This window comes from Pseudomonas syringae (genome assembly GCF_021606685.1).
Classification (GTDB): Bacteria; Pseudomonadota; Gammaproteobacteria; order Pseudomonadales; family Pseudomonadaceae; genus Aquipseudomonas; species Aquipseudomonas syringae_R.
The window spans coordinates 1-190670 of record NZ_WKCB01000002.1 but is presented as its reverse complement, the minus strand read 5'-3'; the positions used below and the strand labels follow the sequence as shown (position 1 = coordinate 190670).

At 59.9% G+C, this 190670-nt stretch carries 171 protein-coding genes, 1 tRNA gene, 1 rRNA gene and 7 pseudogenes; 66 read left to right on the top strand and 114 right to left on the bottom strand.

The genetic code is table 11. The features are described from left to right. Nucleotides 1-57: 57 nt before the first annotated feature. A complete protein-coding gene (locus GIW02_RS01735) occupies nucleotides 58-5802 on the top strand; it encodes a membrane-targeted effector domain-containing toxin (protein ID WP_236419363.1) in 5745 nt (1914 codons plus the stop codon). Between the two features lie 69 nt (nucleotides 5803-5871). On the opposite strand, the gene GIW02_RS01730 is transcribed toward GIW02_RS01735, so the two are convergent. Together GIW02_RS01730 and purL are read right to left on the bottom strand one after the other, a co-directional pair. Next, nucleotides 5872-6183, bottom strand: coding sequence for a Nif3-like dinuclear metal center hexameric protein (locus GIW02_RS01730; RefSeq protein ID WP_236421758.1), 312 nt, complete (start codon nucleotides 6181-6183; stop codon nucleotides 5872-5874). A gap of 4 nt (nucleotides 6184-6187) precedes the next feature. Next, nucleotides 6188-10084 (bottom strand): phosphoribosylformylglycinamidine synthase, encoded by a 3897-nt coding sequence (gene purL, locus GIW02_RS01725; protein WP_236414037.1) that lies wholly within the window; start codon nucleotides 10082-10084, stop codon nucleotides 6188-6190. A gap of 287 nt (nucleotides 10085-10371) precedes the next feature. On the opposite strand from purL, the gene mltF reads away from it, so the two are divergent. Both mltF and GIW02_RS01715 read left to right on the top strand, forming a co-directional pair. Continuing rightward, nucleotides 10372-11832: a membrane-bound lytic murein transglycosylase MltF gene (mltF, locus tag GIW02_RS01720; protein ID WP_236414043.1), complete on the top strand. Its 1461-nt coding sequence runs from the start codon at nucleotides 10372-10374 to the stop codon at nucleotides 11830-11832. Between the two features lie 183 nt (nucleotides 11833-12015). Next, nucleotides 12016-12639, top strand: coding sequence for a DUF1120 domain-containing protein (locus GIW02_RS01715; protein ID WP_236414045.1), 624 nt, complete (start codon nucleotides 12016-12018; stop codon nucleotides 12637-12639). 91 nt (nucleotides 12640-12730) lie between these two features. Here GIW02_RS01715 and guaA read toward each other — a convergent pair whose 3' ends face one another. The 4 genes from guaA to GIW02_RS01695 all read right to left on the bottom strand — a co-directional run bounded on the left by guaA (nucleotide 12731) and on the right by GIW02_RS01695 (nucleotide 17415). Next, entirely contained in the window at nucleotides 12731-14308 is a 1578-nt protein-coding gene (guaA, locus tag GIW02_RS01710) for a glutamine-hydrolyzing GMP synthase (RefSeq protein ID WP_016977685.1), read from the bottom strand. A gap of 81 nt (nucleotides 14309-14389) precedes the next feature. After that, the gene (gene guaB / locus GIW02_RS01705; RefSeq protein WP_003209646.1) at nucleotides 14390-15859 is read right to left on the bottom strand and encodes an IMP dehydrogenase; all 1470 of its coding nucleotides are present in this window, start codon (nucleotides 15857-15859) and stop codon (nucleotides 14390-14392) included. Between the two features lie 104 nt (nucleotides 15860-15963). Further along, nucleotides 15964-16512 carry a sugar ABC transporter ATPase gene (locus GIW02_RS01700; protein ID WP_135291200.1) on the bottom strand — a complete coding sequence of 183 codons (549 nt, stop codon included), beginning with the start codon at nucleotides 16510-16512 and terminating at the stop codon, nucleotides 15964-15966. Between the two features lie 135 nt (nucleotides 16513-16647). Further along, nucleotides 16648-17415: a sulfite exporter TauE/SafE family protein gene (locus GIW02_RS01695; RefSeq protein WP_236414047.1), complete on the bottom strand. Its 768-nt coding sequence runs from the start codon at nucleotides 17413-17415 to the stop codon at nucleotides 16648-16650. Nucleotides 17416-17514: 99 nt separating this feature from the next. Between GIW02_RS01695 and GIW02_RS01690 the strand changes: the two genes are divergently transcribed. The 4 genes from GIW02_RS01690 (at nucleotide 17515) to leuA (ending at nucleotide 22623) form a co-directional block, all read left to right on the top strand. Then, the gene (locus GIW02_RS01690) at nucleotides 17515-18405 is read left to right on the top strand and encodes a LysR family transcriptional regulator (protein ID WP_236414055.1); all 891 of its coding nucleotides are present in this window, start codon (nucleotides 17515-17517) and stop codon (nucleotides 18403-18405) included. A gap of 10 nt (nucleotides 18406-18415) precedes the next feature. Next, entirely contained in the window at nucleotides 18416-19795 is a 1380-nt protein-coding gene (xseA, locus tag GIW02_RS01685) for an exodeoxyribonuclease VII large subunit (protein WP_236414057.1), read from the top strand. Between the two features lie 3 nt (nucleotides 19796-19798). Continuing rightward, entirely contained in the window at nucleotides 19799-20620 is an 822-nt protein-coding gene (locus GIW02_RS01680) for a M23 family metallopeptidase (RefSeq protein WP_236414059.1), read from the top strand. 323 nt (nucleotides 20621-20943) lie between these two features. Next, a complete protein-coding gene (leuA, locus tag GIW02_RS01675) occupies nucleotides 20944-22623 on the top strand; it encodes a 2-isopropylmalate synthase (protein ID WP_017530007.1) in 1680 nt (559 codons plus the stop codon). 178 nt (nucleotides 22624-22801) lie between these two features. Here leuA and GIW02_RS01670 read toward each other — a convergent pair whose 3' ends face one another. The 21 genes from GIW02_RS01670 to trmJ all read right to left on the bottom strand — a co-directional run bounded on the left by GIW02_RS01670 (nucleotide 22802) and on the right by trmJ (nucleotide 41618). Then, nucleotides 22802-23593 (bottom strand): amidohydrolase, encoded by a 792-nt coding sequence (locus GIW02_RS01670; RefSeq protein ID WP_236414061.1) that lies wholly within the window; start codon nucleotides 23591-23593, stop codon nucleotides 22802-22804. After that, nucleotides 23581-24729: a pyridoxal phosphate-dependent aminotransferase gene (locus GIW02_RS01665; protein WP_236414063.1), complete on the bottom strand. Its 1149-nt coding sequence runs from the start codon at nucleotides 24727-24729 to the stop codon at nucleotides 23581-23583. Before GIW02_RS01665 ends, GIW02_RS01670 begins: the two co-directional genes overlap by 13 nt. Before the next feature lie 135 nt (nucleotides 24730-24864). Continuing rightward, nucleotides 24865-26334 (bottom strand): ribosome biogenesis GTPase Der, encoded by a 1470-nt coding sequence (der, locus tag GIW02_RS01660; protein ID WP_053135513.1) that lies wholly within the window; start codon nucleotides 26332-26334, stop codon nucleotides 24865-24867. Nucleotides 26335-26468: 134 nt separating this feature from the next. Further along, nucleotides 26469-27620, bottom strand: coding sequence for an outer membrane protein assembly factor BamB (gene bamB, locus GIW02_RS01655; RefSeq protein WP_124525058.1), 1152 nt, complete (start codon nucleotides 27618-27620; stop codon nucleotides 26469-26471). Further along, on the bottom strand, nucleotides 27613-28254 hold the full coding sequence (locus GIW02_RS01650; protein WP_101272842.1) for a YfgM family protein: 642 nt from the start codon (nucleotides 28252-28254) through the stop codon (nucleotides 27613-27615). Before GIW02_RS01650 ends, bamB begins: the two co-directional genes overlap by 8 nt. Nucleotides 28255-28295: 41 nt before the next feature. Then, complete coding sequence (hisS, locus tag GIW02_RS01645; RefSeq protein ID WP_236414065.1) at nucleotides 28296-29585, bottom strand: histidine--tRNA ligase; 1290 nt, start codon at nucleotides 29583-29585, stop codon at nucleotides 28296-28298. A gap of 21 nt (nucleotides 29586-29606) precedes the next feature. Further along, nucleotides 29607-30716, bottom strand: a complete 1110-nt coding sequence (gene ispG / locus GIW02_RS01640; RefSeq protein WP_003175952.1) for a flavodoxin-dependent (E)-4-hydroxy-3-methylbut-2-enyl-diphosphate synthase — start codon at nucleotides 30714-30716, stop codon at nucleotides 29607-29609. Between the two features lie 2 nt (nucleotides 30717-30718). Then, nucleotides 30719-31699, bottom strand: a complete 981-nt coding sequence (locus GIW02_RS01635) for a helix-turn-helix domain-containing protein (protein ID WP_236421757.1) — start codon at nucleotides 31697-31699, stop codon at nucleotides 30719-30721. Next, entirely contained in the window at nucleotides 31699-32457 is a 759-nt protein-coding gene (gene pilW / locus GIW02_RS01630) for a type IV pilus biogenesis/stability protein PilW (protein WP_236421756.1), read from the bottom strand. Before pilW ends, GIW02_RS01635 begins: the two co-directional genes overlap by 1 nt. Nucleotides 32458-32469: 12 nt before the next feature. Further along, nucleotides 32470-33618, bottom strand: a complete 1149-nt coding sequence (gene rlmN, locus GIW02_RS01625; RefSeq protein WP_236414077.1) for a 23S rRNA (adenine(2503)-C(2))-methyltransferase RlmN — start codon at nucleotides 33616-33618, stop codon at nucleotides 32470-32472. Nucleotides 33619-33647: 29 nt separating this feature from the next. Then, on the bottom strand, nucleotides 33648-34073 hold the full coding sequence (gene ndk, locus GIW02_RS01620; protein ID WP_003175956.1) for a nucleoside-diphosphate kinase: 426 nt from the start codon (nucleotides 34071-34073) through the stop codon (nucleotides 33648-33650). Between the two features lie 92 nt (nucleotides 34074-34165). Then, entirely contained in the window at nucleotides 34166-34366 is a 201-nt protein-coding gene (gene iscX, locus GIW02_RS01615; protein WP_003238461.1) for a Fe-S cluster assembly protein IscX, read from the bottom strand. A gap of 14 nt (nucleotides 34367-34380) precedes the next feature. Then, nucleotides 34381-34722: an ISC system 2Fe-2S type ferredoxin gene (gene fdx, locus GIW02_RS01610; RefSeq protein WP_105523895.1), complete on the bottom strand. Its 342-nt coding sequence runs from the start codon at nucleotides 34720-34722 to the stop codon at nucleotides 34381-34383. Between the two features lie 3 nt (nucleotides 34723-34725). Continuing rightward, entirely contained in the window at nucleotides 34726-36588 is a 1863-nt protein-coding gene (gene hscA, locus GIW02_RS01605; RefSeq protein WP_236414086.1) for a Fe-S protein assembly chaperone HscA, read from the bottom strand. Between the two features lie 49 nt (nucleotides 36589-36637). After that, nucleotides 36638-37159, bottom strand: a complete 522-nt coding sequence (gene hscB, locus GIW02_RS01600; protein WP_116628764.1) for a co-chaperone HscB — start codon at nucleotides 37157-37159, stop codon at nucleotides 36638-36640. Between the two features lie 8 nt (nucleotides 37160-37167). After that, nucleotides 37168-37491, bottom strand: a complete 324-nt coding sequence (iscA, locus tag GIW02_RS01595; RefSeq protein WP_003175963.1) for an iron-sulfur cluster assembly protein IscA — start codon at nucleotides 37489-37491, stop codon at nucleotides 37168-37170. Between the two features lie 28 nt (nucleotides 37492-37519). After that, nucleotides 37520-37906 carry a Fe-S cluster assembly scaffold IscU gene (iscU, locus tag GIW02_RS01590; RefSeq protein WP_003175965.1) on the bottom strand — a complete coding sequence of 129 codons (387 nt, stop codon included), beginning with the start codon at nucleotides 37904-37906 and terminating at the stop codon, nucleotides 37520-37522. A 99-nt stretch (nucleotides 37907-38005) separates the two neighbouring features. Beyond that, nucleotides 38006-39220, bottom strand: coding sequence for an IscS subfamily cysteine desulfurase (locus tag GIW02_RS01585; RefSeq protein WP_078738990.1), 1215 nt, complete (start codon nucleotides 39218-39220; stop codon nucleotides 38006-38008). Nucleotides 39221-39270: 50 nt separating this feature from the next. Further along, on the bottom strand, nucleotides 39271-39762 hold the full coding sequence (gene iscR / locus GIW02_RS01580; RefSeq protein WP_003194020.1) for a Fe-S cluster assembly transcriptional regulator IscR: 492 nt from the start codon (nucleotides 39760-39762) through the stop codon (nucleotides 39271-39273). Between the two features lie 300 nt (nucleotides 39763-40062). Continuing rightward, a complete protein-coding gene (cysE, locus tag GIW02_RS01575) occupies nucleotides 40063-40845 on the bottom strand; it encodes a serine O-acetyltransferase (protein ID WP_236421755.1) in 783 nt (260 codons plus the stop codon). Nucleotides 40846-40847: 2 nt separating this feature from the next. After that, complete coding sequence (trmJ, locus tag GIW02_RS01570; protein ID WP_236414097.1) at nucleotides 40848-41618, bottom strand: tRNA (cytosine(32)/uridine(32)-2'-O)-methyltransferase TrmJ; 771 nt, start codon at nucleotides 41616-41618, stop codon at nucleotides 40848-40850. A 145-nt stretch (nucleotides 41619-41763) separates the two neighbouring features. Here trmJ and suhB point away from each other — a divergent pair, with 145 nt between their 5' ends. Next, nucleotides 41764-42579, top strand: a complete 816-nt coding sequence (gene suhB / locus GIW02_RS01565; protein WP_003175971.1) for a type III secretion system regulator SuhB — start codon at nucleotides 41764-41766, stop codon at nucleotides 42577-42579. A 205-nt stretch (nucleotides 42580-42784) separates the two neighbouring features. Here suhB and GIW02_RS01560 read toward each other — a convergent pair whose 3' ends face one another. From GIW02_RS01560 to queA, 6 genes are all read right to left on the bottom strand, one after another. Beyond that, nucleotides 42785-43327 carry a glycine zipper 2TM domain-containing protein gene (locus tag GIW02_RS01560; protein ID WP_015885750.1) on the bottom strand — a complete coding sequence of 181 codons (543 nt, stop codon included), beginning with the start codon at nucleotides 43325-43327 and terminating at the stop codon, nucleotides 42785-42787. 124 nt (nucleotides 43328-43451) lie between these two features. Further along, on the bottom strand, nucleotides 43452-44366 hold the full coding sequence (gene secF, locus GIW02_RS01555) for a protein translocase subunit SecF (protein WP_034109261.1): 915 nt from the start codon (nucleotides 44364-44366) through the stop codon (nucleotides 43452-43454). A 9-nt stretch (nucleotides 44367-44375) separates the two neighbouring features. Next, nucleotides 44376-46244 carry a protein translocase subunit SecD gene (gene secD, locus GIW02_RS01550; RefSeq protein WP_236414099.1) on the bottom strand — a complete coding sequence of 623 codons (1869 nt, stop codon included), beginning with the start codon at nucleotides 46242-46244 and terminating at the stop codon, nucleotides 44376-44378. Between the two features lie 62 nt (nucleotides 46245-46306). Further along, a complete protein-coding gene (gene yajC / locus GIW02_RS01545) occupies nucleotides 46307-46645 on the bottom strand; it encodes a preprotein translocase subunit YajC (protein WP_003175975.1) in 339 nt (112 codons plus the stop codon). 43 nt (nucleotides 46646-46688) lie between these two features. After that, nucleotides 46689-47804: a tRNA guanosine(34) transglycosylase Tgt gene (gene tgt, locus GIW02_RS01540; RefSeq protein ID WP_003175976.1), complete on the bottom strand. Its 1116-nt coding sequence runs from the start codon at nucleotides 47802-47804 to the stop codon at nucleotides 46689-46691. Nucleotides 47805-47809: 5 nt separating this feature from the next. Then, the gene (gene queA, locus GIW02_RS01535) at nucleotides 47810-48859 is read right to left on the bottom strand and encodes a tRNA preQ1(34) S-adenosylmethionine ribosyltransferase-isomerase QueA (RefSeq protein WP_236414101.1); all 1050 of its coding nucleotides are present in this window, start codon (nucleotides 48857-48859) and stop codon (nucleotides 47810-47812) included. 108 nt (nucleotides 48860-48967) lie between these two features. Here queA and GIW02_RS01530 point away from each other — a divergent pair. Then, a tRNA-Leu gene (locus tag GIW02_RS01530) sits at nucleotides 48968-49052 on the top strand. 165 nt (nucleotides 49053-49217) lie between these two features. Here GIW02_RS01530 and GIW02_RS01525 read toward each other — a convergent pair. The 3 genes from GIW02_RS01525 to GIW02_RS01515 all read right to left on the bottom strand — a co-directional run bounded on the left by GIW02_RS01525 (nucleotide 49218) and on the right by GIW02_RS01515 (nucleotide 53153). Beyond that, complete coding sequence (locus GIW02_RS01525; RefSeq protein ID WP_236414106.1) at nucleotides 49218-51623, bottom strand: TonB-dependent receptor; 2406 nt, start codon at nucleotides 51621-51623, stop codon at nucleotides 49218-49220. Nucleotides 51624-51702: 79 nt separating this feature from the next. Beyond that, nucleotides 51703-52650 carry a FecR family protein gene (locus GIW02_RS01520; protein WP_236414108.1) on the bottom strand — a complete coding sequence of 316 codons (948 nt, stop codon included), beginning with the start codon at nucleotides 52648-52650 and terminating at the stop codon, nucleotides 51703-51705. 5 nt (nucleotides 52651-52655) lie between these two features. Then, nucleotides 52656-53153: an RNA polymerase sigma factor gene (locus GIW02_RS01515; RefSeq protein ID WP_236414116.1), complete on the bottom strand. Its 498-nt coding sequence runs from the start codon at nucleotides 53151-53153 to the stop codon at nucleotides 52656-52658. Nucleotides 53154-53389: 236 nt separating this feature from the next. On the opposite strand from GIW02_RS01515, the gene GIW02_RS01510 reads away from it, so the two are divergent. Then, nucleotides 53390-53719: a hypothetical protein gene (locus GIW02_RS01510; RefSeq protein ID WP_236414117.1), complete on the top strand. Its 330-nt coding sequence runs from the start codon at nucleotides 53390-53392 to the stop codon at nucleotides 53717-53719. Nucleotides 53720-53752: 33 nt separating this feature from the next. Here the strand turns inward: GIW02_RS01510 and GIW02_RS01505 are convergent, their stop codons facing one another. After that, complete coding sequence (locus GIW02_RS01505; RefSeq protein ID WP_236414119.1) at nucleotides 53753-54388, bottom strand: LysE family translocator; 636 nt, start codon at nucleotides 54386-54388, stop codon at nucleotides 53753-53755. Between the two features lie 112 nt (nucleotides 54389-54500). Between GIW02_RS01505 and GIW02_RS01500 the strand changes: the two genes are divergently transcribed. The 3 genes from GIW02_RS01500 to GIW02_RS01490 all read left to right on the top strand — a co-directional run bounded on the left by GIW02_RS01500 (nucleotide 54501) and on the right by GIW02_RS01490 (nucleotide 56554). Next, entirely contained in the window at nucleotides 54501-54872 is a 372-nt protein-coding gene (locus GIW02_RS01500) for a PH domain-containing protein (protein WP_071485698.1), read from the top strand. A gap of 262 nt (nucleotides 54873-55134) precedes the next feature. Then, entirely contained in the window at nucleotides 55135-56289 is a 1155-nt protein-coding gene (locus GIW02_RS01495; RefSeq protein WP_236414121.1) for an S-type pyocin domain-containing protein, read from the top strand. Nucleotides 56290-56296: 7 nt separating this feature from the next. Next, a complete protein-coding gene (locus GIW02_RS01490) occupies nucleotides 56297-56554 on the top strand; it encodes a colicin E3-like toxin immunity protein (RefSeq protein WP_236414123.1) in 258 nt (85 codons plus the stop codon). 132 nt (nucleotides 56555-56686) lie between these two features. On the opposite strand, the gene GIW02_RS01485 is transcribed toward GIW02_RS01490, so the two are convergent. The 3 genes from GIW02_RS01485 to GIW02_RS01475 form a co-directional block, all read right to left on the bottom strand. Further along, nucleotides 56687-57259, bottom strand: coding sequence for a hypothetical protein (locus GIW02_RS01485; RefSeq protein ID WP_236414125.1), 573 nt, complete (start codon nucleotides 57257-57259; stop codon nucleotides 56687-56689). A 429-nt stretch (nucleotides 57260-57688) separates the two neighbouring features. Next, nucleotides 57689-59044 carry an ATP-binding protein gene (locus GIW02_RS01480; protein ID WP_236418724.1) on the bottom strand — a complete coding sequence of 452 codons (1356 nt, stop codon included), beginning with the start codon at nucleotides 59042-59044 and terminating at the stop codon, nucleotides 57689-57691. Then, complete coding sequence (locus tag GIW02_RS01475) at nucleotides 59041-59703, bottom strand: response regulator (protein WP_236418722.1); 663 nt, start codon at nucleotides 59701-59703, stop codon at nucleotides 59041-59043. Before GIW02_RS01475 ends, GIW02_RS01480 begins: the two co-directional genes overlap by 4 nt. Before the next feature lie 147 nt (nucleotides 59704-59850). Between GIW02_RS01475 and GIW02_RS01470 the strand changes: the two genes are divergently transcribed. From GIW02_RS01470 to GIW02_RS01450, 5 genes are all read left to right on the top strand, one after another. Next, a complete protein-coding gene (locus GIW02_RS01470; RefSeq protein ID WP_236418720.1) occupies nucleotides 59851-60117 on the top strand; it encodes a PepSY domain-containing protein in 267 nt (88 codons plus the stop codon). Then, nucleotides 60117-60662, top strand: a complete 546-nt coding sequence (locus GIW02_RS01465) for a cytochrome b/b6 domain-containing protein (protein ID WP_236418719.1) — start codon at nucleotides 60117-60119, stop codon at nucleotides 60660-60662. Before GIW02_RS01470 ends, GIW02_RS01465 begins: the two co-directional genes overlap by 1 nt. Nucleotides 60663-60670: 8 nt before the next feature. Then, entirely contained in the window at nucleotides 60671-61939 is a 1269-nt protein-coding gene (locus GIW02_RS01460) for a sialidase family protein (protein WP_236418718.1), read from the top strand. Beyond that, nucleotides 61939-62550: a hypothetical protein gene (locus GIW02_RS01455; RefSeq protein ID WP_236418717.1), complete on the top strand. Its 612-nt coding sequence runs from the start codon at nucleotides 61939-61941 to the stop codon at nucleotides 62548-62550. The genes GIW02_RS01460 and GIW02_RS01455 overlap by 1 nt, the downstream gene beginning before the upstream one ends. Nucleotides 62551-62618: 68 nt before the next feature. Next, nucleotides 62619-64640, top strand: coding sequence for an alkaline phosphatase family protein (locus GIW02_RS01450; RefSeq protein WP_236418716.1), 2022 nt, complete (start codon nucleotides 62619-62621; stop codon nucleotides 64638-64640). Here the strand turns inward: GIW02_RS01450 and GIW02_RS01445 are convergent, their stop codons facing one another. Then, nucleotides 64641-65015 (bottom strand): c-type cytochrome, encoded by a 375-nt coding sequence (locus tag GIW02_RS01445; RefSeq protein ID WP_236418715.1) that lies wholly within the window; start codon nucleotides 65013-65015, stop codon nucleotides 64641-64643. A 181-nt stretch (nucleotides 65016-65196) separates the two neighbouring features. On the opposite strand from GIW02_RS01445, the gene GIW02_RS01440 reads away from it, so the two are divergent. The 4 genes and pseudogenes from GIW02_RS01440 to GIW02_RS01425 form a co-directional block, all read left to right on the top strand. After that, entirely contained in the window at nucleotides 65197-65577 is a 381-nt protein-coding gene (locus GIW02_RS01440) for a response regulator (RefSeq protein ID WP_236418714.1), read from the top strand. Nucleotides 65578-65772: 195 nt separating this feature from the next. Then, nucleotides 65773-66387, top strand: a complete 615-nt coding sequence (locus GIW02_RS01435; protein WP_236418713.1) for a biliverdin-producing heme oxygenase — start codon at nucleotides 65773-65775, stop codon at nucleotides 66385-66387. Continuing rightward, entirely contained in the window at nucleotides 66384-68612 is a 2229-nt protein-coding gene (locus GIW02_RS01430) for an ATP-binding protein (protein WP_236421754.1), read from the top strand. Before GIW02_RS01435 ends, GIW02_RS01430 begins: the two co-directional genes overlap by 4 nt. Nucleotides 68613-68761: 149 nt before the next feature. Continuing rightward, nucleotides 68762-69712 (top strand): annotated as a pseudogene (locus tag GIW02_RS01425) (alkaline phosphatase family protein); the annotation flags it as partial. A gap of 419 nt (nucleotides 69713-70131) precedes the next feature. Here GIW02_RS01425 and GIW02_RS01420 read toward each other — a convergent pair. The 5 genes from GIW02_RS01420 to GIW02_RS01400 all read right to left on the bottom strand — a co-directional run bounded on the left by GIW02_RS01420 (nucleotide 70132) and on the right by GIW02_RS01400 (nucleotide 73483). After that, the gene (locus tag GIW02_RS01420) at nucleotides 70132-70587 is read right to left on the bottom strand and encodes a hypothetical protein (RefSeq protein WP_174556999.1); all 456 of its coding nucleotides are present in this window, start codon (nucleotides 70585-70587) and stop codon (nucleotides 70132-70134) included. 413 nt (nucleotides 70588-71000) lie between these two features. After that, on the bottom strand, nucleotides 71001-71207 hold the full coding sequence (locus GIW02_RS01415; RefSeq protein ID WP_236416899.1) for a hypothetical protein: 207 nt from the start codon (nucleotides 71205-71207) through the stop codon (nucleotides 71001-71003). A gap of 99 nt (nucleotides 71208-71306) precedes the next feature. Next, on the bottom strand, nucleotides 71307-71621 hold the full coding sequence (locus GIW02_RS01410; protein ID WP_015371109.1) for a hypothetical protein: 315 nt from the start codon (nucleotides 71619-71621) through the stop codon (nucleotides 71307-71309). Nucleotides 71622-71650: 29 nt separating this feature from the next. Further along, nucleotides 71651-72253: a hypothetical protein gene (locus tag GIW02_RS01405; protein WP_053134068.1), complete on the bottom strand. Its 603-nt coding sequence runs from the start codon at nucleotides 72251-72253 to the stop codon at nucleotides 71651-71653. 267 nt (nucleotides 72254-72520) lie between these two features. Continuing rightward, a complete protein-coding gene (locus GIW02_RS01400; protein WP_017530053.1) occupies nucleotides 72521-73483 on the bottom strand; it encodes an alpha/beta fold hydrolase in 963 nt (320 codons plus the stop codon). 169 nt (nucleotides 73484-73652) lie between these two features. Between GIW02_RS01400 and GIW02_RS01395 the strand changes: the two genes are divergently transcribed. Then, a complete protein-coding gene (locus GIW02_RS01395) occupies nucleotides 73653-74543 on the top strand; it encodes a LysR family transcriptional regulator (protein WP_017530052.1) in 891 nt (296 codons plus the stop codon). A 1033-nt stretch (nucleotides 74544-75576) separates the two neighbouring features. Here the strand turns inward: GIW02_RS01395 and GIW02_RS01390 are convergent. Both GIW02_RS01390 and GIW02_RS01385 read right to left on the bottom strand, forming a co-directional pair. Continuing rightward, a complete protein-coding gene (locus tag GIW02_RS01390) occupies nucleotides 75577-75849 on the bottom strand; it encodes a type 2 periplasmic-binding domain-containing protein (RefSeq protein WP_017530050.1) in 273 nt (90 codons plus the stop codon). A gap of 110 nt (nucleotides 75850-75959) precedes the next feature. After that, nucleotides 75960-76418: a VOC family protein gene (locus tag GIW02_RS01385; RefSeq protein ID WP_017530049.1), complete on the bottom strand. Its 459-nt coding sequence runs from the start codon at nucleotides 76416-76418 to the stop codon at nucleotides 75960-75962. A 234-nt stretch (nucleotides 76419-76652) separates the two neighbouring features. Between GIW02_RS01385 and GIW02_RS01380 the strand changes: the two genes are divergently transcribed. After that, complete coding sequence (locus GIW02_RS01380) at nucleotides 76653-77432, top strand: AraC family transcriptional regulator (RefSeq protein WP_236416924.1); 780 nt, start codon at nucleotides 76653-76655, stop codon at nucleotides 77430-77432. Between the two features lie 608 nt (nucleotides 77433-78040). On the opposite strand, the gene GIW02_RS01375 is transcribed toward GIW02_RS01380, so the two are convergent. The 4 genes from GIW02_RS01375 to tnpA form a co-directional block, all read right to left on the bottom strand. Continuing rightward, nucleotides 78041-79957, bottom strand: coding sequence for a methyl-accepting chemotaxis protein (locus GIW02_RS01375; RefSeq protein ID WP_162633409.1), 1917 nt, complete (start codon nucleotides 79955-79957; stop codon nucleotides 78041-78043). A 209-nt stretch (nucleotides 79958-80166) separates the two neighbouring features. Continuing rightward, the gene (gene tnpC / locus GIW02_RS01370; RefSeq protein ID WP_015885961.1) at nucleotides 80167-81693 is read right to left on the bottom strand and encodes an IS66 family transposase; all 1527 of its coding nucleotides are present in this window, start codon (nucleotides 81691-81693) and stop codon (nucleotides 80167-80169) included. A gap of 50 nt (nucleotides 81694-81743) precedes the next feature. After that, on the bottom strand, nucleotides 81744-82079 hold the full coding sequence (gene tnpB / locus GIW02_RS01365) for an IS66 family insertion sequence element accessory protein TnpB (protein ID WP_015885960.1): 336 nt from the start codon (nucleotides 82077-82079) through the stop codon (nucleotides 81744-81746). Continuing rightward, nucleotides 82076-82393 (bottom strand): IS66-like element accessory protein TnpA, encoded by a 318-nt coding sequence (gene tnpA, locus GIW02_RS01360; RefSeq protein ID WP_015885959.1) that lies wholly within the window; start codon nucleotides 82391-82393, stop codon nucleotides 82076-82078. The genes tnpB and tnpA overlap by 4 nt, the downstream gene beginning before the upstream one ends. 685 nt (nucleotides 82394-83078) lie before the next feature. Between tnpA and GIW02_RS01355 the strand changes: the two genes are divergently transcribed. Both GIW02_RS01355 and GIW02_RS01350 read left to right on the top strand, forming a co-directional pair. Beyond that, nucleotides 83079-84509 (top strand): IS1182 family transposase, encoded by a 1431-nt coding sequence (locus GIW02_RS01355; protein WP_236419985.1) that lies wholly within the window; start codon nucleotides 83079-83081, stop codon nucleotides 84507-84509. A 270-nt stretch (nucleotides 84510-84779) separates the two neighbouring features. Next, nucleotides 84780-85016: pseudogene (locus GIW02_RS01350) on the top strand (transposase); the annotation flags it as partial. 4 nt (nucleotides 85017-85020) lie between these two features. On the opposite strand, the gene GIW02_RS01345 reads toward GIW02_RS01350, so the two are convergent. The 3 genes from GIW02_RS01345 to GIW02_RS01335 form a co-directional block, all read right to left on the bottom strand. Further along, on the bottom strand, nucleotides 85021-86364 hold the full coding sequence (locus tag GIW02_RS01345; RefSeq protein WP_456361617.1) for a YfjI family protein: 1344 nt from the start codon (nucleotides 86362-86364) through the stop codon (nucleotides 85021-85023). A gap of 158 nt (nucleotides 86365-86522) precedes the next feature. Next, entirely contained in the window at nucleotides 86523-86930 is a 408-nt protein-coding gene (locus tag GIW02_RS27160; protein WP_456361616.1) for a helix-turn-helix transcriptional regulator, read from the bottom strand. A 19-nt stretch (nucleotides 86931-86949) separates the two neighbouring features. Beyond that, nucleotides 86950-87414, bottom strand: coding sequence for a hypothetical protein (locus GIW02_RS01335; protein WP_099236426.1), 465 nt, complete (start codon nucleotides 87412-87414; stop codon nucleotides 86950-86952). A gap of 261 nt (nucleotides 87415-87675) precedes the next feature. Between GIW02_RS01335 and GIW02_RS01330 the strand changes: the two genes are divergently transcribed. Both GIW02_RS01330 and GIW02_RS01325 read left to right on the top strand, forming a co-directional pair. Continuing rightward, nucleotides 87676-88155, top strand: coding sequence for a MarR family winged helix-turn-helix transcriptional regulator (locus GIW02_RS01330; RefSeq protein WP_218244383.1), 480 nt, complete (start codon nucleotides 87676-87678; stop codon nucleotides 88153-88155). Nucleotides 88156-88225: 70 nt separating this feature from the next. Then, on the top strand, nucleotides 88226-89422 hold the full coding sequence (locus tag GIW02_RS01325) for an FAD-dependent monooxygenase (protein ID WP_236412038.1): 1197 nt from the start codon (nucleotides 88226-88228) through the stop codon (nucleotides 89420-89422). Between the two features lie 177 nt (nucleotides 89423-89599). Here the strand turns inward: GIW02_RS01325 and GIW02_RS27155 are convergent, their stop codons facing one another. Beyond that, nucleotides 89600-90655 (bottom strand): aspartyl protease family protein, encoded by a 1056-nt coding sequence (locus GIW02_RS27155; RefSeq protein WP_456361619.1) that lies wholly within the window; start codon nucleotides 90653-90655, stop codon nucleotides 89600-89602. Between the two features lie 359 nt (nucleotides 90656-91014). Between GIW02_RS27155 and GIW02_RS01320 the strand changes: the two are divergent. Next, nucleotides 91015-91582, top strand: a pseudogene (locus tag GIW02_RS01320) (IS66 family transposase); the annotation flags it as partial. Between the two features lie 264 nt (nucleotides 91583-91846). Next, a complete protein-coding gene (locus GIW02_RS01315; RefSeq protein WP_236421753.1) occupies nucleotides 91847-92398 on the top strand; it encodes a CHASE3 domain-containing protein in 552 nt (183 codons plus the stop codon). Nucleotides 92399-92712: 314 nt separating this feature from the next. Here the strand turns inward: GIW02_RS01315 and GIW02_RS01310 are convergent, their stop codons facing one another. After that, nucleotides 92713-93042: a hypothetical protein gene (locus GIW02_RS01310; RefSeq protein WP_236412040.1), complete on the bottom strand. Its 330-nt coding sequence runs from the start codon at nucleotides 93040-93042 to the stop codon at nucleotides 92713-92715. A 370-nt stretch (nucleotides 93043-93412) separates the two neighbouring features. On the opposite strand from GIW02_RS01310, the gene GIW02_RS01305 reads away from it, so the two are divergent. From GIW02_RS01305 to GIW02_RS01290, 4 genes are all read left to right on the top strand, one after another. After that, entirely contained in the window at nucleotides 93413-94018 is a 606-nt protein-coding gene (locus GIW02_RS01305) for an RNA polymerase sigma factor (protein ID WP_236412042.1), read from the top strand. 76 nt (nucleotides 94019-94094) lie between these two features. Continuing rightward, nucleotides 94095-94958 carry a patatin-like phospholipase family protein gene (locus GIW02_RS01300; protein WP_236412044.1) on the top strand — a complete coding sequence of 288 codons (864 nt, stop codon included), beginning with the start codon at nucleotides 94095-94097 and terminating at the stop codon, nucleotides 94956-94958. Nucleotides 94959-95059: 101 nt separating this feature from the next. Continuing rightward, entirely contained in the window at nucleotides 95060-95680 is a 621-nt protein-coding gene (locus GIW02_RS01295; protein ID WP_236412046.1) for a tyrosine-type recombinase/integrase, read from the top strand. A 155-nt stretch (nucleotides 95681-95835) separates the two neighbouring features. Continuing rightward, nucleotides 95836-96246, top strand: coding sequence for a response regulator (locus tag GIW02_RS01290; protein WP_236412048.1), 411 nt, complete (start codon nucleotides 95836-95838; stop codon nucleotides 96244-96246). Nucleotides 96247-96431: 185 nt separating this feature from the next. Here the strand turns inward: GIW02_RS01290 and GIW02_RS01285 are convergent, their stop codons facing one another. Together GIW02_RS01285 and GIW02_RS01280 are read right to left on the bottom strand one after the other, a co-directional pair. Further along, nucleotides 96432-96800 (bottom strand): response regulator, encoded by a 369-nt coding sequence (locus tag GIW02_RS01285; RefSeq protein ID WP_104996016.1) that lies wholly within the window; start codon nucleotides 96798-96800, stop codon nucleotides 96432-96434. 23 nt (nucleotides 96801-96823) lie between these two features. Beyond that, nucleotides 96824-98266, bottom strand: a complete 1443-nt coding sequence (locus GIW02_RS01280; RefSeq protein WP_236412074.1) for an ATPase domain-containing protein — start codon at nucleotides 98264-98266, stop codon at nucleotides 96824-96826. Between the two features lie 477 nt (nucleotides 98267-98743). Here GIW02_RS01280 and GIW02_RS01275 point away from each other — a divergent pair. The 3 genes and pseudogenes from GIW02_RS01275 to GIW02_RS01265 all read left to right on the top strand — a co-directional run. Next, nucleotides 98744-99697, top strand: a pseudogene (locus GIW02_RS01275) (alkaline phosphatase family protein); the annotation flags it as partial. A 139-nt stretch (nucleotides 99698-99836) separates the two neighbouring features. Continuing rightward, nucleotides 99837-100849: pseudogene (locus tag GIW02_RS01270) on the top strand (diguanylate cyclase domain-containing protein). A gap of 172 nt (nucleotides 100850-101021) precedes the next feature. Beyond that, nucleotides 101022-101729: a hypothetical protein gene (locus GIW02_RS01265; RefSeq protein ID WP_236412049.1), complete on the top strand. Its 708-nt coding sequence runs from the start codon at nucleotides 101022-101024 to the stop codon at nucleotides 101727-101729. A gap of 132 nt (nucleotides 101730-101861) precedes the next feature. Here the strand turns inward: GIW02_RS01265 and ptaA are convergent, their stop codons facing one another. The 8 genes from ptaA to hmpA form a co-directional block, all read right to left on the bottom strand. Further along, nucleotides 101862-102944, bottom strand: coding sequence for a pyoverdine biosynthesis transaminase PtaA (gene ptaA, locus GIW02_RS01260; RefSeq protein ID WP_236412051.1), 1083 nt, complete (start codon nucleotides 102942-102944; stop codon nucleotides 101862-101864). 156 nt (nucleotides 102945-103100) lie between these two features. After that, entirely contained in the window at nucleotides 103101-103988 is an 888-nt protein-coding gene (cyoE, locus tag GIW02_RS01255; protein WP_236412053.1) for a heme o synthase, read from the bottom strand. Nucleotides 103989-103999: 11 nt separating this feature from the next. Beyond that, nucleotides 104000-104341 carry a cytochrome o ubiquinol oxidase subunit IV gene (cyoD, locus tag GIW02_RS01250; protein WP_010206434.1) on the bottom strand — a complete coding sequence of 114 codons (342 nt, stop codon included), beginning with the start codon at nucleotides 104339-104341 and terminating at the stop codon, nucleotides 104000-104002. Then, entirely contained in the window at nucleotides 104341-104967 is a 627-nt protein-coding gene (locus GIW02_RS01245; RefSeq protein WP_010206435.1) for a cytochrome o ubiquinol oxidase subunit III, read from the bottom strand. Before GIW02_RS01245 ends, cyoD begins: the two co-directional genes overlap by 1 nt. Before the next feature lie 3 nt (nucleotides 104968-104970). Continuing rightward, nucleotides 104971-106989 carry a cytochrome o ubiquinol oxidase subunit I gene (gene cyoB, locus GIW02_RS01240; RefSeq protein ID WP_015885813.1) on the bottom strand — a complete coding sequence of 673 codons (2019 nt, stop codon included), beginning with the start codon at nucleotides 106987-106989 and terminating at the stop codon, nucleotides 104971-104973. Nucleotides 106990-106992: 3 nt separating this feature from the next. After that, nucleotides 106993-107934 carry a ubiquinol oxidase subunit II gene (gene cyoA / locus GIW02_RS01235; RefSeq protein ID WP_043205874.1) on the bottom strand — a complete coding sequence of 314 codons (942 nt, stop codon included), beginning with the start codon at nucleotides 107932-107934 and terminating at the stop codon, nucleotides 106993-106995. Nucleotides 107935-108726: 792 nt separating this feature from the next. Further along, nucleotides 108727-109233 carry a disulfide bond formation protein B gene (locus GIW02_RS01230; protein WP_236412055.1) on the bottom strand — a complete coding sequence of 169 codons (507 nt, stop codon included), beginning with the start codon at nucleotides 109231-109233 and terminating at the stop codon, nucleotides 108727-108729. 224 nt (nucleotides 109234-109457) lie between these two features. Next, entirely contained in the window at nucleotides 109458-110639 is a 1182-nt protein-coding gene (gene hmpA / locus GIW02_RS01225; RefSeq protein WP_236412056.1) for an NO-inducible flavohemoprotein, read from the bottom strand. 147 nt (nucleotides 110640-110786) lie between these two features. Here hmpA and norR point away from each other — a divergent pair, with 147 nt between their 5' ends. Next, nucleotides 110787-112331 carry a nitric oxide reductase transcriptional regulator NorR gene (gene norR, locus GIW02_RS01220; protein ID WP_236412059.1) on the top strand — a complete coding sequence of 515 codons (1545 nt, stop codon included), beginning with the start codon at nucleotides 110787-110789 and terminating at the stop codon, nucleotides 112329-112331. Nucleotides 112332-112441: 110 nt separating this feature from the next. Here the strand turns inward: norR and GIW02_RS01215 are convergent, their stop codons facing one another. Further along, entirely contained in the window at nucleotides 112442-113344 is a 903-nt protein-coding gene (locus GIW02_RS01215; RefSeq protein ID WP_236412061.1) for a DMT family transporter, read from the bottom strand. Nucleotides 113345-113482: 138 nt separating this feature from the next. Here GIW02_RS01215 and GIW02_RS01210 point away from each other — a divergent pair, with 138 nt between their 5' ends. After that, complete coding sequence (locus tag GIW02_RS01210) at nucleotides 113483-114355, top strand: helix-turn-helix domain-containing protein (protein WP_236412063.1); 873 nt, start codon at nucleotides 113483-113485, stop codon at nucleotides 114353-114355. Here GIW02_RS01210 and GIW02_RS01205 read toward each other — a convergent pair. From GIW02_RS01205 to GIW02_RS01170, 8 genes and pseudogenes are all read right to left on the bottom strand, one after another. Next, nucleotides 114352-116853, bottom strand: a complete 2502-nt coding sequence (locus tag GIW02_RS01205; RefSeq protein WP_236412064.1) for a LuxR C-terminal-related transcriptional regulator — start codon at nucleotides 116851-116853, stop codon at nucleotides 114352-114354. The two genes, GIW02_RS01210 and GIW02_RS01205, sit on opposite strands and share 4 nt — an antisense overlap. Nucleotides 116854-117080: 227 nt before the next feature. Next, on the bottom strand, nucleotides 117081-118448 hold the full coding sequence (locus tag GIW02_RS01200) for a DUF1329 domain-containing protein (RefSeq protein ID WP_236421752.1): 1368 nt from the start codon (nucleotides 118446-118448) through the stop codon (nucleotides 117081-117083). 24 nt (nucleotides 118449-118472) lie between these two features. Continuing rightward, nucleotides 118473-120263 (bottom strand): DUF1302 domain-containing protein, encoded by a 1791-nt coding sequence (locus GIW02_RS01195; protein WP_456361615.1) that lies wholly within the window; start codon nucleotides 120261-120263, stop codon nucleotides 118473-118475. A 482-nt stretch (nucleotides 120264-120745) separates the two neighbouring features. Continuing rightward, entirely contained in the window at nucleotides 120746-121657 is a 912-nt protein-coding gene (locus GIW02_RS01190) for an SDR family oxidoreductase (RefSeq protein WP_236412069.1), read from the bottom strand. 148 nt (nucleotides 121658-121805) lie between these two features. Then, the gene (locus tag GIW02_RS01185; RefSeq protein WP_236412071.1) at nucleotides 121806-122708 is read right to left on the bottom strand and encodes an alpha/beta fold hydrolase; all 903 of its coding nucleotides are present in this window, start codon (nucleotides 122706-122708) and stop codon (nucleotides 121806-121808) included. Continuing rightward, nucleotides 122708-123490 (bottom strand): class II aldolase/adducin family protein, encoded by a 783-nt coding sequence (locus tag GIW02_RS01180; RefSeq protein WP_236421751.1) that lies wholly within the window; start codon nucleotides 123488-123490, stop codon nucleotides 122708-122710. The genes GIW02_RS01185 and GIW02_RS01180 overlap by 1 nt, the downstream gene beginning before the upstream one ends. Before the next feature lie 148 nt (nucleotides 123491-123638). Beyond that, a pseudogene (locus tag GIW02_RS01175) lies at nucleotides 123639-123725 on the bottom strand (LrgB family protein); the annotation flags it as partial. Between the two features lie 71 nt (nucleotides 123726-123796). Beyond that, on the bottom strand, nucleotides 123797-124252 hold the full coding sequence (locus tag GIW02_RS01170; protein ID WP_236413510.1) for a flavodoxin: 456 nt from the start codon (nucleotides 124250-124252) through the stop codon (nucleotides 123797-123799). Nucleotides 124253-124381: 129 nt separating this feature from the next. On the opposite strand from GIW02_RS01170, the gene GIW02_RS01165 reads away from it, so the two are divergent. Next, complete coding sequence (locus tag GIW02_RS01165; protein WP_236413508.1) at nucleotides 124382-124849, top strand: PAS domain-containing protein; 468 nt, start codon at nucleotides 124382-124384, stop codon at nucleotides 124847-124849. A gap of 60 nt (nucleotides 124850-124909) precedes the next feature. Next, nucleotides 124910-125515: a hypothetical protein gene (locus GIW02_RS01160; RefSeq protein WP_236413506.1), complete on the top strand. Its 606-nt coding sequence runs from the start codon at nucleotides 124910-124912 to the stop codon at nucleotides 125513-125515. Nucleotides 125516-125517: 2 nt separating this feature from the next. Here GIW02_RS01160 and GIW02_RS01155 read toward each other — a convergent pair whose 3' ends face one another. Continuing rightward, nucleotides 125518-126474 carry a MerR family transcriptional regulator gene (locus tag GIW02_RS01155; RefSeq protein ID WP_236413504.1) on the bottom strand — a complete coding sequence of 319 codons (957 nt, stop codon included), beginning with the start codon at nucleotides 126472-126474 and terminating at the stop codon, nucleotides 125518-125520. 215 nt (nucleotides 126475-126689) lie between these two features. On the opposite strand from GIW02_RS01155, the gene GIW02_RS01150 reads away from it, so the two are divergent. From GIW02_RS01150 to GIW02_RS01125, 6 genes are read left to right on the top strand one after another with little or no spacing between them, the layout of a single operon-like run. After that, nucleotides 126690-127250, top strand: coding sequence for an antibiotic biosynthesis monooxygenase (locus GIW02_RS01150; protein ID WP_236413502.1), 561 nt, complete (start codon nucleotides 126690-126692; stop codon nucleotides 127248-127250). A gap of 57 nt (nucleotides 127251-127307) precedes the next feature. Next, entirely contained in the window at nucleotides 127308-128018 is a 711-nt protein-coding gene (folM, locus tag GIW02_RS01145) for a dihydromonapterin reductase (RefSeq protein ID WP_236413500.1), read from the top strand. A gap of 20 nt (nucleotides 128019-128038) precedes the next feature. Then, the gene (folE, locus tag GIW02_RS01140; protein ID WP_236413498.1) at nucleotides 128039-128599 is read left to right on the top strand and encodes a GTP cyclohydrolase I FolE; all 561 of its coding nucleotides are present in this window, start codon (nucleotides 128039-128041) and stop codon (nucleotides 128597-128599) included. A 2-nt stretch (nucleotides 128600-128601) separates the two neighbouring features. Continuing rightward, nucleotides 128602-128979 (top strand): dihydroneopterin triphosphate 2'-epimerase, encoded by a 378-nt coding sequence (gene folX / locus GIW02_RS01135; protein WP_236413490.1) that lies wholly within the window; start codon nucleotides 128602-128604, stop codon nucleotides 128977-128979. Nucleotides 128980-128994: 15 nt separating this feature from the next. Continuing rightward, on the top strand, nucleotides 128995-129291 hold the full coding sequence (locus GIW02_RS01130) for a DUF1244 domain-containing protein (protein ID WP_016971058.1): 297 nt from the start codon (nucleotides 128995-128997) through the stop codon (nucleotides 129289-129291). Continuing rightward, a complete protein-coding gene (locus GIW02_RS01125) occupies nucleotides 129284-129625 on the top strand; it encodes a HopJ type III effector protein (protein ID WP_236413488.1) in 342 nt (113 codons plus the stop codon). Before GIW02_RS01130 ends, GIW02_RS01125 begins: the two co-directional genes overlap by 8 nt. Nucleotides 129626-129806: 181 nt before the next feature. Here the strand turns inward: GIW02_RS01125 and trxB are convergent, their stop codons facing one another. After that, nucleotides 129807-130769, bottom strand: a complete 963-nt coding sequence (trxB, locus tag GIW02_RS01120; RefSeq protein WP_016976180.1) for a thioredoxin-disulfide reductase — start codon at nucleotides 130767-130769, stop codon at nucleotides 129807-129809. 281 nt (nucleotides 130770-131050) lie between these two features. On the opposite strand from trxB, the gene cysZ reads away from it, so the two are divergent. Both cysZ and GIW02_RS01110 read left to right on the top strand, forming a co-directional pair. Further along, on the top strand, nucleotides 131051-131815 hold the full coding sequence (gene cysZ, locus GIW02_RS01115) for a sulfate transporter CysZ (protein ID WP_122674308.1): 765 nt from the start codon (nucleotides 131051-131053) through the stop codon (nucleotides 131813-131815). A gap of 54 nt (nucleotides 131816-131869) precedes the next feature. Next, the gene (locus tag GIW02_RS01110) at nucleotides 131870-133069 is read left to right on the top strand and encodes a glycosyltransferase family 4 protein (protein WP_236413485.1); all 1200 of its coding nucleotides are present in this window, start codon (nucleotides 131870-131872) and stop codon (nucleotides 133067-133069) included. A 489-nt stretch (nucleotides 133070-133558) separates the two neighbouring features. On the opposite strand, the gene GIW02_RS01105 is transcribed toward GIW02_RS01110, so the two are convergent. The 7 genes from GIW02_RS01105 to rplU all read right to left on the bottom strand — a co-directional run bounded on the left by GIW02_RS01105 (nucleotide 133559) and on the right by rplU (nucleotide 139352). Further along, nucleotides 133559-134662: an NADH:flavin oxidoreductase gene (locus GIW02_RS01105; protein WP_236413483.1), complete on the bottom strand. Its 1104-nt coding sequence runs from the start codon at nucleotides 134660-134662 to the stop codon at nucleotides 133559-133561. A gap of 371 nt (nucleotides 134663-135033) precedes the next feature. Beyond that, nucleotides 135034-135516 (bottom strand): glutathione peroxidase, encoded by a 483-nt coding sequence (locus GIW02_RS01100; protein WP_236413481.1) that lies wholly within the window; start codon nucleotides 135514-135516, stop codon nucleotides 135034-135036. 101 nt (nucleotides 135517-135617) lie between these two features. Then, entirely contained in the window at nucleotides 135618-136082 is a 465-nt protein-coding gene (locus GIW02_RS01095) for a CreA family protein (RefSeq protein WP_101272964.1), read from the bottom strand. 16 nt (nucleotides 136083-136098) lie between these two features. Then, nucleotides 136099-137217, bottom strand: coding sequence for a glutamate 5-kinase (proB, locus tag GIW02_RS01090; protein WP_236413565.1), 1119 nt, complete (start codon nucleotides 137215-137217; stop codon nucleotides 136099-136101). Nucleotides 137218-137328: 111 nt separating this feature from the next. Further along, nucleotides 137329-138552 carry an Obg family GTPase CgtA gene (cgtA, locus tag GIW02_RS01085; RefSeq protein ID WP_101272965.1) on the bottom strand — a complete coding sequence of 408 codons (1224 nt, stop codon included), beginning with the start codon at nucleotides 138550-138552 and terminating at the stop codon, nucleotides 137329-137331. 193 nt (nucleotides 138553-138745) lie between these two features. Beyond that, nucleotides 138746-139003, bottom strand: coding sequence for a 50S ribosomal protein L27 (gene rpmA, locus GIW02_RS01080; RefSeq protein WP_003176049.1), 258 nt, complete (start codon nucleotides 139001-139003; stop codon nucleotides 138746-138748). Between the two features lie 34 nt (nucleotides 139004-139037). Beyond that, nucleotides 139038-139352: a 50S ribosomal protein L21 gene (gene rplU / locus GIW02_RS01075; protein WP_007950961.1), complete on the bottom strand. Its 315-nt coding sequence runs from the start codon at nucleotides 139350-139352 to the stop codon at nucleotides 139038-139040. A gap of 239 nt (nucleotides 139353-139591) precedes the next feature. On the opposite strand from rplU, the gene GIW02_RS01070 reads away from it, so the two are divergent. From GIW02_RS01070 to GIW02_RS01060, 3 genes are all read left to right on the top strand, one after another. Further along, the gene (locus tag GIW02_RS01070) at nucleotides 139592-140560 is read left to right on the top strand and encodes a polyprenyl synthetase family protein (RefSeq protein WP_084376403.1); all 969 of its coding nucleotides are present in this window, start codon (nucleotides 139592-139594) and stop codon (nucleotides 140558-140560) included. Nucleotides 140561-140767: 207 nt separating this feature from the next. Beyond that, a complete protein-coding gene (locus GIW02_RS01065) occupies nucleotides 140768-141109 on the top strand; it encodes a zinc ribbon domain-containing protein YjdM (RefSeq protein ID WP_236413479.1) in 342 nt (113 codons plus the stop codon). Between the two features lie 159 nt (nucleotides 141110-141268). Then, nucleotides 141269-141526 (top strand): PA4570 family protein, encoded by a 258-nt coding sequence (locus GIW02_RS01060; RefSeq protein WP_003194088.1) that lies wholly within the window; start codon nucleotides 141269-141271, stop codon nucleotides 141524-141526. Nucleotides 141527-141676: 150 nt separating this feature from the next. Here the strand turns inward: GIW02_RS01060 and GIW02_RS01055 are convergent, their stop codons facing one another. Then, nucleotides 141677-142294: an FKBP-type peptidyl-prolyl cis-trans isomerase gene (locus GIW02_RS01055; protein ID WP_236413477.1), complete on the bottom strand. Its 618-nt coding sequence runs from the start codon at nucleotides 142292-142294 to the stop codon at nucleotides 141677-141679. A gap of 287 nt (nucleotides 142295-142581) precedes the next feature. Here GIW02_RS01055 and GIW02_RS27150 point away from each other — a divergent pair. Further along, a pseudogene (locus GIW02_RS27150) lies at nucleotides 142582-143646 on the top strand (methyl-accepting chemotaxis protein); the annotation flags it as partial. After that, entirely contained in the window at nucleotides 143638-144501 is an 864-nt protein-coding gene (locus GIW02_RS27145) for a methyl-accepting chemotaxis protein (protein WP_456361618.1), read from the top strand. The pseudogene GIW02_RS27150 and the gene GIW02_RS27145, both read left to right, overlap by 9 nt. A gap of 639 nt (nucleotides 144502-145140) precedes the next feature. Here the strand turns inward: GIW02_RS27145 and GIW02_RS01045 are convergent. The 4 genes from GIW02_RS01045 to GIW02_RS01030 are packed head-to-tail and all read right to left on the bottom strand — an operon-like array spanning nucleotide 145141 to nucleotide 149281. Continuing rightward, entirely contained in the window at nucleotides 145141-145509 is a 369-nt protein-coding gene (locus GIW02_RS01045; protein ID WP_236413467.1) for a glyoxalase superfamily protein, read from the bottom strand. 29 nt (nucleotides 145510-145538) lie between these two features. After that, entirely contained in the window at nucleotides 145539-147002 is a 1464-nt protein-coding gene (locus GIW02_RS01040) for a D-aminoacylase (protein ID WP_236413466.1), read from the bottom strand. 1 nt (nucleotide 147003) lies between these two features. Next, entirely contained in the window at nucleotides 147004-147864 is an 861-nt protein-coding gene (locus GIW02_RS01035; RefSeq protein ID WP_236413463.1) for a MurR/RpiR family transcriptional regulator, read from the bottom strand. A 13-nt stretch (nucleotides 147865-147877) separates the two neighbouring features. Next, complete coding sequence (locus GIW02_RS01030) at nucleotides 147878-149281, bottom strand: GntT/GntP/DsdX family permease (RefSeq protein WP_236413461.1); 1404 nt, start codon at nucleotides 149279-149281, stop codon at nucleotides 147878-147880. Nucleotides 149282-149475: 194 nt separating this feature from the next. On the opposite strand from GIW02_RS01030, the gene GIW02_RS01025 reads away from it, so the two are divergent. Further along, on the top strand, nucleotides 149476-149856 hold the full coding sequence (locus tag GIW02_RS01025) for a lysozyme inhibitor LprI family protein (RefSeq protein ID WP_236413459.1): 381 nt from the start codon (nucleotides 149476-149478) through the stop codon (nucleotides 149854-149856). A 138-nt stretch (nucleotides 149857-149994) separates the two neighbouring features. Here the strand turns inward: GIW02_RS01025 and GIW02_RS01020 are convergent, their stop codons facing one another. From GIW02_RS01020 to GIW02_RS01000, 5 genes are all read right to left on the bottom strand, one after another. Next, nucleotides 149995-151440 (bottom strand): SulP family inorganic anion transporter, encoded by a 1446-nt coding sequence (locus GIW02_RS01020; RefSeq protein ID WP_236413457.1) that lies wholly within the window; start codon nucleotides 151438-151440, stop codon nucleotides 149995-149997. Nucleotides 151441-152143: 703 nt separating this feature from the next. Then, nucleotides 152144-153037 carry an NAD-dependent epimerase/dehydratase family protein gene (locus tag GIW02_RS01015; RefSeq protein ID WP_236411971.1) on the bottom strand — a complete coding sequence of 298 codons (894 nt, stop codon included), beginning with the start codon at nucleotides 153035-153037 and terminating at the stop codon, nucleotides 152144-152146. A gap of 103 nt (nucleotides 153038-153140) precedes the next feature. Continuing rightward, a complete protein-coding gene (locus tag GIW02_RS01010; protein ID WP_236411972.1) occupies nucleotides 153141-154037 on the bottom strand; it encodes a LysR family transcriptional regulator in 897 nt (298 codons plus the stop codon). Between the two features lie 30 nt (nucleotides 154038-154067). Further along, nucleotides 154068-154658 (bottom strand): NAD(P)H-dependent oxidoreductase, encoded by a 591-nt coding sequence (locus tag GIW02_RS01005; RefSeq protein ID WP_236411973.1) that lies wholly within the window; start codon nucleotides 154656-154658, stop codon nucleotides 154068-154070. 123 nt (nucleotides 154659-154781) lie between these two features. Beyond that, nucleotides 154782-155546, bottom strand: a complete 765-nt coding sequence (locus tag GIW02_RS01000) for a sulfite exporter TauE/SafE family protein (protein ID WP_236411974.1) — start codon at nucleotides 155544-155546, stop codon at nucleotides 154782-154784. A 189-nt stretch (nucleotides 155547-155735) separates the two neighbouring features. Between GIW02_RS01000 and GIW02_RS00995 the strand changes: the two genes are divergently transcribed. Next, nucleotides 155736-156623, top strand: a complete 888-nt coding sequence (locus GIW02_RS00995; protein ID WP_236411975.1) for a LysR family transcriptional regulator — start codon at nucleotides 155736-155738, stop codon at nucleotides 156621-156623. On the opposite strand, the gene GIW02_RS00990 is transcribed toward GIW02_RS00995, so the two are convergent. Next, a complete protein-coding gene (locus GIW02_RS00990) occupies nucleotides 156572-157975 on the bottom strand; it encodes an amino acid permease (protein ID WP_236411976.1) in 1404 nt (467 codons plus the stop codon). The two genes, GIW02_RS00995 and GIW02_RS00990, sit on opposite strands and share 52 nt — an antisense overlap. 155 nt (nucleotides 157976-158130) lie before the next feature. Further along, nucleotides 158131-159381: a kynureninase gene (gene kynU, locus GIW02_RS00985; protein WP_236411977.1), complete on the bottom strand. Its 1251-nt coding sequence runs from the start codon at nucleotides 159379-159381 to the stop codon at nucleotides 158131-158133. A gap of 144 nt (nucleotides 159382-159525) precedes the next feature. On the opposite strand from kynU, the gene GIW02_RS00980 reads away from it, so the two are divergent. Continuing rightward, the gene (locus GIW02_RS00980) at nucleotides 159526-159999 is read left to right on the top strand and encodes an Lrp/AsnC family transcriptional regulator (protein ID WP_016974903.1); all 474 of its coding nucleotides are present in this window, start codon (nucleotides 159526-159528) and stop codon (nucleotides 159997-159999) included. 123 nt (nucleotides 160000-160122) lie between these two features. Here GIW02_RS00980 and catA read toward each other — a convergent pair whose 3' ends face one another. From catA to GIW02_RS00965, 3 genes are read right to left on the bottom strand one after another with little or no spacing between them, the layout of a single operon-like run. Further along, entirely contained in the window at nucleotides 160123-161052 is a 930-nt protein-coding gene (catA, locus tag GIW02_RS00975; RefSeq protein ID WP_236411978.1) for a catechol 1,2-dioxygenase, read from the bottom strand. Between the two features lie 42 nt (nucleotides 161053-161094). Next, nucleotides 161095-161385 (bottom strand): muconolactone Delta-isomerase, encoded by a 291-nt coding sequence (catC, locus tag GIW02_RS00970; protein WP_236411980.1) that lies wholly within the window; start codon nucleotides 161383-161385, stop codon nucleotides 161095-161097. 12 nt (nucleotides 161386-161397) lie between these two features. After that, nucleotides 161398-162525 (bottom strand): muconate cycloisomerase family protein, encoded by a 1128-nt coding sequence (locus tag GIW02_RS00965; RefSeq protein ID WP_236411983.1) that lies wholly within the window; start codon nucleotides 162523-162525, stop codon nucleotides 161398-161400. A gap of 114 nt (nucleotides 162526-162639) precedes the next feature. Between GIW02_RS00965 and GIW02_RS00960 the strand changes: the two genes are divergently transcribed. After that, nucleotides 162640-163515 carry a LysR family transcriptional regulator gene (locus tag GIW02_RS00960; RefSeq protein WP_236411985.1) on the top strand — a complete coding sequence of 292 codons (876 nt, stop codon included), beginning with the start codon at nucleotides 162640-162642 and terminating at the stop codon, nucleotides 163513-163515. 133 nt (nucleotides 163516-163648) lie between these two features. Here GIW02_RS00960 and GIW02_RS00955 read toward each other — a convergent pair whose 3' ends face one another. Further along, complete coding sequence (locus GIW02_RS00955) at nucleotides 163649-164629, bottom strand: AraC family transcriptional regulator (RefSeq protein ID WP_236411986.1); 981 nt, start codon at nucleotides 164627-164629, stop codon at nucleotides 163649-163651. Nucleotides 164630-164940: 311 nt separating this feature from the next. Between GIW02_RS00955 and antA the strand changes: the two genes are divergently transcribed. The 4 genes from antA to GIW02_RS00935 all read left to right on the top strand — a co-directional run bounded on the left by antA (nucleotide 164941) and on the right by GIW02_RS00935 (nucleotide 169534). After that, a complete protein-coding gene (gene antA, locus GIW02_RS00950) occupies nucleotides 164941-166332 on the top strand; it encodes an anthranilate 1,2-dioxygenase large subunit (RefSeq protein WP_236411988.1) in 1392 nt (463 codons plus the stop codon). Continuing rightward, nucleotides 166332-166823: an anthranilate 1,2-dioxygenase small subunit gene (gene antB / locus GIW02_RS00945; protein ID WP_236411992.1), complete on the top strand. Its 492-nt coding sequence runs from the start codon at nucleotides 166332-166334 to the stop codon at nucleotides 166821-166823. Before antA ends, antB begins: the two co-directional genes overlap by 1 nt. 228 nt (nucleotides 166824-167051) lie before the next feature. Then, nucleotides 167052-168059: an anthranilate 1,2-dioxygenase electron transfer component AntC gene (antC, locus tag GIW02_RS00940; protein ID WP_236411994.1), complete on the top strand. Its 1008-nt coding sequence runs from the start codon at nucleotides 167052-167054 to the stop codon at nucleotides 168057-168059. Nucleotides 168060-168133: 74 nt separating this feature from the next. Beyond that, complete coding sequence (locus GIW02_RS00935) at nucleotides 168134-169534, top strand: amino acid permease (protein ID WP_236411996.1); 1401 nt, start codon at nucleotides 168134-168136, stop codon at nucleotides 169532-169534. Between the two features lie 145 nt (nucleotides 169535-169679). Here GIW02_RS00935 and kynA read toward each other — a convergent pair whose 3' ends face one another. Continuing rightward, complete coding sequence (gene kynA, locus GIW02_RS00930; protein ID WP_236412000.1) at nucleotides 169680-170537, bottom strand: tryptophan 2,3-dioxygenase; 858 nt, start codon at nucleotides 170535-170537, stop codon at nucleotides 169680-169682. Further along, entirely contained in the window at nucleotides 170534-171184 is a 651-nt protein-coding gene (kynB, locus tag GIW02_RS00925) for an arylformamidase (RefSeq protein WP_236412011.1), read from the bottom strand. Before kynB ends, kynA begins: the two co-directional genes overlap by 4 nt. 363 nt (nucleotides 171185-171547) lie before the next feature. Here kynB and GIW02_RS00920 point away from each other — a divergent pair, with 363 nt between their 5' ends. Beyond that, nucleotides 171548-171892, top strand: a complete 345-nt coding sequence (locus tag GIW02_RS00920; RefSeq protein ID WP_236412013.1) for a cupin domain-containing protein — start codon at nucleotides 171548-171550, stop codon at nucleotides 171890-171892. 249 nt (nucleotides 171893-172141) lie between these two features. On the opposite strand, the gene mmsB is transcribed toward GIW02_RS00920, so the two are convergent. After that, a complete protein-coding gene (mmsB, locus tag GIW02_RS00915) occupies nucleotides 172142-173029 on the bottom strand; it encodes a 3-hydroxyisobutyrate dehydrogenase (RefSeq protein ID WP_236412015.1) in 888 nt (295 codons plus the stop codon). Between the two features lie 15 nt (nucleotides 173030-173044). Next, the gene (locus tag GIW02_RS00910) at nucleotides 173045-174562 is read right to left on the bottom strand and encodes a CoA-acylating methylmalonate-semialdehyde dehydrogenase (protein WP_236412016.1); all 1518 of its coding nucleotides are present in this window, start codon (nucleotides 174560-174562) and stop codon (nucleotides 173045-173047) included. A 131-nt stretch (nucleotides 174563-174693) separates the two neighbouring features. On the opposite strand from GIW02_RS00910, the gene GIW02_RS00905 reads away from it, so the two are divergent. Then, nucleotides 174694-175641 carry a LysR family transcriptional regulator gene (locus tag GIW02_RS00905; protein WP_236412017.1) on the top strand — a complete coding sequence of 316 codons (948 nt, stop codon included), beginning with the start codon at nucleotides 174694-174696 and terminating at the stop codon, nucleotides 175639-175641. Between the two features lie 24 nt (nucleotides 175642-175665). Here GIW02_RS00905 and uraH read toward each other — a convergent pair whose 3' ends face one another. Both uraH and GIW02_RS00895 read right to left on the bottom strand, forming a co-directional pair. Beyond that, a complete protein-coding gene (gene uraH, locus GIW02_RS00900; RefSeq protein ID WP_236412018.1) occupies nucleotides 175666-176076 on the bottom strand; it encodes a hydroxyisourate hydrolase in 411 nt (136 codons plus the stop codon). Between the two features lie 27 nt (nucleotides 176077-176103). Continuing rightward, nucleotides 176104-176607 (bottom strand): heme-binding protein, encoded by a 504-nt coding sequence (locus GIW02_RS00895; protein WP_236412019.1) that lies wholly within the window; start codon nucleotides 176605-176607, stop codon nucleotides 176104-176106. Between the two features lie 146 nt (nucleotides 176608-176753). On the opposite strand from GIW02_RS00895, the gene GIW02_RS00890 reads away from it, so the two are divergent. Together GIW02_RS00890 and GIW02_RS00885 are read left to right on the top strand one after the other, a co-directional pair. Beyond that, entirely contained in the window at nucleotides 176754-177425 is a 672-nt protein-coding gene (locus tag GIW02_RS00890; RefSeq protein ID WP_236412020.1) for a heavy metal response regulator transcription factor, read from the top strand. Further along, nucleotides 177422-178807 (top strand): heavy metal sensor histidine kinase, encoded by a 1386-nt coding sequence (locus GIW02_RS00885; RefSeq protein WP_236412021.1) that lies wholly within the window; start codon nucleotides 177422-177424, stop codon nucleotides 178805-178807. The genes GIW02_RS00890 and GIW02_RS00885 overlap by 4 nt, the downstream gene beginning before the upstream one ends. Nucleotides 178808-178818: 11 nt before the next feature. On the opposite strand, the gene GIW02_RS00880 is transcribed toward GIW02_RS00885, so the two are convergent. The 7 genes from GIW02_RS00880 to rrf all read right to left on the bottom strand — a co-directional run. Continuing rightward, on the bottom strand, nucleotides 178819-179310 hold the full coding sequence (locus GIW02_RS00880) for an OmpA family protein (RefSeq protein ID WP_236412027.1): 492 nt from the start codon (nucleotides 179308-179310) through the stop codon (nucleotides 178819-178821). A 4-nt stretch (nucleotides 179311-179314) separates the two neighbouring features. Continuing rightward, nucleotides 179315-180577 carry a diguanylate cyclase domain-containing protein gene (locus GIW02_RS00875; protein WP_236412031.1) on the bottom strand — a complete coding sequence of 421 codons (1263 nt, stop codon included), beginning with the start codon at nucleotides 180575-180577 and terminating at the stop codon, nucleotides 179315-179317. Beyond that, a complete protein-coding gene (locus GIW02_RS00870; RefSeq protein ID WP_236412033.1) occupies nucleotides 180574-181140 on the bottom strand; it encodes a YfiR family protein in 567 nt (188 codons plus the stop codon). The genes GIW02_RS00875 and GIW02_RS00870 overlap by 4 nt, the downstream gene beginning before the upstream one ends. Before the next feature lie 13 nt (nucleotides 181141-181153). Then, nucleotides 181154-183259 (bottom strand): exodeoxyribonuclease V subunit alpha, encoded by a 2106-nt coding sequence (gene recD / locus GIW02_RS00865; RefSeq protein ID WP_236412034.1) that lies wholly within the window; start codon nucleotides 183257-183259, stop codon nucleotides 181154-181156. Beyond that, nucleotides 183256-186930 carry an exodeoxyribonuclease V subunit beta gene (recB, locus tag GIW02_RS00860; protein WP_236412035.1) on the bottom strand — a complete coding sequence of 1225 codons (3675 nt, stop codon included), beginning with the start codon at nucleotides 186928-186930 and terminating at the stop codon, nucleotides 183256-183258. The genes recD and recB overlap by 4 nt, the downstream gene beginning before the upstream one ends. Next, nucleotides 186927-190379 carry an exodeoxyribonuclease V subunit gamma gene (recC, locus tag GIW02_RS00855; RefSeq protein ID WP_236412036.1) on the bottom strand — a complete coding sequence of 1151 codons (3453 nt, stop codon included), beginning with the start codon at nucleotides 190377-190379 and terminating at the stop codon, nucleotides 186927-186929. The genes recB and recC overlap by 4 nt, the downstream gene beginning before the upstream one ends. A gap of 211 nt (nucleotides 190380-190590) precedes the next feature. Beyond that, a 5S ribosomal RNA gene (rrf, locus tag GIW02_RS27140) occupies nucleotides 190591-190670 on the bottom strand; the annotation flags it as partial.

Below are 190670 nucleotides of genomic sequence, written 5' to 3'. Positions count from 1 at the left end.
CCCCCCGTCCCCTTCCCCAAGCTGAGGCCTCTAACCCTTAGCATGGAGAATGTGCCGATGAGCACTTCCACCTTGTCATTCGAAGATATCAAAGGCTCGCTCCACCAGATCGGCAGCCACCTGTTTCTGAGCCCGGCACAGTTGCTGCCCGAACACCAACCGTCTGCCGAGCAGGCTTATCTGGAGCGTGTGAACAAGCTGCTCAAAATCCATTACCAAACCCTGCTCGCCAAGAGCCGCAAACTTTACGAAGCGTTGTCCGGCAGTGACTTGCACAGCACACAAGGGCAGGCACTGGTCGACACACTCAAGCGCAGTCTCAACGCCGAGCTGCTGGACATGGACCTGCGCGAGCCGATCAACGGCGGCTCACGCAAGTCGTTCCTGATCGACGCGGCGGGGCTTACGGCCCTGGAGTACGAGGCACGGCTGGGTGTTCAGGATCGCCTGCTGCACCCGCAAGACAGTGCCATGCTGGCGCAGGTGCGGTCGGCCCCTTCCCTGCGTCCGGGCCTGTATGCCCTGAGGTTCGACTATCAGGATAAAACCATCGAGCTGGCAGGCGCCTTTGTCGCCACGCAAAACAACAGCCCGACCGTTACGTCGTTGACCGCCACCGAAGCTGTCGGGCGGGTGCTGTTGTTCACGCCGGTGCGGGGCATTGAAGTGTTCGACTCACTGGGCGAACTCAACGAGCGCCTGCTGCAACTCATCAACCACCCCAACAGCCGCCATGAGTTCATGATGCTGCTGCCCCGGCGTTACCACACCCTGACGGCGGCGGGCATCTGGCCGCTGGAGCTGGCAAGCATCAACGAAAAGCCGCTGTTCGAACACCTGTTCGATACCCAGGTGGACAAGCGCACGCAGGATATCGATTACGCGCTGAGCTTCGCCGACAACCCGAGTCGCGACCCGGCCCAATTACACAGCGCCCTCGACACCGCCATCACCACGACCCCGCCCGACTTCAGCGCCCGCCTTGAACTGCGCGCCCAGGGCCTGCTCGAACGCCACCTGCGCCAGACTGCGCCTGACTGGTATCGCAGCGCCAGCGATACCCGGCGTGCCGAACTGGCGGTACATCTGGGGCAGTACGACCAAGCGCGCCAGACGCTGCTTGACCTGCTCGGCCCAGCCGCCACACTCCACACCCTGGCCGCCCATCAGTTACGTGAGCGCTTGAGCGACGAGTTGGAGATTGACGACTTGCAGCCCGAGCACCTGCTGGTCACCACCCGACGTCAGATGCCCGGCCTGGACGCTTATGAACAACAGCGCAACCTGATCGACCTGGCCCTGCGTGGCTTGCACACCGGCGACGAATTGCCGGGCTCGGACTTTGTGCAAAACACCACGCTGACTTATCACGGTGCAGCACTGCCCGAGGCGTACAACGACCTCACCCCCGCCTGGCTCGCGAAGCAGCTGAACATCCTGCAGCCGCGTATCGATTTTGCCCAGGTGCAACAGGACCTGCATGGCCGTCCCGCGCTCAGGCAGGCCATCGAACAGATGCTGGACCGGCGGATCAATGCGCTGGCCTACACCGCCGTGCTGCAAAGCCACTTGAGTGACGATGACTTCCAGTTGATCCAGCGCCTGCGCGCCGGCAGCGACCCGCTACTGAGCGCCGCCAGCCTGGGCTCCGGCATGCTGTCCCTGCATGGTGCGCAACTGCTGGACCTGTGGGCACTGCGCCAGGCCGATAGCACCGGTACGATCAAGCGCGTGCTGCTGTGCACTCCGCAGGCACCGCGGGCACAGCAATTCATGGCCTTCGACAGCGAAGCGCAGTGCCAGGCCCATATCCTGGGCTGGGCTGTGGATAACGGCATCGAGGCGGCTTCCAGCAGCCTCACCGATTACCTGATCACGCGCCTGCCCATGCGTTTTCGCGCCACCATGAACACCGTGCTGGCTGGCCTGGGCTTCAAGCCCCATAGCCAGGAACATCAAGAGGTCACCTTCAACACTGCGCTGAGCTATCAGGCTTGCCTGCAATCAATGGCCGAGCATGCATTGCGCACACGGGTGGATGACTATGATTTCAGCACGCCGTTGTGGTTTCGCTCGGCCAGCGCCGAACAGCGCAGAAAGCTGCTGACGCTGAACGAAAACGCCAACAACACACTGCGGGTCTATAACACCCAGGCGTTTTCGGAAGCCAGCTTTCCAAGCTTCGACAACTACGCGCACCAACAGGCGCAGCTGCGTTTGAACCAGATGCTCGGTCGGCCAGGCAACGATGTCGACCCCAACAGCGTATGGGTCTACTCGCCGCCCGCGCTGATCGGTGTGTGGACACCTGCGCCGCAAACCTATACCCAGTTGTATCGCAACGGCTACGCCGATGGCGTAGGGCTTATCGACGAAAAATTCTCCCGTTCGGCACACTTCAAAGGCCCGCAAGGCGTCGACCTGAGCCCACTGACCGCACAAAACGTGGCGCGCTCGATCACAGGCGTGTGGATCGGCGAACGCTACATCAAAAAGGTGCGGGACACGCTGCTGAACAGCCGCGAGCCCTCTTATGAGATCCGGCGCAATACGGTGCTGGCCATCACTCAATGGCAGTTACAAATCGCCGCCCTCGAGCACCACCTGCAAGGCCATTTCGCCGAGGTTGACCAGCAATGGCTGGACCAGTGCATCGCCGGCATGGGCGACACCTCGGTGCAGACCCGCAACCGCTACGCCATTCATCGCCTGATGATCGATGGCGATTGGGTCATCGGCGCCTGGCTGTTCACCCACGCGGACAACCCCGTGATGCTCTACACCCCGCATGCCCCCGATGGCATCAGCTTTCGCGAGGCACGGCTGTTCAATTACCTGTTGAAAAAGCAGCCGGGCATGGTCGATTACCTCGCCGAACGGGTGGGTGTGCAATCGCGCACGCGGGTTCGCAACTTCCTTGAAGATGCCAGGCGCAACCTCCCCGAACAACTGGACGAAACCAGCGTCAGCCCTGCGCGCTACGACATCACGCGCGGCGTTGCGCCGGTGACCGATATGCGCCAGGCGCTGTACAACATGAAACTGCAACGCCGCATAGACGACGTTAAAGCCACCACCGTAAGCCGCACACAGATGATCACCGGCATTCTCTGGACCTGCATCGAGTGGGTAGCGGCGGTTGCCACAGCGCCGTTTCCGGTGCTGAGCCTGAGTGTCGGCCTGTTACTGGCCTTCAAGGACGCTATGCTGGCCTGGCATGCCTACAACCAGGGCGACACTTCCGCCGCCTTCGAGCATTTCCTCGGCTACCTGTTCAACAGCGCCGGCGCGCTGTTTACCGACCTACGCCCCGCCCTGCGCTCACTCAGCCCCGTGGCCAAACCGCTGCGCCTGAGTGCTGCCGATACCGGGCAAAGGCGTACGATGCAACTGATCAACCAACTGGAAGCCGCGTCGCCCACCCCGCACGGCATGCAACCGGTTATCTTCGATGGCCAGGCGTTATGGGCGCCCACTACCCCGGATGCGTTAGGCCGGTATTTGCTGCATCGCGTTGATCCTGCCAGCGGCAACCTGGTGTCTACCGCCCGCCTGGCCGAGCCCGATGCTCAAGGCGTGTGGGTACGCAGCGGGTTGGCCGGTGGCGCGCCCAAATATGAAACCGTGCCGCAAACCCCCGGGCCCCTTGTGGATTACGGAGTCCCTGCGAAACATTGGCGTGACGTTGAATCCATCCTCGACCCGCAGATGAAAAGCAACCTGGTCGAGTCTGCCAAAGTGATGCAACTCCCTCAGGAAATACCGCTGGAAAACACCGTGCTGCACTTGCGCAAGGCACGGGGTGCGTATCAGGAGCAGGTGTCGCGCCTGGCCACCGACGCCCAGGCGTTTTACCAGGCGTTTGTGCCGCTGCCTGCGGTGACGAGTGTGCCGGCTGTCGAGGCCAGTGCCTCATTCGCCCAACTGCTTGGCAGCGAGGCGTTCAGCGGCAACAAGCACTTGATCGTCGGCGCCCTCCCCGGCTCCATTGCCGGCAAACAGGTGCTGATCGACAACCTGGATACCCTGATTCAACGGGGCTTCAAAACGCTGTACCTGGAATACTTGCCGGGGGATGTGTTCAGCAAAAAACTGGAGAAACTCAACAGCGGACAATCCTGGCGCCATATTCAGTTGCACTTGAAAACCGTCGACAAGGCCATGGGCTTTGCATCGAACGCGCCCTACTCGTATCTGGCGCTGGTCAGCAAGGCGCGAGAAAAAGGCCTGACGATCAAGGCTCTGGACGTGTCGACGTCCTACCAACTGGACAGCGCCCTGATCCTGGGCGACACGCCGCCCACCACGCCACGCAACAACCGCCTGCGAAATTTCTACTCGCATAAGGCCATCCAAGCAGATACGGCCGACACCCCGCAGGAACGCTGGGTGGCTCTGGTGGAGCCGTCGCGCCTGCGCACGTTCGAGCAGACGCCAGGCATGGCAGACCTGCATGACGCTGTCGCACTGCGCATTGAAGATGTCGGCACGGACCAGCCCGTGGGCATTCGTATTGATACGCCTGGCTCGATACCCGGCGACGCCCAAGCCAAGGGCGACTACCTTATGACCCTGCCTACCGCCTACAAGGCGGCCGAGCTTGCCCCACCGCCTGTATCGGCGCCCACCGCTGTCGTTGAACACTTCAGCGAATTCGACATAGCGCCGGCCTTCATCGACGATATCGGCCAGCTGGCGCAGGAGCCCCATGGCCTGGACAGCTCATTCGGGCTGCTGACCAAATCACGCAAGCCCGCCTACGACTCATTCATCGACACACGCTCACGGTTGAACACCAGCGCCAAAACCTTCTTCACCGACTATGTACCGCCCGCCCGGCCGACGCTGCCGGTGGTCACGGCAACCACCACACCGCAAGCGTTTATCCAACAGGTCAGCGAAAGCCGGCTGTCCGGGTTACTGATCGGGGAAGGCCATGGTCATGAAGCCAGCAAGGAGTTCCTCAGAACGCAGATGAAAACCCTCAAGGAGGCCGGCTTCAAGACCCTCTATGTCGAACACCTGCTCACCGATATGCATCAGGCCGAGCTGGATCTGTTCCACCGTACCCAGCGCATGCCCGACCGCCTCAAGGCTTATCTCAACAGTCAGGATCAAGGGCACATGCGGGGGTACAGCGGCCCCGATACCTACACTCAAGTGGTGCAGGCCGCGAATAAATATGGCATTCGCGTGCGGGCCCTGGACTGCGCCGCCAGCTATCACCTCAAAGGGCCGTCGTCGACCAAGCTGTCGCGAAACCAGATATTCAGTTATTTCGCCACCAGGGTCATCGAAGCCGACCAGGCGGCGCAAGGCCCGCACAAGTGGATCGCTTTTGTCGGCAGCGCCCACACCAATAACAACGATGGCGTGCCGGGGCTGGCCGAAATGCTGGGTGCCGTCAGCCTGAATGTGCGGGATAGCACGCCGGCACTTGCCCGAGGCATTCACCAAGGCTACTGGGAAAGCGATTTCGACAGCCTCACGTCGGTTGCCATGCGCAGTGACTTCAAGCTCGAAGTCGGCAAAGCCGGCTATCCGACCCCCATCGCCTTCGTACCGGTTGACCGGGCGAAACTGACCCGCCCCGGGGACTATCTGATCGAGCGGCCATCGAGAGCGGAAACCCGGCTGGTACATCGCTCCAGTACGGGAGAAATCGTCACTACGCCGATTCAAGTGGACGACAACGGAATGTTTTTCATCGATCGCTGGGGCAAAAAGGAAAAACGTTACAAGCAGCTGTTCCCCTTGTTCAAAATGCTTGAAGCAGAGGTCAAACTGACTCCTGCGAAGTAAAGACTGCACCCAACAAAAAACCCGCTGGCCGTAAGGGCCCAGCGGGTTTCCTGTTTTACAGCCAGCGGATCAGAAATCCGCCAGCTGCCATACTTCATAAGCCGGTGTTTCATACGGGTGGCTGAGCTTCAACGCGGCCACAACCGCCTTGATCAGCTCATCGGCCACCACCAGCTCGACCTTCCATTCTTCGACCGCCTCAACCTGGCCCACTTGCCCGATAAACGGCTGGCTGCCGTCCAACGCGCGAAACTGGCCGCGGCCCAGCACTTGCCAGGCGCAGCTGTCGTAGTCGCCGATGCGCCCGCCGCCGGCGGCGAAGACGGCGGTTTTCACCGTCTCCACATGGCTGTCGGGCACAAAGAAGGCCAGCTTGAACACTGCCTTAGTTCACCCACACGCGGGCGTTGCGGAACATGCGCATCCAGGCGCCGTCCTCGTCCCACTCTTCCGGGCGCCACGAGTTCTGCACGGCGCGGAATACACGCTCCGGGTGCGGCATCATGATGGTCACGCGGCCGTCGCGGCTGGTGAGGCCGGTGATCCCGCGCGGCGAGCCGTTCGGGTTGGCCGGGTAGCTCTCGGTAACCTTGCCGTGGTTGTCGACGAAACGCATCGCCACGCAACCGGACAGGTCGGCTTCGAGCAAGGCTTCTTCGTTGGCGAACTCGGCATGGCCTTCGCCGTGGGCGATGGCGATCGGCATGCGCGAACCGGCCATGCCTTGCAGGAAGATCGAGTTCGACTCCTGCACCTGCACCATGGCCACACGGGCTTCGAACTGCTCGGAACGGTTACGCACAAAGTGCGGCCAGAACTCGCTGCCCGGGATCAGTTCGCTGAGGTTGGACATCATCTGGCAACCGTTGCACACACCCAGGGTGAAGCTGTCGTTACGCTCGAAGAAACCCTGGAACGCGTCGCGGGCACGGCTGTTGAACAGGGCCGACTTGGCCCAGCCTTCACCGGCACCCAGCACGTCGCCGTAGGAGAAACCGCCGCAGGCTACAAGGCCTTTGAACTCGTTGAGGTCGACGCGACCGGCGAGGATGTCGCTCATGTGCACGTCAATCGCATTGAAGCCGGCGCGGTCGAACGCGGCCGCCATTTCCACCTGGCCGTTGACGCCCTGCTCACGCAGCACCGCAACTTGTGGGCGGATGCCTTTTTTGATGTAAGGCGCGGCGATGTCCTGGTTGACGTCGAAGCTGAGCTTGATGCTCAGGCCCGGGTTTTCTTCTTCCAGGATCACGTCGAATTCCTGCTCGGCGCAGTCGGCGTTATCACGCAGGCGTTGGATCTGGTAGCTGGTCTCGGCCCACTGGCGTTGCAGCAAGCGGCGCTGGCCGGCAAACACGGTATCGCCATTGAAGGAGATGTTGATTTCACCGTTGTTGATCGGCTGGCCGATCACCGCCACGCAGTCGTCCAGGCCAGCGGCGCTGAACTGTGCGAGTACGTCCGGGGTAGCGTCCTGGCGAACCTGGATCACGGCGCCCAACTCTTCGTTGAACAGGATGCCGTTGATCTCGGATGCATCCTCGGCAACGCTGTCGAGCACGATGTTCAGGCCGCAGTGACCGGCGAACGCCATCTCGACCACGCTGGTCAGCAAACCACCGTCGGAACGGTCGTGGTAAGCCAGCAGGTGGCCGTCGGCATTCAGGCCCTGGATCACGGCGAAGAAGGCTTTGAGGTCTTCGGCGTCATCCACGTCCGGCGCGTGCTTGCCGAGTTTGCCGTGGGTTTGCGCGAGGATCGAGGCGCCCATGCGGTTCTGGCCACGGCCCAGGTCGATCAGGATCAGGTCGGTGGTGCCCTTGTCCATACGCAGTTGCGGGGTCAGGGTCTGGCGGATGTCGGTGACCGGTGCAAAACCGGTAACGATCAGCGACAGCGGCGACGTTACAGTCTTGTCGACGCCTTCATCGTTCCAACGGGTGGCCATGGACATGGAGTCCTTGCCCACCGGAATGGTGATGCCCAGCTCGGGGCACAGCTCCATGCCGACAGCCTTGACGGTGTCGTACAGACGCGCGTCTTCACCTGGGTGACCAGCAGCGGACATCCAGTTGGCCGACAGTTTGATGTCGGACAGCTTGCCGATGCGCGAGGCGGCAATGTTGGTGAGGGTTTCACCAATGGCCATGCGGCCCGACGCCGGGGCGTCCAGCAGGGCCAGCGGCGTACGCTCGCCCATGGCCATGGCTTCACCGGTGTACACGTCGAAGCTGGTGGCGGTGACGGCGACGTCGGCCACCGGCACCTGCCACGGGCCGACCATTTGGTCACGGGCCACCAGGCCGGTGATGGTGCGGTCGCCGATGGTGATCAGGAAGCTTTTGCTCGCCACGGCCGGGTGATGCAGCACGCGTTCGATGCTGTCGGTCAGGTCGAGTTGGCTTGGGTCGAAATCATCGCCCAGCTCGGCTTCACGTACCGCCGAACGGTGCATGCGCGGGGCTTTGCCCAGCAGCACTTCGAGCGGCATGTCGACCGGGTTGTTGCCAAAATGGCTGTCGGTCACAGTCAGCTGCGGCTCGGCAGTGGCTTCGCCGACCACGGCAAACGGGCAGCGCTCGCGTTCGCAGATGGCCTGGAAGCGCGCGAAGTCTTCAGCGCCAACCGCCAGTACGTAGCGTTCCTGGGATTCGTTGCTCCAGATTTCGTGCGGGGCCATGCCCGGCTCGTCGTTTGGAATGTTGCGCAGTTCGAAACGGCCACCACGGTCGCCATCGTTGACCAGTTCCGGGAAGGCGTTGGACAAACCACCGGCGCCGACGTCGTGGATAAAGCTGATCGGGTTCTTGTCACCCAACTGCCAGCAACGGTCGATGACTTCCTGGCAGCGGCGTTCCATTTCCGGGTTTTCGCGCTGTACGGACGCAAAGTCCAGGTCAGCCGAGCTGGTGCCGGTGGCCATGGAAGAAGCTGCGCCGCCGCCCAGGCCGATCAACATGGCCGGGCCGCCGAGCACGATCAGCTTGGAGCCGACCAGGATCTCGCCTTTCTTGACGTGTTCTTCACGGATGTTGCCCATGCCGCCGGCCAACATGATCGGCTTGTGGTAACCGCGCACTTCATCGCCACGCGGGGTGGTGATGGACTGCTCGAACGTACGGAAGTAGCCGGTGAGTGCCGGACGCCCGAATTCGTTGTTGAACGCGGCGCCGCCCAGCGGGCCTTCGATCATGATGTCCAGCGCGGTAACGATGCGCTCAGGCTTGCCGTACGGCACTTCCCACGGCTGTTCGAAGCCTGGGATCTGCAGGTTGGACACGGTGAAACCGGTCAGGCCCGCCTTAGGCTTGGCGCCACGGCCGGTTGCACCTTCGTCACGGATTTCGCCGCCGGAACCGGTGGCTGCGCCCGGGAACGGGGCAATCGCGGTCGGGTGGTTGTGGGTTTCAACCTTCATCAGGATGTGCACCGGCTCCTGCACCGCGCCGTACTGGCGGGTTTCAGGGTCCGGGAAGAAACGCCCGGCGACGGAACCGACGATTACCGAAGCGTTGTCTTTATAAGCCGACAGGACGCCTTCGCTGTGCATCACGTAGGTGTTCTTGATCATGCCGAACAGGCTTTTTTCCTGGCTTTCGCCGTCGATATCCCAACTGGCGTTGAAGATCTTGTGACGGCAGTGCTCGGAGTTGGCCTGGGCAAACATCATCAGTTCGATGTCGTGCGGGTTGCGCTTCAAGCCGTTGAAGGCATTGACCAGGTAGTCGATCTCGTCTTCGGCAAGCGCCAGGCCCAGTTCGGTGTTGGCCTTCTCGAGGGCGGCGCGGCCACCGCCGAGCACGTCAATCGCGGTCAGCGGCTTGGGTTCGGCATGGCTGAACAGGCCGGCAGCCTGTTCCAACTGGCTGACGATGATCTGGGTCATGCGGTCGTGCAGGCTGCTGGCGATCAGCTCGGCCTCGGCATCGCTGAACTGGCCGGCTACATAGAAAGCGATACCACGCTCCAGGCGCTGGATTTTTTCCAAGCCACAGTTGCGGGCGATATCGCTGGCCTTGCTCGACCAGGGCGAGATGGTGCCGAACCGTGGCAGAACCAGGAACAAGCGGCCGGTCGGCTCTTGAACGGGAACGCTGGGACCGTACTTCAGAAGGCGTGCGAGCACTTGCTGTTCGTCGGCGGTCAAGACGCCGGTAACGTCGGCGAAGTGAGCAAATTCAGCATACAGGCCTGTAACCGCTGGAACCTTCTGGCTCAGTTGCTCAAGGAGTTTGCTGTGGCGAAAGGCAGAAAGGGCAGGAGCGCCGCGCAGGATCAACATCTTCGGGACAGCCTCGGGAAGGGGGTGTGCTTTGAGGCCGTGCATTCTAGCGTAAAGCTGCGCCAACGGCACCCGAAACGGCACCGCAGGCCGTTGCCGAACGTCAGTTGGCACGGTTTGCACGATATCAGGGCATTCGCCAAGGCACTGGGCGCAGTTATTTTAACCGTCATAATTAGCCGCCAGGCCACGTTTCTGCGGGCTGCAGCACAGTTTTGGCGGTGCTAGCAGACAAGTCCGCCGCTGTCGAGATATGGCGCCGTGAGCCGTTTGCGTATACTGCGCAGATGTTCTCCCCAACTGCTTTGCGCCCGCGATGCGCCAAATGGCTCATCGCAACCGGACTCTTCCTGATGCTCAGCGCCTGTGTTGATAAACCCAGCACGCTCGAGCGAATCAAGGAGGATGGCGTATTGCGGGTGATTACCCGGAACAGCCCGGCGACTTATTTCCAGGACCGCAACGGTGAAACCGGCTTCGAATACGAGCTGGTCAAGCGCTTTGCCGACGACCTGGGGGTGAAGCTGGAGATCGAGACCGCCGATAACCTCGACGACCTGTTCGGCCAATTGGGCAAACCCAATGGCCCGGTCCTGGCCGCCGCCGGCCTGGTCAGCAGCGAGCAGCGCCTGCAGCAGGTGCGGTTCTCCCACCCATATCTGGAAGTCACCCCGCAGATCATCTACCGCAACGGCCAATCGCGCCCGACCAACGCGGCCGATCTGGTGGGCAAGAAGATCATGGTGCTCAAAGGCAGCACCCACGCCGAACAATTGGCCGAGCTGAAAAAACAGAACCCTGCGATTGAATACGAAGAGTCCGACGCCGTTGAGGTGGTCGACCTGTTGCGCATGGTCGACGAGGGCCAGATCGACCTGACCCTGGTGGACTCCAACGAAGTCGCGATGAACCAGGTGTACTTCCCCAACGTGCGCGTGGCGTTCGACCTCGGCAATGCCAGCCACCAGAGCTGGGCCGTGGCCGCGGGTGTTGATAACAGCCTGCTCAACGAGATCAACAGCTACCTGGACAAAGTTGAGAAGAACGGCACCCTGCAGCGGCTGAAAGACCGCTACTACGGGCATGTCGACGTGCTTGGCTATGTTGGCGCCTACACCTTCGCCCAGCATCTGCAGCAGCGCCTGCCCAAATACGAGAAACACTTTCGCGCCTACGCCAAGGAAGAAAAGGTCGATTGGCGCCTATTGGCGGCCATCGGCTATCAGGAATCACTGTGGCAACCGGCGGTCACGTCCAAAACCGGCGTGCGCGGCCTGATGATGCTGACCCAGAACACCGCCCAGGCCATGGGCGTGTCCAACCGCCTGGACGCCAAGCAGAGCATCATGGGCGGCGCCAAGTACCTGGCCAAGATCAAGGATGAGCTGGACGACAAGATCGCCGAGCCCGACCGTACCTGGTTCGCCCTCGCCGCCTATAACGTCGGCACCGGGCACCTGGACGACGCACGTATCCTGGCGAAAAAGGAAGGCCTCAACCCGAACAAGTGGCTGGACGTGAAGAAGATGCTGCCACGCCTCTCGCAGAAGCAGTGGTACAGCAAGACCCGCTACGGCTATGCCCGTGGCGGCGAGCCGGTGCACTTTGTGGCGAACATCCGGCGTTATTACGACATCCTGACCTGGGTGACCCAGCCGCAGCTGGAAGGCAACCAGGTGGTGGAAGGCAACCTGCATGTGCCGGGCGTGGACAAGACCAAACCGCCGGAAGATAACCCACAGCTGTAAGAACACCATAGAAACAATGTGGGAGGGGGCTTGCTCCCGATGGCAGAGTGTCAGTTGTTACATAGGTTGACTGACGCCGCGGCCATTGTCGTAATTGTTGCATTCCGCTGGCCGGTACTTGGCGCTAAGGTTCTGCCCCACCAAGAGGGGCATCATCGACCCTTTGCCGATACCGAGCCGACCATGAAAAAACTACTCCCCCCACTCCTCGCGGCCCTGCTGCTGAGCGAGAGCGCCCTTGCGTCCCCAGCCTCTGCCACCGACCTGAACATCCGTGGCCGCATCACCCCGAGCGCCTGCCAGCCCAGCCTCACCAACGGCGGGGCCATCGATCACGGTAAATTGGCGGCCAAGGACCTGAACGTTGAAGACATCACGATCCTGCCCCAGCACCGCCTGCAATTGAGCCTCCACTGCGAAGGCGCCACGCTGCTGGCCATGACCACCGTCGATAATCGAGCAGGCTCCTCAACGGTGCCCAGCCTCCACGGCCTGGGCCTGATCAACGGCACGGAAAAACTCGGCTACCTCGCCTTGAGCCTGGTGGACCCGGTCAGCGACTCCGGGCCGATGCGAACCATCATGTCCACCAACAACGGTGCTACCTGGCGCTCCGGCAGCAACTTGACCCATGCGGCATTGCTCGCCGTGACCGGCGCGAACAACCCAAGCAACGTGCCCGCCGCCATCACCACGCTGGATGCTGTCGTGGTGTATTACACCTACATCGCCCCCGCAAAAACGCTAACCCTGACCGAAGAAGTGCCCATCGATGGCCACGCTACGTTGCAGGTGAAATACCTGTAGACCCGCGCCTGACAACGCGCATAAAAAAGCCGCTTGTCTTCAACAGACAAGCGGCTTTTTTTGTGCCTTAGCGGTTAACCCTTAGAAGGGATCACTCCCACTCAATCGTAGCCGGCGGCTTGCTCGACACGTCATAAGTAACGCGCGAAATACCTTCGATCTCATTGATGATACGGCCGCTGACAGTCTCCAGCAGTTCGTACGGCAGGTGTGCCCAGCGGGCGGTCATGAAGTCGATGGTTTCTACGGCACGCAGCGCAACAACCCACGCGTAACGACGGCCATCGCCTACAACGCCCACGGACTTAACCGGTTGGAACACCACGAAGGCCTGGCTGACCTTGTGGTACCAGTCGGCCTTGCGCAGTTCTTCGATGAAGATGTGGTCGGCGCGACGCAGCAGGTCCGCGTATTCCTTCTTCACTTCACCGAGGATGCGCACACCCAGGCCCGGGCCCGGGAATGGATGGCGGTAGACCATGTCGTACGGCAGGCCGAGTTCCAGGCCCAGACGGCGGACTTCGTCCTTGAACAGTTCGCGCAGCGGTTCTACCAGCTTGAGGTTCATTTCCTCAGGCAGGCCACCCACGTTGTGGTGGGACTTGATCACGTGGGCCTTGCCGCTCTTGGCGCCGGCCGACTCGATCACGTCAGGGTAGATGGTGCCCTGGGCGAGGTACTTGATGTTGTCCAGTTTGTTCGACTGGGCATCGAATACGTCGATGAAGGTGCGGCCGATGATCTTGCGCTTCTTCTCTGGGTCGCTTTCGCCAGCCAGGTTGTTGAGGAACTGATCTTCGGCGTTGGCGCGGATCACCTTGACGCCCATGTTTTCGGCGAACATGGCCATAACCTGCTCGCCTTCGTGCAGGCGCAGCAGGCCGTTGTCGACGAACACGCACGTCAGCTGGTCGCCGATGGCTTTGTGCAGCAGCGCGGCAACCACGGAGGAGTCAACGCCGCCGGACAGGCCGAGCAGTACGTTGTCAGTGCCAACCTGGGCGCGAACCTGGGCGATGGCGTCTTCAGCGATTTTCGACGGGGTCCACAGGGCTTCACACTCGCAGATGTCGAGGATGAAGCGCGACAGAATGCGCCCGCCTTGCTTGGTGTGGGTCACTTCCGGGTGGAACTGCACGCCGTAGTAACGACGCTCGTCGCTGAACATGCCAGCGATCGGGCAGCTCGGGGTGCTCGCCAGGATGTGGAAGTCTTCCGGCATCTTGGTGACCTTGTCACCGTGGCTCATCCACACGTCGAGGCCGAACAGGCCGTCGGCGTCGACGTGGTCTTCGATGCCGTCCAGCAGGCGGCTCTTGCCGACCACGTCGACACGGGCATAACCGAATTCACGCAGCTCGGAACCTTCAACCTTGCCGCCCAGTTGCTCGGCCATGGTTTGCATGCCGTAGCAGATACCGAAAACAGGCACGCCCAGGTCGAACACGGCTTGCGGGCAGCGCGGGCTGTTGGCTTCGTGCACGGACTCGGGGCCACCGGCGAGGATGACGCCTTTAGGTGCGAATTCGCGGATCGCTTCGTCATCCATGTCGAACGGGTGCAGTTCGCAGTACACGCCGATTTCACGCACGCGGCGGGCGATCAGCTGGGTGTACTGGGAACCGAAGTCGAGGATCAGGATGCGGTGGGCGTGAATGTCGAGGGCCATGAAGTCAGTCTCGTCTAATGAATCAGAAACAACTCGGGGCTGAAAGAACAGCCCCGGTTACTTAACGTTTTGCTGGAAGCCTCAACCTACGCGGTAGTTCGGCGCTTCCTTGGTGATCTGCACGTCGTGGACATGGGATTCAGCCATGCCGGCGCCGGTGATCCGTACGAACTCTGGCTTGGTGCGCATTTCTTCGATGTCGGCGCTGCCGGTGTAGCCCATCGAGGAACGCAGGCCGCCCATCAGTTGATGGATGATCGCGCTCAGGGTGCCTTTGTACGGCACACGGCCTTCGATGCCTTCCGGGACGAGCTTCTCGGCGCCTGCCGAGGAGTCCTGGAAGTAGCGGTCGGAAGAGCCTTGCGCCTGGGACATGGCGCCCAGCGAACCCATGCCACGGTAAGCCTTGTACGAACGGCCCTGGAACAGTTCGATCTCGCCCGGCGCTTCTTCAGTACCGGCGAACATCGAGCCCATCATCACGCAGGAGGCACCGGCTACGATGGCCTTGGACAGGTCACCGGAGAAACGGATGCCGCCGTCGGCGATCAACGGAACGCCAGTGCCTTCAAGGGCAGCGGCGACGTTGGCGATGGCGCTGATTTGTGGCACGCCTACACCGGCGACGATACGCGTGGTGCAGATCGAGCCCGGGCCGATACCGACCTTGACCGCATCGGCGCCCGCTTCGGCCAGGGCCTTGGCGGCAGCGCCGGTGGCGATATTGCCGCCGATCACTTGCACATCAGGGAAGTTCTGTTTGACCCAGCGCACGCGGTCGATCACGCCTTTGGAGTGGCCGTGGGCAGTGTCGACCACTACCACGTCCACGCCGGCAGCAACCAGCGCAGCAACGCGGTCGCCGGTGTCTTTACCGGTGCCGACGGCAGCGCCCACGCGCAGACGACCTTGGTCATCCTTGCTGGCAAGCGGGTAAGCCTTGGCTTTTTCGATGTCGTTGACGGTCATCATGCCTTTGAGGGCGAATTTGTCGTCGACGATCAGCACGCGCTCGATGCGGTGTTTGTGCAGCAGCTCGCGCACATCGTTCTTGTCGGCGCCTTCCTTGACAGTGACCAGACGCTCTTTCGGCGTCATCACTTCGCGGACGGTGACTTCAAGACGGTTCTCGAAACGCACGTCACGGGAAGTGACGATGCCGACCAGGTCGCCATCGTGCAGCACCGGAACGCCGGAGATGTTGTGCAGGCGGGTCAGGTCGAACAGGTCACGCACGGTGGCGTCGGCTTCGATGGTGATTGGATCTTTCACCACACCGGCTTCGTAACGCTTGACCTTGCGCACTTCGGCAGCTTGCTGCTCGATAGTCATGTTCTTGTGGATGATGCCGATGCCGCCTTCCTGAGCCATGGCGATTGCCAAACGGGCTTCGGTGACGGTGTCCATGGCAGCAGAAACCAGGGGAATATTCAGCTCGATGCCACGGGTTAGGCGGGTCTTGAGACTGACTTCGTTAGGAAGCACCTCGGAATAACCGGGTACTAGGAGAATGTCGTCGAATGTCAGAGCTTCTTGGCTGATACGCAGCATCGCGGGGGCTCCCGAGCGGGAAAATGGAAGCGCGCCATTATATACATGCACCCTGTCGGGCTCAATGTAAAACTCTGACAAACTTGGTAATACTGATAGAAGGATTAGAGTTCTACTTTGACCCAACTCATCTTCTGGTCCAGCCAATCGGCAAATTCGTCGATAAAGCTCTGCTTGAACCCCGCCTCCGCCCAGTTGTTGAAAATGAATCCCAGGTTGGAAAAGCCGCATTCCTGCAGGAACAGAAACCCGTTGATGTCGTCTTCATGCCCACACAGCGGGCAGGTGAAGTTGTCGGTGTGGCCGGGCATCCAGTCTTCCAGGCTTTCGAACAACGCTTCGCCGACTTCCTTGCGGCACTCAGGGCAGCCGGCCTCTTCGAGAAAGCCCTTGGCTGGCGTATAGATGCAGCGTTTGTAGATGATCTCCAGGCCGTTGACCGGCTCGTTGAACGGCAGCGCCTCGGGGTGCAGCACCACGGCGCGGGCGCCGTCGGCCAACGCATAGCCCATGCGGTTGCCGGTGCGGCCGCAGGTGGTCAGCTCTTCCTTGATGATGTTCTTGCGCACCAGCCAGCGCACGATCGCCCGGGCGCGGGGTTCGTGGACCGGCAAGGTGGAGATTTTGGGGACAAGGATGCTTTGGGAATTCATGGGAGTCCTGCGGTGTGGCTGCTGACGCCTTCGGGGGCAAGCCCCCTTCCACATTCGAGCGCATTTCAATGTGAGAGCGGGCTTGCCCCCGATGGGGCCCTAAAGGCTGGCAGCTTAATCCCTGAAAAAATCAGGTCAAGTACTCAAATACCGCCCAATCAACGCAAGCCCACTGGCCAACACCAACCACGTCACCAACCGCACAAACGCCTCGCGCGACATGCGCATCGTCAGCCTGCGGCCAAACCACAGCCCCAGCGCCATCGCTGGCAGCAGGCACAGCGCCAACATCAACAGCGGCCAATCCGCATACACGCCGGCGATCAGGAACAGACTCAGGCGCACCACCGTGCTGCAACTGATCAGCGCGCTTTGCGTGGCGCGCGCTGCGTCCTTGGGCAGACGACTGTTCAGGTAGATCGCGTATAAAAAGCCGCCGCTGCCGAACAGCGCGCCAAACAGCCCACCGACCGTGCCCATGGGCACCGCCCACCCTTTGGCGAGCTGCGTGGGACGCGCTTTCACCGCCAGGCTGTAGATCGCATAGGCGCTGATGAACAGCCCCATCAACAGCAACAACAGGTCGGAATGCAGGTTGAGCAAGAACACCACGCCCAGCGTGCAGCCAATCGCCATGCAGGGCAGCAGTCGCAGCAACTCCGGCTTGTTCACGTCACGCCGCGATTGCAGCAGGTTGCCAAACGCTGCGACAAAATCCAGCAACACCAGCAGCGGGATGATTTTCGACAGCGGCATAAACACGATCAGTATCGGCCCCGCCACCAGCGCGGTGCCGAACCCGGCGATGCCAAACACGATGTAGGCAATCACCACGCCCACGCCGATCAGCAGCCACTCCACACCGCTAAACGACCATTGGCTCATCAGCTCAACCGGGCTCATGGGTTATTCCTTGTTAGAGATGGACATCACTTTAGCCATCGGTAAGGGTTGCGACTAATATCTTCAAAGCCCACCACCTATCTCGAAAAGGCATGACGCGTGATCTCGACCCGCCAACTGCGTTACTTCGTTGAAATCGCCGACAGCGGCAGCTTCAGCGCTGCCGCCGAGCGCCTTTTTGTCGCCCAGTCCGCCCTGAGCCGGCAGATCAAGGAGCTGGAAGCCCAGCTGCAAACCCCGCTGTTCGAGCGCACCGCGCGCCAACCGCGCTTGACCGCAGCCGGCGAGGCCTTCTACCCACGGGCGCGCAACCTGTTGAGTGAATTGCTCAAGGCCAGTGAAATGGCGACCCAAGTGGGCAATGGCCAGCTCGGCACCCTGCGCCTGAGCCATTCGAGCACCGTGCCGATGAGCGGTGTCTTGCTGCAAGGCATCAGCACCTGGCTGGAGCGCTGCCCCGGCGTGTCGATGGATATCGCCAAACTGTCCTCCGAAGCGCAGCTGGAGGAAATCGCCGAGGGGCGGCTGGACGTCGGCCTGCTGCGTTTGCCGGTGTTGCGCCAGCGCGAAGGCGTGCGCGTGGTGCCTTTGTATGAAGAGCAAGTGCTGCTGGCCGTGCCGCCTGACCATCGGTTGGTACGTAGCAATGCAGCTGTCGAATTGGCGCAACTTAAAGACGAGGCGTTTATCTCGATCCCCCATCCGCAGCGTGGCGGCCTGAGTTATCTGTCAGCCGAGCTGTGCATGCGCGCGGGCTTTTTTCCCAAGGCCGCGCGGGTGATGTCGCGCAAGACCACCCAGTTGCAACTGATCCAGGCCGGCTTCGGTATTGCCTTGTTACCAAAATCCATGCAGCACATCGCCCCCGCCAACGTGCACTTTTTGCCCCTTGCCGACCCCGACTGCCTGAGTACCGTGGCCTTGGCTTACGCGCAGGCGCCGAGCGCGCTGGTGGAGCAGTTCTGTCAAACCGTGCACGAATGCCTATAAACTGCCGCGCATGATTAAAGATCCCTTTGCCCGCCTGGGCCTGGACCGCGAAGTCCTGACTGTCAGCCAGCTCAACGGCCGTGCGCGGGTGTTGCTCGAAGACGTGTTCACCAATATCTGGGTCGAAGGCGAGATCTCCAACCTCGCCCGCCCCGCTTCCGGCCACGTGTATTTCACCCTCAAGGACAGCGGCGCCCAAGTGCGTTGCGCGTTGTTTCGCAACAACGCCGCACGGGTGCGTCAGGCGCTCAAGGATGGCCTCGCGGTCAAGGTGCGCGGCAAGGTCTCGCTGTTCGAAGGCCGTGGCGACTACCAGTTGATCCTCGATACCGTCGAGCCTGCCGGTGACGGTGCGCTGCGCCTGGCCTTTGATGCCTTGAAGGAAAAGCTCAGCGCCGAAGGCCTGTTCAGTGCCGAACGCAAAGTGCCGCTGCCAGCGCACCCTCGGCGCATTGGCATTATCAGTTCGCCGACCGGTGCGGTGATCCGCGACATCATCAGCGTGTTCCGCCGTCGCGCGCCGAACATTGAACTGACACTGATTCCCACGGCCGTGCAGGGCCGCGAAGCCATCCCGCAGATTGTGCGCGCGCTGAAACTGGCGGATGCCCGTGGCTTCGATGCACTGATCCTGGCCCGAGGCGGCGGCTCGCTGGAAGACCTCTGGTGCTTCAACGAAGAAGCCGTAGCCCGTGCGGTGGATGCCTGCATCACACCGATCGTGAGTGCCGTGGGCCATGAGACCGATGTGTCGATCAGCGATTTCGTCGCCGACGTTCGCGCCCCTACCCCCTCCGCTGCGGCTGAGTTGCTCGCGCCAGACGCCAGCCACCTGGTACGCCAGGTCGAAAACCTGCACCGCCGCCTGGTGATGCTGATGCGCAATCGGCTGACACACGACCGCTTGCGGCTGGAAGGCATGGCCCGGCGCCTGCGCCACCCTGGCGAACGCCTGCGCCAACAGGCCCAGCGCCTGGATGACCTGGACATGCGCCTGCGCCGCGCCTTCGAGCGCAGCCTTAATACTCGACGCGAACGCCTGATCCGCTTGGAAACCCGCCTCGCCGGCCAACACCCGGGTCGCCAACTGGCCCTGCTGCGCCAGCGCCTGGAGAGCCTTGCCGAACGCCTGCCGCGCGCGATGCGCGAAGGCCTCAAGGCACGTCGCCTGCAACTGCAAAGCCAGGTGCAGACGTTGCACGTGGTGAGCCCGCTGGCGACCCTGGGCCGTGGCTACAGCATTTTGCTCGACGAACGCGGCCAGGCAATTCGCACTGCTGCGCAGACCCATACCGGCCAGCGCCTGACCGCGCGGCTCGGTGAAGGCCAATTGCAAGTGCGGGTGGAAGACAACCACCTGACACCCGTTACCCTTTCGCTACTGGATTGATCGATGCCACGTTTACTTAGCCTCTTGATGCTGCTGTGCCTCGCCTTTAATGCCCAGGCCGACAGCTATATCACCCGCACCCTGAACAAACCGGTGCCGGGTGGCGTTGCGGTGGTTGAGCTGGGCCCTTCGACCAACGCGCCGAAAGCCACGTACCAGGGCAAGCCGGTGCTGGTGGTGAAGGAGCAAGACAACTGGCTGGCAATTGTCGGCATTCCACTGACGGTCAAGCCGGGCAATGAGCGCGTCAGCAGTGGCGGGCGCAACCTGCCGTTTATCGTCGGTTACAAGAAATACCCGGAACAACGCATCACCCTGAAAAACAAAAGCCAGGTCAACCCCGACCCCGCGCAGCTCAAGCGCATCGAAGCCGAGCTGGCGGTACAGATCAAGGCGTATCGCAGTTTCAGCCCGAACCTGCCGAGCAATCTGGTGCTGGATAAACCGGTGAATGGGCCGCTGTCGAGCAAGTTCGGTGTACGCCGCTTCTTCAACGGCGAGGAACGCAACCCTCACTCGGGCCTGGACTTCGCGGTACCCGCCGGCACGCCGATCAAAACGCCGGCGAACGGCAAAGTGATTCTGGTGGGCAACTACTTCTTCAACGGAAACACGGTCTTTGTCGACCATGGCCAGGGCTTTATCAGCATGTTCTGCCACATGTCGACCATCGACGTGAAAGTCGGCCAACAACTGGTACGCGGGGCCGTGGTGGGCAAGGTCGGTTCGACCGGCCGCGCGACCGGGCCGCATATGCATTGGAATGTCAGCCTGAACGATGCGCGGGTAGACCCGGCGATCTTTATCGGCGCATTCCAACCCTGAATGTTTGAATTGCGCAGCCAGTAATGGCTGCGCAATTAAAACCAGCGCTCAACTGATTCACCGCCACAAAATCTCGCCCCCGACTCAAATAGCAAAACTTCTCTCAATTTTTCTCGACTGCTTGCCATCTTTCACCCCGGCGGTTAGGGTTGAGCTTATGAAAACCTCTCACACCCTCATTCAGCTCCGCCAGCACCGCAGCCTGTGCCTCGTCAGCGCACGACTGCCAGGCTGAATCGATCTGCCTCGTCCTACGCTTCGTCCCCAACAATAGTTACACGGCAGGCCGCCTTTTCTCGGCCCCTACAACAAAGGATTTCCCGATGAGCATGCTCAAAGACCCGTCTTCGAAGTACCGCGCGTTCCCGACCATCGATATCCCGGACCGCACCTGGCCGTCGAAAACCATCACCACCGCGCCGATCTGGTGCAGTTCCGACCTGCGTGATGGCAACCAGTCGCTGATCGAACCGATGGACGCGGTTAAAAAGCTGCGTTTCTGGAAGACCCTGGTTGCTGTAGGCGTGAAGGAAATCGAAGCGTCGTTCCCGGCGGCATCGCAAACCGACTTCGACTTCGTGCGCACCCTGATCGAAGACAACCACATCCCCGAGGACACCACCATTCAGGTGCTGACCCAGGGCCGTGAAGACTTGATCGCACGCACCTTCGAATCTCTGCGCGGCGCCAAAAAAGCCATCGTGCACTTGTACAACGCCACGTCGCCGTCATTCCGTCGCATCGTGTTCAACCAGGACAAGGACGGTATCAAGGCCATCGCGGTCAACGCCGCCAAGCTGTTCGTCAAATACGCCGCCCAGCAGCCGGAAACCCAGTGGACCTTCGAATACTCCCCGGAAACGTTCAGCGCCACTGAGCTGGAGTTCGCCAAGGAAGTGTGTGATGCGGTGATCGAGGTGTGGAACCCGACGCCTGAGCACAAGATGATCCTCAACCTGCCGGCCACCGTGGAATGCGCCACGCCAAATATCTATGCCGACCAGATCGAGTGGTTCGGTCGCCATATCAACCGCCGTGACAGCGTGATCATCAGCCTGCACACCCACAACGACCGTGGCACCGGCGTAGCCGCCACCGAGTTGGGCCTGATGGCCGGCGCCGATCGTGTCGAAGGCTGCCTGTTCGGCAACGGCGAGCGTACCGGTAACGTCGACCTGGTCACCGTGGCATTGAACATGTACACCCAGGGCCTCGACCCGCAGCTGGACTTCTCCGACATCGACGGCGTGCGTAAAGTCGTCGAGGAGTGCAACCAGATCCAGGTGCATCCACGTCATCCGTACGTCGGCGACCTGGTGCACACCGCGTTCTCCGGTTCCCACCAGGATGCTATCCGCAAGGGCTTCTCCCAGCAGAAAGACGATGCGCTGTGGGAAGTGCCGTACTTGCCGATCGACCCGGCCGACATCGGCCGCAGCTACGAAGCGGTGATTCGCGTGAACAGCCAGTCGGGCAAAGGCGGTATCGCCTACCTGCTGGAGCAGGAATACGACATCAGTTTGCCGCGTCGCATGCAGATCGAATTCAGCCAAGTGGTACAGGCCGAAACCGACCGCGTGGGCCTGGAGATGACCGCACCGCAGATCTACGCCTTGCTGCAGCGTGAATACCTGCAAGCCAACACCCCGTACGCGCTGGTCAGCCACCGCCTGCAGGAAGAGAACGGCAACAGCTTTGTCGAGGTTGAAGTCTCGGGCAAGGGCCAGGGTGAAACCAACCTGCACTGGAAAGGCAAAGGCAACGGCGCGCTGGAAGCCTTGGTGGCTGGCCTGCCAATTGGCGTGGAAATCATGGACTACAACGAACATGCAATCGGTGCTGGCACCAACGCCAAGGCGGCTGCCTATATCGAACTGCGTGTGAACGGCGAACGCCCGGTGCATGGCGTGGGTATTGATGAAAACATCACCACCGCCAGCTTCAAAGCGCTGTTCAGTGCGCTGAACCGCTCGTTGAGCCAGCAGGAAGCGAAAGCGGCGTAAACACTTACCGCTGAAGTGCAAAAGGCCCCTGGGTGAGAACCCAGGGGCCTTTTTTGCTTTAAATCAGCGCTGATGCTGATGGCCTCTTCGCGAGCAAGCCCGCTCCCACATTTGACCGCATTCCTATTGGATAAACGCGGTCGAATGTGGGAGCGGGCTTGCTCGCAAAAGCGGTGTATCAGACAAACTGAAAACTATCGGCATCCAGGTTCGCCGGAAACTTGGTGCGATACGCCGCTAATTCCGCCGCATCCAGGTTCACCTGAAACACCCCATCCGCCTCCCCCGCACTCAGCAGGGTCTCACCCTGGAAATCCAGCACCTGGCTGTCTCCCGTGTAGGCAAAGCCCTTGCCATCCGTACCGACCCGATTCACTGCCGCCACGTAGCACAGGTTTTCGATGGCCCGCGCCGGCAGCAAACGGTTCCAATGCAGTCGCCGCGCACCTGGCCAGTTGGCGGTGTACAGCAACAAGTCAGTGTCCTGAGCATCGCGGCTCCACACCGGAAAACGCAGGTCGTAGCAAATCAACGGACGAATACGCCAGCCTTTCAATTCGAACTGCACCTGACGCTCGCCGGGGGTGTAGTGGTCGTGTTCGCCGGCCATGCGGAACAGATGGCGCTTGTCGTAATGCAACACTTCGCCGTCCGGGCGCGCCCACAGCAGACGGTTGCGATGGCTGCCGTCGGCGGCCTGGATGATCACGCTGCCGGTGATCACCGCGTCGTACTTGGCTGCCTGGGCCTGGAGCCAGTGATGCGTCGGGCCATTTTCCGGCTCGGCCAGGGTGGCCGATTCCATGGAGAAGCCCGTGGTGAACATCTCCGGCAACACGATCAGGTCGGCCCCCCTGGCCTGCTCCAGCAACAGCTCGAAATGCTCAAGGTTGGCCTGGCGATCATGCCAGGCCAGGCTGGTCTGGATCAGGGCGATGTTCAAGTTCGGCAATGTGCTCAAATCACGCATAGTTTTTCCGCCGCTTGCTGCAGCGTCTCCTCGCGTTTGGCAAAGCACAGGCGCACCAGGCGCTGGCCTTGGGGTGGGTTCTGGTAGAACACCGAGACCGGAATCGTCGCTACGCGGTGTTCGCGGGTCATCCACAGCGACATGGCGACGTCATCCAGGTCCGGGCGAACCTGTGAGTAATCCACCAGTTGGAAGTAGGTGCCGGCGACCCGGGTAAAACTGAAACGCGACGGCGCCAGCAGGTCGCAGAACAGGTCGCGCTTGGCTTGATAGAACCCCGGCAGCTCGTCGACGTGCTCCGGGTGTTCAGCCATGAAGTCAGCCAGCGCGAACTGCAGCGGGGTTACGCCGCAGAAGTTGACGTATTGGTGCACCTTGCGCAGTTCGGCGGTCAGCGCCGGCGGCGCGACCACGTAGCCGGTTTTCCAGCCGGTAACGTGGTAGGTCTTGCCAAAGGAGCTGACCACGAACGCACGCTGATACAGTTCTTCATGGGCCAGCACGCTGACGTGGGGCACGCCATCAAACACCAGGTGTTCGTAGACCTCATCGCTGACCAGGTAGATATCACGGTCGCGGATCAGTTCGGCCAATTGGTCCAGCTCGGCACGGCTGATCAGCGCGCCAGTGGGGTTGTGCGGGGTGTTGAGGATGATCATGCGTGTACGCGGTGAGAGCGCGGCCTTGATCTGTTCGAAGTCGAGCGCAAAGCCCTGCAGACTCAACTGCACATGCACGCAACGACCACCGGCCAGCTCGACCGAGGGCTCGTAGCTGTCGTAGCACGGGTCGAACACAATGACCTCATCGCCGCTGCGGATCACCGCCTGGATCGCGCAGAAAATCGCCTCGGTGGCGCCAGGGGTAATGGTCACTTCGCTGTCGACATTGACCGTGGCGCCATAGCTGCGGGCGATCTTGGCGGCCACTTGCTGGCGCAGCACCGGCAGGCCGGTCATCGGCGCGTACTGGTTATGGCCGAGGGCGATATGTTTGCCTACCGCGTCGAGCAACGCCTGGGGGCCATTGAAGTCGGGGAAACCCTGGGACAGGTTGAGCGCGCCGGTTTCGGCGGCCAGTTGAGACATGGTGGTAAAGATGGTGGTGCCGACATTCGGCAGCTTGCTGGTGATCATCGGAGGCCCCTGCAGGTGAGCCCCAAGTTTTAAGCTGCAAGCCACAGGCGGGTCAAGCGACAAACCATCGCACACAAAAAAGGGCTCCAAAGGAGCCCTCTCTTACAGCCTGTAGCTTACAACTCAAAGCAGCGCTTATTTCTTGTCGCGGCGCTTCTTGTCGGCCTTCTTGTGGTGAGTCATCAAACGACGCTTCTTGTTCACCTGACGGTCAGTCAAGGTGTTCTTGTTGCCTTCGTATGGGTTCTCACCACCCTTGAACTCGATGCGGATCGGCGTACCGACCAGCTTCAAGACACGGCGGTAGGTGTTTTCCAGGTAACGCACGTAGGACTTAGGCACCTTCTCGATCTGGTTACCGTGGATCACGATAATCGGCGGGTTGGCACCACCCAAGTGGGCGTAACGCAGTTTGATCCGGCGGTTGTTGACCATCGGCGGAGCGTGCTCGCCCACCGCATCTTCCAGGATCTGGGTGAGGCGGTTGGTCGGCCAGCGGGTAACCGCAGACTTGAACGAGTTCTGTACGGACGCGTAGAGGTTGCCCACGCCGGTGCCGTGCAGTGCCGAGATAAAGTGGATATCCGCGAACTCGACGAAGAACAACCGACGCTGCAGCTCGATTTTGACGAAATCGCGCTCACTCGGCGTCATGCCGTCCCACTTGTTGATCGCGATTACCAGGGCGCGACCGGCTTCCAGGGCAAAGCCCAGCAAGTTGAGGTCGTGGTCCACCACGCCTTCGCGGGCGTCCATCACGAAGATCACCACGTTGGCGTCTTTGATCGCTTGCAGGGTTTTGACCACGGAGAATTTTTCAACTTCTTCGTGGATCTTGCCGCGCTTGCGCACACCGGCGGTGTCGATCAGCGTGTACTTCTCGTCGTTACGCTCAAACGGGATGTAGATACTGTCGCGGGTGGTGCCGGGCTGGTCGTACACGATAACCCGGTCTTCACCGAGCATGCGGTTGACCAGGGTCGACTTGCCCACGTTAGGACGGCCGATGATAGCGATCTTGATACCGTCTTTTTCGCTCGGGCCAGGAATGCGCTTGGCTTCCTCACCTTCGGCAACGATCTCTTCTTCGCCTTCTTCTTCCTCAGCGTCATCCTTCGGGAAGTCGCGCAGGGCGATTTCCAGCATTTGGGTGATGCCGCGACCGTGAGCACCGGCGACCGGGATCGCGTCGCCCAGGCCCATCGGGCTGAATTCGGCACGGGCCGCTTCGGGATCGATGTTGTCGATCTTGTTGGCGACCAGATAGGAACGCTTGTTGCGCTTGCGCAGGTGCTCGCCAATCATCTGGTCGGCAGCGGTGTAGCCCGCGCGGGCGTCCACCAGGAACAACACGACATCGGCTTCTTCGATAGCGAGCAGCGACTGCTCGGCCATCTTTTCGTCCATGCCATGCTCGTCACCGGAGATACCCCCGGTGTCGACGATAATGTAGGAGCGCCCTTGCCACTTTGCCTCACCGTATTGGCGATCACGGGTCAGACCGGACAAGTCGCCGACAATGGCGTCGCGAGTCCTGGTCAGGCGGTTGAACAAGGTGGACTTGCCGACGTTAGGTCGGCCCACCAGGGCGATTACGGGAACCATGCGGCTCTCCACTTCGTTATTTCAGAAAATACAAAAGCCGCTGCATGGCAGCGGCTGGTGCTCGGGGCAGCATATTCAAATGCCGCATGCCCCGCCTGAGCGGGGCCGCCTGGGTGTTACCCCAAGCATAGTTCTTACTTGATGGTCAGGGCTTCCAGCTTGCCGCTGTTGCCAAACACATAAAGCATGTTACCCACGACCAGCGGACGCGCACGCAGGCCGTCGCTGTCGATACGCTCACGACCGACAAAGCGACCGTCTACCTGGCTCAGCAGGTGCAGGTAGCCTTCGAAGTCGCCTACCGCTACGTAGCTGGAGAACACTTCCGGTGCCGACAGTTGACGGCGAGCCAGCGAGTCGTTGCTCCACAGTGCAGTGGTGGAACGCTCGTCGACACTTTCAACGGTGCCGGACGCCAGGCTTACATAGACGCTGCCAAAGCCTTGGGCGACACCTGCGTAGCTGGAAGCATCACGCTGCCAGTTGACGCGGCCGCTCTGCAGGTCCAGCGCGGCAACGCGGCCCTGGTAAGTGGCGACGTAGAGGGTTTCACCCGACAACAGCAAGCCGCCGTCGATGTCCACTACGCGGTCCAGCTCGGAGCGACCTTGCGGGATGGCCACACGGGTTTCCCAGGCCGGTACGCCGTTCTGGGTATCCAGGGCGACCACTTTACCGGTCGACAGGCCTGCAACGGCCAGATTGTTGGTCACAACCGGACCACTGGTACCGCGCAGGGTCAGCACCGCAGGGGTGCTGTCGTACAACCAACGCTGCTCGCCAGTGCTGGCGTCGAGGCCGATCACACGGTCGTCCTGGGTCTGTACCACGACGATATCGCCGTTGGTGGCAGGCGGTGCGAGCACTTCACTGGTCACGCGAGCGCGCCATTTCTCTTCACCGGTGCTGGAATCCAGGGCCACGACTTCGCCTTTCAGCGTGCCGAGCATCACCAGGCCATAACCCACGCCTACGGCGCCGGAGACGGGCAATTCGAGGTCTTTCTTCCACTTCACGTCGCCGTTCATGCGATCCATGGAGATCACCACGCCGGTCACGTCAGCGGCCACAATGTTGTCACCGTCGATTGCCGGTACCAACATGTTGTAAGTGTCGCCCTGACCGTCACCGATGGAGCGGCTCCACTGCTTTTGCAGGACCACTTCTTCCTTGAAGCTGGTCAGCTCGGCAGGAGGCAGTTCTTTTTTACTGTTGCTGCTGCAACCCGCGGCCAGAACGGCCAGAGCCAGCAATGCTGCATGTTTCCAACGGATCACGTCACGCATCCCCTTTGGCCAAGTCGTCCAGCTTGATTTGTAAGCCACCGACCGCCGCTTCATCAGACAGCGCCGCCTTGGCTTTCTTGTACGCAGCATTGGCTTCGTCGGTACGACCCAATTGGACCAACAGGTCGCCCTTGAGCTCTTCGCGAGTGGCTACAAATGCCTTGTCCGCATCGCCGTCGAGCAGTTTGAGTGCTTCGTCAGCCTTGTTCTGTGCTGCCAATACCTGAGCCAGGCGCTGACGTGCGATTTCACCCAGGGTCGGGTTGGTCGGTTTGTCGGCGATGGCCTTCAGCTCGGTGGCTGCATCATCCAGCTTGCCGGTGTCGACCGCGACTTTCGCGACGAACAGGCTGCCGTACTGGGCGTAGGTGCTACCGCCGAATTCGTTCTTGAGCTTGCCGGCCAGGTCCGCCACTTGCGCAGGGTCAGGCTTGCCGTCAGGCGTCAGCGTGGTTTCCAGCAATTGCTGATAGAGAATCGAGGCGCCCTGGGACTGGTTGGCCTGATACTTGGTCCAGGCTTGCCAGCCGAACACCACCACTAAAGCCAGCAGACCACCGGTAACCAGGGGCTTGCCGTTACGCTGCCACCAGTCTTTGAACTCGGCCAGCTGCTCATCATCAGTACTCGACACCCCAATACTCCTTAATCGCTAAATTCGGCTGTTCGACAGCTTCAACCCTGCACGACGCAGGTGGCCAAGTGCGCGGCGAGCGCATCAAAGGCAATGTTCTGTTGCTCGCCCTGGCCACGCAGGGGTTTGAAACCTATCACTTGCTGGGCCAACTCGTCATCGCCGAGGATCAGTGCATACAGCGCACCGCTCTTGTCGGCCTTCTTGAACTGGCTCTTGAAGCTGCCGGCGCCAGCATTGATCTGCAGGCGCAGGTTCGGCAGCTGGTCGCGCACGCTCTCGCTCAGGGCCAGGGCTGCCAATTCGGCGGCCTCGCCAAAAGCACAAAGGTACACGTCCACCTGACGGGAGATTTCTTCCGGGACCTGCTCCAGGGTTTCCAGCAGCAGGATCAGCCGCTCGATGCCCATGGCAAAGCCCACACCAGTAGTCGGCTTGCCACCCATCTGCTCGACCAGGCCGTCGTAACGGCCACCGGCACACACGGTGCCCTGGGCGCCGAGCTTGTCGGTGATCCACTCGAACACAGTCTTGCTGTAGTAATCGAGGCCGCGCACCAGTTTCGGGTTGATCACGTAGGGAATACCGGCTGCATCCAGGCGAGCCTTGAGGCCCTCGAAGTGCGTGCGGGATTCGTCGTCCAGGTAGTCGGCCATTTTCGGCGCGTCGACCAGTACGGCTTGCGTGTCGGCGTTCTTGGTATCGAGAACGCGCAGCGGGTTGGTTTTCAGACGGCGCTGGCTGTCTTCGTCCAACTTGTCCAGGTGGGCCGAGAGGTACTCAACCAGGGCAACGCGGTAGCGGCCCCGGGATTCGCTGGTGCCCAGGCTGTTGAGTTCAAGCTTGACCGCGTCACGGATACCCAGCAGGCCCCACAGGCGCCAGGTCAGCACGATCAGCTCGGCATCGATGTCCGGGCCGTCAAGGTTGAAAACTTCCAGGCCGATCTGGTGGAACTGGCGATAGCGGCCTTTTTGCGGGCGCTCGTGGCGGAACATCGGGCCGATGTACCACAGCTTCTGCGGCTGGCCACCGCCGGTGAGGCCATGCTCGAGCACAGCGCGCACGCACGCGGCAGTACCTTCCGGACGCAGGGTCAGGGAGTCGCCGTTGCGGTCTTCAAAGGTGTACATCTCTTTTTCGACGATGTCGGTCACTTCACCGATGGAGCGCTTGAACAGCTCGGTGAACTCGACGATCGGCATGCGGATCTGCTTGTAACCGTAGTTATCCAGCAGGCGCGCGACCGTGTTCTCGAAATAGCGCCACAGCGGCGTCTGCTCCGGCAGGATGTCGTTCATGCCACGAATGGCTTGCAGAGACTTGCTCACATCAAATCCTTAAATTCGTTCTTAGCCGCGCGCGATAAGCGCTGCGTCAGCTGCGACCTTCTCGGCCGCTTTCTCGCGGATCAGCTTTTCCAGCTCATCCACCAGATTGTCATTCGTCAACTTCTGCGACGGCTTGCCGTCGATGTAAATCAGGTTTGGAGTACCACCGGTCAGCCCCACATGGGCCTCTTTGGCCTCACCCGGACCATTGACCACGCAACCGATCACCGCAACATCCAGCGGCACCAGCAGATCCTCGAGGCGCAATTCCAAATCGTTCATGGTTTTCACCACGTCGAAGTTCTGCCGCGAACAGCTCGGGCAGGCAATGAAATTGATGCCACGCGACCGCAACCGCAGGGATTTGAGAATGTCGTAACCGACTTTCACTTCCTCTACAGGGTCAGCAGCAAGCGAGATGCGGATAGTATCGCCAATCCCTTCGGCGAGCAGCATACCCAGACCCACCGCAGATTTCACTGTGCCTGAGCGTAAACCGCCAGCTTCAGTGATACCCAGGTGCAGCGGCTGCACGATTTCCTTGGCCAGCAAGCGGTAGGCTTCTACCGCCATGAACACGTCGGAGGCCTTTACGCTGACCTTGAAGTCCTGGAAATTCAGGCGCTCAAGGTGCTCAACGTGGCGCAGCGCCGATTCAACCAGCGCGGCAGGGGTCGGTTCGCCGTATTTCTTTTGCAGGTCTTTTTCCAGGGAGCCGGCGTTAACGCCGATGCGGATCGGAATCCCGCGATCACGGGCCGCATCCACCACCGCACGCACGCGGTCTTCACGGCCAATGTTGCCGGGGTTGATACGCAGGCAGTCCACACCCAGTTCGGCTACACGCAGCGCGATCTTGTAGTCGAAGTGAATGTCGGCAACCAGCGGCACCTTGACCAATTGCTTGATGCGACCGAAGGCTTCGGCAGCGTCCATGTCTGGCACGGACACCCGTACGATGTCTACGCCGGCGGCTTCCAGACGATTGATCTGGGCAACGGTGGCGGCAACGTCATTGGTGTCGCTGTTGGTCATGCTCTGTACTGCGATGGGGGCATCGCCACCCACCGGCACTGAGCCGACCCAGATCTTGCGTGATACGCGACGTTTGATTGGAGATTCGCCGTGCATGACTATTGTCCCAACTTGAGGCGAGCAGTCTCGCCACTGGTGAACGGCGCCACGTCTACAGGCTGGCCGTTGTAGGCCACTTGCGCGCCACGGGCAAAGCCCAGACGCAGCGTCAAAGGAGGCTTGCCGCCCTGGTCGAGCGTATCTCCCTTACGCTTCAGACCGCTAAACAGCACTTTGCCATTGCCATCGGTGACTTGCGTCCAGCAGTCAGCGATGAAGGTAATCTGTACGTGCCCGTCACCGGCGATCAACGCTGGAGTGGTAGGCGGCGACATTGCAGGAGCAGCCGGGGTGGCTGGGGTGGCTGGCGCGGCAGTCGCTGGCGCAGGCGTCGCCGGGGTATGCACGGGCGCAGCAGGTGCCGCCGGAGCCGGAACAGCGGCGGTCTCGGCAGGGGCCGTTTGCGGCTCAGCCTGCTCGGCGATCTCCGGCGTTTGCGGCTCAGCCTGGGCCTGGGCCACGGCCTGGTCTTCCGGCTCATCCAGCGGATGAATCTGGGTGGTGCCGTCGGCGCTCTCGACTTCGACGTGCTCCATGGCGCTGCTGACCTGGTCCTTGTTTCGCAAGGAAGTCTGATCTTGCCACCAGACAAAACCGCCGCCGATCACGGCAATCAGCAACAACAGGCTGACAATGCGCAAGATGGTGTGGGAAACCCGCACCGGCTCTTCGATGCGACCCAAGCCGTGCACGCTGCTGCCCTGGGAGTCGGTACCGGTGAACTGGTCGAATTGCTGGACCAGCACGGCCTGGTCAATGCCCAGCAGTTTGGCGTAGGCGCGGATGTAGCCGCGGGCGAAGGTATGCCCAGGCAGCTTGTCGAACGCGCCCGCTTCCAGGTTGCCTAGGGATGTGGTGGTCAAATTGAGCTTGAGGGCCACTTCTGCCAGCGACCAGCCATTGCTTTCGCGGGCCTGACGCAAGGTCTCGCCTGGGTTTACGCGATTAGCTGCTACAACTTCCGGGTGCGCCGCTTTCATCATTGCTCCGACAGGTATTGCTGATATTCCGGCGTACCGGGATAGAGTCGTTCGAGTTGCTGGCCAAAACGTGCGGCCGTGTCGCGTTCTTCATGAACCGTCGCCAGGCGCACACCGAGCAATAGACTACGTGCATTTTGCCCGCTGAGCAGGCTAAAACGCTCGTAATAGTCACGTGCCGGCACATAATGCCTGTCTTCGTAAGACAACTCAGCCATTTCGAGCAAAGCACGTGGCTGGCGACTGTTCAGGTGCAGGGCTTTTTCCAGTTGCTGGCGCGCGCTGTCACGCTGACCAAGACGCATCGAGGTCACGCCGAGGTTCTCGAAAACGCGCGAACGCTCAGGATAGAGGGTATCGGCACTGGCTTGCTGGAAATAAAGGGCGGCCTGGTCAAAACGTTTCTGCTCGAACAGGAAGCTGCCGTAGTTGTTCAGCAGCCGCGGGTCGCCAGGACGGGAAGCCAGGGCCTTATGAAAATAGCGGTCAGCCAACTCAGGCTCGGCCTGGGCCTGGAACACCAGGGCCAGTGCGGCATTGGCGTCGGCATCGTTGCTGTCCAGCGCCAGCGCCTTAGCCAGCGGCACCTTGGCCTGCTCGCTCATGCCTTGTTGCAGGTAACCCAAGCCCAGTTGCACATAGGCAACTCGCGCCTCGTCACGGCCCTTACCGGTTTGCAGGGGGCTGTCATAGCCCGATGAAACACATCCGGCGGCGAGGCCGGTAACAAGCAAAAGCAGCGCAAGGCGCAAGGGCATAGAGGTCCTCTCTCAGATTCGATTCACAGCAATTTGCGGCAAATCTTCGGCGGCGTTAAGTTCGCGCACGGCGATATAACGTTCGCTGCGGCGGGTGCGGTCCATCACCTGCCCTACCAATTGGCCACAGGCGGCGTCGATGTCTTCACCACGCGTGGTGCGTACAGTGACGTTATAGCCGGCCTGGTGCAGTTGATCCTGGAAACGGCGGATGGCGTTGTTGCTTGGCCGCTCGTAGCCAGAATGTGGAAACGGGTTGAACGGAATCAGGTTGATCTTGCACGGGGTATTCTTGAGCAACTCGATCATTTCGACCGCGTGCTCGACCTTGTCGTTGATGTCCTTGAGCATGGTGTACTCAATGGTCAGAACGCGTTTCTCACCCAAAGTCGCCATATAACGCTGGCAAGATTCGAGCAGCATCTTAAGCGGATACTTCTTGTTGATCGGCACCAATTGGTTACGCAATGCGTCATTGGGTGCGTGCAGCGACAACGCCAGGGAGACGTCGATGTGCTTGGCCAGCTCATCGATCATCGGCACCACGCCGGAGGTCGACAGGGTTACACGGCGCTTGGAGATGCCGTAGCCCAGGTCGTCCATCATCAAATGCATGGCGGCAACGACGTTGTCGAAGTTCAGCAGCGGCTCACCCATGCCCATCATCACCACGTTGGTGATGGCACGGTCGACGGTCGCCGGGACGCTGCCAAAGGATTTGTTGGCAATCCACACCTGGCCGATCACTTCGGCGGCGGTGAGGTTGCTATTGAAGCCTTGCTTGCCGGTGGAGCAGAAACTGCAATCCAGGGCACAGCCTGCCTGGGACGAAACGCACAAGGTGCCGCGTTTGCCCTGGGGAATGTAAACAGTCTCGACGCAGCTGCCGGACGCCACGCGCACCACCCACTTACGGGTGCCGTCGCTGGAAATGTCCTCGCTGACCACTTCGGGACCACGGACCTCAGCAATGGCCTTGAGCTTGTCGCGCAGGGCCTTGCTGACGTTCGTCATGGCGTCGAAATCGTCGACACCAAAGTGGTGAATCCACTTCATTACCTGACCGGCACGGAAACGCTTCTCCCCGATTGAGTCGAAGAATTTTTCCATTTCCTGTTGAGTCAGACCCAGCAGGTTGGTTTTAACAGTCGATGTAGTCATGGATTCACCCTCACTCTTTAAGCCGATGCTTAGCGAGCGGTTACTTCAGTAGCAGCGAAAAAGTACGAGATTTCGCGAGCAGCAGCGGCTTCGGAGTCCGAACCGTGAACAGCGTTGGCGTCGATGGATTCAGCGAAGTCAGCGCGGATGGTGCCGGCAGCAGCTTCTTTAGGGTTGGTAGCGCCCATCAGCTCACGGTTCAGAGCGATAGCGTTTTCGCCTTCCAGAACCTGAACAACAACAGGACCGGAGATCATGAAGGCAACCAGGTCGCCGAAGAAGCCACGAGCGCTGTGCTCAGCGTAGAAGCCTTCAGCTTCAGCTTTGGACAGTTGCTTGAGTTTCGAAGCTACAACCTTCAGGCCGGCTTTTTCGAAACGAGTGGTGATCTCGCCGATGACGTTTTTTGCAACAGCGTCAGGCTTGATGATGGAGAAAGTACGTTGAACAGCCATGGTGTAACTCCAGAAACGGTAATTTACGAAAAATTAAACCCGCGAATTATACGCGGGTTATTGGGTATTGCCTAACTGCGTAAAAAGGCGGCTCAGTCTGCTTCTTCGATCCACAGGCCTTGAATCGCCTCCAGAACCTTTTCGCCACCCCGGTCCGGGATGTCGTCAAAGTCCGGCAGCTCCATCACCAGATTGCGCAGCTTGACGAAGTTGACCGTCAGAGGATTGACCTCCGGGTGCGCTTCAGCAAGTTGTATAGCGATTTCTTGTACATCAACCCATTTCAGGCTCATGACATTTCCTTGAATCAATGTGGCGCTTCGGCCGCATGGTTGAGCGAATATTTCGGAATTTCGACGGTGATGTCTTGAGTTCCGACCTTTGCCTGACAGCTTAGACGCGAATGCGCTTCCAGGCCCCAGGCACGATCAAGAAAGTCCTCTTCCAACTCGTCTGCTTCTTCCAGGGTATTGAACCCTTCACGAATGATGCAGTGGCAGGTGGTGCAGGCGCACACACCGCCGCAGGCGCTTTCGATCTCGATGTGGTTGTCATGGGCAACTTCGAGGATGGACTTGCCGGTCTCAGCCTCCACGACCATACCGTCCGGGCAATGCTCGGCGTGTGGCAGAAAAATGACCTGCGGCATTAATTATTCCTCGATTTCATTCAGTTTGCGCCCGGCCAGTGCGGCTTTCACCGTCTGATCCATGCGGCGGGCGGCAAAGGCATCAGTTACCTGCGACAAGCGCTTGGTCTGCTGCTCGATGGCGTAGCCATCGTTGCCTTTCATCAGTTCGGCCAGTTCCTGCATCTGCAGGTCGATGACCATGCGCTCTTCGGCATCCAGCAAACGCTCACCGTCGACTTCAAGGGCGCCCTGCACCGCTTCGAGCAGGCGCTGGGCATCCACTTGTTGCTCACGCAATACACGGGCGACCTTGTCGTCACCGGCGTATTGGAACGAATCCTTGAGCATCTTGGCGATTTCGCCGTCGGTGAGACCGTAGGACGGCTTGACCTGGATGCTGGCTTCAACGCCGGACGCCAATTCGCGCGCCGCAACGCTGAGCAGGCCATCAGCGTCGACCTGGAAGGTCACGCGGATTTTCGCCGCACCGGCGACCATGGCCGGGATACCACGCAATTCGAAACGCGCCAGGGAGCGGCAGTCGCTGATCAGCTCGCGCTCACCTTGCAGCACATGAATCATCATGGCCGTCTGGCCATCTTTGTAGGTAGTGAAGTCCTGGGCGCGGGCGACGGGGATGGTGGTGTTGCGTGGAATCACCTTCTCCATCAGGCCACCCATGGTTTCCAGGCCCAGGGACAACGGAATCACATCAAGCAGCAGCAGTTCGCCACCATCACGCTTGTTGCCGGCCAGGGTGTCGGCCTGGATCGCAGCACCAATGGCAACCACTTGATCGGGGTCGATTTCAGTCAGCGGCTGACGGCCAAACGCTTCAGCCACGGCCTCGCGAACGCGTGGAACCCGAGTGGAGCCACCGACCATGACCACGGCACCGACTTCTTCCAGCTCGATACCGGAATCGCGCACCGCGCGGCGGCAGGCTTTGAGGCTGCGGGCGACCATTGGCTCGATCAACGCATCGAAGGCTTCGCGAGTCAGTTGAGCCGACCAGTCACCGTAGGAAACTTCAACAGAAGCAGCGTCAGTCAGTGCTTCCTTGGCCGCGCAGGCGGTTTGCAACAGGTTGCGTTGCGCGCCTGGGTCCAGGTCGGCCGACAAGCCGGCGCTGGTGATGATCCAGCCCGCAATAGCATGGTCGAAGTCATCGCCGCCCAGGGCGCTGTCGCCGCCGGTGGCGAGCACTTCAAACACGCCGCCAGTCAGGCGCAGGATCGAAATATCAAAGGTACCGCCGCCCAGGTCGTAGATGGCGACGAGGCCTTCAGCGTGCTGGTCCAGGCCATAGGCCACGGCTGCCGCAGTCGGCTCGTTGAGCAGGCGCAACACGTTCAGGCCGGCAAGTTTCGCCGCATCCTTGGTGGCTTGGCGCTGAGCGTCATCGAAATAAGCCGGAACGGTAATCACCGCACCGACAAGTTCGCCGCCCAAGGTTTTCTCTGCGCGCTGGCGCAACACCTTGAGAATATCGGCCGACACTTCCACCGGGCTTTTCGGGCCCTGGATGGTGTCGATGAACGGCATGTGGGACTCACCGCCGACAAAGCGGTACGGCAGCTGGTCGCCCAATTGCTTGACGTCGGACAGACCACGACCCATCAAGCGCTTGACCGACAGCACGGTATTCAGAGGATCGGTAGACGCGGCCAGCTTGGCCGACTCACCGACTTCGGTGCGGTCCGCGTGATAGCGCACGGCCGACGGCAGGATCACTTGGCCATCAGCGTCAGGCAGCGGCTCGGACAGGCCGCTGCGCAAGGCTGCAACCAGGGAATTGGTGGTGCCCAGGTCAATCCCCACCGCCAGACGACGCTGGTGCGGTTGCGGGCTTTGGCCGGGTTCGGCGATTTGCAGTAGAGCCATGGTAATCAGGTCTTATCTGTCTCAGGCGTGCATCACGGGCAGCACTGGGTTAATCGTCGAGGCGCTCTTCTAGCTGGCGCACTTCGTAGGTGAGCTTGTCGAGAAACTGCATGCGCCGCATCAGGCGTTCGGCCTGCTCGCGTTGCGCTGCATCGTTCCAACAAGCCGCGAAGCTTTCGTTCAACTCATCCTGGGCCACTTTCAGACGACGCTTGAAGACTGCGACACCCGCCACATCGGCTTCGTCCTGCAAGTCTTCGAGCTCTTCGCGCCACTGCATCTGCTGCATCAGGAAGTCCGGATCGTGCACCGTGACTTCCAACGGCAACTCGCCACCGTTCATCGCAAGCAGGTAGCGCGCGCGCTTTGGAGGGCTTTTGAGCGTCTGATAGGCTTCGTTGAGGCTGGCCGATTGCTCCAGGGCCAGGCGTTGCTCACGCTCGGAAGCGTCAGCAAAGCGGTCCGGATGCACCCCACGCGCCAATTCTCGGTAGCGCGTGGCAAGCTGCTCAAGGTCCAGCCGAAAGCTCGGCTGCAGCTCGAATAAAGCGAAATGACAAGGAGTACCCACGAATAGCCTCAGATGTTGAAGCTTTCGCCGCAGCCACACTCACCGCGTACGTTGGGGTTGTTGAACTTGAAGCCTTCGTTCAACCCTTCCTTGACGAAATCGAGTTCGGTGCCGTCCAGGTAGGTCAGGCTCTTAGGGTCGATGATCACTTTCTCGCCGTGACTTTCGAACACCTGGTCCTCCGCAACCACCTCGTCGACAAACTCCAGCACGTAGGCAAGGCCGGAACAGCCTGTGGTGCGAACACCCAGACGAATCCCCTCACCTTTACCGCGCCCATTCAGGGAGCGGCGAATGTGCTGCGCAGCCGCTTCTGTCATGCTGATAGCCATCGTTGACTCCTTACTCGTCGCCAAATGCTTAGATCAAGCCTTTCTTCTGCTTGTAGTCGCGAACGGCCGCCTTGATGGCGTCTTCTGCGAGTACCGAGCAGTGGATTTTCACTGGCGGCAGGGCCAGTTCTTCGGCCAGCTGGGTGTTGCTGATGGTGACAGCCTCATCCAGGGTCTTGCCTTTCATCCATTCGGTCGCCAGCGAGCTGGAGGCGATGGCCGAACCGCAGCCGTAGGTCTTGAACTTGGCGTCTTCGATAACGCCAGCGTCGTTGACCTTGATCTGCAGGCGCATCACATCGCCGCACGCCGGAGCGCCGACCATGCCGGTGCCGACATCAGGGTCTTCCGCGTTCATCTTGCCGACGTTGCGCGGGTTTTCGTAGTGGTCGATGACCTTTTCGCTGTAAGCCATGGTACTGAATCCTCACTCATCAGGGCCGCTCTGGAACCCTGTAAAAACGCCTGCGTTTTCCGCCACGTTCCTACAGAGCTTGGGTGGCGGCTTCTATAGTTAGTGTGCCGCCCACTCGATCTTGGAAATATCGACACCGTCTTTGAACATGTCCCACAGCGGCGACAGAACACGCAGCTTGTTGACGGCTTCGCAGACTTTCTGCGCGGCGTAGTCGACTTGCTCTTCGGTGGTGAAACGGCCGAACGTAAAGCGGATCGAGCTGTGTGCCAGTTCGTCGTTGCGGCCCAGGGCGCGCAGTACGTACGAAGGCTCAAGGGACGCCGAGGTGCAGGCCGAACCGGACGAAACCGCCAGGTCCTTGAGCGCCATGATCAGCGACTCGCCTTCGACGTAGTTGAAGCTCAAATTCAGGTTGTGCGGTACACGGGCGGTCATGCTGCCGTTGATGTACAGCTCTTCAAGGTTCTCGACCTGCTTGTAGAAGCGATCGCTCAGGGCCTTGATGCGCACGTTTTCGGCAGCCATGTCTTCTTTGGCTACACGGAAAGCTTCGCCCATGCCGACGATCTGGTGGGTCGCCAGGGTGCCGGAACGCATGCCGCGCTCGTGACCACCGCCGTGCATGGTGGCTTCGATGCGCACGCGAGGCTTGCGGCTCACGTACAGCGCGCCGATGCCTTTAGGGCCGTAGGTCTTGTGGGCGGAGAACGACATCAGGTCGACTTTCAGCTTCGACAGGTCGATATCGACCTTGCCAGTGGACTGAGCCGCGTCGACGTGCAGCAGGATGCCCTTGGAACGGGTCAGCTCGCCGATGGCCGCGATGTCGTTAATGGTGCCGATTTCGTTGTTCACGTGGATCACGGAAACCAGGATGGTGTCTTCACGCAGCGCGGCTTCGATCATGGCCGGGGTGACGATACCGTCGGTGGTTGGCTCGAGGTAGGTCACCTCAAAACCTTCACGCTCCAGTTGGCGCATGGTGTCGAGGACAGCCTTGTGCTCAATCTTGGTGGTGATCAGGTGTTTGCCTTTGGTCGCATAGAAATGCGCCGCGCCCTTGATAGCCAGGTTGTCGGACTCGGTGGCACCGGAGGTCCAGACGATTTCACGCGGGTCTGCGCCAACCAGGTCAGCGACCTGGCGACGAGCGTTCTCGACCGCTTCCTCGGCTTTCCAGCCGAATACGTGGGAACGGGAGGCTGGGTTGCCGAAATTTCCGTCAACCAGCAGGCATTCGCTCATCTTTTGCGCGACACGCGGATCAACCGGGGTGGTCGCTGAGTAATCAAGGTAAATCGGCAATTTCATGGACTTTCTCCTAAATCAGGCTGGCTGGCGTGCCGTTAGCTCTTCGGCTGTCACTCGACGGCGGACGCTTCAATCTTGTCCAGACGCGGCGCCTTGGTGTTGCAACGGCGCTGGTCCTGACGCTGGGCTACTTCTTGTACCTCACGGCGAGTCACAAGATCAGCCAAGCTGATACCGCTCAAAAACTCATGGATCTGCAGGCTCAAGTCACACCACAAGTGGTGGGTCAAGCAGGTGTCGCCGGCATGGCAGTCACCCAGGCCCTGGCATTTGGTCGCATCGACGGATTCGTTGACCGCATCGATCACCTGCGCTACCTGGATGCCCTGCATATCGCGGGACAATTGATAGCCACCGCCAGGGCCACGCACACTGGAAACCAGATTGCTGCGGCGCAACTTGGCAAACAGCTGCTCAAGGTAGGACAGGGAAATGCCTTGGCGCTCGGAGATATCGGCCAGGGACACCGGCCCAGTTTGCGCGTGCAAGGCCAGGTCAAGCATGGCGGTCACCGCGTATCGGCCTTTTGTAGTCAGTCTCATGGACAAGTACCAAGGTGTTTCGGAATGGGGGCAAGTATGCGATTCCCGAGTATTTAAGTCAACTATAAGACCTAGTACTTTAGTCAGGATTACCCGTAAAAAGGGCGCGCGAATCATAGCAGGGTGGGGCGGGATGGACCAGCGGCGGCGGGCTCAATGCTGAATCTCAAGACCAATGGAGATCAAATGTGGGAGGGGGCTTGCTCCCGATGACGGCGGATCAGCCAATAACTGTAGTGGCTGACACATTGCCATTGGGGGCAAGCCCCCTCCCCAGGGTCTTGCGGTGAAGTCGAGACCTCAGCCTGCCTTGGTGGCGGTTTCGTCCTTTATCTCGGCGAAGTCCTCTTCGCGCAGCTCAGGCAGATCCTTGGCGCAGTAGCTGCTGCCCAGCTCTTTGAGCGCGCCACACATGCCGTCCAGCTTGCCATCTACCGCCTGCAAGTGGTCGAGCAATTGGCCGATGGCGCGCGCCACCGGGTCAGGCATGTCTTCGCTGACACCGTAGGCATCAAAGCCGATTTTTTCGGCCATGGCCTTACGCTTGGCTTCCTGCTCGTCGCCTACTTCCGGCTTGACGATGATTCGGCCTGGAATACCCACCACAGTGGCGCCAGGCGGCACAGCCTTGGTGACGACCGCATTGGAGCCGACTTTGGCGCCCGCCCCCACGGTAACCGGCCCCAGCACCTTGGCGCCCGCCCCGACCACCACGCCATCTTCCAGGGTTGGGTGGCGCTTGCCTTTATTCCAGCTGGTGCCGCCCAGAGTCACGCCTTGATAGAGCGTCACGTCGTCGCCAATCTCAGCCGTCTCGCCGATCACAATGCCCATGCCATGGTCGATAAAAAAACGACGACCAACCTTGGCGCCCGGGTGAATCTCGATCCCGGTCAACCAGCGTCCGAAGTTCGACACCAACCGCGCCAGCCACTTCCAGCCCATGCCCCACAAGGCGCCGGACAGGCGGTGGATCCAGATCGCATGCATGCCCGGGTAGCAGGTCAGCACTTCAAAGGCGTTGCGCGCCGCCGGGTCACGGTGGAAAACACTCTGGATATCTTCTCGCAAACGCTCGAACATTTTTAATCCTTCCGCTTAATAAGCTCGCCACGGGCCGCTTTCTGGGTTTCCGTGAGGATGCCACGCAATATATTCATTTCTGCCCGGCTGACCGAGCTGCGCCCGTACAGGCGACGCAGGCGCGCCATCAAGTGCCGCGGCTTCTCAGGATCAAGGAATTCGATGGCCACCAGGGTGTGCTCCAGGTGCTCATAGAAACGCTCCAGCTCGTCCATGGTGGCCAACTCGCCACTTTTGGTCGACGCCACTTCATCCTTTTCCACCTTGCTCGGCTGACCTTCAGCAGCCAGCCAGGACATACGCACTTCATAACTCAACACCTGCACCGCCGCCCCGAGGTTCAGCGAGCTGAACTCAGGGTCTGATGGAATGTGCACGTGATAATGACATCGCTGCAGCTCTTCATTGGTGAGGCCGGAATCTTCACGACCAAACACCAAGGCGATTTCAGCGCCGCCGGCAGCCTCTTCCACTACCTTGGTCCCGCACTCGCGCGGGTCCAGCAGGGGCCAGGGGATGCGACGGTCGCGGGCGCTGGTGCCGAGCACCAGGTTGCAGCCGACCAAAGCGTCTTCCAGGGTGGCGACGACCTGGGCTTTTTCCAGGATGTCATTGGCGCCGGACGCGCGGGCATCGGCCTCGTGGTGCGGGAACACACGCGGCTCAACCAGCACCAGGCGCGTCAGCCCCATGTTTTTCATGGCTCGCGCCACCCCGCCGATATTGCCGGGGTGACTGGTATTGACCAAGACGACACGAATGTTTTGCAGCAAGGGAGGCGCTCTCGGACACGGGAAAGGGGAGCAAATCTTACAGAACAGCCTAAGGTTATGCCATGAAAGCTAACGTCGTCCTTCACCTGAAGAAAGTTTCTGCTAGAATGCCCGGCTTTCTTTAACAACCTTAGGTGACACATCCATGCAGCCCATGCTGAATATCGCGCTGCGCGCCGCCCGCAGCGCCAGTGAATTGATCTTCCGCTCCATCGAGCGCCTGGATACCATCAAGGTCGACGAAAAAGACGCCAAGGATTACGTGTCCGAGGTCGATCGCGCCGCCGAACAGAAAATCATCGACGCACTGCGCAAGGCCTACCCTACCCACGGCATCCTCGGCGAAGAAACCGGCTTGCACAAAGGCAGCGGCGAAGGCGAAGACTACCTGTGGATTATCGACCCACTGGATGGCACCACCAACTTCCTGCGCGGCATCCCACACTTTGCGGTCAGCATTGCCTGCAAATACCGTGGCCGCCTGGAACACGCCGTCGTACTTGACCCGGTTCGCCAGGAAGAATTCACCGCCAGCCGTGGCCGTGGCGCCCAGCTGAACGGTCGCCGCTTGCGCGTAAGCGGCCGCACCAGCCTGGACGGCGCCCTGCTGGGTACCGGCTTCCCGTTCCGTGACGACCAGATGGACAACCTGGAAAACTACCTGGGCATGTTCCGCGCCCTGGTTGGCCAAACCGCCGGCATCCGCCGCGCCGGCGCAGCCAGCCTTGACCTGGCCTACGTGGCCGCCGGTCGTTTTGATGCGTTCTGGGAATCGGGCCTGTCCGAGTGGGACATGGCTGCGGGCGCCCTGCTGATTCAAGAAGCCGGCGGCCTGGTGAGCGACTTCACCGGCGGTCACGACTTCCTTGAGAAAGGCCACGTGGTTGCCGGCAACACCAAATGCTTCAAGGCAGTACTGACGGCGATCCAGCCGCACTTGCCAGCCTCGCTGAAGCGTTAAGCGAGCGAGCACAAAAAAGCACCCCGAGGGGTGCTTTTTTTATGCCTGGGATTTGAGTCAGACCCAAGCCTGAGCAACAACAAGACTCAAATGTGGGAGGGGGCTTGCTCCCGATTGCAGTGGCTCAGCTAAAAACCCATTAACTGATGCACCGCTCTCAGGGGCAAGCCCCCTCCCACATTTTGAATGGCATCAGGCTCTGGAATTACTGCTGGTTCTGGCCCAGAACCAAGCGGCCTTCCTTGTCGACCGGAATCTGACCACCTGGGTCACGATCCATGCGCACCGAACCTTCCTTGCCGTCCAGGGTGTAACGCACGTCGTAGCCGACAACCTTGTCGCTGATGTCGTTGACGGTGTTACAACGGGTCTGGGTGGTGGTGTAGGTATCGCGGTTCTGCATACCTTCCTGAACCTTGTTACCGGCATAACCGCCACCGACCGCACCGGCCACGGTGGCCAGCTTCTTACCATTACCGCCACCGACCTGGTTGCCCAACAGGCCACCGGCCAGCGCACCGACCACGGTACCGACGATCTGATGCTGATCCTGCACCGGCTTCTGCCGGGTCACTGCGACGTCCTTGCAGACCTCGCGAGGGGTCTTGATCTGGGTTTTCACCGGCTGCACTGCCAGCACTTGCGCATACTCAGGGCCGCTTTTTACCAGGCTGTAGGTGGCAACAGCACCCCCGGCAGTCACACCGACAGCACCCAATACCGCACCAACCAGTAACGACTTGTTCACGTTGAACCTCCTGACCATCACAAACGGACCGAAACGTCCGCGCTATACCCAGCCTTGGAGCAATAAAAAAGGCACGAGTTCAATACTCGTGCCTTCTTTGTAACAGCAGATCAACAAGCGCCCATCAAGGGCGGTCGTCGACCTCCTTGCCGGTAGCGGCAGGAGGGATCAAGTCTTCGCTGTTGAGGTTCAGCCAGATCAGCACCACGTTGGCGATGTAGATCGACGAGTAGGTGCCCGCCAGAACGCCGATAAACAGCGCCAGGGAGAAGCCCCACAGGTTGTCGCCCCCGAAGATCATCAGTGCCGCGATCGCCAGCAAGGTGGAGATCGACGTCGCCATGGTCCGCAGCAAGGTCTGGGTGGTCGAGATGTTGATGTTCTCGATCAGCGTAGCCTTGCGCAGTACGCGAAAGTTCTCACGAACCCGGTCGAATACCACGATGGTGTCGTTGAGCGAGTAACCGATGATCGCCAGCACCGCCGCCAATACCGTCAGGTCGAAGGTGATCTGGAAGTACGCGAGGATACCTACGGTCACGATCACGTCGTGGATCAGCGACACAATGGCGCCGACACCGAACTTCCACTGAAAGCGGAACGCCAGGTAGATCATGATGCCGACCAGCGCCATCAGCATGCCGAGGCCGCCCTGGTCGCGCAGCTCTTCACCCACCTGCGGGCCCACGAACTCGACGCGTTTGACCGACGCCGGGTTGTCGCCGCCGACCTTCTGCAAGGCCTCGGCTACCTGGTGACCCAATTGCGGGTCTTCGCCTGGCATACGCACCAGCAGGTCGGTGGTCGCACCAAAGCTCTGCACGATGGCTTCGTGATAGCCGGCCTTGACCAGCTCGTTGCGCACCAGGGTAACGTCGGCGGGCTTCTCGTAGGTCAGCTCGATGAGCGTACCGCCGGTGAAGTCCAGACCGTAGTTCAGGCCCTTATGGAACCAGCTGAACAATGCCAGAACGGTAAGGAGCACAGTGACGCCGAACGCAACGTTGCGAACGCCCATGAAGTTGATTGTACGTAACATGGCAGCCCCTTAAATCCACAACTTCTTGAAGTCACGCCCGCCAAAGATCAGGTTGACCATTGCGCGGGTCACCATGATGGCCGTGAACATCGAGGTAAAGATACCGAGGGACATGGTCACCGCAAAACCTTTGACCGGGCCGGTGCCCATGGCAAAGAGAATCCCGCCGACCAGCAAAGTGGTCAGGTTGGAGTCGAGAATCGCGGTAAATGCCCGGCCGAAGCCTTCGTTGATTGCGCGCTGTACGGTCATGCCCGCCGCGATCTCTTCACGAATCCGCGAGAAGATCAGTACGTTGGCGTCTACCGCCATACCCATGGTGAGTACGATACCGGCGATACCTGGCAGGGTCAGCGTAGCGCCCAGCAGCGACATCAAGGCCAACAGCATCACCATGTTGCCCGCCAGGGCCACGGTGGCGATGATGCCGAAGAAACGGTAGATGGCGATGATGAACAGCGATACGAACAGCATGCCCCACAGGGAGGCATCGATACCCTTGGTGATGTTGTCGGCACCCAGGCTCGGGCCGATGGTGCGCTCTTCAGCAAAGTACATCGGAGCAGCCAGGCCACCGGCACGCAGCAGCAGGGCCAGTTCCGAGGATTCGCCCTGACCGTTCAGGCCAGTGATGCGGAATTGAGCACCCAGCGGCGACTGGATGGTCGCCAGGCTGATGATCTTCTTCTCTTCCTTGAAGGTCTGTACCGGCACGTCTTTCTCGACGCCGTTGACCATTTGCTTGGTGTAGGTGGTCACCGGACGCTGCTCGATGAAGATCACCGCCATGCTGCGACCAACGTTGCTGCGCGTGGCGCGACTCATCAGTTCGCCGCCGTGGCCATCCAGACGGATGTTCACTTCAGGGGTGCCGTGCTCGCCGAAACCAGCCTTGGCGTCGGTAACCTGGTCACCGGTGATGATCAAGCCACGCTCGATCAGCGCTGGAGGACGGTTGCCTTCACGGAACTCGAACTCTTCGGAAGTCGCACGGGAGGCACCTGGCTCAGCCGCCAGACGGAATTCCAGGTTGGCGGTTTTACCCAGGATACGCTTGGCTTCAGCGGTGTCCTGTACGCCCGGTAGTTCAACCACGATGCGGTTGGCACCCTGGCGCTGCACGATTGGCTCGGCCACACCCAGCTCGTTGACGCGGTTACGCACCGTGGTCAAGTTTTGCTTGATGGAGTATTCGCGGATTTCCGCGATCTTCGCCGGGCTCATCGCCAGACGCAGTACAGCCTGACCATTCAGGTCGGCCGGTACAATGTCGAAATCGTTGAAGTTCTTGCGGATCAGCGCACGGGCCTGCTCGCGGGAAGCTTCGTCAGCGAAACCCAGCTGGATGGCACCGTTGAGCTGCGGCAGGCTGCGATAGCGCAGCTTCTCTTTACGCAGCAGGCTTTTCACGTCGCCTTCGTAGACTTTCAGGCGCGCGTCGAGGGCTTTGTCCATGTCGACTTCCAGCAGGAAGTGCACACCACCGGACAAGTCCAGACCCAGCTTCATCGGGTGCGCGCCAATGCTGCGCAGCCATTGTGGCGTGGTCTGTGCCAGGTTGAGCGCGACAACGTAGTCGTCACCCATGGCCTTGCGTACGACATCCTTGGCTGGCAATTGGTCTTCTTGCTTGGCGAGGCGCAGCAAGCCGCCCTTCGCATCAGCCGCCAACGTTGCCGCTTTTACCTGGATACCTGCGTCGGTGAGCGCCTTGCTCGCGCGTTCCAGGTCAGCCTGATTGACCTGCAGCGAAGTGCTGGCGCCAGTGATCTGGATCGCAGGGTCATCAGGATAAAGATTGGGAGCGGAATAAATAAAACCGATCGCCAGCACCGCCAGGATCAGTACGTATTTCCACAGAGGGTATTTGTTCAGCATCACGCCGCCCGCTTATAACGCGGGGCGCCTTGCGCGCCCCGTCGATTGGTAAAGGTTGTTACTCAGATCGCTTTGAGCGTGCCTTTTGGCAGCGTGGCGGCGATGGCGCCCTTCTGGAACTTCATTTCTACGGTGTCGGAGACTTCCAGGACCACGAAAGCGTCGGAAACCTTGGTGATCTTGCCGGCGATACCGCCAGTGGTCACAACTTCGTCACCTTTTTGCAGGCTGCCCAGCAGGTTTTTCTGCTCTTTGGCGCGCTTGGCCTGTGGACGCCAGATCATCAGGTAGAAGATGACCAGGAAGCCGACCAGGAAAATCCACTCGAAACCACCGCCCATAGGGCCGGCAGCAGCAGGCGCAGCGGCGTCAGCCATGGCGTTAGAGATAAAAAAGCTCATTTAGCACTCCAGTTGCAAATAGTGAATCTTAGGGTCGGAAAACTCAGTCCAAGGGCGGCACAGGGAGCCCGCGCTTGGCATAGAAGGCATCGACGAAGGCGGCCAATGTACCCTGTTGAATAGCCTCGCGCAAACCAGCCATCAGGACTTGGTAATGACGCAAATTGTGGATGGTATTCAACATGCTACCCAGCATTTCCCCGCATTTGTCCAGATGGTGCAGATAAGCACGGGAGAAGTTCTGGCAGGTGTAGCAGTCACAGGTGGGATCCAGCGGCGAATCATCATGGCGATGGAACGCGTTACGGATCTTCAGCACGCCTGTATCGATGAACAGATGCCCATTGCGGGCATTACGGGTTGGCATCACGCAATCGAACATGTCCACACCGCGGCGCACACCCTCTACGAGATCTTCCGGTTTGCCAACGCCCATAAGGTAACGAGGTTTGTCAGCCGGCATCAGGCCCGGCAGGTAATCCAGCACCTTGATCATCTCGTGCTTGGGCTCGCCCACCGACAGACCGCCGATGGCCAGGCCGTCGAAGCCGATCTTGTCCAGGCCTTCCAGCGAGCGTTTGCGCAGGCTTTCATGCATGCCGCCCTGCACGATACCGAACAGCGCGGCGGTGTTGTCGCCGTGGGCGTTCTTCGAACGCTGGGCCCAACGCAGCGACAGCTCCATGGAAATACGCGCTACGTCTTCGTCGGCCGGGTATGGCGTGCACTCGTCGAAAATCATCACGATGTCGGAGCCCAGGTCGCGCTGCACCTGCATCGACTCTTCCGGGCCCATGAACACCTTGGAACCGTCCACCGGCGAGGCGAAGGTCACGCCCTCCTCCTTGATCTTGCGCATGGCGCCCAGGCTGAACACCTGGAAACCACCGGAGTCGGTCAGGATCGGGCCTTGCCATTTCATGAAGTCATGCAGGTCGCCATGCTTCTTGATCACTTCCGTGCCCGGGCGCAGCCACAGGTGGAAGGTGTTGCCGAGGATGATCTCGGCGCCAGTGGCGACGATGTCACGCGGCAGCATGCCTTTGACGGTGCCGTAGGTGCCCACCGGCATGAACGCCGGGGTTTCGACGGTACCGCGCGGGAAGGTCAGGCGACCGCGCCGGGCTTTGCCGTCGGTGGCCAGCAGTTCAAACGACATACGACTCATAAGGTTTCCTCTGGGCCGCGTGGCGCCGGATTGCGGGTGATAAACATCGCATCACCGTAGCTGAAAAAACGGTACCCATTGTCGATGGCGGCCTGGTAGGCGGCCATGGTCTCGGGATAACCGGCAAATGCCGACACCAGCATCAACAGCGTGGATTCCGGCAAATGGAAGTTGGTCACCAGGCAGTCGACCACATGGAACGGCCGGCCTGGGTAGATAAAGATATCGGTGTCGCCACTGAACGGCTTGAGCACGCCGTCGCGCGCCGCGCTCTCCAGTGAACGCACGCTGGTGGTGCCCACGGCAATCACCCGACCGCCGCGCGCCTTGCACGCGTCAACCGCATCGACAACGTCCTGGCTGACTTCCAGCCACTCGCTGTGCATATGGTGGTCTTCGATGTTATCCACACGCACCGGCTGAAACGTGCCGGCCCCCACGTGCAGGGTCACATAGGCCGTCTCGACGCCCTTGGCGGCGATGGCATCCAGCAGCGGCTGGTCGAAATGCAGCCCGGCAGTGGGCGCCGCCACCGCGCCGAGGCGCTGGGAATACACGGTCTGATAGCGCTCGCGGTCCGAGTCTTCGTCGGGGCGGTCTATATAAGGAGGCAACGGCATATGGCCGACACGCTCCAGCAACGGCAACACCTCTTCGGCGAACTTGAGCTCGAACAACGCGTCATGGCGCGCCACCATCTCGGCCTCGCCACCACCGTCGATGAGGATGTTCGACCCCGGTTTCGGCGACTTGCTGGAGCGCACATGGGCCAGCACGCGATGGCTGTCCAGCACCCGCTCCACCAGAATTTCCAGCTTGCCGCCGGAAGCTTTCTGGCCAAACAGCCGCGCCGGAATCACCCGGGTATTGTTGAAAACCATCAAGTCGCCCGGGCGTAAATGCTCAAGCAAATCAGTGAATTGACGGTGTGCGAGGGCACCGCTGACCCCGTCCAGGGTCAGCAGTCGACTGGCGCGACGCTCGGCCAACGGGTGGCGAGCGATCAGCGAATCAGGAAGCTCAAAAGTAAAGTCAGCAACGCGCATGATGGGGTTCGTCTAGCAGGGCCGGGAAGTCTAGCGGAAATAGTCAAAATTGACCATGAAACGTGATTGACCAACGGTAATCGCATCTCTATACTTCGCCGCCATTGAGCCCTGATGGCGGAATTGGTAGACGCGGCGGATTCAAAATCCGTTTTCGAAAGGAGTGGGAGTTCGAGTCTCCCTCGGGGCACCATATAGCAGTATCTGAAAGCCTCTACCAGGCTCTCAGCAACAAAGAAACCGGCCACTTGAGCCGGTTTTTTTGTGCCTGGCGTTCTGCGTTTTCTTCCCCGCGGGGTTAGCGTTCGGCCGTGGCGGCGGGCGCTAACCCCTTGCGTTTTTGGCGATAAACAGCGTTTTAGAAGCTGTAGCGAGCAGTCAGTTTGACGTTACGTGGGTCACCGTAGATGTCATACGGCTCATAGCCTCCGTTGGCGATGCTGACGTAGTAGGTACGGTCAAACAGGTTGTTTACGTTGAGCTGCAGGTCCAGTTGCTCGGTGGCCTTGAAGCCTGCCACCAGGCCGACCACCGTGTACGAGCCCTGCCGGTTTTGCCATGCCGTGGCACCGGTGCCACCTGCAGTGCGGATCTGGCTCTGCTGGTACACGTCGCCGCCGACGCGCCAGCGGCGCAGTTCGTCGGGCAGGGTGTAGATGGTGGACACCTTGAACAGCTGGCGTGGCAGCCGACGGTTGAAGTCCTGGCCTTCTCGGGATTCGTTGGCGTCGCTGACGTATTTGGTCTGCGTGTAGGTGTAACCGCCAGCCAGTTGCCAGTTTTCGGTCAGGGCGCCCTGCAGTTCCAGGTCGATACCGCGGCTGCGCACCAGGCCGGAAGCCTCGTAGCACGTACTGATGGCCGTTGTGCCGCAGCCAAAGACATCCGGCATTTCCTGGGCGCGGTTTTTCTGATCGATCTGGAAAATAGCCGCGCTGGCGTTGAGTGCGCCATCAAAGTATTCGCCCTTGATGCCCACCTCGTAGTTCTCACCCACGATAGGCTTGACCACTTGCCCACCGACGCCTTTCTCGGTCTGCGGCTTGAAGATATCGGTGTAGCTGACATAGACCGAGTGATTGGCGTCCAGGTCATAGACCAGGCCGGCATAGCGGGTCAGATTACGGGTGACCTTGTAGCTGCTTTCAGGGGTTTCGCGGCTTTCGAATTCGTACCAGTCCAAACGGCCACCGAGAATCAGCGACAGCGGCTCGGTCAAGCGCAGGCGGGTGCTGGCATAGAAGCTGTCCTGAGTGGTTGTCTCCGGGCGCAGGTTCGGGCCCTTGACGATATTCGGCTTGGTGTGGCCACGTGGGTTCCACGCGAAGAGATCGACGTTATTGTCGATGAAGCTTTCCCAAAGCTTGCCGGTACGATAATCCAGCTGGCGCTTGCTGACGCCCACGGTGAAGTCATGTTCTTGACCCAATAGCTGGAAGGGGCCGCTGAGGGCCAGGTCGTAGCCCTTTTCCTTCTGCTCCATGGCTTGGGTCCAGAGATAGTGACGGTTGTATCCCCATATGGACGAGGCCAGCACGTCAGTGTTGGTGGTCGCCTGCATGGCGGCCATGCGCAGCTTCCAGTCATTGGCGAAGCCATGCTCCAGGGTCGCGAAGTAACCGGTGGTGCGATTGTCCATGTATTCATAGTCATGCCCCAGGAAGGTGTCCCGTGGCAGTCCCAGATGCCCACCACCCCGGGCCATGGGCAACCCGCCCCAGACGTAGTTGGTATGGTCCTTCTGCCGGTAGGCACCGAGTGTCAGCGTGGTGGTATCGCTCAGGTCGGCGTCGATTACGCCGTAGTACAGATCCGCGTCACTCTCTACCGACTCGCGGAAGCTTTTCGAGTCCTGTCGCGAGAGCACGGTACGCGCGCGCAAAGTACCGCTGTCATTGAGCGGGCCGCCCACGTCCAGCGTACTACTGTAATCATCCCAGCTGCCGGCACTGCCGGTGAGGGTGGCCTGAAACTTTTGGGTCGGGCGCTTGCGCACCAGGTTGATCGCGCCTGCGGGGCTGCCGGCGCCCTGGGCCAGGCCGGTGGCGCCGCGAACGATTTCAACCCGGTCATACATTGCCAGATTGGCTTCGCTGCTGGGAATGTAGGTCAGGAAGCTGGTGGGGAAACCGTCGTACAGGATGTTGTCGACGTCAAAACCACGTGCGCTGAACGTCGGCCGGCCCGCGCCACCTGAGCTGTTAAGGAAAATGCCCGGCGCACTTTGAGCGACATCGCTGATGGTCGTCATGGCCTTGTCGTCCATGCGCTTGCGCGTGACCACGCTGACCGACTGCGGGGTTTCACGCAAGGTCAAGGGCAGCTTGGTGGCAGTCTGCATGGCACCGGTGGTGTAGGAGCCGGTGTTCTCGGTCGTTTCGCCCAACTCGTGCCCAACAATCGAAGTCTCCCCCAATTGCAGGGTACCGCTCGATTCGGGGAGCTTCTCCAGCGTCACGCTACTCCCACCGGTAGCGCGCCAGGTCAAGCCGCTGCCTTTCAACACTTCAGCCAGCGCGGCCTGCGGCTCTTTGGAGCCGACTACGCCAGGGCTGCTCTTGCCGGTTACCAGCGAGCCATCGAATATCACCTGTAGCCCGCTTTGCGCAGCCAGGCGGTTCAGCGCGGTTGCCAACGGCTGTGGCGCGATATCAAATTGATGAGGGTCGGCAACCGCAAGGCCGGACATCAGCGCGCACAGCAGTGTCAGCGGGGCTACGGACAAAGGTTTGATTCGCAAACCTTTGAGTAAAGGATGGTGCATCGGTGTTCTCCCTAATACGAAGCATTATCGTTCTAGGGAGTAAGACGGACGACGCACCAACATCCGTAAAAGAAAATCGTTAATTCTTGGGTGACACCACCAGCAGGTAGTCCGTGTAGCGCTCGATCTTGAGTGGAAAGACTTTTTCCAGCGTCGCCAACCCCTCGTCCAGGTGATCGAGCTGGAACGTGCCGCTGACCTTGAGCGCAGCCAGGCGCGGGTCTCGGAGCATCAGGATGCCCGGACGATAGCGCTCGATCTGCTCAAGCACCTGCGCAAGCGGGGTCAGCTCAAATACCAGGCGGCCCTGCTCCCACGCCAGCACCCTGTCGACATCTACAGCCTGCTTCGTGCCCAGGCCGTCAGCGCGCCCGGCGACGGCCTCGCCAGCGCCGAGTGTCACGTTGTCGGCGCCTTCGGCCACGGCCACCCGCCCGTGGCGCACCGTGACATCGACGTCTGCGCCGTCACGGCGCACCGCGTAGACCGTGCCCAGAGCCGTCGCGCTCACAGCACCCGCCTGCACACTGAAGGGGCGCTGCGGGTCTGCGGTGACATTGAACAGGGCCTCGCCCTTGCGCAGGGTAATGCGCCGCCCGTCGGCTGTGAGTTTTACATCGACGGCGCTGTTGGCATTCAGGGTAATGCGGGACCCTTCAGCAAGGACGACCTGCAGACGCTCACCGGTACCGGTGTAATAGTCTGCATCCAAAGCCATCCATTGCACGCCTGCCACGCCGAACCCCAGCACCAACGACGCTGCGATGCCCATCGCCCAGCGTCGACGTGACGACGGCCGCACTGCGGCACGCGGCTCAGCCAGATACGCGCTCAGGCACCACAGCCGCCGCGCTTCGACAAACGCCTGCTGATGCTCCGGGGCCTGCTCGCACCACGCCCGCGCCGCAGCCACGTCAGAGGGCAGCACTGCGCCGCCGGTGAGGCGAATCACCCAGGCGTGGGCCATGCGCTGAACCTCGGGAGTGGGCTGGATGTCGGGCTGGGGAGTGTCGGTCTGATCGTGCATACCGGCTATCGTTGCAGGCATTGGCTGAGAAAGTCGAGTGCGATAGCGAGTTGTTTTTCCACCGTGCTTATCGACACCTGCAGTTGGGAAGCCACGTCCTTGTGGGCAAGGTTGCGCAAACGGCACAGCGTGAATATCTGCTGGCACTGCGCAGGTAGCCGGTGCAAGGCGTGAGCCATCGCCGCAAGTTCTTCCTGCGCGACCACCACATCGAACAATGCCGGGCTATCGCCCGTCACCTCGTAAAGGTAGGCGATGCCTTCGTCATGGGACTCTCGAGTTTGCCTGCTGCGCGCATGATCAATGGCCAGGTTACGGGCAATTTTGAAGATAAAGCCGCGCAGGTTGAGCACCGGCTTGCGTGGCGGCTGACGGAGCAGGCGCAGGTAGGTTTCCTGAGCCAGATCGGCGGCGGTCTCGGGATTGCGCAACTGGCGATGAAGAAACGAGCGCAACTCGGCCGCATGGGCCCGGAAGGCCACCTCAAGCTCTTCGGTGGTCATGCTCGACATTGACGGTGATCACGCAGCGGAAAGCCCCCACTCTAATGATAATATTTCGTATTAACAACGTTAGCTTGGGGCTGCCTCCTTGAACATTGTGTTACTGCACGTGGCGACTTGTAGACGGACTGTGCCGCCGCGTGAAACTGATCCCAAGCGCTGAGGCCTGAGGGTCTTTTTTTTCTGCCACAGAACAGTGATCATCGCCCTCCCCCCACCCCCGAGGAACCGGAACCATGGAATTGACGCTGGAAGCGGTTGCGCTGTTTGCACTGAAACTGGTGCATGAGGAAGCTGACGGCAGCCCGCTTTTGCGCGATGACCTGATCATGGATGGGTATGAGCGGGAAGTGTTCGGGTTGCTGGTGCGGCAGGGAGAGTTGGCGGTTATCCAGCTCAAGCTTGATCAGTGCGTTGGACAGGCATTGGCCGTACTCGGCGGCGCTGACACCGTGCTGGGGCGTGAACTGCAACGGTTGGCGACTGACGTGCAAAACGTCGATCAACTGGATGAGCTGCCGGTGCCGTTAACGAACCTCAAGGACTACCTCAAAGCCATCCAGTGAGTCATGCCCCTGCTCCTGCTGCGCGCCCTCCATTTAACGCCGCCCTTCAACCGCCATACGCACGGCCAGGCCCATCAGCACCGAGCCCATCAACCAACGCTGCGCCACCTGCCAACCCGGCCGGGTGACGAAGAACACCGCGATAGATCCGGCCATGACGGCAATCACCGAATTGACGCTCACGCTGATCAAAATCTGCGTAAAGCCCAGCACCAGGGATTGCATCAGCACACTGCCGTGGCCGTTGGGGTCGATGAACTGGGGCAGTAACGACACATACATCACCGCCACCTTGGGGTTCAGCAGGTTGGTCACAAAGCCCATGAGGAACAGCTTGCGCGGGCTGTCCTGAGGCAGGCTATGCACCTGGAACGGTGAACGGCCACCCGGCTTTACCGCCTGCCAGGCCAGGTAGAGCAGATACACCGCCCCGCCAAGGCGCAGGGCGTCGTAGGCAAGCGGCACCGCCATCACCAGGGCGGTGATACCCAATGCCGCGCACAGCATGTACACCACAAAACCCAACGCAACGCCGCCCAGCGAAATCAACCCGGCAATGCGCCCCTGACAAATCGAGCGCGAAATGAGGTAAATCATGTTTGGCCCGGGCGTAAGCACCATGCCGAGGGAAATCAGGCCATAGGCAAGCCAGCTGGACAGTTCGGGCATCGTGCTGCTCCGGGTTGTTGGGCTGGTGACCATGGTAGGGCGATGAAAAGCAGGGCGTTAGATACAGATCCACGAGCAAAACGTCATACACCCCTCACGCAAGGAAAGGCACATGATCGACTTCAACAACAAAGGCTTCTTCAAACTCAAACAAAACAACGAATATGCCGAACGCGTCTCTGCCCTGCTGCTGGACGGCGAAGAAGTGATCGACGCCTACAAAGCCATGCGCGACGGCGTGGTCTTCACCACCAAACGCATCATCGCCGTGAACGTGCAGGGCATTACCGGCAGCAAAAAAGACTTCACCTCGCTGCCGTACAAAAACATCGTCGCGTACTCGGTGGAAACCTCCGGGACGTTTGACCTGGATTCCGAGCTGGAAATTTACTTTTCGTCGCTGGGGAAAGTGAAGTTTGAGTTCACGGGAAAAACCTCGATCGTGGAGATCTCGCGGATTATCTCCAAGCATCTACTGACGTGATCGGCAGGCAAAAAAGACCTAGGGGCACCAAGGTCTTTTTACTGCCAACACGGCTCAGCGGGTGTGTACCGCTCAAACGGTGGCTAAGCGTTCAAAGCCCGCTTTGAGAGGTATGAATTTCTGTGCAATTGCTACCCAAGAGTTGATTCGTCTGATCGGTATTTCTGTCTACTTTTCCCACACCCACCATCGAACAATGCCGATTACGCCCCCCTGATCGCGCCCCGTAGGCTCATTCCCTCCCACAAGGAAGTGAGCCGTCATGTCAGAACGCTTTTACCCTCCCACCGAGGAACAACTGCGCAAACAGCGAATCCTGACGCCTCACCCAAAGCGCGCCCTCTATTTACCGATCATCGATTTATTCGAAGCACCCCCTGCACGACCTCCTGAACCAGACAAACCGCCAGGCTGCACCTTTATCAAACCCTGCCAACTACCCGACGGCCGTACTCACTACACAGAGCCCAGCGGTTACGTGCCGCTGGAGCTGGTCAAGGAGTACAGCAATTTCACGCTATTGGGCGGCCGCGAAGTGGACAGCCGGGGGGCGGTCGCCTTGCGCAAGATCAGCGGCAATACGCTGCCTGCTGGCTTGGGGCAGTTGGCGTTACATATCGCAGCGCTGGAGTCAGCGGCCACCGCCGTTGGGTCTGTTACCACAGGTTTATTGGCCGGAGTAGTAGCGCTGGCTTGGCCAGGGCAATTGGGTGACAGCGCGCTGTACAGCGAAGAGCAGTTGCGCTCCATGCAGCAGGCGCGTTCGCAGATGCGTCTGCATATCGAGCAGCGTAAGGACGGCACGCTCAAGGGGTATGGGTTTTACACCGGCGACAACCCTGCTTGGCAGATGATTGATGTGGTGCAATTTCAAACCCGTGGCGAGCAGTTTATGGCGGACTTGGGTGAGGGTGTGGAGTTGATCTGGACACCCGCTGTTGATCCCACTGACACGCTGGGTATTCCCGCGTTGGAGGCGGCGCCGCAAGCACCGGTGATCTGGATTTACCCGCCAACGGAGAAAGCCGCGCAGATACTGGTGAACCCGATTTATCCGCCAGAGTATCGGGATTTTATTCTGGTGTTCCCGGTGGCGTCGGGGGTTCGACCGCTGTATGTGGTAGTGAGTGTTCGGGCTGGCGATCACAAGTACCACAAGGCTCCCAACACTGAACAAATAGCTGGCTTTGAAAACTTGATAAAGGCTAAACCTATGTCTCCCAGGCAGGGAGGTGCCGGGCTGAGAGAGCGCTGGATTGACGAAAGGGGCCGGAGGATCTTTGAGTGGGATTCCCAACATGGGGAGCTGGAAGTTTATCTAGCAAGTGATGGCAGCCATATAGGTGCGTTCAGCCACATAACCGGCGAACAGCTAAAAGGGCCCAAGAAAAAACGAAACATCAAAAAATATCTATGAGGGCCACATGGGACTAACAGTGAGATTGGAATGGTTCGACAGGACCACAGAGTGGCTAATGGGAAAGGAGGACTCGGCGGACTTTGGAGACGACTACTCCGTTATCGCCAAGCTGGGGCTGTCGGAGGAAGACGATGTCAATAACGGCATGTTTGAACTACGGCAGGAGTGGCTGCCACTGATACAGACATACTTCTCTCATAAAATTGCTCTTTCAGAACGCGACTACTTCATCGCGTTTGATTACGTAGGTGCAAACGAATAGCACAGGCTTAGAAAATGCAGATTCATGCGCAGAAGTGCGCACTACAGACAAAGACCCAAAGGGTGAGCGCTGGAAGTACCAAACCTTCAGGTCCTTCCAGGCGCAGGATGCGCATCTGTTCAGTTCGCCCGACTAACCCGCCTTCGCCTCACTCCCCGCCCCTTCAATCAGCACCCGATTCGCCGGGTCGGTAATATCAAACACCTGCTGCCCGCACGCGGAGCGATCGGGGGTGAACTGGAACTCCACCAGATACACCTTGGCCTTCTGCGGAGTGAACGTGCTCTCTGGCGGCAGGCAGCTGTAATAAGCCCCACTGCCAATGCTGCCAGCACTGCCGAATACGGTGAGTTTCTTGCCCGGGTCGGCCTGGGTTTCCAGCTGTGGAAAACGCCGGAAACCGGCGCTGGTGACTGTTTGGATAGTTTTGGCGATCCAGTTGAAGACTTGGCCTTCGCCGTTGTACACCACAGTGCCGAGGATTTCCGGACGTTGGTCGGGGTCGCCTTCGCGGCTGATGGCGAATTTGACGGGGTTGTTGCCGCCGGTGGCTTTCATGATGACTTTGGCGTGTTCGGCGTCGACGGTTACGGTTTTCTGGCGAAATTGGATGCCGTCTTTAAACACGCTGGGCGAGGAGTCGCGTTGGTTGGATTGGCAGGCGCCCAAGGCCAGGGCGAGGGAGAGCAGCGCGATTCGCTTCACGGGATGTCCTTATCAGTGTGATTGAGTGTGATGACTGGACCCGAATTTAAACGGAATGTTCCGCAGTGCCGCGACTTGACGGCGATGCAGGCGCCGCGGTTTGGCAGGCGGACCGAGGTGATCCCTTCGCAGCCTCGCTGGCGCTCGACAGCTCCCACATTAGGTTGGCGGCGTTTTCAGGTGTTGAATTCCAAGCGTCGCAACCTCGGTATCTACACAACCTTAAAACGGCAGCACCTATCCCCTGTGGCGAGCGGGCTTGCCCGCGTTGGGGCGCGAAGCGGCCCTGAACCCAGACGCTGCGTTCTGTCTGAAAGAACGCGGCGTTTTTTAATTGGGGCCGCTACGCAGCCCAACGCGGGCAAGCCCGCTCGCCACGACAGTGGATTTGCCGGCGGTTTTGCACTCAGCGCGAGCCTGCTCCCACACTTAATCCACGGTGTTAAACACCAAGCGCGCGCACAAGCCGCCCTGCTCTCGGTTGCTCAGCGCCAGGCGGCTGCCGATCTTGCCCACGATCATTTCCACTATCGCCAAGCCCAACCCGGCGCCATTGGCATTGCCCCGGCTGTAGAACCGCTCGAACAAGCGCGCGGCTTGCGCCTCATCGATCCCCGGGCCTTGGTCTTGCACGCTCAGGCAGTTGGCGCCAATCAGCACTTTCACTTCACTGCCTGGCGGGGAAAAGTTGAGGGCGTTGGTCACCAGGTTTTGCAACGCGATGGCGAGTGCCACCGGCTCGGTTTCTACCCAACAGTCCTCTTCGCCTTCCAATACCAGTTCCACACCTTTTTCCATGGCCAGCGGGGCCAGCTCCGCCAACTCTTCGCGCACCAACTCCATCAAGCGCACACGGCTGCGCTTGGGGTTGTTGAGCTGCGGTTCGATGCGCGCCATGGTCAGCAGCTGGCTGCCGATGCGGGTGGCACGGTCGACGCCGTTGACGAGAAACTCCAGGGCTTCACGGCGTTGCGCCGGGGTTTGCGCGTTTTGTGCGTTTTGCGCGTGAATGCGCAAGATTGCCAAGGGCGTGCGCAGTTCGTGGGCGGCGTCGGCGATGAAACGGCGTTCGCGTTCAAGCAGGTCATCGACTTGCACCAACAGCCGGTTGAGCGCGGTTTGCATGGGTTCCAGGTCGCTGGGCAGTGGCTTGAGGTGCAGCGGTTGCAAGGTTTCGGCGGTTCGCCCACGGATAGACAAGGCCATGAAGCGCAGGGGTTTGAGGCCCCAGCCGATGAGCAACCAGATCAACACCGTCAGCAGTGGCACGCCGATGAGGGTGGGCCACAGGGTGTGGCGCATGATGCGCTGGATCAGGTCCTGGCGAATGTCATCGCGCTCGCCCACCCAAATCAGCAGGCCCTGTTGCGGGTCGGCAAGGAGGAAGGCGCACCAGTCGTTGCCGTTGTCGATCAGGTCGTGGGCGCCGAGGGTCGCCGGCGGTGCAGCGAGCACGGGCGCTTCGGCAGAACGCATCAGCTGCTGACCGTCGCGGCGCCATACCTGAAAGGTCAGCCGGGTTTCATAGGGGTGGGCCACGCCCTCCTCGCCCACGCGGCTCATAGCCTGGTCGAACGCCTGGTACAGGCGGGCCCAATCCGCGTCGCCGGGGTCGCGCTGGCGCAGCACACCTTGCAGCAGGCGCGCGCTCTGGGCGAGTTGGGCATCGTAGACTTCTTCGATTTCTTGATGGCTGTCGCGCAGCACCAACCAGCAGATCAGGGCGTCCCCCAGCAGCACCAGGACCAGTACCGGGATGAGGATGCGCGTGCGCACCGAGGTCATGGTTTGAGCGCCAGTACATAGCCAACGCCGCGCACGGTGCGGATCAGCTCGGTGCTGAGTTTTTTGCGCAGGTTGTGGATCAGCACTTCCAGGGTGTTGCTCTCGACCCGGTCCTGCCAGCCGTACAGCGCGCGTGACAGCCGCTCGCGGGTCACCACTTTGCCGGGGCGCACCATCAGTTGGTGCAGCAGTTGGTATTCCATCGGGGTGACGATGATGTCCGTGTCCTGGTAACGCACCTGCTGGGTCGCCGGGTCAAGGCTCACGCCGGCGTGCTCCAGCAGCGGCTGCGCGCGGCCCTGGCTGCGGCGCAAGAGGGCGCGCACGCGGGCCTTGAGTTCCTCGACGTCAAAGGGTTTGACCAGGTAATCATCCGCGCCGGCGTCCAGCCCGGCGATGCGTTCGGCGGTGCCGTCACGCGCGGTGAGAATCAGCACCGGCAGGTCGTGCTGCTCGGCACGCAGTTGCTGCAACAGGTCCAGGCCGTCGAGGCGCGGCAGGCCAAGGTCGAGCAGCAACAGATCGAAGTTTTCGGTGCGCAGCGCATGCATGGCCGCGACGCCATCTTGCAACCAATCGAGGGTGTAACCCTCAACACCCAGGGCCACGCGTATGCCTTGGCCGAGGGCTCGATCATCTTCGACAAGGAGTAAGCGCATAACAGAATCTCTGTAGGAATCGGCGGCATCATGCCGGGTTCTGGGCGCGGGGATTTCGCCAAAGATGTTACGGCTCGTTGCCAACTAAGGTTGCGCTAAGGTTGGTTTTGCACTGTGAAATCTCCCACAACTGCTGAGAGCTTTTCCATGCGCAAAATTCTCCTGCTGTCCCTGATTGTTGCCAGCCCCCTGGCCCTCGCCGGCCCGCAATGCACCACCGCCGAGCGCTCGCAATGGCAGGACGAAAAAGCCTTCCAGGACAAGCTCACGGCCGAGGGCTACGAGATCAGCAAGTTCAAGGTTACGGACGGCAACTGCTACGAGATCTACGGTTTCGACAAAGACAAGCGCAAGGTCGAGATCTACCACGACCCGGTCACCGGCAAGGCCGTGAAGACTGAGATCAAGGGCTGATGCCAGGGCAACCCCTGCGTCTGTGGGACCCGTTGGTGAGGCTGTTTCACGTGTCCATCGCCGGGGTCTTTGTCGCCAATTACTTCTTTAATGAAGCGGGCGACGACTGGCATGTCTGGCTGGGCTACTACGCCATGGCCTGGCTGCCGGTACGGGTGGTGTGGGGGTTTGTCGGGCCGCGCAGCGCGCGCTGGGCGGACTTTTGGCCTACGCCAAACAGGCTCAGTGCCCACGTACGGTCGCTGCTCAACGGTAGGCCGCAACACCGTCTGGGCCATTCTCCGATTGGCGCGCTGGTGATGCTGTTGATGTTGCTGGCGCTGCTCGTCATCGGCATCAGCGGCTTCCTGATGCAGGAGGTCGATGCCCTGTGGGGCGCCGACTGGCCACTGCAAATCCACGAAACGGCCGCCGATGTGTTGCTGGCCCTTGTCTGCGTGCATGTGCTGGCCGCCGTGTTTGAAAGTATCCAGGTGCGGGACAACCTGCCGTTATCCATGCTCACCGGTCGCAGGAAGCGTCTGCCGGATGAGCGTGCGCCGTAAGGTTTCCTATGCGCCGTGCCTTATTGATCTGCAGCCTGCTGGCGGTATTTTTCGCTGCCTGGCTAAGCCATCCGCCCCACGTGCTGGCGCCGTTTGCCCAGGCCAGCCCGAATACCGAAAAAGTCCCGGCGCCGGCGCAGTACACCAGCCGGTTCGTGTCCACCCAACTGACTGACTTTGTGCACTCCTCGTCCGTCACCGCACTGCCCGGCGGCGACCTGATGGCCGTGTGGTTCGCCGGTTCCCGCGAAGGCGCGGCCGATGTGCAGGTGCGCACCGCACGCTTTGATGCGAGCAGCGGCGAATGGGGCCCAGAGCAGGTACTGGCCACGCGGGAAAGCACCCGCGACGGCACCCGGCGCTACATCCGCAAGCTGGGCAACCCGGTGATCGCCCTGGCGCCGGATAAACGCCTGTGGATGTTTTACGTGTCGGTGTCGGTGGGTGGCTGGGCGACCAGTGCGATCAATGCGGTGGTGTCTGAAGACCTCGGCGCCAGTTGGTCGCCGCCAAGGCAACTGGTGACGTCGCCGTTTTTCAACATCAGTACGTTGGTGCGCGCAGCCCCGGTATTCCACGCCGACGGCTCCATCGGCCTGCCGGTGTACCACGAGTTCATGGGCAAGTTTGCCGAATACCTGTATTTGAACGCCGACGGCGCGGTGATCGACAAATTCCGCATCAGCCGGGGCAAAAACGCCCTGCAACCGACCATTGTGCCGCTGGACGGCCAGCGCGCCGTGGCCATGCTGCGCTACGCCGGCAACACCTATCACCGGGTGCTGGCCAGCCGCACCGAGGACGCCGGGCAAACCTGGAGCGAGCCGTACCCGCTGGAACCGGCCAATCCCAATTCATCGCTGGCGGCGGTGGGCACGGTGGACGATGGTTTGCTGGTGGCCCTCAATGACCTGCAGGACGGGCGCTTCAAGCTCAGCCTGTATGGCACCGACGCTCAACTCAGCCAATGGCGCACGGTGGTGCAACTGGATGAGTCGCCGGACCCGCTCGGCCAACCGTTCACCCCCGAGGCCTATAAAGAGATCATCGGCGAAGGCTTTCGCGCGTCCAGCGGGGCCAAACGTTTACCGCTGGAGCAAGGCTTTCTCAGCAGCCTCGACTACCGCGTGTGCAAGCCCCATGGCTGTGATTTTGAGTACGAGTACCCGTATTTCAGCCGCAGCCCGGACGGCACCTACCAACTGGTGTACTCGTGGAATAACACCTTTATCAAACATGTCAGCTTCAACGAAGCCTGGCTGGCGGAGCGTCTGTGATGTTTTCCGAATGGCAGGCCCATTTGAGTTTTGTACTGCTGGGGTTTGTGACGCTCTGCGCGTTGCGTTTTACCGCGCCATGGCGGCCGTGGTTGCTGCCGGTGCTGGTGGCGGTGAGCTTCATACCGGTCAGTGAACTGCCGTTGGCGGCGTATGTACGCAGTTTTACCGATGACCTGGCCATCAGCACCTTGGTGTTATTGGCCTGGGTAGGGCTGTGTCGGTTGGGGGTGGTGCAACCGCTCGAGCGCCGACATCAAGTGCAGCTGTTGCTGCTGTTTGGCCTGCTGAGCCTGGTGCTGTACCCGGCGGCGATGGGCCTGACGTATGTCGACCCCTACCGCTGGGGCTTCAACCCACGACCGATGATTGTGCTGGTGGGCGCTGCGGCGCTGATGCTGCTGTGGCTGCGCAATGCCCTGGCGGTGTGGATGTTGGCGGGGGGCACCTTGGCGTTCGCGTTGCGCCTGAAGGCTTCGGAGAACTATTGGGACTACTTGGTCGACCCGCTGCTGACGGGTTACTGCGTGGTCGCAGGATTAATGCAATTGAACTTGTGGGAGGGGGCTTGCTCCCGATGGCGAGCAGCCAGGCAACACTTCAGAGGCTGACAGACCGTAATCGGGGGCAAGCCCCCTCCCACATTAGATGCGTGGTGTTTTGAAGAATGGGGACGATGATGGGTGCGTTGCAATCACGCCGCCTGCGCTACGGCGTGGGCACAATCGGGTTGGTGTTTGCCTTGCTGGCAGCATTGCGGCTGGTGTTCGTGCTGGGGTTTTCCGGCCTGGACGTCAACACACCCGCGCTGCTGGAAACCCTGGGCATCGGCCTGCGTTTCGACCTGCGCCTGGCGGTGTTGCTCCTGCTGCCGCTGGCGGTGCTGGCGTGGTTGCCGCGCTGGAACCTCATCACGTTGCCGGCCCTGCGTTGGCTGGCACGGGGTTATCTGCTGGTAGCGCTGGGCGTGGTCGGCCTGGTGTATATCATCGACTTTGGCCACTACGCATACCTCGGCGTGCGCATCAATGCGACGGTGCTGCGTTACCTGCAAGACGCGCAGATTTCACAACAGATGGTGTGGGAAACCTACCCGGTGCTGTGGATAACTGCCTGCTGGCTGGCAGCGGTGACGCTGTGGGTGTGGGCGTTGATCTGCCTGGAGCGGCTGACCCTGGATCGCGCGCGCAAACCCATCGGCGCAGGCTCGCTGGTCACGGTTGCGCTGATCGGCAGCGTCGCCGTATTGCTTGCCCTGCTCGGTCGCGTCGCCCACCTCAACCTGGAAAACCCGGTGCCGCTGCGCTGGAGCGATGCGTACTTTTCCGGCAACAGCCAGGTGGCCGCCGTGGGCCTGAACCCGGTGCTGTTTTTGTATGACACGCTCAAGGTCGGGCAGGCACAGTTCGATGAGGCCCAGGTGCGCGAGCACTACGCGCAAATCGCTACGTACCTGGGTGTCGATCAGCCCGATGCGCAGCGGTTGAACTTCACCCGCGACCAAGGCGTGCAGCCTTATCGGCTAACCGCAGAGCGCCCGCCCAATGTGATTTTCGTGATGCTCGAATCCCTCGGCACCAGTGCCGTCGGCGCCTACGGCAACCCGCTCAACCCCACACCCAACCTGGACGCACTGGCCAAGCAAAGCTGGTTTTTCAAACACTTCTATGTGCCCGTTACCGGTACGGCCAAAACCGTATGGGCCAGCATCACCGGCGTACCGGATGTCACCCGCCAGGAAACGGCCACGCGCAACCCGCTGATTACGCGCCAGCACACGGTGATCAATGCGTTCGAGGGCTACCAGAAGTTCTACATGATCGGCGGCAACGCCGGTTGGGCGAACATCAACGCGCTGATCCGCCAGAGCATCGACGGCGTGCAGCTTTATGACGAAAGCCACTGGCGCTCACCACGGGTAGACGTGTGGGGCATTTCGGACCTGGATCTGTTCAAGGAAAGTGACGCGCTGCTGCGCCAAGTGCCCAAAGACCAACCCTTCTTCGCCTACGTGCAAACTGCCGGTAACCATCGCCCGTTCACCATCCCCGCACTCAACGATGGTTTCCAGGTAAACGATGTGACGCTGGCGCAAGCCCAGGCCGCCGGTTCGCGCAGCGTCGAGCAATACCAGGCGGTGCGCCTGCTGGACTACAACATCGGCCGCCTGATGCAAATCGCCAAGGCCGGCGGTTATTACGACAACAGCATTTTTGTGTTCTTCGGCGACCACAACACGCGCATCAGCCAGATCCCGCATATGGCGCCAGCCTTCGAGCAACTGGGCCTGGAAAGCAACAACGTGCCGCTGCTGATCCACGCTCCCGGCCTGTCGCATCGCGTGATCGAGGAGGCTGTAGGCCTGGCAGACTTGCTGCCCACGGTCGCGGGCATGGCGGGCGTGCCCTTTTCCAATGGCGCCATGGGCCGGGATATCCAGCAACCGGCGCCGGAAGGCGAGCGCGTGGTGCCGCTGGTATTGCGCGAAGGCAGCTTTCCGATCATCGGCGGCGTGACCCAGGACTTTCTGCTGCAGATGCACCACGACGGCAGCTCGCCGACCCTGCACGACCTGGCGTCGCCGAGGCCGCGCGAGGATGTGGCCGCGCAGCATCCCGAGGAGTTTCAGCGCTTGCAGGGGCTGACGCGGGGGCTGCATGAGAGCGCGCGGCTGATGCTGTTTCGCAATGTGCGGGAGTGATTATTTGGGCTGGAAGGTTTCGAGGTACGCCAGGATATTGTCGATCTTCTCCGGGTCACTGATGCCCCAGAAAATCATCCGCGTGCCGCTCACCACCTTTTTCGGTGCTTCTATATAGGCGGCGAGCTTGTCGCGGGTCCAGACCACGCCGGAGTTTTTCATCGCGTCGGAATACTGGTAATCGGTGGTGGTGCCGGCCGGTCGCCCGATGATGCCGTTGAGTTCAGGGCCAAAGCCACCACGTGCACCCTCGCCGACGCTGTGGCAACCGCCGCAGGTTTTGCTGAAGAGCTTGCCGCCCGCATCCGCATCGCCGGCGGCGAAGGCCGAGCCGGTGTTGAGGATCAGGGCGAGGGCGAACACGGCGTATTTCATCAAGGGCTCCACATCGGGCAACGGTGGCCAATTATGCCTGCATCAGCCCTCACGTGCCGCCACGGTGAACAGCACTGCAACCGCTCTAAAACGACCACCCATCGCCCGGGAAACATCCAATCGAACCTATCCGGGTCTGCCCCACTCCACCTTACTGAACCCTGATGGTGGAGTAAGGATCATGGCTCAGCCATCGATTTTGGTATTGGAAGACGACGAGATCATTCGCTCGTTGATGGTGGATGTGCTGGAAGATTTCGGGGCGGTGGTGACATCGTTCCCGTCGGCGGATGAAGGGATGATTTACCTGGAGCGCGGCGATGATCCGGTGGACCTGATTGTCAGCGATATCCAGATGCCAGGGTTGCTCAATGGTTATGACTTGAGCCGGGTGGTGGCCCATCGCTGGCCGACGGTGCCGGTACTGCTGACTTCCGGCAATGCGAGGATGGCACAGCAGTTGGGCGGTTCCGTACGGTTCCTGCCCAAACCGTGGAGCACCGAGCATTTGATAGCGTGCGTACAAACTGCACTGACCCAGCAGGGCTCATCGATGCATTGATAGCGCGGCGATATCACTTTTCCCGAACTTAGGTACACTGACGGCGGTCATTACGAAGGCAAGGAGCGACTTTTCTGATCCACCGGTCAGCATAATCGCCTTGGCGCTAAGCTGACGGCCACGAGTTGTGTAGAATTGTCGCCCGTTTAATCAGCGTCATTCATGGTCGCAAGGCCCACAGTTCGAGCTCACTGAATGCATTTACAGGCCTCTGATGTTGGTGCGCCCTCCTTGCTGGAAGCGTTGCGCACAGGCACTGCCCTGCTGCACGTCGCGCTGGAAAAACGCCTGCCGTTTTTCTCTGAGCACCTGGATGCCGCTGGCTACCAGCGCTTGCTCCAGGCTTACTACGGGTTTTATCAACCCATGGAAGAGGCGCTGTACGACAGTGGCTTGATCCCCGATGGATTCGACCAGGCACTGCGGGTGAAAACTCCCACGCTGCTGAGTGACCTCCACGCCCTTGGCCTGACAGCGTCCGCCATCCATGCCCTGCCCCGCTGTGCCCACCTGCCGTCCCTTGACACCCCCGCAGCCTGCCTCGGCACCTTGTATGTGCTGGAGGGCGCGACCTTGGGTGGCCAGGTGCTGCGTCGGGAAATGGCTCAGCGCCTAGGCATTAACGCCGACAACGGCGGTGCGTTCCTCAATGTGTACGGTGCCGAAACCGGTCGGCGCTGGAAGGACTTTCTCGATTACCTGGGCAGCATGCCGCTGGACACCCTCGCCAGACAGCAAGCGGTGGAGGCTGCCCGTTCGACATTCAGCTGCTTTGAGCAATGGCTCGACAGCCAGGAGGTACTGCTATGAAACCCGAAGATTTTGAAGAGCTGCTTGCCAACTGTGCTGACGAGCCCATCCGTTTCCCGGGGGCGATTCAGCCCCACGGTGTACTGCTGACGCTGTCCGAGCCTGAGCTGAATATCGTCCAGATCAGCGCCAACGTCGGCACCTTGTTTGGCCATGCGCCAGAGACGCTGCTCGGCCAGCCGCTGCAAACGCTGATCGGCGCCGAGCACGCCCAGGCAGTGCAGGCCATGGCCGAGCACAACACGTTTTTTGACGCACCGCCGCTGCACGTCAGCCTCAACGGTGCCGAGTTCGAAGGCCTGTTGCATCGCCATCAGGGCGTGCTGGTGCTGGAGTTCGAACCGCGCCTGAAAGACTTCAGCCCGCGCGCGCTGGGGGGCCGTACCAGCGACCTGGGCAAGATGCTGCAACGTCTGCAGGCAGCGAAAACCCTGCAGGCGCTGTACGAAATCAGCGTGACCGAAATCCAGGCTATGACCGGCTATGACCGAGTGCTGATCTATCGCTTCGAAGACGAAGGCCATGGCCAAGTGATCGCCGAAGCATCGGCACCGTCCATGGAGCTGTTCAACGGGCTGTTCTTCCCCGCGTCCGACATCCCGGAGCAAGCCCGCGAGCTGTATCGCACCAACTGGCTACGGATCATCCCGAACGCGGCCTACGAGCCGGTGCCGCTGCTGCCCAAGTTGCGCCCGGACACCGACCAGCCGCTGGATTTGAGCTTCGCCACGTTGCGCAGCGTGTCGCCGATCCACTGCCAGTACATGCAAAACATGGGCGTGTTGTCGTCCATGAGCATCTCGTTGATGAAGGGTGACAAGCTGTGGGGGCTGATCAGTTGCGGCAACCGCGAGCCGTTGCTGGTGCCCAATGACCTGCGGACCGCCTGCCAGACCATCGGCCAGGTGTTGTCTTTGCAGATCAGCGCCATGGAAGCCCTGGATCTGAGCCGCCAGCGCGAAGAGAAAGTCGAGGCCCTGGCGCTGCTGGACCGCGCGATGAAAGCGTCGGACGCCAATGTGTTCGACGGCCTGGCCCAGCAAGGCCAGTTGCTGATGGACCTGACCCTGTCCGGCGGCGTGGCGATCATCGAAGACAAACAACTGCACCGCTACGGCAACTGCCCGGAACCTGCGCAGATCCGCGCCCTGCACAAGTGGCTGCAGGAAGGCGGCGAGCCGGTGTTTTCCAGCCATAACCTGGTGTCGGTCTACCCACCGGCCGCCGAGTTTCAACAAGTCGCCAGCGGGGTCCTGGCCATGAGCCTGCCCAAGCCGGTGGACAACGGTGTGCTGTGGTTCCGCCCGGAAGTGAAAGAGAACATCAACTGGAGCGGTGACCCGAACAAGCCACTCAACCTGGAAAGCTCCGACGCAGGCCTGCGCCTTCGCCCACGTACGTCGTTTGAAATCTGGAAAGTCGAGATGGCCGGCATCTCCACCAAGTGGAGCCATGGCGACCGTTTCGCCGCCAACGACCTGCGCCGCTCGGCCCTGGAAAACGACCTGGCTCGCCAGGTGCTGCGCGAGCAACAAGCGGTGCGCGCGCGTGATGAACTGGTGGCCGTGGTGTCCCACGACCTGCGCAACCCGATGACCGTGATTTCTATGCTCTGCGGCATGATGCAAAAGGCCTTCAGCTCGGACGGCCCACACACCTCACGGCGCATTTCCTCGGCCATCGACACCATGCAACAGGCTGCCGGGCGCATGAACGTGTTGCTGGAAGACTTGCTCGACACGTCGAAAATCGAGGCCGGCCGCTATGTGGTCAAGCCGGTGCCGCTGGATGTCAGCCAGATGTTCGAAGAGGCTTACTCGCTGCTCGCGCCGCTGGCGATGGAGAAAGGCATCGACCTGTCATTCAATGCCGAGCCCGGCCTGCTGATCCACGCGGACCCGGAGCGCCTGTTCCAGGTGCTGTCGAACCTGATCGGCAATGCCATCAAATTCACGCCGCGCCAAGGCAATATCGGCATCAGCGCGATGAGCAACGGTGAAGAAATCGTATTTTCGGTGCGTGATACCGGCGAAGGCATTGCGCCTGAACAGTTGCCGCATGTGTTTGATCGCTATTGGACGCAGACCGAAAACAACCCCACGGGCAGCGGGCTGGGCCTGTACATCACCCAAGGCATCGTCCAGGCCCATGGCGGCAAGATCGTCGCCGAGAGTGAGCTGGGCCGCGGCAGTGAGTTCAAATTTACCGTGCCCAAGTCGAACTGAGAGGCAACTCAGAGTCCAGGCCGGGACCCTTCATCCCGGCCCAGGCCACTGAGCCAGTGCGCAGCGCCCGACGCTGCCTGCGGTTAACAAAACGCTGACATCCTCTGCGCTACCCTCCCAGATTCCACTTTGCTTGAGCCCCGTCCTTGATGCCGCAACCCGACACTCTGCCCGCTGTGATTGCTGGCCCGATGCTCAGGCGCCTGGAGCCGCAGCGCCTGGTCATCTGGTTGGTGGGCAGTCGTGCCCTGCCATTGACCCTGCGCCTGCAATTACCCCAGGGTGAGACGCAGGTGATCGACCTGCGTGCGCAGCACTGCCAAACCGTGCCCGTGGGGCGCCATGCCGTTATCCACCTGCTTGACATCACCCTCGCTCAAGCGCTGCCTGAGGATGTAACCATCGGCTACGACCTGCAGGTCGACGGCGTCGGTATTGCCGAGTGGGCACCGCATCTTCTATACGCCGATGCGCCGTTGCCGACGTTCGTGCTGCACAGCCGCCTCCATCAGTTGATGCATGGTTCCTGCCGCAAACCGCACCATCATGCCGACGAAGGCCTGCTCTGCGTCGACCGCCTGCTGGCGGCAGCCCAACTGCCCGAGCAACGCCCGGCCTTGCTGATGATGAGCGGTGACCAGGTGTATGCCGACGACGTGGCCGGGCCGATGCTACGGGCGATTCACGCACTGATCGCGCGCCTGGGGCTGTTCGACGAATACCTGGAAGGCGCCGTGGTCAATGACAGCGCCAGCCTCTATGGGCATCGCGCCAGCTATTACCATCGCGCCGACCTGCTCCCGGCGCTGGACAGTAACGAGACACTGCGCGAACGCTTCTTCGGCGGGGTGAAAAAACCCATCTTCACCAGCAGCACCGCCGACAACCACTTGGTGACCTTTGCCGAAGTGATTGCGATGTACCTGCTGGTCTGGTCGCCCACGCCCTGGACGCTGATCGCCCCACAACCGCCGCAATTAAGCGCCGAAGAGCAGCAGCGTTACGCCCGCGAACAGCTGCACATCGATGGTTTTCGCGATGGGCTGGCAGGCGTCGCCCGGGTGTTCGCGCACCTGTCCACCTTGATGATCTTTGACGATAGTCCGAATGTAGCCCTATTGACAGCATAATCCGAGCGTAGCACTGTATGCCCATACAGCTAACATTCCCGGATAATTCGTCGTGGCAAGAAATCACATCAGGAGCAAAACCGGGCAAGCGCGCTACGACTCGAGCGCACGTAGAGTCCTCATTTCTGAGTTCAGGCCAGTAACGTTGTGCTTCCTCGAGTCGCCTGATCGCGGGACCGCGAAAAGCCTACCGGATTATGAGTTCATAACGGGCGAAAAGGGATACCTACCAAATTTTCCCGTACTCATTCAGAGCGACGGTGAACCGTGGATCATCGGAAACCTTTACCTGGTTACGAAACTTCATAAAGAGGTTGGTTAGGGGTTTGAACGACCTCCGCCGTTCACTATGGGGGGGAGTCGACCCAAAGCCGACATAACTCCGTGCATTATCGTTTTTCCACAACAACCACATAATCGGAGAAGTCGACATCACCCACCCCGTCGCTACATTCCAACGTCATCGTGCCATCGGTCCCGTGGACGTGAATTCCAGCATTGCCAACCCATGCATTCATGCCAAAAGCGCTCTTCCAGACGTTCCAGATTTTTAGAACGTTTCCACCTTTAGAAAACACTTCTATCTCCAAAGCATCGGGACTGGTATCAGACCACAAAACTATTTCGGGACAGCCGTTGCCAGAGCCTTCGACGACGATTTGCCCGCCCATCATCTTTAATGCCAATCCTTGCACTCGACCGTTCGTAGCGCCCAATCGACGAACTGAAAAGACGGTTCTGGGCTCTGTGATCTTGATCTCCATGATCGCAACGATAGTTTTTCCATTGAAACTTATGGGCTTCCCTTTGGTGCGCATAAATGTAGAGGAGAGTGTTTCTTCCATTTTTTGATCCCCGGAATCTCTCAGGTGCCTTGCCTCAGTTTGGCCTAGCGAGGTTAGCATCCCTATACCTTAAGGGATTATGAATGGCTGCTTCTGGCCGAGGCTGTGGAAAAACGTTTTTGAGCGCGACAGGTACTCAAAACCGAACCGAAAATCGCGCTTCTACGCAAAATCCACATCTGCTGACGTACCGATAAATTTCAGATTTGACGTAGACGCGGACACTTAAATTTTGGTGAAGCGTTTTTACACACTCTGGGCCATTAGCCGCCATTTACTAAAAGCCGCTTTCGACTCAAAGCTGGCAATGGCGATACCCCAGACTGATTCCGGCCCGATACGATAGAAGCATTTACAACACTTGGTCGTGCCCAGCCCCATTGTTCGGGAACCTTCTGGCCACTTAATAAGAACTAATGCTGATCGTCTGGAGGGACGGTAACGGGATGAAGAAAAGAGTTCCAGGCCTTGTATGCTTCATGATGCTTTTTGACTTCCTCATCCCAATCAGGCCCTGAAACTCTCTTCGAGACCACCATCATCATCATTTTGGTATTGGGGGCATCAAGCTCAACTAGTAGCTCGTGGCATCTAAATCCAAAATCATCTATGTCTTCCATATACTCACCTTGCGACAGGTCTAGCCGGATATACCGGGTCATGCCCATTTTCGTAATGACAAGTCCCCAAAGACAAAGGTTCATTGAGCAGCCGAGTTTCTATTCGGCATGTTTTGAACAGACTGCATCGCACAGCAGCTCCAACAACTCATTCGCCAGGACCGCCGCTTCTTGTCGATAGTCGGCGTTCCAGCGGCACGACCAGTTATCAGGCTTTCCCTCATCCTCCCATTGCGCCAATGCAAGCCCGTTGAGTATTTCCAGCTCGAACCAAACACGCTGCCAAGCGACAGCGTCCTGGACTGACGCCGTGTCTTGCCATAGGAATTCTGTTTGCACGACAAATGCCGACCATGCAAACAGATCCTCTGAGGCTCGCTCACCGATCATTCGGAAGTATTTTGCGCTAGCCAATCAACGATTCCTTGTAGTCGTTTACCTGTTTAGTAAACGTCTATCCCCGGATAGAGATCCGCGGGTGGACGATAATTGGGGTTCTCAAAGCGGCTGTTCTCGTAATGGGTTTTGGCCGTCGGTCCATCGCCGTTATAGGTCACCTGCGGGTTTGGCGTGAGATGCCAACCGCTTCCTTCCTTGTCGCGCTCGATCAGTGATGCGTATAACCTACAGTTGCCTGATGAGCCGGATGTCAGCCTGAACTGGTAATAGCGTCCGGCTTGGGGCGTGAACTTAGTCGAGACATAGCAGGAACGAGTGCGTGTCCCCTCCCAGAATAGATCCACTTGCGTTTCGATACCGGGTCGGATCTGCGTTTCGTAATAGTCCCATGTAAGGTCTTGCCCTGCCTTTGGCATGCCCACGTCCTGTGTGTGGGTGAACGGCAGGGGGCCGGTGCGAACGGCGCCGCCCGAACGTTTGCCGTTTTCGTATTGGTAAATTTCGGCGTGCTGCGTGTAGTCGACGATACGTACCCAGGCAGGGTTGGGCTCGTTTTCGGGCGCGGTAAAGTAGTTGGTATGGGGCAAAAACTGGCAGCCTGCGAACAACGGCAATGCAAGCAGGCAGAGCAGAGGGGGTATCGACATGAAGCCTTTCCTTTTGCGGAGTCAGGGTTACAGACAGCAAAAGAGGAGGCGCATTGCGTAAAGGCTGAAAATTTTGTGGCTGAATCGTCGCGGCGATATCGGTTTCAACCGGTCGCGACAGGCAGAAATCGGCCAAAAGCAGTCAGTCGGATGTTTCTACGAAGCTAGGCGCTATTGAGCCACGTAACACACAACACGCTAACGAGTGAGTAGAGAGGACCAGCAACAGCGAGCGCACGGCCCGCCGTTGCAGAAGTGCGACAGGACTTATTTTTGCTGCACCACATTCCGGTCTAGGAAACGGTGGATTTCGCCACTGATCTCGTTCAAGTGTGTTTCCAGTGCGAAGTGCCCGGTGTCGTAGAGATGTACCTCAGCTTTGGGAATATCACGCTTGAACGCGTTCGCTCCTGCCGGGAGAAAAAACGGATCGTTCTTTCCCCAGACGGCCAACATCGGCGGCTGATATTTGCGGAAATACGCCTGGAACTCGGGGTAGCGCTTCACGTTGGTAGCATAGTCTGCGAACAGGTCTAGCTGGATTTCATCGTTACCTGGTCGCGAAACGAACGCGTAATCCAAGGTGTATGTTTCAGGTGCGATACTGTCAGGGTCCGCTACGCCATGCGTGTATTGCCACTTGATTGATTCTGGTTTGAGCAGCTCGCGCAATGCGTTGCGGTTCTCGGCAGTGGGAGCGTTCCAGTAACGTTGAATCGGGTTCCAGCCCTCGCTGAGGCCTTCAACGTAAGCATTCCCGTTTTGGCTGATGATTGCGCTGATTCTATCGGGGTGTGCGACGGCCATCCGCCAGCCTACAGGCGCACCGTAGTCGAACACTTGAAGAGCGTAGCGATTCAGCGCAAGCGCTTCAGTAAATCCGTCCATGGTTTTGGCGATGTTGTCGAACGTGTATGAGTACTTCGCCCGATCAGGGCTGTCCGAGAATCCAAAACCTGGGAAGTCAGGGGCAATCACGTGGTAACGGTCCGCTAGCTTCGACATCAAGTCGCGATACATGAATGATGAGGTAGGGAATCCATGAAGCAACACGATGGTTGGCGCCGATGGGTCGCCCGCTTCCCGATAGAAGATGCGGACCCCTTTTACCTCTACAAAATGGTGTTGTACGTCGCTTGCCCTTTGGTGGCTAATGTCGGCTGCTTCCACTCCTGCGCTGGCGAGCGCTGCACTAAGGGCAGTGGCGGCTAACAAAGTCTTAATGCTCATGCAAACTCCTTGGACACTGAGTGAAAAAGATAAGTGGGCTATCAGGCGGTGAGTTCATGGCTTGTCGAGCTTCAGGCGCACCAACTTGATATGGCTATATTGCCCGTTTCAATAACCCAACATAATCTGAGAACATTGGTAATCTCCCTACCAAATATTGGAATATTCCATGGACAGATTTGAGGCAATGAAGCTGCTCGTGGCGGCGATTGATGCTGGCAGCCTGACGGCAGCCGGGCGGCTAGCCGATATCCCTCTTCCCACCATCAGCAGGAAAATTTCTGACCTGGAGACGCTGATAGGTAGCCGTTTATTGATTCGGACCACGCGTAGGCTCTCGTTGACCGATGCAGGGGTGGCTTATGTGGCTGCTGCACGCCGAATATTGGAGCAGTTGGAGGTTGCCGAACGCGAAGCTGCCGGAGAATTCATTGCCCCCAAGGGCGAACTGGTCCTGACTGCGCCAATCATGTTCGGCCGGCTGCATGTGCTGCCGATCGTCAACGCGTTTTTAGGGGAGTTTTCCGAAATCAACATCCGGCTCTTGCTTTCTGATCGCAACGCTCACCTCGTTGACGACCACGTGGACATGGCAGTGCGCATTGGAACACTCGCTGATAGCGGCATGATCGCCACTCAGGTGGGGGCCATGAGAACTGTAATTTGCGCGAGTCCTAGGCTGCTGGAAGCGTATGGAAGACCTGAATGTCCCGCAGACCTGCAGAACTTGCCAACCGTGCGACTTGACGCCCCTATGCCTTTTCAATACTCAAAACATGGCGTGGCAGAATCAACGAGGCGGATGACCCCGCGCTTATCGGTGACGACCGCTGACGCAGCAGCGCAGGCCGCTATTGATGGCGTTGGAGTCGTTCAGTTATTGCACTACCAAGTCGCGGAGGCGATCAGCGAGGGACTGCTGGAGATTGTGCTGGATAACTATGAGCCTTCGTCGGCGCCTATCAACCTGATCCACATGTCACCGGGGCATATGCCCCTGAAAATGAGGCGATTTCTGGATTTTGCGATTCCTCGGTTTCGTCAACGCCTGGATCAGTAAGCTCAGCGATGGCGTGCGTAATCATTCCGATGTCATAAGACTCATATCGGGTATTTTGGCGCAGACACGCCGACGACATGGGCTAAAAGCTGGACGCTCCTAAGCTGGCTATTGTTATTTTGCCTTTGGTCGCCGGACAAGCCGTAGACCCAAAAGCCATTGCTGGAAGTTGGGCGCCCCTCTTCATGTTGATGGCTGCAATCGCGGAGATTTGTCATTTTTTTCACGAGGTGGTTAAGGACAAAATCAAGAGACTGGCCCCTCCATCACAATTACGATAACGACCAACGCCGACTGGCTCGGAAGGTCTAGGAATTATTCATGCCATTTATTTTTACCTGCGTTGTGTCCCTATTTTTTTGGACTGTTGTTTCAGCAATCACAGGAGCTGAGGAGCCTTGGGACCTGGCCAGTTACTGGACCATCATCTACCCCGCCGCGCTAGTGTTGTCCGTGATCCTTGGAGCCGTTCTAAAAAGCTCACAGTGGTCCGCAGGCGCCATCGTAATACTCTCTCAGGTCCCCGTGGTTTTGGCGACTTCTGGTACATCCCCGTTGCTAGCTGCCGGTATCATCGTTGCGGCCGTTCTCTCAATTCCGGCCATAACGCTGTCATGGCTCGCCGGCAAATTGCGCTCAGGTAAGAAAGGACGATGGACATCTACGAAGAAATGAAGGCACCGTTCCAGGAGCACCCGCGACGAGTACTGAATACACAATACAGATTGAGCCAGATAAAAAAACGGCGGCAAGCTGGACAGTAGGACGTAACCACCAACTCGCTCAAATACGACTTTGAGGTCATAACGACTAATGAGACCGCACATGGCCGAGAACTGTTGAGCGGCACCACCATGCCGCCCCATAAATGGGGCTCCAGAATGGTGTACACCTTCGTCCGGTCGTCCGGTGAACCTGTGAGGTTGCATTGCGCGATTGCACTGATCCTGGCGCCTTGGCGAAAGGCGTCTGGCAAAGTCACCTTCTCGACCCCTGCCGTTCACGTTAAATAGAAAGCATCGCCCTTAAGTCATCAGTTTTGTTGAACTCGCTGCGCTACGTCGCAAAGCCACCGGCGCAAAAGTTGGGCTGCTTCACCCAGCACCACATCTTTGGCCTGCACCAAATAATAGCCCTTGCCAGTCTTTAGTACAGATTCAAAGACAAGTACGAGAAAGCCTAGTTGTACGTCTTCTTCAACCAACCAAGGGCTGGTAAGCACTAAACTTTGATCGCGGCGGGCCGCGTCGATTGCCAGCTCAGACTGGTCAAATTTGAGGCTGCTGGAGAAGCTATCGGGGGACATGCCAACTGATGATAACCATTGAGACCAGTTGGCATGAGACGTCATGCGCGACGGAGAGCGCTTTAAGTAATTGCTTTAGGGAAATAAGCTTAACAGCCTTCGGCAGGAAGCTACTCATTAGCCTGCATCAGTTCCAGAGTGATTTGATCTGGCCCGGTCACATATACAACTAGAGTTCCCTTGCGTGGGCCTGCGGGAATCGCTTGAGGCTTGCCTCTTGCTTTCCAGCCTGCTTGCTCAATGCGTTCGAGTACGGCGTATATGTCCTGCACTCTCAATGCCAAATGCGCTGAACCAATCGCTGATGCCGTAGGTGGAGTGATACCGTGGCGTTCACCCTGCGAATATTCCAGCAACTCTACTCGGCTGCCATCCGGGCCTTTGACTATCGCCGTTCGCACGCTCGGATCGGCGGTGCCGGTTACTTGCAAAATGAATGATCCGCCCATTTCCGACTGACGCTCAAGAGTGAACCCAAGTCCAATTGTCCAGAAGCGAATGGCTTCTTCCAATGAACTGACTGCGAAGCCAATATGATCGACGGCATGCACCATGTGGTTAGAATTCATCAAATGATCCTTTAAAGGTTCACGGGCCAAATAGGGAGGTGAGCTTGCGCATCCAGCTGTTACGGCCAAAACACAGAAAATAAATGAGTGAGGGGTACGCATAATCAGGCCAATCCAAGAGAAGCAACATTTGCGATTTTTAGACATTGAGTATTCCTCTGACCGGTCTTATTCTCCATTAGGCATTCAGGATATGGCTACCTCGGATATGACATTGGATAACGTAAACCAGCCATGAACCGCGCGCTTATGCCACTGTTGGCGATAGAGCAACGCGACCGGGCGATCCGCGAAACGGCGCCCCACACTCATACGAAAGGCCAACTAATCGCAAGCCTTGCCGGCCTGCTTTCCGTCAGCACTGACGGCGGCTCATGGGTAGTGCCGGCTACCCATGCCATTTGGATACCTCCCCGTGTCGCACACGCGATGATGTCACATGGCGCTTTTGCAGGAGCGATGGTCTATATCGCGGAGCAAGAGTGCGGGATCCTGCATCAAATGCCATGCACATTTAGGGTCAGCAGTTTGCTGCGCGAAGCGATAAGCCGCGCTGCGTCGTGGGGACAACCACCCCGCAACGAAATGGAGTCGCGGGTTGCAGCAGTCATCTTAGATGAAATTGCTACCTCACCCACTGAACCCATCGGTCTGACGCACCCCAATGACCCGCGCTTGAGGCGTATCACCGATGCGATACTTGCTCAGCTTGATGACAATAGATCACTTGAGGATTGGGCTGCTTGGTCAGGTATGGCACCTAGAACACTTGCCCGGCGTCTGGTCGCTGAAACCGGTTTTAGTTTTTCTGAATGGCGACAGCGTGCGCGCACGTTGCGCGCTATTCAACTATTGGTCGAGGGGATGTCAGTGACGACAACGGCGATTGAGCTTGGCTACGAAAATATTAGTGCTTTCATTGCCATGTTCCGTCGGATAATGGGTGTTACGCCAGGACAATATGTGCGTGCGCAGACACTGATTAGCAAAGAGGTAATTTCTAGATCAAGTTGATGGGTGTAAGAACCGCTGTACCATCCAACCCGATCCTGCACGCTACAGGCTAGACCTTCAACCATGTGCCGGAACAGATGAAGAAAGAAATGCCAGCCACTTCAGGAGTCGCCAGAGCATCAGTTTTCTTTTAACTGGTGGGGCACTCACGCTGCACTCAGCTGGCGCTTGTAACTTCAACCGTGCTAGTTGCGTATTCCCCCCAATACCACCACAAGCACTCTACGAGCTGTTCGTTAGTGCATTGGCTCAGGCATAACGTTAGTGTACGCGAAGTCCATGCTTCGCCTAATTGTGCGGCGCCAAGTGCTAAGGTGCTTTTGTAGAGAGCGCTGCGCGCACCACGCGATAGCCTTGCGTACGCCGCAATGATGTAAGCGTCTGCCAAAGTCACCTTGTATGACTCAGAACGGTATAAGCAGTCCTTCAGAAAGCCGTAGGACGGCTGATAACCCATGGCCTGACCTCATCCGGCGTCATGAAAAGCCTCGTTTATCGCGTTGAGCAAAGTAGCCCTTATAGGCGCGTCACCCTCTCACCTACCAATCCTCAAATACCCGAAAGTCATTCTCTCGGGCATTTGAGCATCCGGTAAAAAAACTTGTAACTCAGTTCACCTTGAACCGTCCCACCAGCCCCTGCTGTTGCTCGGCCAAGCGGGCTAACTCGCGGCTGGTGACGGCGGTTTGTTCAGCACCGGCGCTGACCTGGATAACCAGAGTGTTGATGTCGTTTACGTTGCGGTGGATCTCCTCGGCAACCTGACTCTGTTGTTCTGCCGCCGAGGCGACCTGTATGTTGCTGTCGCTGATGGTCGCGATGCCCTCGGCTATTTCTTCTAGCAACTCCCCTGCGCGCACTACGTTGCTCGCGCCTTCTTGAGCCTTCCCTAGAGTTTCCTGCATGGAAGTGGCGGCACGGTCGGAGCCGGATTGCAGATTGGCGATCATCTTCTGGATACTGACGGTGGAATCCTGAGTCTTTTTGGCCAGATTCCGCACCTCATCGGCGACCACGGCAAATCCACGACCCTGCTCACCGGCACGGGCAGCCTCAATGGCAGCGTTCAAAGCTAGCAGATTGGTTTGCTCTGCTACACCACGAATCACATCCAAAACCGAGGAGATGGAATAGCTTTCACCCTTGAGCTCCTCAATGATTCGGGATGTTTGTTCGGCCTGAACCTCAAGCCCTTTGATCAAGCTGATGGTGTTCTCGATTTCAGCCTTGCCCTGCATAGTGCTGGCATTAACGCGCTGCGACATCTCTGCGGCGTCGGTAGTGCTGCGCGCCACGTCTTTGACCGTGGCGCTCATCTCGCTGATGGCAGTGACCACCTGATCGGTGCCTTGACGCTGCTGGACGACGTTATTGCTAGTTTGCAGGGCCACAGCCGAAGACTGCTCGGCGGCGGTCGCGACCTGCGCCGTGGCACTCCCGATCTCACGGATCACTTCACCGATCTGTATGGCCATGTTATCCAGGTTACGCGAGATCTCGCCAAACTCGTCTCTGCCGGTGTAACGGGTTCTGGCAGTTAGGTCACGCGTGGATAGCGAAATAAGGGTGCGGTTCACGTCGACCACAGCGATTTTGATATTGCGAATAATCACCGAAGCGAGCCACAGCACCGCAATCAACATCAGAATGACGGTGGCTATTGCGACATACAGACTGCGCTGGGCATCGGTACGCGCGACATTGGCTAGGCTCACGACCGTCTGGCCCAGTTCAGCCTCGACCTGAGCCATCATGTCGATACGGCTGGTGGAAAGGTTGAACCAGTCTTCGGGTTTGATATTAAGCGGATCGCCTAGAGGCGTATCAAATCCGAGTTTTTGCAGGCGAGCTACATCGACGGATGCGGGCTGTTGTAGAACCGCATCCAGCTTATTTTTGAACACGGCAGGAGCCCAGCGTTGAAAGGCCTCGAAATAGCCGGAGAACTCGCCCATGTTGCGGCTGAAACGTGACAACAGCGGCGCATCAAAACGGTTTTGGTTGAATGCCAGGCCAAGCAGTACACGCTCTCGACCAGAGCGCTCTTTCATGTCTACGAACTGATTGAGTGAACTCAGCCCACGCAGGATTTCCGGATCCTCAATGCTGGTTTCCAGTGAGTAAGAGAAGCCGATCAAATTTTTGATAACATCGGTGAATCGGGTGCCGGACTCGCCGTTATTGATTGCGAGCGTGTCCACCTGCTGACGCAGTCCGGCCAAACCATCAATTGCGCGCAGCATCTTGTCAGGCGCGATAAGACCCTCGGTCGATTGCGCATGCATCGCGCTCACCGCACGGTCGGTTTCTTGGCGTAAGACTTTCAACTTGTCCTGCATCGTCTTACCACCGCTGCCCAGAAACACGCCGCTTGCGCCGCGCTCACGCTGGATAGTGGTTACTACGTCACTGAGTTTCTGCGCGGTGCCGGTAGCGGTGACCGCTCGGTTCATCTCGCTCAGTGTCTCTCGTTTGTCAGCTACAAAAATCCCGGCGAAGACCAGAAAGCCCAACAGGGGAAACATCAAAATAAGCAGTAGCTTTGTACTCAAAGGAGCATTTCTAAGCATGGCAGGCCTCAGGGCTTGAAGATGTTGTTTAAAGCTATCCAAGGCGAACGTTCTATGAAGTCGACGTCTGATAGAGCCCAGGATGGTTCAGTAGTAGCCTGCCGTAGCCAGTTTTTTCTCCGTTCGGAATGTTTCGGCTGAAACCAGCAAAGCTTTACCTGTAGCTAAGCAGGCGCCCAGCTATGTGGTAGCAGTCGCTCGATCTCGCTGGCCCGCTGCGTCGGCAGCTGCGTCAGCACATCCTTGAGATAAGCATACGGATCATGCCCGTTCATACGTGCCGACTGGATCAGGCTCATGATCGCCGCCGCCCGTTTGCCGCTGCGCAGCGACCCAGCAAACAACCAGTTCGACCGCCCAAGCGCCCACGGCCGGATCAAGTTCTCGATCTGGTTGTTGTCGATGGGCACAGCACCATCGTCCAGGTAGCGCGTCAGCGCTACCCAGCGTTTAAGGCTGTAATCCAGGGCCTTGGCCGTAGCAGAGCCCTCGGGCACAAGTTCGCGTTGGGCCAGCATCCACTCATGCAGTTTTTCAGCGATGGGCACCGCCGTTTCCTGGCGTAATCGCCAACGGTCTTCGTCGCTCATTTCCTTAGCGTGTCGCTCGACTTCGTACAGCCCGCCAATCGAGTGAAGCGCCTGCTCAGCCAACTGGCTTTTATTCGCGACGTGCAGGTCGAAGAACTTGCGGCGCGCGTGGGCCATGCAGCCGATTTCGGTGATGCCCAGCTCGAAGCTTGCCTTGTAGCCGGCAAAGTCGTCACAGACCAGCTTGCCGCTCCACGTGCCCAGGAAGTTACGCGCATGTTCGCCGGCACGGCTGGGGCTGAAGTCGTAGACCACGGCCTTGAGTGCCGAGAATGGCGTGCTGCTATAGGCCCAGACGTAAGCGCGGTGGGTTTTCTTCTCTCCTGGAGCCAGCATTTGTACCGGTGTTTCATCGGCGTGGACTACGCGCTGGGCCAGCACTGCTTCGCGCAGCGCATCGACCAGCGGCTGAAGCTGCACGCCGGTTTGACCCATCCACTGCGCTAGTGTCGAGCGCGGGATGGCAAGGCCGGCACGGCCGAAGATCTTTTCCTGTCGATAGAGCGGCAGGTGGTCGGCGAATTTGGCCACCATCACTTGCGCTAGCAGGCCGGCAGTGGGGATGCCCTTGTCGATCACCTGCGGCGGCACCGGGGCCTGGGTCAGTGTTTCGCACTGCCGGCAGGCCCATTTCCCACGAACGTGCTGTTCGACGGTGAACACGCCCGGCGTGTAGTCCAGCTTCTCGCTGACGTCTTCACCGATGCGCTGAAGCTGACAGCCGCAAGCGCACTGAGTGTTGTCCGGCTCGTGATGGATCACAGTGCGCGGGAACTGCGGCGGCAACGGCGCACGCTTGGGTTGCTGGCGTGGTTCTATCTGCGCGGGTGCGGGATGAAGTGCTTTTAAGTCGGCCTCGATGGCTTCGAGGTCGGTATTAAGCAGGTCATCGAGCAAGCTGCCTTGCGCCGGGCTGATCTGCTCGCTGCGCTTAGCAAACTTGTGTCGCTTGAGAATGGCGATTTCGTGGGTGAGCTGCTCGATGATCGTCTCATCACGATGGATCTTTCTGCCCATGGTGTCGACCTTGGACATCAGCTGCGCAGCCAGCGCGCGCAGTTGTTCAGGGGGCATTTGATCGAGATCGGGCAAAGAAGTCATGCCGTGGATTTTACCAAAGCAGTCCTCCGGTCACAGCTATAAGCCAGGTATTAGAGCAATGTAATTGCGCCGCCTGCACCTACTCGCTGCCAAGGCAATCCAAGTACCAGCGCCTGGAGTTGTTCGGGGTCGAGTTCGACCTCCGCGCCAAGATGGATGCCCGGCCAATGAAACTTGCCCTGATTCAAGCGTCGCGCCGCTAGCCAAATACCAACGCCGTCATGCACCAGCACCTTTATGCGGTTGGCCCGGCGGTTGGCAAAGAGGTAGGCGCAGTGCGGCTTCGCCGCACCGAACACGGCAACCACCCGGGCCAGTGCAGTGTCAGTGCCGGCCCGCATGTCCATGGGCTGGGTGGCGAGCCAGATGGAGTCGATACGAATCATTGGGCCAGGCCACGGATAAAACACGCGCAGCCGTCCGGATCTGAGGCTGGCCATTTTACGGTGACGGATTTATCGCCCAGAACCAGTGAGATGATCACCGTCTCTTCTGTTGCGCGCTTGGGTGCAGCTTGTACGGGGATGAAGGCCGGCAGAGTTGCGGGTGATTGATCCCGGTAAATCGGTAGCCACTTGCGGATCACGTTGGCGTTGATGCCGTGATGGATGGCTACGCTGGAAATCGTCGCTCCAGGTTGCAAGCATTCCTGGACGACCTGGGCTTTAAATGGTTTGGGGTAAGAGCTGCGTTGGCGCATGGAAATCCTGGCGATAAGGGTGATCGCGTCCGCTTAAAATACGCGGACACCATCGCCCTAAATACTGGAGTTCGGTAGGTGTGTTCGCCATCCGCTTACGCAATGATGTCCATTGGGAAAAGAGAACAGATTTATTTCTCTGTTCTAAACGTCCGCTTCTGGCAGAGAGCTGCCACTCACGAACGACTGCTTTCGGCCCAGAGTGTGTCAAAACCCTTGTTAGCGGCTTCCACTCTAGTGTTTTTTCCTACTCAGCCCAGGTCAGACATCAGTTGCTCAGATTCAGTATAAGATTCCGGAAATCAGCAGGTACGCCGACAACGTGGGCTAGAGGCTAGAAATCTGGGGGTTGGATGATTGCAAGCAACGTTTCATATCTTTGTCCGGTTTGTGGATACCCCGGGCTTGAAGAGCCTCCATACGATGAGGTTGGCTGCTCTTCGTTTGGCATGTGCCCGTCCTGCGGTACGCAGTTCGGCTATGATGACGCAACATCTGCTCATGCTGATTTGCGGAGATTATGGATCTCTAAAGGAATGCTTTGGTGGAGCAAAGCTCAAGCGTCGCCGAGTGGTTGGGACCCGGTAAAGCAACTACAGGCGGTTGAAAAACGCATCAATATCTGAACAGAACACCGCTCTTAGCCCTGCTATGATTTCTGAGGATTTCATCGCAGGGATCGCCCATGAAGCGCTTTATCCAAGGTGAACATCGAGGCCAAGAAACCTTCCTTCCCGCGAGCCTCGACGATTACGTCACGGATGCCAATCCGGTGCGCGTAGTCGACATCTTTGTCGACGAACTGGACCTGGTCAAACTAGGTTTCGAGGGCGCCTTACCTGCTGATACAGGCCGGCCGGCTTACCATCCCTCGGTCCTGCTGAAGATCTACATCTACGGCTATCTGAACCGCATTCCATCGAGCCGGCGTCTTGAACGAGAAGCCCAACGCAACGTCGAGCTGATGTGGCTGACTGGGCGTTTGATGCCCGATTTCAAGACCATCGCCAACTTCCGAAAAGACAACAGCAAGGCCATCCGAGGTGTCTGCCGCCAGTTCGTGGTGCTGTGCCAGCAGCTAGGACTGTTCGAAGAAAATCTGGTCGCCATCGACGGCAGTAAATTCAAGGCCGTCAATAACCGCGACCGCAATTTCACCAGCGCCAAGCTGAAACGGCGGATGGAAGAAATTGAATCAAGTATCAATCGGTACCTGACTACGCTCGCCGAAACCGACCTGCAAGAACCCTCGGTCGCTCAGCCCAAGGCTGCTCGTCTGCAAGAGAAAATCGACAAGCTCAAAGCTCAGATGAAAGAGTTGCAGGTCATTGAAACTCAGCTCAACGAATCACCGGATAAACAGGTTTCACTGACCGATCCAGACGCCCGTTCCATGATGACGCGCGGCACTGGTATCGTCGGTTACAACGTGCAGACAGCGGTCGATACCCAGCACCATTTGATCGTTGCCCATGAGGTTACCAACGTCGGTTCCGACCGCGATCAACTCAGTTCGATGGCCAAGCAGGCCCGCGAGGCTATGGCGTCAGATACGTTGTCGGTAGTAGCTGACCGAGGTTACTTCAAAAGCGAACAAGTCCTGGCTTGTCACGATGCAGGTATCACCGCCTATGTGCCCAAGCCGATGACCTCTGGAGCCAAGGCTGACGGGCGTTTCAATAACGATGCCTTTCTCTATGACGCGGCAAAAAACGAATATATTTGTCCCGCTGGAGAGGCGTTGATCTGGCGCTTTTCCAGCGTTGAAAAAGGCCTGAAGTTGCACCGTTACTGGAGTTCTAATTGCCAGGGATGCGTGCTGAAATCGAAGTGCACACCGAGCAAGCAACGGCGAGTTCGGCGATGGGAGCATGAAGCCGTATTGGAGGAAATGCAGAACAGGCTGAGCAACGCGCCGGACATGATGCGAATCCGCAAGCGTACGGTCGAGCATCCCTTCGGGACACTCAAACAATGGATGGGCGCCACACATTTCCTGACACGAAAGCTGAACGGAGTAAGTGCGGAGATGAGCTTGAACGTCCTCGCCTACAACTTGAAACGAGTCATGAAAATTCTCGGTACCAGCGGTTTAATGAAGGCGCTGTCGGCCTGAAGAGGTCTGTATTTTGGCCACCCAGCAAGGTAGAAGCGGCGCTAGGGGCTCCCAGACCCTCGTGATGATCCGCAGGACTTGTTGTGAGCAATTACTCAGCTAACAACCGTCAGCGCTGCGCGCCGACAGTGCATCAGCGCGTTTTTACACACTCTGGGCCAATAGCGGTCAGTCGCGACCGGCTGCTATCGGCCGATTCTGTTGAAAAAGTAGATCTCCTGCTTGGCCTGCGGCAAAATCAGGTCATCGGCCAGCGGGAGGATTCGCAGCATGATGGGACAATTGTCGAGTGGACAAGAGAGACTGTTTTACTCGTTCAACATTGAAGAGCACATCCCAGCCAATCACCTCCTGCGCAACATTGATCGATGCCTCGATCTGAGCGATCTGCGCTATTACCTCGCCGACTTTTACAGCCCGATTGGGCGTCCCTCGATTGATCCTGAACTGATGATCCGCCTGCTGATCGTGGGCTACTGCTACGGCATTCGCTCCGAACGCAGGTTAGAGGCTACGTTTTTCGCCAGATGTAGCGTGTTGATGGGCGGCCACCTTTTTCTCCGGCCACCTCGTAGCCAATGATTAAGTCGTGTTCAGCCAGAACTGCGAGTGCGTTGTTCACAGCGTCCTGCGAGCCCAATCCCATCCAGTCCTTCTGACGCACCTCGCGTGGGGTAAACGGTTCGGGTAATTTCTGCTGACGCTCCAGGATCAGCCTTGCACCGAGTAGTGGGGCGTTGATAGCTGCGCCGTAGAGTCGCAAGCCATGGCTCATCAGGTAGCTCGCCCAGTTAATGGCGCGGGACGTGGACTCAGTGCCCACGGCTCTCTGTCCACCTTCGACCAGTTCGAACAGTAGGGCCAACCCCGCAATGGTCTGCGGCATTTTTAGATAATGGGATTGCAATGCTGGGTGAAGTTCTTCGCTCCGGCTTTGTTGCATATGATGCGTATACCAGGCGTTAAATATCTCCTGTGCTTCCGGGCTGAACCTGAGAGCAGCACGAGGCTCGGATGGGAGCTGGTCGAGGTGGTTAATAATCTCCTCTACGTGCTCAGCGGCAGCTTGGTTCGGCCAGCGATCGACCAGACGCCACTCACGGACGTCGTCGGGATAGACGGCGAGCTGTAGGCGCTGAATCAGGCCGTCATCCACTTCGCCGCTGATCGCGGCGTTCACGAGGGATGCGATTCGTGAGGGTTGAATTCCGCCTATCAGCGACAAACAACATGACTCGATGAACAGGGTGCCTCGGCCAATACGATCGTATGTAAATGAGCCGTTGCCATAGAAGCACTCCAGATAGAAAGCGCGTGCCACTGAGCCGTCCTCGCTCTGTATTGTTGCGAGCCAGCCCCCGAGCTCGTCACGTACTAGCAGCAGGCCGTTTGGGTTTTCGTTGAGCAGCTCACCGAGCTTTTCTACCGTTGAGTCGTTGACGGTGTAACGACGCTGCACTGGAGGCAGCACATCACTCGAAACCTTGGTGAGTTCCTCCCGCGCTCCAAGTTTGTCGCCGCTGCCTACAAGTTTCGTGGCCTTGCTCTTAGCAGCCTTGCGCTCGATGTCGAGCAGCTCACTGTTGGTCCTGTACTCCTCCAACGCTATGAAGTGCTGATTTCGCTCTCTTGTCTCCAATGCGTCCAAGGGACGAAGCGCTTGCTTGAGCGCTGGTGTTTTCATCGCAGACGGCCGTCCAATGATGACGCCCCATTGGTTGGGAACCACAGTCCAATCATCATGCTGTTTCGGGTGGATGGTAAATTTGCGACCGACTACAGTGCTGACAGCCACTACAAGCGCGACTCCAACAAAATCAGGCGGGCACTGGGTGCGCTCAGCGATATCCCGCACGTATTCCTGAAGAGCAGGAGGCAGCAGTTCGTCATGTCAGGGCATGACCCTGGCCACCCCACTCGGGAGTGGTTTTGGCAGGATGCCTGGGTTCAGGTATGAGGCAAGTGCCCGCTCGGGCATCTCTGCCAAGAACGATGGTATCTGCTCGTGCGTGCTCATTGGCCCTCTCTCTCAGCGAGATCCAGAGGGGCTCCATCACGCTCGCTGATCTTTCTCTCCAACCAGGCTTCTACCTCTGCGACGACGAAGTAAACGCCAGCCTGTTTGCTCGGTCCAAATTTGATGGGGCGCGGGAAGCTGGGATCGGTTTCGCGCAGCTTTTCAAGGCCCGAGCGGCTTTTGTCAAAGCAGTGCTGCAGAGAGATGTGGCTGATCAGGTACTTCTTGGGGCATGTGTCGGCATTTGTGGATCTCTGTGTGTAAGCCGACACAGATTTAATACCCCTGACAGACCGCTGTGGCGCGATTTCAAACCGGAAAAGCGTCGGAAAGCGCTCAGTTAGCTGTCGGAGTTCTTCCGCGATTTGCTCGGCAGCGGACCGACGCCTGTCACGCAAACTCACTACTTACCCCTATGACACTTCAATCTTTGGGTGGGGGCAATTTAACCAGCTTTAGAACGCCGCCGTCGTACCATGGCATCGCCACGGCGCCTGCTGCGCCTAGGTAGACTGTCATTTGGTCACCAGGCCCCCAGGTCCCCGACCCGCAGCGCAGCATATAGGCTACAGGGTGTCGCATGCCAAGCTGGCGCAATTGTGGTTGCAGTTCTGCCGGCGGCATGGCTTGCAAGCGATCCAAGGTAGGCTCCGCGCACGCGTCGTTTGTAGCCGTGGGCTGATCCCACGCCAGGCGCTGTGGCGTAAAGGTAAGGCGCTTGCCCATCAGACTTGGATCGTTGTCACCGAGCGCCTGTACGCCGTTGGCGGACACGGCGACTCCGGCTACCCGCCAATTACCGATGAAGTTCGAAGGAGCGTCCGCCGCCATCACCGAGGTTGCTACACTTAGCAACAGTGCCACACCCGAATTAAATGTTTTCTTCATGTCTATAGCCCGCTCTGTGGTGATGCCTTTAATACGCCGCATCTTAGAGGAAGTGGCACTGCGATGCGTGTTGCGTTAGCCGGATTGTAGAGGTAGCACGGACTACGGTGGTCCCAAGACTTGCTAGGGGCACGTCGCCTCTCAGCAGGAGGACATTTTCGGCAAGGATGATGAGGACCCCAATGAGCTGCGAAGCTGGCTTAACGGCTGGAGATAATCAAACGGTTCGCGTGCACGTCGGATTCACATGGCATCAGGCTAGTGATAGCCATCAATTTCGGACAAAATGATGTCATGAAAAATGAAAAAGATATTCATCCCGACGCGGCTGTTGCTCCCAGCTATCTCGCCAAGCACGCAGAGCGCGTATTTCATCGCGCGGTAGAGGCAACGTTAAGATCACGCGGGACATCGCTCACTTTAATCGGCCCATTGCTGTGGCTATCTTGGCGCGGCCCTATGCTTCAGCGCGATCTTGTGAAAGCATCTGCGGTAAAACAACCTGCCATGGTTGCGACTCTAGATAAGCTAGAAGCGGCCGGCTTGGTTGAGAGGGAGGTTGTAGCGACAAATAAGCGTGCTGCGCTTGTAAGCATCACATCACGCGGTAGGGATACTGCAGCGCTAGGACGGCAGGTTTTGCTTGATACTAACGCACAGGGCATGAATGGATTCACGCCTGAGGAAACAGCGACCTTGGTGGCTTTACTCCAGAGATTTATCGCAAATTTAGAAGCCTGATATATTAAATCACGCGTGATGTCATTTTATATCATGCGTGATATTGTGTGCGGATCATAGGAGAATCTGCATGCGTAAAAAAATCCTCATCAGCGGGGCAAGCGTCGCTGGCAATACCACAGCTTGGTGGCTTTCCCGATACGGCTTTGACGTTACTGTAATTGAAAAGGCTCCCGCATTTCGTGATGCAGGCCAAAACGTTGATGTCCGAGGAGCAGGTCGACATGTACTGCGAATGATGGGGCTTGAGCGCGCGGCTTTAGATCTTCGCACCTCTGAGGTGGGAACTGATTGGGTAGACGAATATGACAATCCAATCGCCCGCTTCACAGTTGATGAAGTTGGGGACGGTCCAACAGCAGAGTTGGAAATAATGCGTGGCGACATTGCTCGATTGATCTATGAGCCTGCGAGTAACAGATCAACCTATTTATTCAATGAGACTATCACGGCACTTGAGCAAGATGCACACGGCATCACCGTGCACTTCCAGAATCGCCCGAGTGCTCAATACGATGCTGTGATTGTGGCGGAGGGTGTAGGATCATCCACTCGCGAATTGATTTTTCCAGGAGAGAACAACCCGAAGTGGATGGACATGACTCTTGCCTATTTCGCAATACCCAAGACTTCCGTCGATGGTGTGTTCGCGCGTCAATACAATACGGTAGGTGGAATCGGAGCGACGTTAAAACCTGGCCGCGAGAATAGCGTACATGTATACATGGGTATGCAGAGAAAGTCTGAAGGCGAGAATGAGTGGTCTGTAGAGCGGCAAAAAGAGTTCCTGCAAGAGAAATTTTCCGATGCAGGATGGCATTTTCCACGCATTCTTGAGGGTATGAATAAGACTGATAATTTCTATTTTGATGTTCTTCGACAGGTCAGAATGGGCCGCTGGCATCACAATCGTGTCGTCCTTACAGGTGATTCTGCATGGTGCGTTACGCCTTTGTCTGGCATCGGCACCACGCTAGCTATAGTCGGCGGCTATGTATTGGCAGGAGAGTTATCAAAAACGGACGATCTTCCTTCTGCATTGGCCTCTTACGAGCGCGTCATGCGCCCGTTTGTAAGAGAAGGACAAGGCGTTCCTAAAATTCTGCCTCGTGTGCTTTGGCCTCATTCTCGTATCGGTCTTAAATTGCTCAGAGAGCTTATCCGCATCGCAGGAAAACCAGTATTGCGTAAAATATTCTCCAGTCTTCTGCTTCGGAATTCAGAAAAAATTGATATTCCAATATATGCATTAAAAAGCATAGATTAATATGTTAAATTTAGCTTTGCAGCTTTCCTTGCAGGTTTTGTACTTTATAAGTTTTTAAAGTTTATTCGAGAGACCGCTAGTTAGGTTAGGGAAAATTTAATAGCTAAGCATCCTAAATTTAAAAGTATGGGCCTCATAGTGGAGGTTGAGGCCCATGCCAATTAAATTTGATTACATTTATTTCCTCGAAGAAGGAAAGTCATGATTTGCAGTGTTAGCATGAACCGCCATTCCTCCTGTCTTCGCATTGTATAACACGTCATAAAAGTAATATGGCAGCAGCCCCGCTGAGATTTGTACTCCAGGGCGATTGGGTGCAGGGGAAAAATTAGCCCTACCCCTACGCTCAGGATCTCCTGCCCGAAATTCTATTGATGGCAGCGGAGCTCCGGACGCCGAGGTAAATCGCATCTCAATTGGTGCTCCGGGCTGCCAAGCTCTCGGACGTTCGGCATTGCGTACAGTTATAGCTGGTGCACCGGTATCCCAGAGTATCGCGCTACATATTTCCTGAGCCTCCAAGCGCGCTACTTTTATGCAGCCATCAACCGAGCCCGTAGGATTACCTTTCGACAGCAATGGTACAAAATCCTTAATGTCATGTGAGTCGGGGTTGAGAATGAGGAAGCCATCTCCTTCGCCACGCTGAGGTATATGCACTATCCAGCTATCTACTCCAAGTTTTACTAACGGGTTGGGAGCGAGCTTTGATCCGAAGCGAATGCCTACGATCGCGGGAAACCCTTGACCCGGATACCCCGACCCCATTAGCCCATATTGAGAAGGGGTGAGTTTACCCGCTGGGCAGTCGATGCCTCCTCCGCGGCATCCTGTAATCCGAACGGCCTGCAGGGATATTTCTTTTTTCGAACTACCTATCTGAACTGATGCGAGCGTGTTCGGACCGATTAACGTGACTCCACTTCCGTACCCGTAAGTATCATCCACTCCAGAAGGTGATACTCCCGCTCGTTCGACCGCTCGAGGTAGTAAACGCAATCCTGTAGATCCAGTATCTAATCCCGCCTGTATCGGTTGACCATTTACAATGACATTGATCGTATATCTGGGGACCTTCTTAGGTCCGATCAGTACTTCATGAATGGGCACCACACTTCGTTGACCGAATGTGTTTGCGTCAACGTTGACGAGCGGGGGCTGAGCATTCGCTGCCCACACGTTACCCAAGACCAAAGCCAACAGAAGACTACCCTTCGCCACTTTTTTCTTCATCATCGCCGTTACCTAAGAATAGAGCACATGCATGTATGTCGCCCCTTAAATGCAATTTATATCACTAGTGATTTAACATTAGCTGAACCAATACTGAATGACTTTGATTTTTATATTTCGCAGTAAATTGAGTGTTGATGTAGCCGGTGAGTAATAACCGAGCCTAGTACATATTTGGTTTCCTCACTTTTTGAGCGGGGTAGCCATCCACTACGTCGACCTGTTGTATAGCCATAGCTGCGTGTGTTGGCTTATATTTGTCGACTAGCACGAGCGAAAAGCAGACCTCGTGCGCACCTGGCAGGGCAAGGTGATGGTCAGCATCAACACCATCCAGATATCCGGCAGGTGTTTGAAGGTCCTGCATCGAGACCATGGATAAGCAAATCGCGCATTACAAGTCGGTCAACGAGAAACCGGCCCACGAGATCGCACTGTTCATACACGTCAGGTTTGCAAAGCGCTGCGAGCAATTGAGCCTGGATCAAGCCAACCTGCTCTACGCCTTGATCAGCGCGGGTATCGACGGTAACGAGGCCGAACTTGAGGTACTGCAACCGACACCTGTCAAGCCCAGAATGCGCCAGCAACCCAAGCGCGCATCGCTGCCCCCATAGTTTCCTCGCATACTGATCCATAACGAACAGGACAACAGCAACTGCCAGTGAACTTGCGCCCTCAAGCGCATCGGCGGAGATCCCAGCGCAAAGCTCGACTACACGCCCGGTATGTTCGCCGTTGAGCGCCTCATCCGTGGAAAGTGTGCCTACGGACAGTGCGAAACTCTGATCCAGGCGCCGGTACTTGCGCACGTCATCGACAAAGGCATTCCGACAGCGGACCTGCTGGCCCACATCTATGGTGGCCACGTTCGCCGACCATCTGCCGCTGTATCGCCAAGAGAAAATCTTTGGCCTTGCCGGGCTGATCCCGGCTACCGTCCACAGGATAACGAGTCCAATACTTGCTTCTCCCCGGTCAATCCCACTGAAATTAGAGCGCTCAATATTGTTGATTTCCTTTTGAGCAGACATTGGCCTCTTCGAATTCCACGATCCACGGCAACCAGTGCTGCTGACTTCGGGGACGAATGGCGTGGTGAGGCAAAACTAATTCAAAAGCATTGCTCAAGCTTTGCGTGAATTTCACGATAACGTGATTGCGCGTTTACCTAATCATGCAGGCCATCCCATGTTCTCGAGATTCACGATTTCTCAAAAGTTAAGCCTCGGCTTTGGCTTAATCATTTTGATTATTTGCATCATGGTCGCAGTGGTTCGTGATGCTTTCAGCAAAATCGACGAAGCTACTAATTGGAACATTCACACGTACACAGTGTTGGAAGCAAGTAATAAGCTCCTTATCAGCCTGACCAATATCGAGACGGGGATGCGGGGCTTTGCACTGAGTGGCGACGATGACTTTCTGGCACCGCTCATTGCCGGCAAAAACAATTTCGGTCAGGTCCATGGAGAGCTTGTAAAGCTCACGTCCGATAACCCAGCTCAGCAGCAGCGATTGGCTGAGCTCAAGGTGATTCAGCAGAAATGGTTTGGCGAAGATATCGAAGGCACGGTGGCGTTGCGCAGATCAATGGTTGCGGGAAAAGCGACCATCGATGATGTCGTCAAACGCATCAAGGATCGCCAAGACAAAGCCAAGATGGATGGCATGCGCAAGTTGATTGCCGACCTGCAACAGGATGAGCAAAAGCTTCTTTCTGATTCGCCCCGGGTTTCGTAGACACCCGACGGCCGCTTGCTGCCCCTCACGACAGGCAGCAATCGGCGAGGCTGTGTAAAAACGTTTTTGAGCGCAACAGGTACTCAAAACCGGACTTAAAATCGTGCTTCTACGCGAAATCCACATCTGTGACGTGCTGATAAATTTTAGATTTAACGTAGACGCGCGCACTTCAATCTTGGCGAAGCGTTTTTACACACTCTGGGCCGATTGCCGCCCGTCTCGACAGGCAGCTATGGGGCGCCCTCTGCCCGTCACTACAGGCGGGAGTCGGCCAACAGCAGACTGGCTTGTCGCCTGCTGAGAAACATGATTTACATCGGCTTGATCGATACCACTTCTACATATCGAAATTTCTTCCTAGCTGCTTTGGTGGCTTCCTGCTCTGCTAGCAGCGTACTCAGAGTATCGGCTTCATGGACGATCTCAAACGTCCTTCCTTCGAACTCATTGCTAACACGGAGCGTCACTACAAGTCTCGAGGTAAAGGTTTTGGAGACCTTCTTTTTCGCCACCTTTGATACGGGCACGACAGCAACGCCCAGTTGGACTTCTTCCAAGGGGGCGGTGCTCACCGGCGCATATATTTCGGCATTGCCGAACAATGCTTGGCGCATCTCTTCTTCAGTCCATTCTTTGTTCATGCTGCTTCTCAAGGGTCTGATTACTCAACCAGCGCAATTCTAACAGAGCTGAACATGCCGCTGGATGGGGCCACTGCTTCAGAATTACTGACACCTGGTTGAAACCATAACCGGCAGTGAGCGGCGAACAGTTGCCAGTCGCATGCGTCTAGAAAAGTTGCGGCGATTAACTCTTTCCAAATTTAATTCTCTTCGACGTGCATCTAACGAAGGGGTTGACCCGTATGTCCTCTTGAGGGCTCGAGTGCGATGAGTATCCGAGACGATCAAGCGATGCAGTGCGATGGGCGGTTCACGCATTTCGTGATCCGAACCGTCATCTCTGCCAAGGACAGCTACGATCATGATACGACCACAGTCAGGTACTGCCATGAACGCCACGGATGACGCTCATTTTTTGGACCGCCTATTGCGCGGAGAACAGGACGCATATCGTGATTTGGTGTGCACGCATCAGGGAGCAATGAAGGCCGTAGCTTATGGAATCGTGGGACGGCACCATGCAGACGACGTGGTGCAGGAGGCATGGCTTGCGATTGTGAGAGGTATAGGGAAATTTCAGAGACGATCCAGCTTGAAAACCTGGATGCTGACGATCACTTCCAATACGGCGAAATGCCGATACAAAGCTCGGCGAAGTGAGTCGAACTGTATTCCATGTACCTCTTGGATCGAGGGAGGAGGCGTTTTATTTGTAGATGATCGTTCCTACACACCGCCTGTGGTATCGCATGAAGATAGCCCTGAAGCGCTTCTGACCGAATCCGAGCTATATGCTCGCATAAACATTGTTCTCGAGGAGCTGCCGGAGTTGCAGAGAAGCGTATTGATATTGAGAGAGCGCTCTGGATTGGATCTAGATGAAATTTCTACGCTTCTCGGAATATCGCTGACTAACGTAAGAGTGCTTCTGCACCGAGCTCGTTTAAAGGTTTTTTCTGCAATTGCGGAGTACCAGTCTGTTTTTGATATGTGAGGGTCATGGGGATTTCGCAACTGCCTGGATGTTGGCACTCGAAAAATGGTACTGAGATTTCCACTGGAGGTCTGCCATGGAGACTGTAAAAACTGCACTCGTTCTCGCAGGTGGGGGCAGCCTCGGTGCGGTTCAGGTCGGAATGTTGCAAGCCCTTGTGGAGGAGGGGGTCAGATTCGATTTAGTGGTTGGTGCATCAGTCGGCGCCATCAATGGTGCGTATTTCGCGGCCAGGCCGAACGCCCAGGGCGTGGCTGAACTCGCGGACTTCTGGCGGGGTTTGCGAAAGGCAGATGTGTTTCCATTTTCGGTACTCGACACTCTGTCGGCGATCTTGCGGCGTCGTGGGTATCTTCTTCGCGCTTCAGCGTTACAAAACCTAGTGCGTCGATCGCTGCCTGTGAATTTGATCGAAGATACTGAGTTGCCGTTATATATCGTCACCACCAACCTGCTCAGCGGTGCTGAAGAGTTGCTGTCAAGTGGCAGTGCTGAGCAGGCATTGCTCGCCAGCGCGGCAATTCCTCTGGTGTTTCCAACCGTACGAATAGGTGACAAGCTCTTGATCGACGGTGGAGTAGCTAGCAACACACCAATTGCCAGTGCGGTCTCGCTAGGTGCCACACGCGTTGTGGTGGTGCCAACTGGTTTCGGTTGTGCGTGCCCAAGCCCACCGAGCGGGCTCGTTGCATTAGCCTTGCACACACTCAACCTAATGAGCATGCGCCAACTGGTGCGCGATATTGAATTGTACGCTCCGCGGGCATCTATTCATGTCGTTGCGCCGTTGTGCCCGCTAAATGCTTCGGTATTCGATTTCAGCCAAACAGATCAGTTGCTACAACGCGCTTATCAGTCGACCCAAACATGGATTGAAGAGGGCGGGTTAATCCGCACAGGTGTGCCGGATTCGCTGCAGGCCCATACCCATACCCATTGAATCACCCCTGCTTTTGTAGACACTCGATGACCGCTATTGGCCGGTTAGCGACCGTTGCTCCGATTAGCCATCCTTGTCCTTCCACACGTGGAGGACTTGTCATGAACATCATCGCTACCTGCAGACGTCAGCCCTGGAACAAAGGAAAACTGGTCGGGCAGAAAACCCCACTCCGACTGAGAGATATCTGGGCCATCCGAGTAAGGCTTCAAATTGCGGAAAGAACCCGAGATCTGGCTCTCTTCGATCTGGCCATCGACAGCAAGCTTCGAGCCTGCGACTTAACCAAGCTCCGCGTGCGCGATGTTGCTCATGGCGAGCACTTATCATCACGAGCCATGGTGATGCAGCAGAAAACGCAGCGGCCTGTGCAGTTTGAGATCACTGAGCAAACACGATCTGCTCTCGGGGCCTGGATACATCGGGCCCAGCTACGCAGCGAGGACTACCTTTTTCCTAGCCGGCTGCATACTTCAGACCATCTATCTACTCGTCAATACGCTCGTATCGTCAAAGGCTGGGTGAAAGCCGTGGACCTTGATCCAGCCATGTATGGCACACACACAATGAGACGTACGAAGGCATCACTGATCTATCGCAGGACGAAGAACCTGCGGGCGGTTCAGTTGCTGCTCGGCCATACGAAGCTGGAGAGCACTGTTCGATATCTGGGGATTGAGGTCGATGATGCCCTGGAGATGGCGGAACAGACTGAGGTTTGACCATGCATAGCGACGGTCGAAGTCAGACCGTCGCTAACCGGCCAATAGCGGACTTTCGACTTGTTTCACTACGTCCAAGATGTAATCTTAGCGAGGTCTACAATCAACTCCACGAATCGAGCTGTAGCACAATTGGTCAATTCAGGAACGATCTCATGAATGAGGAATGCGAAAAACCTTCGCCTCTGTCTGAGCCGGTAATCGTCGTGGAGGACGACCAACTAATTCGCGGTCTAATGATAGATATTTTGTCAGAAATAGGTTTGCGCTCGCAGGGCTTTGATAGCGCTGATGGTGCTTTAATTCATATGCTCAGCACGCCGCACACGTACCCACTGGTGATCGCGGATCACGGCTTGCCTGGCAAGCTCAAAGGTTCGGATTTTATCGCGGTGGTGAAGGCAAGATGGCCTAGCACTGCCACGATTCTTACTTCTGGATACTCATTGGATCCTACCATCGTGCCGCCCTCTACAACGTACTTGGAAAAGCCGTGGTCGATGGACGAGCTGGTGACAGCGGTGGCAAATTCACTTCATACAGATCCTCCGCGCCGTAAGATGTGAATGCGTCTTTGCCATACCTCTTCCTTATGTTTTAACTCCCTGAGTATCCTTTCTCAAAAAACGGTGTGCGCGGTTATAGCCCACGGCCAGAGAAGACACCGGGCAACCTCGTCAGCAGAGCTGGCGTCGCCAATTGCAATTGGGGGTTTCACCTTGGCCAGCGCACATTAATAACCCTAGTGAGTTCAGCGCTGGTCTTGGACCAAGAGCTTTTTAACTTCGGCAATGATCAAGTCGATATTGAATGGCTTTGCCAAAACCGCATCAAACAGATCCGATCTCTCCATACCAATGTGTGCTTGAGCACCGCTCATAAGGATGATTGGCAAATGCTTGACGGATGGAAGAGCTCGGACGGCTGTAGCGAACTCCAAGCCATCCATCACCGGCATCATAAAGTCTGTGATGATCAAGGCTGGCCCCTCTCTATCCAACACCTCAAGCCCTTTTCGACCATTGCTGGCAGTTACCACCATGAACCCCTCATCCTCCAGCGCAAAGCTGAGAATGTCAGCGATCAAATACTCGTCGTCGACGACCAAGATGGTGGTCATGTTAATTCAACCCGCGCAAAGGCTTAAGATTTTGAACCGGGCGATGTCTCAACGTGGACTGAAGGTTCATGTCTCGAAGCCTTTTTCAGGAAAACGTCTTGATCACGAATGACGACCTCGAATCGCGAAGGGTCGTAAGAGCTGTCTCGTACTTTAAGAATGGAAAGCGTCCTGCTTAGTTCAGAGTGATTCTCATAGAATCGCATCAGCATCAGGTTGTCGACGATGCTGGACAGGTCTGAGTTCGGCGCGCTTACCTCTGAACCGAACAGATCGCGCATTTCCCAGGATGCAAATACCGTAACGCCCCTGGATCGCAGTTCGTTCATCAGAGCACTGAAGAAGTCAGTAATCCGCGCTGGATTGGTCGTGACTCGCGTCATGCCGCTTAGGCTATCGATGAACAAACGCTTGATGCCCTTTTCTTCGACGATACTCAACAGTCGTGCACCCAGCCCATCGAGAAGCCCCTCTGTGGTGGGCTGCCAGGCTATGTTCAACGCGCCGCTATCTTCCATGCCCTTGATATCGATACCCAGTGATTGGCCTTTGAGTCGCAGCCGTTGTGGGCTTTCGTAGAAGCCAAAATGTAGGCCCGGCGCTTCCAGAGTCGACTCGGCCAGGAACTTAAGACCCAGCGTCGTTTTACCAATCCCAGAGGGGCCTATGACCAGAGATACACTAGAGCTGTGCAGACCTCCGCCTAATATGTCGTCCAGTGATTTAATGCCACTGGCGATACGCGTCATGTCAGCGCTATCGGTAGAAGACGGGTGGCTGTAGAGACTTTCGAGTCGCGGGTAAACCACCAAGCCCTTGTCGGTAATTTCACACTCGTGAAGACCGGTCATGGCTCCGCTGCCGCGAGTTTTGCGCAGCTGAATTCGACGCACTGAGCGAGTGCCATATAGCTCTTCGCCCATCTCTATGACGCCATCAACCATGGTGTGCTCAGGACTGCCGTCGTCGAGGCGGGAGCTGGTAAGAAACAGCACCGTGCAACCCGCAAAAGCGGCGTGGCCTTGCAGTTCAGAAATGAATTTCTTGGTGTCGATGTGTGAATCAGCTTTTGAGCGCGCATTGAGCAAACCGTCCACAACCATAACGGTGGCTTTCTGACGGCTTATCTCACGTCGAAGTAGTTTCACTACTTCATCCAAACCTTCGTTTTCCAGGGTGTCAAACGCGCTAACGAACTGGATTTCAGCCCCGACTTTGGAAGAGTCGAAAAAGCTTAGAGTTGAAAGAAACTGAAAAAGGCGATCATGCGATTCAGCCAGCAGTGTGGCGACCAGAACCCGCCCCCCGCTATTTGCATGATGAAAACCAAGCTGGTTGGCGAGGATCGTTTTTCCAGACCCAGGCCGCCCTTGGATTATGTATGAAGCGCCTGCTACCAGCCCGCCCTTGAGCAGAGCGTCGAGCCCTTCGATTCCACTTTGGAGGCGTTTTAGCTTTTCCACGATGCGACCCTGATCTGAAAAACAGGCTGTTTAAGCCGAGTGAACAGAATGCTAACGCCAATTCTTCTTCGGAGCCATTCTGGTTGAGTATAAAGGTGGAGCGTTATCGCACTCTGGTGTCATAAAAGCTGCCCACGAGCGGCTGCTTTTGGCCGTTTTCTGCCTGTCACGTAGGGCAGCGAACGATCTTTAGCGGAAATTAACGTTCAGTCGCCCCACCCAGTGCAGCCGTTCATGACGGTTGAGATTGGCGAAAGCGAACGTGACGTTTCCAGCATATATGCTCTTTCGCTGTAACCTCTGGAAACCCAATGGTTTTAGTGGTCTAAAACTAGGCACTGGCGAGTGTTTGATATGGACAAAGGCGGTAGTGAATGTCCATACGCAGTTAATGTCCATACGGACAGAGGCCGACTTCTTGAAAAGCCGCGGTTTTACTGATCCTGAGTCGTTGTCTTCACCTCTCTGGCATTGGACTACGATGGTCACGACATCACCGACGACTGGAACCTCAGCGCCCAATGGGAAGAAACCGCCTACGGCCACCCCTTCTCCAAGCGCATCATCGGCAACGCCCTGCTCGCCTACCTGCTGTGCCAAGGCTGGGGGAATCAGCCGCAGGTGTTCGACGAACCGCTCAAGCACAGCCTCGCACTGACCACCCAGACGCAAGACAACTACCTGAGCCCCGCCGCGCACGACGCACTGCTGGAGACGCTGCTCGCGTTCCAGCAGTGGCACTACGTGCTGCCCACCACGCCCGCGCTGGTGGTGCTCGACACCCGCACCCGCCGCTGGCGCAGCGAGTTCACCCTCAAGCAACCTTCCGGCCTGCTGGACTGGGAAGCCTTGAGCGAGCTGCAACAGGCATTGCTGGACCACCCCTCGGCCATCATCGTTTCGCCCGCGCCGATCTTTGGCGTCAAGCTGATCGAAACCGTGCAGAAGGTGTTCAGTTGGTGCGGCCATCCGCTGCTGGTGGACGCCGAAAACTGGATGGCCCATCGCGGCGCCGCACAGGTGATCCTCAACATTTTTCGCCATTCGCGTACGCCGGGTAACTACGTGATCCTCTCGGGCGATGTGCACTATTCGTTCGTCTACGAAGTGCTGATCCGCCATCGCAACGCCGGCCCGAGGATCTGGCAGATCACCAGCAGCGGCATCAAGAACGAATTCCCCCCGCGCTTGCTGGAATGGTTCGACCGCCTCAACCGCTGGCTCTACTCGCCACGCTCGCCCCTCAACTGGTTCACCCGCCGCCGCACCATGCAGGTGGTGCCGCATATCCCGGAGCACGCCGAGGCCGGTGAACGGCTATGGAACTCCGCCGGGATGGGCCAGGTGTTTTTCAACCAGCAGGGCCAGCCGGACGGGATCTACCAGCACAACGCAGATGGCAAGGTGAGGACGCGGATGGTGGCGCCTGAGTAGCGGCCTAACGCCACATTCCTGCGACCGTCCATCTGCCCTATTCAAACCACTCAAGCCGCGTTGTACAGTAGCGTCAGCCACGGAGTATCGGCGTCAACAGGGGCTGGCATTGAGGCCAGCCTGGGCAAGGAGCGCACAGATGGACGATATCTCCGACAACACCTCGCACGCGCGTGATTTTTCTCATTTCAACGCCGACATGCTGCACACGGTGCTGGAACTGGTCAGCGACGGGATCTGGGACTGGAACGCCAATACCGGCTTCGTCTACCGCAGCCTGGGCTGGTACGAAATGCTTGGTTACCCGCGCCACTCCCTGGAAAACACGGTGTTCACCTGGGAAAGCGTGATCCACCCCGACGACTACCCCCAAGTGATGACGCTGTTCGACGACTACATCAACCGTCGCGCGCCCCACTATCAGGCCGAATATCGTTGCCGCAAAAAAGATGGCAGCTACCTGTGGATCGAAGACCGCGGCTATGTGATTGCGCGTAACGACGACGCGTCGGTGGCACGGATGGTGGGTGCCCACCGTGATATCCATGCACGCAAAAGCTCTGTCGAGCAATTGGAACGGCGCAATCAATCCCTTGAAACCCTGGTGGCCGAGCGCACGCGCGAGCTGTCGCGGTCAATCAACAGCTGCAACTACAGCTCGACGAAAATCGCTGCCTGGCCGAACGCGACGCCCTGACCCTGATTGCCAACCGCTATCGCCTGGAAAAAGACCTGCTGGAAGAATGCGACCGCGCCCAGCGTTTTCGCCTGCCGATGGCACTGATCGCGATGGACATAGATGACTTCAAGCCGATCAACGACCGCTATGGTCACAGCGTGGGCGACCAGACCCTGGTACGCGTGGTGGAGTCGCTGGAAAGCTGCCTTCGCCCCGATGACCTGCTGGCCCGCTGGGGCGGCGACGAGTTTATGTTGATCCTGCCCCAAAGCTCACTGGAGGAAGCCATCGCGGTGGCCGAGCGCCTCGGCCAGACAGTCAGGGACAACCCACTGACCGCTGATTTCACGGTAACCCTGAGCATTGGCGTGGCTGTGCGCCAACCCGGTGAGGCCCCCGAGGCCCTCATGGCGCGCGCCGATAAGGCGTTGTATCGCGCCAAGGCCGCGGGCAAAAACAGGGTGAGCGAATAACACGGAGCGGAGGCTTGAGGCGTGTTTCAAGCAATGGGTGTAATCGCGCGCATCCACTGGCCGGCAGCCTTGCACCGCGATGGGGGCATTGTGCTGCCTTGACCTGATCCCCCTCGCCGCTGAAAATGCCCGACGCTTTTTTGTCTCTGTTTATTCAAGTAGTGAAATTTCAATGTCTGATTCCTGCACCGCCGAAGAATCCGTAGTCGTCTTGCAATCCAAAGCTGAATACGAAAACGCCATCAATCTTTCACAGCACGTGCCTGCGGCCAAGATCATCAGCGAAATGGTGCTGGACGCGTTCCACACCTCCAAAGAAAGCGACCAGATCCGCGAGCTGCGCGTGGCCATCCGCCAGGCTCACGATGCCTTCGACGACGACACGGCCTACGACCTGATGGGCCAGCTCAAGCAGCTCAAGGACGCCGAGGCGGCTGACAACATTGCCCTCGAAGACCTGAGCAGCAAGTTCTCGATTAGCCGCATCCTGTCCAGCTTCAAGGACGACCCGCAGTTTCAGGAGCTGGTCTACGGCCTGGCCCTCAAGGTGCTGAACCAGTCCCACCAGGCCATCAGCAACCCAAGCGCCGGCAAGAGCAAGGCCTCACGGGCCAAGAAAGAAGCCGAAGTGTTTGTGATCAGCAAGGATGGCATCAGCGTCACTCTGCCGCTGCGCACGCCGCGTTCGAAGCTGAATGTCGACCGCGAAGCGTTCGAGTTCCTGGGCTTCAGTTTTGTGGGTGAAGGCGATGAAGCTGAGCTGGAGGTTGAAAGCTTTGTGGATAACGCCGGCGCCGAGCATCCGCTGAGCCGCAAGAGCGTGATTACCGCACTGCAACAGCAGACTGCGTTTGACGGGTACAGCATCGCGCAGCAGTAACAGCGTCGCACTCAATGTGGGAGGGGGCTTGCTCCCGATAGCGGTGTATCAGTCACTAGTGTCGCGACTGTGACGCCGCCATCGGGAGCAAGCCCCCTCCCACATTGGTTCTGTGTCATATCGACGAGCGCACTAGACCTGCGCCGCAAACACCTCGCGAAACCGCGCCATCTCCCGCTTGTTTCCGACCGTCACCCGCACCCACTGCGGCCAGTTTTGCCACACCCGCCCGATCATCACGCCTTGCGCGGCAAGCGTCTTGATGACCTGCTCAGCCGGTTGCTTCACGTCGATCATGAAGCAGTTGCTCTGCGAAGCGGTGCAGGTAAACCCCCGGGCCTTGAGCCAGGCAACGGTTTCATCGCGCAACTGGGCATTGAGCGCCTTGCGCTGGGGCAGCAATTTTACGTCCTGCAGGCTGGCGAGGCCGCCGAGCAAGCTGGAACCCGCCGGTACGTTGTCGCCGCCAAACACTGCCAACTTCGCCAACAGCGCAGGGTTGCCGATCGCCAAGCCCAGGCGGGCGCCGGCCATGCCGTAGATTTTCGAGAAGGTGCGCAGCACCAGCAGGTCGTCGTGGTCCTTGACCCAGCTCACGCAACTGGGTGCGTCGGAAAAGTCGATATAGGCCTCGTCCACCACCAGCACGCTGCCTTTGGGTTTATTGGCCAGGGCTTGGCGGATGGCCTCGGTGGGCGTCAGGGTGCCGGTGGGGTTGTTGGGGTTGCACAGGTAGAGCATGCCGGCCTGGGGGTCGGCGGCGAGCATGGCCGGTACATCGTGGGCGTGGCTGGCATCGAGGTTTACTTCGCGCACCGGCACCTTGCCGGACTCGGCCGCCTGGCGCGGAACTTCGTAGGATGGCGTGGCCATCACCAGGCCGCGGGTTTCGCTGGTGAACGCCAGCACCGCATAGCGCAGGGCCGCCATGGAGCCGGAGAACACCGCCACCTGTTCCTCGGCAAGCCCTTGCTGTTGGGCAAACAGGCCCGCCAGCGCGTACATGTGCTGATAGGGATAGCGCCCGGCCGTTGCGATCCCGCGCTGCATCGCCTCGCGTGCGGCGCCTGAAGGCCCGTAGGGGCTTTCGTTGTAGTTGAGCAGCACCTTGTCAGTCTTGGCCGGCGCCGGCGCGGCGACCGCCCAATCCAGGCGCCCCAGCAACGGCAGGGCGGCGCCAATGGCGAGAAGGGATCGACGACTAACGCTGACCATGGTGACTACTCCTTGTAGGCGGGGGATGGATTCGCACAGCTCGTACAGAGGGGTATGACGAGAAAAACACCGGCGAATTTAAACGAGCGTCCCCAGCCCGCCCAAAAAAAAGCCCCGCACTTCTGTCGAAGGCGGGGCTTTTTACTGCTTGGACACTCAGTGAGCGTAGGTCAGCAGCAGCTCTTTCGGCACTTGGAAATCCAGGGACATCATCACGCTGAGCGCGGTGATGGTGAAGATCGAGAACACGAACAGCTTGCGCGCCCAGACGGTGTCATCCACCGCCTTGTAGCCCGTCCAGGCCATGTACAACCAGTACATGCCCATGGCGGCGGCGACGGCGAGGTAGCTCATGCCGGCGTAGCCGCTGAAGGTCAACATCAAGGTCGCCACGAGGAAGGCCAGGATGTACAGCAGGATGTGTTTCTTGGCCACCTGGATGCCACGCTTGACCGGCAGAACCGGAATCGACGCAGCCAGGTAGTCATTGAAGCGGAAAATCGCGATAGCGTACGAGTGCGGCATCTGCCACAGGCTGAACATCACCAGTAGCGTCAACGCGGCCATGTCGAAGCTATTGGTCACAGCCACATAACCAATCACCGGCGGCATCGCCCCCGACAGACTGCCCACCAGCGTGCCGTGAACCGACTTGCGCTTGAGGTACAGGCTGTAGAGGCCGACGTAGATGACAAAGCCGATCACGGCAAACAGCGCCGCCAACGGGTTGGCCACCTTGTACAACAGTGCCACACCGGCAACACCCAGGACGGACGCGTAGATCAATGCCAGCTTCAGGGAGATAAGGCCCTGCACCAGCACGCGATTCTTGGTGCGCTCCATCTTGATGTCGATGTCACGGTCGATGCAGTTGTTGAATACGCAACCGGAAGCTACCACCAGGGACGTGCCGATCATTGCAGCCAGGAAAATGGCCAGATCGACATGCCCCTTGGAGGCCAGGAAGAAACCGCCCGCCACAGAAAGCACGTTACCGAAAATGATCCCCGGTTTGGTGATTTGGATAAAGTGCTTAAGCGACATCGGGTCTTACCTCACTTCGCCATCATGAACGTATGGATGCTGAACATGATCCAGATCGACAGACCAACCAGCAGCAGGATCACAAGACCTGCGAACACAAACGCAATCACGTTATCGCGCTGCTCTTTGGAGCGGTCCAGGTGCAGGAAGTACACCAGGTGAACCAGCACCTGAATCACCGCGAACGCCAGTACGATCATCAAGGTGATCGACTTGGGCAGGGTCGGGTACATCACCAGACCGAACGGGATGAGCGTCAGGATTACCGACAGGATGAAGCCGATAGCGTAGGACTTAACGCTGCCGTGGCTCGCATCATGGCTGTCATGGTCATGGGAGTGTGCATTAGCCATTACAGAGTCCCCATCAGGTAAACAACGGTGAAGACGCAGATCCAGACCACGTCCAGGAAGTGCCAGAACAGGCTCAGGCAGCTCAGGCGAGTCTTGTTGGTGTTGGTCAGGCCGTGTTTATTGACCTGATACATCATCACCGCCATCCACAGCAGGCCGGCAGTTACGTGCAGACCGTGAGTACCGACCAGCGTGAAGAACGCCGACAGGAAACCGGAACGGTGCGGGCCGTAGCCTTCGGAGATCAGCAGGTGGAACTCGTTGATCTCCATGCCGATGAAGCCCAGGCCGAACAGGAAGGTCAGTGCCAACCAGCTCAGTACGCCTTTCTTGTTGCCCTTGTAGAAGGCCAACATGGCGAAGCCGTAGGTGATCGAACTGAACAACAGCAAGGCGGTTTCGCCGAGCACGTAAGGCAGTTCGAAGATGTCGTGGCCCGACGGGCCACCCGCTACGTTGTTTACCAGTACCGCGTACACCGCGAAGATCGACGCAAACAAGATGCAGTCGGTCATCAGGTAGAGCCAGAAACCGAAAACGGTCATCGGCCCCGAGTCGTGGTGATGGTCATCGTGCCCATGGTCATCGACATGGGCGTGTCCAGCATTGGTCACTAAGTTCGACATGGTTTAAGCCTGTTCCAACGAGGTTTCTACACGGTTGGCCGGGATTTTCTTCTCGGCGACCAGGCGAGCGTGCTGCTCGGCTTCGATGCGTTCGATCGTTTCGACCGGCACCATGTAGCCTTGATCATCACGTGCAGCGTGGACGATGAAGTAACCGATGGTGCCTACCAGGCCCACGATCGCCAGCCACCAGATGTGCCAGATCATCGCGAAACCGAACACGGTCAACAGCGCGCCCATCACCACGCCAGTGGCGGTGTTGTTTGGCATGTGGATCGGTTCGTAGTGCTTAGGACGCTGGTACGCAGTACCGTCTTCCTTGGCTTCGGTGAACGCATCAATGGTGTTCGCAGTAGGGATCACGGCGAAGTTGTAGAACGGTGGTGGCGACGAGGTCGACCATTCCAGGGTGTGGCCATTCCATGGGTCGCCGGAGTCGCAAGCGTTCTGCTTACGGTCACGGATGCTCACGTACAGCTGGATCAGCTGGCAGGCGATACCCACAGCGATCATGATTGCACCGAACATGGCGACGTACAGGTACGGCACCCACTCAGGGTTGGTAGTAGCGTTCAGACGACGGGTCATGCCCATGAAGCCCAGTGCATAGAGCGGCATGAACGCGACGAAGAAGCCCGAGATCCAGAACCAGAATGCAGCCTTGCCCCAACCTTCGTGCAGCTTGAAGCCGAACGCTTTCGGGAAGTAGAAGCTGAAACCAGCGATGTAACCGAATACAGCACCACCGATGATCACGTTGTGGAAGTGAGCGATCACGAACAGGCTGTTGTGCAGCACGAAGTCAGCACCCGGGATGGCCAGCAGTACGCCGGTCATGCCGCCGATGGCGAAGGTCACCATGAAGCCCAGGGTCCACAGGACCTGGCTGGTCATGCGCAGACGACCGTGGTAGATGGTGAACAGCCAGTTGAATAGCTTCACCCCCGTCGGGATGGAAATCAGCATCGTCGCCAGGCCGAAGAAGGCGTTGACGCTGGCCCCCGAACCCATGGTGAAGAAGTGGTGCAGCCACACCATGAAGCCCAGTACAGAGATTGCGCCCGATGCGTAAACCATCGAGTGGTGACCGAACAGGCGCTTGCCGGTAAAGGTCGAGATCACTTCGGAGAAGATACCGAACGCTGGCAGGATCAGGATGTACACCTCAGGGTGACCCCATGCCCAGAACAGGTTCACGTACATCATTGGATTGCCACCAAGTTCATTGGTGAAAATGTGGAAATCCAGGTAACGGTCAAGCGACAGCAGCGCCATGGTAGCGGCCAGGATCGGGAACGAAGCCACGATCAGGACGTTGGCCCAGGTGCAGGTCCAGGTGAAGATCGGCATGTCCATCAGTTTCATGCCAGGGGCGCGCATCTTGAGGACGGTGGCCAGAAAGTTGACCCCCGTCAATGTCGTCCCGAGTCCTGATAACTGTAGCGCCCAGATGTAGTAGTCCACACCCACGCCAGGGCTGTATTGCAGGCCAGACAATGGCGGATACGCAACCCAACCGGTCTTGGCGAATTCGCCGACGCCCAGGGAAACGTTGATCAGCACAACGCCGGAAACCAGCAGCCAGAAGCTCAGGGAGTTCAGGAACGGGTAGGCAACGTCACGGGCACCAATCTGCAGCGGCAAGGCAAGGTTCATCAGGCCGGTGAAGAATGGCATCGCCATGAAGATGATCATGATCACACCGTGAGCGGTGAAGATCTGGTCATAGTGTTCAGGCGGCAGGTAGCCAGGCGAACCCTCGGTGGCCATGGCCAACTGGGTACGCATCATGATGGCGTCGGCAAAACCACGCAGCAGCATGACCATGGCCACGATGACGTACATGACACCGATTTTCTTGTGGTCGACCGACGTCAGCCACTCGGTCCACAGGTAGGTCCACTTCTTGAAATACGTGATTGCTGCAAACAGTGCCAGACCACCCAGCGCGATCATGGCGATGGTAATCATCACAATCGGCTCGTGGAACGGGACCGCATCCCAACTTAATTTACCAAACATCGTTTACTCCTCTGCCCCAGCAGTTGAATGCGAGCCCGTGTCAGAACCTTCAACCGCGGCCACTTCTTTCTTCTCGTGCTTGACCGGCTTGCCTGGCTTCATACCTTCGTACTTGTCGACGATTTTCTGAAACAGGTTCGGCTCGTACGTGGAGTACAGGGCGACTGGGTTGTTCTGGCTTGGTTTGGTCAGGGCGTCGTATTCAGCTTGATCAAGCTGTTTAGGTGCGGCCTTGACTTCGGCTACCCAGGCGTTGAAATCTTCCTGGCTCGTCGAGATGGCTTTGAATTTCATGCCGGTGAAGCCAGCGCCGCTGTAGTTAGCGGAGATGCCTTCCATTTCAGCTTTTTCGTTGGCGATCAGGTGCAGTCGGGTCTGCATGCCTGCCATCGCGTAGATCTGACCGCCCAGGGCAGGGATGAAGAACGAGTTCATCACGGCGTCGGAGGTGATCCGGAAATTAAGCGGAGTGTTCTCCGGGAACCGAATCTGGTTAACCGTGGCGATACCCAGGTCCGGGTAGATGAACAGCCACTTCCAGTCCAGCGCGACCACTTCGATGTTGATCGGCTTGACGTCGGATTCCAGCGGACGGTACGGGTCCAGCTCGTGGGTCGACTTATAGGTGATGTAACCCAGGGCGATGATGATGAGGATCGGGACCAGCCACACCGCGATTTCGATCTTGGTGGAGTGCGACCACTTAGGCGCGTAGGTCGCGTTGGTGTTCGACGCGCGGTATTTCCAGGCGAAGGCGAAGGTCATGATGATCACAGGCACCACGACCAACAGCATCAGCAGCGTAGCGGTGATGATCAGGTTTCGTTGATCCAGACCGATCTGTCCTTTTGGGTCCATCAAGGTCCACTTGCAGCCTCCCAGCATTAACATCATGCCAAGCAGCGGCAAAAAGCCTAGTAATCGGGGGTACCTGTTTTTACTCATCTCACGACCTCTAAAGCAGCTTGCGCAATGCAGTTGGGTTTTGATCGCCAACACTTCACCCTGCCAAGGGTTGGCATTTCTCTTCGATTGAATAAGAGCCTGCCCGTCACGCCATAACTGTACGTTTCACGGACCTGCGGTGAGTTCTTATTCGATTTCGTGGTTAAAGGCCTTGTTACAGACCAATTCCATTTGGTGCGGATAGTTGAAAGGCTGCCGGAACCTTGGGGTCGCACAGAGCCATCCATCTGCCCCTCGACCGCTCCAGTGCTCAAATATTGAACAGCACAGGACATTCAGTGCGGGCGATTGTAGTTAGCTAGCGATGTATAAACCATGTCTTATAAAGAAATAATTTTTATCGATTACAGCAATAATCCTTCACCATTATTGCAACGGTTCGCGATCTTATCGCGTTCGATTCTCAACAAAAACCACAAAAATTGCCGTGTTATTAGCCAGCCGCTCGCATCCCTTACAGGTCGTAAGGGCATGGCAAACGGATCTAAGCCCCCATAAAACAAGGCATTCAGACATCACCGCGAGGCTCGCAACGCGTGACCTTTCACGCAGGCCTCAAACCACGAACTGACAGCACAAATTGACCGCTTGGTGCAAATTTAAGGGACCGATCGGCGAGTCAGAAACGTCCTGCGACCGCGTCCGTGTGACAACATGTCGCACGCTGCGCGCACCTAAACTTGCCCCCCGTCACGGCCTTTTCACAAAAGCCTACACACAAAAACGCCCCGGCCTTGCCTGAAGAAGGACCGGGGCGTTTCAGTCAAAGGCTCAGGCCTGACGTTGACGATTGCGATAGATACCCAGCGGTACCAGGATCACCGTCAGTACAAAGGCGACCAATGCCCATTGCGCCAGGGACAGGCCCAGGATCGGCGGGTACGGGGTGCTGCAAAAGCCATCGACCTGGAAGCCCAGCGGAAACACCTTGGCCAGCGGCAGGTCGTCGACGATAGGTTGCAGCACGTCGATGCCACAGCTGACCTGCGGGAAGAACTGGGTGTAGACATGGTGGCCAGCCGCAGCCACACCCCCGAGGGCGCTGAGGATCACCAACCCTTCAAACAGGGTGACGGCGCCCTTGGTGCGCATCGCGGCACCGATGAACGCGAAGACCGCAATCAACAGCAAGGCATAACGCTGCAGGATGCACAGCGGGCAAGGCGCCTCGCCCAGCACCACTTGCATGTACAGCGCACCGCCGATCAGCGCCAGGCAGATGATGCCCAGCAACACCAGAAAGCGCCGCTCCCTGCCTAACCGCAATTCGTCACTCATCCCCGTTTCCCTTTGTTTGGTTGTGCCAATGGCCGCAAGTTTACACACAGAGAGCGGTTTAAACAGAGAGGGGTTAACAGCGGATTAATCAGCCAGAACGCAGATCAAAATGTGGGAGGGGGCTTGCCCCCGATGGCAGTGGGTCAGCTACAGATAAGCTGACTAATACACCGCTATCGGGGGCAAGCCCCCTCCCACATTTGGAACAGTGGTGTTCCCTGGGATTATTCCAAGGCCGCCGCCGGGCCGAAGAACTCGTAGCGGCTTTGTTTTTCCGGTACACCCAGGGCCTTGAGGTGGCGTTTGATAGCTGCCATGAAGCCTTTAGGGCCGAGGAAGTAGGCATCGATGTCGCGCTGCTCAGGCAACCAGGCCGCCAGTTGCTCCTGATTCAGCAGACCAACCTTGTCCGCCGCCGGGCTCACGCCGTCATCCTCGGCATAGCAGTAAAAGCGCTTGAGCTGCGGATGCTGCGCCGCCAGGGCATCCACCCACTCGCGGAACGCATGCACCCCGCCGTTACGCGCGCAGTGGATAAAATGCACCGGGCGTTTTGTCGCCAGTGCCGCCTCGAGCATCGGCAAGGTGGGCGTGATGCCGACACCGCCGCTGATCAGCACCAAGGGCTTATCGCTGGCCGCCAGGGTGAACTCCCCCGAAGGCGGGAACAGGTCAATGGTCGCGCCGACAGGCAGTTGGTCATGCAGGTAGTTGGACACCCGGCCACCGGCTTCGCGCTTGACGCTGATACGGTACTGGCCCGCATCGGTCAGTGCCGACAACGAGTAATTGCGCCGCACTTCTTCGCCATCCAGCACCAGCTTCATACCGATGTACTGGCCGGGCGCGGCAGCGAGGATCTGGCCGTTGTCCACAGGGGCGAAGTAAAAGGAGACGATCTCGGCGCTCTCCTCCACGCGCTTGACCACCTTGAACGACCGCGCACCGCGCCAGCCACCGGGGGCCTCGGCCTTTTCGTCGTAGATGGCTTTTTCGGCCCCGATCAGGATATCCGCCAACTGGCCATAGGCCGCACCCCACGCACTCATCACCTCGGGGGTGGCGATCTCGCTGCCGAGCACCTCGGAGATCGCGCGCAGCAGGCACGCGCCCACGATCGGGTAGTGTTCCGGCAGGATCTGCAAGGCCACATGTTTATTGATGATCTTCGCCACCAGGTCGCCTAATTGGTCGAGCTGGTCGATATGCCGCGCGTACATCAATACGCCATTGGCCAAGGCGCGAGGTTGGTCGCCGCTGGCCTGGTGGGCCTGGTTGAACAGCGGGCGAACCTCAGGGTATTCGGAGAGCATCATGCGGTAGAAATGCGTGATCAACGCTTCACCGCCGCTTTCCAGCAGAGGCACGGTAGATTTGACGATGGCACGGTCTTGGGCACTGAGCATGGGAGCCTCCTGGGCTTCTTTACTGATTACCCTTCTATAGTCAGCATTCATGCCAACTTATAAATTCTTATAAATCAATAGCTTGAATTATCTGTAGTCAGTTTGACCTCCTACACTTTATAGTCATAAGGACTACAAGGAGTCATTATGACTGCGCAATCACTGCTCACCACCCTGCTGCCCCTGGTCGCCGACCTGTCCCGCGAGCTGCCCGAAGGCGAGCGTTATCGCCGTCTGCTGCAAGCCATGCGCGCCCTGCTCCCTTGCGACGCTGCCGCCTTGCTGCGTCTGGACGGCGAGTGGCTGGTGCCGCTGGCCGTGGACGGTTTGAGCCCCGACACCCTCGGTCGGCGCTTCAAGGTCAGCGAGCACCCGCGCTTCGCCGTGTTGCTCAGCAGCCCCGGGCCGACCCGTTTCGACAGTGACAGCGAGCTGCCTGACCCCTACGACGGCCTGGTCGACGGGCTGCATGGCCATTTGCAAGTGCACGACTGCATGGGCTGCCCGCTGTTTGTCGATGACCAGCCCTGGGGCCTGCTGACCCTGGACGCCCTCGACACCGAGCGCTTTGAACGCGTGGAGCTGGACGCGCTGCAAGCCTTTGCCAGCCTCGCCGCCGCCACGGTCAACGTCGCCGAACGCATCGAACGTCTGGCCTTGCGCGCCGAAGACGCACACCAGCGCGCCGAGATCTACCGCCAGGCCAGCGGCCAGCAGCACAAGGAAATGATCGGCCAGAGCAAAAGCCACAAGCGTCTGGTCGAGGAAATCAAGCTGGTGGGCGGCAGCGACCTGACCGTGCTGATCACCGGCGAAACCGGGGTCGGCAAGGAGCTGGTGGCCCAGGCGATCCACGCCGCCTCGCACCGCGCAGACAAACCGCTGATCAGCCTCAACTGCGCCGCCCTTCCGGAAACCCTGGTGGAAAGCGAGCTGTTCGGGCATGTGCGCGGCGCCTTTACCGGCGCGCTGAACGAGCGCCGTGGCAAGTTCGAATTGGCCAATGGCGGCACCTTGTTCCTGGATGAAGTCGGCGAGCTGTCGTTGACCGTGCAAGCCAAGCTGCTGCGCGTTCTGCAAAGCGGCCAGTTACAGCGCCTCGGCTCGGACAAGGAACACCAGGTGGATGTGCGCTTGATCGCCGCCACCAACCGCGACCTGGCCGACGAGGTGCGCAACGGCCACTACCGCGCCGACTTCTACCACCGCCTCAGCGTGTACCCGCTGCAAGTGCCGGCGCTGCGCGAGCGGGGGCGTGACGTGTTGCTGCTGGCGGGCTTTTTTCTGGAGCAGAACCGCTCACGCATGGGCCTGGGCAGCCTGCGCCTGACCAGCGACGCGCAGGCGGCGCTGCTGGCCTATAACTGGCCGGGCAATGTGCGCGAGCTGGAACATTTGATCGGGCGCAGCGCCCTGAAAGCCCTGGGTAACTGTCGCGAGCGTCCGAAGATTCTGAGCCTGAGCGCCCTCGACCTAGACCTGCCCGACGTCGGCGCGCCCACCCTCGAAGAGCCGTCGCAAGCGCCCCTGGTCGTGACCGGCGACCTGCGCCAGGCCACCGAGCAGTACCAGCGCCAAGTGATCACCGCTAGCCTGGAACGTCACCAGCATAATTGGGCCAGCGCCGCCCGCGAACTGGGTCTGGACCGCGCCAACCTCGGCCGCATGGCCAAGCGCCTTGGCCTCAAATAGCCCAAACAACTCGGTCAACTGTGGGAGCGGGCTTGCTCGCGAATGCGGTGTGTCAGTCACCAAAGATATCGACTGATCCACCGCTTTCGCGAGCAAGCCCGCTCCCACATTTAGATTTGTTGTGCCTTGAGGGCCGGGCTCACAGGCTTAGGCTTCCTGAACACCAACACATTCCCCGCCATCACCAGCACCAACCCCATCAACGCCGGTGCGGTCCACTGATACCCTTCCGCAAACGCCGACACATTCAGCGCCACCACCGGGAACAGCACGGTGCAATACGCCGCGCGCTCCGGCCCCATGCGGCCTACCAGGGTCAGATAGGCCGTAAAGCCAATCACCGAACCCGGGATCACCAGGTACCACAGCGCGCCCATATACCGCGCGCTCCAGTCCATCTCAAAGGGAATACCGCGCAGCACACAGTAGGTCGCTAGCATTGCCGAACCATAGGCCATGCCCCAGGCATTGGTGGTCAGCGGCCGCAGCCCGGCCTTCTGCTGCAGGCTCGAGAGCATATTGCCCGCCGAAAAACACATCGTGCCGAGCAACGCCAGGCCCAGGCCGAGCAGAGTTTGCGGGCTGGCGGTATGGCCCGCCAGCTCAGGCCAGAACAGCAACCCCAGGCCCAGCAAGCCCAGGCCGCCGCCCATCAACACATTGTGCGCCACCCGCTGGCCGAAAAACACCCGGGCGTTCAGCGCATTCCACAAGGTGGCCGTGGAAAACACCACCGCCACCAAGCCGCTGGGGATCCATTGGCTGGCCGTGAGAAAGCACATGAAGTTGACGCAAAACAGGCACAGGCCCTGGGCCACGCAGATGAGGTGCCCGCGCCGGTTCATCACCTGCAGCTTGCGACTGACCAGCAGCAACGCAAACAGCACCAACGCCGCGAGACCGAAGCGATACACGATGGACACGGGAATCGCGACCACGCCCAGCTGCCACTTGAGGGCGATCCAGGTGGTGCCCCAGATCAGCACGGTGAGTAAATACAGGGAAAGGTTCATAGCGGGCTCCATCGGTTGAGCCACAGTGTCGCCCCCAAGCCGCGCCGTGCTCTTGCAGAATCTTGCGCTTTTGTCGGGCGATGGGCTCACAGCGCCAGCCACGCGGAGTAGGATGCAAGGCGTCGGAGAGAACACACCATGCCTGATCTGCAATCCCTGCAAGTCTTTCAAGCCCTTAACCGCTCGCCCAACGCTCGCCTGGAAGCCTGCGCCGAGCTCGGTGACGGCTTGTCTGCGGCCTTGTGGAGCAACCATCACGACGCCCAGGATTACCAGGCGCCCAGCCATCACACCTTGTCGTGCTACATCGGCGGCGGCACCGGCACGTTTCGGCGTGACCAACCCGGCACCAAGGGCGGCCCCGACAAACTGTGCATCCTGCCTGCCGAGCACCAGTCGGCGTGGGTGATCAACGGTGAAATCCGTCTGGCCCATGTGTATTTCAGCGCCGAACAATTTGCCCTCGGCTGCGTCACCCTGCTCGACCGCGAGCCGCGTGCGCTGGAGCTGCGCGAAAGCACGTTCCTGGAAGACGCCAGCCAGGCCCGACGCTTTCACCAGTTGATCGCGCTCAACTGGCAGGAGCCCGCCGAGCGCCTGCTGACCAGCAGCCTGGCCCATGAGATGCTCAGCCACACCTTGCTCAGCCAAGTGGGTGCACGCGAAGGCCTGCCCTTGAAAGGCGGCTTGGCGACGTACCAGCGCCGACGGTTGGTGGAGTACATCGACCAGCACCTGGAAGACCCGATCAGCCTGGGCCAACTGGCCAGCCTGTGCGCGCTGTCGGAATACCACTTTGCGCGGATGTTCCGCCAAAGCCTGGGCTTGCCGCCCCATCAATACCTGCTGGCGCGCCGGCTGGCCCGCGCGCAGAACCTGCTGCGCAGCACGGCCCTGCCCCTGGGTGAAATCGCCTTGATGTGCGGATTTTCCAGCGCCAGCCACTTCACCCATCGCTTCCGCCAGGCCATGGGTGCCACGCCCGGCGACTACCGTCAGGCGTTTGTCTAAACCATCAACCCCAACGTCTTGGCCTTGGCCACCGCCTGGGTGCGCCGCTCCACCCCGAGCTTGCTGTGGATGCGCCGCGCGTGGGTCTTGACGGTGTGCAGCGAGATAAACAAGCGGTCGGCGATTTCCAGGTTGGAGTTGCCCAGCGCGATCAGTTGCAAGACTTCCAGCTCGCGCTGGCTGAGGGGGTTGTCCACCGTGCCCGGGGTGGCGGCCTGCGGCTCCATCCCCAGCTCGCTCAACAGCCCCGGTGAACGCAAGCGCAGCTCGCGAATCGCCTGCTGCACCTGGCAGCGCCCAGCCAGGTCCAGCCCGGCTTGCAGTGAACGCCGCGCCAGGGCGCCATCGCCCAGTTGCCAGGCCACCTCCCCCAGCACCAAGTGCAGTTCGGTTTCCAGGCACAGCATGCCGCGCTGGTGAGTGGTTGCCAGTAGCGCATTGAGCCGTGCCACGGGCTGCTCGGCGCAGCCCAGCTTGACCTCCGCCAACACCAGCAGGTATTCCAGGCGCGGGATCAGTTCCAGGGTGGCCGGCGGTGCTTGTTTGGCCTGTGGCCCGCGAAAATGGCGGAGCACCCGGCGCATCGCTTCCACGGTCAATTCGGCCCGGCCCTGCTGCAACCAGAAATGCCCGCTGACCAACAGCAACACCGCGCGGTACACGGAGTCCGGTACCTGGCGTTGCTGCATCAGCCGCTCGGCCTCACGCAACTGGAAAAACGCCTGGGCGTAATCGCCGCGGTTGGCGGCCAACAGCGCCAGACCGAGGAAGCCATAGAGCACGCGCTTGTCCTGGCTGTGCAGGCACAGGGCCAAGCCTGTTTCGAAGCACTCGCCGGCCAGGCTGTCCTGGCCCTGGCGCAACGCCAGGTGCCCACGCCGCAAAGCGATACGGCCTAGCAGTGGCCCGGCCTTGAGCCGCTGCCCAAGCAGCATCGCCTGGACATTTTCCAACAGGCTTTGCGCCCGATAAGGGGCGCCGCGCTGCTCCAGCAATTGCGCGTGATCCAGCTCGAGCAACGCCTCCAGCAGCAGTGAACCGTGGGCCCGCGCCAGGCACAGCGCTTCGCGGTTCAAGCCTTGGGCCACGTCCAGCTCACCGCGCAGCAAAGCCTGCTGGGTGAGCCCCGACAGGCACATCAGCCGCGAGGTCCAGGCGCTGTCGGGCAAGGCTGGCAGGGCTTCGAGGAAATGCACGCGGGAACGTTCGGCGTCACCGCCCAGGTGCAGCAGCCAGCCCCACTGCGCCTGCCAGCGTGCAAGCAGATGCCGTTGTTGCTCCGCCGTCGGTTGCGGGGCGAATCGGGCAAGCTGGTCGATGCACTGCGCGGCCTGGTCGAAGCGCCCGGCAAACAGCAGCGCCGCCGTCACCAGGCCCACCAGTTGCGCCGAGCCGAGCATCAGCTCATCACCGTGTTGCTCATGCAGGCGCAGTAACAGCACGGCGTTCTGTTGACGAAACAGGTCTTCAAAACTGAAGTGCTGCAACAGGCTGACGGCTACCTCATATTCTTCGGCCAGCAGCGCCTGCTCGAACGCGGCCTGCCAGTCCTGCTGGGCGGTGAACCACTGGCAGGCGCGCCGGTGCCAGGAGCGTTTCGCCGCCCAAGGCTCATCTCGCAGCAGATGGGCCAGGGGTGGAAATACCTGCAGCCAGTCGGTGTCTTCCCACGGTTGGATAAACGCGCCAAGGGCCTGCAGGTCTCGCAGGTATTGATCGCCGTCGCCATGGCCGAACAGGTGCTCACACAGCCCCGCATTAAAACGCGGCAGATGGGCCAGCACGCGCCAGGCTTCGGCCAGCTCGGGCGGTAGCGTGCTGAACAGCTCGTGCTGCAGGTAGTCGAGCAAGGTTTTATCGGGGTGCCCATCGCCCAGCAAGGCGATGCGCACACCGGCGCACCAGCCGGCGCTGAACTGCAACACGCTGTCGAGCGTTTGCCCAGGCGCATGGCTGAGCAACAGCTGGATTTCGGCGGCGCTGAAGGCGAGTTCGGTACCACACTCCAACAGCTCGTCATCGAGCAACAGGCGTGGCCAATTACACGCCGGACGCCGCCGCGCGCCCAGCCACCACGTCAGGGCCGGGCTGCTGGCGGTGAGCAAGCGGTCGAGCAGCGCGTCGGTGTCGGGCGCAGGCAGGCGGCAAAAATCATCGAGGAATACCCACGCGTGAGCCTGCCAGCGGCTGAGGTCCAGCAGCAGCGTGGCTTCATCGGTGAACGTAAGGCCAAGGTTCTGTGCGAGGCGCTGGCACAGGTCGAGGGGGCTGAGGGTAACCCCATTGAGTGGCAACCAATGCACTTGGCATCCCGCGGGGGCCTGCAGCGCGCACTCGCCGAGCAGCGCGCTCTTGCCACTGCCGCCGGGTGCACAGAGTAATTTGACCCTCGCCGACGCCGCCAGCAAAGGCTCGGCCAGACGCGGGCGCAGCAGATGGTGGGCGGACAGCCGAGGCATGAATCCAGGACGGTCCAGGCAGCGTGTCATGGCGGTCATTGCTGCATCCTGCTTTTTTATTGTTATGCAACCTGGCGCCTACCCTAGTCCTGTGGGCAGCGGTTGTTGAAGAAGTATTCAGCGGGGTGATTTAAAGCCATGCGCAAAACTAAATGTGGGAGGGGGCTTGCCCCCGATGGCGGTGGGTCAGTCAAAGATGAAGTGACTGATACACCGCCATCGGGAGCAAGCCCCCTCCCACATTTGAATCGCATTTCACATCGGGATCAGCGCACGCCTTCAGCCCTCAGCGCCGCTGGGGTGTAGTCGGCCGCCTTGGCATTGAAGCCGAACACGAAGCTGCTTTTCTCCTCGTTTTTCATGCCCAGCGCGATGTAGCGCCCGGCGATGATGTCGTACAGGGTTTCCACGGTGTAGGCCGGGGTCTGGTGGTTGTAGTAGAACTGCGCATGACCTTCGGCAACCCGCCACAGTTGGCCACGGCCGTCGTAGTGATCCACCAGCGCGACCTGCCAGCTGTCCTCGTCGATGTACATGTGGCGCTTGGCGTAGATGTGCCGCTCGCTCGGTTTGACCGTCCCGACCACTTCCCACACGCGGTGCAGCTCATAGCGGGTGAGGTCCTGGTTGATATGCCCGGCCTTGATGATGTCGTCGTACTTGAGCGTCGGCTGGTCCAGCTTGTAGCTGTTGTAGGGGATGTACATCTCCTTCTTGCCCACCAGTTTCCAGTCGTAGCGGTCGGGCGCGCCGGAGAACATGTCGAAGTTGTCGGAGGTACGCAGGCCGTCCGAGGCAGTGCCCGGCCCGTCATACGCCACCTGCGGCGCGCGACGTACGCGGCGTTGGCCGGCGTTGTAGATCCAGGCCAGGCGCGGTTCTTTCACCTGGTCGAGGGTTTCATGCACCAGCAGCACGTTGCCCGCCAGGCGCGCCGGCGCGGTCACCGACTGCTTGAAGAAGGTCAACACGTTGGCCGCTTTGGCCGGGTCCATGTCCGGGATCAGCTGCGGCACGGCCACTTCTTCCTCGAAGCGGATCGGCGTGAAGCTGCCGTTGGTCTGCGGCGTAGCCTGGGTGATGATGCGCCGCAGGTTGCCGCCGTGGTAGCGGGTGATGTGGTTCCACAGCACTTCCACGCCATTCTTGGGGATCGGGAACGCGTAGTAGCGGTTGCCGGTGAAACCTTCCAGGCCGTTGCCATCGTTGATCGGCTTGACGTTCAGCGCGCTGCGCTTGATCGACTCATAGATATCCGGCGGCAAATTGACCGTACGGTGGGTCGGGTACACCGGGATCTTATAGGTCTCGGGGTAGCGCTTGAACATCGCCACCTGACCGTCGGAGAGTTTGTCCTTGTACTTGTCGACGGTAGCGGCGGTGATCACGAACAGCGGTTTTTCACTGGCGAACGGGTCGGCGAGGAAGCCCTTGGCGTCCACCGCACCGGCGTTTTTCGGGATGCCGCCGGTCCAGGCCGGGATCGAGCCGTCGGCGTTGCCGACTTTTTCGGCGCCGATGGGCGTCAGAGTAGTGCCGAGCTTGGCCGCCTCGTCTGGCGACACCGCTGCCATCACGTTGGCGGCCAACAGGCTGAGGGCCAACACGCCGCATTGCAGAATCATCTTGCGCATAAAGGAGTCCTTTTCAAACCGTGATCAGAAGTTCGCGCCGACGCTGAGGGCAAGGAAGTCGCGGTCGGTCAGGGTGTTGTAGTCACCCCCAAAGAAATCGGTGTAACTGAGGCTGGCGGTATAGGTATTGCGGTAGTCGGCCTCGACGCCGAGGCTGATGGCTTTGGCGCCTTTGTTGAACAGGCCGTTGGGCCCGTAGCCGGCGACGTCATGGGACCACGACAGGTTGGGCTTGAGGTTGATCCCGGCGATCACGTTGTTGTAGTCCAGGATCGCCCGCGCACGGTAGCCCCAGGAGGTGGAGGTCACGAAACCGTCGGTATCCCCTTGGAAACCGTAGGCGCCGTAGACCGAATCGCGGCCGTAACGCAGCTTGGATTTATCTTCCAGGCCAGCGACGTGCACGATGGCCGCTTCGCCCACCAGCGTCAGGCGTTCAGCCCCCAGCACCTGGTCGAAGAACTGGGTCATGGTGCTCTGGACCTGGGTGATTTCCTTGCGGCGGTAGCCTTTGTTGTCATCCCCGAAATTGCTGGCGATCGGTGAGGCCTGTTGGCCCGCAACCGGGTTGAGCAGCGCCAGGGTCAGGTCGGTGGTATTGAGCTGCACCGGCGCGTTCGGGCGGTAGCTGATTTCGCCGGTCCACGCGGTGCCGGTAGGCAAGGTGGTGGAGAAACTGGCGCCAAACAGACGGATATCTTCCGGGTAGTCGAGGTAGTACTGGCCGCGCCCGAGCATCAGGCTCTGGACCAACCCGGCGCCGGTGCCGGGCGCAATGCCGTTGGCGGCGCCCGCGATAGCGCCGAGGGTCGCCAGGCTGGTGTTGTTGGTGATGGTGCCCACGGTCGGTGTGCGGCTGTGGTAGTTCATGAAATAGAGGCCGTACTCGGTGTCATCCCCCAGCCAGCGCAGCGCTGCGCCGAACTGGCCGGAATCGCGCGCGTCACGGTCACCGGCGCGGCGTACGATCACCCCTTCATTGGTCACGCCGAACCCCTGGCCGAACGCGGCGGCCACCGGTTGCAACGGTGCAATCGCCGGGTTACCCACGGTGTAGTTGTTGGTGCAGCCGTCCGCCGCCACGTCCCCGCCGAAGAAGGTGCCGCAGTTATCCAGCACGGTCTGGTCCCACTCCAACTGGTAGAAGCCTTCCACGGTCAGTTGGTTGGTGAGGGCTTGGGAGGCAAACAGCATGTTCACCGGAATCAGCCCTTCCTTGATCTCCGCACCTGGACGGCGGAAGGCCGAAACGTCGATGGGGTTGATGCTGTTGATGGAGTTGCCGATGAAGGTACTTTCACCCCAACTGACCACCTGCTTGCCCGCACGCACCGTGCCGGGCAGGTCGCCCAGTGAGTAGTTGTGGTAAACGAAGGCGTCGAGAATCTGCGCACCGCTGGATTTGGCGCCCTCCTTGCGGTTGTGATCGCTGATCTGCTTGAACTCGCGGTCTTCGTCCTTGAGTTCGAAGTCGTACCAATACTTGCCACGCACGAACACACCGGTGTCGCCGTATTTCAATTCAAGGTCGTGCAGGCCCTTGAAGATCTTGGAAAAGGTTTCGCCTTTCTTGAAGTTCAGGCGCCCGTCATCGCCGGTCGACGCCTGCCCCGTGCCACCGTTGACGGTGCCCACGAGTTTTTTATCGGCGTCGCGCATGCCCCAACTCGCGCCCACCGACAGCGAAGAATCGAATTGCCCTTCGATCTCGCCAATGTTGAATGAAACAGCCTGTGCCTGAGCACAGCATCCCAGTGCAACCGCAGCGGCCAGCGCCTGTGGCCTGAAGATGGCGCGCATTGTTGTTCTTGTCATGCGTCTTCCCCGGTGAGTGACAGAAGGCCCCACCCTACTGCCGCCCGCCAGGAGCGATAAGCGCACCAAGGAGGGATTCGTGTTGTCGCTCGAAAGGATTACCAGGCGCTCTGGCTTGGCTCTGGGCGGGCCCATGGATTGGGTGGATGGCGGGTTATCAGGAGAATGGATGGCACTTTGCACCACTGTTGCGATATCGGTAACAGTCCTTGTCCCCAAGTGCTATTACTCATTTTGTTACAAGCGACTATTCTTACCGGGCTTTCAGGGCAAACAGCCCGCTTCCACAACCGGAAGAACAGCCAGACTCGAATGGATTGATGATTTTTTTCAATCTGTTAACCGTGTTCACTGACGTTGATTTATTGCTCCTTGATCAAACGTCTTACTTCAGCCGCTGCCTTTGCAGCGGCTTTTTTTTGCCTGAAATAAAACGGGGCGCTGTCAGCGCCCCGTGGGATTTAATGATTTTCAGGCAATGATCACAGGCTGTATTTCTGCAAATTATCCATCATCTCCTTCAAGGCCTCGATATTGTCCTTGGGGTGAGCAGCGCCTTCGAAGTCGCAGATCTGCGCCCAATGCGCCGCCACGTCGTCCGGCGAGAACCCGGCCTCTGGGTCGAACCCCACACCCAGGCTGCGCTCCCAGCGAGTCTTGCCGACCCAGCCGCCGCCCACCTCGAACAGCCCGGACGTTTCCTGGCACGCCTCGCTGCCCAGGTACACCACCAACGGGCTGACCAGTTCCGGCTTGAGGCGCTCGAACACCTGCGGCGGGATCAGGCCTTCGGTCATGCGCGTGCCGCCGGTGGGGGCGATGGCGTTGACCAGGATGTTGTTCTTGCGCCCTTCCAAAGCCAGGGTACGGGTGAGGCCGTACAGCCCGAGCTTGGCCATGCCGTAGTTGGACTGGCCGAAATTGCCATAGATGCCCGAGGTCGACGCGGTAAAGATCACCCGGCCGTAGCCTTGCTCACGCAGGTGCGGCCAGGCGGCGCGGGTGACTTTGTAGGCGCCTTCGACATGTACCCGGTAAACCAGGTCCCAGTCGCCGTCATCCATTTTGTGAAAGGTCTTGTCCCGCAGGATACCGGCGTTGTTGACCACCACATCGATACGGCCGAAAACGTCGAGGGCGTGCTGGACGATCTTGTCACCTTCGGTGACAGAGTCATGGTTGGCGTGGGCGATACCGCCCGCGGCGCGGATCTCGGCCACCACCCGGTCAGCGGCCGAGGCACTGGCGCCCTCGCCCTGGGTGGAACCGCCGAGGTCGTTGACCAGCACTTTGGCCCCATGCCTGGCGAACAACAGTGCGTGGGCCCGGCCCAGCCCGCCGCCGGCACCGGTGACGATCACGACCTTATCCTGGAACTGCACTGACTCACTCATACCGAACTCCAATGGCGACAATGGGAATGGCTTGAGTGTCGGGCACTGGGCCTCTGGTCACAATAAAGTCGGCCAGGGCTGAATGGTGCTCGATAAGGCTGAGGGATGATTGGCCAATCAAGCGCTCATTGGGGAGGCGGTTACGGCGTCAGGAATAGGCCATGCGAGAGGCCGGCTGCCGCACCCGATCGCGAAATTCCAGATAGTGCTTGAGCACCAGCACCGGCGCCTCGATCTGCGGGTAGTGGCCGATATTGGCCAGCAGCACCGTGTCGGCGTGGGGCACCAATTGCTGATAACGCTCGACCATGTGCACGCCGGAAATCGGGTCAACTGCGCCATCGATCACCCGCAGCGGGACTTCATCGCGCTGCATCGCCCCCACCCAACGCTCACGCAGGCGCCGACGCTGCGGGATGTAGGCGATCAGTTTGTGCAGGATGCGCGTGCCGTCGTTGCAGTCGATCAGGCTCCAGAAATCATCCAGTGCGCTTTCACTCGGGCGGGTGCTGGGGCCGAAGATCTGGTTGAAGCTGTTCGCCAGAGCATTGCGCCCAAAGGCGCGGCCGACCATCCAGCCAAGCGGGCTGAGCAAGAGTTTTTGCACGAGGGCCGCGCGGTGGGTTTCGGGAAACAGCCCGCCGTTGAGAAACACGCAACTGGCCATGCAGAAGCGACCTTCATAGTGGCGGGCCAGCAGTTCCTGGGCGACGCTGTCCCCGTAGTCATGGGCCAGCACATGCACCGGCTGTTCCACCCGCAGGTGTTCGAGCAGGGCTTGTTGCAGGTCCGCCTGCTCCAGCAGGCAATAGCCATGGTCGAGCGGCTTGGCCGATTCGCCAAAGCCGAGCATGTCGCAGGCAATCACCAGGTTGCGCTGGGCCAGGGGTTGCCACAGGTAGTGCCAGTCCCAGCTGGCAGTGGGGAAACCATGGATCAGCAGCAGCGGTTCGCCCTGCCCCGCCACCCAGTAACGGATCGCGCGACCACGAAAGACGAATTCCTGACCGCGCTTGCGCCAGGCTCTAAGCGGGATCTCGGCGAGTGGCATCAGCTTCTATACCCTGGGTCTTGGCTGTCCAATTTACGCAGCAACGCCGGCCAGGCCAGCGCGCCCCCCATACCTTGCGCACTCTTTGTGACAGCCGCCACCATTGCCCGGGCCCCGGCGAGAATCGGCGGCTCGATGCTGATCAATTCAGCCCCGCCGCTCTGCGCCAGCACCTGGATATCGCAGGCGCGCTGGAACGTGAACATCATCAGGAACGTGTCGGCGATCGTACCGCCGCAGGTCAGCAGGCCGTGGTTGTGCAGCATCAGGAAATTGTTGTCGCCCAGGTCCGCTTGCAAACGGGCTTTTTCTTCGTGGTTCAGCGCCACGCCTTCGTAGGCGTGATAGGCCAGGCTCGACAACACGAAAATCGATTGCTGGCTGATTGGCAACACGCCTTGCTTCTGCGCCGCCACCGCAACGCCGGCGGCGGTATGGGTGTGCAGCACGCAGGTCACGTCGTGGCGCACTTCATGGATAGCGCTGTGGATGGTGTAGCCCGCCGGGTTGATCTCGTAGGGGCTGTCCATCAATTTGTTGCCGGCCTGGTCGACCTTGACCAGGCTCGACGCCGTGATCTCGTGGAACATCAGCCCATAGGGATTGATCAGGAAATCATCGGTACCCGGCACCTTGGCCGAGATATGCGTGAAAATCAGGTCATCCCAGCCATGCAATGCCACCAGGCGATAGCAGGCCGCCAGGTCGACACGCGCTTGCCACTCGGCAGCACTGACCTGGTCTTTGACATTCTGCGGCGATAGAACGGGGGCTAGGCTCACGGTAACGACCTCCTTGGCGCACTTCTTATTATTTTTCGAGTGATGGGCCAGTCTAGTCAGACACCCTGGCGCAAGGAGTTGCCTTGGCAGCCAGCTTGATGACCGAGCGAGTCAGCGCTGAGAATAGCTGAACTTTATTCAACGCGCGTCAGAGAAGCGCCGCCAATAAAGGCACGGTAAACAGGTTGAGCAGGCCCGCGAGCACCCTCACCAGGCCCGCGACCGAGCCCTCGTCTATCAGGCGTGACGGCGCCTATTTGTCGAAGGCCGCGCAAGCCTGGCTGTTGTTGCTGCGCGAGTACTCGGTCAAGCGCGCAGTGCAGTGACCAACTCGGCCAGCCACGGCTCGGCGTCGGCTTCCGGGGTCACGCTCTCACTGGCGTCCAGGCGCAGCATCGGCAGCACTTCGCGTACGCCCAGCTCGCCGAACAGCTCGCGCATTTGCTCGCCGCCGCCACAGAACGTATCGCCATAACTGGCATCGCCCAGGCCGATCACCGCGCCAGGCAGGCCGCGCCAGGCAGCGGGCAGCAGGTCACGAATGGACGAATACAGGGGTTGCAGGTTGTCGGGCAACTCACCCATGCCGGTGGTGGACGTCACCGCCAGAAACGCCTCAGGGGCGAAGGCCTGTACGTCCGCCAGCGTGGCGCGTGGGTTGTACCAGGCCTCGAAACCGGCGTCGTTGAGGATGCCGGCGGCGTGGCGGGCGACTTCTTCAGCCGTGCCGTACACCGAGCCGGAAAGGATGGCGACTTTCATCAATCTGATCCTGTAGTTGAGTGAAAGCGTGGGATATTAGCAGCTGTCGCAAATATTTCGGTGTATGCCCTGCAACATTCAAGGCATGTCATAAACTGCCTACTCCAATAACAAGCCATGGACCGCTCGATGATTAACGCTCAACTGATGCAAATGGTGATCAACGCTTCCAACGATGGCATCGTCATCGCCGAACGAGAAGGCAAGGACAAGCCGCTGATCTACGTGAATCCGGCCTTCGAACGAATGACCGGCTACACCCTCGATGACATCCTCTACCAGGACTGCCGGTTCCTGCAGTCCGGCGACCGCGACCAACCGGCCCTGATGGCCATCCGCGAAGCCCTGGAACGTGGCGGTTCCTGCCGGGAAACCCTGCGCAACTACCGCAAGGACGGCAGCCACTTCTGGAACGAGCTGTCGCTGTCGACGGTATACAACGCGGCTGACAAGCAGACCTATTTTGTCGGCGTGCAGAAGGACGTGACCCTTCAGGTCAAAGCCCAGCAGCGCGTCGCCCAGTTGGAAACGGAGCTGGCGCAGGTCAAGGCCGAGTTGGCCAAGCTCAAATCGACAAGCGGATCAAACAACGCTTAGAAAATGCCGCCATTAGGCGGATAATGGCGCTTTAATACCTACTTTCCTTGAGCAAGCCTCATGCAACGCGACGCGCTACTGACGCAGGACGAGCTGGATTTTATCCAGATGATGCAGCACAACCCACAGCTCAACCTGCGGGATGCCTCCTCGAGCCTGACCGTCAACGGCGGCGCGCAAATCCGTGACTTGCTCACCCGCCTGGCTGCCCATGATCAGCTCACCATCCAGGCGCAGTTCGAAAACCAGCAACTCACATTCCCTCTGCATTTGGTGGAAGACGAGTTTCATGCGCTGCACCTGCGCCTGGGCGTACCCACGATCTTCGAAGATGGGCCGATGATCCGGCCCTGGCGCCTGGCCCTTGAAAAGCCGGTGGCGCTGGAGAACATCAGGGGCAACCTGAGTGCCCTGTGGGTGCATGAGGTGTCATCCAAGGGAGTGCTGGTGCAGATCCGGGGCCGAATCAAACCGCCCAAGACCTTTTGCCTATGGTTCAGCCCCTCCGGCTACGAGCACATCGCCTTGCGTGGCACGTTGCAGCGGGAAACCGCCCGTGGCCTGTTTGCCTACCACTTGGATCAAAGCGACGCGGACGAAACCGAACGCCTGCGCCAGTTCATCCTGCACCAGCACCGCTTGATCCACCCCGAGGCTCACGCCTGAGATCAGGTGTCCAGGCGTGCGCGCAAAAACTGCTGCAGGCGATGCTGCATCGACCGCCCTTCGTTGCCCAGGCAGCCGATGGACGAGCCCGCAAGACTGTCTTGCGCCAGGTCCGACGCATCCCCCGCCAGCAGCAACGGGCAATCGAGGGTCAGAGCCAGGCGCTTGAGGCGCTCCGGCAACCCACTGTCGGGTGACCGATTGGAGAACAGCACCAGCGCTTGCGGCCGGGTCTTCTCGCACACCAGCGTCAACTCATCAAACGGCTGGCCAACGGCAAACACCTTCACCGCCAGCTCGTCGGAGCCAAGCATGGCGCCCGCCACCAGCAACTCCAACTCGCGACACTCTCCGGTTATGGCCGCCAGCAGCACCCGAGGCGCCGACGAAGCGCTCGCCATGTGCAGGCGTTGCACAACGCGAACGCGCAGGAAGGCGTCGAAGAACAACCACTCGCTGGCCTGACCGAAGAGCCCCTGATGGCGCAGCAACTGCTGCCACAGCGGCATGAAAATATTCTGGAACACCACCGTGATCGGGTAAGCGGCGAAGACCTGGCCATACAGCCGGTCAAGCTGGCGGTCGTCAAAAGCGTTGATGGCCAGGCGCACCTGCATCTGCCACTGGCTCCATTCACGTTCGGTATCGATACGCGAAGGCGTGGCGGGCTCGCTGTAGAGGCCTTCACGCGCGAGAATCTTGCCCACTTTGCTCACGGCGACGCCACGCTCGATCCAGTCGAGAATACGGTGCACGGTGTCGATGTCGGTGCTTGAGTACAAGCGATGCCCGCTTTCGGTGCGCGTCGGCTGGATCAGGCCGTAGCGACGCTCCCAGGCACGCAGCGTCACCGGGTTGACGCCGGTCAACCTGGCGACTTCACGGATGGGCAAAAGATCATCGAAATCAGTGACAGAGTCGTCCACTGTTTCGTGGTGAGGAGCAATAATTTCGGGCATCAGAGGTCGGAAACATCCGTGTCGATTTGGATCCTATTTAACGCTGAATCAAGTCCCTGATTCAAGCCACACGGTTAGCCGACCAAAGTCTCTGGTGTATTTCGCCAAAACAGGAATAATCCTTGCCTGTTTTTTCTACGTCGCTGCACCACCCCGCAGCCTCGTGTGTGCGCCGCCCACCCGGCCCAGCGCACTTGATGACTTGGAGATACACAATGTCTACCTCACCCGTCACCTTGATGGTTGCGCGTCGCGTGGCCAAAGGTCGCTATGAAGAATTGATGGCCTGGCTGCGCGAAGGCGAGCAATTGGCCACGGACTTTCCCGGTTACCTGGGCTCAGGCGTACTCGCCCCGCCGCCCAATGACGATGAATTCCAGATTATTTTCCGCTTCGCCGACGGCAAAACCCTGCATGCCTGGGAGTTTTCCGCCTCACGCAGTGCCTGGCTGAGCCGTGGCAGCGAGCTGTTTGCCGACCCGTCCGAACATCGCGTCAGCGGCATCGATGGCTGGTTCGGCGCCGTGGGTGCACGCCCGCCACGCTGGAAACAGGCGGTGGCGATCTGGCTGGCGTTTTTCCCGGTGTCGCTGCTGTTCAACTTCGTGCTGGGGCCGCTGCTGAGCGATCTGGAGCTGGCGCCGCGCGTGCTGGTGAGCACCCTGGCACTCACGCCCTTGATGGTCTACTGGTTCATCCCGTTGTCGACCCACCTGTTGGCCAACTGGCTGCACCCCACGCCGCCACCGCGCAAGGCCACCCAAGCCGCCGTGTGAGTACAGGGGCGGCCGGTCGCTGGTATAGTTTCACTCTGCCAGCGACTTGAGCCTCCCATGACCTCCACCCCCGCCCCGATCCTGATCACCGGCGCCGGCCAGCGTGTCGGCCTGCATTGCGCCCAGCGCCTGCTGGACGAAGGCCACTCGGTGATTTTCAGCTACCGCAGCGAACGCCCCGGCGTGCAGGCCCTGCGCGAGCGCGGCGCGGTGGGTGTGTATGCCGACTTCTCCAGCGAGGCGGGCATTCTCGCCTTCATCGCCGAGCTGAACACCCACACCCAGAGCCTGCGCGCGATTGTCCACAACGCCTCGGCCTGGATTGCCGAAACACCGGGTGACGAAAGCCGCGCCTTGACCGACATGTTCAGCGTACACATGCTTGCGCCGTACCTGATCAACCTGCATTGTTCACCCTTGCTGCAACGCTCGACACCTGCCGATATCGTGCATATCAGCGATGACGTGGTGCGCAAGGGCAGTCGCCAGCACATCGCCTACTGCGCCACCAAGGCCGGGCTCGACAGCCTTACACTGTCGTTTGCCGCGCAGTTTGCGCCGCTGATCAAGGTCAACGGCATCGCCCCAGCGATGGTGATGTTCAACGACGGCGACGACGCAGCCTACCGTGCCAAGGTCCTGGCCAAGTCGGCGTTGGGTATCGAGCCCGGGCCCGAGGTGATCTACCAGAGCCTGCGTTACCTGCTGGACAACCCCTATGTCACCGGTACCACCCTGACCGTCAACGGCGGGCGGCATATCAAGTAAGCCGTTTGTGAGGATGTTGTATGACCTTATCCCTGCCCCAACACTACCGCGAGATCCTCAAAGGCCTGGGCGAAGACCCGGAGCGCGAAGGCTTGCTCGACACCCCCAAGCGCGCCGCCAAGGCCATGCAGTACCTGTGTCATGGCTACGCGCAGAACCTGGACGAGATCGTCAACGGTGCACTGTTCGCGTCCGATAACGACGAGATGGTGATCCTCAAGGACATCGAGCTGTATTCGCTGTGCGAGCACCACCTGCTGCCCTTTATCGGCAAGGCCCATGTGGCCTATATTCCGACCGGCAAGGTACTCGGCCTGTCGAAGCTGGCGCGCATCGTGGACATGTTCGCCCGGCGCCTGCAGATCCAGGAAAACCTCACGCGGCAGATCGCCGAGGCTATCCAGGACGTGACCCAGGCCGCCGGCGTGGCCGTGGTGATCGAGGCCAAGCACATGTGCATGATGATGCGCGGCGTAGAGAAACAGAATTCAACAATGAACACCTCGGTGATGCTCGGCGCGTTCCGCGAGTCGAACACCACGCGCATGGAGTTCCTGCAACTGATTGGACGGAGCAAGTAGCAATGCCACAACTTCAACCAGGCATGGCGCGCATCCGGGTCAAGGACCTGTGCCTGCGCACTTTCATCGGCATCAACGAGGACGAAATCCTCAACAAGCAGGATGTGCTGATCAACCTGACCATCCTGTATGCCGCCCAGGAAGCCGTGCGCGACAACGATATTGACCATGCGCTGAACTACCGCACCATCACCAAGGCCATCATCGCCCACGTCGAAGGCAACCGCTTCGCCCTGCTGGAGCGCCTGACCCAGGAACTGCTGGACCTGGTGATGAGCAACGAATCGGTGCTGTACGCCGAAGTCGAAGTGGACAAGCCGCATGCACTGCGCTTTGCCGAATCGGTGTCGATTACCCTGGCCGCCAGCCGCCAACCCTGAACCTGCGTGAGCCCTATGAACGACCAACAACGCCTCGAACTCGAAGCCGCCGCCTTCCGCCGCTTGGTGGCGCACCTGGACAGCCGCAAGGATGTGCAGAACATCGACCTGATGAACCTCTCGGGCTTCTGCCGCAACTGCTTGTCCAAGTGGTACAAGGCCGAAGCCGATGAGCGCCATATCGAGCTGAGCCTCGATGACGCCCGCGAAGTGGTGTACGGCATGCCGTACGCCGAGTGGAAAGCCCAATACCAGAAAGAAGCCAGCGCCGACCAACAGGCGGCGTTCGCCAAAGGAAAACCCCATGACTGATCTGAACACCCTGCGCGCCAGCCTCAACAGCGGCGAACACCTCTTTGCCGATACCCTGGCCTTCGTAGCGGCCGGTTACGACTATCAGCCGCAAGCCTTCACCAATGGCGACGTGGAAAACGCTGCGGGCCAGAACGAGGGTTCGTGCAAGACCCTGGGTCTGGCACTGCTGGAAGGCTTGAGCGATCAGGAAGCGTTGCTGGCATTTGGTGAACATTACCGTTCGGTGGTGGCGACGCCGCAAGGCAGTGACCATGGCAACATTCGGGCACTGATTGCTCATGGCTTGGCCGGTGTGAAATTCACCGCGCAGCCTCTGACCCGCAAATCCTGAGTCAGGCATAAATCAAAATGTGGGAGGGGGCTTGCTCCCGATGGCAGTGTTTCAGTCACTCATACGTTGACTGACCCACCGCCATCGGGAGCAAGCCCCCTCCCACATTTGCCTTGCGGCGTGATTTAGATTGGGCATAAAAAAACCGGCCTCTCAGCCGGTTTTTTTTATTTCAACGGGTTCAGAACGAAGCGTTCTGCAGGCCGTCGAGGTAACGCTCGGCATCCAGTGCCGCCATGCAACCGGCACCGGCGGAGGTGATGGCCTGGCGGTACACATGATCGGCCACGTCACCAGCAGCGAAGATACCTTCGATGTTGGTAGCAGTGGCGTTGCCTTCACGGCCGCCCTGCACCACCAGGTAACCGTCTTTGGCTTCCAGCACGCCTTCGAACAGCGAGGTGTTCGGGGTGTGGCCGATGGCAATGAACACGCCGTCGACTTTCAGCTCGTCGAAGCTGCCGTCGTTGTTTTTCAGGCGGGCACCGGTCACGCCCATGTTGTCGCCCAGGACTTCGTCCAGGGTGGCATTGAGCTTGAGGATGATCTTGCCTTCAGCGACACGGGCGTGCAGCTTGTCGATCAGGATCTTCTCGGCGCGGAAGGTTTCGCGGCGATGAACCAGGGTCACGGTGCTGGCGATATTAGCCAGGTACAGCGCCTCTTCCACGGCCGTGTTGCCGCCACCGACCACAGCGACCGGCTTGTTGCGGTAGAAGAAACCGTCGCAGGTCGCGCAGGCGGAAACGCCCTTGCCCATGAACGCTTCTTCCGATGGCAGGCCCAGGTAACGGGCGCTGGCGCCGGTGGCGATGATCAGCGCGTCACAGGTGTAGACGCCGCTGTCGCCGGTCAGGCTGTAAGGCTTTTTGGAGAAATCGACCTGGTTGATGTGATCGAACACGATCTCGGTTTCAAAGCGCTCGGCGTGCTCTTTCATACGCTCCATCAGCACCGGGCCGGTCAGGCCGTGGACGTCGCCCGGCCAGTTGTCGACTTCAGTGGTGGTGGTCAACTGACCGCCCGCCTGCATGCCGGTGATCAGCAGCGGCTTGAGGTTGGCCCGGGCAGCGTAGACCGCAGCGCTGTAACCGGCAGGGCCGGAACCGAGAATAATCACTCGCGAATGACGGGTATCAGACATGACTCACTCCTATCGACCGCCCATACAACAAGACGGCTGGAATAAAAAAGGACCGCGAAGCACTTGGGGAAGGCTTGAACTCGCAGGCCCTGAAAATAATGGGTGCAGCGTATAGAGGGGGGCAAGATTAAGGAAATACGGAATAACAATCCAGCTCATAGGTGGTCTCTATGCAGTCGACCCGATTAATCGATGCCTTTGTTACTGCTGATGTCGCCGCTTTCGCCCACGATGCAAAGCCGGTAAGGTCGGCGCGTTCGTCATCCTGCTCGGAGTTCCCCATGCCCGCCCCTGCTCTTTCCGGCCCGCAGTATCTGCGTGAAGGCCTAAAACTGGTGCTGAGCCCCGGCCTGCGCCTGTTTGTACTGCTGCCGTTGGCGATCAACCTGGTGCTGTTCGTCGGCCTGATCTATTTCGCCGGCCACCAGTTCAGCCTGTGGGTCGACCATTTGATGCCGACACTGCCCAACTGGCTGAGCTTTCTGAATTACCTGCTTTGGCCCTTGTTTGTGGTGTTGGTGGTGCTGATGGTGTTTTTCACCTTCACCATGCTGGCCAATATCATCGCCGCGCCGTTCAACGGTTTTCTCTCGGAGAAAGTCGAGGTGGTAGTACGCGGCACCGATGACTTCCCCGCGTTCAGTTGGGGCGAGTTGATCGCCATGGTCCCGCGCACCCTGGCCAGGGAAATGCGCAAACTGGGCTACTTCCTGCCACGGGCCATCGGCCTGTTTATCCTGTCATTCATTCCGGTGGTCAACCTCATTGCTGCACCGCTGTGGCTGCTGTTTGGCGTGTGGATGATGGCGATCCAGTACATCGACTACCCGGCCGACAACCACAAGCTGGGCTGGAACGAAATGCTCGCCTGGCTGCGCCAGAAGCGCTGGCAGAGCATGAGTTTTGGCGGCATCGTCTACCTGGTGCTGCTGGTGCCGGTGGTCAACCTGCTGATGATGCCCGCAGCGGTGGCCGGCGCCACGTTGTTCTGGGTACGCGAGCAAGGTGCCGAGGCGATGGCGTCGCAAAAGATTACCCAGTCATAAATCCATCATTTGGCTGACACAATGACGACATGGCCCACGGCGACACTGTGGGTCATGACGACAGCCTCGCTCCACATCACCCTGATCACCGAAACCTTCCCGCCAGAGATCAACGGGGTGGCCAATACCCTTGGCCGTCTCTGCGACGGTTTGCGCGCCCGTGGCCATCAAGTCGAGCTGGTGCGCCCGCGCCAGAGTGTGGACCAGAGCCGCCCCAGCGACGATGATTTGCTGCTATGCCGCGGCTGGCCGTTGCCGGGCTACCCGGGTTTGCAGTGGGGCCAATCGTCGATGCATAAATTGCTGCGCCGCTGGACACGCCAGCGGCCCGACGTGCTGTACATTGCCACCGAAGGCCCGCTGGGGCTGTCGGCGTTGCGTGCGGCGCGGCGGCTGGGAATCAGTGTGGTCAGCGGCTTTCATACCAACTTCCAGCAGTACTCCAACCAATACGGCTTGAGCGTGCTGAGCCGCCTGGTCACGCACTACTTGCGCTGGTTTCACAACCGCTCGACGCTGACCCTGGTGCCCAGCGCCAGCCAGCGCCTGGAGTTGGAACGTCGACACTTCGAGCGCCTGGGGATGTTGTCACGCGGGGTCGACAGCCAATTGTTCCACCCCGCCAGGCGTGACAATACCTTGCGCGAAAGCTGGGGTTTGCAAAGCGACGATATTGCCGTGCTGCACGTCGGGCGCCTCGCCCAGGAAAAAAACCTCGGGCTGCTCAAGCGTTGCTTTGATGCCGTGCAGGCAACTTATCCACAGCGTCGACTGAAGCTGATCATCGTCGGCGATGGCCCACAACGCCCGCTGCTGGAGCGCGATCTTCCTGACGCGGTGTTCTGCGGCACTCAGCGCGGCGAAGAGCTGGCGCGGCATTACGCCTCGGGGGATCTGTTTCTGTTTCCCAGCCTGACTGAAACCTTCGGAAATGTGGTGCTGGAAGCCATGGCGTCCGGGCTCGGCGTGGTGGCTTACGACCAGGCGGCCGCGACCCAGCACATTCGCCATGGCTACAACGGCGTGCTGGCAATGCCAGGGGATGAGGAGGCGTTTAGCGATGCGGCCAAGTGGCTGCTGGAAGAGCGCGAGAGTTTGCGCCGAGTGCGACTCAACGCCCGACAACACGCCAGCCGTCAGGGTTGGCCTGCAATTATCGAGCAGTTTGAGAGCAAGTTACTGGATGTGTATGGCGCGTACCTGGCGTCCATAAAAGGCAACACCAACACGATGAATATCCAGAGCCCCAGGTAAGGGCTTTAACCTCGTTCTGGAGCCTCCCTTGAAAATCGGGGGCTCAGGCAGTGTGATCGCCTCGCGACCCAGCCGCCGCGGGTTCTGTTGCTGGTTGTAACCCGGAATCCAATCCTCCCTAACTCCACCCAGTGTAAGGCAGACAGTTGAGCCATAACGGTCAAACAGTCAGATCGCCAAAACACTTTGAAATATAGAGTTGGAGTTTAACCATGCAAATACCCCGCAATACCTTCTTCATTCCTCCAGGCATAAACCTCAATGACAAGCCTGACAAGCCGACGCTGCCTTTAGACCCTGATCACGGCCCGTGTTCAGTCGCGGGAGGCGGCATTGCCGGTAGGGTCCGCTATCCACAACTGCCGTACTGGCTGCTGCCTGGCCAACCTTTACCGAAATAAAATGATGTTCTGAGATCTATTCAGACATGGGAGTGCCGGACATCACCGTCCGGCACTCCAGTAAAACCTGTGAAGCGCTACGCTCAGGTCAAACCAAACTCGTCAGCGCCTCACGACTGAACGGCAGGATGTCGCCCTCGCGTCCCTCGCGCACCTTCACGGCCCAATCCGGGTCGACCAGCAGCGCACGACCTACAGCAACCAGATCAAACTCGTCGTTGTTCAGGCGTTCCAGCAGTTTCTCCAGGCTGGCGGGCTGGGCCACCTTATCGGTATTGACCATGAACTGCAGGAACTCGCCGTCCAGGCCGACGCTGCCCACGGTGATGGTCGGCTTGCCGGTGAGCTGGCGCGTCCAGCCGGCCAGGTTGAGGTCGGAGCCTTCGAACTCCGGCTCCCAGAAACGACGTGTTGAGCAGTGGAAAATGTCCACGCCCGCCTCGGACAACGGCTTGAGGAATTCACCCAGTGCCTCTGGGGTTTGCACCAGGCGCGCGGTGTAGTCCTGCTGCTTCCACTGCGAGAACCGCAGGATGATCGGGAAGTCCGGGCCTACGGCAGCACGGGTGGCCTGGATCAACTCGATGGCAAAACGCGAACGGTTGGCCAGGCTGCCGCCGTATTCGTCGGTGCGCTGGTTGCTGCCCTCCCAGAAGAACTGGTCGACCAGGTAGCCGTGGGCACCGTGGATTTCCACACCGTCCATGCCGATACGCTGGGCGTCCTTGGCCGCTTGGGCGAAGGCGTTGATCACGTCCTTGATGTCCTGGGTGGTCATGCCGTGGACCACCACGTTACCGTCCTTGAGTTTTTCCATCGGGCCGTAGGCCGGCACGCTGGCGTCCGGCTCGGTGCCGATGCGGCGCACGCTGCCCACGTGCCACAGCTGCGGGACGATCTTGCCACCTTCGGCGTGCACGGCATCGACCACTTTCTTCCAGCCGGCCAGCGCAGCCTCGCCGTAAAAATGCGGAACGTTGGGGTAACCGTTGGAAGCCGGGTGATCGACCACCGTGCCCTCGGTGATGATCAGGCCCACGCCGGCAGCCGCACGGCGGCGGTAGTACTCGATCACTTTGGAATTGGGTACGCCACCCGGCGAAAACGAACGGGTCATTGGCGCCATGACCACGCGGGTCGACAGTTGCAGTGCACCGAGCTGGAACGGTTTGAACAGGGCTTGGACAGGCATGGGAGCACTCCACATGAGAGGGGTTTATGATGCGGATAATATGGCTGGTGCGCCGCGCTGGATAGCACTATTGATCTGGGTGATTAAGGGGTAAAAGTCGCGAAACTGAACCGCAACCCATCTTCGCTGAGCACGCTCGTGTGCCAAGCGGGCTTCTTTGACCAGCGAGCTTTCTGTGGAGAGCGGGCTTCTGTGGCAAGTAGGCTTCTGTGGCGAGCGGGCTTGCCCGCGTTGGGCTGCGAAGCAGCCCCAGAGGCATTGCGTTTCTATCTGAAAGAAAGCGGCGATATTAGAGGGGGCTGCTGCGCAGCCCAACGCGGGCAAGCCCGCTCGCCACAGAAAGCTCGTTGGCCACACGCCTTGAGGGTTAGTTAGCTCAGGGCTTTTTCGATGGCCTGGACGATGCTCGGGTCATCGGGTGGGGTGCGCGGCGAGAAGCGAGCGAGCACTCGCCCATCCTTGCCGAGCAGGAACTTCTCGAAATTCCAGGTGATATCCCCTGGAAACTCGGCGCCCTCACCCGCCAGCAGGCGGTACAGCTGATGACGGTCAGGGCCGTTCACTTCGAGTTTGCTGCCCAGCGGGAATGTGACCCCATAGTTCAGGCTACAAAACTCGCGGATCTCTTCCTCAGTGCCCGGCTCCTGGCCCGCAAACTGATTGCACGGCAGGCCAAGCACGGTAAAACCCTGATCCTTGTACTGCTGGTAGAGGTTTTCCAGCGCGGCGTATTGCGGGGTCAAGCCACATTTGGAGGCCACGTTGACCACCAGCACGACTTGCCCCTTGAAGGGCGCCAGCGGCAGCTCTTGTCCGTCCAAAGCTTTGAGTTTCAGGTCGTGGAAAGCACTCATGACGAACTCCAGGTATCCGATGTTCTTGGCAAAGCGGCGTTTCGAGATTACAACCCGCAAGCCTGCAATCATAGACGCCGATTACAAAACCCGCCTGCGGATTACTGAGCGGTAGGCCAAGGCAAAATCGGGATGGCCGTGACCGCGTTCTGCGGGCTGCCTTCGATCAGACGGTCGCTGTAGACCAGGTACACCAGGGTATTGCGCTTCTTGTCGAGGAAACGCACCACCTGCATGGTCTTGAACACCAGCGAGGTGCGCTCCTTGAACACTTCGTCGCCATCCTTGAGGTCGCCCTTGAAGCGAATCGGCCCGACCTGACGGCAGGCAATCGAGGCTTCGGCACGGTCTTCGGCCAGCCCCAGGCCACCTTTGACGCCGCCGGTCTTGGCACGCGACAGGTAGCACGTTACGCCGTCGACCTTGGGGTCATCAAACGCTTCGACCACAATGCGGTCGTTGGGGCCGACGAACTTGAACACCGTCGACACCTGGCCAATCTCTTCGGCGGACGCCAGCAGCGGCATGGCCAGCAGCAGGCCGAGCAATCCCTTCATCACACGCATTGTGTATTCCTTTTGGTTAGACCAGGATCAGGTTATCGCGGTGAACCAGTTCCGGTTCGGCCATGTAACCCAAGAGTCCGACAATCGCGTCAGACGATTGTCCAATAATTTTCTGTGCTTCCAAGGCGCTGTAGTTGGCCAGGCCACGGGCGATCTCACGACCGTCCGGCGCCACGCACACCACCATCTCGCCACGGCGGAAGCTGCCCTGTACCAACTTGACGCCCACCGGCAGCAAGCTCTTGTTGCCTTGGGACAGCGCCGACACCGCGCCATCATCCAGCACCAGGGTGCCACGGGTTTGCAAATGCCCGGCCAGCCACTGCTTGCGTGCCGCCAGCATGCCGCGTTCCGGCGACAGCAGCGTACCCATGCGCTCACCGGCCTTGAGACGGTCCAGCACGCGCTCCAGGCGCCCGCCGACGATGATAGTGTGCGCGCCGGAACGTGCGGCCAGGCGTGCAGCGCGCAGTTTGGTCTGCATGCCGCCACGGCCCAGCGCGCCGCCGACGCTGCCGGCCACGGCGTCCAGCGCCGGGTCATCGGCGCGCGCTTCGTAGATCAGCTGGGCATCGGGGTTGTTGCGCGGATCGGCGTCGAACATGCCGTCGCGGTCGGTGAGGATCACCAGCAGGTCGGCTTCCACCAGGTTGGCCACCAGCGCGGCCAGGGTGTCGTTGTCGCCGAAGCGGATTTCATCGGTGACCACCGTGTCGTTCTCATTGATCACCGGGATCACCTTGAGCTCCACCAGCGCACGCAAGGTGCTGCGGGCGTTGAGGTAGCGCTTGCGGTCGGACAGGTCGTCGTGGGTCAGCAGGATCTGCGCCGTGTGGCGGCCATGCTCGGCAAAGCTGGATTCCCAGGCTTGCACCAGGCCCATCTGGCCGATGGCGGCGGCGGCTTGCAGCTCGTGCATCGCGCTGGGTCGCGCGGTCCAGCCGAGGCGGCTCATCCCGGCGGCAACCGCCCCGGACGACACCAGCACCAACTCGACACCGGCCTCATGCAAGGCCACCATCTGCTCGACCCAGACGCTCATGGCCGCACGATCCAGCCCCTTGCCATCCGCCGTCAGCAGCGCACTTCCGATCTTCACGACCCAGCGCTGCGCACCTGTCACTTTGCTCCGCATCATCTTCAACCTTAGAGTGAGGGCCGCGCGACCCAGCGCCGCCCATAACGTTAAACCCGGATACTAAAACGCCGCTCTATAAGGAGCGGCGTTCAAGTTTATCGCAACGAATCAGTCGCGCACGTAAATGATTTCCGGACCGTCTTCATCATCCACGTCTTCTTCGTCCCAATCATCGTCACCGATGTCATGGACCGACTTCACGCCGCTGCGGCGCAGGGCACGCTGGTCATCCAGCGCCTGCAATTGGGCACGGGCTTCGTCTTCGATCTGCTGGTCGAGTTCGGCCAGCTCGGCCTTGAACACCGGGTCGGCCGCCAGGCGGTCGGCGCGGTCTTCCAGGTAGCGCATGATGTCGCGGGTCAGGCGCTCGGTGCCTTCTTTGGCGATGGCCGAGATCACATAGACCGGGCCTTCCCACTCCAGGCGATCGACGATTTCCTTGACGCGTTCTTCGTGCTCTTCTTCGAGGATCTGGTCGCACTTGTTCAGCACCAGCCAACGATCACGCTCGGCCAGGGCCGGGCTGAACTTGGTCAGCTCGCTGACGATCACTTCGGCGGCGTCCGGTGCGCTGGTTTCATCCAGCGGCGCCATGTCGACGAGGTGCAGCAGCAAACGGGTACGCGACAAGTGCTTGAGGAAGCGAATCCCCAGGCCTGCGCCATCGGAAGCACCTTCGATCAAGCCAGGAATGTCGGCGATCACGAAGCTTTTCCAACGGTCGACGCTGACCACACCGAGGTTTGGCACCAAGGTAGTGAACGGGTAGTCGGCGACTTTCGGCTTGGCGGCCGAAACCGAACGGATGAAGGTACTTTTACCAGCGTTTGGCAGGCCCAGCAGGCCTACGTCGGCGAGTACTTTCATTTCCAGCTTGAGGTCACGCTGCTCACCCGGCTTGCCAGGGGTGGTCTGGCGTGGCGCACGGTTGGTACTGGACTTGAATCGGGTGTTACCCAGACCGTGCCAGCCGCCCTGCACAACCATCAACTTCTGGCCAGCCTTGGTCAGGTCGCCAATCACTTCCTGGGTGGCAGAGTCGATGATCGTGGTGCCGACCGGTACGCGCAGTACCAGGTCTTCGCCTTTTTTACCGGTGCAGTCGGTGCTGCCGCCGTTGGAGCCACGCTCGGCATCGAAGTGCCGGGTGTAACGGTAGTCGACCAGGGTGTTGAGGTTTTCGTCGGCCATCATGTAGATGGAACCGCCGTCACCGCCGTCACCGCCGTTGGGGCCACCGTTTTCGATGAACTTTTCGCGACGGAAACTCATGCAACCGTTACCGCCGTCGCCTGCTTTTACTCGGATGGAAACTTCATCAACGAACTTCATAACAAAACGCCTCTCGTCGCATGGACGAGCTTAAGAAACCAAGACATAAGACTCTTGCAAAAATGAGCGTAGAGACCTCTATCAGCACCTGCAAATCCAGCGCTGGAGCCCATCACAAACAGCTTTGCAAGAGACTCACCCCACAAACGAAAAAGCCCCGTCGCGAGACAGGGCTTTTCCAGCGATCGCGCAATTAAGCGGCGACAACGCTCACGTAACGGCGGTTGAACGCGCCTTTTACTTCAAACTTGATCACGCCTTCGATTTTAGCGAAGAGGGTGTGATCTTTACCCATGCCAACACCGTAACCGGCGTGGAATTGGGTGCCGCGCTGACGCACGATGATGTTGCCCGGAATGATTTTCTGGCCGCCATACATCTTCACGCCAAGGCGTTTAGCTTCTGAATCGCGACCGTTACGGGTACTACCACCAGCTTTTTTGTGTGCCATGAGTCAATTCTCCTAGTGAGGAATTAGGCTGAAATTAAGCCTGAATACCGGTGATTTTGATCTCGGTGTACCACTGGCGGTGGCCCATACGCTTCATGTGGTGCTTACGACGACGGAACTTGATGATGCGGACTTTATCGTGACGACCTTGGGAGATCACTTCAGCCACAACGGTAGCGCCAGCAACAACTGGAGCGCCGATGTTCACGTCATCGCCATTGGCGACCAACAGAACGCGATCAAAAGTAACGGATTCGCCGGTAGCGACTTCCAGTTTTTCGATCTTCAGGTATTCACCTGGGGCGACTTTGTATTGCTTGCCACCAGTAACAATTACTGCGTACGACATGGTATTTCTCCGATAATCCTGCTCACCCAGCGCTTTATAAGAAGAGGTATTGGCTGGCATGGCTGCATGGGATGGACGTCCCGAATGCAATTGCGTAAGGCAGGTGCTGCCCAGGAAGTTCAGGGTGCGCGATTGTACGCAAGCCAACGGAGCGTTGCAATAGCCCGTCTATCGCGCCTTGACACCCGGGGGTCAGGGTCCTAGCATGCCGCGCAACCCTTCTGGAGCGACTGTCGCTGATGCAACCCCAAGCTTTCTACCGCGCGGTCGCGGACGATTTTAGCGCCGTCGACGGCATCATCAAGAAGCAGCTGACTTCTAAAGTGCCGCTGGTCTCCAAAATTGGCGACTATATTACGTCGGCGGGCGGCAAACGCCTGCGTCCTTTATTAGTGTTGCTGTGCGGCAAGGCCCTGGGCCGCGAAGGCGATGACCTGCGCCTGCTGGCCGCCACTATCGAATTCCTGCATACCGCCACCCTGCTGCATGACGACGTGGTCGACATGTCCGGCATGCGCCGTGGCCGCGAAACCGCCAATGCAATGTGGGGCAACGCCCCAAGCGTACTGGTCGGCGATTTCCTCTACTCGCGCTCGTTCGAAATGATGGTCGAGCTGGGCTCGATGCCGGTGATGAAGATTCTTTCACAGGCCACGCGCATCATCGCCGAAGGCGAAGTGTTGCAGCTGTCGAAAGTCCGCGATGCCAGCACCACCGAAGAAACCTACATGGAAGTGATTCGCGGCAAGACCGCGATGCTCTTCGAAGCCTCCACCCACAGTGCTGCCGCCTTGTGTGGCGCGACCGCCGAACAGGCCGAAGCGCTGCGCACCTTTGGCGACCACCTGGGCGTGGCGTTCCAGCTGGTAGACGACCTGCTCGACTACCGTGGCGATGCCGAGACCCTGGGCAAGAACGTGGGTGACGACCTGGCCGAAGGCAAACCGACCTTGCCGCTGATCTACACCATGCGCGAAGGCACGCCGGAACAGGCCGCCCTGGTGCGTAAGGCGATCCAGAAAGGCGGTATCGAAGACCTGGAAAGCATCCGCGCTGCCGTGGAAGCCTCGGGCTCGCTGGACTACACCGCGCAACTGGCCCGTGACTACGTGGCCCGTGCAATCCAGTGCCTTGAAGCACTGCCGGCCAGCGAATACCGGGACGCCCTGGTTGAGCTGAGTGAGTTTGCGGTCGCGCGTACGCACTAAGTCAGACCTGCAAATACAGACCCATGTGGGAGGGGGCTTGCCCCCGATAGCGGTAGATCAGCCAGCCTCTGTATAGACTGGCACACCGCCATCGGGGGCAAGCCCCCTCTCACATTTAGACCCCATTACCCACTCGCCGCCCCGCTTTCGCCACAAAACCCTATATAATGTGCGACTTTTAGCCATCCTGACTCTCAAGGAGCTTTAGTGAGCACGTTGCCACCCTGCCCAAAATGCAATTCCGAATACACCTACGAAGACGGCGCCCAGCTGATCTGCCCGGAATGCGCCCATGAGTGGTCCGCCAATGGCGAGGCCCAAGCGGCCAGCGATGACCCCGTGAAAAAAGATTCTGTAGGCAATGTCCTGCAGGACGGTGACACCATCACCGTGATCAAGGACCTCAAGGTCAAGGGCACCTCCCTGGTGGTCAAGGTCGGCACCAAGGTCAAGAACATCCGCCTGTGCGACGGCGACCACGATATCGATTGCAAGATCGACGGTATCGGCCCGATGAAACTCAAGTCCGAGTTTGTGCGAAAAGTCTGAATCTGCTGTTTCCATCCCGCGCCCGCCGCGGGATGGCGTTTTGCCCTCCTCGCTGACCCATCTCAATATCCACACAGAAAAACCAGGAAACTGCCAATAGGCACTTGCTATTCCACGAATAAGAATTATTCTCATTGAAACTTATCAAGGAGAACAACCATGACTTATTTGATAGATGCCTGGCTGGACCGCCCACACCCTTACCTGCGGATCCTGCATCGGGAAACCGGCGAAGTCTGTGCAGTGCTGGAAGAAGAAGCGCTGAATGAGTTGCAGGACCAGGGCGACCTGGACGTAAACGGCCTGAGTTCGAGTGAACCCGGAGTGCTGAAAGAAGTGGTGCGTAACTTGTTTCTGTTCTGCTATGCCCGAGCGTTGCGCCCGGCGACGGAGCTGAATGGCAAGTTCCATCCATGAAACTACCCGCAAAACCTGTGGATGTGGGCCCTATGTGGGAGCGGGCTTGCTCGCGAAAGCGCAGTGTCAGCGACAGATAAGCTGACTGATCCAGCGCCTTCGCGAGCAAGCCCGCTCCTACACAAGCCCAGCATCCACAGTCAGCAGGTCTTACAGAACGTCGAGCAGCTCGACGTCGAATACCAGAACGCTGTGCGGCGGGATGCTGCCAACGCCTTGAGCGCCGTAAGCCAGTTCGCTCGGCACGTACAGGCGCCATTTGCTGCCGGCATTCATCAGTTGCAGGGCTTCGGTCCAGCCGGCGATCACGCCGCCAACCGGGAATTCTGCAGGCTGGCCGCGCTCGTAGGAGCTGTCGAACACAGTGCCGTCGATCAGGGTGCCGTGGTAGTGAGTACGCACTTGGTCTTCACGGGTCGGCTTGGCGCCGGTACCTGCGGTCAACACTTCAAATTGCAGGCCGGAAGCCAGGGTGGTGATGCCATCACGCTTGGCGTTTTCAGCCAGGAACGCCAGGCCAGCGCCAGCCGCTGCTTCAGCCTTGGCGGCTGCTTCGGCTTGCATGATTTCGCGGATGACCTTGAAGCTCGCGGCCATTTGCTCTTGATCAACACGGCTTGGCTTGCCGGCGAAGGCGTCGGTCAGGCCAGCCAGGATCGCGTCCAGGCTTACGCCCGGTGGCGGGTTGTCGCGCAGTTGGTCGCCCAACTGACGGCCGATACCGTAGCTGACGCGGGTTTCGTCGGTGGACAGATTAACGTCGGACATGAAGAGGCTCCGCTGTAGGGCAGCGCTGGAAACACCGGTTTCCCGCACCGCCCAGAACTAAAAGGGCCAGCAGACTAGCACACAAGACCGGTCCATGATGAGCCCCCTCCCCGCCCGCGCAAGCTGGCAGGAACAGGATTGCTGCACCGCTATGGCGACCCTTCGTCGCATCCGCAATAAAAGTATTTCAGAACCGACCACAGCCGCCGATACAGCCCTACACATATTGGCTGGCTCAAACAACAACACCGTCCAGCAGACAGACATCACCTTTTGCGGAGCATTCGATGAATAGCTGGTTCGGTAACATCAGCGTCAACCTCAAACTGGGCCTGGGCTTTGGCCTGGTACTGGTCCTCACTTCGATCCTGGCCCTCACCGGCTGGACCAGCCTGGGCGGCTTGATCGACCGCAGCAACTGGATGAGCGACATTACCCAGCTCAATGCCTCGTTGACCAAGCTGCGGATCGTGCGCCTGCAATACATGCTGGCCAATGGCGACGAAGCCGTGGCGCAGAATGTGCAAACCAACCTGGATGCCTTCGCTGCCAAGCAACAGAAACTCCTGGACACCTTCAAGAGCCCGGAAAACCTCAAGCTGCTCAACGAGCAGAAAGCCATCATCACCGCCTACCAGCAGTCGCTGAATAAAATGCGCGAGGCCTACCGTAACGGCAACGCTTCTCGCCAAGTGATGGGCGACAAGGCGGATACCGCCAACGCGCAGATCGATGCACTGGAAACCAGCGTGAAGCAAATGCCTGACAGCCCGGAGCACCTTGCGCAGTTCCAGGCCGTGGCAGACGCCAAGATGCAGTTCCAACTGGCCCGCTACGAAGTGCGCGGCTACACCGGTAACGTCAGCCCGGACACCGAAGCCCGCGCCGCGGCACAGATCGAAAAAGCCATCGCCGGCTTGAAAGACCTCAGCGCCGCATTCGGCGCCAGCCAGCAGAGCGCGTTGACCTCACTGGAAACCGCCCTCGGCGCCTATCGCACGGCCGTGCAGAACTACAAGGCAGCCAATGCCAACATCGTTGCCGCCCGTGCCGAAATGACCACCCAGGGCGCGGATATCGTTACCATCAGCGACAAGCTCTACGACATCCAGCTCGATCGCCGCGACGCCGAAAGCGCCCAGGCCCGTAGCCTGCAACTGATCAGCACGCTGCTGGCACTGCTGGTCGGCATCATCGCCGCACTGGTCATCACCCGTCAGATCACCCGCCCGCTGCAGGAAACCCTGGCCGTGGTGGAGCGCATCGCTTCCGGCGACCTGAGCCACAACATTCAAGTTACCCGTCGCGACGAGCTGGGCGTATTGCAGCAAGGCATCCAGCGCATGGGCACCACCCTGCGTGAACTGATCAGCGGTATCCGTGACGGCGTGACCCAGATCGCCAGCGCCGCTGAAGAACTGTCGGCCGTTACCGAGCAGACCAGCGCCGGCGTCAACAGCCAGAAGATCGAGACCGACCAGGTCGCCACCGCCATGCACGAAATGACCGCCACCGTGCAGGAAGTCGCGCGCAACGCCGAGCAGGCGTCCCGGGCAGCCTCCGACGCCGACGGCCAAGCGCGCGAAGGCGACAAGGTTGTCGCCGAGGCGATCGCGCAGATCGAACGCCTGGCTGCCGAAGTGGCACGTTCCACCGACGCCATGACGCACCTGCAACAAGAGAGCAACAAAATCGGCAGCGTGATGGACGTGATCAAGGCCGTGGCCGAACAGACCAACCTGCTGGCGCTCAACGCCGCGATCGAAGCCGCACGTGCCGGTGAAGCCGGTCGTGGCTTTGCCGTGGTCGCCGACGAAGTGCGTGGACTGGCCCAACGCACACAAAAATCCACCGAAGAGATCGAAGGCCTGGTCGCCGGTTTGCAGAACGGTACCCAACAAGTGGCCACTGTGATGAACAACAGCCGCAGCCTTACCGACAGCAGTGTGGAGCTGACGCGCAAGGCCGGTGTGTCGCTGGAAAACATCACCCGTACGGTGTCGAACATCCAGTCGATGAACCAGCAGATCGCCGCTGCCGCCGAACAGCAGAGCGCCGTGGCCGAAGAGATCAGCCGTAGCATCGTCAACGTGCGTGATGTGTCGGAACAGACCGCCACGGCGAGTGACGAAACCGCCAAGTCGAGTGTTGAACTGGCGCGACTGGGTAGCCAGTTGCAGCAGATGGTCAGTCATTTCCGGGTTTAAGCAACCAAAAGGCCGCCTCGGTTTAAGCAGAGGCGGCCCCACCTCTCAGACCTTACAGGTCGTCGAAGCTGTCCCGCAGGAATACCCATACGTGATAAACACGCAGGGCATTCACTACGAGGTCCCACGTACGTCGTGCAAACTTAGACATACTCGGCCCTCCTGGAGTTGGGCCTTACCTCCAGCGCACTTACCGGAACACGTGAGCCTTTGGACGCAGGTCGATTGCGTCTTTTGAGGTGGCTGGGCTAATGGTCCTTCCGCATGAATCCGGCACGGATTACTAGCCCGTGGCGGTTGGTCCAGAATTCGCGCGCATACCCAGCCCACTCAAAAGCGACAAACGCAGAACAGGGAAGATCCTATACAACTCCCCACTCAAAGGTGTGACCAACGGTTGTCAACTTTCCAGTATTGAGGTGAGATCCATTTCAAGCTTTTGCAGCATTGATTGGCAACAGAACAGCTACAGAAAAAGAGGGATATTGGCCATCGCTCAATCTTGCGTGATGACGTGGCCGGCGGTACGATCGGCTCGCAGGTCGATTGCGTCTTTTGAACTAGCGCCCCAGCCACTAACTGGGGCTGCAAAAAAAACCGCCCTACCAAGGCGGTTTTTTATTGCCTGCGATTTGCCTCTCAGCCCTCGCCTTCCTCGACAAACACCACTCGATTCCCAAACGGGTCCTTGATGCTCATCTCCCGCGAGCCCCAAGGCGTTTCCTCAACCCCAGGCTTGGCATAGCGGTAATCCTTGGCCAGCAATTGCTGCTGATACGCGTCCACCCCTTGCGCCTGAATCCGTACCGCTGCGCCCGGCGACGCATCGCCATGGTGCTCGGTCAAATGCAGCACGCACTCGCCCAACGACACTTGCAGGTACAGCGGGAAATTCGACTCGAAACGATGCTGCCAATCAACCTTGAACCCCAGGAAGTCGACATAGAATTCCAACGCTTTACCCTCGTCGAAAATCCGCAAAATGGGAATGACTTTTCCTAAGTGCATACCAACCGCTCCGTGTATGAAAGCGCCCACTATAGAGCTGAAAAGCCGCGCCGCAAATCCCCGCTGCGTGGCAGAAACCGCCCCGACCGCTGACCGTTGGCCTGCCCATCGCCATAACTCAGCACGCCATTGACCCACACCCCCTCAATCCCCTCGGCAGCACGCTGCGGCGCTTCGAAATCCGCCACATCGCGCACCCGCAAAGGGTCGAACAACACCAGGTCGGCCCAGTGCCCTTGGCGAATTTCACCGCGTTCAGCCAAACCAAAACGCGCGGCCGACAAGCCGGTCATCTTGTGCACAGCGGTGTGCAACGGGAACAGCCCCACATCGCGGCTGAAATGCCCCAACACCCGAGGAAACGCGCCCCACAAACGCGGATGCGGAAACGGGTCTTCCGGCAAACCATCCGAGCCCACCATCGACAGCGGATGCGCGAGGATGCGCCGCACATCGGCTTCATCCATTCCGTAGTACACCGCCCCTGCCGGTTGCAGGCGAGCCGCTGCATCCAACAGCGAAACCTCCCACTCGGCGGCGATGTCCTGCAGGTCGCGCCCGCCCATTTGCGGGTGCGGCGTCGACCATGTGATGGTGATGCGAAATGCATCGGTGACTTGCTTGAGGTCCAGGGTCGAAGAACTGGCCGCATAGGGGTAGCAATCACACCCCACCGGATGGGTTTTCGCGGCGCGTTCCAAGGACGCCAACAGCTGCGGACTACGCCCCCAGTTACCGGCGCCGGCACATTTGAGGTGGGAAATAATCACCGGGGCCTGTGCGTGCCGGCCGATCAGGAAGGCTTCGTCCATCGCCTCCAGCACCGGTTCGAACTCGCTGCGCAAATGCGTGGTGTATACCGCGCCGTACGCCGTCAATTCTTCACTCAGTTGCAGCACTTCATCGGTGTCGGCATTGAACGCGCTGGCGTAGGCCAGGCCGGTGGATAAGCCGAGGGCGCCCGCCGCCAGGCTTTCTTGCAACTGCACGCGCATGGCGGCGATCTCGCCCAGCGTGGCGGTGCGGTGCAGGTCGTCCATATGGTTGCTGCGCAGCGCCGTATGGCCGATCAGCGCCGCGACGTTGACCGCCGGCTGAGCCTGCTCCACCGCCGCGCGGTAATCGGCGAAGCGGGGGTAGGTGAACGCCTCGCGCTTGCCCAACAGGTTCATCGGGTCCGGCGGGTCGCTGCGCAGGCTCACCGGCGACGCGCTGATGCCGCAGTTGCCGACAATCACCGTGGTCACGCCCTGGCTGAGTTTGGGCAGCATCTGTGGGTGACGGATCACCACGGTGTCATCGTGGGTGTGCACATCGATAAAGCCCGGCGCCAACACGCGGCCCGTGCCATCGACTTCATGCTCGGCCTGCGCGCTCGACAGGTTGCCGAGGGTCTCGATGCGCCCGTCGCGCAGGCCCACATCGGCCACGTAGCCCGGGGTGTTGCTGCCATCAATGATCAGCGCCTGGCGAATCAGCGTGTCGTACTTCATGTCAGTCTCCAAGCGGCAGGCTGTCGGGGCCGCCGCGATAATCGTCGAGGGCCAGTTTGATCCGGCGCAGACGCTCCTGGTTGTCGTCCGGCAGGGCCAGCGCCAGCTCGGTGGCCAGCAGGTCGATGGCCAGCAGCATGCCGTAGCGCGCCGCCGTAGGTTTGTAGATAAAACTGGTTTCGGCCGGTTGCAGCGGCAGCAGTACATCCGCCAGTTGCGCCAGGGGTGAGTCGGCCAGGGTGATGGCGACGATGCGCGCATCGTAGTTACGGGCGAGCGCAACCACGTCCAACAGTTCGGGGGTGAGGCCGGTCAACGAACACACGATCAGCGCGTGCTCCGGCCCCAATGTGGCCGCCGTGACGCGCATCATTACCGGGTCATGGCTGGCGGCGATCGGGTAACCCAGGCGCACCAAACGCACTTGCAACTCGTCACTGCACAGGCTCGAAGGGCCGCCCATGCCGAACGCGTGGATCATCCGCGCCTTGCGCAACAGGTTCACCGCATCGACAAAGCTGGCTTGATTGAAGCCCGACAGGTGCTGGCGCAGCGTGGCTTCGATGTCGCCCAGAATCTGCCGGTGAAACGCCGACTGTTCAGGCTTGCCCGCCGGGTCCAGGAAGCGGCTGCCGACGCCACTGGCCTGGGCCAGTTGCAGGCGCAGATCGCGCAAGTCTCGGCAACCCACGCTGCGCGCAAAACGCGACAAGGTTGCCGTGCTCACCTGCGCGCGTTGCGACAACGCTTCCAGGCTGGCCGAAGCGGCAAAGCCCACGTCATCGAGCATCAGCCTGGCGATACGCCCTTCGCCGGCGCTGAACGAGTCCTGGCGGGCGCGGATCTGGTAGAGGATGTCCATGGGGGCTCCAGGATTACAAAATACAGGACAGACCGTAGGTCAGACCGAACGCGACCACCGAAATCAGCGTCTCCAGCACGGTCCAGGTCTTGAAGGTCTGGATCACCGTCATATTGAAGTATTCCTTGATCAGCCAGAAGCCGCCGTCATTCACGTGGGAAAAGATCACCGAGCCCGCACCGGTGGCCAGCACCAGCAATTCCGGGTGTGGATAACCCAGGCCCATCGCCACCGGTGCGACCACACCCGAGGCGGTGGTCATCGCCACCGTGGCCGAGCCGGTGGCGATCCGCATCAGCGCGGCGAACAACCAGCCCATCACCAGCGGCGACAGGTTAAACGCATGGGCCAGGCCGAGGATTTCATGGGTTACACCCGCATCCACCAGGATGCGGTTCAGGCCACCGCCAGCCCCCACCAGCAAGGTGATACTCGCAGTCGGCGCCAGGCATTCATTGGTGAACTTGAGGATCGACTCGCGATTGAAGCCTTGCGCCAGGCCCAGGGTCCAAAAGCTCACTAGGGTCGCCACCAGCAGCGCGATCACCGAGTTGCCGATAAACAGCAGGAACTGATTGAAACCGCTGCCCGGCGTGGAGATCACGTTGGCCCAGCCGCCGATCATCATCAGCACCACCGGCAACAGAATGGTGCCCATGGTCAGCGCAAAACTCGGCAGGCGGGTACGCGGCTCGCGGTCGATGAACTGGCGTTCCAGCGGGTTTTCCGCCGGCAGGTGAATGCGCGGCACGATGAACTTGGCGTACAAGGGGCCGGCGATGATCGCCGTGGGGATGCCGACCAGAATCGCGTACAGCACGGTTTGCCCGACCGACGCGTTATACGCCAGCACCGCCATCATCGCCGCCGGGTGCGGCGGCACCAACGCATGCACCACCGACAGGCCTGCGACCATCGGCAGGCCGACCATCAGAATCGACACGCCCACGCGCCGCGCCACCGTAAAGGCGATCGGCACCAGCAATACAAAACCGACCTCGAAAAACAGCGGCAGCCCGACCAGAAACGCGATGCACACCATGGCCCAATGCGCATTGCGCTCGCCAAAGCGGTTGATCAGCGTGCGCGCCACCTGCTCGGCGCCACCGGACTCGGCCATCATCTTGCCGAGCATGGTGCCCAGCGCCACGACGAGCGCGATGTGACCGAGGGTTTTGCCGACCCCTGCCTCATAAGAGCCCATGATGGTATCTGCCGGCATGCCAGCCATCAGCGCCAGGCCGATGGACACCAGCGTGATGACGATAAACGGGTTGAGTCGGTAACGTGCAATCAGCACGATCAATGCAATGATGGCGATGGCAGCGTATGCCAGCAGCCCCAAGCCCGGTGATGCGGCCATGCGGTACTCCTCTGAAAGGGTCACGTCGAAGTGGTTGTGAAACTCATAAATCATTCCCGAGGTGGTTTTTCAAACGTTATGAAAGTAATTTTCGCCCACGGATAAGCGCTGTCGCTTTGGGATATGCCCAACGGCAGTCGATGAAAATTCGCGGGGTGTTCTTACATGAAGATCAGCGGTTGCCGGAAACTCGCCGGCGGCGGTTGAGTCATAGAATGCGCATCCACTCATGCCCAGGAAGATCGACCATGATTCGCACCTCCCTCACCGCTGGCGCCCTGCTTCTGGCCGTATGCGGCGCCGCCTCGGCCGCCGATAACGTCGCGCTGAAAAAATGCATGGACGGCGCCAACACCACCGCCGACATGGTCAGTTGCAACGCCAAGGAAGCCAAGGTGCAGGATGAGCGCCTGAACCGCGCCTACAAGACCGCCCTCGCCGCCCAGGAAGGCGCACGCCAGCAACAACTGCAGGACGTGCAGCGCCTGTGGATCAAATACCGCGACGCTAACTGCGCCTTCGCAGGCTCGGCCACTGGCGGCACCATCGACCAGGTCAACGGCTCCGGCTGCGTGCTGGACATGACCCAGACCCGCGCCCAGGAACTCGAAGACCTGGTCGGGCCATAACCCAGGAAGGCACCCGCCTGTGGCGAGGGCGCTTTCCCCCGTTGGACCGGGCTGGCGCTGCGGTGCGCAGCGCTCTCAGGATTTTTGGGGCCGCTACGCAGCCCTACGGGAGCAAGCTCCCTCGCCACAGGTGCTTAATCAGTCGTGATGAACCTTGGCGCGCTTGAGCAGTTTCTTGCAACGCTCGGACAAATGCAGCACCCGCAGATGCTTGCCGGCCTTGCTGTAACGCTCGCGCAGGGTCATCAGCGCGGCAATCGCTGAATAGTCGACAAAGCTCAGGTGACGGCAATCGAGCGTGACCTGGGCCGGGTCGTTGGCCGGGTCGAACTGGTTCAGGAACGGCGTGGTCGAGGCGAAGAACAGCGTGCCGTGCAGGCGATAGAGCTTGCTGCCGTCGGCTTCCAGATGCTCGTCGGCATACAGCTCGCGGGCCTGTTGCCAGGCAAAGTTCAGCGCCGCAATCACGATCCCGCACAGCACGGCAGTCGCCAGGTCGGTGAACACGGTGATCACCGTCACCGCGATAATCACCAGCACGTCATTGAGCGGCACTTTGTTGATCACCCGCAACGACGCCCAGGCGAAGGTCTGCTGGGACACTACGAACATCACGCCCACCAGCGCCGCCAGCGGAATACGCTCGATCAGCGGCGACAGAAACAGAATGAACAACAGGATCATCACCCCGGCAAACACCCCGGAGAACCGCCCGCGCCCGCCGGAGCTGAGGTTGATCACGGTTTGCCCGATCATCGCGCAACCGCCCATGCCGCCAAACAGCCCCGAGACCATGTTGGCCGCGCCCAGCGCCACGCTTTCGCGGTCGGGGTAGCCACGGGTTTCGGTGATTTCGTCGGTGAGGTTGAGGGTCAGCAGGGTTTCCAGCAAACCGACCATCGCCATCAGGAACGCATAAGGCGCGATGATCGTGAAGGTTTCCAGGGTCCAGGGAATCTGCGGCAGCGCGAAGCTCGGCAGGCCGCCGGCGATGTGGGCCATGTCGCCCAGGGTGCGGGTCGGCAGGCCCAGCAGGTACACCGCCAGGCCCACGCCGAGGATCGCCACCAGCGCGGGCGGCACGGCGCGGGTGATGCGCGGCAGCAGGTACACGATGGCCATGGTCACCAGCACCAGGCCGGTCATCACGTACAGTGGCGTGCCGCTGAGCCAGGCTTCGCCGCTTTTGAAATGCTCCAGTTGCGCCAGGGCGATGATGATCGCCAAGCCGTTGACGAACCCCAGCATCACCGAATGCGGCACCATGCGCACCAACTTGCCCAGGCGCAGCAGGCCGAACGCGACCATGATCAGCCCGCCCAGCAGCACGGTGGCCAGCAAGTACTCCACGCCGTGCTGCACCACCAGCGCGACGATCACCACCGCCATCGAGCCCGCCGCGCCGGACACCATGCCAGGGCGCCCGCCAAACAACGCAGTGAGGGTGCAAATGATAAAGGCGCCGTAGAGCCCCATCAGCGGGTTGAGGTGGGCCACCAGGGCAAAGGCGATGCATTCGGGCAGCAACGCGAAAGACGTGGTGAGGCCGGCCAGGGCATCGGCGCGCAGACGGGTGAGGTTCATGAGGTACCAGGGCATTGCGGGGGATAAGGCGGGGAATGGTACGAAATTGCAGCAGATGGGGCCAGATTTTTAAGCCCCACAACAACGTGTGGCGAGCGGGCTTGCCCGCGTTGGGGCGCGAAGCGGCCCTGGACGCAGACGCCACGTTCTGTCTGAAAGAGCGCGGTGTTTTTTATTGGGGCTGCTGCGCAGCCCAACGCGGGCAAGCCCGCTCGCCACGGGGTAGGTGTCACACCATCTCGTTGCGAATCCGCTCCACTACCAGGGAGTTGAACGGTATGGAGTTGCAGCGGTGGGGCCAGATTTTTAAGCCCCACAACCACCTGTGGCGAGCGGGCTTGCCCGCGTTGGGGCGCGAAGCGGCCCTGGACGCAGACGCCACGTTCTGTCTGAAAGAGCGCGGTGTTTTCTATTGGGGCTGCTGCGCAGCCCAACGCGGGCAAGCCCGCTCGCCACAGGGTAGGCGTCACACCATTTCGTTGCGAATCCACTCCACTATCAGGGAGTTGAACGGTATGGAGTTGCAGCGGTGGGGCCAGATTTTCAAGCCCCACAACAACCTGTGGCGAGCGGGCTTGCCCGCGTCGGGGCGCGAAGCGGCCCTGGACGCAGACGCCACGTTCTGTCTGAAAGAGCGCGGTGTTTTCTATTGGGGCTGCTGCGCAGCCCAACGCGGGCAAGCCCGCTCGCCACAGGGTCGGTGTCACACCATTTCGTTGCGGATCCACTCCACCACCGACGTGCGTTTCGGCGCCCAGCCCAGCAGTTCGCGGGCATGCTTGCCGCGCACTCGGCTGTTGGAGCCCAGGCCGTAGTTGGCCATTTCATAGCCCCACTCGGCTTCAGCTTCGGCCAATGGCCAATCCTGCGACTGGCCCAGGTTCAGGGCCTCGGCGATGGCCGTGGTCATGTCAATAAACGCCGCTTCGCCGCTTTCCACAAAGTAGAAAGTGCCCGGTACGTTCTGGGTTAGCGCCAACAGGTACAGCGCCACCACGTCTTCAATGTGCACGTTGGACCAGATGTTCTGCCCGCTGCCCACATGGCGCACAACCCCGCTTTTGCGCGCCTGCTTGAGCAGGCGTGGCAATTGCACGCTGTCGCGCTTCACGCCCAGGCTGTGACCGTAGATCAGGGTGTTGCAGATCACCGCCGAATTCACGCCCGCTGTAGCGGCGGCCAGGATCAGCTTGTCGATGGCCACCCGTGCCGCCTTGTCGACGGTCGGCTCAGGCAGGCTGTCTTCGTAATAAATGATATCGCTGGCCTTGCCGCCCGATGCATCGCCGACGATGCTCGACCCGCTGGTGTGCAGGAACGGCTTGTTCGAGCCTTTCAAGGCGGCCAGCAAGGTTTCGACGGCGCCACGGTGGTCGCTGCTCGCGGCATTGATCACCGCGTCGGACCTTAACGCCTGTGCGGTCAATACGTCTGCGTCGTCGAGGGTGCCGAGCACGGGGGTAATGCCCAGGGCGGTCATTTCAGCGGCCTGTTCAGCGCTGCGCACCAGGCCGGTAACGCTGTGGCCGGCCTTGACCAGGCCGGTGGCAATGGAACCGCCGATAAAACCCGCTGCGCCGGTAACGAATACGTTCATGGAGTGTTCTCCTGACTGGGTAAGTGATGGGCCCATTGTCACGACCCTCTCCCCGTCGAATAAGCCCCTGCGGCCCAATTCAATCTTGCGCAGCAGTCACGAATCAGCAGGCATACCGTGCCAGCTTGGCCTGAATAAAGTCCAGGAAGCACTGAATGCGCAGGGCCAACTGCGAGTTGCGGTAGAACACCGCATGGATCGGCTGGCGATAACCACTGTTGAACGCCTCCAGCACCGGCACCAGGCGCCCGGCCTCGATGTCATCGACGGTCATGAAGTTCGACAGGCAGCAAATGCCCTGCCCCTCCAGCGCCAGCTGGCGCACGGTTTCGCCACTGGAAGCCGACACGCTGGGCTGGATCAGCCAGCGGTCGCCCTCCACATGGCGCAGCGGCCAGTGGTTGAGGGTTTCGGTCTGGGTGAAACCGAGCAATGTATGCTCGGCCAACGCGGCGACCGTGGCCGGCGTGCCGTGCTGCTTGAGGTAACCGGGGCTGGCAAGAATATGCAGCGGGGTGCAACCCAGGGAACGGGCATGCAGGGTCGAGTCGGCCAGGGCGCCGATGCGAATCGCGATATCGGTGCTCTGCTCCAGCAGGTCGATGATCAGGTCATCACTGTTCAGCTCCAGCTGGATATCCGGGTAGAGGCTGCGAAACTCGGCGATGTACGGCACGATCCCATGCAACATAAACGGCACGGCGGCATTGATGCGCAGCCGCCCGGCGGGTTTTTGCTGGCGCGACGACAGGCGCTCTTCCAGCTCATCCATCTGCGCCAGGATCACCTTGGCCTGTTCGAAAAAGTACTTGCCCTCCTCGGTCAGGTCCATGCGCCGCGTGGTGCGGTTGATCAGGGTGGTGTCGAGCTTGGCTTCCAGACGCGACAAGGTGCGGCTGACCGCCGACGGCGTTTGCCCGACCTGCTCCGCCGCTGCGGAAATCGAGCCGCACTCAATCACGCTGACGAAGATCTGTAGCTCATCGGATCGGGCTTTCACAGGCTGTCCTCTTTATCGGTTGCTGCCAGCTTACACCGAGAGGTTGAACACCTGCGCCAGATGCTGCTCGTAGCGCGCCACGTCCGCTTCGATGGCCGGGCGTTTCATCACGTCCACGCACAGGAACGTCGGCAGGCGGGTCATGCCGAGGAACTCATTGGCCTTGTGGAACGGGAAGTACACCGCGTCCACGCCCTTGGCTTCAAAGAAGTCAGCCGGGTCGTCGAACGCTTGCTGGGGCGCGTTCCAGGTCAGCGAGAGCATGTATTGCTTGCCCTGCACCAGGCCGCCGCTGCCGTATTTCTGCGACGCATCGGAGCGCGTGCGACCGTCGCTGGCGTACAGGCTGCCGTGGCCTTCGGTGAAGACTTCGTCGATGTACTTCTTGACGATCCACGGCGCCCCCATCCACCAGCCGGGCATCTGGTAGATGATCACGTCGGCCCAGAGGAATTTGGCCACCTCTGCGGCCACGTCGTAGCCTTCGTCGATCTGGGTGACTTTGACGTCGATGCCGCCACGGTCCAGCACGGCGACGGCGGCGTCATGCAGGGTGGCGTTGTAGCGACCGTCGGAATGCGCGAATTTCTTGCCGCCATTGAGCAGGAGGACTTTTTTCATGGGAGTGATCCAGAGGGTTAAAAATGTCTGACCGCAGACTAGCGACTTGGCCCCCTGTGAATAAGCCGCGGCGCGGCAAAATACATTTGACCAAAATGCACGAATACCTAGCTCACTCGTGATTTATCCGCTGATCAACAAGTGCCCACCCAACAGTGCCATGCCGACAAAAAACACCCGTTTGAACAGCACCGCACTGATGCGCCGGCGCAGCACTTGGCCCAGCCACATCCCCAGCAGCGCGGGCACCAGGGCCAGCAAGGAGGCACTGACTTCGCCGCCACCCAGCGTGCCGCGCCAGGCCAGCCCGGCGGCCAGCGCCAGGGTGGACACGGTGAACGACAGCCCCAATGCCTGCACCAATGGGTCGCGGTTCAGACCCAGTGCCTGCAGATAAGGCACCGCCGGAATCACAAATACGCCCGTGGCCGAGGTGATAACCCCTGTGATCAGCCCACATAACGGGCCCAACCAGCGCTCGGTCTGAGGCTTCACCTTGAACGTTGGCAGGAATAGCCCGCTCAACGCATACACCAACAAGGCGCCGCCCAGTGCGCGCACCACCCAGTGGCCGCCGTCCATGCCCAGCCACACCGTGCCGAGCCCGGTGCCGAGAAAAATCAGCAGCAGCATTGGCCACAGGCGCTTGAGCAACGCGCTCAGATGACCGCCGAACGCCAGTTGGCAGAGGTTGGTAACGGTCGACGGGATGATCAGCAACGCCGCAGCCTGTGTCGGCAGCATAGCCAGGCCGAGCATGCCCATGGCGACGGTGGGCAGGCCCAGGCCGATCACGCCCTTGACGGTGCCCGCCAGCAGAAAGGTGCCAATCACCAGCAGGGTCAAGGTGAGGCCGAGGTTTTGGTAGAACGCTAGGAAGGTATTCATGGGGGAATTGTGGAGGTTTTCGATAGCGTCGGAAATTCGCCATATACTGAGGCAGCCTCTTGTTTTATGTGAGGCTGATGCCGTCATCGGGGGCAAGCCCCCTCCCACACTCTGTACTGTGAATACATCCAAATGTGGGAGGGGGCTTGCCCCCGATGGCGCCAGTCCAGTTACCGAAGAGCTCCAGCCATGCACTTTGACCTGATCGATCTGCACCTCTACCTGCATATCCTCGACACCGGCAACATCACCGCCGGTGCGGCGCGCAGCCATTTATCCCTGGCCGCCGCCAGTGCGCGCATCCGAGCGATGGAAGCGTCGCTGGGCATTGAGTTTCTCGAACGCGGCCGCCGAGGCGTCACGCCAACCCCAGCCGGCAAAGCCCTGGCCCGCCACGCACGCCTATTGCTGCAACAGGCCGAGCACCTGCAACAGGACCTGGCCGAATACGCCAACGGCGTCAAAGGCCAGGTGCGCCTGCTGTGCAACACCACGGCGCTCAGCGAATACCTGCCGGAGCTGCTGGCGGATTTTTTGCGCGAGCATCCCAACCTCGATATCGACCTGCAGGAACTGCCCAGCCTGCGCATCACTCAGGCCCTGCGCCAAGGCACGGCAGACCTCGGGATCATTTCCGACGCGGTAGACACCCACGGCCTGCAGACCCTGGCGTTTCGCGATGACCCGCTGGTGCTGATCATGCCCCTCGACCATCCACTGACCACGGCGAGTTTTATCGACAGCCTGCAATACGACTACGTGGGTCTGACCGCCAACAGCGCACTCTCGGTGTACCTGGAGGAACAGGCGCTGCACGCGGGCTTTCGCTTGCAAACGCGCATCCGCGCCGAGGGCTTTGATGGGGTGATCCGCATGGTCGCCCGCGGCGCCGGCCTGGGCATCGTGCCCCAGGCTGCGTTGGCGCGCGGGCCAGCGCGACCCAACGTCAAGGCCCACCCACTGCAAGAGGATTGGGCCTGCCGCAAGCTGCTGTTATGCGCGCGCTCGTTCGAACACCTGCCTGGCTACGCCAAGGCCTTGTTCGACGCCCTGGCCCTGCCCCTGAAGAACCCGTAATACACCGCCGACAGAATCACCAGGAACGGCACGCCAAACACCAGGGTCATCTTGAATGCGTCGGTGAAATACGTGGTGACCATCACCGCGCCCATCAGCACCAGGCCAAGCAAAGTGCTGTAGGGAAACAGGCGCAACTCAAAAGACAGCTTCGCCCCACCATGGCGCTTGCGGTAGCGACGGAAAAACAGGTGCGTGAGAAAGATCATGAACCAGGTGAAAATCGCGCCAAACATCGAGATCGCCATCATCAGGGTGAACGAGCTTTCCGGGTACACGACGTTAAGCAACGTCGCCAGGGCAATGCCCGAGCTGGACAGCAGCAAGGCGTTCAGCGGGATGCCGCTCTTGCTCAAGGCGCCCATGGACTTGGGCGCAAAACCGGCGCGGGACAAGCTGAACATCATGCGCGTGGTGATATAGAGCTGGCTGTTCATCGCCGACAACGCGGCGATCAGGATCACAAAGTTCATCACCCCGGTGGCGCCAGGAATACCGAGGGTCTGCATCACCGTGACAAACGGGCTCTGGGCCTGGCCGGCCTGGTTCCACGGCACGATGGCCAGCATCAGCGCCAGAGTCAGCAGGTAAAACACCACCAGCCGTACGATGGTCGCGCGAAAGGCCTTCTTCACCGCCTGCTCCGGGTCAGCTGCTTCACCGGCCGCCACGGCGATCATTTCCACGCTCAAATAGCTGAAGATCGACACGATTACCGCGATCCACATCCCGCTCAGCCCATGCGGGAAAAAGCCGCCATGGGCCGTGTAGTTCTGCACGCCGTAGTCCGGGTTGCCGGAGCCGAACACCACGTACACCGCGAGGAGGATGAAGCCGACGATGGCGCTGATCTTGATGGTGGAGAACCAGTATTCGAAATTGCCGAAGGTCTTCACGCTGATCGCATTGAGCAGGATCAGCACGCTGGAAAACGACACGATCCACACCCATTCCGGCACGTTGGCGAACCAGTACTTCATGTACATCGCCACCGCCGTGACCTCGGCGCCCACCGCCAGCACAATCGCCGCCCAGTAGGCATAGCGCACCAGGAACCCGGCCAGCGGGCTGATGTAGAACTCGGCGTAGGCACCGAAGGAGCCGGAGGTGGAATGCGCCACCGTCATCTCCGCCAGGCAGCCCATCAGCAGCAAGGTAATCAATGCGCCGATGGCGTAGCTCACCAGCACACTCGGCCCGGCATAGCCGATGGCGTAGGCGCTGCCCATGAACAGCCCGGTGCCGATGGCGCCACCGATGGCGATCATGCTCATCTGGCCGCTGGTGAGCTGGCGCCTGAGGCCCAGTTCGCGATGGGTGATTTCGGCAAAGCCTTGGTCTGGCGTGGTCACGTTGGTGTGCCCCTTTATTATTGTGATTGTTGTTGCTGGCGCTGAACCCTGTGGGAGGGGGCTTGCCCCCGATGGCGGTGGGTCAGTCACTCATTTATTTACTGACCCACCGCTATCGGGGGCAAGCCCCCTCGCACACTTGATCGGTGTTGCCCTTAGGTGACGCTGTTGCGCACTTTGAATTGCGGCTGGTCCCAGGTGGCGTTGTCGAGGATCTCGCCGAGGATTTCTACCGCGTCAAACACCTCGGTAAAGCTCGTGTAGAGCGGCGTAAACCCAAAGCGCATGATGCGCGGCTCGCGGTAATCACCGATCACGCCACGCTCGATCAGGGCCTGGATCACCGCGTAGCCTTCAGGGTGCTCGAAGCTCACATGGCTGCCGCGCCGGGCGTGCTCGCGCGGGGTGATCAACACCAGGCCATGGGCGGCACACCGGGCTTCCACCAACGCGATAAACAGGTCGGTCAGCGCCAGGGATTTACTGCGCAGGCTGGCCATATTGGTCTGTTCAAAAACCTCCAGGCCACATTCCACCATGGCCAGCGAGGTGATCGGCTGGGTGCCGCACAGGTACCGCGCAATACCGGCGCTGGGCGCGTAGGTGGCTTCCATGGCGAACTGCCGCGTGTGCCCGAACCAGCCCGACAGCGGCTGATGAACCAAGTCCACCAGCGCCGGGTTGACCCACACAAACGCCTGGGAGCCTGGCCCGCCATTGAGGTATTTGTAGGTGCAACCAATCGCGTAATCCGCGCGCGCCTGGTGCAGGTCGATGGGCACCGCGCCCGCCGAATGCGCCAGGTCCCAGATACTCAACGCGCCGCACTCATGGCTCAGCGCGGTGAGCGCGTGCATGTCGTACATGTAGCCGGTCTTGTAGTTGACGTGGGTGAGCATCACCACCGCCACGTCGCTGTCGATGGCTTGCGGCAGTTCTTCCGGGCTGTTGACCAGGCGCAGTGCGTAGCCTTGTTGCAGCAGCTCGGCCAGGCCTTGGGCGATGTACAGGTCGGTCGGAAAGTTGCTCGCTTCGCTGACGATCACTTTGCGCTGTGGCTGGCGTTGGCGCTGCACGCTCAACGCAGCACTGAGCACCTTGAACAGGTTGATGGAGGTGGTATCGGTGATCACCACCTCAGCGTCGCGCGCACCGATCAGCGGGGCCAGCCGGTCGCCCAGGCGCTGGGACAACTGCGCCCAGCCGGCGCTGTTCCAGCTGCGGATCAAGCCATCGCCCCACTCTTGGGCAATCACCGCCTGCGCCCGCGCCAACGCCGCCACCGGGCGTGCGCCGAGGGAGTTGCCGTCGAGGTAGATCACCCCCTCGGGCAAGGCGAACTGGCGCCGCAGCGGCGCCAGTGGGTCCTGGGCGTCGAGGGCTTGGCAGTGGCTTCGAGTGGTCATGGGCGGTCCTGATTCTTATAAGTGAAGATGGACCAAATAATGAACGAAGTTTTAGAGAATTTTCGTGCAAAGTGGCGGGCAAACAGCTAATTAAGCTGTAGGAAATTCGAAGCTAACCCCAAAACACGCGGAATTATTCTAACCATGATTCTTGACGCCACCGACCTGCGCCTCCTGCATTTCCTGCAACAGGATGGCCGTATCAGCAACCAGGAACTGGCGGAAAAAGTCGCCCTTTCGCCCTCCGCCTGCCTGCGCCGTTTGCGCCTGCTGGAGAGCGAAGGAATCATCAGCGGCTATCGCGCAGTGCTCAACGCCGAGCAATTGGGGATCGAACTGGAGGCCATCGTCCACCTGTCGTTACGCCAGGATGTGGAGGATTGGCACGAGACCTTTATCAAGAAGGTGCAAGGCTGGCCAGAGGTGGCCAGCGCCTACGTGATCACCGGCGCCAGCAACTATGTGCTGCGGGTGCAGGCCAGGAATTTGAAACACTTCTCGGACTTTATCGTGAACCACCTGAACCGCACGGCGGGGGTGATGGATATTCGCTCGGAAATTGTGCTGCAGAAGATCAAGGATCGGGACGAGGTGCTCGACCTGGTCATCCGCAAATAACCGCAACACCACAAAACCCTGTGGGAGCGGGCTTGCTCGCGAAAGCGGTGCGCCAGCCAATACATGTGCCGGCTGATCCACCGCCTTCGCGAGCAAGCCCGCTCCCACATTTTTTAATCGCGTTTAATCTTCCAAAGCGCGGACACGTTGCATACGTTTCTGCTCCTGCGGCGCAGCAGCAGATTGCAACTCAAAGTCAAAATCAATCTGCGCAAACCGCCCCTCCACGCCAAACTCCTGCGCCAGTTGCGGGTCGTCACTGAAGCGAATTTGCGCGATCAATTCATCCCGGGTCGCGTAGGCAAAATCATCGTGCAGGTACGGGTCGTCCGACAGGTTGATCTGCGTGGTCAGGTGCCGATGCCCCGGCGCCGAAATGAAGAAGTGAATATGCGCCGGCCGCTGCCCGTGGCGCCCCAGCTGGTCAAGCAACTGTTGGGTGGGGCCGGTCGGCGGGCAACCGTAGCCCGACGGCACGATGCTGCGAAAACGGTAGTTGCCCTGGGCGTCGGTCTGGATGCGCCGACGCAAGTTGAATTCCGATTGCGTCGGGTCGAACCACGAGTACGTGCCACCGGTGTTGGCCTGCCACACATCCACAATCGCGCCTGCCAACGGCTTGCCATCGGTGTCGCGTACCTGGCCGCGCATGAACAGCGGCGCGGCCGCGTCCGTCCCATCATCCAGCCGCGCTTCGTAGGTGCTCAGCGGCGCGCCGGCCACATACAGCGGGCCCTCGATGGTACGTGGGGTGCCGCCGGATTTACCGGCCTCTTCGTCGGCGGCGTCCATCAGCAGGTCCAGGTAATGCTCCAGGCCCAAGCCGGCGGCGAGCAACCCGGCCTCCTGGTTCTTGCCCAGCTCGTTGAGGTAGTTGACCGCCTTCCAGAACTCTTCCGGGGTCACGTCGAGGTCTTCGATGATGTTCACGGTATCGCGCAGGATCCGGTAGATCAGCGCCTTGGTGCGCGGGTTGCCACCGTCGTTGAGGTTGCCACTGGCTTCTTCGAGAAACTGTTGGGCGTGGGCAGTCTGGGACAGTCGGATGGACATGGTGCAATCCTCATCTTGTAATTATTAGTTTGAAAAACAGGCTTAACGGTCATCCTCATGGATCGACGAAGGGTGCCGGCACAGGGCATTCACCTCGATGGCCATGTAGGGATAAAGCGGCAGCTGCATCAGCAGGTCGTGCAGTTCCTGCACACTGTCGACGTCAAACACGCTGTAGTTGGCGTAGAGCCCGGCGATGCGCCACAGGTGGCGCCATTTGCCTTCCTGTTGCAGCTTCTGCGCCAGCGCTTTCTCTTGGGCCTTGAGCCCTGCGGCGCGTTCGGGGTTCATGTCGACGGGCAGGTTCACAGTCATTTTTACGTGGAACAACATGGCGGGCGCCTCTTAGTGTTTATCACGACGGAAGAACGCCAGGCGCTCTTCATCGATAGCCAGGCCCAGGCCTGGCAAGGTGGAGACATGCAGCTGGAAATCACGGTAAAGCGGCGGCTCGGTAAGGATGTCTTCAGTCAGCAGCAGCGGGCCGAACAACTCGGTGTCCCACGCCAGCTTGCTCAGGGTCAGAAACGCATGCGCCGAGGCCAGCGTGCCGATGCCGCCTTCAAGCATGGTGCCGCCATACAGGCCGATGCCCGCCGCTTCGGCAATCGCCGCCGTGCGCAACACCGCGCGGGGGCCGCCATTCTTGGCGATCTTGAGGGCGAACACTGAAGCCGCGCCTTCGCGGGCCAGGTTGAAGGCATCTTCGACGCATTCGATCGACTCATCAGCCATGATCGGCGCCGGGCTCGACAGGTTCAGCCGGGCCATGCCGCCGCGGTTGTTGCGCGAGATGGGCTGCTCGATCAGGTCGATGCCGTTATCGCCCAGCACCTTGCATGCGCGCAGGGCCACGGCTTCGTCCCAGGCCTGGTTGACGTCGACGCGCACGCTGGCGCGATCGCCCAAGGCCTTTTTGATCGCGATCACGTGGGCCAGGTCGTGGCTGACTTCACCGGCGCCGATCTTCAATTTGAAGATGCGGTGGCGGCGCAGGTCGAGCATTTTTTCGGCCTCGGCAATGTCTTGTTCGGTGTTGCCACTGGCCAGCGTCCAGGCCACCGGCAAGGCATCGCGCACACGGCCGCCGAGCAGTTCACTGACCGGCATGTTCAGGCGTTTGCCCAAGGCATCAAGCAAGGCACTTTCGATGCCGGACTTGGCAAAGGTGTTACCGCGAATGCTGCGCTCCAGGCGCAACATGGCGGCATTGATATTGCTCGCGTCCTGGCCGATCAATAAGGGCGCGAAGTGGCGGTCGATGTTGACCTTGATGCTGTCTGGGCTTTCGTTGCCGTAGCTCAGGCCACCAATGGTGGTGGCCTCACCGATGCCTTCGATGCCGTCGGCGCAGCGCACGCGGATGATCACCAGGGTCTGGTTTTGCATGGTGTGCATCGCCAGTTTGTGCGGGCGGATGGTGGGGAGGTCGACGATGATGGTGTCGATCGACTCGATGGCGCAAATCGGCATGGCAATACCCGTTGGGTTCTTTATAGATTTGCGTCGATTCTGTGCCGCAATTTTGCTGGCTTCCAATATAGAATTGGTCTCACGCAATACCCTCAAGGTATGAAAGGAGCCGTTATGGAACTGCGTCATCTGCGCTATTTCCAGGTGTTGGGGGAAACCCTCAACTTCACCCGTGCCGCCGAACGCCTGCACATTGCCCAGCCACCGTTGAGCCGGCAGATCCAGCAATTGGAGGATGAGCTGGGGGTGATTCTGCTGGAGCGTGGCCGCCCGTTGCGGTTGACCGAGGCTGGGCGGTTTTTCTTTGAGCACGCCAATGTGCTGCTCGAGCAGCTGAACAAGGTCTGCGACAGCACCCGCCGGATTGGCCAGGGTGAAAAGACCTGGCTGGGCATCGGCTTTGCGCCGTCGACCCTGTACGGCGTGCTGCCGGAGCTGATCCGGCGGCTGCGCAACCATGACACCCTGGAGCTGGAGTTGGGGCTGTCGGAAATGACCACCTTGCAGCAGGTCGAAGCGCTCAAGGCCGGGCGCATTGATGTGGGTTTCGGGCGCATTCGCATCGACGATCCGGCGATTGTCCAGCGCGTGCTGGTGGAAGACCGACTGGTGGCCGTGCTGCCCGCCGGTCACCCGTTGCTCGAGGCCCCCGCCACCCTTGCGCAACTGGCCGCCGAACCGTTCGTGCTCTACCCCGGCAACCCGCGCCCCAGCTATGCCGACCATGTGATCGCGCTGTTCGACGCCCACGGCTTGAGCCTCAAGGTGGCGCAGTGGACCAACGAGTTGCAGACCGCCATCGGCCTGGTTGGCGCCGGGATGGGGGTGACGCTGGTGCCGGCCTCGGTGCAGGTGTTGCATCGTGCGGATATCGGCTATACGCCGGTGCTGGAGGCTACTGCGACTTCGCCGATCATTCTGAGTCGGCGGGTGAATGATCAGTCGCCCGGGCTGAGTCATTGTTTGCAGTTGGTCGAAGAGCTGATCTGAGACCTCCCAAACACCACAAGACGAATGTGGGAGCGGGCTTGTTCGCGAATGCGGTGTATCAGCCAGTACCTCCGACGACTGGCCCCCCGCATTCGCGAGCAAGCCCGCTCCCACATTTGGATCGTCATCAGGTTCAGAGACTGCGCAGGCGCTTGCGCTGCAAGGTTTGGCTGGGGGACTCATCAAAGAGTTTTCGATACTCCGCCGAGAACCGCCCCAAGTGCGTAAAGCCCCAGCCCAGGGCGATCTCGGAGATGGTGCGGATTGAACCGTGCTCGAGAATTTCCTGACGCACGCCACCCAACCGGTACTTCTTGAGGTAGGCCATGGGCGACAGCGCGAAGTATTTGCGAAACGCATCGAACAGCTTGAACCGCGACACACCGGTGGCGGCTTCCAGGTCTTCCAGGTGCACGGCTTCGCGGGCGTTGTCGTGGATATACTGCCGCGCACGGAGCAGATAGTGCGGCAGCTTCACGCCGAGCACAGCGCGCAATTCTTCTGAATAGTTGTTCGGCTGGGCGAGGATCAGGCCCTTGATCAGCGAGCTTTCCAGGTCGCGGGTAAAGGCGGCCTGCTCATACAGCTCGCTGCCGTGCTCCAGCTCCGCAATGAAGTAACGCGCCATGCGCCACCATGACGCTGCAGCGCCGTCCACCGCGTCCATCACCGACTCAAAGCGCAGCGGTGCGTCAATCGGCCGTTGCAGCAGGCCTTCCAGCGACTCACTCATCGCCGCGCGCGTGATCACTACCTGCAGTTTTCGGCAGTCGCCGGAAATCGCCAGCACCTGATGCTCATTGGGCGAGATGATTACGCCTTGGTCACGGTTGGAACTCAGGCGCTCGCCGTTCCTGCTCAGCTCTTGTTCGCCGACCAGCGGCAGGCTCAGGCTGTAGCTGCTGAAATGCTCGGCGTCTTCGATGTCGATGGTCACGTCAGTGCCGTACTCAATCACGCCCAGGGTCGTGGCGCGGGACTTGAACACGTTGGCGCTGTGGTGAAAACGCAGGCGCTCAGGCGTGGCCGTGGCCAGGCGGTGCGGCCCGCAGATGCCGGACATCCAGCTACGGGCGCCCTCCAGGTCGAAGCGTTGAATCGTTTGGCTGCTCATCGGGTGCACCCACGGCGGTTAGGCGTTTGCGCGCTCTGACGGCGCGTCGTCATGGTTCGATAGCAAGTAATGCGCCACGCCGGCGATATGGCCACTGGGTGGATAACAACCGTCGACTAAGTGGATAAATCGCGGGTTTTTACCCCGTTTGCGCCGCCAGACAGTAGCGCATCGCGTCACCGCTCTGCACCGGGTTGGGTATTTGCTGCCCAATTTTGCGGCCCATCTTCACGCATTAACCGGATAGCCCCCCGCCTCGCCACCGCCGCTTAATGGCCGACGTGTTCAGCCATTATCAAAAGGTGCCTCCCATGAGTGGTGCAAGAAGCGTCGAGCAGTGGAAAAGTTTTATCGAAAGCTGCCTGGATTTTCGCCCGGCAGACGCAGTGTTCCGTATCGCCCGCGACATGTTCACCGAGCCGCAACTGTTCGATCTGGAGATGGAGCTGATCTTCGAAAAGAACTGGATCTACGCCTGCCACGAAAGCGAGCTGGCCAATAACCACGACTTCGTGACGATGCGCGCCGGGCGCCAGCCGATGATCATCACCCGCGACGGCGAGGGCCAGCTCAATGCGCTGATCAACGCTTGCCAGCATCGCGGCACCACCCTCACCCGTGTCGGCAAGGGCAACCAGTCGACCTTCACCTGCCCGTTCCACGCCTGGTGCTACAAGAGCGATGGCCGCCTGGTGAAGGTCAAGGCGCCGGGGGAATACCCGGAAGGTTTCGACAAGGCCACCCGCGGCCTGAAAAAGGCGCGCATCGAAAGCTACAAGGGCTTCGTTTTCATCAGCCTGGATGTGAAGGGCACCAACAGCCTGGAAGACTTCCTCGGCGACGCCACAGTGTTCTTCGACATGATGGTCGCGCAGTCCGCCACCGGCGAGCTGGAAGTGCTGCCAGGCAAATCCGCCTACACCTACGACGGCAACTGGAAGCTGCAGAATGAAAACGGCCTGGACGGTTATCACGTCAGCACCGTGCACTACAACTACGTGGCCACGGTGCAGCATCGCCAGCAAGTAAATACCGAAAACGGTACCGGCGCCGGCAGCACCCTGGACTACAGCAAGCTCGGCGCCGGCGACGCGAATACCGATGACGGCTGGTTCGCCTTCAACAACGGCCACAGCCTGTTGTTCAGTGACATGCCCAACCCCAGCGTACGCTCCGGCTACGCCACCATCATGCCGCGCCTGGTGGAGGAGCACGGCCAGCCGAAGGCCGAATGGATGATGCACCGCCTGCGCAACTTGAATATCTACCCGAGCCTGTTCTTCCTCGACCAGATCAGCTCGCAGCTGCGCATCATCCGCCCGGTGGCGTGGAACAAGACCGAGATCATCAGCCAATGCCTGGGGGTGAAAAACGAGTCCGACGCCGACCGTGAAAACCGCATCCGCCAGTTCGAGGATTTCTTCAACGTGTCCGGCATGGGCACGCCGGATGACCTGGTGGAGTTCCGCGAAGCCCAGCGCGGTTTCCAGGGCAGGCTTGAACGCTGGAGCGACATCTCACGCGGCAGCCATCGCTGGGAGACCGGGCCCACGCCCAACAGCGAGGCCATCGGCATCCAACCGGCCATGACCGGCACCGAATTCACCCACGAGGGCCTGTACGTCAACCAGCACCGGAACTGGCAGCAATTTTTGCTCAAAGGCCTCGACCAGCAAGCGCTGAAACTGCGGGAGGTGGAATGATGAATGCGCAATTGCAGTACCGGATCGAGCAGTTTTTCTACCGTAAATCGGAGCTGTGCGACGCCCAGGATTGGGACGCCTATGTGCAGCTGTTCGACCCGCAGAGTGAATTTCACCTGCCGCAATGGGACTCCGAACACGTGTACACCCGCGACCCCAAGCGCGAGATGTCGCTGATCTACTACGCCAACCGCTCGGGCCTGGAAGACCGCGTGTTCCGCCTGCGCACCGGCAAGGCGGCGTCGGCCACGCCGATGCCGCGCACCTTGCACCTGATCAACAACGTGCGCATCGCCGAGCAGGCGGACGGCACGCTGGAGGTACGGCTGAACTGGCACACGCTGTTCTATCGCCTGGCCACGTCGGAGCAGTTCTACGGGCCTGCCACTTACCGCCTCAAACCCCACGGCGACAGCTGGCTGATCACGCGCAAGCACGCCTTGCTGCTCAACGACACCATCAACTCGGTGCTGGATTTCTATCACCTTTGAATAAGCGCTTTGTGCCGACTGGCCTGGCGGGCTTGTTGTGGCAAACGAGCTTGTTGTGGCGAGCGGGCTTGCCCGCGTTGGTCTGCGGAGCAGACCCAAAAAAGCCTGCGCATTCTTTGCTGGCAGAACGCGGTGCCTGGGCCAAGGGCCGCTTCGCGCCCCAACGCGGGCAAGCCCGCTCGCCACAAGAAGCCCATTCACCACAAAAAAACAGGTGGAGTACAAAAAATGAATCACAAAGTGGCCCTGAGTTTTGCCGACGGCAAGACCCTGTTTTTCCCAGTGGGCGCCAATGAAATCCTGCTGGATGCGGCCCTGCGCAATGGCATCAAGATCCCTTTGGATTGCCGCGAAGGCGTGTGCGGCACCTGCCAGGGCCGCTGCGAATCCGGCGATTACACCCAGGATTATGTGGATGAGGAAGCCCTCTCCAGCCTCGACCTGCAACAGCGCAAGATGCTCAGTTGCCAGACCCGGGTGCAGTCCGACGCCGCGTTCTACTTCGACTTTGATTCAAGCCTGTGCAATGCGCCGGGCCCGGTGCAGGTGCGCGGCACGGTGAGCGAGGTGCAGCAAGTTTCGAGCAGCACGGCCACCTTGCTGGTGCAGCTGGATGAGCCGCTGGATTTTCTGCCCGGCCAATACGCAAGGCTGGCGGTGCCCGGCACCGACAGCTGGCGCTCGTACTCCTTCGCCAATCGGCCGGGCAATCAATTGCAGTTTCTGGTGCGCCTGCTGCCCGACGGGGTGATGAGCAACTACCTGCGCGAGCGCTGCCAGGTCGGTGATGAAGTGCTGATGGAGGCGCCCTTGGGTGCGTTTTATCTGCGCCATGTCACCCAGCCGCTGGTGCTGGTGGCAGGCGGCACCGGGTTGTCGGCCTTGCTGGGGATGCTCGATGAACTGGCCGCCAACGGCTGCGACCAGCCGGTGCACTTGTACTATGGCGTACGCAATGCCGAGGACCTGTGCGAAGCACAACGCATCAATGGGTACGCGTCGAACATACCCAATTTTCGCTACACCGAGGTCCTCAGCAACCCATCACCCGAGTGGCCCGGCAAGCGCGGCTACCTCACCGAGCATTTCGACTTGGCCGAATTGCGCGATCAATCGGCGGATATGTACGTGTGCGGCCCCCCTCCGATGGTCGAATCCATCCAGCAATGGCTGGCGGATCAGGCACTTGATGGCGTTCAGCTGTATTACGAAAAGTTTACGCAGAGTAATATCTGACACCTCAGCAGTTCTGGGGGGCGGGTGCGGCGTGCAATCAACCCTGAGAAATACAAAAGTAGAAGGGAATGTTAATGGCGGATGACATGGTTAACCCGGTGGGCCTCAAGCGTGGCCTGAAGAACCGGCATATTCAGCTGATCGCCTTGGGAGGGGCGATCGGCACGGGGTTGTTCCTCGGCTCGGCCGGGGTGCTCAAGTCCGCGGGACCGTCGATGATCCTCGGCTACGCAATTGCCGGGTTTATCGCGTTCCTGATCATGCGCCAGCTCGGCGAGATGATCGTCGAAGAGCCGGTGGCCGGCTCCTTCAGCCACTTCGCACACAAATACTGGGGCGGTTACGCGGGCTTCCTGGCGGGCTGGAACTACTGGGTGCTCTACGTGCTGGTGGGTATGGCCGAACTGACGGCCGTGGGCAAGTACATCCAGTTCTGGTGGCCGGAGATCCCTACGTGGGTCAGCGCGCTGGTGTTCTTTGTCGCGGTGAACCTGATCAACACCTTGAACGTGAAGTTCTTCGGTGAAGCCGAATTCTGGTTTGCGATCATCAAAGTGGTGGCGATTGTCGGCATGATCGTGCTCGGCTGCTACCTGCTGTTCAGCGGCACTGGCGGCCCGCAAGCCTCGGTGAGCAACCTGTGGAGCCACGGCGGGTTCTTCCCGAATGGCGGCATGGGGCTGTTGATGTCCATGGCGTTCATCATGTTCTCGTTCGGTGGCCTGGAGCTGGTGGGCATCACCGCTGCCGAGGCCAGCGAGCCGCGCAAAGTGATCCCCAAGGCAATCAACCAGGTGGTGTACCGGATCCTGATTTTCTACGTCGGCGCCCTGACCGTGCTGCTGTCGCTGTACCCATGGGACCAACTGCTGCAAACCCTCGGCGCGTCAGGCGATGCCTACAGCGGCAGCCCGTTTGTGCAGATCTTCTCGCTGATCGGCAACGATACCGCCGCGCACATCCTTAACTTCGTGGTGCTGACCGCGGCGCTGTCGGTGTACAACAGCGGCGTGTACTGCAACAGCCGCATGCTGTTCGGCCTGGCCGAGCAAGGCGATGCGCCCAAGGCGCTGATGAAGCTCAACAAACAAGGCGTGCCGCTGCGCGCCCTGGCGATTTCGGCGTTGGTGACCATGCTGTGCGTGGTGGTCAACTACGTGGCGCCGCAAAGTGCCCTGGAGCTGCTGTTTGCGCTGGTGGTTGCCTCGCTGATGATCAACTGGGCGCTGATCAGCATCACCCATATCAAGTTCCGCAAGGCCATGGGCGAGCAAGGCGTAACGCCGTCGTTCAAGACCTTCTGGTTCCCGTTCAGCAACTACCTGTGCCTGGCGTTCATGCTGATGATCATCAGCGTGATGCTGGCGATCCCGGGCATTCGCGAGTCGGTGTATGCGATGCCGGTGTGGGTGGCGGTTATCTATGTGGCGTATCGGTTGCGGATGAAAAACGCGAAAGTAGCCGTGACGCAGTAACCCCTGTGGGAGCGGGCTTGCTCGCGAATACGGAGTGTCAGTCACCGGATGTGCTGGCTGACTCACCGCATTCGCGAGCAAGCCCGCTCCCACATTTTTGATTGCATTGCACATGAAAAAGCCCCGGTAATCCGGGGCTTTTTGTTTAGAGCGTAGAACGCACTCGCCATAGCTCGGGGAACAGCACGGTATCGAGCATCTTGCGCAAATACCCCACGCCTTCTGTCCCACCGGTACCTGGCTGGAAGCCGATGATTCGCTCCACCGTGGTCACATGCCGAAAGCGCCACTGGCGGAATGAATCCTCCAGGTCGATAAACTTCTCGGCCAACTGATACAAGTCCCAGTAACGGCTCGGGTCGCGATACACCTCGCGCCACGCCGCCTCCACGGATTCATCGTGAACCGTGGGCGCCGTCGGATCGCGCTCAGCGCGTTTCGGGTCAATCGTCAGGCCGGCCTTGGCCATCAGGTTGATCGCCTCGTCATACAATGACGGCGTGGCAATCGCCACTTTCAACTCGTTCAACAGCTCCGGGCGATGCGCATGCGGCCGCAACAGCGCCGCGCTTTTGTTGCCGAGGATGAATTCAATCTCACGGTACTGGAACGACTGGAACCCCGACGACTGCCCCAGGAACGGCCGGATCGACTTGTACTCCGACGGTGTCATGGTGGCCAGCACCGCCCACGCGTGCACCAATTGATCAAAGATCCGCGACACCCGCGCCAGCATCTTGAACGCCGGCGGCAACTCACCCAGGCGCACGTGTTCGCGGGCGGCCTTGAGTTCGTGGAGCATCAGTTTCATCCACAGCTCGGACGTCTGGTGCTGGATGATGAAGAGCATTTCGTTGTGGTCCGGCGACAGCGGGTGCTGGGCGCTGAGGACTTTACCCAGGTCCAGGTAATCGCCATAGCTCATGGACTCGGAAAAATTCAACTCGGCGTTATGCCACTCTTCGGGTGGCTGATAATCGGCAGAAAAAGGACACTGGCTCATCGCGTGGGCTCCTTGAGCGGGCGCAAAATGGCGCGGACGGGGCTGGCGTCGAGGTTGGCAAAGCGTAGCGGCAGCGCGATCAGTTCATAGTCGCCCTCCGGTACGTCATCGAGCACGATGCCTTCGAGAATCGCCATGCCATGGCGGGCCACGGCGGTGTGAGAATCCATGGTCTTGGACTGTTGCGGGTCCAGGGACGGGGTGTCGATACCAATCAGGCGCACGCCCAGGCTGGCGAGCAGCTCGATGGTTTGCGGGGCGATCGCGGTGAAATTTGAATCCCATTCAGTCAACGGCGCTTGTGGATAAGTACGCAGCAGCACCCGCTCGGGCAAGTTATCCACACGGCCTTGCAGTTGATGCGGCTGCACCAGCGCGCCGCTGTCCAGGCAATGCAGCACGCGGCACGCGCCCATGTACACGTCCAGCGACACCTCGCCGATCGGCGCGCCGTCCGCGCTGTAATGCAGCGGCGCATCCACATGAGCGCCGGTGTGCGGCGAGAATGTCACGCGCCCCACGTTAACCGGGCACTCCGGGCCGAACTGCCACACACGCTCTTCCTGAAACGGCGTGTCGCCCGGCCAGGTCGGGGTCGCCGTGCTCAAGGGCGGGCTGATGTCCCACCACGTTTTTATTGGGTTCATTTCAAGGCTCTCACTCGTTCTGGGGTGAATGATACGAGGGCCGGCTGCGAATTTTCTTGCGAATTCTGGCGCCAAGCGGGAAATCTTTCGCACTTACTGCGAGGAAATGGCCAATTCGCGCTCGGAAATGCCGTACGAGATCCAATGTGGGAGGGGGCTTGCTCCCGATAGCAGTGGGTCAGGCAAGAGCTTTGGCGACTGGTACACCGCTATCGGGAGCAAGCCCCCTCCCACAATGACCTCACAGCGCCTGAGGCACCGCATTCGCCTGCGCTTCTGGGCATCCCGATGTCGAGTTCAGACCACTGAACCGCCCACCGACCCTATAGGGTTCGACTCTCGATCCCCTGCCTCGGAGACATCATGTCCAAGCCCATCACCGTACTGCGCGACACCCACCCCCTGCCCGTCCTGGATGCCTGCAAATGGGAAAAGCTCGAAGGCGACCCGCACACCGTCAACCTCAACGCCTACACCAGCGAAGACGGCAGCAAGATCATGGGCACCTGGATCTGCACACCCGGCAAGTGGTACGTGGAGTACGTGAAGTGGGAATACTGCCATTTCCAGGAAGGCTACTGCGTGATCACCCCGCAAGGCATGGAGCCGATCCACCTGCGGGCTGGGGATATCTTCGTGGTGGAACCGGGGATGAAGGGGACGTGGGAAGTGGTCGAGACAGTGCGTAAGTATTTCGTGTTTGCGTGAGTCACCCCCACTGCGAACCGCACTCTTGTGGCGAGCCGGCCTGTCGTGGCGAGCGGGCTTGCCCGCGTTGGGCTGCGTAGCAGCCCCCCATCCAGACACTGCTACCTTTCAGACCGATTGGGGTGAGGGCATATGGGGCTGCTTCGCAGCCCAACGCGGGCAAGCCCGCTCGCCACAACAAGCCCGCTCTCTACGACAAGCCCGCTCGCCACAAAAAAGCGGTTTGCCGCCGTTGAACCCATCAACGCACTACTTGGGCTTGCGATAGCTGTTGATGATCGCCGAGAAGTCCTTGCCGCCTTCCCCGCGTTGACTCATCGATTGATACAACTGCTGGGCCACGGCGCCGAGGATTACCGGCTGCTTGGCCTGGCGCGCGGCTTCGGTGGCCAGGCCCAGGTCCTTGAGCATCAGGTCGGCGCCAAACCCACCGGTATAACCACGCGATGACGGCGCGGTTTCAATCACGCCAGGCCAAGGGTTGTAGGTGTCCGAACTCCAGCAGCGCCCGGTGGAGCTGTTGATGATGCCGGCCAGCACTTGCGTGTCGATGCCCAGTGCATCGCCCAGGGCCATGGCCTCGCTGACGCCGACCATACTGATCCCCAGCAACAGGTTGTTGCAGATCTTGGCAATCTGGCCGGTGCCCACGTCACCGCAATGCACGATATTGCGACCCATCTGCGCCAGCACCGGTTGCAGGGTGGCGTACAGTTCCGGGGTGGCGCCGACCATGAAGGTCAACGTCCCTGCGCTAGCGCCGCCGGTGCCGCCAGAGACTGGAGCATCAGCTATCACCACACCTTGCTTGGCCGCCGCAGCGGCAACGTCGCGGATGGTTTGCGGGTCGATGGTGCTGCAATCCACGGCCGGCACGCCTTCACCAATCCCGGCGAGCACACCGTCTTCATTCAGCCAAACGCTGCGCACATGGGCGGCGGCGGGCAGCATGGTAATTACCAGCTCGGCGCCTTGTGCAGCTTCACGCGGTGAGCCTGTGACGGTGGCGCCCAGTTCTGCGAACTCCTTGAACACGCCTGGATTAACGTCGAACACATTCAACTTATTCCCTGCCAAAAGCAGGTTGCGGGCCATGGGCGCGCCCATGTTGCCCAAGCCGATAAATGCAATCTTCATGGTCGTCTTCCGGAATCAGCGCAGGTTGATGGTGGTGTTGACGCCATCGTTGACCGTGTCGTCATCGAACCAGCGGCTGGTGACGGTTTTGGTCTGGGTATAGAACTGCACCACTTGCTTGCCGTACGGGCCCAGGTCACCGAGCTTGGAACCCCGCGAACCGGTAAAGCTGAAGAACGGCACCGGCACCGGGATCGGGATGTTGATGCCGACCTGGCCTACATCGATTTCGCTCTGGAACTTACGCGCCGCCGCCCCGCTTTGGGTGAACAGGCCAGTGCCGTTGCCGAACGGGTTGGCGTTGACCAGCGCGATGGCCTCATCCAGGGTCGCCACTTCCAGCACCACCAGTACCGGGCCGAAGATTTCCTGGGTGTAGATCTGCATGTCGGTAGTCACGCCCGAGAACAGGGTCGGCCCGACAAAGTTACCTTGCTCGAAGCCCGGCACCTTGATGTCGCGGCCATCCAGCTCCAGCTTGGCGCCTTCCTTCACACCGCTTTCGATCAGTTCCAGGATGCGTGCCTTGGCGCGCTTGGAAATCACCGGGCCAACGTCCGTGCCCGCTTCGCTGCCGGCATTGACCTTGAGTTTTTGCGCCAGCGCTTTCAGATCCGGCAGCCATTGCTTGGCCGCGCCCACCAGCACCACCACGGAAGTGGCCATGCAACGCTGGCCCGCCGCGCCAAAACCGGCACCGACCAGCGCATTGAGGGTGTGTTCGCGGTTGGCATCCGGCAGCACCACGGCGTGGTTCTTGGCGCCCATCATCGACTGCACGCGCTTGCCGTGTTTACCGGCCAGGTCGTACACGTGAGTGCCCACGGCGGTCGAGCCGACGAAGGACACGGCCTTGATGTCTTTATGGGTGCACAGCGCATCCACTACATCCTTGCCGCCGTGCACCACGTTGAGCACGCCAGGCGGTACACCGGCTTCCAGCGCCAGCTCCACCAGCAGCAGGGTCGACAGCGGGTCTTGCTCGGACGGTTTGAGCACGAAGGTATTCCCGCAGGCAATCGCCATGGGGAACATCCACAGCGGAATCATCGCCGGGAAGTTAAACGGGGTAATACCCGCACACACACCGATGGGCTGGCGCAGGGTGTAGGTGTCGACGCCACCGGCGACGTTTTCAGCGAATTCGCCCATCTGCAAGGTACCGATGGAGCACGCGTGCTCGACCACTTCCAGGCCACGGAAAATATCGCCCTCGGCATCGGCAATGGTCTTGCCCTGCTCGTTGCTGAGGACTACGGCGATGCGCTTGGAGTGTTCGCGAATCAAGGCTTGCAGCTTGAGCATGATGCGCATGCGGGCGCCGATCGGCGTCAGCTTCCAGGTCTGGAAAGCTTTGTGGGCGGCGTCGATGGCAGCGTTGACTTCATCGGCGGTGGCAAACGGGACTTTGGCCAGCACCTGCTGGGTGGCCGGGTTGACGATGTCTTGCCAGTGGGTGGTCTTGGACTCGACCCATTCACCATTGATCAGCAACTTGACCGGTTGCACGGAAATATCGGCAGAAGCGTTCATGTAGTCTCCAAATCTTATAGTTATGCAGATACAAGGCGCGTAAACCGCCTTGGGAAATGAGGCGTTCGGACTGTTTTTGGAGTATAGATGTGCAAACTTCTAATAAGAACGCACATAAAAGCCGGTCCAATATGCAAAAAAACATCACGTCGCTGGGCTCCCTGAACTGGGATGACCTCAAGTTTTTCCTCGAAGTGGCCCGCACGCGCAAGGCCAGCGTGGCCGCCAAGCGCCTCGCGGTGGACTACACCACCGTGTCGCGGCGCATCAGTTCACTGGAAGTGTCACTCGGCACGCTGTTGTTCGAAAAATCCCGGACCAACGGTTTTGTGCTCACCACCGAAGGCCAGCGTTTGCTGGGCTACGCCGAGTCCATCGAAAGCACGCTGCACATGGCCTGCGAACAGGTGTCCGGCTCCGGCGTGGCGTTGTCGGGCCATGTACGCATGGGCTGCACCGAAGGGTTTGGCAGTTTTTTTGTTACGCCGCAGTTGAGCCATTTCGTCGACACCTACCCGGCGATCTCGGTGGATATCCTGCCCCTGCCCCACTTCATCAGCCTGTCCAAGCGCGAAGCCGACATCGTTATCGCCCTGGAGCGCCCGGAACACGGGCCCTACGTGTGCTGCAAACTGTGCGACTACACATTGCAACTGTACGCGACCCAGGAATACCTCGACCAGCACCCGCCGATCCGCAAACCAGCGGATTTGGCCGAGCATCCGTTTATCAGCTATGTGGATGACCTGGCGTTCAGCTCCGAGCTGCTTTACCTCGCCAATGTAGTACCCGGCGCCAGCGCCAGCCTGCGCAGTACCAGCGTGATCGCGCAGTACGTGGCGGCGCAGCAGGGGCGGTCGATGGCGATATTGCCGTGCTTTTTGGCGGCGCAGGACCCGCGGTTGTTGCCGGTGCTGGGGGAGCAGATTGTGCTGACGCGGCAGTTCTGGATGTACTGCCGGGAGGATTTGCGCAAGCTCAAGCGGATTACCTTGCTGTGGGACTACATCAGGCAAACCGCTGAGCTGAACCGCGCATTATTGCTGGGCGAAACGTCGACCATGCTGTTTGCAGACTAACTAAGTGTCCACACGGCAGACCGATTAATTCCCACGGTAAGTGGAAAAGCCATAAGGGCTGAGCAGCAACGGGATGTGATAGTGCGCGACCGTACCGTCCACTTCGAAAATTACCGGTACTTCGGGAAAGAAGCTGGCGATCTTGTGGGTCTTGAACCATTCCCCGGTTTTGAACGTGACGCGGTAAATGCCTTTCTCCAAGGGCTTACCCTCCGGGTAGAACGCCGGGATACGACCTTGCTCGTTGGTCGATGCCGTGTTGAGCAAGTCCCAGTTCTGGCCATTGTTTTTTTCCAGGGTCACGCGCACGTCCGGGGAAGGCAGCCCATCCTGCAGATTCAGCACATGTACGCTCAAGGGGTTTGCCGCAGCCAATGCCAGCGAGGACATAACGCTCAATACGGCGCCAGCGAAAAGCAATTTCAATCGTTTCATGATCGTCTCTTTAGTGTGGGTAGCTAATTAGTGAGTGCCAGGTAAAACTTTTGAAACAGCCGCCAGTGCGCAGCCTTCATCGAATGCAGCGCCGCCGGCGCCAGCAACACCCAACGCGCCGATAACCTCGCCCTCAACCAGCAACGGCACGCCGCCGCCGAGCAGCAATAGCTCGTGCAGCGTGTTGAGGTTTTCGGTATCTGGTGTGCTGCGAGCCCGCTCGGCCAAGAGCCGGGTGGGCGTCTTGGTGGACAGTGCGGTATAGGCTTTGCGCTGCGCAGCCAGCGTGTTATGCGGGCCGACATTGTCGTCGCGCTGCACAGCTACCAGGTTGCCGCCACGGTCGACTACCGCCACCACGGCTGTGCGGCCCTGTGCATGGCACGCGGCCAAGGACGCACTCGCCAAATGATTAGCCAACGCCAGCGTGACGTCCTTGCGCTGCGCAACCTGAGTGTCGGTTGCCGCCACTGCCAACGTAGAGCCCATGGCCACTGTGAGCAGCAATGAAATTGATCCGGTGATACGCATGCCTTTCCCCATGGTTGAACGTGCCGAAAAATCGCCAGGCATAGTGTTCCACTCACTCCGTCAGGTTGATTGCGCGCGGATTACCGATTTGTAATGTGCAAACGCGGTCTATCGGCCTAGCCTATAGCCCTGCCCTGGAGGAAAAGATGCGCGTCCTTGTCGTCGAAGATGAAGCGAAAACTGCCGACTATTTGCACAAAGCCTTGAGTGAGTCCGGCTATGCCGTGGACGTGGCCTTGAACGGTCTGGATGGCCAGCATCTGGTGCAGGAGAGTGAGTACGACCTGATCATTCTTGACGTGATGCTGCCAGGTCTGGACGGCTGGCAATTGCTGCAGATCATCCGGCGCAAGTGGCAAACCCCGGTGTTGTTCCTCACCGCGCGCGACGCCATCGACGATCGGGTCAAGGGCCTGGAACTGGGGGCCGATGATTATCTGGTCAAGCCCTTTTCCTACGCCGAGCTGCTGGCGCGCGTGCGCACCTTGCTGCGCCGCGGCCCACCGCGCGAGGTTGAGCAGTTTCTGGTGGCGGATCTGAGCCTGGATCTGTTGCGGCGCAAGGTCACACGTAATGGCCAACGTCTGACACTGACCAACAAGGAATTTGCGCTGCTGCACCTGTTACTCAACCGCGAGGGGGAAGTGCTATCACGCGCGCTGATTGCTTCCCAGGTCTGGCAGATGAACTTCGACAGCGACACCAATGTGGTCGATGTTGCCATCCGCCGGTTGCGGGCAAAGGTCGACGACCCTTACCCGGTCAAGCTGATTCATACCGTTCGCGGCATTGGCTACCTGCTTGAGGTGCCCTCTTGAAGTGCCTGCCGCGCGCCCTGAGCCTGCGCCTGGCCGTGATGTTCGCCCTCGTCAGCATGGTGCTGATGGGCTCCATCGGGTTTTATCTGTATCAATCGCTGGAGCGTGAAATAGCCTGGCGCGATGACCAGGCACTGCTCGGACGCCTGGAGCGCCTGCAAGGGTTAATCAATGACAGCGACAGCATAAAAACCCTGCGCGAGCGGCCCAAGCTCTACGAAAACATGCTGGGCAATCGTGACAATTTGCTGTGGATTGTCGACGACGCGGGTCGGGCGTTGATCGAAATCAACCCCGCACAGGTGCGCATGCCCACCCTGGCGGCTGCGCCTACGGCTCAACTCGCTGACGGTGACTACGCGCAACCCGTGCGAATCGCCTGGGTGGATATCGTCAACGGCGACCGCCACCTGACCCTGATTGCAGCCAAGTTGCTGAGCGAGCGCGAGCAGATGCTGGGCGCTTACCGGCTCAAGCTGTGGTTCGCGTTATCCATCGGCGCCCTGCTGGCATTTGTGCTCGGCGGCTGGGTCAGCCAGCGCGGTTTGCGCCCGGTGCGGCAACTGGCAAAGCGTGCGGCGCAAATTGATGTTCAACATTTGCATGTGCGGCTGGATGACTTCAATGAGCTGAGCGAACTGCAAGTGCTCAGTAGGGCCCTCAATCAGATGTTGGCGCGGCTTGAGGAAGGGTTTGCCCAACTCTCGCGTTTCTCCGAAGACCTCGCCCATGAGATGCGTACGCCGTTGAGCAACCTGATGGGCCTTACCCAGCACACGCTGAGGCATGGCCGCACGGTGGATGAATATCAGAACCTGCTGGTCTCCAATCAGGAAGAGTATGAGCGGCTCGCGCGGATGATCGACAGCATGTTGTTTCTCGCGCGCACCGAGCAGTCGCATATCTCGATCACCCCTGAGCGGCTCGATCTGCCCGAACTCTGCGCGCAACTGTGCGAGTATTTCGAAGGGGTGGCGCAGGAGCGCGACCTACAACTGATTGACCACACCCAGGGTGAGTTGGTGGCTGACCCGATCCTGGTACGTCGCGCAATGGCCAACCTGCTGGCCAACGCGCTGCGCCATGCGACGCCCGGTACGGCCGTCACCATCAGCAGCGAGTTACGCGAAGACTGGCTTGAACTCAGCGTGCACAACAGCGGCGACCCAATCGCACCAGAGCATCTACCGCGATTGTTCGAGCGCTTCTACCGGTGTGATCCATCGCGCAATCAACCGGGCGATTCCGGCGGCCTGGGCTTGGCCATCGTTCGCTCGATCATGCAAATGCACAACGGTCGCGTAAGCGTTGATAGCAATCAAACAGGCACACGCTTTTGCCTGGCGTTCCCCCTGTCGCAGGCGATCACGCCGGGCAGTTAAGCCAACACCGATCAGTCCGCAATCACCACAATCGACACCCGCCGATTCTCGGTGCGCCCCGCCGCCGTGTCATTGGATGCCACCGGCTGGCTACTGCCCAGCCCACGCAGTTGGATGTTTTCTTCCTTCATACCCACGACGGTCAGCACCGTGGCCACGCTTTTGGCGCGGCGCAGGGACAGTTGCTGATTGTAGGTTTCCTTGCCCGAGGCGTCGGTGTGGCCGTCGACGCGCACGCGCTCGATGCCCACGCCGAGCAGGGCCTTGCCAATGCGCTGGACGATCTCGGTGCTGGGCTGGTTGAGGGTTTCGACGTCGCTGCCGAACAGCACTTTGCCGGACAGGCCAAACGCCCAGCCGTCATCGGTCAGCTCAAAACCTTGTTGCTGGAGTACCGCCACTTGCGCCGGGGTCAGGCCCTTGGGTGGGGCCGTCTGGCAGCCGCCGAGGGCCAGGCAGGCCAGCAGCACGGTGAACAACATAAAACGCACGGTCGAGAACAAGGGATCAACTCCTGTGTTGAACATTGACGACGGGGCTCTCCACCTCCGCCGTTTGCTGGCCGCCCTGGGACAGGCGCTTGGCCTGGTACATCGCTGCGTCGGCGGCATTGAGCAAGGTGCCGGGTGTGGCGCCATGGTCGGGGTAAAGGGCGATGCCAATACTCAGGGAGGTCAGCACCTGGGTATTGCCGGGCACGGGGATCGGCAGGTCCATGCTGGCGATGATCTTGTCGGCGATGCGCTGCGCGTCCTCGACCTTGTGCAACGGCGCCAGCAGGATGGCGAACTCATCGCCGCCCAGGCGCGCCACCAGGTCATCCTCGCGCAGTTGCGCCCGCACACGCTCGGCGACGGCGACCAGCACGGCATCGCCGGCGGCATGACCAAAGCTGTCATTGATCTCTTTGAAGCGGTCGCTGTCGAGGTACAGCACCGCCACCTGTTCCTTGGCTTTGGCAGCGCTGCGCAGGGCGCGAATCAGGCGACCTTCAAAGAACGCGCGGTTGGGCAAACCGGTGAGGCTGTCATGGTTGGCCTGGTGCGCGAGGCTTTCGTTTTCGCTTTGCAGGTGGCTTTGCCAGGCCTCCATTTCGCCGAGCAACGCATTGAAGTCGCTGCCCAGGCTGTCGAGTTCGGCGATCCGTGCCGGTGGCACGCGGCGGTCGAAATCACGCTCGCTGCGGGCCGCGTGGGCGACGGCGGCGAGGCTTTGCAGCGGGCCGGTAATGCCGCGCAGTAGGCGCCGCGCCAGGTGCAGGGCCACCCAGGCGCTGAGGGCGGTGCAGATCAGAATCCCGGCCAGCCCGCTGAGCAAAAAGCGCAAGAGGCTGCCACCGTGACCGGTGAGATGAATGCTGCCGATGGTGCGCCCTTGATGCTGGATCGGCTGACTGATGGGCTGCTCGAGCAGGGTGTGCGCGAGTTCCAGTTCAAGCCGTGACAGCATGCCGGTTTCCGGACGTATCCATTGCGCCAGCAGCTTGCCGTTGGCATCGAACACCTCAGCCTGAGCCACCTCTTCGGTGGAGGCGATCAGGCTGAGGGCTTCGGTGGCGGCCGCGCGGTCGTTGAACACCACCGCGGCTTCGACGGTGTAGTTGATGGAGCGCGCGATGAGGTGCAGGTTGTGCTCGGCATACACACGCAGCGCCAAGACGCCGAGCAGGGTCAGGGACACGCTGGCCAGGGTCACCGCCACCAGCGCCAGGATCAGGTGCCCACGGCCGATGACCGCGCGCAGGCTCGGTCGCACGGTATCGACCTTCATGACGCGGTCGCCCGACGACGCGACAGTTGCAGCACACTCGGGTGAATACGCACGCCGCTGCGCGCCACGGAGTCGAGGTTGACCTCGAACGACACCTGCTCATCGCCCACCCGCAGGCAGAACAGGCTGCCGACAGTGCACTGGTCGCCGCCTTCGCTGATGCTCAGCACCGGATGGCCGATCAACGAGGCAAACAGACGGTTGCGTTCATCGCTGGTGAGCTTGCCGATGTACACGGCGTCACACGCATTGACGATATCGGGATGGTCGGCCAGCAAGCGCTGCACCACCACCGGACGGCCGGTGGCCTGGGTGGTGCCTTTGACCAGGTCGTCGGTGTATTGGGTCGGCCCGACGATGCACAGGCGCAGTTGCGCAGGCTCTACCGGCCAACGCGCATAACTGAGGATGCCCAGCACTACCTGGGTCACCGCCTGGGCGCGGGAGTCAGCAGGGCTGGGGGCCTGGGCAAAAACGCGGGGCGTGAGCAGGCACAGAACCGCCAGCAGCAGCAGGTGTCTCCAGCTCAAACTACGCTCTGTGGACGAGACAGCCACGTTCATGCAGCGATTTCTCTCAGATGTTTTCAGGGTGATGCCGCAACGATAGCACAGCGTCGGATATTTCTGACGTCTCACCCAACTCCAGCATCAACCCGCTCAAGCGCTTGACCTTGCGTCGCACCGCCTCTTCAAACACACCGCCACGCGGCTCGATCAGGCTGAACCAGCGTTTGGCCCGGGTAATGCCGGTGTAGATCAGCTCTTTGGTCAGCACCGGGTTAAGCGCGTCCGGCAGGATCAGTGCGGTGTGGGTAAACTCCGAGCCCTGGGACTTGTGCACGGTCATGGCGTACACGGTTTCCACATCATTCAGGCGGCTAGGCAGTACAAATCGCACGCCACCCTGGCCATCGTTACGTGGGAAGGCAACCCGCAGCACCTGGGGACCGCCATCGCTTTCCGGCAGCTTGAGGGCGATGCCGATATCGCCGTTCATCAAGCCCAGGCCGTAATCGTTGCGGGTCATCAGCACCGGCCGGCCTTCGTACCATTGCTCGTCGCCCTCGATCAAGCGCACTTTGCGCAACGCGGCGGTGATGCGCAGGTTGAGCCCTTCCACGCCCCAGGGGCCCTTGCGCACGGCGCAGAGCAACTGGAAGGCGTCGAAGGCTTGCAGCAGTTGTTGTGCCCAATCGGTCCAGGCCGGGTCTTCACGCGGGGTGTCCAGAGGCGGACGCGCAGCCTGCAGCAGGTCCAGGTAATAGCGATAACCCTGGGCGCCCTCGCCCTGCCCGTCCAACACCAGGCGTTCCAGGGCGTGGTCGTGTTCGCCCTTGAGACTCACGCAGAACAGGTCGCCATGCGTGCCGGCAGCCAGCAATGCGCGCGCTTCTTCAGCGTTTTGCTGGTTGACCCAACGCGCCAACTGGCCAATGCCGCTGCCTTCGCCGAAACGTCGCGAGTAACGCAGCATCACCACTTGCTGGGCCAGCGGGTGGCTGCCGTCGAGATCTTCCTGCAGGCCGCTGGCGCTGAGGTCTTCGCCGCTGACGGCTTGCAACCATTGGCGCGTCTGGGCGCTGTACCAGCCGGCTTCGGCGTCGCGGCACAAATCGCCCAGGACGGCGCCTGCTTCCACAGACGCCAACTGGTCCTTGTCGCCCAGCAGCACCAGGCGCGCATGGGGCGGCAAGGCGTCCAGCAGGTTGGCCATCATCTCCAGGTCGATCATCGAGGCTTCATCCACCACCAACACATCCAGCGGCAATGGGTTGCCCAAGTGGTGGCGGAAATGCCGGGTGCCTGGTCGACTGCCCAGCAGGCGGTGCACCGTGGTGACCTGGGTCGGGATTTTGTCCTTCACGCTTTGCGGCACTTGCAGCGACAGCACTTGCTGGCTGATCGATTCGGTGAGGCGCGCGGCGGCTTTACCGGTGGGCGCGGCCAAACGGATACGCAACGGCGTGCCGGCTTCCACGGCGGGCGCCTGCAACAGTGCGAGCAGGCGTACCACGGTGGTGGTCTTGCCGGTGCCGGGGCCGCCGGTGACGATGCTGAACGCCCCACGGGTGGCCAAGGCGCAGGCGAGCTTTTGCCAGTCGATCACACCATCGGGTGGCGCTTGATCGAACAGACTGTTCAGGCGTTGCGGCAAGTCGGCGGCGAGACTTTCCTGGGTCGCCAGGCGCAGGCGCAAGGCCGTGTCGATACGCCGTTCATAGGTCCAGTAGCGGCGCAAATACAGGCGTTTGCCGGCCAGTACCAATGGGCGGCTTTGCGCGGCTTCACTGCCATCGACGGCCAGGGCGACCAGACGGCTGGCGGCCAGGGCATGGCACCAGTGCGCGCCGTCCAAGCCGTCGAGCAGTTGCGAGGGCAGCAGCATGGCGCCGGTTTGCAGGTCGCCTTCGGGCGGCAAGGACAGGGCGAAGTCCGGCGCTTTGAGGGTTTCGAACAGGTCGAGGCACACATGGCCGTGGCCCAGCTGGTGGCTGGTGAGGGCCGCCGCCAGCAGCACCAAAGGGTCGGCCTGTGGGTCGAGTTCATGCAGGAAGCCGACGAAGGCTTTGTCCAGGGCGCGCAGCCAGCCACGCTCGACCCAACGCTCGAGCAATTGCAGCAGGTCGGCGGCGTGGCTCAGGGGCGCCAGTTCCTCAAGCGGTAACGGCGACAGGCTCATAACAGCACTCCTTGTTCCCAGGCGGGCTCGACTTTGGGCGGGATGGGTTTGCCCTGAAACAACAGGTCCAAGCCTTCGATCAGCTCGCGGGGCGGCCGAGTGAAATACGCGCCCTGGCTGGCGGCCTGGGTGCCGCGCAGAAATAGGTACAGCGCGCCGCCGATGTGGCGCTCGTAGTCGTAGTCCGGCAGGCGGGCCTTGAGCTGGCGGTGCAAAGCCAGCAGGTAAAGCACGTATTGCAGGTCGTACCGATGCTCGAGGATCGACTGTTCCATGGCTTCATGGGTGTAGGCCGAATCGTCAGGGCCGAGCCAGTTGGATTTGTAATCGGCCACGTAGTAGCGCCCATCGTGTTCGAACGTCAGGTCGATAAACCCTTTGAACATGCCGTTGAGCAACACCGCTTCGGCGGCCACGCGGGCCACACCGTTGTGGGTGTACTGGCACACCAGCTTGTCGAGGGCGAGCACGTCGACTTTGTGGCTGGCGAACCAGAATTCCATTTCGATCTGGTACTGCTGCAGGTCGCTGAGGGCAACCCGGTCGTTATCCACAGGCAGCGGCGTTTGCAACAGATGGCCAAGCCAGCCGCTGAGGGTAACGATCCAACCTTCCCAGTTACGCCGATTACAGCGTGCACCCACGGCTTTCTCGATGGCCTCGGGGGTGACGTTGAACCCTTCTTCCCCGGCCCATTCCAGCAGGCCATGGAGGAAGGTCCCAGGGTTAGGCCCCCGTGGGAAACGGTGAATATCGCCGCCGGACGCCGCTACCTCACGCGGTGCGTCGGGGTCCAGGCGCTCGTCATCGAACAGCTTCTGCGCTTGTGGGCTTTCTGGCGCCTCGAGGTTGGCGGCGCTCATGCTTTCGCCAATGCGCAGGGCGCTGTAGGACGCAATCCACCAATTTTCGGCGGCCTTGCGCTTGGGCAGCAACGGCGCGAGCAAGCTGGCCTGGTTGCGCGGCGGGTGGAAAACGCTGGCTTGGGCGTCGGGCACGTGGGCGTAGTGGATGGCGGCGCAGCCTGCCTGCAGATCCAGCAGCCAGCGCGCCAGGCCGGCGGATTCGCCCAGCGCCGCACCGGCGCCGAGCAGATAACCCAGCGCCGACAGGTGCAAGACGGAGCTGCTGCTGTTGCCGCGCTTGAGGTCGGCGATACCGAGCCAACACGCATGTTTGGCGCGGGTCAGGGCGACATAGAACAAGCGCAGGTCTTCGGCCAGGCGCTCATCGTCGGCCTGGGCGATCAATTCGGCGGTCGGGCGCAGGCTCACCTGGGATTTGCCCTGCTCGTCGTGGTAATGCAGCGGCAACCGGCTGCCGTCCACCGGCTTGGCCGAGCAGATAAACGGCAGGAACACCAGGTCGTATTCCAGGCCCTTGGATTTGTGGATGGTCACCACCTTGACCAGTTGCTCGTCACTTTCCAGACGCAGGATCTGTTCTTCACCGGCCTGCCCCGACAGCGCCAGGTGTTCAGCCAGATGGCGAATCAACGCCTGTTCGCCGTCCAGTTCCGAGGCGGCCTGTTGCAGCAGTTCGCTGAGGTGCAAAAGGTTGGTCAGGACACGTTCGCCATCGCTGCGGGCGATCAGGGTTTGCGGCAGTTTGAAATCGTGCAGCAGGCGCCGCAGCATTGGGAGCACGCCTTGGGTGCGCCAGATCGCCCGGTAGCCACGGAACTGCATGACGCGGGTTTCCCACGCCAGTTCGTCCTGGTTCAGACGTTCCAGTTCCGGCAACGAGAGGTTCAAGGTGACGCAGGCCAAGGCGGCACGCAGCGGGCGTTCGACGTCCGGCTCGGCGCAGGCTTTGAGCCAGGCCAGCAGGTCGTGGGCCTCCTGGGCGGCGAACACCGAGTCTTTATCTGACAGGTACACGCTGCGCACGCCACGGGCGGCCAACTCGGCACGCACCGCTTGAGCTTCCTTGCCGTCGCGCACCAGGATGGCGATGTCTGACGGAAGTACGCCTTTGAAGCTACCGTCGGCGTGTAGGAAACCGGCGCTGCCTTGCTGCCCGCCGTTGAGCAATTCAACAATTTGCGTGGCGCAGGCGCCAGCCAGTTGCTGGCGATACACCGCGTTGGAAATCGGCTGATCGGTAGCCAGGTGCCAGAGGTTCATGGCCGGCAGCGTCTGGCCGTCGACCTGCAATTGCTCCTTGCGCCCCTGGGACAGTACCGAGTGGAACGGCACGGGGTTGTCGCCATCCGGCTCGCGGAACAGGAACGCGCCACGGCCGGTTTCGGCACGCTGGAACACATGGTTCACCGCCTCGACCATCGCATGGCTGGAGCGGAAGTTGGTGCCCAAGGTGTGGTGGCGGCCGGTGGTGGACTGGCGGGCGCGCAGGTAGGTGTAGATGTCAGCGCCACGGAAGGCATAGATCGCCTGCTTGGGGTCGCCGATCAGGAACAGCCCACTGTCGAGGTGGTTTTCTTCGATGCGGTAAATGCTGTCGAAGATGCTGTATTGCACCGGGTCGGTGTCCTGGAATTCGTCGATCAGGGCTACCGGGAACTGCTCGCGGATCACACTGGCCAGGCGTTCGCCGCCGTCGCTTTGCAGGGCGGCGTTGAGGCGGATGAGCATGTCGTCAAAGCCCATCTCGGCGCGGCGACGTTTTTCTTCCTCAAAGCGTTTACCCACCCAACCGGCGGCGTGTTGCAGCACGGCGGCGTCGGGGGTGGGCAACGCATCGAGGGCGGCCTTGAGACCGGCCATCGCATCGATGCCGGGGTGCTGCGGCGGCTCGCCCTTCCAGGCTTCGGCGATGCCGTCGGGGGTGAGGCGCGTGAAGCCGGTGCCGATGTCGAGTTGTTCGAGGGTGTCGTCAGCCGCCCAGGCGCTGATCTTTTCAAACCAGGGCTCGAAGTAACGCGCTTGCATCTTGCGGCCATCGACAGCTTTGGCGGCCACGGCTTGCAGGCAGATGTCACGCAGCTCGGCGGCCCATTGCTGCCAGGGCGCCTTGAGTTGCACCAGCGCTTCACGGCGTTCCTGCAAGCAGGCATTGATCAGCTCGGCGGGCTCGCGAGCCTCGTCGGTGGGCCGTTCGCTGCCGAACAGTGCGCGTACACGGGGCATCAATGCGGCGGGGCCGCCCCAGTTGCTGCGTACCCAGTTGAGTGCGTCGTCGTGCATCGGGTAGCAAAACAGCCGCCAGTAATCGCGCAGCACTTCGCCGAGCAAGTCGCTGTGGTCGGTCTCCAGGGTCTGAGTGAACAGGCTGCCGCTGTCGAACGCGTGTTCGCGCAGCATGCGCTGGCACCAACTGTGGATCGTCGAGACGGCGGCTTCGTCCATCCACTGTGCGGCGATGTCCAGGCGATTGGCGCAGGCGGGCCACTGCTCGGCGAGGTATTCGTCGCGCAGGTCGGCAATCAGGGCATCCGGTTGAGCGATTTCGTCGCGGAAAAATCGCGCCGCTTCGGCCAGGCGGATGCGGATACGTTCGCGCAGTTCCTTGGTGGCGGCGTCCGTGAACGTCACCACGAGGATCTGCGGCGGCAGCAGTTCGCGGCCAAAGCCGGAGTCGTCACCACCGTGGCCAAGCACCAGGCGCAGGTACAGCGCAGAAATGGTAAAGGTCTTGCCGGTGCCCGCGCTGGCTTCAATCAGCTGGCTGCCTTTTAGCGGGAAGGCCAGGGCCAAAGGTTTGCTGCTCATGCGCCGGCCTCCGCACTGGTAAGCGATCGCCATGGGGCGTTGATCAGGGGGCGATACAGGGTTTCGCACCAGCCCTCGAATTCTTCACTGTCGACCAGCGCCGCGAAGTCGGGGAACTGTCGGGTCAACGCCGGGGTTTCGCGGCGTTCGCCGTCGGTGGTCAGGCCGTCGCCTTCATAGGCTTTGCGCGCGGCAGCGATGGCCTTGGCGGGGTCGGTTTGGCCAAGCCAGGCAAACGCGGTTTTGACCGCCACCGGAAGGGGTTTTCGCATGCCGCTGTGCCAGGCCAGCAACAGGTTGCCGAGCAGCTCCTGGGCGGCGACACGGTCCAGCGGGGCCAGTAACAAGGTGTCGTCACTGGCCACCAAACCGGTGCTCAACGGCAAACCACTGGCGCAGGCGACCACGTGGTTGACCCACGGGCGAATCAGGCGATGCCACTTGCGTGTCTTGATCGAGCCGATGCTGTTGGGAATGGTAGTCACGCTAAGCAGGCCGCCATCACTGCGGCGGTGCAGGCCGCTGATCCAGCCTTCCAACTCAAGACCATGATGCTCAAAACTGATCGGTTCAGCCGTGGTGTGCGGGGTTGGCCAGAGGGCCAGCAGCTGTTGGTAACGCTGCAGCAAGTCCGGCAAGGGCTCGATCAGCTCGCTACGCAGGCACTCGCCGAAACCAACCATGGGCAGCAGGCCGCTGCCTTGCAAGCGCAGGGCCTGTGCATTCAAGGCCTGGTCGAGGTGATCGGGCTGGCTCAGCGCAGCGCTCAGCAGACTATCGCTCAGGCTGTAGCGTTGCAGCGCGTCGAGGACGAAAGGTTCTTCATCGGCCAACGGCACTTGGGCAGCCTCAAAGAACACTTTCAGACGCTGACTGAAGAAATGTTTGACGGGGTTGCGTAGGAAGTCCTGCAACTGGCCGAGACTCAGGGGTTCATCCTGTTGGTGCTGCGTCAGCTCGGGTTGCTCCGAACTGGCATCCTGTGTTTCGTGCAGCAATTGCCATTCACGGGCATAGCTGAACAATGGATCGCCCTCGTGGAAATACCGGGCACTGAACGGCTGAAGCGGGTGTTCCTGAGTCATGGCTTCGATCAACGGTTCGGTACTTTTTGCCTGCTGCCAGCCGCTGGCAATGTGGTCGCGCAACTGGCCGATCAGCACAGAGGCCGGGCGCTCGCTGTTGTCGCGGATGCTGCGGCCGACCCAACTGATATAGAGCTGGTCGCGGGCGGACAGCAGCGCCTCAAGCAACAGGTAGCGGTCGTCTTCGCGGCGCGAGCGGTCACCGGGGCGGTAGTCGCTGCCCATCAGGTCGAAGTCCAGTGGCGGTTGGGCACGCGGGTAGTCGCCGTCATTCATGCCGAGCAGGCAGACCAGCTTGAACGGGATCGCACGCATCGGCATCAGGGTGCAAAAATTGACAGCCCCGGCGAGGAAGCGTTGAGACAGTCGCCCTTGGTCCAAACCGGCTAGCCAGGCTTCACGGACTACGGTGAGGGGTAACTCATCTTGTAGGCCGACGGACTCGCAGGTTTCCAGCCAATCCTCTCTGAGCTGTTCGAGTTGGCCCAGCAGGTAGTCATCGTGTTCGCTGCTGGGCAGGAAGAATAGCTGCATCAGGCGTTGCAGGCGCTCGCCCCATTCTTGCGGAGCAGCGGGTTGAGACAGCGCCTGATGCGCGTCATTCAGGGCGTCGAGCAAGGCGACCAAGGGGCCGATCAGCGCAGCGTCGAGGCCACCGATTTCATCGTAGGGCTCGATGCCGTCGCAGGCCAAGCCGGTGCCGACGGCGTACCCCAGCAGCATTCGGCGCAGGCCAAATCGCCAGCTGTTCTGTTCCAACGCCTTGGGCAGACCCAGACCCGCGCGTTGCTCGGCATCCAGGCCCCAACGGATGCCGGCGCCTTCGATCCAGCGGTGCAGCGTGGGCAGGTCGCGCTCCTTGATGGCGAAACGTTCGCGCAAAGCGGGGACGTCGAGCAGGTCGAGGATCTCGCTGACCGGGAAACGGCTGTCCGGCAATTTAAGCAGGTGCTCGACGGCAATCAGCAGAGGGTCGCGGCCACGTTGACCTTGGTCGGTAAGCGTAAAGGGGATAAAGCGCGGATCACTTCTATCCAACTGGCCGAACACCGCGCGGATGTGCGGCGCGTAGCTGTCGACATCGGGCACCATGACGATAATGTCGCGCGGGCGCAGCGTGGGGTCGGCACTGAAGCGTTGGAGCAACTGGTCGTGGAGGATTTCCACTTCGCGCTGAGCGCTGTGGGCAATATGAAAACGGATGGAGCTGTCGTGATCGAGATCGACGCTGGGCCAACGTTCGCGCGTTTCGTTGAGCGGGCGCAGTTCGAGGATATCGTCCTGAAGCTGGTTGAGCAGGGTCGTGGGCTCACTCTCGCTGAACAGGTCGATGCGCCCATCACGGAATGCGGCGCGGTAGCTGGTGGGGTCGTCGTAGCTGTCCAGCAGGCTGATGTAGTCGCGCCCTTGCTTACCCCAGGCGGCCAGCAATGGGTGGGCGTGCTGGTGCAGCGTGTTGGGGTCGAGTGTCACTGGCATGCCGGCCTTGCGCGCCTGGCGTTTGTATTCGTTACGCAGCAGGTCTTTGTCGGCGACGATGTCGGACCAATGGTGGCGACAGGGGTTGTGCACGCACAGCAGCACTTGGCTGAAGCGCGCCAGACCAGCAAGGGCTTCGAGTGCTTGTGCGGGCAGTGAAGAAATCCCGAAAACGATCACTCGGGAAGGCAATCCCGGGGGCGCTTGCTCAAGGGTGTTGATGCGTTCAATAAAACGCTGGTGCACGCCGGCACGGCTTTGAGCCATGCCCTCTTCACCTACATCCAAGAGCAGCGCGCGCCATAGTTCTGCCTGCCAGCAGTTGGCCGGGTTCAGGGCTTTGGTTTCACCTCGACCGTTGCGCAACTGGTGGCGGCCTGCGGCCCAGTCTTCCAGCCAGTCGGCGCGATAGACCTGGTATTGGTCGAACAGGTCGGCCAAGCGTTCCGCCAGTTGGTAGCGTTTGCGCAGGTCGGTGTCGTGGGTCAGGAAGCGCTGCAGGGGCTCGAAGTGCGGTTGATCGATAAGCTCCGGGAGCAGGCGCATCAGGCGCCAGGTCAGGGGGGCTTTATCAAGCAGGGACTTGGGAGGGATTTGGTCACGACCCAAAACCATGCGGTAGAGCTGCCACATGAAACTGCCGGGTAGCTGCACATCGATGGCTGCGGCGATTCCGCAGCCACCCATATCGTCTTCTTCCGGGTCTTCGGCCAAGGCCAGCTTGAGCCATTGGGCGATGCCGTTGCTTTGCACCAGGGCGATTTCGTTTTCCAGAGGGGCCAAAGGATAGCGACGCATCCAGCTGACTACGAGGCTGCGCAATTCGTCCAGGCGGTTACCGTGAACCACCATGAATCCAGCGCTGAGGGACGTCGCATCCGGCATAACGGCTTCCTTGGGAAAAGCAAAATCGAGGGAGCGACTTTAGCATTGAAGGCGGTATTGGCATGCAGTGTAAGGGGAGATTTTGGGGGATTGCGGCGTGCCAGGTGGGATGCGTTGTCGTTAACGCTCATCGCGAGCAAGCTCAGCGCCTACAAGAGCACCAAAAACAAAACCCCTGTTTGCGTTAGCAAACAGGGGTTCTGGAATTTAATCTTGACGATGACCTACTCTCACATGGGGAAACCCCACACTACCATCGGCGATGCATCGTTTCACTGCTGAGTTCGGGAT

Bases quoted from the DNA above. Each gene is read 5' to 3' on its own strand.
- GIW02_RS01665 (WP_236414063.1), bottom strand. From the start codon at position 24,729: ATGATCACCAGCAAGCTGCCGAATGTCGGCACCACCATCTTTACCACC.
- GIW02_RS01300 (WP_236412044.1), top strand. From the start codon at position 94,095: ATGGAGACTGTAAAAACTGCACTCGTTCTCGCAGGTGGGGGCAGCCTC.
- catA (WP_236411978.1), bottom strand. From the start codon at position 161,052: ATGTCCATCCGACTGTCCCAGACTGCCCACGCCCAACAGTTTCTCGAA.
- GIW02_RS01205 (WP_236412064.1), bottom strand. From the start codon at position 116,853: ATGACCGCCATGACACGCTGCCTGGACCGTCCTGGATTCATGCCTCGG.
- GIW02_RS00955 (WP_236411986.1), bottom strand. From the start codon at position 164,629: ATGAGCAGCCAAACGATTCAACGCTTCGACCTGGAGGGCGCCCGTAGC.
- tnpA (WP_015885959.1), bottom strand. From the start codon at position 82,393: ATGCGCCAACGCAGCTCTTACCCCAAACCATTTAAAGCCCAGGTCGTC.
- GIW02_RS01170 (WP_236413510.1), bottom strand. From the start codon at position 124,252: ATGAAAGTCGCCATCCTTTCCGGCTCGGTGTACGGCACGGCTGAAGAA.
- GIW02_RS01155 (WP_236413504.1), bottom strand. From the start codon at position 126,474: ATGCCCGAAATTATTGCTCCTCACCACGAAACAGTGGACGACTCTGTC.
- ptaA (WP_236412051.1), bottom strand. From the start codon at position 102,944: ATGGTCAGCGTTAGTCGTCGATCCCTTCTCGCCATTGGCGCCGCCCTG.
- GIW02_RS00890 (WP_236412020.1), top strand. From the start codon at position 176,754: ATGCGCGTCCTTGTCGTCGAAGATGAAGCGAAAACTGCCGACTATTTG.
- proB (WP_236413565.1), bottom strand. From the start codon at position 137,217: ATGCGGAGCAAAGTGACAGGTGCGCAGCGCTGGGTCGTGAAGATCGGA.
- GIW02_RS01465 (WP_236418719.1), top strand. From the start codon at position 60,117: ATGCCAGGGCAACCCCTGCGTCTGTGGGACCCGTTGGTGAGGCTGTTT.
- rlmN (WP_236414077.1), bottom strand. From the start codon at position 33,618: ATGACTACATCGACTGTTAAAACCAACCTGCTGGGTCTGACTCAACAG.
- GIW02_RS01450 (WP_236418716.1), top strand. From the start codon at position 62,619: ATGGGTGCGTTGCAATCACGCCGCCTGCGCTACGGCGTGGGCACAATC.
- GIW02_RS01230 (WP_236412055.1), bottom strand. From the start codon at position 109,233: ATGAGTGACGAATTGCGGTTAGGCAGGGAGCGGCGCTTTCTGGTGTTG.
- GIW02_RS01405 (WP_053134068.1), bottom strand. From the start codon at position 72,253: ATGTCGATACCCCCTCTGCTCTGCCTGCTTGCATTGCCGTTGTTCGCA.
- GIW02_RS01700 (WP_135291200.1), bottom strand. From the start codon at position 16,512: ATGAATTCCCAAAGCATCCTTGTCCCCAAAATCTCCACCTTGCCGGTC.
- GIW02_RS01525 (WP_236414106.1), bottom strand. From the start codon at position 51,623: ATGCACCATCCTTTACTCAAAGGTTTGCGAATCAAACCTTTGTCCGTA.
- cysZ (WP_122674308.1), top strand. From the start codon at position 131,051: ATGCCCGCCCCTGCTCTTTCCGGCCCGCAGTATCTGCGTGAAGGCCTA.
- iscX (WP_003238461.1), bottom strand. From the start codon at position 34,366: ATGAGCCTGAAATGGGTTGATGTACAAGAAATCGCTATACAACTTGCT.
- GIW02_RS01035 (WP_236413463.1), bottom strand. From the start codon at position 147,864: ATGGACATCCTCTACCAGATCCGCGCCCGCCAGGACTCGTTCAGCGCC.
- GIW02_RS01415 (WP_236416899.1), bottom strand. From the start codon at position 71,207: ATGGAAGACATAGATGATTTTGGATTTAGATGCCACGAGCTACTAGTT.
- GIW02_RS00935 (WP_236411996.1), top strand. From the start codon at position 168,134: ATGGCGGATGACATGGTTAACCCGGTGGGCCTCAAGCGTGGCCTGAAG.
- GIW02_RS01055 (WP_236413477.1), bottom strand. From the start codon at position 142,294: ATGTCCGACGTTAATCTGTCCACCGACGAAACCCGCGTCAGCTACGGT.
- GIW02_RS01520 (WP_236414108.1), bottom strand. From the start codon at position 52,650: ATGCACGATCAGACCGACACTCCCCAGCCCGACATCCAGCCCACTCCC.
- GIW02_RS01295 (WP_236412046.1), top strand. From the start codon at position 95,060: ATGAACATCATCGCTACCTGCAGACGTCAGCCCTGGAACAAAGGAAAA.
- norR (WP_236412059.1), top strand. From the start codon at position 110,787: ATGACTGCGCAATCACTGCTCACCACCCTGCTGCCCCTGGTCGCCGAC.
- xseA (WP_236414057.1), top strand. From the start codon at position 18,416: ATGATTAAAGATCCCTTTGCCCGCCTGGGCCTGGACCGCGAAGTCCTG.
- kynU (WP_236411977.1), bottom strand. From the start codon at position 159,381: ATGACCACTCGAAGCCACTGCCAAGCCCTCGACGCCCAGGACCCACTG.
- GIW02_RS01190 (WP_236412069.1), bottom strand. From the start codon at position 121,657: ATGAGTGAGTCAGTGCAGTTCCAGGATAAGGTCGTGATCGTCACCGGT.
- GIW02_RS00920 (WP_236412013.1), top strand. From the start codon at position 171,548: ATGTCCAAGCCCATCACCGTACTGCGCGACACCCACCCCCTGCCCGTC.
- GIW02_RS01165 (WP_236413508.1), top strand. From the start codon at position 124,382: ATGATTAACGCTCAACTGATGCAAATGGTGATCAACGCTTCCAACGAT.
- GIW02_RS01735 (WP_236419363.1), top strand. From the start codon at position 58: ATGAGCACTTCCACCTTGTCATTCGAAGATATCAAAGGCTCGCTCCAC.
- GIW02_RS01325 (WP_236412038.1), top strand. From the start codon at position 88,226: ATGCGTAAAAAAATCCTCATCAGCGGGGCAAGCGTCGCTGGCAATACC.
- GIW02_RS01130 (WP_016971058.1), top strand. From the start codon at position 128,995: ATGAACGACCAACAACGCCTCGAACTCGAAGCCGCCGCCTTCCGCCGC.
- GIW02_RS01510 (WP_236414117.1), top strand. From the start codon at position 53,390: ATGGAATTGACGCTGGAAGCGGTTGCGCTGTTTGCACTGAAACTGGTG.
- GIW02_RS01455 (WP_236418717.1), top strand. From the start codon at position 61,939: ATGTTTTCCGAATGGCAGGCCCATTTGAGTTTTGTACTGCTGGGGTTT.
- cgtA (WP_101272965.1), bottom strand. From the start codon at position 138,552: ATGAAGTTCGTTGATGAAGTTTCCATCCGAGTAAAAGCAGGCGACGGC.
- GIW02_RS01040 (WP_236413466.1), bottom strand. From the start codon at position 147,002: ATGAAGTACGACACGCTGATTCGCCAGGCGCTGATCATTGATGGCAGC.
- GIW02_RS01385 (WP_017530049.1), bottom strand. From the start codon at position 76,418: ATGAATTCTAACCACATGGTGCATGCCGTCGATCATATTGGCTTCGCA.
- secD (WP_236414099.1), bottom strand. From the start codon at position 46,244: ATGCTGAACAAATACCCTCTGTGGAAATACGTACTGATCCTGGCGGTG.
- GIW02_RS01265 (WP_236412049.1), top strand. From the start codon at position 101,022: ATGTCTGATTCCTGCACCGCCGAAGAATCCGTAGTCGTCTTGCAATCC.
- GIW02_RS01670 (WP_236414061.1), bottom strand. From the start codon at position 23,593: ATGCGTGATTTGAGCACATTGCCGAACTTGAACATCGCCCTGATCCAG.
- GIW02_RS01400 (WP_017530053.1), bottom strand. From the start codon at position 73,483: ATGAGCATTAAGACTTTGTTAGCCGCCACTGCCCTTAGTGCAGCGCTC.
- GIW02_RS00870 (WP_236412033.1), bottom strand. From the start codon at position 181,140: ATGAACGTGGCTGTCTCGTCCACAGAGCGTAGTTTGAGCTGGAGACAC.
- GIW02_RS00910 (WP_236412016.1), bottom strand. From the start codon at position 174,562: ATGAACGCTTCTGCCGATATTTCCGTGCAACCGGTCAAGTTGCTGATC.
- GIW02_RS01025 (WP_236413459.1), top strand. From the start codon at position 149,476: ATGATTCGCACCTCCCTCACCGCTGGCGCCCTGCTTCTGGCCGTATGC.
- GIW02_RS01375 (WP_162633409.1), bottom strand. From the start codon at position 79,957: ATGTTTCCCCTGTTGGGCTTTCTGGTCTTCGCCGGGATTTTTGTAGCT.
- fdx (WP_105523895.1), bottom strand. From the start codon at position 34,722: ATGCCGCAGGTCATTTTTCTGCCACACGCCGAGCATTGCCCGGACGGT.
- iscA (WP_003175963.1), bottom strand. From the start codon at position 37,491: ATGGCTATCAGCATGACAGAAGCGGCTGCGCAGCACATTCGCCGCTCC.
- GIW02_RS01435 (WP_236418713.1), top strand. From the start codon at position 65,773: ATGCATTTACAGGCCTCTGATGTTGGTGCGCCCTCCTTGCTGGAAGCG.
- cyoE (WP_236412053.1), bottom strand. From the start codon at position 103,988: ATGTCGCTTAAGCACTTTATCCAAATCACCAAACCGGGGATCATTTTC.
- GIW02_RS01070 (WP_084376403.1), top strand. From the start codon at position 139,592: ATGCAACCCCAAGCTTTCTACCGCGCGGTCGCGGACGATTTTAGCGCC.
- GIW02_RS01285 (WP_104996016.1), bottom strand. From the start codon at position 96,800: ATGACCACCATCTTGGTCGTCGACGACGAGTATTTGATCGCTGACATT.
- cyoA (WP_043205874.1), bottom strand. From the start codon at position 107,934: ATGAGTAAAAACAGGTACCCCCGATTACTAGGCTTTTTGCCGCTGCTT.
- GIW02_RS01030 (WP_236413461.1), bottom strand. From the start codon at position 149,281: ATGATTTATGAGTTTCACAACCACTTCGACGTGACCCTTTCAGAGGAG.
- GIW02_RS00905 (WP_236412017.1), top strand. From the start codon at position 174,694: ATGCAAAAAAACATCACGTCGCTGGGCTCCCTGAACTGGGATGACCTC.
- GIW02_RS01310 (WP_236412040.1), bottom strand. From the start codon at position 93,042: ATGAACAAAGAATGGACTGAAGAAGAGATGCGCCAAGCATTGTTCGGC.
- GIW02_RS01430 (WP_236421754.1), top strand. From the start codon at position 66,384: ATGAAACCCGAAGATTTTGAAGAGCTGCTTGCCAACTGTGCTGACGAG.
- pilW (WP_236421756.1), bottom strand. From the start codon at position 32,457: ATGCCCTTGCGCCTTGCGCTGCTTTTGCTTGTTACCGGCCTCGCCGCC.
- kynA (WP_236412000.1), bottom strand. From the start codon at position 170,537: ATGAGCCAGTGTCCTTTTTCTGCCGATTATCAGCCACCCGAAGAGTGG.
- ispG (WP_003175952.1), bottom strand. From the start codon at position 30,716: ATGCACGGCGAATCTCCAATCAAACGTCGCGTATCACGCAAGATCTGG.
- cysE (WP_236421755.1), bottom strand. From the start codon at position 40,845: ATGTTCGAGCGTTTGCGAGAAGATATCCAGAGTGTTTTCCACCGTGAC.
- GIW02_RS01095 (WP_101272964.1), bottom strand. From the start codon at position 136,082: ATGCGTGTGATGAAGGGATTGCTCGGCCTGCTGCTGGCCATGCCGCTG.
- mmsB (WP_236412015.1), bottom strand. From the start codon at position 173,029: ATGAAGATTGCATTTATCGGCTTGGGCAACATGGGCGCGCCCATGGCC.
- GIW02_RS00995 (WP_236411975.1), top strand. From the start codon at position 155,736: ATGCACTTTGACCTGATCGATCTGCACCTCTACCTGCATATCCTCGAC.
- GIW02_RS01480 (WP_236418724.1), bottom strand. From the start codon at position 59,044: ATGACCTCGGTGCGCACGCGCATCCTCATCCCGGTACTGGTCCTGGTG.
- GIW02_RS01150 (WP_236413502.1), top strand. From the start codon at position 126,690: ATGTCTACCTCACCCGTCACCTTGATGGTTGCGCGTCGCGTGGCCAAA.
- GIW02_RS01495 (WP_236414121.1), top strand. From the start codon at position 55,135: ATGTCAGAACGCTTTTACCCTCCCACCGAGGAACAACTGCGCAAACAG.
- GIW02_RS01390 (WP_017530050.1), bottom strand. From the start codon at position 75,849: ATGTCCCCCGATAGCTTCTCCAGCAGCCTCAAATTTGACCAGTCTGAG.
- GIW02_RS01245 (WP_010206435.1), bottom strand. From the start codon at position 104,967: ATGTCGAACTTAGTGACCAATGCTGGACACGCCCATGTCGATGACCAT.
- GIW02_RS01335 (WP_099236426.1), bottom strand. From the start codon at position 87,414: ATGAAGAAAACATTTAATTCGGGTGTGGCACTGTTGCTAAGTGTAGCA.
- cyoB (WP_015885813.1), bottom strand. From the start codon at position 106,989: ATGTTTGGTAAATTAAGTTGGGATGCGGTCCCGTTCCACGAGCCGATT.
- GIW02_RS01505 (WP_236414119.1), bottom strand. From the start codon at position 54,388: ATGCCCGAACTGTCCAGCTGGCTTGCCTATGGCCTGATTTCCCTCGGC.
- GIW02_RS00875 (WP_236412031.1), bottom strand. From the start codon at position 180,577: ATGAAGGTCGATACCGTGCGACCGAGCCTGCGCGCGGTCATCGGCCGT.
- rpmA (WP_003176049.1), bottom strand. From the start codon at position 139,003: ATGGCACACAAAAAAGCTGGTGGTAGTACCCGTAACGGTCGCGATTCA.
- mltF (WP_236414043.1), top strand. From the start codon at position 10,372: ATGTTCTCCCCAACTGCTTTGCGCCCGCGATGCGCCAAATGGCTCATC.
- GIW02_RS01475 (WP_236418722.1), bottom strand. From the start codon at position 59,703: ATGCGCTTACTCCTTGTCGAAGATGATCGAGCCCTCGGCCAAGGCATA.
- guaB (WP_003209646.1), bottom strand. From the start codon at position 15,859: ATGCTGCGTATCAGCCAAGAAGCTCTGACATTCGACGACATTCTCCTA.
- GIW02_RS01185 (WP_236412071.1), bottom strand. From the start codon at position 122,708: ATGCCACTCGCCGAGATCCCGCTTAGAGCCTGGCGCAAGCGCGGTCAG.
- ndk (WP_003175956.1), bottom strand. From the start codon at position 34,073: ATGGCTGTTCAACGTACTTTCTCCATCATCAAGCCTGACGCTGTTGCA.
- trxB (WP_016976180.1), bottom strand. From the start codon at position 130,769: ATGTCTGATACCCGTCATTCGCGAGTGATTATTCTCGGTTCCGGCCCT.
- GIW02_RS00980 (WP_016974903.1), top strand. From the start codon at position 159,526: ATGATTCTTGACGCCACCGACCTGCGCCTCCTGCATTTCCTGCAACAG.
- GIW02_RS00895 (WP_236412019.1), bottom strand. From the start codon at position 176,607: ATGCGTATCACCGGATCAATTTCATTGCTGCTCACAGTGGCCATGGGC.
- folM (WP_236413500.1), top strand. From the start codon at position 127,308: ATGACCTCCACCCCCGCCCCGATCCTGATCACCGGCGCCGGCCAGCGT.
- uraH (WP_236412018.1), bottom strand. From the start codon at position 176,076: ATGAAACGATTGAAATTGCTTTTCGCTGGCGCCGTATTGAGCGTTATG.
- GIW02_RS01005 (WP_236411973.1), bottom strand. From the start codon at position 154,658: ATGAAAAAAGTCCTCCTGCTCAATGGCGGCAAGAAATTCGCGCATTCC.
- GIW02_RS01105 (WP_236413483.1), bottom strand. From the start codon at position 134,662: ATGCCTGTCCAAGCCCTGTTCAAACCGTTCCAGCTCGGTGCACTGCAA.
- GIW02_RS01490 (WP_236414123.1), top strand. From the start codon at position 56,297: ATGGGACTAACAGTGAGATTGGAATGGTTCGACAGGACCACAGAGTGG.
- bamB (WP_124525058.1), bottom strand. From the start codon at position 27,620: ATGCGTGACGTGATCCGTTGGAAACATGCAGCATTGCTGGCTCTGGCC.
- kynB (WP_236412011.1), bottom strand. From the start codon at position 171,184: ATGAACCCAATAAAAACGTGGTGGGACATCAGCCCGCCCTTGAGCACG.
- GIW02_RS01060 (WP_003194088.1), top strand. From the start codon at position 141,269: ATGACTTATTTGATAGATGCCTGGCTGGACCGCCCACACCCTTACCTG.
- GIW02_RS01460 (WP_236418718.1), top strand. From the start codon at position 60,671: ATGCGCCGTGCCTTATTGATCTGCAGCCTGCTGGCGGTATTTTTCGCT.
- GIW02_RS01315 (WP_236421753.1), top strand. From the start codon at position 91,847: ATGTTCTCGAGATTCACGATTTCTCAAAAGTTAAGCCTCGGCTTTGGC.
- leuA (WP_017530007.1), top strand. From the start codon at position 20,944: ATGAGCATGCTCAAAGACCCGTCTTCGAAGTACCGCGCGTTCCCGACC.
- GIW02_RS01470 (WP_236418720.1), top strand. From the start codon at position 59,851: ATGCGCAAAATTCTCCTGCTGTCCCTGATTGTTGCCAGCCCCCTGGCC.
- GIW02_RS01445 (WP_236418715.1), bottom strand. From the start codon at position 65,015: ATGAAATACGCCGTGTTCGCCCTCGCCCTGATCCTCAACACCGGCTCG.
- hscA (WP_236414086.1), bottom strand. From the start codon at position 36,588: ATGGCTCTACTGCAAATCGCCGAACCCGGCCAAAGCCCGCAACCGCAC.
- rplU (WP_007950961.1), bottom strand. From the start codon at position 139,352: ATGTCGTACGCAGTAATTGTTACTGGTGGCAAGCAATACAAAGTCGCC.
- GIW02_RS01680 (WP_236414059.1), top strand. From the start codon at position 19,799: ATGCCACGTTTACTTAGCCTCTTGATGCTGCTGTGCCTCGCCTTTAAT.
- purL (WP_236414037.1), bottom strand. From the start codon at position 10,084: ATGTTGATCCTGCGCGGCGCTCCTGCCCTTTCTGCCTTTCGCCACAGC.
- yajC (WP_003175975.1), bottom strand. From the start codon at position 46,645: ATGAGCTTTTTTATCTCTAACGCCATGGCTGACGCCGCTGCGCCTGCT.
- GIW02_RS27155 (WP_456361619.1), bottom strand. From the start codon at position 90,655: ATGAAGAAAAAAGTGGCGAAGGGTAGTCTTCTGTTGGCTTTGGTCTTG.
- GIW02_RS01125 (WP_236413488.1), top strand. From the start codon at position 129,284: ATGACTGATCTGAACACCCTGCGCGCCAGCCTCAACAGCGGCGAACAC.
- secF (WP_034109261.1), bottom strand. From the start codon at position 44,366: ATGTTACGTACAATCAACTTCATGGGCGTTCGCAACGTTGCGTTCGGC.
- GIW02_RS01110 (WP_236413485.1), top strand. From the start codon at position 131,870: ATGACGACAGCCTCGCTCCACATCACCCTGATCACCGAAACCTTCCCG.
- GIW02_RS01500 (WP_071485698.1), top strand. From the start codon at position 54,501: ATGATCGACTTCAACAACAAAGGCTTCTTCAAACTCAAACAAAACAAC.
- GIW02_RS01355 (WP_236419985.1), top strand. From the start codon at position 83,079: ATGAAGCGCTTTATCCAAGGTGAACATCGAGGCCAAGAAACCTTCCTT.
- GIW02_RS01715 (WP_236414045.1), top strand. From the start codon at position 12,016: ATGAAAAAACTACTCCCCCCACTCCTCGCGGCCCTGCTGCTGAGCGAG.
- GIW02_RS01515 (WP_236414116.1), bottom strand. From the start codon at position 53,153: ATGACCACCGAAGAGCTTGAGGTGGCCTTCCGGGCCCATGCGGCCGAG.
- GIW02_RS01440 (WP_236418714.1), top strand. From the start codon at position 65,197: ATGGCTCAGCCATCGATTTTGGTATTGGAAGACGACGAGATCATTCGC.
- tgt (WP_003175976.1), bottom strand. From the start codon at position 47,804: ATGTCGTTTGAACTGCTGGCCACCGACGGCAAAGCCCGGCGCGGTCGC.
- recC (WP_236412036.1), bottom strand. From the start codon at position 190,379: ATGCCGGATGCGACGTCCCTCAGCGCTGGATTCATGGTGGTTCACGGT.
- guaA (WP_016977685.1), bottom strand. From the start codon at position 14,308: ATGGCCCTCGACATTCACGCCCACCGCATCCTGATCCTCGACTTCGGT.
- GIW02_RS01695 (WP_236414047.1), bottom strand. From the start codon at position 17,415: ATGAGCCCGGTTGAGCTGATGAGCCAATGGTCGTTTAGCGGTGTGGAG.
- GIW02_RS01200 (WP_236421752.1), bottom strand. From the start codon at position 118,448: ATGCGCAAGATGATTCTGCAATGCGGCGTGTTGGCCCTCAGCCTGTTG.
- GIW02_RS01380 (WP_236416924.1), top strand. From the start codon at position 76,653: ATGAACCGCGCGCTTATGCCACTGTTGGCGATAGAGCAACGCGACCGG.
- GIW02_RS01585 (WP_078738990.1), bottom strand. From the start codon at position 39,220: ATGAAATTGCCGATTTACCTTGATTACTCAGCGACCACCCCGGTTGAT.
- iscU (WP_003175965.1), bottom strand. From the start codon at position 37,906: ATGGCTTACAGCGAAAAGGTCATCGACCACTACGAAAACCCGCGCAAC.
- folE (WP_236413498.1), top strand. From the start codon at position 128,039: ATGACCTTATCCCTGCCCCAACACTACCGCGAGATCCTCAAAGGCCTG.
- GIW02_RS01420 (WP_174556999.1), bottom strand. From the start codon at position 70,587: ATGGAAGAAACACTCTCCTCTACATTTATGCGCACCAAAGGGAAGCCC.
- recD (WP_236412034.1), bottom strand. From the start codon at position 183,259: ATGAGCCTGTCGCCGTTACCGCTTGAGGAACTGGCGCCCCTGAGCCAC.
- queA (WP_236414101.1), bottom strand. From the start codon at position 48,859: ATGCGCGTTGCTGACTTTACTTTTGAGCTTCCTGATTCGCTGATCGCT.
- tnpB (WP_015885960.1), bottom strand. From the start codon at position 82,079: ATGATTCGTATCGACTCCATCTGGCTCGCCACCCAGCCCATGGACATG.
- antB (WP_236411992.1), top strand. From the start codon at position 166,332: ATGAATGCGCAATTGCAGTACCGGATCGAGCAGTTTTTCTACCGTAAA.
- hmpA (WP_236412056.1), bottom strand. From the start codon at position 110,639: ATGCTCAGTGCCCAAGACCGTGCCATCGTCAAATCTACCGTGCCTCTG.
- tnpC (WP_015885961.1), bottom strand. From the start codon at position 81,693: ATGACTTCTTTGCCCGATCTCGATCAAATGCCCCCTGAACAACTGCGC.
- folX (WP_236413490.1), top strand. From the start codon at position 128,602: ATGCCACAACTTCAACCAGGCATGGCGCGCATCCGGGTCAAGGACCTG.
- GIW02_RS01635 (WP_236421757.1), bottom strand. From the start codon at position 31,699: ATGAAAGCGGCGCACCCGGAAGTTGTAGCAGCTAATCGCGTAAACCCA.
- GIW02_RS00965 (WP_236411983.1), bottom strand. From the start codon at position 162,525: ATGCCGATTTGCGCCATCGAGTCGATCGACACCATCATCGTCGACCTC.
- recB (WP_236412035.1), bottom strand. From the start codon at position 186,930: ATGAGCAGCAAACCTTTGGCCCTGGCCTTCCCGCTAAAAGGCAGCCAG.
- GIW02_RS01100 (WP_236413481.1), bottom strand. From the start codon at position 135,516: ATGAGTGCTTTCCACGACCTGAAACTCAAAGCTTTGGACGGACAAGAG.
- GIW02_RS01210 (WP_236412063.1), top strand. From the start codon at position 113,483: ATGCCTGATCTGCAATCCCTGCAAGTCTTTCAAGCCCTTAACCGCTCG.
- GIW02_RS01215 (WP_236412061.1), bottom strand. From the start codon at position 113,344: ATGAACCTTTCCCTGTATTTACTCACCGTGCTGATCTGGGGCACCACC.
- iscR (WP_003194020.1), bottom strand. From the start codon at position 39,762: ATGAGACTGACTACAAAAGGCCGATACGCGGTGACCGCCATGCTTGAC.
- antC (WP_236411994.1), top strand. From the start codon at position 167,052: ATGAATCACAAAGTGGCCCTGAGTTTTGCCGACGGCAAGACCCTGTTT.
- suhB (WP_003175971.1), top strand. From the start codon at position 41,764: ATGCAGCCCATGCTGAATATCGCGCTGCGCGCCGCCCGCAGCGCCAGT.
- antA (WP_236411988.1), top strand. From the start codon at position 164,941: ATGAGTGGTGCAAGAAGCGTCGAGCAGTGGAAAAGTTTTATCGAAAGC.
- der (WP_053135513.1), bottom strand. From the start codon at position 26,334: ATGGTTCCCGTAATCGCCCTGGTGGGCCGACCTAACGTCGGCAAGTCC.
- catC (WP_236411980.1), bottom strand. From the start codon at position 161,385: ATGTTGTTCCACGTAAAAATGACTGTGAACCTGCCCGTCGACATGAAC.
- GIW02_RS01195 (WP_456361615.1), bottom strand. From the start codon at position 120,263: ATGACAAGAACAACAATGCGCGCCATCTTCAGGCCACAGGCGCTGGCC.
- GIW02_RS01020 (WP_236413457.1), bottom strand. From the start codon at position 151,440: ATGAACCTCACCCGTCTGCGCGCCGATGCCCTGGCCGGCCTCACCACG.
- GIW02_RS01290 (WP_236412048.1), top strand. From the start codon at position 95,836: ATGAATGAGGAATGCGAAAAACCTTCGCCTCTGTCTGAGCCGGTAATC.
- GIW02_RS01160 (WP_236413506.1), top strand. From the start codon at position 124,910: ATGCAACGCGACGCGCTACTGACGCAGGACGAGCTGGATTTTATCCAG.
- GIW02_RS01395 (WP_017530052.1), top strand. From the start codon at position 73,653: ATGGACAGATTTGAGGCAATGAAGCTGCTCGTGGCGGCGATTGATGCT.
- GIW02_RS01000 (WP_236411974.1), bottom strand. From the start codon at position 155,546: ATGAATACCTTCCTAGCGTTCTACCAAAACCTCGGCCTCACCTTGACC.
- GIW02_RS01015 (WP_236411971.1), bottom strand. From the start codon at position 153,037: ATGAACGTATTCGTTACCGGCGCAGCGGGTTTTATCGGCGGTTCCATT.
- GIW02_RS01045 (WP_236413467.1), bottom strand. From the start codon at position 145,509: ATGCACTTAGGAAAAGTCATTCCCATTTTGCGGATTTTCGACGAGGGT.
- GIW02_RS01305 (WP_236412042.1), top strand. From the start codon at position 93,413: ATGAACGCCACGGATGACGCTCATTTTTTGGACCGCCTATTGCGCGGA.
- GIW02_RS00960 (WP_236411985.1), top strand. From the start codon at position 162,640: ATGGAACTGCGTCATCTGCGCTATTTCCAGGTGTTGGGGGAAACCCTC.
- GIW02_RS27145 (WP_456361618.1), top strand. From the start codon at position 143,638: ATGGGCACCACCCTGCGTGAACTGATCAGCGGTATCCGTGACGGCGTG.
- cyoD (WP_010206434.1), bottom strand. From the start codon at position 104,341: ATGGCTAATGCACACTCCCATGACCATGACAGCCATGATGCGAGCCAC.